This window comes from Pseudomonas sp. ASL3 (assembly GCF_056680425.1).
In genome coordinates this window covers 630,065-860,750 of sequence record NZ_CM155281.1, presented here as the reverse complement: position 1 = coordinate 860,750, position 230,686 = coordinate 630,065, and the positions used below count along the sequence as shown (strand labels likewise).

Annotated in this window: 182 protein-coding genes, 3 tRNA genes and 3 pseudogenes (2 of these 188 cut by a window edge); 81 read left to right on the top strand and 107 right to left on the bottom strand. The window is 58.6% G+C overall.

What is annotated here, in order from left to right; all coding sequences use genetic code 11:
- On the bottom strand, positions 1–517 hold the 5' portion of the coding sequence (locus tag AC1MEE_RS03860; RefSeq protein WP_480413934.1) for a hypothetical protein. It extends 74 nt beyond the left edge of the window; 517 of the gene's 591 nt are visible here — the first part of the coding sequence; its start codon is at positions 515–517; its stop codon lies beyond the left edge, outside the window.
- Between the two features lie 236 nt (positions 518–753).
- On the opposite strand from AC1MEE_RS03860, the gene AC1MEE_RS03855 reads away from it, so the two are divergent.
- The 5 genes from AC1MEE_RS03855 (at position 754) to AC1MEE_RS03835 (ending at position 7,442) form a co-directional block, all read left to right on the top strand.
- Complete coding sequence (locus tag AC1MEE_RS03855) at positions 754–1,095, top strand: hypothetical protein (RefSeq protein WP_480413933.1); 342 nt, start codon at positions 754–756, stop codon at positions 1,093–1,095.
- 98 nt (positions 1,096–1,193) lie between these two features.
- Complete coding sequence (locus AC1MEE_RS03850; protein WP_480413931.1) at positions 1,194–2,450, top strand: TolC family protein; 1,257 nt, start codon at positions 1,194–1,196, stop codon at positions 2,448–2,450.
- Positions 2,447–3,931, top strand: a complete 1,485-nt coding sequence (locus AC1MEE_RS03845; RefSeq protein WP_480413929.1) for an efflux RND transporter periplasmic adaptor subunit — start codon at positions 2,447–2,449, stop codon at positions 3,929–3,931. Before AC1MEE_RS03850 ends, AC1MEE_RS03845 begins: the two co-directional genes overlap by 4 nt.
- On the top strand, positions 3,928–7,086 hold the full coding sequence (locus tag AC1MEE_RS03840) for an efflux RND transporter permease subunit (protein ID WP_480413928.1): 3,159 nt from the start codon (positions 3,928–3,930) through the stop codon (positions 7,084–7,086). The genes AC1MEE_RS03845 and AC1MEE_RS03840 overlap by 4 nt, the downstream gene beginning before the upstream one ends.
- A complete protein-coding gene (locus AC1MEE_RS03835; RefSeq protein WP_480413927.1) occupies positions 7,083–7,442 on the top strand; it encodes a copper-binding protein in 360 nt (119 codons plus the stop codon). Before AC1MEE_RS03840 ends, AC1MEE_RS03835 begins: the two co-directional genes overlap by 4 nt.
- 94 nt (positions 7,443–7,536) lie before the next feature.
- Here the strand turns inward: AC1MEE_RS03835 and AC1MEE_RS03830 are convergent, their stop codons facing one another.
- The 3 genes from AC1MEE_RS03830 to AC1MEE_RS03820 all read right to left on the bottom strand — a co-directional run bounded on the left by AC1MEE_RS03830 (position 7,537) and on the right by AC1MEE_RS03820 (position 8,924).
- A complete protein-coding gene (locus AC1MEE_RS03830; protein ID WP_480413925.1) occupies positions 7,537–7,812 on the bottom strand; it encodes a hypothetical protein in 276 nt (91 codons plus the stop codon).
- Positions 7,813–8,006: 194 nt separating this feature from the next.
- Entirely contained in the window at positions 8,007–8,450 is a 444-nt protein-coding gene (locus tag AC1MEE_RS03825; protein WP_480413923.1) for a DUF411 domain-containing protein, read from the bottom strand.
- Positions 8,451–8,570: 120 nt separating this feature from the next.
- Positions 8,571–8,924 carry a hypothetical protein gene (locus AC1MEE_RS03820; RefSeq protein WP_480413922.1) on the bottom strand — a complete coding sequence of 118 codons (354 nt, stop codon included), beginning with the start codon at positions 8,922–8,924 and terminating at the stop codon, positions 8,571–8,573.
- Positions 8,925–9,290: 366 nt separating this feature from the next.
- Here AC1MEE_RS03820 and AC1MEE_RS03815 point away from each other — a divergent pair, with 366 nt between their 5' ends.
- The 4 genes from AC1MEE_RS03815 (at position 9,291) to AC1MEE_RS03800 (ending at position 12,157) form a co-directional block, all read left to right on the top strand.
- Complete coding sequence (locus AC1MEE_RS03815) at positions 9,291–9,569, top strand: metal/formaldehyde-sensitive transcriptional repressor (RefSeq protein ID WP_480413921.1); 279 nt, start codon at positions 9,291–9,293, stop codon at positions 9,567–9,569.
- A 7-nt stretch (positions 9,570–9,576) separates the two neighbouring features.
- A complete protein-coding gene (gene dmeF, locus AC1MEE_RS03810; RefSeq protein ID WP_480413920.1) occupies positions 9,577–10,851 on the top strand; it encodes a CDF family Co(II)/Ni(II) efflux transporter DmeF in 1,275 nt (424 codons plus the stop codon).
- Between the two features lies 1 nt (position 10,852).
- Positions 10,853–11,044 carry a DUF1289 domain-containing protein gene (locus AC1MEE_RS03805; RefSeq protein ID WP_480413919.1) on the top strand — a complete coding sequence of 64 codons (192 nt, stop codon included), beginning with the start codon at positions 10,853–10,855 and terminating at the stop codon, positions 11,042–11,044.
- A gap of 72 nt (positions 11,045–11,116) precedes the next feature.
- The gene (locus tag AC1MEE_RS03800; protein WP_480416147.1) at positions 11,117–12,157 is read left to right on the top strand and encodes a DMT family transporter; all 1,041 of its coding nucleotides are present in this window, start codon (positions 11,117–11,119) and stop codon (positions 12,155–12,157) included.
- A gap of 322 nt (positions 12,158–12,479) precedes the next feature.
- On the opposite strand, the gene AC1MEE_RS03795 is transcribed toward AC1MEE_RS03800, so the two are convergent.
- The 4 genes from AC1MEE_RS03795 to AC1MEE_RS03780 all read right to left on the bottom strand — a co-directional run bounded on the left by AC1MEE_RS03795 (position 12,480) and on the right by AC1MEE_RS03780 (position 17,735).
- Entirely contained in the window at positions 12,480–13,553 is a 1,074-nt protein-coding gene (locus AC1MEE_RS03795; RefSeq protein WP_480413917.1) for a diguanylate cyclase, read from the bottom strand.
- A 238-nt stretch (positions 13,554–13,791) separates the two neighbouring features.
- Positions 13,792–15,333 (bottom strand): sensor domain-containing diguanylate cyclase, encoded by a 1,542-nt coding sequence (locus tag AC1MEE_RS03790; RefSeq protein ID WP_480413916.1) that lies wholly within the window; start codon positions 15,331–15,333, stop codon positions 13,792–13,794.
- Positions 15,334–15,458: 125 nt separating this feature from the next.
- The gene (speB, locus tag AC1MEE_RS03785) at positions 15,459–16,418 is read right to left on the bottom strand and encodes an agmatinase (RefSeq protein WP_480413915.1); all 960 of its coding nucleotides are present in this window, start codon (positions 16,416–16,418) and stop codon (positions 15,459–15,461) included.
- A gap of 237 nt (positions 16,419–16,655) precedes the next feature.
- The gene (locus AC1MEE_RS03780) at positions 16,656–17,735 is read right to left on the bottom strand and encodes an extracellular solute-binding protein (protein ID WP_480413914.1); all 1,080 of its coding nucleotides are present in this window, start codon (positions 17,733–17,735) and stop codon (positions 16,656–16,658) included.
- A 118-nt stretch (positions 17,736–17,853) separates the two neighbouring features.
- On the opposite strand from AC1MEE_RS03780, the gene AC1MEE_RS03775 reads away from it, so the two are divergent.
- Genes AC1MEE_RS03775 through AC1MEE_RS03765 form a run of 3 tightly spaced genes read left to right on the top strand, consistent with a single transcriptional unit; the run spans position 17,854 to position 20,824 of the window.
- The gene (locus AC1MEE_RS03775) at positions 17,854–18,762 is read left to right on the top strand and encodes a LysR family transcriptional regulator (RefSeq protein WP_480413913.1); all 909 of its coding nucleotides are present in this window, start codon (positions 17,854–17,856) and stop codon (positions 18,760–18,762) included.
- 53 nt (positions 18,763–18,815) lie between these two features.
- The gene (gene pssA / locus AC1MEE_RS03770) at positions 18,816–20,159 is read left to right on the top strand and encodes a CDP-diacylglycerol--serine O-phosphatidyltransferase (RefSeq protein WP_480413911.1); all 1,344 of its coding nucleotides are present in this window, start codon (positions 18,816–18,818) and stop codon (positions 20,157–20,159) included.
- Positions 20,160–20,176: 17 nt separating this feature from the next.
- Positions 20,177–20,824 (top strand): TetR/AcrR family transcriptional regulator, encoded by a 648-nt coding sequence (locus AC1MEE_RS03765; RefSeq protein WP_480413910.1) that lies wholly within the window; start codon positions 20,177–20,179, stop codon positions 20,822–20,824.
- 110 nt (positions 20,825–20,934) lie between these two features.
- On the opposite strand, the gene AC1MEE_RS03760 is transcribed toward AC1MEE_RS03765, so the two are convergent.
- The 4 genes from AC1MEE_RS03760 to AC1MEE_RS03745 form a co-directional block, all read right to left on the bottom strand.
- Positions 20,935–24,507, bottom strand: coding sequence for a molybdopterin cofactor-binding domain-containing protein (locus AC1MEE_RS03760; RefSeq protein WP_480413909.1), 3,573 nt, complete (start codon positions 24,505–24,507; stop codon positions 20,935–20,937).
- A gap of 14 nt (positions 24,508–24,521) precedes the next feature.
- On the bottom strand, positions 24,522–25,010 hold the full coding sequence (locus tag AC1MEE_RS03755) for a (2Fe-2S)-binding protein (protein WP_480413908.1): 489 nt from the start codon (positions 25,008–25,010) through the stop codon (positions 24,522–24,524).
- Positions 25,011–25,216: 206 nt separating this feature from the next.
- Positions 25,217–25,651 carry a MarR family winged helix-turn-helix transcriptional regulator gene (locus AC1MEE_RS03750; RefSeq protein ID WP_480413907.1) on the bottom strand — a complete coding sequence of 145 codons (435 nt, stop codon included), beginning with the start codon at positions 25,649–25,651 and terminating at the stop codon, positions 25,217–25,219.
- A gap of 140 nt (positions 25,652–25,791) precedes the next feature.
- A complete protein-coding gene (locus AC1MEE_RS03745; protein WP_480413906.1) occupies positions 25,792–26,844 on the bottom strand; it encodes a 2,5-dihydroxypyridine 5,6-dioxygenase in 1,053 nt (350 codons plus the stop codon).
- Between the two features lie 332 nt (positions 26,845–27,176).
- Here AC1MEE_RS03745 and AC1MEE_RS03740 point away from each other — a divergent pair, with 332 nt between their 5' ends.
- From AC1MEE_RS03740 to AC1MEE_RS03720, 5 genes are all read left to right on the top strand, one after another.
- Positions 27,177–28,325 carry an FAD-dependent monooxygenase gene (locus tag AC1MEE_RS03740; RefSeq protein WP_480413905.1) on the top strand — a complete coding sequence of 383 codons (1,149 nt, stop codon included), beginning with the start codon at positions 27,177–27,179 and terminating at the stop codon, positions 28,323–28,325.
- Complete coding sequence (locus AC1MEE_RS03735; protein WP_480413904.1) at positions 28,322–29,140, top strand: alpha/beta fold hydrolase; 819 nt, start codon at positions 28,322–28,324, stop codon at positions 29,138–29,140. Before AC1MEE_RS03740 ends, AC1MEE_RS03735 begins: the two co-directional genes overlap by 4 nt.
- A gap of 17 nt (positions 29,141–29,157) precedes the next feature.
- Complete coding sequence (locus AC1MEE_RS03730) at positions 29,158–29,799, top strand: N-carbamoylsarcosine amidohydrolase (RefSeq protein ID WP_480413903.1); 642 nt, start codon at positions 29,158–29,160, stop codon at positions 29,797–29,799.
- A 278-nt stretch (positions 29,800–30,077) separates the two neighbouring features.
- Entirely contained in the window at positions 30,078–31,394 is a 1,317-nt protein-coding gene (locus AC1MEE_RS03725) for an MFS transporter (RefSeq protein ID WP_480413902.1), read from the top strand.
- An 89-nt stretch (positions 31,395–31,483) separates the two neighbouring features.
- Positions 31,484–32,563, top strand: coding sequence for a nucleoside hydrolase (locus AC1MEE_RS03720; protein WP_480413900.1), 1,080 nt, complete (start codon positions 31,484–31,486; stop codon positions 32,561–32,563).
- Between the two features lie 117 nt (positions 32,564–32,680).
- Here the strand turns inward: AC1MEE_RS03720 and AC1MEE_RS03715 are convergent, their stop codons facing one another.
- Positions 32,681–33,100: a MerR family transcriptional regulator gene (locus AC1MEE_RS03715; protein WP_480413899.1), complete on the bottom strand. Its 420-nt coding sequence runs from the start codon at positions 33,098–33,100 to the stop codon at positions 32,681–32,683.
- Between the two features lie 111 nt (positions 33,101–33,211).
- Here AC1MEE_RS03715 and AC1MEE_RS03710 point away from each other — a divergent pair, with 111 nt between their 5' ends.
- Complete coding sequence (locus AC1MEE_RS03710; RefSeq protein WP_480413897.1) at positions 33,212–34,435, top strand: NADH:flavin oxidoreductase/NADH oxidase family protein; 1,224 nt, start codon at positions 33,212–33,214, stop codon at positions 34,433–34,435.
- A 140-nt stretch (positions 34,436–34,575) separates the two neighbouring features.
- Here AC1MEE_RS03710 and AC1MEE_RS03705 read toward each other — a convergent pair whose 3' ends face one another.
- Positions 34,576–39,861 (bottom strand): deaminase domain-containing protein, encoded by a 5,286-nt coding sequence (locus AC1MEE_RS03705; protein WP_480413896.1) that lies wholly within the window; start codon positions 39,859–39,861, stop codon positions 34,576–34,578.
- A 229-nt stretch (positions 39,862–40,090) separates the two neighbouring features.
- Between AC1MEE_RS03705 and AC1MEE_RS03700 the strand changes: the two genes are divergently transcribed.
- From AC1MEE_RS03700 to AC1MEE_RS03685, 4 genes are all read left to right on the top strand, one after another.
- The gene (locus AC1MEE_RS03700; RefSeq protein ID WP_480413894.1) at positions 40,091–40,663 is read left to right on the top strand and encodes a TetR/AcrR family transcriptional regulator; all 573 of its coding nucleotides are present in this window, start codon (positions 40,091–40,093) and stop codon (positions 40,661–40,663) included.
- Positions 40,664–40,732: 69 nt separating this feature from the next.
- Positions 40,733–41,587, top strand: a complete 855-nt coding sequence (locus AC1MEE_RS03695) for an oxidoreductase (protein ID WP_480413893.1) — start codon at positions 40,733–40,735, stop codon at positions 41,585–41,587.
- Between the two features lie 11 nt (positions 41,588–41,598).
- Positions 41,599–42,279 (top strand): NAD-dependent epimerase/dehydratase family protein, encoded by a 681-nt coding sequence (locus tag AC1MEE_RS03690; protein ID WP_480413891.1) that lies wholly within the window; start codon positions 41,599–41,601, stop codon positions 42,277–42,279.
- Between the two features lie 137 nt (positions 42,280–42,416).
- On the top strand, positions 42,417–43,841 hold the full coding sequence (locus AC1MEE_RS03685) for an IS1182 family transposase (RefSeq protein ID WP_480410535.1): 1,425 nt from the start codon (positions 42,417–42,419) through the stop codon (positions 43,839–43,841).
- 250 nt (positions 43,842–44,091) lie between these two features.
- Here the strand turns inward: AC1MEE_RS03685 and ligD are convergent, their stop codons facing one another.
- From ligD to AC1MEE_RS03640, 9 genes are all read right to left on the bottom strand, one after another.
- A complete protein-coding gene (gene ligD / locus AC1MEE_RS03680) occupies positions 44,092–46,638 on the bottom strand; it encodes a DNA ligase D (RefSeq protein WP_480413890.1) in 2,547 nt (848 codons plus the stop codon).
- Positions 46,639–46,691: 53 nt separating this feature from the next.
- On the bottom strand, positions 46,692–47,543 hold the full coding sequence (ku, locus tag AC1MEE_RS03675; protein WP_480413889.1) for a non-homologous end joining protein Ku: 852 nt from the start codon (positions 47,541–47,543) through the stop codon (positions 46,692–46,694).
- A 336-nt stretch (positions 47,544–47,879) separates the two neighbouring features.
- Positions 47,880–48,338 (bottom strand): REP-associated tyrosine transposase, encoded by a 459-nt coding sequence (locus tag AC1MEE_RS03670; protein ID WP_480416146.1) that lies wholly within the window; start codon positions 48,336–48,338, stop codon positions 47,880–47,882.
- Positions 48,339–48,567: 229 nt separating this feature from the next.
- The gene (locus AC1MEE_RS03665; protein ID WP_480413887.1) at positions 48,568–49,902 is read right to left on the bottom strand and encodes an MFS transporter; all 1,335 of its coding nucleotides are present in this window, start codon (positions 49,900–49,902) and stop codon (positions 48,568–48,570) included.
- Between the two features lie 100 nt (positions 49,903–50,002).
- Positions 50,003–50,941 (bottom strand): hydroxymethylglutaryl-CoA lyase, encoded by a 939-nt coding sequence (locus AC1MEE_RS03660; protein WP_480413886.1) that lies wholly within the window; start codon positions 50,939–50,941, stop codon positions 50,003–50,005.
- Positions 50,938–52,131, bottom strand: a complete 1,194-nt coding sequence (locus AC1MEE_RS03655) for a CaiB/BaiF CoA transferase family protein (protein WP_480413884.1) — start codon at positions 52,129–52,131, stop codon at positions 50,938–50,940. Before AC1MEE_RS03655 ends, AC1MEE_RS03660 begins: the two co-directional genes overlap by 4 nt.
- Positions 52,132–52,251: 120 nt before the next feature.
- Positions 52,252–53,172: a LysR family transcriptional regulator gene (locus tag AC1MEE_RS03650; protein ID WP_480413883.1), complete on the bottom strand. Its 921-nt coding sequence runs from the start codon at positions 53,170–53,172 to the stop codon at positions 52,252–52,254.
- A gap of 142 nt (positions 53,173–53,314) precedes the next feature.
- Positions 53,315–53,605 carry a helix-turn-helix domain-containing protein gene (locus AC1MEE_RS03645; RefSeq protein ID WP_480413881.1) on the bottom strand — a complete coding sequence of 97 codons (291 nt, stop codon included), beginning with the start codon at positions 53,603–53,605 and terminating at the stop codon, positions 53,315–53,317.
- Between the two features lie 2 nt (positions 53,606–53,607).
- The gene (locus AC1MEE_RS03640; RefSeq protein ID WP_480413880.1) at positions 53,608–53,919 is read right to left on the bottom strand and encodes a hypothetical protein; all 312 of its coding nucleotides are present in this window, start codon (positions 53,917–53,919) and stop codon (positions 53,608–53,610) included.
- A 239-nt stretch (positions 53,920–54,158) separates the two neighbouring features.
- Here AC1MEE_RS03640 and AC1MEE_RS03635 point away from each other — a divergent pair, with 239 nt between their 5' ends.
- From AC1MEE_RS03635 to AC1MEE_RS03625, 3 genes are all read left to right on the top strand, one after another.
- Positions 54,159–55,373 (top strand): aldose 1-epimerase family protein, encoded by a 1,215-nt coding sequence (locus AC1MEE_RS03635; protein WP_480413878.1) that lies wholly within the window; start codon positions 54,159–54,161, stop codon positions 55,371–55,373.
- 336 nt (positions 55,374–55,709) lie between these two features.
- Positions 55,710–56,864: an FMNH2-dependent alkanesulfonate monooxygenase gene (ssuD, locus tag AC1MEE_RS03630; protein WP_480413877.1), complete on the top strand. Its 1,155-nt coding sequence runs from the start codon at positions 55,710–55,712 to the stop codon at positions 56,862–56,864.
- Positions 56,865–57,028: 164 nt separating this feature from the next.
- Positions 57,029–58,108 carry a sigma-54 interaction domain-containing protein gene (locus tag AC1MEE_RS03625; RefSeq protein WP_480413876.1) on the top strand — a complete coding sequence of 360 codons (1,080 nt, stop codon included), beginning with the start codon at positions 57,029–57,031 and terminating at the stop codon, positions 58,106–58,108.
- Between the two features lie 134 nt (positions 58,109–58,242).
- Here the strand turns inward: AC1MEE_RS03625 and AC1MEE_RS03620 are convergent, their stop codons facing one another.
- Together AC1MEE_RS03620 and AC1MEE_RS03615 are read right to left on the bottom strand one after the other, a co-directional pair.
- Positions 58,243–59,676 carry an FAD/NAD(P)-binding protein gene (locus tag AC1MEE_RS03620; RefSeq protein WP_480413875.1) on the bottom strand — a complete coding sequence of 478 codons (1,434 nt, stop codon included), beginning with the start codon at positions 59,674–59,676 and terminating at the stop codon, positions 58,243–58,245.
- A 52-nt stretch (positions 59,677–59,728) separates the two neighbouring features.
- Positions 59,729–60,292 (bottom strand): helix-turn-helix domain-containing protein, encoded by a 564-nt coding sequence (locus AC1MEE_RS03615; protein ID WP_480413874.1) that lies wholly within the window; start codon positions 60,290–60,292, stop codon positions 59,729–59,731.
- Between the two features lie 103 nt (positions 60,293–60,395).
- Here AC1MEE_RS03615 and AC1MEE_RS03610 point away from each other — a divergent pair, with 103 nt between their 5' ends.
- From AC1MEE_RS03610 to AC1MEE_RS03580, 7 genes are all read left to right on the top strand, one after another.
- Positions 60,396–61,322 (top strand): DMT family transporter, encoded by a 927-nt coding sequence (locus AC1MEE_RS03610; RefSeq protein WP_480413873.1) that lies wholly within the window; start codon positions 60,396–60,398, stop codon positions 61,320–61,322.
- 399 nt (positions 61,323–61,721) lie between these two features.
- Positions 61,722–64,640 (top strand): monovalent cation/H+ antiporter subunit A, encoded by a 2,919-nt coding sequence (locus AC1MEE_RS03605; protein ID WP_480413872.1) that lies wholly within the window; start codon positions 61,722–61,724, stop codon positions 64,638–64,640.
- Positions 64,640–64,984, top strand: coding sequence for a Na+/H+ antiporter subunit C (locus AC1MEE_RS03600; RefSeq protein ID WP_480413871.1), 345 nt, complete (start codon positions 64,640–64,642; stop codon positions 64,982–64,984). The genes AC1MEE_RS03605 and AC1MEE_RS03600 overlap by 1 nt, the downstream gene beginning before the upstream one ends.
- Positions 64,981–66,663 carry a monovalent cation/H+ antiporter subunit D gene (locus tag AC1MEE_RS03595; protein WP_480413870.1) on the top strand — a complete coding sequence of 561 codons (1,683 nt, stop codon included), beginning with the start codon at positions 64,981–64,983 and terminating at the stop codon, positions 66,661–66,663. The genes AC1MEE_RS03600 and AC1MEE_RS03595 overlap by 4 nt, the downstream gene beginning before the upstream one ends.
- The gene (locus AC1MEE_RS03590) at positions 66,660–67,148 is read left to right on the top strand and encodes a Na+/H+ antiporter subunit E (protein WP_480413869.1); all 489 of its coding nucleotides are present in this window, start codon (positions 66,660–66,662) and stop codon (positions 67,146–67,148) included. Before AC1MEE_RS03595 ends, AC1MEE_RS03590 begins: the two co-directional genes overlap by 4 nt.
- Positions 67,145–67,423 (top strand): K+/H+ antiporter subunit F, encoded by a 279-nt coding sequence (locus AC1MEE_RS03585; RefSeq protein WP_480413867.1) that lies wholly within the window; start codon positions 67,145–67,147, stop codon positions 67,421–67,423. Before AC1MEE_RS03590 ends, AC1MEE_RS03585 begins: the two co-directional genes overlap by 4 nt.
- A complete protein-coding gene (locus AC1MEE_RS03580; protein WP_480413866.1) occupies positions 67,420–67,797 on the top strand; it encodes a Na+/H+ antiporter subunit G in 378 nt (125 codons plus the stop codon). Before AC1MEE_RS03585 ends, AC1MEE_RS03580 begins: the two co-directional genes overlap by 4 nt.
- Before the next feature lie 18 nt (positions 67,798–67,815).
- Here the strand turns inward: AC1MEE_RS03580 and AC1MEE_RS03575 are convergent, their stop codons facing one another.
- The gene (locus AC1MEE_RS03575; protein ID WP_480413865.1) at positions 67,816–68,832 is read right to left on the bottom strand and encodes an ABC transporter substrate-binding protein; all 1,017 of its coding nucleotides are present in this window, start codon (positions 68,830–68,832) and stop codon (positions 67,816–67,818) included.
- Between the two features lie 173 nt (positions 68,833–69,005).
- A complete protein-coding gene (locus AC1MEE_RS03570) occupies positions 69,006–69,473 on the bottom strand; it encodes a hypothetical protein (RefSeq protein WP_480413863.1) in 468 nt (155 codons plus the stop codon).
- A gap of 574 nt (positions 69,474–70,047) precedes the next feature.
- Between AC1MEE_RS03570 and AC1MEE_RS03565 the strand changes: the two genes are divergently transcribed.
- Positions 70,048–70,278 (top strand): hypothetical protein, encoded by a 231-nt coding sequence (locus tag AC1MEE_RS03565; RefSeq protein ID WP_480413862.1) that lies wholly within the window; start codon positions 70,048–70,050, stop codon positions 70,276–70,278.
- 54 nt (positions 70,279–70,332) lie between these two features.
- On the opposite strand, the gene AC1MEE_RS03560 is transcribed toward AC1MEE_RS03565, so the two are convergent.
- The 16 genes from AC1MEE_RS03560 to AC1MEE_RS03485 form a co-directional block, all read right to left on the bottom strand.
- The gene (locus AC1MEE_RS03560; RefSeq protein WP_480413861.1) at positions 70,333–71,814 is read right to left on the bottom strand and encodes a T6SS phospholipase effector Tle1-like catalytic domain-containing protein; all 1,482 of its coding nucleotides are present in this window, start codon (positions 71,812–71,814) and stop codon (positions 70,333–70,335) included.
- 507 nt (positions 71,815–72,321) lie between these two features.
- Positions 72,322–73,560 carry a methyl-accepting chemotaxis protein gene (locus tag AC1MEE_RS03555; protein ID WP_480416144.1) on the bottom strand — a complete coding sequence of 413 codons (1,239 nt, stop codon included), beginning with the start codon at positions 73,558–73,560 and terminating at the stop codon, positions 72,322–72,324.
- A 608-nt stretch (positions 73,561–74,168) separates the two neighbouring features.
- Positions 74,169–74,573 (bottom strand): TraR/DksA family transcriptional regulator, encoded by a 405-nt coding sequence (locus tag AC1MEE_RS03550; protein ID WP_480413859.1) that lies wholly within the window; start codon positions 74,571–74,573, stop codon positions 74,169–74,171.
- Positions 74,574–74,970: 397 nt separating this feature from the next.
- Positions 74,971–76,320 (bottom strand): carbohydrate porin, encoded by a 1,350-nt coding sequence (locus AC1MEE_RS03545; RefSeq protein WP_480413858.1) that lies wholly within the window; start codon positions 76,318–76,320, stop codon positions 74,971–74,973.
- Positions 76,321–76,443: 123 nt separating this feature from the next.
- Entirely contained in the window at positions 76,444–77,466 is a 1,023-nt protein-coding gene (locus AC1MEE_RS03540; protein ID WP_480413856.1) for an ABC transporter permease, read from the bottom strand.
- Positions 77,467–77,509: 43 nt separating this feature from the next.
- On the bottom strand, positions 77,510–79,081 hold the full coding sequence (locus tag AC1MEE_RS03535) for a sugar ABC transporter ATP-binding protein (RefSeq protein ID WP_480413855.1): 1,572 nt from the start codon (positions 79,079–79,081) through the stop codon (positions 77,510–77,512).
- Positions 79,082–79,146: 65 nt separating this feature from the next.
- Positions 79,147–80,073, bottom strand: a complete 927-nt coding sequence (locus AC1MEE_RS03530) for a sugar ABC transporter substrate-binding protein (protein WP_480413854.1) — start codon at positions 80,071–80,073, stop codon at positions 79,147–79,149.
- A gap of 103 nt (positions 80,074–80,176) precedes the next feature.
- Positions 80,177–81,217, bottom strand: a complete 1,041-nt coding sequence (locus tag AC1MEE_RS03525) for a Gfo/Idh/MocA family protein (RefSeq protein ID WP_480413852.1) — start codon at positions 81,215–81,217, stop codon at positions 80,177–80,179.
- A 132-nt stretch (positions 81,218–81,349) separates the two neighbouring features.
- Positions 81,350–82,210 (bottom strand): sugar phosphate isomerase/epimerase family protein, encoded by an 861-nt coding sequence (locus AC1MEE_RS03520; RefSeq protein WP_480413851.1) that lies wholly within the window; start codon positions 82,208–82,210, stop codon positions 81,350–81,352.
- A gap of 125 nt (positions 82,211–82,335) precedes the next feature.
- Positions 82,336–83,346, bottom strand: coding sequence for a bifunctional inositol 2-dehydrogenase/D-chiro-inositol 1-dehydrogenase (gene iolG, locus AC1MEE_RS03515; protein WP_480413850.1), 1,011 nt, complete (start codon positions 83,344–83,346; stop codon positions 82,336–82,338).
- A gap of 39 nt (positions 83,347–83,385) precedes the next feature.
- A complete protein-coding gene (gene iolD / locus AC1MEE_RS03510) occupies positions 83,386–85,323 on the bottom strand; it encodes a 3D-(3,5/4)-trihydroxycyclohexane-1,2-dione acylhydrolase (decyclizing) (RefSeq protein WP_480413849.1) in 1,938 nt (645 codons plus the stop codon).
- Positions 85,324–85,473: 150 nt separating this feature from the next.
- Positions 85,474–86,295 (bottom strand): TIM barrel protein, encoded by an 822-nt coding sequence (locus tag AC1MEE_RS03505; RefSeq protein WP_480413848.1) that lies wholly within the window; start codon positions 86,293–86,295, stop codon positions 85,474–85,476.
- A gap of 37 nt (positions 86,296–86,332) precedes the next feature.
- A complete protein-coding gene (locus tag AC1MEE_RS03500; RefSeq protein ID WP_480413847.1) occupies positions 86,333–87,835 on the bottom strand; it encodes a CoA-acylating methylmalonate-semialdehyde dehydrogenase in 1,503 nt (500 codons plus the stop codon).
- 24 nt (positions 87,836–87,859) lie between these two features.
- Positions 87,860–88,669 (bottom strand): 5-deoxy-glucuronate isomerase, encoded by an 810-nt coding sequence (gene iolB, locus AC1MEE_RS03495; RefSeq protein ID WP_480413846.1) that lies wholly within the window; start codon positions 88,667–88,669, stop codon positions 87,860–87,862.
- Positions 88,666–89,601, bottom strand: a complete 936-nt coding sequence (gene iolE / locus AC1MEE_RS03490) for a myo-inosose-2 dehydratase (protein ID WP_480413844.1) — start codon at positions 89,599–89,601, stop codon at positions 88,666–88,668. The genes iolB and iolE overlap by 4 nt, the downstream gene beginning before the upstream one ends.
- A gap of 68 nt (positions 89,602–89,669) precedes the next feature.
- The gene (locus AC1MEE_RS03485; RefSeq protein ID WP_480413843.1) at positions 89,670–91,607 is read right to left on the bottom strand and encodes a bifunctional 5-dehydro-2-deoxygluconokinase/5-dehydro-2-deoxyphosphogluconate aldolase; all 1,938 of its coding nucleotides are present in this window, start codon (positions 91,605–91,607) and stop codon (positions 89,670–89,672) included.
- A 285-nt stretch (positions 91,608–91,892) separates the two neighbouring features.
- Between AC1MEE_RS03485 and AC1MEE_RS03480 the strand changes: the two genes are divergently transcribed.
- Complete coding sequence (locus AC1MEE_RS03480) at positions 91,893–92,801, top strand: MurR/RpiR family transcriptional regulator (protein ID WP_480413842.1); 909 nt, start codon at positions 91,893–91,895, stop codon at positions 92,799–92,801.
- 78 nt (positions 92,802–92,879) lie between these two features.
- On the opposite strand, the gene AC1MEE_RS03475 is transcribed toward AC1MEE_RS03480, so the two are convergent.
- Positions 92,880–94,433, bottom strand: a complete 1,554-nt coding sequence (locus tag AC1MEE_RS03475; RefSeq protein ID WP_480413841.1) for a type VI immunity family protein — start codon at positions 94,431–94,433, stop codon at positions 92,880–92,882.
- Between the two features lie 2 nt (positions 94,434–94,435).
- Positions 94,436–95,200, bottom strand: coding sequence for a VRR-NUC domain-containing protein (locus AC1MEE_RS03470; protein WP_480413840.1), 765 nt, complete (start codon positions 95,198–95,200; stop codon positions 94,436–94,438).
- Between the two features lie 519 nt (positions 95,201–95,719).
- Here AC1MEE_RS03470 and AC1MEE_RS03465 point away from each other — a divergent pair.
- Entirely contained in the window at positions 95,720–95,854 is a 135-nt protein-coding gene (locus AC1MEE_RS03465) for a KGG domain-containing protein (RefSeq protein WP_480416143.1), read from the top strand.
- Positions 95,855–95,930: 76 nt separating this feature from the next.
- The gene (locus AC1MEE_RS03460; protein ID WP_480413839.1) at positions 95,931–96,422 is read left to right on the top strand and encodes a DUF4142 domain-containing protein; all 492 of its coding nucleotides are present in this window, start codon (positions 95,931–95,933) and stop codon (positions 96,420–96,422) included.
- 70 nt (positions 96,423–96,492) lie between these two features.
- Here the strand turns inward: AC1MEE_RS03460 and AC1MEE_RS03455 are convergent, their stop codons facing one another.
- The 13 genes from AC1MEE_RS03455 to AC1MEE_RS03395 all read right to left on the bottom strand — a co-directional run bounded on the left by AC1MEE_RS03455 (position 96,493) and on the right by AC1MEE_RS03395 (position 110,112).
- Entirely contained in the window at positions 96,493–97,143 is a 651-nt protein-coding gene (locus AC1MEE_RS03455) for a CGNR zinc finger domain-containing protein (RefSeq protein WP_480413837.1), read from the bottom strand.
- A gap of 86 nt (positions 97,144–97,229) precedes the next feature.
- Positions 97,230–97,826 (bottom strand): adenylyl-sulfate kinase, encoded by a 597-nt coding sequence (gene cysC / locus AC1MEE_RS03450; RefSeq protein WP_480413836.1) that lies wholly within the window; start codon positions 97,824–97,826, stop codon positions 97,230–97,232.
- 39 nt (positions 97,827–97,865) lie between these two features.
- Entirely contained in the window at positions 97,866–99,074 is a 1,209-nt protein-coding gene (locus tag AC1MEE_RS03445) for an MFS transporter (RefSeq protein WP_480413835.1), read from the bottom strand.
- Between the two features lie 69 nt (positions 99,075–99,143).
- Positions 99,144–99,956 carry a class I SAM-dependent methyltransferase gene (locus AC1MEE_RS03440; RefSeq protein WP_480413833.1) on the bottom strand — a complete coding sequence of 271 codons (813 nt, stop codon included), beginning with the start codon at positions 99,954–99,956 and terminating at the stop codon, positions 99,144–99,146.
- Between the two features lie 52 nt (positions 99,957–100,008).
- Positions 100,009–101,148, bottom strand: coding sequence for a hypothetical protein (locus AC1MEE_RS03435; protein ID WP_480413832.1), 1,140 nt, complete (start codon positions 101,146–101,148; stop codon positions 100,009–100,011).
- A 56-nt stretch (positions 101,149–101,204) separates the two neighbouring features.
- Positions 101,205–101,933: an SDR family NAD(P)-dependent oxidoreductase gene (locus AC1MEE_RS03430; RefSeq protein ID WP_480413830.1), complete on the bottom strand. Its 729-nt coding sequence runs from the start codon at positions 101,931–101,933 to the stop codon at positions 101,205–101,207.
- A gap of 11 nt (positions 101,934–101,944) precedes the next feature.
- Positions 101,945–102,673, bottom strand: coding sequence for a sulfotransferase-like domain-containing protein (locus tag AC1MEE_RS03425; RefSeq protein ID WP_480413828.1), 729 nt, complete (start codon positions 102,671–102,673; stop codon positions 101,945–101,947).
- Positions 102,670–103,926, bottom strand: coding sequence for a transaldolase family protein (locus AC1MEE_RS03420; RefSeq protein ID WP_480413825.1), 1,257 nt, complete (start codon positions 103,924–103,926; stop codon positions 102,670–102,672). The genes AC1MEE_RS03425 and AC1MEE_RS03420 overlap by 4 nt, the downstream gene beginning before the upstream one ends.
- A 31-nt stretch (positions 103,927–103,957) precedes the next feature.
- Entirely contained in the window at positions 103,958–104,683 is a 726-nt protein-coding gene (locus tag AC1MEE_RS03415) for an HAD family hydrolase (protein WP_480413824.1), read from the bottom strand.
- A gap of 654 nt (positions 104,684–105,337) precedes the next feature.
- Complete coding sequence (locus tag AC1MEE_RS03410; protein ID WP_480413822.1) at positions 105,338–106,762, bottom strand: IS1182 family transposase; 1,425 nt, start codon at positions 106,760–106,762, stop codon at positions 105,338–105,340.
- A 377-nt stretch (positions 106,763–107,139) separates the two neighbouring features.
- Entirely contained in the window at positions 107,140–107,457 is a 318-nt protein-coding gene (locus AC1MEE_RS03405; protein WP_480413821.1) for an AtuA-related protein, read from the bottom strand.
- Positions 107,454–108,818, bottom strand: a complete 1,365-nt coding sequence (locus AC1MEE_RS03400; RefSeq protein ID WP_480413819.1) for an acyclic terpene utilization AtuA family protein — start codon at positions 108,816–108,818, stop codon at positions 107,454–107,456. Before AC1MEE_RS03400 ends, AC1MEE_RS03405 begins: the two co-directional genes overlap by 4 nt.
- Position 108,819: 1 nt before the next feature.
- On the bottom strand, positions 108,820–110,112 hold the full coding sequence (locus AC1MEE_RS03395) for a CitMHS family transporter (RefSeq protein WP_480413817.1): 1,293 nt from the start codon (positions 110,110–110,112) through the stop codon (positions 108,820–108,822).
- Positions 110,113–110,244: 132 nt separating this feature from the next.
- Between AC1MEE_RS03395 and AC1MEE_RS03390 the strand changes: the two genes are divergently transcribed.
- From AC1MEE_RS03390 to efeO (AC1MEE_RS03370), 5 genes and pseudogenes are all read left to right on the top strand, one after another.
- The gene (locus AC1MEE_RS03390; protein WP_480413816.1) at positions 110,245–111,123 is read left to right on the top strand and encodes a LysR family transcriptional regulator; all 879 of its coding nucleotides are present in this window, start codon (positions 110,245–110,247) and stop codon (positions 111,121–111,123) included.
- A 175-nt stretch (positions 111,124–111,298) separates the two neighbouring features.
- On the top strand, positions 111,299–112,156 hold the full coding sequence (gene efeU / locus AC1MEE_RS03385; RefSeq protein WP_480413815.1) for an iron uptake transporter permease EfeU: 858 nt from the start codon (positions 111,299–111,301) through the stop codon (positions 112,154–112,156).
- A gap of 170 nt (positions 112,157–112,326) precedes the next feature.
- A pseudogene (gene efeO, locus AC1MEE_RS03380) lies at positions 112,327–113,372 on the top strand (iron uptake system protein EfeO).
- A 21-nt stretch (positions 113,373–113,393) separates the two neighbouring features.
- Positions 113,394–114,695: an iron uptake transporter deferrochelatase/peroxidase subunit gene (efeB, locus tag AC1MEE_RS03375; protein WP_480413814.1), complete on the top strand. Its 1,302-nt coding sequence runs from the start codon at positions 113,394–113,396 to the stop codon at positions 114,693–114,695.
- Between the two features lie 29 nt (positions 114,696–114,724).
- Positions 114,725–115,543 (top strand): iron uptake system protein EfeO, encoded by an 819-nt coding sequence (efeO, locus tag AC1MEE_RS03370; RefSeq protein ID WP_480413813.1) that lies wholly within the window; start codon positions 114,725–114,727, stop codon positions 115,541–115,543.
- A gap of 432 nt (positions 115,544–115,975) precedes the next feature.
- On the opposite strand, the gene AC1MEE_RS03365 is transcribed toward efeO (AC1MEE_RS03370), so the two are convergent.
- The 3 genes from AC1MEE_RS03365 to AC1MEE_RS03355 form a co-directional block, all read right to left on the bottom strand.
- Positions 115,976–116,743 carry a molybdopterin-dependent oxidoreductase gene (locus AC1MEE_RS03365; RefSeq protein WP_480413812.1) on the bottom strand — a complete coding sequence of 256 codons (768 nt, stop codon included), beginning with the start codon at positions 116,741–116,743 and terminating at the stop codon, positions 115,976–115,978.
- The gene (locus AC1MEE_RS03360) at positions 116,736–117,344 is read right to left on the bottom strand and encodes a cytochrome b/b6 domain-containing protein (RefSeq protein ID WP_480413811.1); all 609 of its coding nucleotides are present in this window, start codon (positions 117,342–117,344) and stop codon (positions 116,736–116,738) included. The genes AC1MEE_RS03365 and AC1MEE_RS03360 overlap by 8 nt, the downstream gene beginning before the upstream one ends.
- Positions 117,345–117,736: 392 nt before the next feature.
- Entirely contained in the window at positions 117,737–117,901 is a 165-nt protein-coding gene (locus AC1MEE_RS03355; RefSeq protein ID WP_480413810.1) for a hypothetical protein, read from the bottom strand.
- 254 nt (positions 117,902–118,155) lie between these two features.
- Here AC1MEE_RS03355 and AC1MEE_RS03350 point away from each other — a divergent pair, with 254 nt between their 5' ends.
- The 8 genes and pseudogenes from AC1MEE_RS03350 to AC1MEE_RS03315 all read left to right on the top strand — a co-directional run bounded on the left by AC1MEE_RS03350 (position 118,156) and on the right by AC1MEE_RS03315 (position 127,204).
- Positions 118,156–118,608, top strand: a complete 453-nt coding sequence (locus AC1MEE_RS03350; protein ID WP_480413809.1) for a MarR family winged helix-turn-helix transcriptional regulator — start codon at positions 118,156–118,158, stop codon at positions 118,606–118,608.
- Positions 118,605–120,689, top strand: a complete 2,085-nt coding sequence (locus AC1MEE_RS03345; protein ID WP_480413808.1) for an FUSC family protein — start codon at positions 118,605–118,607, stop codon at positions 120,687–120,689. The genes AC1MEE_RS03350 and AC1MEE_RS03345 overlap by 4 nt, the downstream gene beginning before the upstream one ends.
- Complete coding sequence (locus AC1MEE_RS03340; RefSeq protein ID WP_480413807.1) at positions 120,686–120,895, top strand: DUF1656 domain-containing protein; 210 nt, start codon at positions 120,686–120,688, stop codon at positions 120,893–120,895. The genes AC1MEE_RS03345 and AC1MEE_RS03340 overlap by 4 nt, the downstream gene beginning before the upstream one ends.
- Positions 120,892–121,806: an efflux RND transporter periplasmic adaptor subunit gene (locus AC1MEE_RS03335; RefSeq protein ID WP_480413806.1), complete on the top strand. Its 915-nt coding sequence runs from the start codon at positions 120,892–120,894 to the stop codon at positions 121,804–121,806. The genes AC1MEE_RS03340 and AC1MEE_RS03335 overlap by 4 nt, the downstream gene beginning before the upstream one ends.
- Entirely contained in the window at positions 121,803–123,221 is a 1,419-nt protein-coding gene (locus tag AC1MEE_RS03330) for an efflux transporter outer membrane subunit (protein ID WP_480413805.1), read from the top strand. Before AC1MEE_RS03335 ends, AC1MEE_RS03330 begins: the two co-directional genes overlap by 4 nt.
- Positions 123,222–123,760: 539 nt before the next feature.
- On the top strand, positions 123,761–125,095 hold the full coding sequence (locus tag AC1MEE_RS03325; protein ID WP_480412050.1) for an IS110 family RNA-guided transposase: 1,335 nt from the start codon (positions 123,761–123,763) through the stop codon (positions 125,093–125,095).
- 420 nt (positions 125,096–125,515) lie between these two features.
- A pseudogene (locus AC1MEE_RS03320) lies at positions 125,516–126,271 on the top strand (methyl-accepting chemotaxis protein); the annotation flags it as partial.
- A gap of 219 nt (positions 126,272–126,490) precedes the next feature.
- Entirely contained in the window at positions 126,491–127,204 is a 714-nt protein-coding gene (locus AC1MEE_RS03315) for a methyl-accepting chemotaxis protein (RefSeq protein WP_480416142.1), read from the top strand.
- A 48-nt stretch (positions 127,205–127,252) separates the two neighbouring features.
- Here AC1MEE_RS03315 and AC1MEE_RS03310 read toward each other — a convergent pair whose 3' ends face one another.
- Together AC1MEE_RS03310 and AC1MEE_RS03305 are read right to left on the bottom strand one after the other, a co-directional pair.
- The gene (locus AC1MEE_RS03310; RefSeq protein WP_480413804.1) at positions 127,253–128,449 is read right to left on the bottom strand and encodes an HlyD family secretion protein; all 1,197 of its coding nucleotides are present in this window, start codon (positions 128,447–128,449) and stop codon (positions 127,253–127,255) included.
- Positions 128,446–130,113: an MFS transporter gene (locus tag AC1MEE_RS03305; protein WP_480413803.1), complete on the bottom strand. Its 1,668-nt coding sequence runs from the start codon at positions 130,111–130,113 to the stop codon at positions 128,446–128,448. Before AC1MEE_RS03305 ends, AC1MEE_RS03310 begins: the two co-directional genes overlap by 4 nt.
- Before the next feature lie 347 nt (positions 130,114–130,460).
- On the opposite strand from AC1MEE_RS03305, the gene AC1MEE_RS03300 reads away from it, so the two are divergent.
- Positions 130,461–131,210 (top strand): SDR family oxidoreductase, encoded by a 750-nt coding sequence (locus tag AC1MEE_RS03300; RefSeq protein ID WP_480413801.1) that lies wholly within the window; start codon positions 130,461–130,463, stop codon positions 131,208–131,210.
- A gap of 117 nt (positions 131,211–131,327) precedes the next feature.
- Here AC1MEE_RS03300 and wrbA read toward each other — a convergent pair whose 3' ends face one another.
- Positions 131,328–131,927 carry an NAD(P)H:quinone oxidoreductase gene (gene wrbA / locus AC1MEE_RS03295; RefSeq protein ID WP_480413800.1) on the bottom strand — a complete coding sequence of 200 codons (600 nt, stop codon included), beginning with the start codon at positions 131,925–131,927 and terminating at the stop codon, positions 131,328–131,330.
- 166 nt (positions 131,928–132,093) lie between these two features.
- Between wrbA and AC1MEE_RS03290 the strand changes: the two genes are divergently transcribed.
- Entirely contained in the window at positions 132,094–134,490 is a 2,397-nt protein-coding gene (locus tag AC1MEE_RS03290; protein ID WP_480413799.1) for a heavy metal translocating P-type ATPase, read from the top strand.
- A 269-nt stretch (positions 134,491–134,759) separates the two neighbouring features.
- Here AC1MEE_RS03290 and cynR read toward each other — a convergent pair whose 3' ends face one another.
- From cynR to AC1MEE_RS03275, 3 genes are read right to left on the bottom strand one after another with little or no spacing between them, the layout of a single operon-like run.
- Positions 134,760–135,644, bottom strand: a complete 885-nt coding sequence (gene cynR / locus AC1MEE_RS03285; RefSeq protein ID WP_480413798.1) for a transcriptional regulator CynR — start codon at positions 135,642–135,644, stop codon at positions 134,760–134,762.
- 18 nt (positions 135,645–135,662) lie between these two features.
- Complete coding sequence (locus tag AC1MEE_RS03280; RefSeq protein ID WP_480413797.1) at positions 135,663–136,355, bottom strand: sensor histidine kinase; 693 nt, start codon at positions 136,353–136,355, stop codon at positions 135,663–135,665.
- Entirely contained in the window at positions 136,352–137,956 is a 1,605-nt protein-coding gene (locus tag AC1MEE_RS03275) for a response regulator (protein WP_480413796.1), read from the bottom strand. The genes AC1MEE_RS03280 and AC1MEE_RS03275 overlap by 4 nt, the downstream gene beginning before the upstream one ends.
- Positions 137,957–138,331: 375 nt before the next feature.
- Here AC1MEE_RS03275 and grxC point away from each other — a divergent pair, with 375 nt between their 5' ends.
- Entirely contained in the window at positions 138,332–138,583 is a 252-nt protein-coding gene (grxC, locus tag AC1MEE_RS03270) for a glutaredoxin 3 (RefSeq protein ID WP_480413795.1), read from the top strand.
- 56 nt (positions 138,584–138,639) lie between these two features.
- On the opposite strand, the gene AC1MEE_RS03265 is transcribed toward grxC, so the two are convergent.
- Positions 138,640–139,035, bottom strand: a complete 396-nt coding sequence (locus AC1MEE_RS03265; RefSeq protein ID WP_480413794.1) for a hypothetical protein — start codon at positions 139,033–139,035, stop codon at positions 138,640–138,642.
- A 702-nt stretch (positions 139,036–139,737) separates the two neighbouring features.
- Here AC1MEE_RS03265 and AC1MEE_RS03260 point away from each other — a divergent pair.
- The gene (locus AC1MEE_RS03260; protein ID WP_480412050.1) at positions 139,738–141,072 is read left to right on the top strand and encodes an IS110 family RNA-guided transposase; all 1,335 of its coding nucleotides are present in this window, start codon (positions 139,738–139,740) and stop codon (positions 141,070–141,072) included.
- Positions 141,073–141,893: 821 nt separating this feature from the next.
- Here AC1MEE_RS03260 and AC1MEE_RS03255 read toward each other — a convergent pair.
- Positions 141,894–142,352, bottom strand: a complete 459-nt coding sequence (locus AC1MEE_RS03255; RefSeq protein WP_480413793.1) for a nuclear transport factor 2 family protein — start codon at positions 142,350–142,352, stop codon at positions 141,894–141,896.
- A 121-nt stretch (positions 142,353–142,473) separates the two neighbouring features.
- Between AC1MEE_RS03255 and AC1MEE_RS03250 the strand changes: the two genes are divergently transcribed.
- From AC1MEE_RS03250 to AC1MEE_RS03240, 3 genes are all read left to right on the top strand, one after another.
- On the top strand, positions 142,474–142,842 hold the full coding sequence (locus AC1MEE_RS03250; protein ID WP_480413791.1) for a DUF427 domain-containing protein: 369 nt from the start codon (positions 142,474–142,476) through the stop codon (positions 142,840–142,842).
- A 27-nt stretch (positions 142,843–142,869) separates the two neighbouring features.
- Complete coding sequence (gene egtB, locus AC1MEE_RS03245; RefSeq protein ID WP_480413790.1) at positions 142,870–145,017, top strand: ergothioneine biosynthesis protein EgtB; 2,148 nt, start codon at positions 142,870–142,872, stop codon at positions 145,015–145,017.
- Between the two features lie 234 nt (positions 145,018–145,251).
- Positions 145,252–145,833 (top strand): TetR family transcriptional regulator C-terminal domain-containing protein, encoded by a 582-nt coding sequence (locus AC1MEE_RS03240; protein ID WP_480413789.1) that lies wholly within the window; start codon positions 145,252–145,254, stop codon positions 145,831–145,833.
- A gap of 64 nt (positions 145,834–145,897) precedes the next feature.
- Here AC1MEE_RS03240 and AC1MEE_RS03235 read toward each other — a convergent pair.
- Positions 145,898–146,912: pseudogene (locus AC1MEE_RS03235) on the bottom strand (AraC family transcriptional regulator).
- Positions 146,913–147,224: 312 nt separating this feature from the next.
- On the opposite strand from AC1MEE_RS03235, the gene antA reads away from it, so the two are divergent.
- The 6 genes from antA (at position 147,225) to AC1MEE_RS03205 (ending at position 154,323) form a co-directional block, all read left to right on the top strand.
- Entirely contained in the window at positions 147,225–148,613 is a 1,389-nt protein-coding gene (antA, locus tag AC1MEE_RS03230) for an anthranilate 1,2-dioxygenase large subunit (RefSeq protein ID WP_480413788.1), read from the top strand.
- A 2-nt stretch (positions 148,614–148,615) separates the two neighbouring features.
- Positions 148,616–149,107 (top strand): anthranilate 1,2-dioxygenase small subunit, encoded by a 492-nt coding sequence (gene antB / locus AC1MEE_RS03225; protein WP_480413787.1) that lies wholly within the window; start codon positions 148,616–148,618, stop codon positions 149,105–149,107.
- Positions 149,108–149,124: 17 nt separating this feature from the next.
- Positions 149,125–150,150: an anthranilate 1,2-dioxygenase electron transfer component AntC gene (gene antC, locus AC1MEE_RS03220; protein WP_480413786.1), complete on the top strand. Its 1,026-nt coding sequence runs from the start codon at positions 149,125–149,127 to the stop codon at positions 150,148–150,150.
- 293 nt (positions 150,151–150,443) lie between these two features.
- Complete coding sequence (locus tag AC1MEE_RS03215; RefSeq protein ID WP_480413785.1) at positions 150,444–151,547, top strand: enoyl-CoA hydratase/isomerase family protein; 1,104 nt, start codon at positions 150,444–150,446, stop codon at positions 151,545–151,547.
- A 3-nt stretch (positions 151,548–151,550) separates the two neighbouring features.
- Positions 151,551–152,702, top strand: a complete 1,152-nt coding sequence (locus tag AC1MEE_RS03210) for an acyl-CoA dehydrogenase family protein (RefSeq protein WP_480413784.1) — start codon at positions 151,551–151,553, stop codon at positions 152,700–152,702.
- A gap of 196 nt (positions 152,703–152,898) precedes the next feature.
- Positions 152,899–154,323, top strand: coding sequence for an IS1182 family transposase (locus tag AC1MEE_RS03205; RefSeq protein WP_480413783.1), 1,425 nt, complete (start codon positions 152,899–152,901; stop codon positions 154,321–154,323).
- Between the two features lie 210 nt (positions 154,324–154,533).
- Here AC1MEE_RS03205 and AC1MEE_RS03200 read toward each other — a convergent pair whose 3' ends face one another.
- Positions 154,534–159,837 (bottom strand): dermonecrotic toxin domain-containing protein, encoded by a 5,304-nt coding sequence (locus AC1MEE_RS03200; RefSeq protein WP_480413782.1) that lies wholly within the window; start codon positions 159,835–159,837, stop codon positions 154,534–154,536.
- Positions 159,838–160,517: 680 nt separating this feature from the next.
- Here AC1MEE_RS03200 and AC1MEE_RS03195 point away from each other — a divergent pair.
- Positions 160,518–161,852 (top strand): IS110 family RNA-guided transposase, encoded by a 1,335-nt coding sequence (locus tag AC1MEE_RS03195; RefSeq protein ID WP_480413075.1) that lies wholly within the window; start codon positions 160,518–160,520, stop codon positions 161,850–161,852.
- A 73-nt stretch (positions 161,853–161,925) separates the two neighbouring features.
- Here AC1MEE_RS03195 and AC1MEE_RS03190 read toward each other — a convergent pair whose 3' ends face one another.
- The 3 genes from AC1MEE_RS03190 to AC1MEE_RS03180 all read right to left on the bottom strand — a co-directional run bounded on the left by AC1MEE_RS03190 (position 161,926) and on the right by AC1MEE_RS03180 (position 168,695).
- Entirely contained in the window at positions 161,926–162,075 is a 150-nt protein-coding gene (locus AC1MEE_RS03190; protein ID WP_480413780.1) for a hypothetical protein, read from the bottom strand.
- Entirely contained in the window at positions 162,075–167,375 is a 5,301-nt protein-coding gene (locus tag AC1MEE_RS03185) for a dermonecrotic toxin domain-containing protein (protein ID WP_480413779.1), read from the bottom strand. The genes AC1MEE_RS03190 and AC1MEE_RS03185 overlap by 1 nt, the downstream gene beginning before the upstream one ends.
- Before the next feature lie 219 nt (positions 167,376–167,594).
- A complete protein-coding gene (locus AC1MEE_RS03180) occupies positions 167,595–168,695 on the bottom strand; it encodes a DUF2855 family protein (protein ID WP_480413778.1) in 1,101 nt (366 codons plus the stop codon).
- Between the two features lie 46 nt (positions 168,696–168,741).
- Here AC1MEE_RS03180 and AC1MEE_RS03175 point away from each other — a divergent pair, with 46 nt between their 5' ends.
- Positions 168,742–169,428, top strand: coding sequence for a TetR/AcrR family transcriptional regulator (locus AC1MEE_RS03175; RefSeq protein ID WP_480413777.1), 687 nt, complete (start codon positions 168,742–168,744; stop codon positions 169,426–169,428).
- A gap of 7 nt (positions 169,429–169,435) precedes the next feature.
- Here AC1MEE_RS03175 and AC1MEE_RS03170 read toward each other — a convergent pair whose 3' ends face one another.
- Positions 169,436–169,999, bottom strand: coding sequence for an NADPH-dependent FMN reductase (locus tag AC1MEE_RS03170; protein ID WP_480413776.1), 564 nt, complete (start codon positions 169,997–169,999; stop codon positions 169,436–169,438).
- A 316-nt stretch (positions 170,000–170,315) separates the two neighbouring features.
- Here AC1MEE_RS03170 and AC1MEE_RS03165 point away from each other — a divergent pair, with 316 nt between their 5' ends.
- Positions 170,316–170,528, top strand: a complete 213-nt coding sequence (locus AC1MEE_RS03165; RefSeq protein ID WP_480413775.1) for a hypothetical protein — start codon at positions 170,316–170,318, stop codon at positions 170,526–170,528.
- Between the two features lie 144 nt (positions 170,529–170,672).
- Here the strand turns inward: AC1MEE_RS03165 and AC1MEE_RS03160 are convergent, their stop codons facing one another.
- The 4 genes from AC1MEE_RS03160 to AC1MEE_RS03145 are packed head-to-tail and all read right to left on the bottom strand — an operon-like array spanning position 170,673 to position 173,285.
- Positions 170,673–171,224 (bottom strand): GNAT family N-acetyltransferase, encoded by a 552-nt coding sequence (locus AC1MEE_RS03160; protein WP_480413773.1) that lies wholly within the window; start codon positions 171,222–171,224, stop codon positions 170,673–170,675.
- Positions 171,225–171,274: 50 nt separating this feature from the next.
- Entirely contained in the window at positions 171,275–172,027 is a 753-nt protein-coding gene (gene dnaQ / locus AC1MEE_RS03155; protein WP_480413772.1) for a DNA polymerase III subunit epsilon, read from the bottom strand.
- Positions 172,020–172,472, bottom strand: a complete 453-nt coding sequence (gene rnhA, locus AC1MEE_RS03150; protein ID WP_480416141.1) for a ribonuclease HI — start codon at positions 172,470–172,472, stop codon at positions 172,020–172,022. Before rnhA ends, dnaQ begins: the two co-directional genes overlap by 8 nt.
- Before the next feature lie 54 nt (positions 172,473–172,526).
- Positions 172,527–173,285 carry a methyltransferase domain-containing protein gene (locus AC1MEE_RS03145; RefSeq protein WP_480413771.1) on the bottom strand — a complete coding sequence of 253 codons (759 nt, stop codon included), beginning with the start codon at positions 173,283–173,285 and terminating at the stop codon, positions 172,527–172,529.
- Positions 173,286–173,367: 82 nt separating this feature from the next.
- Between AC1MEE_RS03145 and gloB the strand changes: the two genes are divergently transcribed.
- From gloB to fabI, 8 genes are all read left to right on the top strand, one after another.
- Positions 173,368–174,147, top strand: coding sequence for a hydroxyacylglutathione hydrolase (gloB, locus tag AC1MEE_RS03140; protein ID WP_480413770.1), 780 nt, complete (start codon positions 173,368–173,370; stop codon positions 174,145–174,147).
- Between the two features lie 99 nt (positions 174,148–174,246).
- Positions 174,247–175,845, top strand: coding sequence for a lytic transglycosylase domain-containing protein (locus tag AC1MEE_RS03135; RefSeq protein ID WP_480413769.1), 1,599 nt, complete (start codon positions 174,247–174,249; stop codon positions 175,843–175,845).
- Between the two features lie 239 nt (positions 175,846–176,084).
- The gene (locus AC1MEE_RS03130; protein WP_480413768.1) at positions 176,085–177,914 is read left to right on the top strand and encodes an extracellular solute-binding protein; all 1,830 of its coding nucleotides are present in this window, start codon (positions 176,085–176,087) and stop codon (positions 177,912–177,914) included.
- A complete protein-coding gene (locus tag AC1MEE_RS03125) occupies positions 177,911–179,788 on the top strand; it encodes an extracellular solute-binding protein (protein WP_480413766.1) in 1,878 nt (625 codons plus the stop codon). The genes AC1MEE_RS03130 and AC1MEE_RS03125 overlap by 4 nt, the downstream gene beginning before the upstream one ends.
- Position 179,789: 1 nt before the next feature.
- Positions 179,790–180,863 (top strand): microcin C ABC transporter permease YejB, encoded by a 1,074-nt coding sequence (locus tag AC1MEE_RS03120; RefSeq protein ID WP_480413765.1) that lies wholly within the window; start codon positions 179,790–179,792, stop codon positions 180,861–180,863.
- Position 180,864: 1 nt separating this feature from the next.
- Complete coding sequence (locus tag AC1MEE_RS03115) at positions 180,865–181,884, top strand: ABC transporter permease (protein WP_480413763.1); 1,020 nt, start codon at positions 180,865–180,867, stop codon at positions 181,882–181,884.
- Between the two features lies 1 nt (position 181,885).
- On the top strand, positions 181,886–183,496 hold the full coding sequence (locus AC1MEE_RS03110; RefSeq protein ID WP_480413762.1) for an ABC transporter ATP-binding protein: 1,611 nt from the start codon (positions 181,886–181,888) through the stop codon (positions 183,494–183,496).
- 18 nt (positions 183,497–183,514) lie between these two features.
- Complete coding sequence (gene fabI, locus AC1MEE_RS03105; RefSeq protein WP_480413761.1) at positions 183,515–184,309, top strand: enoyl-ACP reductase FabI; 795 nt, start codon at positions 183,515–183,517, stop codon at positions 184,307–184,309.
- A 155-nt stretch (positions 184,310–184,464) separates the two neighbouring features.
- On the opposite strand, the gene AC1MEE_RS03100 is transcribed toward fabI, so the two are convergent.
- The 9 genes from AC1MEE_RS03100 to AC1MEE_RS03060 form a co-directional block, all read right to left on the bottom strand.
- Entirely contained in the window at positions 184,465–186,336 is a 1,872-nt protein-coding gene (locus AC1MEE_RS03100; protein ID WP_480413760.1) for a SurA N-terminal domain-containing protein, read from the bottom strand.
- 229 nt (positions 186,337–186,565) lie between these two features.
- Positions 186,566–186,838 (bottom strand): HU family DNA-binding protein, encoded by a 273-nt coding sequence (locus AC1MEE_RS03095; RefSeq protein WP_002552737.1) that lies wholly within the window; start codon positions 186,836–186,838, stop codon positions 186,566–186,568.
- 140 nt (positions 186,839–186,978) lie between these two features.
- Positions 186,979–189,375 carry an endopeptidase La gene (gene lon / locus AC1MEE_RS03090; RefSeq protein ID WP_480413758.1) on the bottom strand — a complete coding sequence of 799 codons (2,397 nt, stop codon included), beginning with the start codon at positions 189,373–189,375 and terminating at the stop codon, positions 186,979–186,981.
- 157 nt (positions 189,376–189,532) lie between these two features.
- Complete coding sequence (gene clpX, locus AC1MEE_RS03085) at positions 189,533–190,816, bottom strand: ATP-dependent Clp protease ATP-binding subunit ClpX (RefSeq protein WP_297835917.1); 1,284 nt, start codon at positions 190,814–190,816, stop codon at positions 189,533–189,535.
- Positions 190,817–190,921: 105 nt separating this feature from the next.
- Positions 190,922–191,563 (bottom strand): ATP-dependent Clp endopeptidase proteolytic subunit ClpP, encoded by a 642-nt coding sequence (gene clpP, locus AC1MEE_RS03080; RefSeq protein WP_480413757.1) that lies wholly within the window; start codon positions 191,561–191,563, stop codon positions 190,922–190,924.
- Between the two features lie 90 nt (positions 191,564–191,653).
- Positions 191,654–192,964, bottom strand: coding sequence for a trigger factor (gene tig / locus AC1MEE_RS03075; RefSeq protein ID WP_480413756.1), 1,311 nt, complete (start codon positions 192,962–192,964; stop codon positions 191,654–191,656).
- 391 nt (positions 192,965–193,355) lie between these two features.
- A tRNA-Leu gene (locus AC1MEE_RS03070) sits at positions 193,356–193,440 on the bottom strand.
- 57 nt (positions 193,441–193,497) lie between these two features.
- Positions 193,498–193,573, bottom strand: a tRNA-His gene (locus AC1MEE_RS03065).
- A gap of 58 nt (positions 193,574–193,631) precedes the next feature.
- Positions 193,632–193,708: transfer RNA gene (locus AC1MEE_RS03060), tRNA-Arg, on the bottom strand.
- A 280-nt stretch (positions 193,709–193,988) separates the two neighbouring features.
- Between AC1MEE_RS03060 and folD the strand changes: the two genes are divergently transcribed.
- Complete coding sequence (gene folD / locus AC1MEE_RS03055; RefSeq protein ID WP_480413755.1) at positions 193,989–194,843, top strand: bifunctional methylenetetrahydrofolate dehydrogenase/methenyltetrahydrofolate cyclohydrolase FolD; 855 nt, start codon at positions 193,989–193,991, stop codon at positions 194,841–194,843.
- A gap of 72 nt (positions 194,844–194,915) precedes the next feature.
- Here folD and cysS read toward each other — a convergent pair whose 3' ends face one another.
- On the bottom strand, positions 194,916–196,298 hold the full coding sequence (gene cysS, locus AC1MEE_RS03050) for a cysteine--tRNA ligase (RefSeq protein ID WP_480413754.1): 1,383 nt from the start codon (positions 196,296–196,298) through the stop codon (positions 194,916–194,918).
- Between the two features lie 158 nt (positions 196,299–196,456).
- The gene (locus tag AC1MEE_RS03045) at positions 196,457–198,148 is read right to left on the bottom strand and encodes a glutamine--tRNA ligase/YqeY domain fusion protein (protein WP_480413753.1); all 1,692 of its coding nucleotides are present in this window, start codon (positions 198,146–198,148) and stop codon (positions 196,457–196,459) included.
- A 132-nt stretch (positions 198,149–198,280) separates the two neighbouring features.
- On the opposite strand from AC1MEE_RS03045, the gene AC1MEE_RS03040 reads away from it, so the two are divergent.
- Both AC1MEE_RS03040 and lpxH read left to right on the top strand, forming a co-directional pair.
- Positions 198,281–198,781, top strand: a complete 501-nt coding sequence (locus AC1MEE_RS03040; RefSeq protein ID WP_480413752.1) for a peptidylprolyl isomerase — start codon at positions 198,281–198,283, stop codon at positions 198,779–198,781.
- Positions 198,778–199,512, top strand: coding sequence for a UDP-2,3-diacylglucosamine diphosphatase (gene lpxH / locus AC1MEE_RS03035; protein WP_480413750.1), 735 nt, complete (start codon positions 198,778–198,780; stop codon positions 199,510–199,512). The genes AC1MEE_RS03040 and lpxH overlap by 4 nt, the downstream gene beginning before the upstream one ends.
- Positions 199,513–199,616: 104 nt before the next feature.
- On the opposite strand, the gene AC1MEE_RS03030 is transcribed toward lpxH, so the two are convergent.
- From AC1MEE_RS03030 to AC1MEE_RS02985, 10 genes are all read right to left on the bottom strand, one after another.
- Positions 199,617–201,002 carry an IS4 family transposase gene (locus AC1MEE_RS03030; protein ID WP_480416140.1) on the bottom strand — a complete coding sequence of 462 codons (1,386 nt, stop codon included), beginning with the start codon at positions 201,000–201,002 and terminating at the stop codon, positions 199,617–199,619.
- A 133-nt stretch (positions 201,003–201,135) separates the two neighbouring features.
- Positions 201,136–202,668, bottom strand: coding sequence for a DHA2 family efflux MFS transporter permease subunit (locus tag AC1MEE_RS03025; protein ID WP_480413749.1), 1,533 nt, complete (start codon positions 202,666–202,668; stop codon positions 201,136–201,138).
- A gap of 63 nt (positions 202,669–202,731) precedes the next feature.
- Complete coding sequence (locus AC1MEE_RS03020) at positions 202,732–203,967, bottom strand: EmrA/EmrK family multidrug efflux transporter periplasmic adaptor subunit (protein ID WP_480413747.1); 1,236 nt, start codon at positions 203,965–203,967, stop codon at positions 202,732–202,734.
- Between the two features lie 14 nt (positions 203,968–203,981).
- Entirely contained in the window at positions 203,982–205,463 is a 1,482-nt protein-coding gene (locus AC1MEE_RS03015; protein ID WP_480413746.1) for an efflux transporter outer membrane subunit, read from the bottom strand.
- Positions 205,460–205,948, bottom strand: a complete 489-nt coding sequence (locus AC1MEE_RS03010) for a MarR family winged helix-turn-helix transcriptional regulator (protein ID WP_480413745.1) — start codon at positions 205,946–205,948, stop codon at positions 205,460–205,462. The genes AC1MEE_RS03015 and AC1MEE_RS03010 overlap by 4 nt, the downstream gene beginning before the upstream one ends.
- A 235-nt stretch (positions 205,949–206,183) precedes the next feature.
- Positions 206,184–207,020, bottom strand: coding sequence for an ABC transporter ATP-binding protein (locus AC1MEE_RS03005; protein ID WP_480413743.1), 837 nt, complete (start codon positions 207,018–207,020; stop codon positions 206,184–206,186).
- On the bottom strand, positions 207,008–207,811 hold the full coding sequence (locus AC1MEE_RS03000) for an ABC transporter permease (RefSeq protein WP_480413742.1): 804 nt from the start codon (positions 207,809–207,811) through the stop codon (positions 207,008–207,010). Before AC1MEE_RS03000 ends, AC1MEE_RS03005 begins: the two co-directional genes overlap by 13 nt.
- A 9-nt stretch (positions 207,812–207,820) precedes the next feature.
- Positions 207,821–208,807, bottom strand: coding sequence for an ABC transporter substrate-binding protein (locus AC1MEE_RS02995; protein ID WP_480413741.1), 987 nt, complete (start codon positions 208,805–208,807; stop codon positions 207,821–207,823).
- A gap of 258 nt (positions 208,808–209,065) precedes the next feature.
- Positions 209,066–210,724 (bottom strand): GMC family oxidoreductase, encoded by a 1,659-nt coding sequence (locus tag AC1MEE_RS02990; protein ID WP_480413740.1) that lies wholly within the window; start codon positions 210,722–210,724, stop codon positions 209,066–209,068.
- Positions 210,725–210,927: 203 nt separating this feature from the next.
- On the bottom strand, positions 210,928–212,298 hold the full coding sequence (locus AC1MEE_RS02985) for an aspartate aminotransferase family protein (RefSeq protein WP_480413739.1): 1,371 nt from the start codon (positions 212,296–212,298) through the stop codon (positions 210,928–210,930).
- Positions 212,299–212,612: 314 nt separating this feature from the next.
- Between AC1MEE_RS02985 and AC1MEE_RS02980 the strand changes: the two genes are divergently transcribed.
- Positions 212,613–213,533 (top strand): LysR family transcriptional regulator, encoded by a 921-nt coding sequence (locus AC1MEE_RS02980; protein WP_480413738.1) that lies wholly within the window; start codon positions 212,613–212,615, stop codon positions 213,531–213,533.
- A 46-nt stretch (positions 213,534–213,579) separates the two neighbouring features.
- Here the strand turns inward: AC1MEE_RS02980 and argE are convergent, their stop codons facing one another.
- The 4 genes from argE to AC1MEE_RS02960 all read right to left on the bottom strand — a co-directional run bounded on the left by argE (position 213,580) and on the right by AC1MEE_RS02960 (position 217,484).
- On the bottom strand, positions 213,580–214,737 hold the full coding sequence (gene argE / locus AC1MEE_RS02975) for an acetylornithine deacetylase (RefSeq protein WP_480413737.1): 1,158 nt from the start codon (positions 214,735–214,737) through the stop codon (positions 213,580–213,582).
- Positions 214,734–215,411 carry a DUF1028 domain-containing protein gene (locus tag AC1MEE_RS02970; RefSeq protein WP_480413736.1) on the bottom strand — a complete coding sequence of 226 codons (678 nt, stop codon included), beginning with the start codon at positions 215,409–215,411 and terminating at the stop codon, positions 214,734–214,736. Before AC1MEE_RS02970 ends, argE begins: the two co-directional genes overlap by 4 nt.
- A complete protein-coding gene (locus tag AC1MEE_RS02965) occupies positions 215,408–215,833 on the bottom strand; it encodes a RidA family protein (RefSeq protein WP_480413735.1) in 426 nt (141 codons plus the stop codon). Before AC1MEE_RS02965 ends, AC1MEE_RS02970 begins: the two co-directional genes overlap by 4 nt.
- A gap of 160 nt (positions 215,834–215,993) precedes the next feature.
- Entirely contained in the window at positions 215,994–217,484 is a 1,491-nt protein-coding gene (locus tag AC1MEE_RS02960; RefSeq protein WP_480413734.1) for a 4-hydroxyphenylacetate 3-hydroxylase family protein, read from the bottom strand.
- Positions 217,485–217,710: 226 nt separating this feature from the next.
- Here AC1MEE_RS02960 and AC1MEE_RS02955 point away from each other — a divergent pair, with 226 nt between their 5' ends.
- A complete protein-coding gene (locus tag AC1MEE_RS02955; RefSeq protein WP_480413733.1) occupies positions 217,711–218,265 on the top strand; it encodes a flavin reductase family protein in 555 nt (184 codons plus the stop codon).
- A gap of 5 nt (positions 218,266–218,270) precedes the next feature.
- On the opposite strand, the gene AC1MEE_RS02950 is transcribed toward AC1MEE_RS02955, so the two are convergent.
- The gene (locus AC1MEE_RS02950) at positions 218,271–218,885 is read right to left on the bottom strand and encodes a MiaE family protein (protein WP_480413732.1); all 615 of its coding nucleotides are present in this window, start codon (positions 218,883–218,885) and stop codon (positions 218,271–218,273) included.
- Positions 218,886–219,165: 280 nt separating this feature from the next.
- Between AC1MEE_RS02950 and AC1MEE_RS02945 the strand changes: the two genes are divergently transcribed.
- Positions 219,166–220,029 (top strand): universal stress protein, encoded by an 864-nt coding sequence (locus AC1MEE_RS02945; RefSeq protein ID WP_480413731.1) that lies wholly within the window; start codon positions 219,166–219,168, stop codon positions 220,027–220,029.
- Positions 220,030–220,174: 145 nt separating this feature from the next.
- Positions 220,175–221,560, top strand: coding sequence for an IS4 family transposase (locus AC1MEE_RS02940; RefSeq protein WP_480416139.1), 1,386 nt, complete (start codon positions 220,175–220,177; stop codon positions 221,558–221,560).
- Positions 221,561–221,680: 120 nt separating this feature from the next.
- On the opposite strand, the gene AC1MEE_RS02935 is transcribed toward AC1MEE_RS02940, so the two are convergent.
- Positions 221,681–222,151 carry a DUF1289 domain-containing protein gene (locus AC1MEE_RS02935; RefSeq protein WP_480413730.1) on the bottom strand — a complete coding sequence of 157 codons (471 nt, stop codon included), beginning with the start codon at positions 222,149–222,151 and terminating at the stop codon, positions 221,681–221,683.
- Positions 222,152–222,555: 404 nt separating this feature from the next.
- Between AC1MEE_RS02935 and acnB the strand changes: the two genes are divergently transcribed.
- On the top strand, positions 222,556–225,156 hold the full coding sequence (acnB, locus tag AC1MEE_RS02930) for a bifunctional aconitate hydratase 2/2-methylisocitrate dehydratase (protein WP_480416138.1): 2,601 nt from the start codon (positions 222,556–222,558) through the stop codon (positions 225,154–225,156).
- Between the two features lie 875 nt (positions 225,157–226,031).
- Here the strand turns inward: acnB and AC1MEE_RS02925 are convergent.
- Positions 226,032–230,686: the 3' portion of an NAD-glutamate dehydrogenase gene (locus tag AC1MEE_RS02925; protein WP_480413728.1), read on the bottom strand. Its footprint extends 205 nt past the window's final position; 4,655 of the gene's 4,860 nt are visible here — the last part of the coding sequence; its start codon lies off the right edge, out of view; the stop codon is at positions 226,032–226,034.

Genomic DNA, 230,686 nt, shown 5'->3' with positions numbered 1-230,686 from the left:
CAGAAATCGACGTTGCCTTAGTCAACCCTCGCGTCTCTTTAGAGTGCGCAACGTCAGAAGTGATCGAGCCACGGCGATCCTTATCGGTATCAATATCAGTACGGGTAATGCCGGTATGCTTACCGCTTAACCCCCTGTCCCTTACGGCCTTGCGATCCTTATCAGTGCGGGTGATGCCGGTATGCTTACCGCTTAACCCTCTATCCCTGACAGCCTTGCCATCCTTATCGGTATCATTATCAGTGCGGGTACTGCCGATATGCTGACCGCTTATCCCACCGTCCCTTACGGCCTTTCCATCATGATTGCCACTCAGTCCCTTGCCCTGTCCATTGCTTCCAATTCCGCCAGAATGGCCACTACCGCCGCTGCCACCACTACCTCCGTTACCGCCACCACTCCCGCCGCCATTGCCATGACCACCCCCCTCTTTTGCATGGGCTGAGGAGATGAAAGACAGCTCACCGGGCAGCATGGATACCGCTGAAAACATCATCGTGCATGCAGCCACAGCCATGAGTTTCTTCTTTATAGACACAGTGACTCCAGGAAGTTAAAAGTAACGGCACTGTGACTATGTCCACGTAGTTAGGTTCCAACACCCTAGGCGCGGCGATGCGCTTCATGACCTCTGAATCCGCTCCGCGTCCCCATAGGATCAAATCCGTAACCGAGGTCGAAGACGGTACCAGCAGGCTCTTCCTGACAGATTCGTAATTGTGCAGTCCGTTATCAACGACTAGACTCCCCCGCATGAAACGCTACCTGCGGTGTTGCCTCATTTTCCTGATTAGCCTGGCGCTTCCCTTAAGCGGGATGGCGGGCAATCAGGCACCGACAGAACCCTGCCCGATGAAAACACCGGGCATGGCGATGATGGGGGATATGGGCAAGGACTGTTGCCACGACATGAACAGCCCCTCCGATCACGGCAAACCCTGCAAACCTGGCCAGGAATGCAAGAGCGGCAGTTTGCTGCAAGTGTCGTTTGTGAAACCTGCCACCCGCTTGTCCAGTCCGCTGGTGCTGTCCCTCTTCAGCGACTTCCTGCCCACTCAGTCCCCGTCCGGGGTGTGGCGACCACCTCGCGTTTGATTCCTGTACCACATTGAGCCTCATCCCGCCCTCGCGGGATGGCCTATCTGCGTGCACGTATAAACGGCGCGCAGTGGATCATCACAGGAATCGTGAACATGAATTCCCTACGCTATTGTGCAGGGTGGCCCGTCGTGGCTGCCCTGGCGGCAAGCGTGCTGGCATTGCCGAGCCTAGCCGCCCCTCTGACACTCGATGAAGCCTTGCGACTGGCCGAAAACAATGCCCCGTCGCTGACCGCCCAAACCGCCAAACTGCAAGCCGCCAGCAGTGCCGCCATCCCTGCCGGCGAACTACCCGATCCGAAGTTAAAATTCGGCGTGCAGAACTATCCCATTGGCGGCCCCGATCGCTGGAGCATCAACCAGGACTTCATGACCATGCAGATGGTTGGGGTCATGCAGGAAGTGCCCAACCGCGACAAACGCAAAGCACGCATTGAAGTGGCCGATGCGGCCGTTGACCGAGCCGCGGCCGAAGGCCGTATCGAGCGTCTGAACGTCCGTCAGGCCACTGCACTGGCCTGGATCAGCAGCTACTCCGTCGAGCGTAAGGAAGCGCTATTCCAGGACTTTTACAAAGAAAATCATCTGTTGACCGATACCGTCCGTGCGCAGATCGCCGGTGGTCGTGCCCAACCTGCCGATGCGGTAACGCCCAAGCAGGAGGCGGCTCAATTGGCGGATCAACAGGACGACCTGGTCCGCCTCCGCACTCAAGCCCGCGCTGCACTCAAGCGCTGGATTGGCCCGGCCGCCAATGACCCGCCAACCGGCAGTTTGCCGCAATGGCCCATCGAGACCTCAAGCTACTCCCATAAGCTGCAACATCACCCCGCACTGGCCGCCTTCGAACCGATGACCCGCGAGGCGCAAGCCAAGGTGCGTGAAGCCGAAGCGGAAAAGCAGTCCGACTGGAGCTGGGAACTCGATTACCAACACCGTGACCGTCAGTTCGGTGACATGGTCAGCGTGCAGTTCTCGTTCGACCTGCCACTGTTTCCCGACTCCCGACAAAATCCCAAGATTGCTGCCAAACACGCTGAACTGAACCAATTGGAGGCTGAGCGTGAAGATATGGTGCGCGAGCATACCCAGCAATTGGAGGAGAGTCTGGCCGAATACGAGCGCCTGAATCGTGCCGTGCGCCGCAGCCAGGAAAGTCTAGTGCCCCTGGCCAAGGAAAAGGTCGGGCTGACCATGGCCAGCTACCGCGCCGGTAAAGGTGACCTGGCACCGGTCATCGCGGCCCGACGTGAACTTATAGAGGCCCGCCTCAAACAGATTGACCTCGAAGAACAGCGAGCCCTGACCAACGCGCGCTTGTATTTCAATTACGGGGAAACCAGCCAATGAGCGCTCGAATCTGGAAAGGGGCTTTATTGACCGGCTTGTCGATCGCCCTAGGGGTTGTCGGCGGATACTGGTTCGCTCAGCATCGCATGAGCGCAATGCCGGGGGCGGCCGCCGAACAGAGTCCCAAGATGCAAGACGAACGCAAAGCCCTGTATTGGTACGATCCGATGTACCCGCAGCAGAAGTTCGATAAACCGGGCAAATCGCCCTTCATGGACATGCAGCTGGTGCCCCGATACGCCGATGCCGCAACGGACAGTACGGCCATCAGCATCGACCCCAGCCTGACTCAGAATCTCGGCCTGCGCCTCGCGGCAGTCACTCGTGGGGTCCTCGCCTCCAGCTTGGACGTGGTCGGCGTGCTGGCGTTCAACGAGCGGGATGTCGCCGTTATCCAGGCGCGCACCTCTGGTTTTGTCGAGCGGGTTTATGCCCGTGCTCCAGGCGATGTACTCAAAGCCAATGCTCCATTGGTTGACCTCTTGGTACCGGAATGGGCTGCTGCCCAGGAAGAGTTCCTCGCACTGAAGCGTAACGGTGATGCTGACTTGTTGTCGGCGGCACGCCAACGGCTGCGCCTCACGGGGATGCCGACAGCACTGATTGCCCAGGTAGAACGCAGCGGCAAGACTCAGCCAACCCTGACTCTCACCAGCCCTATCGGCGGAGTGCTACAGGAACTGGATGTGCGTGCGGGTATGACCGTGGCGGCCGGCGAGACGCTGGCTCGAGTCAATGGCTTGAGTAGTGTCTGGCTAGCAGCGGCCGTTCCAGAGTCGGAGACTGGATCGATCGTCGTCGGTCAAACAGTAGAAGCACGCCTGCCAGCCTTCCCAGAAACAGTGCTCAAGGGCACGGTCAGCGCGATTCTGCCCGAAACCAATCCGGACAGCCGCACCGTTCGCGTGCGGGTCGAATTGCCCAACCCTGATGGGCGCCTCAGACCAGGATTGACCGCGCAGGTGCGCCTGAATCGTTCGACTGAGCAAAGTGTATTGTGGGTGCCGAGCGAGGCAGTCATTCGCACCGGTCGACGCGTCCTTGTGATGCTCGCCGAAGACGCTGGCCGCTACCGACCCGTAGAGGTGCAACTCGGGGAAGAAAACGAAGGCAAGACGGTGGTGTTGAAAGGTCTGGAAGAAGGCCAGCAGGTAGTCACCTCTGGACAGTTCCTGCTCGACTCCGAGGCGAGCCTCAAGGGCATCGTCGCGAGAACGGCGGAAACGCCACCCTCTACCGCCGCAGCATCCGCCTTCCATGAGGCGGATGGGCAGGTTGTCGAGATCAATAGCAAAGACGTGACGCTCGCCCATGGCCCCTTCAAGACGCTGGGCATGCCTGGCATGACCATGACCTTCCCATTGGCTGACCCGGCGCTCATGCAAGGGCTCAAGACGGGCGACAAGGTTCGTGTATCAGTCAGCCAAACCGACGATGGTTTGCGCGTTGAGCGACTGGAAAAACTAGGGGGCCGGCCATGATCGCCGCCCTCATCCGCTGGTCAGTGGCCAACCGCTTCCTGGTACTGCTGGCCACGCTGTTCGTCACGGCCTGGGGTGTTTGGTCGGTTCAGAGCACCCCCATCGATGCACTGCCGGACCTCTCCGATGTTCAGGTGATCATCCGCACCTCGTATGCGGGACAAGCGCCGCAGATCGTTGAAAACCAGGTGACCTACCCGTTGGCCACCACCATGCTCTCGGTACCAGGGGCCAAAACCGTACGTGGCTATTCCTTTTTCGGCGACAGCTTCGTTTACGTGCTGTTCGAAGATGGTACCGATATGTATTGGGCTCGCTCGCGGGTGTTGGAGTATCTGAGCCAGATACAAAGTCGCCTGCCCGCCAGCGCCAAACCGGCGTTGGGGCCAGATGCCACCGGGGTGGGCTGGATCTATCAGTACGCACTGGTGGATCGCAGTGGCGGACATGACTTGGCGCAACTGCGCGCACTTCAGGACTGGTTCCTCAAGTTCGAGCTGAAGACCCTGCCCAATGTGGCGGAAGTGGCCACCGTGGGCGGCATGGTCAAGCAGTACCAGGTGCAACTCGACCCACTCAAACTGGCCAGCCTGGGTATCACTCAGGCGCAGGTGACTGACGCCATCGGCAAGGCCAATCAGGAAACCGGTGGCGCCGTGTTGGAGATGGCGGAAACCGAGTTCATGGTCCGCGCCTCAGGCTATCTAAAGACCCTGAATGACTTTCGTGCGATTCCCCTCAAGCTCAGTGCGGGTGGCGTGCCGGTGACCCTTGGTGATGTGGCAACGATCCAACTGGGGCCGGAGATGCGGCGCGGCATCTCCGAACTCGATGGCGAAGGTGAGACAGTCGGTGGCGTGGTGATTCTGCGCAGCGGCAAGAACGCTCGCGAAACCATTGCTGCGGTCAAGGCCAAGCTCGACGAACTGAAAAGCAGTCTGCCGGCGGGGGTGGAAATCGTCACCACCTACGACCGTAGCAAGCTGATCGACCGCGCCGTGGAAAACCTCAGTCACAAACTGCTCGAGGAGTTCATCGTCGTCGCGTTGGTCTGCGGGATATTCCTTTGGCACCTGCGCTCATCCCTGGTGGCGATTATCTCTCTGCCGGTTGGGGTACTGATTGCCTTCATCGTCATGCGTCATCAAGGGATCAACGCCAACATCATGTCCCTTGGCGGGATTGCCATCGCCATCGGCGCCATGGTCGACGCCGCCGTGGTCATGATCGAGAACGCCCACAAGAAGATCGAGGCCTGGCACACGGCCCATCCAGGGGAAGAGCTGAAGGGCGAACATCACTGGCATGTGATGACCGAAGCGGCGACGGAGGTGGGGCCGGCGCTGTTCTTCTGCCTGCTGATCATCACCCTGTCGTTCATCCCGGTGTTCACCCTGGAGGCTCAAGAGGGCCGTCTGTTTGGCCCGCTCGCCTTCACCAAGACCTATGCCATGGCTGCGGCGGCCGGTCTGTCGGTGACCCTGGTGCCGGTGCTGATGGGCTACTGGATTCGCGGTCGGATTCCCAATGAACAACAGAACCCGTTGAACCGTTGGTTGATCAGGCTCTATCAACCGGCCCTGGACGCGGTGCTGCGTCGGCCCAAAGTCACCATGCTGGTCGCGGTACTGGTCTTTTCCAGCGCGTTATGGCCGATCTCTCAGTTGGGTGGCGAGTTCCTCCCACCGCTGGACGAGGGCGATTTGCTCTATATGCCTTCGGCTCTGCCGGGGCTGTCGGCGCAGAAAGCGGCGCAGCTGCTGCAACAGACCGACCGACTGATCAAGACGGTGCCCGAAGTCGAACATGTCTTCGGTAAAGCTGGCCGCGCCGAAACCGCCACCGACCCGGCACCGCTGGAGATGTTCGAGACCACCATCCAATTCAAGCCGCGTGAACAGTGGCGCCCTGGGATGACCCAGGAGAAGCTGGTGGAAGAGTTGGATCGGGTGGTACGTGTCCCTGGGTTGACCAATATCTGGATACCGCCCATCCGCAACCGCATCGACATGCTCGCCACCGGGATCAAGAGCCCGATCGGGGTGAAAATTGCCGGCACCAACTTGACGGAGATCGATGCGGCCACCCAGGCGGTCGAACGCGTGGCCAAGGATGTGCCCGGTGTCAGTTCGGCCCTGGCCGAACGATTGACTGGCGGGCGTTATATCGATGTGGATATCGACCGCAAGGCCGCCGCCCGCTACGGACTGAATATCGCCGATGTACAGTCGATAGTGGCCGGCGCTATCGGCGGTGAAAACGTCGGCGAGACCATTGAAGGCCTCGCGCGCTTCCCGATCAACGTACGTTATCCCCGTGAGTGGCGTGACTCGCTCGGCGCCTTGGAGCAACTGCCGATCTACACACCGCTGGGTAGTCAGATCACCCTCGGTACTGTGGCGAAGGTCAAGATCAGTGAAGGCCCGCCGATGCTCAAGAGCGAGAACGCACGGCCTTCGGGCTGGGTGTACATCGACGTGCGAGGCCGGGATATTGCCTCGGTGGTCGCCGACCTGCGCAAGGTCGTCAGTGAGCAGGTCAAGTTGCAGCCAGGCATGAGCCTGAGCTACTCAGGACAGTTCGAGTTTCTTGAACGAGCCAATGCACGGCTCAAGCTGGTGGTGCCGGCCACGCTGCTGATCATTTTCGTGCTGCTCTACCTGACATTCGCCCGCTTCGACGAGGCCTTGTTGATCATGGCCACCCTGCCGTTCGCACTGACTGGCGGGGCCTGGTTCCTCTATCTGCTGGGATTCAACTTGTCGGTGGCCACCGGTGTCGGTTTTATCGCCCTGGCCGGTGTGTCTGCCGAATTTGGCGTGATCATGCTGCTCTACCTGAAAAACGCCTGGGCCGAACGTGAAGACGTCGGCGACAGCACTGAACACGGATTGATCGCCGCGATTCGTGAAGGCGCCGTGCAACGCGTCCGACCCAAGGCCATGACAGTGGCAGTCATCATCGCTGGCCTGTTACCGATCCTTTGGGGCAGCGGTACCGGTAGCGAAGTGATGAGTCGCATCGCCGCGCCCATGGTCGGCGGCATGGTGACCGCCCCCTTACTGTCCCTGTTCGTCATTCCGGCCGCCTACCGCTTGATGCGTCGCCGACGCCTCCCAGTTGTACCCACCGACCCTCAAGGAAAAGTAGTATGAAACTGACCCTGATCGCAGTTGCAAGCACCGTTGTTGCACTGTCTCTTTCTGCCCAGGCAGCGGACATGCCGGGTATGAAGATGGACGCTATGCCCATGGAAGGTATGCAGATGAAGCAGGAGACCAAGCAGGCTCCAGCCAAAGCCGAGGGTACGATCAAGGCCATTGATACCACGAAACACACGGTGACTATCGCCCATGGCGCCGTGCCGGCCGTGCAGTGGCCCGCCATGACCATGGCGTTTTCCGCAACGGCAAAGCAACTGGCGGGTCTGAAGGTCGGAGATCATGTGGCGTTCGAATTTCGCGCCGAGGGTAACGCGGCCACGATCGTGTCCATTAAAACGGTGAAGTAACAGCCGTGTGGATGACTGGCCCGACATGTCGGGCCAGTCATCCACAGTTCATAGGACGTATTTGCCGGTAAAAGGCTAGCGATTAAACGAGCTGTTATTGCACCTTACTACCGCCTTGAGGGGATTCACTGTCCATATGTTTGTTCATGCTCTCCATCATTGTGTTGCAGCTCTTCATCATGGCTGACATCTCCTGCATCATATTCATCATCGGCATTTTGCTGCCGTCCATCATCGGCATATCCTTTCCCTTCATCATGTCAGAACCGCCCTGAGTAGTACTCTTAGGTTCTTCGGCAAAGCTCGTGCTAATAGCTCCAAGCGTTAAGAGAGCGGTGAGTGCGGCTGTGTAGACAATAGAGTTACGCATGATGGCTCTCCTGATCAACGATCTTGATGTTCGACACACTCTGGATAAGCAACGGCGAGTCCTGCAAGCAATGGGTGACGTTGCAATCTATCGCTGCGTATCGCGCTATATTCTTGATCATGGTGCAACCCTCTAAACTTCTCAGGTATTTATTACTGACATACCTCAATCACAAAACGAATGCTCAGACGTACCTACTGGGTCATGTAGAGCCAGGCTTTAGCGCCGTCAAAAGCGTAAATTTCAAACGGTTTCTGCTGAGTGCCGTCCATGCCGGGCGCCCCCGCTTGCATCCCCGCCAAGGTGATACCGCGGATGGCTGGGTGCTCCGCCAGTAACTTATTGACTGCGGTCAGCGGGACGTGGCCACCCACGACGTAACCCTCAATTGCAACGGTATGGCAGCCTGCCAGGGAGGGGGGGACACCAGACGCCTTATTGACCTGCTGAAGCTGTGCAGAGTCCGCGACAATCGATACTTTGAAGCCACCTTCGCGCAGATAGTCCGCATATTTATCACAGCACGTGCAGCCTGGGTTCTTATAGAGGATAGCCTCTTCAGCTGCCTGGGCTATAGGCATTGCAAGGGAAGCGAGTGCAAGTAGCATCCCCCCCCAAAATGTGGATGACTTACTCATAGTAACCACCTAATCCTTTTCCATTGACGACAAGGGTCTTGGTTCTAGACGCCCTGTGAATGCCTCAATGCTCTTTTGACTGTATGACTGAAAGAAAAAACGAGCTTGTCCAGGGCCGGGTTAGGACAAGCGGGTAAACTTGGGAGGAAAAGGATCTGGAGCAACGGGCATACGACCGAGAAAAGTCGTGTAGCCGTCGTACTGAGGAGATTTTAAGGTGTGCGAGATTAAAGCAAGAGGTGTAGCCGCTCCCGTGGAGGGAATGGAACAACTGATTGAACAAACTACTGGGTTCAGCATATCGGGGCAGGTATTAACCTTGCTGGAGTCAAACGACATACTCTGCGTTGCCCCACAGTTTAGAGAGGCATTTGACGGCTCGGATTTAAACATTAAGACCTGTCCATGTGCCGCTGCGATAAACAGCAGCACCATGAGCAGCTTGATCAGCGTTTTATCCAGATGTTGAGCCATCACAGTACATAGCTCCCTCAACGTTGAAGAGTACACCTTGAGGCAAGCTCAGAAGCGCTCCCACCCCAAACAGCGGCTCATACCTGATTCAAGCCTATTCATGACAGGCAATCATCGTCTCCTTTAGATTAGGCGCTGGCTGCAGTTTCACAGCTTGCTGCTCAATGCTTTTGCCCTGATCCTGATGAACGGCCAAGCGTGCAAAAGAGTGGTCTCACTCGAACTTCAATCTGATCGCTCATCCGTGCCCTCCTCTCTTATGAACCACCCCACTTTCTCTTTGATTATGCATAGCTGAACGCTGCCTGGAAGCACTAAACTCTCGGATAGGATGATATAGTCCCCTACCCTATTTTGAGGTGTGCCATGAGCCATACCATTCGCGACAAACAAAAGCTGTTGAATCGTGTACGGCGCATCCGCGGCCAGATTGACGCGATCGAGCGCGCTTTAAACGAGGAAAGTAATTGCCTGGATGTTCTGCAGCAGATAGCGGGCTGCAGAGGGGCAATGAATGGCTTGCTGGGGGTCGTTATAGAGGACCACATTCGTACGCATTTGATCGATGCGGATGAAGCCCACTCTGGCGAGCACGGAGATGCCAGAGAGCAGCTTATCGATGTCGTCCATAGCTATTTTAAGTGAGCCTGCAATGAGCGAATTTTATAACACCCCCTTTTCAGTACCCCATAGCCACGTTTTTTTGGGCGCTGGACATGAGAAGAACGAACGTAAGACCTGGGGCGTAATCGTCCTCTGCACCCTGATGATGCTCGCCGAGATTATTGGCGGGAACCTGTTCGGTTCGCTGGCGTTGGTTGCCGACGGTCTGCACATGTCCACTCACGCCGGCGCGATGTTAATTGCCGCGCTTGCCTACACCTACGCACGCAAACATGCCAATGATCCGCGCTTTGTCTTCGGTACTGGCAAGTTGGGCGATCTCGCCGGGTTTACGAGTGCAATCATCCTGGCAATGATTGCGTTGCTGATTGGTTATGAGGCGGTGGTCCGGTTGATGTCACCGGTACCGATTCATTTTAGCGAGGCCATCCCGATCGCGGTCGTCGGCTTGTTCGTCAACATTGCCAGCGCATGGCTATTGAGTGGCGACGATCATCATGGACATAGTCACGGGCATGGCCATGGTCATGGCGACCACGCTGAGCATGCACATGATGAAGAAGTGCAGCACATCGAAACGCCTGGTGGGTTGATCGCGCTGTCCATATTTGAGGAAGGTATCCCGCCTGTTTTCCGCATTCATGCCGAAGCGAATAGCGGCTTGCCAGCAGAGACGGTCACGGTGACGACGATTCGATCAGATGGTGCTCGCCAAACGTTCGGTTTTGCTCGGCAGGGCGATTTTCTGCAGTCAACTACGGAGATCCCTGAACCCCACGGTTTTAAAGTCGTCGCAAGCCTGCCGGACGGAGAGCATGAAGTTGTATTCGAAGAACATGCCCACGACGACCACGACGACGGTGTCGATTCGCGCGACCACAACATGCGCGCCGCCTATATGCACATCATTGCTGACGCCGCAGTCTCGGTGCTCGCGATCATCGGCCTGTTGTTGGCAAAAACATTCGGCTGGTTATGGATGGACCCTATTGCCGGCATCGTAGGAGCGCTCGTTATTGCCAACTGGTCATACGGATTGATCCGCGACACGGGAGGTATTTTGATGGATGTCAGCCCGGGTGAGGCGATGGCAAACAAAGTACGTACGGCTATCAATGCATTGGGTGACAAAGTTGTAGATCTCCACGTCTGGCGGCTGGGGCCTGGCCATTTCGGTGCCGTTATTTCGGTCGTCACAACGCAAACGACACGAGAGTCGGCCTTCTACCATGCGCTCCTTCGCCCTTTCAAAGGTTTCTCCCATATCACCGTTGAAGTGCATAACGTGAAGGCTGTGAACTGAGATGGCCGTTCCATCGCCTTGCATCGAAGTGTGCAGATTTGACGGAAAATCGGGGTTTTGTGTCGCCTGTCTGCGCACGCGGGTTGAATGCCGGGAGTGGAAAAAAATGAAGGACAACCGACGGCATGAAATTTTGCGTGACCGGTCCCGTCGTGAGAGCAAACTACCCATACAAGTGGTCTCAAAAGAATAGATGGCAGACCGTGCCTACCCGAATCAGCTGTTCAAGATAGTCGTGACTAGTCGGCACCCAGTGAGTAGACAAATGAATTTGAGTGTTCTGTACGCCCTGGCTGCGGCTGCGTTATTCGGAGCGAGCACGCCACTGGCCAAATTATTAGGCCTCCATGTCACCCCGATATTGCTGGCCGGACTTCTTTACCTCGGAAGCGGGCTAGGACTGACCGCTACCCGGTTTATTCGCGACCGAGGCTGGAGTTCAACCGGGCTCACCCGGCCGGAATGGCCATGGTTGATGGGCGCGATCGCATTCGGTGGCGTACTCGGACCTGCGTTACTCATGTTCGGCCTGATGCGGACCGCCGGGGCTACCACCTCTTTAATGCTCAACCTGGAGTCGGTGCTCACGGCGGTTTTGGCTTGGGTCGTGTTTAAAGAAAATGCCGATCGACGGATCGTGGCGGGTATGGTCGCGATTGTTCTCGGGGGGATAGTACTTTCATGGTCGCACGATACCCGTCAGGCGCAAGACTGGCTCGGGCCACTGGCTATCGCTTCAGCCTGTTTGTGCTGGGCAATCGATAACAATTTGACCCGTAAAGTCTCGGCGTCGGATGCACTTTTTGTGGCCGGTATCAAAGGCCTGATAGCGGGTTTGGTCAACTGCTCGTTGGCGTTTGTCCTCGGGGCTCAGCTACCCGGACTTTCGGTGCTGGCCCCGACACTGCTGGTTGGATTCCTGGGATACGGCGTTAGTCTGGTTCTCTTTGTATTGGCGCTTCGCGGACTTGGCAGCGCACGCACCGGCGCGTATTTCTCTACGGCACCCTTTCTGGGCGCAGTGATCTCGATTCTGATATTGGGTGAACCCGCATCCCTGACATTCTGGGTGGCTGCGGCGTTGATGGGGATCGGTGTCTGGATTCACCTCACAGAAAATCACGCACACACCCATCAGCACGACCCACTCGAACACGGTCATCGTCACGTACATGATGAACACCATCAGCATGAGCATTCATTCGAATGGGATGGCGCTGAGCCTCACAATCATGTTCACGTGCATGCACCGATGCAACACAGCCATCCTCACTTCCCGGATATTCACCACCGTCATAAACACTGAAGACATTGCCCTCGTCACCGAAAACGAGCTTCAAACGTCGACGACGTGGGCTTTGAATTTACCGCCCCTATCAAACAACGCATAAGTCGTTGATAAATAAGTAATAAACTCTATTAAATTTTCAGCCAAACGCTGACCCCTTGTAGGAGCTGACTTGTCTGCGATCGGCTGCGAAGCAGTCGCAAAATGGCTGGATTCACCACCGCATGAAGGTCCTTCGGCCCTTTTCGCAGACAAGTCAGCTCCTACGCCCTCCGGGCAGAATCGAGCCCCTGTTTGCTGCGCGATAGCGCGGCGTCGAAGACGGGGCGAAACATTCAACTCAAACCGGGTCGGGCACGCCCTGCTGTAAGGCACCGTCCACGATGCAACTGACCCTGTTGCGTCCCGTGGCTTTCGCCCCATACAGCGCTTTGTCGGCGTCGTTTACCCAGCCGGTCGCGTCCGGATGAAAGGGGCTGTAGGCCGCCAGTCCGATACTGAGGCTTACCTTCATCATCGGCGCCTGCTCGTAGTGGGTCGAACTGAAGGTATCGCGCAGGCGGTCCATGATCTCGGCTGCGGTCTCCAGCGGGGTATGAGGCAGGATCACGCAGAACTCATCACCGCCATAACGTCCCGCCAGATCCGCTGTTCGCAGGTTCTGTTTGAGCACTGCGCTCAGCTGCCGAAGGACGTTGTCACCCATCACATGACCATAGGTATCGTTGATGATTTTAAAGTGATCGATGTCGATCAGAGCGAGGGTGCCACTCTGATCCGACTGCCTGCAGCGCTGGAACTCTATATCCAGATGATCTTTCCATGAGCCATGGTTCAACAGCCCCGACAAGCTGTCGGTCCGGCTGAGGGCCAGCAGTTCGCGCTTGTGACGCTTCAACATGTGGGCCTGTTTATAGGCCACCCAGCCAAGCGCCAATGGGTAGACGGCCAGCAAAGGCAGGCAGGCATACATCTGCAAGGTGCTGGTTTCGGGCATGAAAACAGGGGAAAAAATCAGCAGGGATAAAGCAATACCCGACGCCTGCGCCAGCCAACCTGTCAGCAGGAAACGCACCCCGCCGATGGCGATGTTGTTCATGGCCATCATCGACAGGCTGGTGACACTGGGTAGCACGTTGAATTGCATGGCCCCGACCCAGAACCCACCGAAGAACGAATCCATCAGCAGATTGCGCTGCTCGGCCTGGAACGGAACCCTCGACGAGCGAGCCCAGAGAAAGGCCAGGTGCGGCCAGACAAACCCGTTGAGGACCATCAGCGCCCATAGCCAGGCTGGCTTATGCAGTGGGTAGATGGCGGCAGCAACGCAGACAAAGCCAAGCACCATCCCTAGCCCGCGCGACTTGTGCAGCCTCCTGGTAAGTGAAAGTCCTTTTCCTCCAAGGTCTTGCATGGGGTCGAGACTCCTCTGCCCTACCGCTCGATAAGGGTGGGCAACAGGACAGGATGGCTGTCCGGGTGATTAAGCGATCTGCGGGCAATGCAGCGCTCTCTCATTCCGTGAGGTTAATTCGTGTGTGGCGTAATACCGACAGCCCGCCTCAAGCACGCAGCTTATCAGAGCGACGGCCAATCGCCATCATCCTGCGGTCGGCTGGACGGCCTTGAACGGTCGCAGCACTCGGTTTGCATCACGCACTCTGCTGAAAGATCATGCTTCTATTCCTGCCGGCTCTTTTCGCTGAATACAATGCGGCGTCGGCGCGTTTTATCAGCATTTCGATGGTGTTGTCTTCACTGGGTACGCAGGCGTAACAACCCATGCTGACCGTGACGACTCCCAAGGGGTTGTCGACATGGGGTATGTGCCTGGCAAGAATCGAGAGTCTTATCTTCTCAGCCAGTGCATAAGCGCCCTCCACGTCATTATCCGGCAAGAATATCGCCATCTCTTCACCGCCATAACGAACAGCGAGGTCGCCGGCACGATTCAAGCAGCCACGGAGGGCGTCCGCTACCGCCACGATGCAATGGTCTCCGGCATAGTGGCCGTAGGCGTCGTTGAAACTTTTGAAGAAATCGATATCCAGCATGATCAGACTCAAAGGCGCCTTTTTTCGCCCGCTTCGGCGAAACTCGATATTCAGGACCCTGTCGAAATGCCGTCTGTTGGCTAAGCCGGTCATGCTGTCCTGCAACGCCAGCTTTTCCAGTGAGTCCTGGGCGACGCGCATCTTCGCTTCCGCTTGCAAACCGAATCGAATCTGCTGAACCAATAAAACGCCGAATAAAATATTGGCCAGCACGGCGATGACAATGATGATGATTGATTTAAAGGCATTCTTTTGCCACTCATCGAGCAGCGACTCTTCCGAGATCGCCGCTGCGACGACCAAGGGATATTTTTCCAGTTGTCTATAGCCGTAGAGCCTGGTGACGTTGTCAATGATGGACGTCACCATGGCGGTGCCAGAGAGAGATTTGGACAAGTAATCGGTAAACACTGGCCCTTTGGCGATGGACTTTCCAATCACCACCTCGTTGAAAGGTCTTCTTGCCAACAGGGTGCCGTCCGTCAGCGCCATGAAAATGGCGCCTTTATCATCAATATTGAAACTTTCAAAAAACCGGTCGAAATATTTCATATTAAGCGTGGCCAATACGACACCGTCGAACTGGCCTTGTTGGTCATTCACCCGTCTTGAGATGGGAATGATCCAATCGTTGGTCGTTCGGCTGCGGATCGCTTTGCCTATGTGCGGGCCAAGATTTGCGTTTTGCTGGTGATATTGAAAGTATTCGCGATCCGCATTATTGGCGCTTTCCGGCTTGCTACCGAAGGACGTAATGATCCACTGGCCTGTGCGGTCAAAATAGAACACACCCTGTAATTGCTCGGTTTCAACGACATGCTGCGCCAGGAAGCTCCGGAGGCGCTCGATCTGTGCCGGTCCTCGGCCGTCATTCTGCAATCGCTCAACAAGATCGACCAATATGATATCGGCCTCGTCGAACGTATCTTCTGCTTGCTGAGCCAGGGATTTGGAAAGATTGGACGTTGCGACTTCGGCCTGTTTCAACTCATGGTCTTTGGCGTGTTCCAGCTGCCATAAGTTAAAGCCCACAATCGACACGCAAACAAAGACAATAGCGATGATCGCCAGCCATAGCACCGGCGCTCTTTTGACCGGCCGTGCCAGATCTACCCTGCTGTCGTCATTCTGGGAATTCAACAACTTCATCCTTGTTTACAGACGCTCCAAGCCTACACCAACATGTTCTCCATAGCACTTGCGGCCTTGTGGCCTGTTTCTATAGACAGGGATCTACGTATTGCCCTCGTTGAGCGAGCACCCGATCAACCGTCGACTTTATGCCGCGCAGCGAAGAGGCAGACCATTTCCATGGCCAGTGCTGCACCGGCCAGTGCGGTGATTTCGGCGCTGTCATAAGGCGGTGCGACTTCCACCACGTCCATACCGATCAGGTTGATGCCGCGCAGGGCACGGAGGATCTCCAGCGCCTGATGGGTCGACAGCCCACCGCATACCGGCGTGCCGGTGCCTGGGGCGAAGGCCGGGTCGAGGCAGTCGATGTCGAAGGTCAGGTACACCGGGTGATCCCCGACCCGCGCGCGGATCAGTTCGGCGATATGTTCGGGGGTATTGCGGTTGACCTGCCGGGCGTCGAGCACCTGAAAGCCCATCACATCATCGTTGGTGGTCCGCAGTCCGATTTGCACCGAACGCGATGGGTCCACCAGGCCTTCGCGAGCCGCGTGGTAGAACATGGTGCCGTGGTCGATGCGGCTCAGCCCCTCGTCCGACCAGGTGTCGCTGTGGGCGTCAAAGTGGATCAGCGACAGCTTGCCGTGCTTTTTCGCATGGGCCTTGAGCAGCGGATAGCTGATGAAATGATCGCCACCCAGGGTAAGCATGGCGCAGCCGGCCGCCAGAATCCGATCAGCGTGGGCCTCGATCAGCTCAGGCGTTTGTTGCGGCATGCCGTGGTCAAACGCGCAGTCGCCGTAGTCGATCACCGCCAGGTGATCGAAGGGGTCGAATTCCCAAGGGAAGTGCCGCGCCCAAGCCATCTGTACCGACGCCGCCCGGATCGCCCGTGGCCCGAATCGGCTGCCGGGGCGGTTGGTGGTGGCGGTGTCGAACGGAATACCACTGACCACCAGATCGACGCCGCTCAAATCGCGACTGTAACGCCGCCGCATGAAGCTGGTGACACCAGCGTAAGTAGGCTCGGCCGACGTGCCGTACAAATCGGAACGGGTGATCGCCTGATCGTTGTTGATAGCTTGATCCATAACAATGGCTTCCAGGTCAAAAGGTTGTGGTTACTTTGTAAGGAGATCCCGCCCCGTCTTCGACGCTGCGCTGTCACGCAGCAAACTGGGGCTCGATTCTGCCCGGAGGGCGTAGGAGCTGACTTGTCTGCGATCGAGTGCGAAGCGCTCGCAAAAGTAGTGAATTCACCACTGAATGAAGGTCCTTCGGCCCTTTTCGCAGACAAGTCAGCTCCTACAGGGATTGGTGTCTGAGGCTTATTGGCGAGTGCGAAAGGTGGTCCAGACGCGCATGCGGTCGCGCATCAGTTTGGGGGGCATCATCTGCTCACCGAACAACCGGCCACGGACGTCCGCAGGCGGGTAGATATCCGGATCGCCGGTGATCTCCTTGTTCAACATCGCGGTCGAGGCCTGGTTGGCGTTGGCGAAGTACAGACTATTGGTCAGCTCGGCCATGGAGCTCGGGCGCAGCATGTACTCGACGAAGGCCTTGGCTTCCGCGGGATGTGGCGCGTCAGCCGGAATCGCCATGGTGTCGACCCACATCAGCGTACCTTCGCGGGGGATGCGGTAGATCACCTCGAAAGGCTTGTGTGCAGCCTCAGCCTGGGCGCGAGCAGTGCTGGCGTCGCCGTTGTAGGTCAGCGCCAGGCAAATATCGCCGTTGGCCAGGTCGGTGCTTTGCGTGCCTAGCCCGATGTAGCGCAGGTTGGGCTGCAATTTGGCCAGCAGCGCCTGCACTTCTTGCAGGTCATTCGCGTCAGTGCTGTACGGCGATTTGCCCAAATAGTTGAGGGCGATGCTGATCACCTCTTGCGGGGTATCGATCACCGAGATCCCGCAATCCTTGAGCTTGCTGGCGTACTCGGGCTTGAACAGCAGGTCGAGGCTGTTGAGCGGCGCATTGGGGATGCGCTTTTCCACCGCTTGCCGGTTGATCGCCAGCCCCGTAGTGCCCCAGGTGTAGGGCACCACAAACCGATTGCCTGGATCAGACGAAGCGACTTTGGCCAGAATCTCTTGGTCGAGATTGGTAAAACCCTTCATCTGCTGCACGTCTGACGGCTGCAAGGCTTTGGCCGGAATAATACGGCCGGCCATGACGGTGCTGGGGAACACCAGGTCGTACCCCGCGCGCCCGGTCAGCAGCTTGCTCTCCAGCACATCATTGCTGTCGAAGGTGTCGTAATTGACCTTGATCCCGGTCTCAGACTCGAACGCTTTCAGGGTTTTCTCGCCGACATAATCCGGCCAGCTATAAAGGTTGAGCACTCGCTCTTCGGCGTGCAGGGGCAGAACAAAACTCATCAAAACAGCCACGGTCAACAATTTCATGGTTAGCCTCACGTCATACGCGGTGATCCGGTTGCCTGCATCCTGCTTGCTGTCTGGCGTTTGAAAAATATAAAGTGTCTAACTTTGGCATTCACCACCATCAATGTTTGGAGACCTCATGCTCGGTCAGCTTCATGACATCGACTTGCAGTTGCTGAGGGTCTTCGTCTGCGTGGTCGAGTGCGCCGGGTTCAGCGCGGCGCAAGGCGTACTGGGTGTGACGCAATCCACCATCAGCACGCAGATGGCCAAGCTTGAAACCCGCCTGGGCTTCAGCCTTTGTGAGCGTGGTAAAGGCGGCTTTCGTCTGACGCCCAAAGGCGAGGAAGTGCTGAAGGCAACGCGCAAACTGTTCGACGCCATCGAAAGTTTCAAAGGCGAAACCCAAGGCATGGCCGGTGTGTTGCTGGGCGATCTGCATATCGGGCTGTCCGAATCCCTCAACAACCCCGTACTGCAAGGTGTTGGCAACGCTATCGGGCGTTTCCGCCAGCGCAAACAAGCGGTGCAGATCGAGATGCTCTGCGCCTCACCGGCAGAACTGGAACGGCGCCTGCTGCAAGACCAGGTGCATGTCGCCATCGGTTACTTCTTTTCTGGCAATCAGCCCGCATTGGATTACCGGCCCCTGTTTAGCGAGCGCCAGCAGCTCTACTGCGCTGCTGGCCATGCCTTGTTCAAGCACCCATCGCCCACCCTCGATGACCTCGCCCTCTGCGATCAAGTGCTGCACCCCTATCGCATGGGCGAAGTCCAGGAGCCGTTCCGTTCGGCGCTCAGCAGCGTGCGGGCCGAGCATGTGGAAGCCAGCCTGGCGTTCATTCTCTCCGGGGCGCATATCGGTTACTTGCCTGAGCACATCGCCGCGCCCTGGGTTCAGAGGGGCACGCTACACGCCCTGCTGCCCGACACCCTGAATTTCGAGGTGCAGTTCTACCTGACACGTCATCGTGGACGCCAGTCGAGCGATGTTCAGCAGGCGTTCATTGAGGATCTACTGGCGGCCTTTGCCGTCACGATCACCTGACCCGGCACTCTGGTGTAAGCTCCCGAGCTTCCGGCTAATGCTTCGAGAGGCTTATGCGCTCCACTTTCAGACGCTCCACCCTGCCTGCGCTTCGTGGTTTTGCCCTGGCAGCCGATGCCATGACGATGCTGCCCAGTGCCGCCGACTACCGCCGCTGCCTGCTGGAGAAGATTGCTTCAGCGACGCAGCGGATCTACGTGATCGCCTTGTACCTGCAACAGGACGAAGCCGGTCAGGAAATCCTCGACGCCTTGTACGCGGCCAAAGCGGCGCGGCCGGCGTTGGATATCGTGGTGCTGGTGGACTGGTTCCGTGCGCAACGAGGGTTGATCGGCGCCGGCAAGCAGCCGGGCAATTCGGCGTGGTATCAGGCGCAAAACCTGGAACATGAGGTGGAAGTACCGATTTATGGCGTGCCGGTACAGACCCGCGAGCTGTTCGGCGTGCTGCACCTCAAGGGTATCGTGATCGACAATTGCGTGATCTACAGCGGCGCCAGCATCAACAACGTCTACCTGCACAAGTTCGACAAGTACCGCCTCGATCGTTATCACCTGCTGCAGAACAAGCCGCTGGCCGATTCGATGCAACAGATGGTGCAGCAGGATGTGCTCGGGTCGAAAGCCGTGCACCGCCTGGACCTGCCCTCGCCGCCCACTTCTCGCAGCATTCGCGGTGATATTCGAGCGTTCAGGAACCACCTCAAGCGCGCCTCGTACGACACCACCTCGGGCAGCGAAGACGCGAGCGGCCTGCGGGTCATCCCGCTGCTGGGCGTAGGCAACAAGAACCCGCTCAGCCGCACGATCTGCGAGTTGATCGCTGCCAGTCAGACGCAATTGACCCTGTGCACGCCGTATTTCAATCTGCCCGTGATGGTGACGCGGGAAATCAACCGCGCCCTCAAGCGCGGGGTAAAAGTCGACATCATCATCGGCGACAAGACCGCCAATGACTTTTTCATCCCTGTCGACGAGCCGTTCAAGATCATTGCCGCGCTGCCTTATCTGTACGAGATCAGCTTGCGCCGCTTCGCCCAGAAGCATCAGCAAGCCATCGCCAGACACCAGTTGAACCTGCACTTGTGGAAAGACAGCGACAACACCTTCCACCTGAAGGGCTTGTGGGCCGATCAGCGCTACACCTTGCTGACCGGCAACAACCTCAATCCGCGAGCCTTTCAGCTGGACCTGGAAAACGCCTTGCTGATCGATGACCCCAAGGCCGAGTGGAGCGCACCGCGTGACGCCGAAGTGACCCAACTGATGCGCAATACCCTGCGAGTCGGCAAGTACGACGAGCTGGACACGCTCAGCGAATACCCGGTCGCCGTGCGCACCTTTCTGCGCCGGGTCAGCCGCGTTCGCATCGAGCGCTTGCTGTACCGCATCCTCTAACGGCCAAGGACGACAGCGTGAATAAAAAGACAGGGGTCAGGGCCCAGCAAGCCGACCAGACCCGAGCGCGCATTCTCGAGGCGGCGGTCAGGGTCTTCACCCGTGATGGCTATTCAGGCGGCCGGATCGAGCAGATTTCCAGCGAGGCCGACTCCAACGACCGGATGATCTATTACTACTTCGGTAGCAAGGAAAAACTGTTCATTCGGGTGCTTGAGCACACCTATGAGCAGTTTAATCACGCCGAAAGCCTGCTGCGTCTGGACCTGTCGACACCCGTGCAAACCCTGCGCGAACTGGTGGCGTTTGTCTGGCATTACTACGTGAGCCACCCGGAATTCGTTGCCATCCTCAGCATCGAGAACCTGCACAAGGGCAAGCACGCCAAGCAGTCCGGCGAGCTGCGGCGCCTGTCCGGTGAAGCGGTGGGTGTGCTCAAGCCGATCATCGAGGCCGGCCAGCAACAGGGCCTGTTTCGCCAGGACATCGACATCAAGCACGTGTACCTGATGATCGCCTCACTCTGCTACTTCTATAACTCCAACCTGCACACCCTCACCTCATTCCTTGGCGAAGACCTGGCGGGTAAAGACCAGCAGCGGGATTGGCTGGCGTTCATCAGTGATCTGGTGGTACGGGGCGTCTCGGTAGTGGAACACTTGTAGGAGCTGCCGAAGGCTGCGATAAGGCCGGAACGGCCTTCACACGATCAACCGTCGCAACCGGTCCCCGGTTGATCGCAGCCTTCGGCAGCTCCTACAGGGGGTTTGCGTTGTTAGTGGGTACCAGGATTGGCCCGCAGGTGTGCGATTTTCTGTTCCAACCCTTGCCACGCCGGCTCGGCTGAGGCGAAACGACTGCGCAAATAGGCCGCCAACTCGGCAATCTGGGTGTTGGACAGACTGTCCTTGAAGCCCGGCATGTAGCCCAAATCCGGGGTCGCGGGGGTGGAGATGCCTTGCAGGATCACCTTGAGCAAGTTGTCCGGCAGCGCGCTGTGCACGTTGGTGTTGGTGGCCAATGACGGGCTGACACCAAACAGCTTCGGCCCGAGCCCATCGGCGTGACAGCCCTGACAGGAACCCTCGAACACCCGCCGACCGTTGCTCAACGACACGACTGGTAACCGAGGGGACTGATTTATTTTCAGCGCTTCATCGGAAATTAATCTGTCCCCGCTTTTGCCCAGTGACGCAAGATACACCGCCATCGCCCGTACATCAGCCTTCGGCAGTTTGGCCAACTCGGTGACCACCGGCCCCATAGGCCCCGTCGCCACGCCGTGAGCATCGGAATAGCCACTGCTCAGGTAAGTGAACAACTGCTCTTCGGTCCAGGGCGTCGGCGATTTGGACAAGCCGTTGAGTGCCGGCGCTTCCCAGCCATCCACCGTGCCTCCGGCGAGGAACGACGCTCCGCCCTTCTCCGCCCCCATCAGGTTGCGCGGCGAATGGCAGGCGGCGCAGTGACCCAGGCCGTTGACCAGATACGCGCCGCGATTCCACTGCTCGCTGCGTTCGGGTTGCACCTGGATTTCGCCCTTGCGCAGGAACAGCGCATTCCAGCCCGCCATCAACGGCCGCATGTTGAACGGGAACTGCATGTCGTTGGCCTTGGCCGCTTGGCTGACCGGCGCCTGGGACATCAGGTAGGCGTACAGCGCCTGCATGTCAGCATCGTTGATATTTCTGAACGCGGTGTAGGGAAACGCTGGATACAGGTTCTTGCCGTCACGGCTGATGCCGTCGCGCATGGCCCGTTCGAACGCTGTATAGGACCAGTTGCCGATCCCGGTTTTCGGGTCCGGTGTGATGTTGCTGCTGTACAGCGTGCCGAACGGCGTCTGCATCGCCAACCCGCCGGCATTGGTCACACCGCCCGGTGCCGTGTGACACACGGCACAATCGCCAACCGCCGCCAGCAAACGTCCGCGCTCCAGGGTTGCCGCAGACCAGGTGCCCGCGCCGGGGGGCGCGATCGGTGCGATCTCCGCACGCCAGGGCAAGGCCGTCGCGGCCACGCCGAGAATCGCGCCGAAGGCTGCGAACAAGGAGCCAAACAGCCACTTCGAGCGTTTGGCCTTGAGCGAATTCGGCGGCGTGGCATTTGCATTATCCGCCGAGCCTTTCAGCGCAGCGAGTACGCGTTCAGCGGTGATCGGCAGTTCCCGAAAACGAATCCCGGTGGCGTCGTAGATCGCGTTGGCAATCGCCGCCGCGCTGGGCACCGCCGCAGACTCCCCCGCGCCCATGGGCGGTTCGTTCTGGCGCGGCATCATCAGCACGTCGATTTCCGGCACCTGAGGGAAGGTCAAAATCGGGTAACCGCCCCACTCCTTGCTGGACACCGTGGATTCTTCGAAGGTCACCCGCTCCTTGAGCACCCGGCTGGTGGACTGGATCACGTTGCCGTGAATCTGATGCCGGACCCCGGCCGGGTTGACCATCATCCCGGCGTCATGGCCAATCACCACGCGGGTCACCGACACCTCGCCGCTGAGTTTGTCCACCGCTACATCCGCAACCCACGCCGCCCACGCCGCACCGAAGCCGGGAAATTTGCTGTGGATATAGCGCGCATAGGCGAAGCCACGGCCCCGCAGGATGTTGTCCTCCTCCGGGATCTGCATCGGTTGCGTGCGCGGTGTCCAGTCGGCGCGCGCGGCGGTGGCTTTGACCAGCTCCGAAGCGCGCTCGTCATGCAGATAACGCAGGCGGTATTCGACAGGATCAACCCCCGCCGCGAACGCCAGCTCATCGATATACGACTCATGGGCGAAGGTATTGGGCAACGCCGACACCCCGCGCATCCACGACGCACGGACGATGGGCGCCATGTCGTTAATAGTCACGCGCATGTGTTCGAAATCGTAGGGCGGGATTGAAGTGCGGTCGCCCATCTCGAACATCGCTGCCACCGGCTCGACGCGACCGGTCAACAGCAGCGCCAGGGTCGGCGCGCCGTTGGACGGGTAGCTGGTCTGGAAGTCGTAACCGGCCACGCCGCCATCGGCATTGATGCCGCCATCGACTTCCATCAACTGCGCCGTGCCTTTGGGTTCCCAGGCGTGCTCTTGTTCGCGGGTCAGTTGCACTCGCACCGGCAAGCCGACGGCCCGGGACAACAACACCGCATCGGCGCACACGTCATCGGCGCAGTTACGCCCATAACAACCCGCCGCTTCCATGCGGATGATCTCGATGCGCTCTTCCGGGTACTCCAGCAGCCAAGCCAGGTCGGCGCGCAGCAAATGCGGGTTTTGCGTGCCGGACCAGACGCGGATGCTGTCCTCGTGGTAATCCGCCAGACCGCAAGACGGACCAATGGAGCCGTGAATCTGATACGGCCACAGGTAGGTGCGGGTCATGCGTTCGCTGGCCTGCGCAAGCGCCTCGCCGACATTGCCCTGGTCCAGCACGACGCGCTGCACCCTGGGGTTATCGCGGATCGCCTGGGCGATGTCGCTCATGTCCGGCAGCTTGTGGTTCCAGGCTTTCCAGGTGACTTTCAGCGCCTGGGCGGCCTTGGCGGCCTGCTCTTCGCGCATTGCGACCACGCCGACGAAATCGCGAATCACCACCACACGGACAATGCCGGGAATGTGCGCGATGGAGGACTCGTCCACTTCCAGCAGACTGTTGCCGACAAAATCACCACTGTCGAGCCCGGCATAAGGCGGGCGAATCACCCGTCCGTGGAGCATGTCCGGCAGGCGCATGTCGTGCACGTAGGTCAGTTCGCCAGTGGCCTTGCCGGGGATGTCCACCCGCGGCGCGCCCTTGCCCACCAGCCGATAATCTTCCAGGCGCTTGAGCGGCGCGTCGCCGGAAATCGTCAGTTGGTCATGCTCGCCCGCCACCAGTTCGGCAAACGTGAGCTGGCGACCGTCTTCGGCTTTAACCACCCCACTGTCTATCAGCAAGGTGTCAGCCGCGACGGCAAAACGCCGGGCCGCCCGCGCCAGCAGAAAACGCCGCGCTTCGGCAGCCGCATTGCGCAAGGGGATGGCCGAAATCTGGATCGTCGCGCTGGCGATGGTCGCGCCCTGATTCGGCGCACTGTCAGTGTCACCCAAGACCATGCTCACCTGATCCAGGTTCAGGTCCAGCTCTTCGGCGACGATCTGCGCCAGCGAGGTACGGATACCGGTACCGAGGTCCACATGCCCATTAAAGGCATAGACCCGGCCATCATCATTGACCGCGATGAACAGCGCCAACTCCTTGGGCTTGATCACTGGCACGCCGCCCTTGGCGACAGGGCCGGACGGTGGCTGGATCTGATCGACGATCAGCAGTACGCCGGACTTGGCCAGCAATTGATCACGGGTAGGCGTCACTTGAGTCATGGTCATCGATCCGTTCAAGGCAATTGACGGGCGGCACGCAGCACCGCACGAAGGATTTCGATATGGGTGCCGCAACGACAGAGGTTGGCCGACAGTTCGTTGCGGATCTGCGTTTCAGTGGGGTGCGGGTTGCGGTCGAGCAAAGCCTTGGCAGTCATGATCATGCCGTTCATGCAGTAACCGCATTGCGCCGCCTGCTCATCGATGAACGCCTGCTGCACCGGGTGCGGGTGCTCACGGCTGCCGATGCCTTCGAGGGTGGTGATGTCCCGCCCTTCGGTGCCGGACAGCGGAAACACACAAGACCTTGCCGCGATGCCATCGATGATTACCGTGCACGCGCCGCACTCGCCCAGACCGCAGCCGTATTTCGGGCCATTCAGGTGCAGGTCGTTACGCAATATCAGCAGCAAAGGCGTATCAGCCATGGCCGTCACCGAGGCGCTCTGGCCATTGACGCGCAAGGTCACGGTTGTCTCGCGCGCTGCGGCTTGCTCACTCATGTAGGGCTCCAAGTGTTACCGCACGACCGGTTCAGGGCGTTCGATTTGATGAAGTAGTCACTACATGAAATAAGAGCAGGAAGCGTGCCAGAGATAGGAATGAGGGGATGAATGGGAATATGTAGGAGCTGCCGAAGGCTGCGATCATTCGCGAATTTGAAGGCCGTTCCGGCCTTATCGCAGCCTTCGGCAGCGCCTACAAGTAATCAATCCTCGATCATTTTGCGCAGCAGGAACAGGACCGCCACCCGCTCGGCAGGGTTGAGATTGCTCATGGTCAGCTCGCTGATCTCGGCGGCATGCGGCACCGTGTTTTGCACCAATTGGCGGCCAGTGTCGGACAGGCCGACGATGACTTTGCGCCGGTCTTGTGGATCCGGCTCCAGGGTAATCAGGTCGCGGGCCTTGAGGCGCTCGACGATGCCACGGATGGTCGCCTGATCCACGGCGGTGGCCTTGACCAGCTCGGTCAACGAACTTGTCCCGCTATCACGCACGGCGCACAGAGTGACGAACTGCACAGCGGTCAGCTGCGAGTCGCCGACGTTCTGCTGGAAGATCGCCATGTGCCGCTGGTAAGCCTTGCGCAGCAAGTGGCCGACTTGTTCGGAAAAGGCGTAGGTATTGGTTGAATCAGGCACGGCGGGGGCTCGGTTGGGCTGGGGGAAATGGACGGTTACATTAACAAAATCTGCGGTGGTTGCACCGCCGCCATCGCGGGCAAGCCCGCTCCTACAACATGACCGCTTGTAGGAGCGGGCTTGCCCGCGATCGGCGCCAGTCAGCGCGCCATCGATTCCGGCGGATAAACCACCTCACCCGCCAACACCACCGCTGTGTCATCCAGATAGATATCACAACGGCGCAGCGGAATGTCCAGGTGGCACGGGGTTTTGCGGGTGCCGCCGACCTCGGTATTGGGTCCGGTGGAGAACAGGAAGTTGCCGTAGAACGCCCGGGCGTCCATGCACATGCCGTCGTTCTTGTCGTGCAGGCCCATGGCCGTCCACTGCGCACGCGGCTGTAAACCCCAGCCGATATGAGAGATGCCGTACACCTCGGGATCGTTGAAATACTTCATGTAGTCGCGCAGGTATTCAGCCTCGAAACCGCCGTGGATCGAGGTGATGAAGCCCTTGTCGATCTCCAGCGTGATCTGCTCCCGGGAGTAATTCTTGAACGGCAACACGATGTCGCCGACGTCGATCACCAGCACGCCCTCGGCGGTTTCCTCGTTTGGCCAGGAAAACAGGAAACCGCTGGGCCAGTGATCCCAGCGCCCCGGCTCATCGGCAAACCCGTATTCGGTGACCGACGGATACTGCCCGAGCAAGGCCCTGAAATCGCTACCCGCTTTGGACTTCACGTGAATCGAACGCGCTTGTTTCAGCACCTTCTCGGCCGCCATCACCCGCTCTTTGTCCGCCAGAGTCGGCAGCATCCGCGCCAGCACTTCAGGCGGCTCGACGGCCAACAGGATGCGGGTTCCGGTCTTGAGTATCTGCTCCTGCTCCGGTGAATGCAGCAGCATCATCGTGTCGATTACCAAATCCGCTGCTTCCAGCGCCCGTTGCGCGGCGATGTTGCCGGTCAGCGCAGTGTCGCCGCAGTAGGCGGTCATGTCGTTGCCCATGGCCGTGGGGTGGTTGAACGACGGCAACTCCACCGCGTAAACCTTGGCCCCAAGGCGCTGCGCGGCCTCCATTGCCGCGCGTACGGTGCGCGGGTCGGAGTAGTGACTTTTCAGCACCGCAACGCTCTGAGTCGGGTCGACTTTCGACAGCGTCAACACGTGCTCGAACATCTGGGTCAGTTCGCAATCGCTTACCGGCATTTCTTCTCTCCTCATCACTTGAGCAGTTTCTTCGACGCACCGAAACAAGGCGCTTCGCTTCACATTAGTGCGATTTTATAGCGTACACACCATTTAAAAGCGATAAGACATCAATTTTACGCAGTCTGCAATAGCCACGCCATATCGTTACAAAGCCACACACATCCAATAAAACAAGGTTACTTAGCGTTACGACAGCCGTTTATCGCTGAATTTTATTTTTTTAAAAGTACTGTTCCCATTTTAAAAAAAGAGCGTATACACTTTAAAAACGTTGCGGGACGACAAACTTGATCTCGCCGGTCACACATTCGAACCGAAGGAAAACCCCTATGCGAAGCAAACAAAAAATCGCAATCGTCGGCGCAGGCCTGGGTGGTGCCGCTGCTGCCACGCTGTTGCAACAAGCCGGATTCGAGGTCGATGTCTATGAACAGGCGCCAGAGTTTTCCCGTATCGGTGCGGGCATTCACATGGGCCCGAACATCATGAAAATCTTCCGGCGCATGGGGATTGAGCAAAAACTCAGCGACATGGGTTCGCACCCTGACTTCTGGTTCAGCCGCGACGGAGCCAGCGGTGACTATCTGTCCCGCGTACCGCTGGGCGAATTCGCTCGCAAGGAATACGGCGCGGCTTACATCACCGTGCACCGTGGCGACTTGCATGCGTTGCAGATGTCGACCATCGCCCCGGGCACCGTGCACTTCAGCAAGTGCCTGAGCAAAATCGAGGAAACCGGCGAACGGGTACGCCTGAGTTTCAGCGATGGCACTACAACCGAAGCCGATATCGTGATTGGTGCCGACGGCATCAATTCAAGGATCCGCGAAGAGTTGCTGGGGCAGGAAGAACCGCTGTACAGCGGCTGGGTCGCCCACCGCGCCTTGATCCGCAGCGATGTGCTGGCCAAGTACGACATGAACTTCGAAAACTGCGTGAAGTGGTGGAGCGACGACCGGCACATGATGGTCTACCACACCACTGGCAAACGCGATGAGTACTACTACGTCACCGGCGTGCCGCACCCGGCCTGGGACTTCAAGGGTAATTGGGTCGACAGCAGCCGCGACGAAATGCGCGAGGCATTCGAGGGTTATCACCCCACGGTTCAGGCGCTGATCGAATCCACTGACAGCGTGACCAAATGGCCGCTGCGCAATCGCAATCCGCTGCCGCTGTGGAGCCGTGGACGTCTGGTGTTGCTGGGCGATGCCTGCCACCCGATGAAGCCACACATGGCGCAAGGCGCGGGCATGGCCATCGAAGATGCCGCCATGTTGACCCGCTGCTTGCAGGAAACCGGCCTCACCGATTACCGCAGCGCATTCGAGCTTTACGAAGCCAACCGCAAGGACCGCGCTTCCCGCGTGCAGGCCGTGTCCAACGCCAACACCTGGCTGCGTACTCAAGAAGATCCGGCCTGGGTCTACGGTTACGACCTCTACGCTCAGGCGCTGAAATCCGGGGTGGTAGCGTGAGTACGTTCATTCACGGCGGCAACGTCCAGGCCAATGGCATCCGCCAGCATTACCTGCGTTACGGCGGTCAGGGCACCACCCACAAACCGGCATTGCTGCTGATCCCCGGCATTACCAGTCCGGCGATCACCTGGGGGTTCGTCGCCGAACGTCTGGGCCTGCATTTCGATACCTACGCGCTGGATGCCCGGGGTCGCGGCCTGTCCTCCACCGGGCCGGAGCTGGATTACGGCACCGATGCCTGCGCCGATGACATCGCTGCGTTCGCCGATGCCATGGGCATCGACGCCTATCACTTGGTGGGGCATTCCATGGGCGCACGGTTTGCCGTGCGCAGTGCGGTGCGCAATCCTCGGGGCCTGAAAAGCCTGGTGTTGATCGATCCACCCGTCTCCGGTCCGGGCCGTCGCGAGTACCCGAGCAAGCTACCGTGGTACGTGGATTCGATCCGTCAGTCACTGACCGGGATGGACGCCGAGGCCATGCGCGCCTTCTGTCCGACCTGGACTGACAGCCAATTGCAGCTGCGTGCCGAATGGCTGCATACCTGCTACGAACCGGCCATCGTCCGCGCGTTCAACGATTTCCATGACGTGGACTTCCACCAGGACCTGCCACAGTTGCGCGTACCAGCGTTGCTGATGGTCGCCGGTCGCGGTGGCGTGATCCAGGCCGAGGACGAAGCGGAGATTCGCCAGCTACAACCTGCCCTCTTCATCGCCCACGTCGAGGACGCCGGGCACATGATTCCGTGGGATGACCTTGAAGGATTCTTCGCCGCGTTCGGCGATTTCCTCGGCGAATCCATTAGCTGACAGCAGGAGAACAGTTCATGAGCGAAGAACTAAGTGCCGACGCCAACTATCAGGGCGTATGGGGCCAGCGCATCGGTTTCGGCAAAAAGCCTGCGCTGCTGATGATCGATTTCATGCAGGGCTACACCCTCGAAGGCGCCCCGTTGTTCGCGCCGGGGGTGGTCAGCGCGGTGGCCGAGAGCGTCGAACTGCTGGCCTGCGCACGGCAACAGAATATTCCGGTGGTGCACACCAACATTCGTTACCACCCCGGGCATTTTGCCGACGGTGGTATGTGGGTCAAGAAAGCGCCCGTCATGAAGGACATGGTCGAGGGCAATCCGCTGGCAGCCTTCTGCAAACAAGTGTTGCCCAACGCCGACGAAGTGGTGATCAGCAAGCAATACGCCAGTTCGTTCTTCGGCACCAGCCTGGCGTCGATGTTGCACGCTCAAGGCATCGACACCGTGGTGCTGGCCGGTTGCTCCACCAGCGGCTGCATCCGCGCCACCGCAGTAGACGCGGTGCAACACGGATTCCGGACCATCGTCGTCCGCGAATGCGTCGGCGACCGCCACCCCGCGCCGCACGAAGCCAACCTGTTCGACATCGATAGCAAATATGGCGATGTGGTGAGCAAACAGGAGGCGATGGAGCAGTTCAAACAGATTAAAGGCTGATGATTTCCTTGTAGGAGCGCGCTTGCCCGCGATCTGGTGCGGAGCGCCAGCAAAAATAGTGAGTTCACCATCGCAGGAAGGTCCTGCGTGTCGGACGCGACCCCGGCCTATCGCGGGCAAGCGCGCTCCTACAGGGAATGTGTGTTTTTCAAGAAGCCGGCACAGACCGCGCCACTGCAACTCTTCTGACACTGCCTTTGGAAGCCGCCCTACGGTGCTGCCAAAGCACTGGAAACTGCGGCTACATAACAACCACAAGTCACCGCCAGGAGACACCCATGCCCTCTGCGAATACCAATACAACCACTGCGACCACCGTCGCAGACCCGATCCAGGCGCTTTATCACAAGATCACCTGGAAGCTGATTCCCTTCCTGTGCTTCTGCTATCTGGCCGCGTATCTGGACCGGATCAACATCGGCTTCGCCAAACTGCAGATGCTCGACCAATTGCATTTCAGCGAGACCGCGTTCGGTCTGGGCGCTGGTCTGTTTTTCGTCGGCTACATCCTCTTCGAGGTGCCGAGCAATCTGGTACTGGAGAAGGTCGGGGCGAAAATCTGGATCGCACGGATCATGATCACCTGGGGTCTGCTCTCGGCCTGCACCATGCTGGTCACCTCCTCCACGCAGTTCTATATCTTGCGCTTCCTGCTGGGTGCCGCCGAGGCCGGTTTCCTGCCGGGGGTGCTGTTCTACCTGACCACCTGGTTCCCGACTTACCGACGCGGGCGGATCATTGCCCTGTTCATGATCGGTTTGCCGCTGTCCAGCGTGATCGGCGGCCCGATGTCCGGCTGGATCATGGGCCACTTCGACCAGGCGGCCGGTCTGCGCGGTTGGCAATGGCTGTTCCTGATCGAGGCGGTACCGAGCGTGCTGTTGGGCATCCTGACGTTCTGGGCCTTGCCGAATAATCACACCGAAGCCAAATGGCTGGACGAGAACGAAAAGAGCCTGCTGGAAAGCGAACTGCGTCTGGACGAGGCCGATGGCAAAGACAGCAAGCACAGCTTCCGTGACGGCTTTTTCAACCTGAAAGTGTGGATGCTCGGCGGTATCGACTTCTCGATCCTGCTCAGCGCCTATGCCATGGGTTTCTGGATGCCGACCTTCATCCGCAATGCCGGCGTGGTCGATACCTTCCACATCGGCGTGCTGACCGCCCTGCCCAGCGTCGCCGCCCTGATCGGCATGCTGCTGATCGGCGCCAGCTCGGACCGTCATCGTGAACGTCGTTGGCACATCATCGTGCCGTTCCTGATCGGCTCGGCGGCCATGGCCACCAGCACCTTTTTCACCCATAACGTGGTCGCCACGGTGGCGCTGTTTGCCATCGCGTCGGCGGCAATCATCGGTGCGGTACCGGTGTTCTTCAGCCTGCCAGCGACGTTCCTCAAAGGCCGCGCGGCCGCCACCGGCTTCGCCCTGGCCTGCTCGCTGGCAAACATCGCCGGGCTGGTCAGCAACTCGCTGATGGGCATCGCCATTGACGTCACCGGCAGCAGCGCCGGAGCACTGTGGTTCTTCGCCGGCTGCCTGATCCTCAGCAGTTTGCTGGTGGTTGCATTGCCGGCCAAGTTGGTCAACCGCTAACGCCCAGTGATGGAGTGGCACGCCGCCGACCACGTGTCAGGCGTGCCCTTTCTTCTCCAGTCATGCGATAACAAAAAGGTAAACACCCCATGCAAGGATTCTTCAAAGGCTGTGCGCTGGCACTGGCAGTCGGGCTGTCAGCCGGCTCACTCCAGGCGGCGGAAAAGGTCATCATCGACACCGACTTCAATGTGCTCAACGATGACGGCCAGGCCTTCATCATGCTGGCGCAGTTGCACGCACAGAAACGTATTGAGCTGCTAGGCATGACCTTGGTCAGCGGCAATGCCTGGGTCGATCAGGAACAAGTCGACGCGCTCAAGGCGGTCGAGCGCATGGGTCTGGAAAAACAGGTCGGGGTTTACTCCGGCGCCGCCTATCCACTGCTGCATGATTTCGCCACCTACGAGCAGGAAAAAGGCTTGTTTGGATCAGGCTGGCCAGGGGCATTCAAGAACCCGCGTCCGACCTCCGCCAGTCAGCTGATCGCACCACCGGACGGCATGGCGACCCATACGCAACTGCGTCCGGAATCCGCCGCGCAGTTCATCATCGACAGTGTCAAACGCAACCCGCATGAAGTGACACTGCTAGCGATCGGCCCACTGACCAACCTGGCGCTGGCGATTCGCACCGCGCCGGAAATCGTGCCATTGATCAAACGCATCGTGTACATGGGGGGCGCCTTCGAGATTCCGGGCAACACCACGCCAGCGGCTGAATTCAACTGGTGGTTCGACCCGGAGGCGGCCAGGATCGTATTGCGCCAACCCATCGAACAGGTGATCTTCCCCAACGATGTGTGCGAGAAGGTGACCTTCGATGCCTCGGTGTACAAACGGATCGTGGCCAAAAGTGGTGTGATTCCAGACCTGTACAAACAGGTGATGGGCCCGACCTTCGACAAGGATCCGTCGTACCACAGCTTCACCTGGGACAGCCTGCCTGCCCTGTACCTGGTCCACCCGGAACTGGTCACCGATGCACGGGACATGTGGGTCGATGTCGACGCGCACTATGGCCCGGATTACGGTCGGGCATTGGGCTACAAAAAAGGCGCACCGGTTGGCACGCAAAAGGCCAAAGTGGTATTCGGCGTCGATCAGAAACCCTTCTGGAATGAGTATGTGTCGCTGGTGACATTGCCGGCACCGGTAAAGCCGCAGTGATATCTCGTTAGTTGTAGGAGCGGGCTTGGTCTGGGCCGCATTCGGACGATAGCGGTTTACCTGACACTCCGCCATCGTCCGAATGCGGCCCAGACCAAGCCCGCTCCTACAGTTTGATCACTCACGCAAATAATCCATCACCAAGTCAGCACGGGTGGCGCAGGTCATACCGTCAGGATTGGCTTTGACCTGCTGGATGATCCCCAGCAGCTTCTCTCTGTTCTGTTCCAGTCGAACCTGCATCGCCTCGATCTGCTGCACCTTGAGTTCGAGGCTGGCGATCAATTCCGCGTGCTTATCGCTGTTCGGCTCGCTGCCCGGCAACAGCAGCGACAACTCGTCCAACGTGAAGCCCGTTTGCTGCGCGCACTTGATGATCTCCAGGGTGCGTAGCGCCTGAACCGGGTAGCTGCGATAACCGTTGGCCTGACGCTTCACGTCTTTGATCAAGCCCCGCGCTTCGTAAAATCGAATGTTCGAGGTTGCCAGACCGCTGCGTCTGGACAGTTCACCGATATTGATGGTTTCAGTTTTCATGATGGCTCTCGTTTCTGATGATCCCTGCTTCAAAAAAACCTCGACAAAACCGCTTGACATTAAAGTTAACTTTAACCTTAGGCTCTCATTATCTACCCAGAGGAGTCAACCATGTCGCCCTTTCAATCACTGCAACTGCCAAACGGCGTGATCATCCCCAACCGCATCGCCAAGGCCGCCATGGAGGAGAACATGGCCGACGCCGCTCAGAATCCGTCACCGCAGCTGTTACGCCTGTATCAAGCCTGGGCTGAGGGCGAAGCCGGCTTGTTGTTGACCGGTAACGTCATGATCAATCGACGGGCGATGACCGGACCCGGGGGCGTGGTGTTGGACCATGACCTGCCGCTGGAAAAATTCCGCCAGTGGGCGGGCATCGGTCGCGCCAAAGGGGCGCAGTTCTGGATGCAGATCAATCACCCGGGACGCCAGACCATGGCTAATCTCGGCCAAGGTGCGTGGGCGCCGTCGGCGGTGGCGCTGGAGATGGGTGGTTTTTCAAAACTGTTCGCCGTGCCTCGGCCGATGTCTGAACAGGACATTGAAGAAGTGATCCGCGCCTTTGCGCACACGGCTTATCTGGCGGAAAAAGCCGGATTTACCGGGGTGCAGATTCACGCGGCCCATGGCTATCTGCTCAGCCAGTTTCTGTCGCCACTGAGCAACAAACGCACCGACCAATGGGGCGGCTCGCTGGAGAACCGCAGTCGTTTGCTACTGGAAGTGGTGAAAGCCGTTCGCGCGCGAGTGTCTGCGCAGTTTTGCGTGTCGGTGAAGCTCAATTCGGCCGACTTCCAGCGCGGCGGCTTCGGTGCCGACGATGCGCTGAAGGTCGTGGAGATGCTTAATCAGCTGCCGGTGGATCTGGTGGAGATTTCCGGTGGTAGCTATGAAGCACCCGCGATGCAAGGCGAGGCTCGGGACGGACGGACACTGGCGCGTGAAGCCTACTTTCTGGACATCGCCCACGACATTGCCAAGGTGGCGAAGATGCCGATCATGGTAACGGGCGGCATTCGCCAATTGCCGGTGGTCGAACAGGTACTCGACAGCGGCGTCGCCATGGTCGGCATCGGTACCGCATTGGCCATCGAACCCGCCCTGCCCCGCCAATGGAAAGCCGGAAAAGCCAGCCACCCGCAACTGACGCCGATCCTGTGGAAAAGCAAACCCCTGGCCTCACTGGCGAGCATGGCCGTGGTCAAGTTTCAGCTACGGCGATTGAGTAAGGGCCTAATGCCCAAACCGCAGGTCTCGGCGGTGTGGGCATTGGTGCTGGACAGGTTGTTTATTGGCCGGCGGACACGGCAGTACCGCAGTGCGATGGGTAAGTGAAATTGTCTGCCTGACACAAATACTTGTAGGAGCGGGCTTGCCCGCGATGGAGCCATCACATCCAACATGCGCATTGCCTGAAATGCCGCCATCGCGGGCAAGCCCGCTCCTACAGATGTTTCGTATCAAGCCACCCGGTTTTACGTCTTGCTGTAATCCATCAAATAACTGACCGAAAAGTTGACGTCCGGGAACATCAGGCGGGTCTGCGGCAGGATCACGCCGCCGCAGGAGCGGCAAGTGTCCATCAAGGTGAAGAAGTGAATATCCCGCAGCTTGTTGCCCGACTGGTCTTTTTTGAGGATGGACGCCACCAAGCGCTCGGAGTCCAGCTCGCGGGACGCTTCGCTGATATATAAATGATCGGCGTCCCTCAGCACCGGGAGGCTGGTGAAATCAGGATCGGGCGCGCGTCCTTTCATGCGCATCCCGGCATCCACGTACGTCACACCGTCGATGACCGGAGTCGGTTGATCAGCTATCTGGATACGAAATTTCAAATTGCGGGCTCTTTTCCCTCCTGAAAAGGCGTAGTAGACAAATCGCTCACCCTCGGCGGTTTCGACCATGGCGTAGGCGAAGTTGGAACCGCTGATATGCTTGGATATCTGTGTCGCCGTTTCCGGTAACTTGAGGGTTTCCAAGGTGAGTTCGCGCCACTGGGCGGCCCTGCCTTGCAGCGGAAGCAATTGATTGAGGACGGCAAGGTTATGTTGTTGGCCAATGACGGTTCGATCCCCAAGCTTCTTGAAATCAGCAATGCTGTCTTTAGCCAACTGCACATACTTTTGCTGCATCGACTCCCCCGTCAGTAGGTTCTGGGCGTAACCGTACAGCTCGTTTTCCCGTTGCTGAGCGGCGCACCAGGTCACGTACTCGTCATAGCTGGACACCTGTTGGGCCAGGAATTGTTGTTGGAACTCCGGGGTGTCCTTTTCCAGATTGAATAACAACCTGGCGATATTTTCCCGGTCGCGCAGGAGGGTGGGACGCTCAGCCCTCAGCCGATACTGTTCGGAATGGCCCAAGTAGCTATTGATTTCCTCCCTGTTCAGCGTTCGGGAGAAGTTGTAGCCACCCGACTGTTCTTTCGGTGCCTTGTAGAACACTCCGGTGTCTGCCTCGACGACTATGTAGTCGGTGCCGTCGATGTCCAACAGCACACCGCGCACGACCCGTTTATCCGCAACCCCTATCGCAATGCTGTCGAGCTCCACCGGGGGTAGCCTTAAGTTGATCACGTCGACATCAGGGTCGGCTGCGCCGTCTGGAATACCCAGTCGCTCCTGGGTTGAAGGCCGACCGCTGACCATGTCCCGATAAACCGGCGTGTCGGCGAGCGCAAGCGCAGCGCTTTCCTCCGACGTCAGCGCAATCAGTTTTTTGTTCGCCGACAGCTGTGCCGGTCTTCTGCCCTTCGCAGGTTCCAGCACGTGGTCCCATTTACACACTTTGCCTTCGTGGACCAGCAGATCGATGGAGGTCGACGCGTCACCGGGAACCGAAACCCGCGCCAATTGAAACTCACGGGCCGAAAATGCCGCACTGGAAAATTGACCCATGGTCAGTGGCGTCCCCGCGTCATTAGGCGTAATGCTGATCGCAGGCAGCTCCAGCTTCACGTAATCGGCGCACGGCACGCCAGGGACCAGATCGCGCACGGTGCGGCAAAGAACGGCGATCTCCTCCAGACTGGCGGCGTCGCTCGATAGCCGGGTCGCTGCCAGCTTGCGCAACACTGGTTCATTGGCTGCGGTGTCGAGGCGATAAGGCTGGCCGTCGACGACAATGTCGACCACGCCCGCGTCGCGTCGGATGACGTTGACCTCGCAGTCCTGGGTCATGCGTAACGCGTAAACGCCGTCCTGCGCTTCACTGACCGGCAGCACCGCCGGATAGTGACCTGACGCCAGGCCATCGGCCGCCGACAAGGTCGATAGTTCAAGCGATTCCGAGGCAAGGGTGGTCAATGCCGGCCCGAAGGCATTCTGGGCATACGGATCGAGCAGCCGGAACTGCGCGGCGTCCGAGGTCCCGATGTTCAGCACCGCGACATCAGTGACCCCATCCACCGCCGCTCGAGCGTTCCGCGGTTGGGCGTCCTGCTCAAGACTTGGCGGCAGCCGATATTTGCCGCCCTCCAAGGAAGCCAGATCAACGAGGCCTACCTCTTCCTTGAATAGTTTTTGCAGTGCCGGCACCTGTTCGAGCAACTTGGCCCACGCCAGACGGGATAAACAGACTGCCAGCCTGGATAAATCGCGGATCATGAACAGCGCACTTTGTTCCGCCAATCCAAGGGTCAGTCGCCCGATAGCGGCAGTCATTTTCTCGGCGATCGACAGCACCGTGAACTCCCCTGCCCGCAGGATCACCCGTGCCGTCGCCCCGACAAACTGCCCCATTGGAATCAAGGCAAACGCAATATCCAGGGCGCAGCCGATCACGACCCCGGCGGACTTTTCGCCTGCGCTCAGGTCCTTGATGCAGCCGTAGAAAGGGATGAGCAAACGGGCAATACCGTCAGCGACGGACTTTTCCGCGGCCCATATTTTCTCCCACTCGGTCTGATGCAGATGCTCGCGTTTCAAGGTCTCGATCGCGTGAGCAACCCGATGTTCAGCGGCATGCGCGGCCAGACTGTCCAGCGCCGTTTCAGAGGCATCCGGGACAAAGATCAGATTCGGTGACGGAACCAGCGTTGCCTGAAGCGGCTCATTGAACTCACGCGCAGAGCGTGAAACGGCCCCCGTCAGGTAGGCACTGCTGTCAACGGGCAATAGCGGCGTGACCAGCGCGTTAGCGATTCTCTGTGCATTGCGTTGCTGCTTCTCGACGGTCTCGACGATGTTGCCGCTGAACCCGTGATCAAGCTCAGGGTGGTAGTTGAAGCGCTGCACCACTTTCCGAGCCACCCCGGCGGCGGGAATCACCTCGAAAAAAGTTTCGGCCACTGCGTGGCTATCGAAATCATGACGGTGATCACCGGACTGACAGCGGATGAAAATGCCGTGATCGCCCTCTTTGGTAGCGAACTTGAGACGACTCACGTCGCAGGTCGAGGCTGCCAGCAACGCCTTGTCCGAGGCTGGCATTTCCGCCAGAAAACGTCTGATCACCGGGCGCTCGGCATTGCTCAGTGCCCGATGGAACGTCTCGAATGCCTGCTCGTACACCTGAGGAACCGTCGATTTACCCCGCACATAAAATTCGCCCATCATCATCAATTCCACCAGGGTCGGGCGGTAAGCAGGCGCTTGAGGTGGTGCACCGACATCGTCGAGGATGCCCGGCGTCGCGATCGTTGCATCCCAGGCATAAGAGGACGAAACCGCCAGGCCCAAACCTTCCAGAAAGGTCCGCACGGCATGCCCATACGGCGCCACGTTCCAATGGCTTTCCGGCACCTGGGCCTCGGATAATTGCTGTTGCGCAATGGACTGTCGATCAGGGGGGGTCAGCGAGAGCAAACAGTTCATCTCTTGAGCATGAAGATCCTGCTGGGCAGTGAGGTACTGCAATGCCTGGCTAATTTGACCCGCCGTCGCGTTGCGAAGGTCTTCATCACCCGACCACTCGATGGCGCCATGAGCAATCGCGTAACGCAATGCAGGCAGGGTTTGGGTCTTTACCCATAAAGCGTGGATCTCGGGATTATCGGATCGGGTCATCTCGGCGCTGATGCCAACAACGTCATCGAATCCGCTTGTTGAGGTGGATCCCCGCGAGAGCGTCTCCGGCAAGGCCACGCCATGCAGGAGCGAAACGCTCTGCAATGAACGACCGTACCAGAGAGAATCGGGCACCGCGTGTACCAACAACTCCGGTGCCATTTCCCGCAGCAGTAGGTACTCAAGCACCCTGATCACGCTGGGCGAGGCATCCGGCTGGCGCGTGTTGATCCTCTGGCGCACCTGATCGAGTAGCTCGTTATGGCTGTATTCGTTCACCCTAGGGCTGAAATAGAACGCTTCGATAGATTCGGGGCTCGAGTCTGTCGGCGCCAAAAAATACTCGACGATTGCGCGCCCCGCCAATGCCTGGGTAATCAGTGGCGAAGACTGCTCGCCTTCATTGGCGCCATACCAGTTCATGTGGGCGAGCATCGGTGCGAACAGGGATTTGAACTGGGCAGTCTGCATCAGCGTCTGCCAGGTTTCGCAAGGCGAAAGGCGCAACACCTGCCGTCCACCGTCCTGTTGGCACAACAGATTAATGCCGAGCCGCTGAAACAGACTGTCGACCTCCAGCGTTGTGCACCATTGATCGAGTCTGGGAACGTTATCGCTCAATGCATGCGAATGAGGCTGCGATTTATCTGGTTGCAGGGTCGCGGGCTCAAGGGGCATCAGCATCAGGGAAGCGATCCGCAGGGCCAGTTCAGGGGGCAGTTGAGGATGCTTGCCGCACAGCAAGTTCGCCAACGACAGCGCTCGCATTCCCGGAGCTTTTTTTGCCTGCTCAATAGCCCGATCCAGCCAGGGTTCGTTGTCCGGATTCAGAACATACACCGCGATCCGGCGGAAAAAATCACATCGGGTTGCCGTGGACAGCGGCGTCGACGTATCGACAAGTAACCTCTCGCCGACGATTGCCTGAGCAGGTATTGCTCGGAGGTAATGCACAATCGACACCCAGGCCCCCGGTGAGTCGAGCTGCTCGGTCAACGAGTGCATCAATGCCTCGTCCTGATAATCACCGTGGGTGGGCAGCAACCTGGAGACAACGGAGGCAAAGATACTCAGCGAATCGCTCGGTACGTCATCCTGCTCCGGGTCTTGTTCCGCACGCTCTTCGGCGGCCAGACCCTGATACAGCGCACCCGCCGGGGCCAGCGTGAACCATTCAGCAGCAGTTGCCAGGCGCAGACCTCGTTTGAACTGCACCATCCATGCCTGCAGCTCCTGGGGAACAGGCGTGAGCAGATCATGCAACTCGGAATAGGCACCCTCGCCCAATTCAATGTCCTGATCCCAAAAGGGGGTAAAACCATAGGTATAGAAACTCAGTTGAGACTGGGCTTTCTCGGAGGTGAGTGCCGCGTCATTGAGCCAGGCAATGCGGGCGAAAAACTGATGAGTTATCAACGGCGTGACGTCGTCTTCACTACAGCTCAATACACGGGCGATCAGGGTGCGCGTCAGTGGACTTTGATACAGCTGCGCCACTTTCAAGTCCTGTCTGGATTCGTGGTCTGACAGATCATCGGAACGGAAAGAAATATCACGCCCAAAAATGTGCTGAAGCACGCCTCTGGCCACTCGAAAATAGTGTCTGGACTCAACCGGTTGAGGGTTCTGATCATCCTCTGCGTCGAGTAAAGCGAGGTCATCGATGGGATCATCCAGCACCATGGATAGCTGGCGTAGCAGCGTGGCGCTGCTGATGGTTTCTACATTGAGAATGGGGTTCGTTACTTCGGGCATCTTTCGGATATTCCTGTGTCAGTGGGTCGTGGTCATCACATGGCGACCACAACCCACTGAACAGCGAACCCACCCGAAAACGACGATAAATAGTTACCCCCCGCCTACCCGCCCAATCGCCACTCGCGCCGACCATCTATCGCATCCAGCACATCGCGTTTGCAAAGGTTGAGGGCACAAGCGTATAACTGAGTGCTTACTCACCCATTGAACGGTTTTCCGATACGCCATGGCCCGCCCAAAGAGCGAAGACAAACGCAACGCCATCCTCGATTCCGCCTTGCAGGTCTTTACCGAGCAAGGCCTGGGCGCGGCGACGGCGAAGATCGCCAAGGGCGCGGGTGTGGCCGAGGGCACGCTGTTCAACTACTTCAGCACCAAAGACGAACTGCTCAACCAGCTGTACCTGGAACTCAAGGCGGAACTGCGCGACGTGATGCTGCCTGGTTTCCCCAAGGACGAAAGCATCAAGAGTCGTATCAGACACACCTGGCACACCTATGTCGACTGGGGGGTGGCCCACCCCCACAAACGCAGAGTCATGGCCCTGCTGAGCATGTCGGATCGAATCACTGAACTGAGTAAGAGCATCAGTATCGTCGCGTTCGCCGACATCAACGCGACAATGAAACAGAGTATCGACACTGGTGTATTTCGCGAACAACCGCCCGCCTTCGTCGCCGCGATCATGCGCACCCTGGCGGAGACCACTATGGATTTCATGAGCAATGAACCGGAACAGGCCGAACGCTATCGCGAAGCCGGTTTCGAGGCGTACTGGAATGCAATTGCCAAGGCGTAATGGCTTTGCTTAATAAATGAGTGCTTACTTACTCATATATCTGTCCTTTCCATCAGCAGGAGATTCATCATGTCCAAAGTCTGGTTAATCACAGGTAGCGCAAGCGGCCTTGGCCGCAACATCGCAGAAGCCGTCCTCGCCTCGGGCGACCGTCTTGTCGCTACGGCTCGCGATCCACAGCGTCTGGATGATCTGGTCGAGCGCTATGGCGATCAGGTCCGCGCCGTGGCGCTGGATGTCACGGACAGCGCCGCTGCACGGGATGCCGTTCAGGTCGCCATCGATACATTCGGGCGTCTGGATGTATTAGTCAACAATGCCGGTTTCGGTCAACTCATGCCGTTCGAGCAAACCGACGAAGAGGCCTTTCGCCTGGAGTTCGAGACCAACTTCTTCGGCGTGGTCAATGTCACCCGAGCCGCAGTGCCCTTCCTGCGTAAACAGCGCTCAGGCCACATCATCCAGATTTCGTCGGTGGGTGGGCGTACGGCAACGGTAGGGCTCAGCGCATACCAGTCGGCCAAATGGGCCGTGGGTGGGTTTTCCGATGTTCTGGCGCTGGAACTTGGTCCTCTGGGTATTCATGTGACCACGCTGGAACCTGGCGGCATGCGCACCAACTGGGCCGTGCGTGCGGCGAAAAGCACCGTGCCCGTGTTCCCCGACTACCAGGAAACTGTCGGCAACTGGCAGGAGTTGCTCAAGCAGTATGCCGGCAACGAAAACAGCGACCCGGACAAGGTTGCCCAAGTGGTGTTGAAAGTGGCGTACCACGCTGACCCTCCTCAACGCCTGCTGCTCGGCAGCGATGCCGTGCACTACGCTGGAGAGTCGGAAGCCAAACGGGCCGCAGCGGGTGAACTGTGGAAAGCAGTCAGTGTGTCGACCGACTTCGCCGCTAATCCCGTACTGCCGAAACGCTGAGGAAAAACCTGATGAATGTTCTGCTGTTTGGTGCCACTGGAATGGTCGGCCTTGGCGTGCTGCAAGAATGCCTCGCGGCCGCGGTTGTGCAACGCGTGGTGACCGTTGGCCGCACGGCCACCGGGCAACGTCATGCCAAGCTCGATGAAATCGTCCGGTGCGATCTGCTCGATTACGCCGACCTCGACGCTGAGTTGCAGGGCTTCGACGTCTGCTTCTTCTGCCTGGGCATCACAGCGGCAGGGCTTTCAGAAGCCGAGTACAGCCGCGTGACGTACGACGTCACGCTGGCTGCAGCCAACAGCCTGGCGCGCCTCAACCCGCAGATGACCTTCGTTTACGTGTCCGGGGCAGGCACCGACAGCAGCGAACAAGGACGCAGCATGTGGGCACGGGTCAAAGGCAAGACCGAAAACGCCTTGCTGCGTCTGCCGTTCAAAGCGGTGTATCTGTTCCGACCCGGGGTCATCCAACCGCTGAACCAATTGCAATCTAAAACCGCGTCCTACCGGATTCTCTACACCCTCGCCCGCCCGCTTCTGCCATTGCTGCGGCGACTGATGCCCAACGTGGTGCTGACCACCACAGTGGTCGGTCAAGCCATGTTGACTGTCGCCCGGCATGGCGCCAACAACGCCGTGCTGGAGGCTAGAGACATCAATGCGCTTGCCGGCCAATACGGTGGTTCATGACGTTTGCTGTCGAGCCCAGGCACTAGCGCGCTGAACTCTTCGCAGGCAAGCCTGCTCCCACACAGACTGTGTGAAAACCTGGCAATTCTTGCAACGGTCTAAGAAAATGCCTTCATCGGAAGATTGGGGGCATTTTTGTGGCATACATCCAAGGCATAGCGCGCGATCAGAGCAGTCTTTTTCCGGTGTCGCTGGAAGAATCCATTCCGGTAGACCACTTGGTCAGAGTCATTGATGCCTATGTCACCCAGCTCAATCTGCGGGAGCTGGGATTCGACAAGGCTGTCCTCAAGGGCAACGGGCGCCCGCCCTATGATCCGGCAGACCTGCTCAAACTTTATCTCTACGGCTATTTCCTCAGCATCCGTTCGTCACGCCGCCTCGAAGCCGAATGCCTGCGCAACATCGAAGTCATGTGGCTGCTCAATCAGCTCGCACCTGACTTCAAAACCATCGCCGATTTCCGCAGAGACAACGGTGCCGCATTCGCCGCCATCTGCCGACTCTTCATTCTTTTTTGCCGTGAAGTGGGGCTAATCGCCGGCAAGCTGGTTGCTATCGACGGCAGCAAATTCAAAGCCGTGGCCTCCAAGCGCCGTCATATGAGCCTCAAGCACCTTAAGCGCGATGAGGAAATACTGAACAAGAAGATTACCCAGTACCTGGCGGAGCTTGATCGGGCGGACAAAGACGACGCCGATCAGCCTGTGGATAAGCAGAAAGTCAAAGCCGCTTTGGCCCGTCTGAGCAACAAACGAGACAACAACCTGACCCGTCAGCAGGTGATGAAGGCGCTGGAAGTCGAGCAGTTCATCAGCACCGAAAGCGAGGCGCGGATGATGCGGGCGCCGCAAGGCATGGCCGTGGCGTACAACGTGCAGACGGCGGTGGATGCCGAGAACGGCTTGATCCTGCACCACGAAGTGACTCAGGACGGCGATGACCGCAAACAGCTTGAACCCATGGCCAAAGCGGCTAAAGAAGTACTGCAACAGTCAGAGCTGACGGTAGTGGCCGATGCCGGATATTCCCACGGCAAACAATTCCAGGCCTGTGAAGACGCGGGTATCACGGCGTATGTGCCGCTGAATCGAACGATCAACACGCGGGGCGGGGACGTAAAATTCTTTGACCGCACCCAGTTTACGTATGAGGCCCTGGACGATCAGTACCGGTGCCCGAATGGCAAGCTACTGACGCTGACGCAACTGAATCGCGGCACGCGTATTTACCACGCACTGCCCAGTGACTGCGCCCACTGCCCGCTGAAAAGTCAGTGCACCAAGACCTCCCGCCGGAAAGTAACGCGGCATGCGCATGAGGCCGCTTTTGAGCGAATGGAGCAGCGCATGCAGGCGCATCCGGAGAAGATGGTTGAACGAAGGTCCATCGTTGAACACCCCTTCGGCAACCTCAAGCAATGGATCATGGGCAATGGACGGTTCTTGCTACGCCAACTGAAAGGCGCGCGAATAGAGATGTCGCTGGCGGTGCTTGCCTATAACTTTAAAAGGGCGATCAATGTGCTGGGTGCGCGTGAAATGATGGCGAAGATGGGCTAAGCAGCCTTTTTTTGCGCCTGACAAACGTCCCAGGACTGGCCATGGAGCGCTCAAAACGCTTTGTCCCGGCGACGTGAAAACGAACAGCGATGATTTCGGGATCAAAGGCCAAAAACCAACGCCCCGACAAGTCGGGGCGTTGGTTTGAAACATGATCGTCAGGTTTTCACACAGCCTGCACAGATAGCAGTTCGCCGCAGGATTTGAGTCAACTCACCAAAAATCAGCACAACACTTACCCACCCAGCCTTCACGGCCCCTCAACCCCCAACCGCTTCCACATCTTTTTGGTAATCCGCTGACGATTCTTGTACCCCGCCCACGGGTCCGTTTTCAGGCTGTCGAGACGATCCTGGAGGTTACTGATATTCCATTGCTGGGCCGATTTCAGGTCGGCGAGTTCGTCGCGACTGATGGGGACCGAAACGGGCAGTCCCGGTCTGGCGCGGGCTGAATAAGCGGTAACGGTGCTGCCGCCACGGGTGTTGCGCAGGTAGTCGATGAAGATTTTGCCGACCCGGTTTTTCGGGCCCATGGTGGCGGTGAAACGTTCGGGCAATTGCTGGGTAATGAATTGCGCGATGGTTTTGGCGAAGGTTTTGACGGTGTCCCAATCCGCCTGACGGGCGAGCGGCACGATGATATGCATGCCCTTGCCGCCGCTGGTTTTGAGAAAGGCTTGCAGACCCAGTTCGTCGAGCACAGTCAGGGTCAACTGGGTCGCTTCGACCATGCTGCGCCAAGGCAGTGCGGGGTCCGGATCAAGGTCCAGAATGAGCCGATCCGGGGTTTCAATCTTGTCGCTGGTTGCGCCCCAGGTGTGAAATTCGATAGCGCCCATTTGTGCCGAACCCACCAGCGCCTGCACCGTATCGATTTCCATCAGCCGTGCATGGCCGGGGTCAAGACCGGGCTCCAGCTGCTTGATATTGGGAATCGCCAATTGCTCGGCATGCTTCTGGAAGAACTGTTCACCGCTAACACCTTCCGGGCAACGCAGCAGCGCCACGGGGCGATGATTCAGATGCGGCAACACCCAGTCGGCGATGGCTTCGTAGAAGTGCGCCAACTCGATTTTCAGGGTGCCGCTGTCGCTGTCGATCACCCGATCCGGATGGCTGATGCCCACCCCGGCGACACTGATTTTGCCTTTGGCTTTTCCTTTGTCCATGTCAGGCGTTGCCTTGGCCTTGCCGGTTTTTGTTTTGGGTTTAGCGTTTATATCCTTAGCCGAGCGCGGATGCTCGCGGACCACGTCAGCCGCCGGCTTGTCGCTACGCAAGGCGATAAATGCCGCCTGACGCAAAATACCTTCACGGGTCCATTCGGCGAACTCGGCTTCGCAGACCAGTTCTGGTTCAATCCAATGCACACCTTTCGCTTGATCAGCGCCCAGCTTCTTCACCAGTGGCGACGAATCACGCTCCAGCTTGCTCATACGCTCGTGCAGTTGCTTCAGGGTTGCCTGATTGAAGCCAGTGCCCACTCGGCCGGCGTACACCAACCCCGGTTGCTCTCCCTCCTCGTTGACTGCCAGCAACAGCGCGCCAAAACCACTGCGACTGCCTTGCGGTGGGGTGTAGCCGACGATCACGAACTCCTGACGCAAACGACACTTGAGTTTGATCCAGTCCGAGCTGCGTTTGGACACGTAAGGGCTGCCGACGCGCTTGCCGATCACACCTTCAAGCGACATGGCGCACGCGCTTTCGACGATGTCGCGGTGGTTCGCGGTGAACCCATCGGAGAATCGCAACAGGCGACTGCGCTGCTTGTCGAGCACCTTCTTCAATGCGGCGCGACGCTCTTGCACAGGCGTATCGCGCAGGTCCTGGCCATTGAGATACGGCGCGTCGAACAGGTAATAAACGACGTCTTTACTGCGACCGATGTCGAAGGCGTTCTGCAAGGCCTGGAAGTCTGGCAAGCCCTTGTCGTTGAGCATCACCATCTCGCCGTCGAGCCAGCTGTCTTTCAGGTCCATGGCGGCCAGGGCCTTGGCTTGCGGTGCCAGCCGCTCGGTCCAGTCGTTGCCATTGCGGCTGAGCAGGCGCACGTGCCCAGCACTGAAATGGGTCAGGATCCGGTAACCGTCGAATTTGATTTCATACAGCCATTCGCCACTAGGCGGTCTGTCGACCAGCGTTGCCAACTGCGGCGCCAGATTGTCGGGGACGTTGGAGGACGCTTTGGCTTTTTTGGTTTTCTTCGCAGTGCGTGTCTCGCCCACGGTCGCACCGCTGATCACGCTCTTCGGTAGCGCCTCGACGATGTCGTACTCCTCGGCAGGCCGCGCGATCTCGTCCTTTTCCTTGATCAGCAGCCACTGTTCCTTGTCACCACTGCCTTTGAGGTGGGTACGGACGAGTGCCCATTCGCCCATCAATTTTTCGCCAATCAGGGTGAATTTGAGTTTGCCTTCCTTGTAGGTCGCCCGCGGATCACCGTGGGGCTGCCAGACGCCCTGGTCCCAGACGATGACGTCCCCTGCCCCGTACTGACCTTCGGGAATGCTGCCTTCGAAGTTCGCATAACCAAGCGGGTGATCCTCTACGTGCACGGCCAGGCGCTTGTTTTTCGGGTCCAGACTCGGCCCCTTGGGCACCGCCCAGCTCTTCAAGGTGCCGTCCAGTTCGAGGCGAAAATCGTAATGCAGATTGCGCGCATCGTGCTTGTGCACCACAAAACTCAACGCCTTGGCGCCGCGCCGGGTTGGCTTTCGATCAGCAAGCTCCGACGGCTCGGAAGTGATGTCGAAATTACGTTTGCGAACGTACTCACTCAATGGCTTGGCCATGATCGATTACCTTGCGCTGGATCGGAGCGGGTGGAGACTTTCCTAAAGAGACCTCAAGAGGCTTTGGTGGCTTTGGTGGTTTTCTTTCGGGCGGGTGCCCGCCGTTTGGCCGGGCCTTTGCTGCCCAGGCTGCGTTTGAGCAGTTCCGTGAGGTCGATGACATCGGCGCTTTTGCGCTCCGGCTCGCCGACGTCGGTTTCGACATCCTCGATTTTGCCTTCGCGCGCCTTGGTCTCGACCAGTTGCATGATCTTTTCTTCGAAGGTGTCGCGGTACTCATCGGGCTGCCAATCGACGCTCATGTCCTTGACCAACCGCCGCGCCATGTCGCGCTCGCTTTTGCTCAACGTCGCCTCGGTCACCTCGTCGGTCAACTCCAGGGTGTCCAGGCTGCGCACTTCGGCCGGCCAGCGCAGGATCACCAGCACCATCGCTGACTCCAGCGGCATCACCGCCGCCAAGTGCTGACGGGTATGCAGCACCACATTGGCCAGGGCGACTTTTCGGGTATCGACCAGGGTTTCGCGCAGCAACGCATAAACCTTTTCCCCACGCTTGTCGGGGGCCAGGAAGTAAGGCGTGTCGATGTTCTGCAAGGGGATCCGGTCACTGTCGACAAAACCGAAAATCTCGATGGTCTGGGTCGATTTTGGGTGGGCGGAGCGAATCTCTTCTTCGCTGAGGACCACGTAACGGCCCTTTTCGTACTGCACACCCTTGACGATATTTTCCGTGGTCATTTCCTTACCGGTGACCTTGTTGATCCGCTTGTAACCGACCGGGTCCATGCTGCGCTTGTCGAGCCAATCGAAATCGACTCCCCCAGAAGACGTCGCCGACACCAGCGCGACCGGGATATGCACCAGCCCGAAACTGATCGCGCCCTTCCAGATTGCTCGTGCCATCACCTGCCCCCCTGCGCTGTCTGTTCTAGAAATGACAGGGATGGCAGGGCAAAGTTTCGGGGAGGTGACGGGTGAAGGCCGAAAGTGCGGGGCCTCGGTATTCTGATTGAAAATTAGAAACCGCATCGCAGCCTTCGGCAGCTCCTTGTCCCAAATCCCCTGTAGGAGCTGCCGAAGGCTGCGATCACCCCGGGGTCGCGTCCGACGGAACCGGTCGCTTTCTTGAGATCGCTGAAGGTCGTACCGACCTTATCGCAGCCTTCGGCAGCTCCTACAGAGACCGAGTTTGCTGGGCGCGGCGTCGAAGACGGGGCGAGGGTGACCATTTCATTACCTTCAAAGCCATATGGCGTCCCAAAGAGGATAGTCTCCAATCCGCGTTACCAATCTGGCTCGCAGAGGGTTGGCGACAATGTAACGGGCAGCCTTTTTAAAGTCGTCCTCACTCCGAAGCGCTCGGTCGTAATAGCCTCTTTGCCAAAGACGGCCGTTATGGTGCGTCCTGCGCTTTAGTGTCTGGCTACTGCGAGACTTTACTCGGCACATGAGATCGGGCAACGAGCCTTTTTGCAGCTCAATCATCCAGTGAAAGTGGTCTGGCATGACCACCCAGGCCAAGGAGTGAACCATCCCGCATTCTTCTGCTGACCTGAACTGTTGCACCACAAGACGTCCCAATCGCCAGTCAGAGAATACTTGCTTGCGCTGCTCGACCACCACGGTGAGTACATACACGTTACCTGGGGCGGAAAATCGTCCTGTACGTAAACGGTGTCCGTTAAATGAAGTCGACAATTCCTTGGCCTCCTCGACCATAGATCAAGTTTCCGAGGCTGTGTGCAGAAGCGCTGTTTTTCCAAAGAAAATGAATGGCGGGTTGTGTCAGATGTTCCGCATCGCAGCCTTCGGCAGCTCCTACAGGGAATTCGTGGTCCCCTATATCTCCAATTGAAATCGAAAATTGTAGGAGCTGCCGAAGGCTGCGATGAGGCCGACCAAGGCAGCAGCCTTGGTCGATTGACAATCAAGAATCGATCTTATCCAACGTCCGCAATTTCGCTGGCAACGCCCAAAGCAGCAGCGCGGCGGCGACCAGGCTGGCGACGCCGATCACGTACAGCGCCGGGGTGGTGCTGCCGGTCAGGTCCTTGATCCGGCCGACCATGATCGGGCTGACGATGCCGCCGAACTGGCCGAGGGTATTGATCACCGCAATCCCGCCTGCGGCACCTGCGCCCGCACCGGCCAACAGTTTTGGCGGTAGCGCCCAGAACGCTGGAATCGAAGCAACGATGCCTGCTCCCAGCAGACTCAGGGAAATGATCAGGAATGTGGTGTGCTGCGCGAAAATTCCGGCACTGAAGAAACCGATCGCCCCCAGCACCACCAGACCGGATACGTATTTGCGCCGTTCGCCGCTGGCATCAGACAAGCGCCCGACCACCACCATACTGATCGCACCACAGATATACGGGATGGCGGTGAGCAGCCCGATGATCACCGGGCTCTCGGTGCCGGCGCTGCGAATCAACTGCGGTGCCCAGAAGTTGAGGCCGTAGGACGCCACCTGGATCAGGAAGTAAATCAACCCGAGCATCAAGAAGCCCGGCAGCCTTAACGCAGCCAATAATGATCCGCTTTTGTGCGGTTCGTGATGGGCAATACGGCTGGCGAGGTAGGTCTTCTCCTGGGCGGTCAACCAGTGCGCATCGGCGATCTTGTCCTTGAGCACCACCAGCACCAACAGGCCCAGCAGCACACACGGCAGACCGCCCAGCAGGAACAGCCAGTGCCAGCCGCGCATATTCAGTACACCGTCGAGATGGCCGAGCACCAGACCCGAGATCGGTGCACCGAACAGACCGGCGAAGGCCGAGGCCAGGAACAGCATCGAGGTGATGCGCCCGCGATAGTGCTGCGGAAACCACAGCGTCAGGTAATACAGCACGCCCGGTGCGAAGCCTGCTTCCATCGCGCCAATGATGAAGCGCAGACCGTAGAACTGCCATTCGGTGTTGACGAACACCATCAACGCTGTTGCCACACCCCAGGACATCATGATCCGGGCGATCCAGCGGCGCGCGCCGACTTTGTACAGCATCATGTTGCTGGGCACTTCGAACAGCACATAACCGACCACGAACAGGCCCGCGCCCAGACCATACGCGGTGTCGCTCAGGCTCAGGTCGGTCTGTAGCTGGAATTTGGCGAAGCTGATGTTGATGCGATCGAAGAAGGCGAACAGGTAGCAGACCATGATCAACGGCATCAGGCGCCAGGCAACCTTACTGATCAGGGCTTTTTCCGCGCTCACCACTTGCGCAGGTGTGCTGTCCGCATTCAGAACAGAGATTGTCATTGCATTTTCTCCAGACGGACTTCCCGTGGGTGTCCGATTGTTTTTGTTGTCTGGTCCGGGGGCGTGCGCCCCCTTGGTCAAGCGAAAGCGTGAAACATGATCAAGCGGGCACATTCTCCGGCGCCGGATGCAGGTCGCAGTTGCGTCCGGCCTTGGCCACCTGACCGGGCATTTCATGGCCCAGCAGCGCAGGTAAACGACGAGACATCGCCAGCAAATGCAGCAGATTGATGCCGGTGTGAATGCCCATTTCCTCGCACATATTCACCAGGTCTTCAGTACAGATGTTGCCGGAAGCGCCGGGGGCGAACGGGCAACCTCCCAGCCCGCCGAGGGAGGCATCGAAACGACGTGCGCCAGCTTCGTAAGCGGCCAGCACGTTGCTCAGGCCCAGGCCGCGAGTGTTGTGGAAGTGCAAGGTCAACTTCGAGGCTGGAATTCGTGTCAGCACACGCTGCACCAGACGATAAACCTGCCGTGGATTGGCCATGCCGGTGGTGTCGGCGAGGCTGATGCCCTGCATGCCCAACTCCAGATAGGCATCGACAATCTGCATCACCCGGTCGTCGCTGATCACGCCTTCGAAGGGGCAACCGAAGGTGGTGGCGATGGAAGCGTTCAGGCTCAGCGGGGTGCCGCGAGCCAGCGCCACCACATCGGCAAACGCCGTGAGCGATTGTTCGCAGCGCATGCGCATGTTTGCCAGGTTGTGGGTCTGGCTGGCGGACATCACCAGATTCAGCTCATCGGCGCCGGCGCTCAAGGCACGCTGTGCGCCCTTGAGGTTGGGCACCAGGGCGACGTAGGTCACGCCCGGATGACGCTGGATGCCGAGGAACACCTGTTCACCATCGCGCAGCGCCGGAATGGCCTTGGGCGACACGAAGGAGCCGGCTTCGATGCGGGAAAATCCAGCCAGCGACAGTTGATCGATCAAGGCGATCTTGTCAGCGGTTTCTACCCACTTGGGTTCGATTTGCAGGCCGTCTCGCGGCGCGACTTCCTGGACGATCAGGCTGTCGGAATAATCAGTGATCATTGCACCACTCCATCGGTTCTGAGCCGTGCGATATCCAGCTCGGTCATGCCCAGTTCGCCAAGCACACTGGCGGTGTGTTGGCCCAGGCTCGGCCCTTGCCAGTTGACTGAACCGGGGGTTTCGGAAAGCTTGGGCACGATGCCTGGCATCTTCACCGCCGCGCCGCCCGGCAACTCGGCATCGAGAATCATGCCCCGCGCCTGATAGTGCGGATCGGCGACGATGTCAGCCACCGAGTAGATACGTCCGGCCGGTACTTCAGCGGTTTCCAGGGCTTGCAGTACGGCATCAATGGGCTGACTCGCGGTCCAGACGCTGATCGCCTCATCGAGCATCGCGCTTTGCAGCGCCCGGCCATCGTTGTGCGCAAACTCGGGGTTTTCGCCCAGATCGGCGCGGCCAATGACCTGCATCAGGCGCTTGAAAATCGGGTCGCTATTGCCCGCGATCACCACGTAGGCGCCATCAGCGGTCGGGTAGGTATTGGACGGTGCGATGCCCGGCAACGCACCGCCGCTGCGCTCACGCACATGGCCGAGCATGTCGTATTCCGGCACCAGGCTTTCCATGACGTTGAATACGCTTTCCACCAGCGATACATCGACGATCTGCCCATCGCCCTGCCCGGTCTTGACCCGCAGCAGCGACATGAGTGCGCCCATCACGGCGTGCATCGACGCCAGCGAATCGCCAAGGCTGACACCCACCCGTGCCGGCGGCGAACCGGGAGTACCGGTGGTGTAACGAATCCCGCCCATGGCCTCGCCGATGGCGCCAAAACCGGGACGGTCGCGGTAGGGACCGGTCTGGCCGTAGCCGGAAATGCGTACCAGGGTCAGTTTGGGGTTCAGTGCGTGCAGCACGTCCCAGCCCAGGCCGAGCTTTTCCAGCGCGCCGGGACGCAAGTTCTCGATCAGCACGTCGGTGCTTTCAGCGAGCTGCTTGACGATGGCGATGCCTTCGGGGGACTTGAGGTTCAGGGCGAGGGATTTTTTGTTGCGCGATTGCAGGTACCACCACAGGGACGTGCCCTCGTGGAGCTTTCGCCATTTACGAAGAGGGTCACCTTGACCCATCGATTCGATCTTGATCACTTCGGCGCCGAATTCAGCCATCAGGCGTGCAGCGAAGGGGGCCGCGATCAGCGTACCGATCTCGATAACGCGGATTCCGCTCAGAGGGGCAGTCATCTTCAGTACCTCATGCTTTTTATTGGAATATGAGCCAAGGCTAGAGGATCAGTCGCTGAAGAATCCAACCGTCAGTTGGCAAGCTCCGTTCGCGAAACGCGAAGGCTTGGGGAGAAGTGTCTAGCTCGCGGCATTTTCCAGGCGACGCAGGTGCTCGAACAGCAGGCGGCTGACCGGAGACAGCGCCTCCAGATCACGGGCGACCAGGATCAAGGTGCGTTCGGACCAGTCGTCACTCAACGCCACCGCCGTCAGCCCGAGGGAACGACCGAACAGTTCATAAGCCTTTTGCGGCAGGATGCCGATGCCCATATTGGCCTGGACCATCCGGCACACCGCATCGAAACCCGGAACATGAATCCGCAGGCGCAGGATCCGCCCGCAGGCACGGGCCGCTGCGTGGGTGCGCATGTTGATCGAACTGGCGGCATGCAGCCCAACATGGTCGCTGTCCAGGGTATCGGCGAACGCGACGTGATCACGCTCGGCCAATGGATGGTCGCTGCGCATCACCACCACCAGTTTGTCGTGACGGTAAGGAATGCTGAACAGGCCTTGGGTATCGGTGTCCATCGAGCAAATGCCGATGTCCGCCACACCGTCGACGATGCCCTGCACCACACCATTGCTGGGGCGCTCTTCCAGGTCGATTTTCACTTGCTCGTGGCTGGAAACGAAGTCGTGCAGGTCTTCCGGAAGAAACTGGATGATCGCTGACAGGTTCGCCAGCATCCGCACATAACCGCGCACGCCCTGAATGTGTTCACCCAGTTCGAGGCCCATTTTCTCCACATCGAAAAGCATCCGCCGCGCATGGTGCAGCAGCGTCTCCCCCGCTGCGGTCAATGCCATGCCTTTGGCGTTACGCACGAACAGGCCAATACCGAGCGCGTCCTCCAGCTCCATCAAGCGCTTGCTGGCCGCCGACACCGCAATCGCCTCCCGCGCCGCCGCCCGGGTCAACGTGCCCTCTTCGTGCACGGCGACGAACAATTGCAAAGTGATCAGATCCAGACGGCGGGTGAGGTTTTTGTGGAGCATGGGGTGAGGATCTCTGCTTCGCGGTGAGGCAGAGGATATCGTTAAATCAGCGTTTGGCGTTGCTCCTTCCGGCGCCTTCGCGGACCGGGACGCGCAGTTTTGTTCGCGAAGGCAATCTGTCTGACAAATCGCATTACCCGGATCAATGCTTCAAAGCCGCCAACACATGCACCGGATCGTTACAAATCGCACGAAGCAACGCTCGAGCGGGACCTTCCGGTTCACGACGGCCCTGTTCCCAATTACGCAAAGTACCGACAGCCACATCGATTGTCTTGGCAAAACTGGTTTGGGAGAGCCCCGTTGCCTGACGGATTTCCTTTATTTTCAAGGCATCCACGTGAAACTCACGAGACGGTTCGCGCTTGCCGCGTACGATCTCGTTCATTTCAGTCATGCTTTCTACAAGACGGTTAAAGAGTTCTTTTTCCATCATTACCACCCTTTGTTCAGCTCGCTCAGCAGCTTTTTTTCCTCAGCCGTGAGTTCGTCTTTGACACCTTTTTGGTAGATCAGAATCAAGCGCAGCTGGTGAGCCACCGTGACATGGTAGTAAATCACTCTGACCCCTCCACGCTTACCCTTTCCTTGACCTGACCAACGCACCTTTCTCAGGCCACCGGTTCCTTGAATGACATCACCTGCTTGCGGATTGAGTGCCAGAAAAATCTGAAACTCCCGATATTCCTCCTCACTGAGAAGCCCGGTGACGTCCTGCGTAAAAATCCTCGTCTCTATGAAGATCATCCATTCTCCTCATACGTCATTGGCGCAGTCGTGAGGATAATTAGCCATCCAGGTATTTGCAACTCAAAAAAAAGGAGCGCTGATTGGACGCTCCCTATTTTTCGCAATGCAGGTCAGCGTTGACTCTGGAAAGCTCTCCTTCGCAGGTCCAACTTCTTCCAGATTCGGGCTACACTCCTCTGGCTGCTGAAACGATTCACCTCCTTCAAAAAGTCGAATAACTCCAACAAGGGCTTTGCATGAACTCACTCAAATTGATTATTGGCCTCAGTGCCTTGGCTGCTGCTCAACAGGCCATGGCCTGGGACTATGTGCTGCTCGACACTGACGTCGCGGCAAAAGACCAACGGATTACCAGCGAGCAGCTTGGGGTCAAGACCGATAAGCCTTTTTCTATAACGATGCGCAGCTTGCATGGCGGACGCCAGGAAGGCGTAAGCATCATCGACATCGACAATGGTCTGATGAAACTGTCGGTCGTCCCCACCCGTGGCATGAACGTTTTGCGGGCGTCGGTGGGTGACGTGCGGATGGGCTGGGATTCGCCGGTCAAGGACGTGGTCAATCCGGCGTTCATCGAACTTAACGGCCGCGGTGGCCTCGGGTGGCTGGAAGGCTTCAACGAGTTAGTCGTCCGCTGCGGTTACGAATGGGTCGGCCACCCCGGCATGGACAATGGCGAATTGCTCACCCTGCATGGCCGTGCCGCGAACATTCCGGCCAGTAAAGTGACGTTGCACATCGACGAAACGCCTCCTTACGCCATTCATCTCAAGGGTGAATTGAAGGAGCAGGCGTTCAAGAAAGTCGATTTCTCGATCGTGACCGAACTGATGATCAAGCCCGGCTCAGCGGAGTTCTCATTGAACGACACGCTGACCAACAATGGCGATTATCCAAAGGAATACCAGGCGCTGTACCACAGCAATTTCAGCACGCCCTTTCTTGAACAGGGCGCGCGCTTCGCCGCGCCGGTCAAGCAGGTGTCGCCCTTCAATGACAAGGCCAAGGCTGAACTGTCCGACTGGCAGACCTATAAAGCCCCTACTCGTGATTACGACGAGACCGTCTACAACATCGTGCCGTATGCCGACGCCAAGGGTGACACCCTTACCGTCTTGCATAACCGGGCAGGCAACCTCGGTGTGTCGGTGGGTTTCAACATCGAGCAACTGCCGGTGTTCTCGCTCTGGAAAAATACCGATACCCAGGGTCAAGGCTATGTAACGGGCCTCGAACCGGGCACCAGCTTTTCCTACAACCGCCACTACCAGCGTCCGCTCAACCTGGTCCCGACCATTGAGGCGAAACAGCAACGTCAGTTCCAGATCAACTACAGCCTGTTGGCCGACAAACCTGCAGTGGACAAAGCGCTACAGCAAGTCAGTACGATCCAGGCCGGGCGCACGACCGAGGTTCGTCAGACGCCCTTGGTGGATCTGAGCAAGGAATAAACGAGAGGGGCGCTATCAGCGCCCCACAGCCTCGCGTAAATCTCTGATTGAGCCCAAGCCCGACGGCAGGTCTGCAAGGACCTGCACTGAATACCCCGTATACCCCCGCGTGAAGAAACACCCCCTCATATACATAAAAGATCTAAAAATATGGATTTAGGTTCTTTTACGGAATAAATCTCAGGCTTTATAACTAGCCCCCTCGCTCAACGAACTGTTGCTCCAGCAACTGCTCCTCAACAACTGTTCGTCTGGCAATAGTCATTAAAAACGCATCATCGGCGCCGCGCTGTGGCGTCCATCCAAAACTGCTGAACATTGCTTGAAGGACTTGTCATGGATGTTTTCTGGTTCCTCCCTACTCACGGCGACGGCCATTACCTGGGCACCACCAAGGGCGCGCGCCCCGTCACCCTGAACTACCTGAAACAAGTGGCCCAGGCGGCGGATGACCTGGGTTATCACGGCGTGCTGATTCCCACCGGCCGCTCGTGTGAAGACTCCTGGGTCATCGCATCGGCCCTGGTGCCGTTAACCGAGCGCCTGCGTTATTTGGTGGCGATTCGTCCCGGGATCATCTCGCCGACCGTGTCGGCGCGGATGGCCGCGACCCTGGATCGATTGTCCGGGGGCCGGCTGTTGATCAACGTGGTGACCGGTGGCGACCCGGATGAAAACCGTGGCGACGGCAGCTTCCTCGACCACAGCCAGCGCTACGAAGTCACCGATGAGTTCCTGCAGATCTGGCGCCGCGTGCTGCAAGGCGAAGCAGTGGATTTCGAAGGCAAACACTTACGCGTGCAGAACGCCAAAGCGCTGTACCCACCCATTCAGAAGCCCTACCCGCCGTTGTACTTCGGTGGCTCCTCCGACGCTGCTCACGATCTGGCCGCCGATCAGGTGGATGTCTACCTGACTTGGGGCGAGCCACCGGCCGCCGTCGCCGAGAAGATTGCTGACATTCGCGAACGCGCTGCGCGCAAGGGGCGCACGGTGCGTTTCGGGATTCGTCTGCACGTGATCGTGCGTGAAACCAGCGAAGAAGCGTGGAAAGCCGCCGATACCTTGATCGAACACATCAGCGACGAGACCATCGCCGCTGCGCAGAAATCCTTCTCGCGCTTCGACTCCGAAGGCCAGCGACGCATGGCGGCGCTGCACGACGGGCGTCGCGATAACCTGGAAATCGCCCCAAACCTGTGGGCTGGCGTCGGTCTGGTACGTGGCGGTGCCGGCACGGCGCTGGTGGGCAATCCACAAGAGGTCGCGGCACGGATCAAGGAGTACGCAGACCTGGGGATCGAGAGTTTTATCTTCTCCGGTTACCCGCACCTCGAAGAAGCCTATCGCTTCGCCGAACTGGTGTTCCCGCTGCTGCCCGAACCCTACGCGAGTCTGGCCGGGCGCGGCATCACTAACCTGACCGGCCCCTTCGGAGAAATGATCGCCAACGACGTGCTGCCCGCCAAGGCCAACGCCAGAGGTCAGTAGACAGATCCACTGTGGGAGCAATCGGGACGCGTAGTCTCATTCGCGAATACGTCGTGTCAGGCGCCGATGATGTTGGATGTGCCCGCCTCTTCGCGAATGAATTCGCTCCCACAGGATAGCGGTGTATCTGACAGACCACGGGATCTCCTACTCCAGCAAAAGTGATGCCTATGCAGCTTCTGACCTTACCCCCATCGCCAGCCCTGGCGACGTCGATCCGGGCCACCGCTCAGGTCTTCGAGGATCCAAGATCCCAGGCACTGCTCGCGCATGTGCAACAGGTTGCGCCCAGTGAAGCCAGTGTGCTGATCATCGGCGAAACCGGCACTGGCAAGGAGCTGGTGGCGCGCCATATCCATAACCTCAGCGCCCGGCGCAATCGCCCTTTTGTGGCGGTCAACTGCGGAGCGTTTTCCGAATCGCTGGTCGAAGCCGAGTTGTTCGGCCATGAAAAAGGCGCGTTCACCGGTGCTCTCGGCGCCAAGGCCGGCTGGTTCGAGGAGGCCAATGGCGGCACGTTGTTTCTCGATGAAATCGGCGATTTGCCGATGAACATCCAGGTCAAACTGCTGCGGGTTTTGCAGGAGCGCGAAGTGGTGCGCCTGGGTTCACGCAAAAGCACTCCCATTGATGTACGCGTGCTGGCGGCCACCAACGTACAGTTGGAAAAAGCCATCAACGCCGGGCACTTTCGCGAGGATTTGTACTACCGACTGAATGTGGTCAGCCTGGAACTGAGCCCGTTGCGCGAGCGTCCCGGCGATATCCTGCCGTTGACCCGGCATTTCATTGAGGTCTACAGCCGACGCCTGGGTTACGGCCAGATCAGCATCAGCGCCGAGGCCGAACACAAGCTCAAGGGCTACAGCTGGCCGGGCAATATCCGCGAGCTGGAAAACGTCATCCATCACACCCTGCTCATTTGCCGCGACGGGCTGATCCAGCGCGACGACCTGCGCCTGTCGAACCTGCGCATCGAACGCCGGGATGACAGCCCACCGGTCGACGAATCCGCCGAGGCGCTGCTGACCCGAGCGTTTCACGCGCTGTTCGAAGAACACGCCGGCGCCCTGCACGAAAAGGTCGAAGACAACTTGCTGCGCGCTGCCTATCGCTTCAGCCATTACAACCAGGTGCACACCGCCAACCTGCTGGGTTTGAGCCGCAACATCACCCGCACCCGGCTGATCAGAATCGGCGAGCTGGCGGTGAACAAACGTCGCCAGCTTTTTGATCAAGAATGAAAGGCAATATCAGCAGGATCAGCTACAGTCTGTGAGACCACTATTGACTGAACCCCAATAGAGTGGACGAACGCCGCTCGGCACTCATCGCCTGAGCGGCGTTTTTTATGCATCAGCTTTTTGTCTTCAAGACACTAGCGCAGCGCAGCCAATCGCTCCGCCAGCGATTTGGCCTGACTGGCGACGTCGGTCACCGCGGTGCTTTCCCACCACATTCCGCGCAACGGCGGGCCCATGGCGAACAGTCGTTTCGAAACCTTCCCTTGCGCATCGAGCAACGCCCCGTCGGGCTGCGCAGCGATGCCCAGTGCCAGCGGCCCGGGCCGGATAAGGCCCCGCGCCAGAAGCTGTCTGGGCAGCGCTCGATCCACCCGACGCCAGTCGTATTCGATGCCCGTGGAGTTGATCAGCGCATCGCCAATGACATGCGAAGGCTCGGTCTCGCCGCGACGGCGGATACGGATCTGCAACTGCCCCGTCGAGAGTATTTCCAGTCCCTGCAATGACGCGGCGTGAATGCTCAACCGCCCCTGTTCCACCCACCGTGCCAGCAATGCCGCGCTGGGCGGCGGCGAGCGATGATGATGGCTCTCCCACCAGGGCCGTACATGGCGAACGAACTGTCGACGCTGCACATCACTGGCCTGGTTCCACAAGCGGCCAATATGCGCGCGCACGGTGTCCAGCGGCGCTTGCCAATCGATTCCCTCCGCGATGGCTTGCTGGCATTGCTCGCGCACTTTGCGCAGCAACTGGCGCGTGCTGCGGATACTGTGATCCTCGGCCAGAAAATCCACCCAGACGGGCGGCTGGCGGCGGACGTGTGGCAACAGGCCGTGGCGAGAAAATACTTCGATCGGACCGCGATGCCCGGCCTGCTGCAGGGACACCAAGGCATCGACCATGGTCAAACCAGAGCCGATGATCAGTACTTTGGCCTGAGGGTCGAGCCGGCTCATGGCGCTGATATCCCACGGATCGACCGCCGCAGCATTGAGACCACTGGATTCACGCTGCGGGGTGCGCGCAGCGGGAAACATGCCGGTGGCCAGCACCGCAAATGCGCCCTGTAACTGGCTGCCGTCGCCGAGGGTGAGACGCACACCGGCGTCGCTGCTTTGCAGATCGACCGCTTCGCTATGCACATGCTCCAGACTCGATCCATAGGTCGCACCCAGCGCCCGGGCTTCCGCCAGCCGCTGCTGCACATACAGACCAAAAATCCCCCGTGGCGGGAACAATTCGGCCAACGGCACCTGTTGCTCGGCAGATTCGGGCCAGCCACCGGCGGCGATGTAGTCGCCCAGCCATTGGGTCAAGTCGTCAGGATTGTCCGGCTCGACACTCATCCGCGCGGCGTTGCCGTTGAGGGTGTGACCCAATTCGGTGGCGCTGTAGGCTTCACCACGTCCCAACTCACTGCGGGTCTCGACAATCAGAATCCGTCGTTTACCCGGCAGTCGCAGCAGTTGCACGGCCAACATGCTGCCACTCAGACCGCCACCTACGATCAGGATATCGGCGGTACGGACGGCAGGGACCGCCTGTCCAGGATGCGACTCGGTCATTGCCCATGCTTCCTTCAAAAAAGTGCGCCTTCATAAATAGTGCTTTCCGTGCTCACAACACCACGTTGCGCACGAACCGCACGGCCACTGCCCCATCATTGCGATAGGTATGGACCTGATTGCTGGCGAACATGTAAAACTCGCCGCTTTCGACGCTGTGGATCTCATCGGCCAGACCGATACTCAGGCAGCCTTCGAAGACATACACCTGCTCACTCCAGCCCTCAGGGTCGGCTTCCGAGGAATAGATTTCGCCCGGTTCCAGGCAAAACTCCCACAGTTCCACTTCGCGCTTGGCCATCGCTTTGGCCAGCAGCACCGCTTTACTGCCAGGGATCAACCCTGCCCAGGCCACTTCGTTGATGCGGCTGGGGTCACGCACATCCGGCGCCTGGATCAGATCACTGAACGCCACCTCCAGCGCTTCCGCGACCCGGTCCAGGGTTGCCAGGCTGACGTTTTTCTCGCCCGCCTCGATGGCCACCAGCATTCTGCGGCTCACCCCGGACTTCTCCGCCAGGGCGCTCTGACTGAGATCCGCGGCATTGCGCAGACGGCGCACATTCTGGCTGACGTGTTGCAGCACCGGGGCTCTCTGAGAACTGTCTTTGTGCACTATATTGCTCGCTTGATTCGATTTGCGCAGTATACTGCCCACTTTCGACGCATTGTGCGTCTCACTCTTGTCGTACGCAAGCCCCTAAAGCTCGGTGAATACCATGAAGTCTACCCGCCTGACTCCCCGCGTCAGTAAAGCAGAAGCTGCTCTGATCCTGATTACCGTGATCTGGGGCGCGACGTTTCTATTGGTGCAGCATGCACTGACCGCCAGCGGCCCGCTGTTTTTTGTCGGCGTGCGTTTCGCTGCCGCGGCGTCCATTGTCGCCTTGTTTTCACTGCGAATCCTGCGCGATCTGACGCTGCTGGAGTTCAAGGCCGGGGTCTTGATCGGCGTGTCTATCATGCTCGGTTATGGCCTGCAAACCATCGGCCTGCAAAGCATTCCCAGCAGCCAGTCGGCCTTTATCACCGCGTTGTATGTGCCTTTCGTGCCATTGCTGCAATGGCTGGTGCTAGGCCGTCGTCCAGGGTTGATGCCAAGCCTGGGCATTGGCCTGGCCTTCGCCGGGTTGATGCTGCTGTCGGGCCCTAATGGCGCTTCGCTGAATTTCAGCCCGGGCGAAATGGCCACTGTGGTCAGCGCCATCGCAATTGCCGCTGAGATCATCCTGATCGGCGCCTATGCCGGCAAGGTCGATGTTCGCCGGGTGACGGTGGTGCAGCTGGCAACGGCTTCGGCGCTGTCGTTCATGATGGTGGCCCCGACCGGCGAACAGCTGCCGGAGTTTTCCTGGTTGCTGGTGATCAGCGCCGTGGGTCTGGGAGCTGCCAGCGCGGCGATTCAGTTGGCGATCAACTGGGCGCAGAAAACCGTCTCACCCACCCGCGCGGCCGTGATCTATGCCGGTGAGCCCGTGTGGGGCGGGATTGCCGGGCGTCTGGCCGGTGAACGCCTGCCCGCCATCGCCCTGCTGGGTGCGGCATTGATCGTTGCGGGGGTGATTGTCAGTGAGATGAAAGGACGGGCCAAGGTGGCGCTAGCGGAGGAAGAGGATCAACGGGAAGCGTTGGGCAAGGCTGATTGAAAATCACCTGTAGGAGATCCCACCCCGTCTTCGACGCTACGCTGTCGTGCAGCAAACTGGGGCCCTGTAGGAGCTGCCGAAGGCTGCGATAAGGTCGGTACGACCTTCAGCTATCTCAAGAAAGCGACCGGTTCCCGGTCGATCGCAGCCTTCGGCAGCTCCTACATAAGTTCTGCGTGTTGCCTGAGAACATAGAATCTCCCACAGGGGATCGCATGTTTTCTGTGGGGAATTTATTTGCGATGAAAGCAGTAAACCCGTTACAGCAAACTCACCAGAAGACCCAGTCCCAAACTACCCTTCTCAGCTTGGCCTGTAGGATTCTGCCACAGCTTGCTGGTTGGTGATCCGCGGCCTGCCACGTATCATCCTTGCCATTTCCCCGCAGATTAGAAGCCTATGTCCCTGATAGTTCTACTGCTTTTGCCTTTCATTGGCAGCTGTCTCGCGGCCCTCCTGCCGCACAATGCGCGTAACGCTGAATCCATTCTCGCCGGTATCCTGAGCCTTATCGGAGCGATCCAGGTCGCCCTGTGGTACCCGCAGATCGCCGACGGTGGTGTGATTCGCCAGGAATTCTTTTGGTTACCCAGCCTGGGCCTGAACTTCGTCCTGCGGATGGACGGTTTTGCCTGGCTGTTTTCCATGCTGGTGTTGGGCATCGGTGCGCTGGTGTCCTTGTACGCGCGTTATTACATGTCGCCGGACGATCCGGTGCCGCGCTTTTTCGCCTTTTTCCTCGCGTTCATGGGCGCCATGCTGGGCCTGGTGATGTCCGGCAACCTGATGCAGATCGTGTTTTTCTGGGAACTGACCAGCCTCTTTTCCTTCCTGCTGATCGGCTATTGGCACCACCGCGCCGACGCCCGTCGCGGCGCCTACATGGCGCTGATGGTCACGGGTGCAGGTGGTCTTGCGTTGTTGCTGGGGGTGATGCTGCTCGGCCATGTGGTCGGCAGCTACGACCTGGACAAGGTGCTGGCGGCCGGCGATCAGATTCGCGCCCACGCCCTTTATCCGGTGTTACTGCCTTTAATCCTGATTGGCGCCTTGAGCAAAAGCGCGCAGTTCCCTTTCCACTTCTGGCTGCCCCACGCCATGGCGGCGCCGACCCCGGTCTCGGCCTATCTGCACTCGGCGACCATGGTCAAGGCCGGGGTATTTTTGCTGGCACGGTTCTGGCCGGTACTGTCCGGCACCGAAGAATGGTTCTGGATCGTCAGCGGAGCCGGCGCCTGCACGCTGGTGCTGGGCGCCTACACAGCGATCTTCCAGACTGACCTCAAAGGTCTGCTGGCGTACTCGACCATCAGCCATTTGGGGCTGATCACCCTGCTACTCGGCCTGAACAGCCCGTTGGCCGCTGTGGCGGCGGTGTTTCATATTCTCAACCACGCCACCTTCAAAGCCTCGCTGTTCATGGCCGCCGGGATCATCGACCACGAAAGCGGCACCCGCGATATTCGACGGCTCAGTGGCCTGATCAAAGTGATTCCCTACACCGCCACCCTGGCCATGGTCGCCAGCGCGTCCATGGCCGGGGTTCCGCTGTTGAACGGTTTTCTGTCAAAGGAGATGTTCTTCGCCGAGACCGTGTTCATTTCCTCCACGGCCTGGGTCGAGATGGCCTTGCCCGTGGTTGCGACCATCGCCGGTGCCTTCAGCGTCGCCTACTCGCTACGCTTTACCGTGGATGTATTTTTCGGCCCGAAAGCCACCGACTTGCCCCACACCCCGCACGAACCACCGCGCTGGATGCGCGCCCCGGTGGAACTGCTGGTGTTCACTTGCCTGATCGTCGGAATCTTTCCCGCACAATCCGTAGGTCCGCTGCTGGCCGCCGCTGCACAGCCAGTGGTGGGCGGCACGTTGCCCGAATACAGCCTGGCGATCTGGCACGGCTGGAACACGCCGATGATCATGAGCCTGCTGGCCATGAGCGGCGGGATCGTGCTGTATCTGTTGTTGCGCACGCCGCTGAAACAAGATCGCTTTGCCGGGCCGCCGCTGGTGTCCCGACTGAACGGCAAGCACCTGTTCGAACGCGCACTGATCCTGAAGATGCGCTGGGCGCGGCGTTTCGAGCGACAGTTCAGTACCCGCCGTTTGCAGGCACAGTTGTTCCTGCTGGTAGTGGTCGCACTGATTGCCGGGTTGATTCCGCTGTACCCCAGCGGCCTGACCTGGGGTGACCGACCGAAGATTCCAGGTTCGGCGGTGTTCGTGACGCTGTGGCTGATCGCGATTGCCTGCGCCCTCGGCGCCGCGTGGCAGGCTAAATATCACCGTCTCGCGGCGCTGACCATGGTCAGTGTTTGCGGGTTGATGACCTGTATGACCTTCGTCTGGTTCTCTGCGCCGGATCTGGCCCTGACCCAGTTGGTGGTGGAAGTGGTGACCACCGTGCTGATTCTGCTCGGGCTGCGCTGGCTGCCACGGCGTAACGAAGAGGTCGCGCCGCTGCCCGGCAGCCTCAACCGGGCACGGGCGCGTCGAGTGCGTGACTTGCTGCTGGCGTTGCTGGTCGGTGGCGGCATGGCGCTGTTGTCCTACGCGATGCTGACCCGGCCAACCCCCAATACGACTTCTTCGTTCTACCTCAGCCGAGCCCTGCCTCAAGGCGGCGGCAGCAATGTGGTGAACGTGATGCTGGTGGATTTCCGCGGCTTCGATACGCTGGGTGAGATCACCGTGTTGGTGGCTGTCGCGCTGGCGGTCTTCGCTTTGCTGAGACGCTTCCGGCCACCGAAAGAAAGTCTCCCGTTGCCTGCGCAGCAACGTTTGCTGGCCCGCGACGTGGTCACCGACCTGGTCAACCCGCGCAGCGCCAGCGACACCGCACTGGGTTTCATGATGGTGCCCGCCGTACTGGTGCGTTTGCTACTGCCGATTGCCGTCGTGGTGTCGATGTACCTGTTCATGCGCGGGCACAACCTGCCGGGCGGCGGGTTCGTTGCCGGGCTGGTGATGTCAGTGGCCTTCATTCTTCAATACATGGTCGCCGGGACCCAGTGGGTTGAAGCGAAAATGAGCCTGCGGCCGCTGCGCTGGATGGGCACCGGTCTGTTGTTTGCGACCATCACCGGCCTGGGTGCCATGACCTTGGGATACCCATTCCTGACCACCCATACCGCGCATGTGCATCTGCCGTTGCTGGGCGACGTGCATGTCTCCAGTGCCCTGTTTTTCGATATCGGCGTGTACGCCGTGGTGGTCGGCTCGACGCTGCTGATCCTCACCGCTCTGGCTCACCAGTCGGTGCGTAGCCATCGCCCGACCTCGCTGCCCAAACCCATAGCTGCGCAAGGAGCCGCCTGATGGAAGAAGTCATTGCAATCGCCATCGGTGTGCTGGCGGCCTCGGGCGTCTGGCTGATTCTGCGACCGCGGACCTTTCAAGTGGTGATGGGCCTGTGCCTGCTGTCCTATGGGGTCAACCTGTTCATCTTTAGCATGGGCAGCCTGTTCATTGGCAAGGAGCCGATCATCAAGGACGGCGTCCCCCATGACCTGCTCAACTACACCGACCCGTTGCCACAAGCGCTGGTCTTGACCGCCATCGTCATCAGCTTCGCCATGACCGCGCTGTTTCTGGTGGTACTGCTGGCTTCACGGGGCTTGACCGGCACCGACCATGTGGATGGCCAGGAGCCTAAAGAATGACGCTGATGCATCAACTGATCGTCGCCCCCATTCTGCTGCCCCTGTTGACCGCCGCCCTGATGCTGATGCTCGGCGAAAAGCATCGGCCACTCAAAGGCCGGATCAACCTGCTCTCCACCCTGCTGGGGTTGGCGATCTCGATCTGTTTGCTGGTCTGGGTTCAGCAGGACGGTACGACGGGCTCCATCGGCGTGTACCTGCCGGGTAACTGGGAAGCGCCGTTCGGCATCGTGCTGGTGGTGGATCACTTGTCCGCGTTGATGCTGGTGTTGACCGGGATCATCGGGGTCTGCGCCCTGCTCTTCGCCCTGGCGCGCTGGGACCGGGCCGGTGCCAGTTTCCATGCCCTGTTCCAGATCCAGTTGATGGGCCTTTACGGGGCCTTCCTGACCGCCGACCTGTTCAACCTGTTCGTGTTCTTCGAAGTGCTGCTGGCGGCGTCCTACGGCCTGATGCTGCACGGTTCGGGACGCGCACGAGTGTCGGCGGGCTTGCATTACATCACCATCAACCTGGTGGCGTCGTCGTTGTTCCTGATCGGGGCGGCCTTGATCTACGGTGTCACCGGTACCTTGAACATGGCCGATCTGGCGCTGAAGATCCCACTGGTGCCGGAAGCCGATCGTGGTCTGTTACAGGCGGGCGCAGCCATTCTCGCCACGGCGTTCCTGGCCAAGGCCGGCATGTGGCCGCTGAATTTCTGGCTGGTGCCTGCCTACTCGGCGGCCAGCGCACCCGTCGCGGCAATGTTCGCGATCATGACCAAAGTCGGCGTCTACACCCTGCTGCGGCTCTGGACCCTATTGTTCTCGGCGCAAGCGGGAGCGTCCGCGTTTTTTGGTGGTGACTGGCTGATCTACGGCGGCATGGCGACGATTTTCACCGCGGCGGTGGCGATTCTGGCCGCACAACGCCTGGAGCGCATGGCCAGCCTGAGTATTTTGGTGTCGGCCGGCATCCTGCTGTCGGCCATCGGCTTCGCCCAGCCGAGCCTGACCGCTGGCGCGCTGTTTTATCTGGTCAGTTCGACCCTGACCCTCTGCGCCCTGTTCCTGCTCGCCGAACTGATCGAACGCTCGCGCTCGGCCAACGAAATCCCCCTCGAAGAAGACGCCGATCAACCGCCCCGCCCCCTGGAGGCGTCGCAGCCACCGCCAGGCACCAACCTCGACGATGAACAGAAAGCCGTGGTCGGTCAGGTGATTCCGAGGACCATGGCCTTCCTCGGTCTGAGCTTCATCGCCTGCGCCTTGTTGATCATCGGCATGCCGCCACTGTCCGGTTTTATTGGCAAGCTGACGCTGCTCAGCGCCTTGCTCAATCCACTGGGGCTGGACGTGGCCAGGGACGCCGCGGTTTCAGGTACCCGTTGGGCGCTGATCAGCCTGTTGATCTTCTCCGGTCTGGCCTCACTGCTGGCCTTTTCCCGGGTCGGCATCAAGCGTTTCTGGACCCCGAGAGAACGGCCGTCTCCCCTGCTGCGCCGCTATGAGTGCCTGCCCATCGTGATCCTGCTGGGCTTGTGCATTGCCCTGACGTTCAAGGCCGAACCGCTGTTGCGCTACACCCAGGACACGGCGGCGGCGCTGCATGATCCGCAGCAATACGTGTTGTCGGTCATGGCCACCCGACCACTGCCCGGCCCGACTGGCACCACCGCACAGGAGATACAGCCATGAAGCGTCTGCTCCCCGCGCCCTGGCTATCGCTGGCACTCTGGCTGCTGTGGCTGGTGCTGAACCTGTCCCTCAGCCCCGGCGACCTGCTGCTTGGCGCGCTTCTCGGGTTTTTCGCGCCCTTGCTGATGGCGCCCTTGCGACCCTTGCCGGTGAGGATTCGCAAGCCCGGTGTGATTCTGAAACTGTGCCTGCAGGTGACCTGCGACATGGTGTCGTCGAACCTGGCCGTGGGCTGGACGGTGTGGAACGCCAAACGGCGTCCGCCTCGCTCGGCGTTCATCAAAGTGCCGCTGGATCTGCGAGATGCCAATGGCCTGGCCGCCCTGTCGGTAATCGCCACGCTGGTTCCCGGTACCGTCTGGTCCGAGCTGGCGCTGGACCGCAGCGTATTGCTGATGCATGTGTTCGATCTGGACGATGAGGCGCAGTTCATCGAACACTTCAAACGCTGTTACGAACGCCCGTTGATGGAGATTTTTCAATGAGTGCCCTGCTCTCCAACGCCATTCTGCTCAGCCTGTGCCTCTTCGTGTTGGCGATGGTGTTGACCCTGATTCGTCTGTTCAAAGGCCCGTCGGCGCAGGATCGGGTTCTGGCCCTGGATTACCTGTACATCATCGCCATGTTGATGATGCTGGTGCTGGGCATCCGCTATGCCAGCGACACGTACTTCGAGGCGGCGCTGCTGATTGCCCTGTTCGGCTTCGTCGGCTCTTTCGCCCTGGCGAAGTTCCTGCTGCGCGGCGAGGTGATCGAATGAACTCGCTCAGTGTGTTGCCGTTCTGGGTCGAGGTCATCACCGCTGCTCTGTTGGTGTCCAGCAGCCTGCTCGCCTTGACCGGTGCCCTCGGCCTGCTGCGCATGAAAGATTTCTTTCAACGCATGCACCCGCCCGCATTGGCCACTACGTTAGGCGCATGGTGCGTGGCGCTGGCGTCGATCATCTATTTCTCGGCGCTGAAATCCGAACCGGTGATCCATGCCTGGTTGATCCCGGTGCTGCTGGCGATCACGGTTCCGGTGACGACCTTGCTGCTGGCCCGTACCGGCCTGTTCCGCAAGCGCATGGCCGGCGATGATGTACCGCCGGAAGTCAGTGGCGGTCGCAGCGAAGGTGATCCGGACGGGCGTTGATCGGTTGCTGATTGGGCGTCATTTCAAGCTGGCACTGACTTTGGTCGCAACCTCTTCAGGCAGCCATGCTTTCCACACGTCCGGGTGTTCCTTGAGGAACGCCTCGGCGACTTGCCGCGGGGGCAGGTGTTTTTCGCTCATGTCCGCCAATGCCTTGTTCAGCGGATCGATCGGCAGGTCGACTTTGCTGAAGAACCCAGACAGTTCCGGATGCTGCTTATTGAACGGCGCAGACACGCCAATGCTCAACTTCGAGGGCGGAGAACGGGTCGCCTGCGGTTTGCGGTTTGATGCATCGGTCAGGGTTTTCCAGGCTTTTGCGTCGAAGACCGGCTCCTGCAGCTGAATCAATTTGTAGCGTCCCAACAGCGGTGTCGGCGACCAGTAGTAGAACAACACCGGCTGGCCGCGTTTGATGGAGGACGTGATTTCAGCGTCCAGCGCAGCCCCGGAACCACTACGAAAGTTCACGTAACTATTACTGAGCCCATAGGCTTTGAGTTTCTGGCCGTTGACCACTTCCGACGTCCAACCAATCGGGCTGTTCAAAAAGCGCCCCTTCTTCGGCTCTTCAGGGTCCTTGAACACGTCTTTGTAGCGCGGCAGATCCGAGACGCTACGTAGATCGGGCGCCATGGGTTTTATACCGCGCTCAGGGTCACCCTTGATCACATACTCCGGCACCCACCAACCCTCCGTCGCCCCCTTGACGGTATCGCCGAGGCTGACCACCTGCCCCGCTGCTTCAGCCTTGACCCAGGCCGGACTGCGACCGGCCCATTCTTCGGCGATCACCTGGATGTCATTCTTTGACAGGGCAACTTCGAGACTAATCGTGGTGCCCGGCAAGGTGTCGGTAGGGAGCTCGTAACCTTTTTCGACGATATAACGCAGGATTTCGGTGATCAAACTGCCGCTTTCCCAGTTCAGGTCAGCGAAATGGATCATCGGCTCCGCCGCCCGCACAGGCGATGCCGCACTCAACAGGCTCACTGTCGCCAACAGGCTGACCAGCAGCGCACGTATTCCTTTCATGCTTGTGTCCCTCGAATGAACCTGGCCCGTAGACAACTTCGCTTGAACGCGAAAAGCCCGGGCTTCAAATACTCAGTCAGTAGACTGTAGTAGAGGTTCCTTTCCAGAGGGACATGCCTGATAAGTTGTGCACGTACTCACACGCTTGCAAGACACGGCCGTTACCGTTCTTCTTACTCGCTGGCCTTGAATGTCAGCTCGCCCTTGCGCCATTTCGCTGCTTTGCCGGTAACGGCTTTCAACGTCTTGCTTAGCGTGCCTTGCAACTGCTCGTTGGCGGCGAAGACCGTGACCACGGTATGACCTTCCTTGAACACAATGCCGTGGCCGTCAGCCGTGTTGACGTACGCGTACTCGCCCAAGCCGTAGACCGTCAATTTGATATCGCGAAATTTCAGTTCGAACTTGCCGCCTTCACGGCTGGGCAATACCGCAGCGCGAAAATGGTCGCCTACCTTGAGTTCCAGTCGCGGTTTGTCGTCCACCACCAGCGCGGTTTCGGTATCGATTTCAGCGATGTAAATGCCTTCGGCGGTCTGCTCGGTGACATAGACAAAACGGGATTGGAACTGCTTGACCAGCTTGGCACGAAGATCGCCAAGTACGAATAACGCGTGCATATCCAGATTACTTACTGCCAATGAAAGATCCTCAAACTTGAAAATGACTTTGCCCGACATCGTTCGGGCACCACAGAAAACCGGCCTTGATACAGCTGTTTACAACCCATGGTTACTGAACAAAGGTTACCGCACAAAAAACGCTGACCCACCTTGACCCGACATCCCCGGCGTTTCGAGGACGGTTGCAGACTTCTGGCAAAGGGATCTGCCAACAACCAAGTGCAGAAGATTAGTGGATAACCGGCTCGGCGTCTCGTCATACGGGCTTCCAGCCTTGCAGGAAATCACCCTTTCAGTTGCCAGACGGTACCGGACGACGAGTTCAAGGATTAAAACGCAATTCTACCGGCTAGCGGCGTCCCACGGGTATATACCTTTCGTCCGCTACAGGGCAATACCGACAGGCTGATGAGGGCGCGGGAAGCAGAGACCGGCTGATTGACGCCTTGATCCGGCAACCTGTCATTCGTCATCCTTAGTACTAAACCCAGCCTGCGCGCCTCAACAACTGCCATACTCGCCCACTACAAAAAAAACGGGCGATGCGCTAGCGCGCCGTAGAGTAGCAACTCGTCTCCATGGGAAGGTAATAGTGACTGAATTTGATATCGGCGAATTCTTCATCTGGGGCGAATCCAGGGAAGTCGAAGGCGAGTACCAGGCTGTAATCGTGATGCGCGCCAAAGAGGGGAAAAACACCATCAGCTACCATCAAGTCGAGAAAGACCGTTGGTTCAAGACAGCTGATGTCGCTGCGACTGCTGCAAAAGAGTCGGCCAAAGCCTTGAAAGTAGCGGTCGACGCTGGCGGTTTGAACGCCTAGTTCACGATTGACCGGGCCCGGAGTCGTGCGGCACCCAGGCCCGATCGGGACGCCTCACTGGGGATAACCGGGCTGACCGACGTTCGGGTGGCGAACACGCCCTCCCGGCTCGGGCGCATGGACGAACACCACATTGCTCAAGCTGGCCCCGCTACCGACCCATGCGTTCCAGTGGGCGGATCGATGGATATAGCGCCGACGCAACAGACTCTGCTCGCTTTCACTAAGCGTGTAAGGCCCTCCTTTGGCATAAGCGATCAGCTTTTGCGCGATGACTTGCAGCTCCGGCACAAGGCTTAAGTCGGGACTGTCCGGTACCGGCTCCAGAGGCACACCCTCGACGCAGGCCAACTCATGCATCACTCGTAGATAGACCCGGGAAAGATGGCCGTAGACCCGACGCTCCAGGCTCACCGCCGCCAGGACCTCTTTTACCCCGACTTTGTCGCTGCCTGCTTTCGGATGGTTTTCACGGCATTCAACGCGCAACGAAGCTTCCATATCGAGCGGATCGAGCCATTGCCTGGCATCCATTGCCCGAAGATCGGACTCGGTCTCCTGCCAGGCAGGGCTGGCGTGGCATGCCGTATCGAAGCTGACTATGCTTCGGCGCGGCCGGGTCAGCAGCACCTTTTCGCGCATGTGCAGAGGGTAGCCACCGCCAATATCCGAATGTGCCCCCGGTAACACGATTTCCTTTGGCCAATCCGGGGCGATGCTGTTCAAGGCGAAGTTACGCCGCTGTTCATCGCCAGCGACCAGATGCAGCACGTGTTGTGCTGCGCCGGGCGGCAGGTAGAGATTGACCTGCCTGTTGGTAGCGTCCCGGACATTCCCAAGGTCTTCAATGCCTCCGATGGCTGCAACCGTATCGAACAGACCGATCACCTTCAGTCTCACGCTTGCGTTATGCCAGGCGAAATCCGGCCCCCACGGAATGCTCCGTTGATTGAGCAAGGAGCCAAGGGAGCCTTTTGCCTGTTTCAATACTTCATTGGCAAAGTGTCGGGCGGCGGCGGCACCGCGACTGAAACCGAACAGGTCGAACTCCAGCCCCTCGATGACACACCCAGGGTTGTTGGCCTGGAACGCCTCAAGCGCAACGGAAAGCTTTTTCACACCGCTGGCAACCTTCGCTATGACCCCCGTGGCGCCGCGACCGAAACTTTGGCCCACCCATACCGAATCGCACTTGCCGGACGTCGTACCCACACCACTGACATAGATCGGCCAATACACGCTCAATCCATTCCTGGTTTTTTGCGCCGTGGGCCGCTGACGATAAAGCTCATAGAGTCTGGCAACATTACTTAGATCATTGGCGTAACTACTGTCAGGATTGGCATGACGCCCTCCGCAGGCACGGCTATGAGCATTATTATTCTCCGCGGCCAGCGCACGACAATCGGCCGCGATTTGACTATTGATTCGATTATTACCCGTTCCGTCGAAGAACATGCCGATGCGCACTGTAACGCCGCGCATTTCAGGGTCTCGGCTGTCCGCCGTCCCTGACGTTTTGAATGTAGAAACCATGATGTAACCGCCTGTATGGTACAGCTGAGGATCAGCTTGCTTAAATCAATAAATACGTCTGATCTAAAACAGCTTGCTCAGCCCTGCACGGGCGTCAAGGTCATCGCGATACTTCAGAAGTATCCCACATACACTATGGAACTTAGAGAGCTTATTAACTTATATGCCCTGCAAAAGAGGCAATACAAGGCCATTGAACACGCTAATACCCACCATCAACTTGATCAGTGGCAGCTCCACTTTGCAGATGATTCCTATCAAACAATGCATAACCAGCTGAAATAAAAGATTATTTGTAGGAGCGCGCTTGCCCGCGATCGGCTGCGAAGCAGTCGCAAAATGGTTGGATTCACCACCGCTGGAAGGTCCTTCGTGTCGGACGCGACCCCGGCCTTTCGCAGACAAGACTGCGCGTCCCGGTCTCTCCTACGCCCTCCGGGCAGAATCGAGCCCCAGTTTGCTGCGCGACAGCGCGGTGTCGAAGACGGGGCGGGATCTCCTGAGTGCTTACCCGCGTTTGTGCTGCGGCAGCCCTTCGGGCTTGTAGCCCAGACGCAGGCCACCCCAGTGACGCCCCTTGACCATGATCGGCACCGACAGGTCGTGCATCAACTCACCGGTATCGCGGGTGTAAGTTTGCAACAACACCGGCTGTTGATGGCTGCCGCACCGAAGGCCGGTGCGATCATCAAATTTGCGCTTGGTGCGGTTCTGAGCAGTGTCGAGTTTGATATCGCCGGTCAGCGGCTGGCTGAACACCTTGTTATGCGTCGGCACGTACCCTTGCGGCGTGCAGGCAATGACAAACACCAGGCCCTCGTGGCGCGGCAGCAGCGGCTCCTGGATCAAGGGCAATACCTGATCGGTGTAACGGTCGAAACGTGTCTGGAACTTGCTCGGCGAAGTCTTGGGAATCAGTTGGTAACTGCGGTCGAACAAATCCTCAAGACTGATGCGGTTCTGCTCGATATCCGTTTCGAATTGAGCCGTTATCTGGCGCGCGCCTTCGCGGGCAAGGTCGTAGATACGCTGGTGATAGTCGTCCAGCCCGACTTGCGCCAGCCGCTCACTGATGGTTTCCGCCTGGCCTTCCATCTGCACCGCTGCCTTGGCCAGCTGCCGGGTCTGCTCGTCACTGATCGCTAGATCGCCGCGCATCTGCTCGACAGCGGTGAATAAACTGCTCAAGTGCTCCTGATTGTTCTGCGCACCAGTCGCGATTTCGCTGACTTGCGTTTCCACACCGGCCGCCAGGCGGGCAATGTTTTCCAGATGCTGACCCGTGTGCTCGACCTGTTCCACGCCGCTGTCCAGATCACTGGACAGTTGCCGAATCTGCTCGACCACTTGCCCGGTGCACTGCTGAATGTCAGCCACCATCTGTCCGACTTCCTCAGTGGCACTGGCAGTACGCCCGGCCAGCCCGCGCACCTCATCGGCGACCACGGCAAAACCACGTCCATGCTCGCCGGCACGGGCGGCTTCGATGGCCGCATTGAGCGCCAGCAGGTTGGTCTGGCTGGCAATCGACTGAATGACCAGGGTGACACGCTGAATGTCTGAGCTGCGTTGGTTGAGGGCTTCGATCAGCTCGCGACTGCCGATGGCGCGCTTGCTCAACAGGTGCATGCGGCTGATGGACTCGGCCAGCACGCTGCGTCCGGCGTCGCTGCTCTGCCGGGCTTCACTGGCTGCTGCGAGGGCTTGCTGGCTAAGCTGTGAGGTTGCCTGCTCGGTGGTGATCATCACGTCGGCGCTGCTGACTATCTGCTCGGCGGCATCGAGTTGCGACTGGATCCTGCCCGCCAATTGACGCACGGAAAAAGCTACGCCCGCAGCGGACAGCGCATTGTGGCTCGTGGTGTAGGACAGATCGCGGGCCAGTTCGGCAATTTCGTTGCCACTGTTCAGCGCCGCGATCGGTGCTGTCGGACCTGCCAGCATTCGCGGCAGCCAGACCAGCAACAGCGCCAACGGCAGACAGACGTAGACCGACAGACCGATGAACGCCATCGCCAGCAGCAGCACGCTGAGTGCCAGGCTCTGCAACAAGGGCGTGAGCCAGCGTGAACCGTTGAGGGGGCTTTCTGCTTTTGGGGTCTGTGCTTTCTGGGCGTGCGCCTGCGACGCCAGCGTCCCCATGAGAGGTCCGTCTCCAGCCATGCTCTTCACCCCACCTGTGCTTATCGTTATTTGTCTGCATTAAACGCCAGACATCAACCATAAGCCATGAGTCGTTAGTGGTAGGCCGACTGGTATATTCGAACGACGTCGGTGGGTTCAAACCGACAAAACAGCGGGCACAACCCTACCGGGGCAATTGAATGCCCCCATAGAGCGACCGCCAGCGCCCATCAGGCCTGACGTTGGTGCTTGTCGATCTGCTCGTGACGTTCCTGAGCTTCGATGCAGTACTTGGTGGTCGGGCTGATCAGCAGGCGCTTGAGGCCAATCGCCTCGCCGCTGTCATCGCACCAGCCAAAGCTGTCATCGGCAATTCGTGCCAGGGCCATTTCCAGCTGAGGAAGCATGCGCTGGTCGCGATCAATTACGTTGACCAACCAGTGGCGCTCTTCTTCGACCGAAGCCGCATCGGCAGGATCGGCAGGCGTGTCCAGGCTTTCGATAGCAATACGGCTCTGCTCGATTCGCTCATGGATCTCGACTTTCATGGATTGCAGCAGCTCAACGAAGAAAGCGTGCTGCTCGGCATTCATGTAGTCATCGGCCGGCATCGCCAGCAACTTGTCCTTTGTCATTGATTTCTCTATAAAAAATACGTGCATTAAGGCGAATTAGGGAGCGGCTCAGCGGTGCCGAAAAAGCGCCATAGTCTCCAAGCGCCACCTGGCACTCAATTTATGAGGGGCGGCAGTCTAAGGCCGGCTTGTAGACACAGCAACATAATTGACGTGGATTTGCTCAACAAGTCGCCCAACGCCCTTGCTGCGTGCCTCTTCACGGCCTCGCGTAACGCCCGTGAAATCTGCTCTGGCCAGGGATTTCCAGAGCAGCGGCAACACGACCACGACCCTCGACAGGACGGTCTGACCGACGCGGCGGTCCATCGGTTCCAAAGGATCGACAAAAACCCAAGGTCAAATGCCCGCACAACCCGATAGAGGTTGTGCAGGCATTTTCACTTCCCTTCCTGAATCAGAACACCGTTTCCACTTTGACACCACCGATCCAGGCGGCGGCGACTTCCCGCACACCGCCCGGATAAAGCACGTATTGCAGGTTCGGGCGCACCGTCAGCCAGTTGGTCACATGTACGCCGTAGTAAACCTCGGAGCTGTATTCGCTATGCTGCAGCGGGATGCTGTTCGGGTCATTGTAGTCGGTATGACCACTGATCTGGTTTTGCAGCTCGGCACGTTCGAGATAGTCTTTGTTGGTATGCACCCGTGCGACGCCAAACCCGATGGCATCCTTGGGCCGCGCATCGAAGGGGCCGGTGTAAACCATGCCCGCCTGGATAAAATTGTCGACCTGATTGGTGTCCTTGTCATGCAGCGTGAGGTTGGCGAATAGCGACAAGCCGCGACTGGCATCGCCATCACGACTGGTTATTTGCTGTTGCGCCACCAGCCAGTAACCGGATTTGCTGCTGTGAGAACGGAAATCCCCTCCCACCAGCGGCTGTGGCTGCCCGTTGACGCCCAAAAGCACGTCATTGGCATTTGCGCTGCTGTAGTAATAACCGACGCGGTATTCACCCGGCAGCCCCCGGACTTTCGGCGACCAGACCAATTCCACCGGGACCACCGTCCCCTTGGAGCCACTGGCATTGAGTTTGAAACCGTTGCCGGTTTCCAGGTTAGTAGGGTTCTGTTCGTAAGCGCCCACTTGTACAAACAGTTCTGGATCGAGGTTGTATTTGACCCGCCCGCCCCACTGGCTGACCGGCCAGTTGTACCAGATACTACCGGCCCAGTTGCCCACCTGCGAACCGCAGAACGTCAGGCTCTGGAAGTCGCAAGGGAAGCTGTTGAAGTCCTCGCCGAGGCCGAGGCGACCCAGTTTCACGTCCAGTTTGTTATCGAGAAAGCCTTTGCTGAACCACAACTGGGTCAACCGCCAAGTCTGCCCCCGACCATAGACTTCCTGTGATGAGTCGTAGCCCCCCACACGCGGATCAGCGATCCGGTCATTGGTCAGGCTGCGGCCATCACGCTCGGTGATCGCGACCTTGAACAGCGCGTTCTCCAGACCCATGCTCTTTTGCAGATCGACCTTCAGCCCCAACACGAATTGCTCGGTCCAGCGGGCCGTATGATCCTCGTCGTAGCCGCCCTTTATGTTGGTCGCCAACTCGCCGCCGTGCTCCAACTGGAAGTCATACCCCTTGTCCAACAACTCGGTACGTAACCCACCCCAGTCACCCGTCAGCCACTTGGAGTCGGGATCAAAGGCCTCTGCCGCCAGTACCTGTCCGCCGATACACATGGCTGCCAGCCCCAACAGACAGGGAGAAACAAACACATTCGATTTTCTTGCGCCCATGGCAAAGCTCACCTCTTTATTGTTGTTAAGGTTTTTTTGAACGAGGGTGTGAACGAAGATTGGTCTTTAGAAACAAAAGCCAGACACAAGGGCCAGAACTGACCCCTGTGGCGAAACGGTGACTCAGCGCTTGATTTTGCGCTTGTTGCGGTATTGGTCGATCACCACGGCGATGACGATGATCAAGCCCTTGATGATGTCCTGGATATAAGCGTCGACGCCGACGAAGGTGAAGCCGCTGGCCATGACCCCAAGGATCAACGCCCCGATCACGGTCCCGGTGATGCGCCCCACGCCTCCCGCCAGGCTGGTACCGCCGATCACCGCAGCGGCAATCGCGTCCAGCTCGTAAGACATGCCCATCCCGGCCTGCCCTGTCGCCGCCCGCGCCGAAGCCACCACGCCCGCCAGCCCGGCCAGCAAGCCAGCAATGCTGTAGACGATGATCAAATGACGTTTGACGTTGATCCCGGACGTGCGCGCCGCCTGCATGTTGCCGCCGATGGCGTAGGTGTACTTGCCGTATTTGGTGTAGCGCAGGGCGATGTGGAAGATCACCGCCACCACCAGAAAGATAATGACCGGCATCGCGCCTTGGCCGATGGCGGTGTACGAATCGGACAGCATGCTCACTGGCTGGCCTGAGGTATAAAAGCGCGCCAGACCACGCGCCGACACCATCATGCCCAGCGTCGCGATGAACGGCGGAATCCCGGTGATGGCAATGATGCTGCCGTTGATCGCCCCCGCCAATAACCCCACCCCCAGCCCCGCGATCACCGGCATCCATACCGGCAAATCAGTGAGCGATGGGAACACCGCACGGGCGAAGTCCGAGGTCTGGGCCAGACTCGCGGCGATCATCGCCGACAGCGCCAGCACCGAACCAGAGGACAAATCGATGCCCGTCGTGATGATCACCTGGGTCACGCCGATGGCCAGCAAGCCGATGATCGACACTTGCAGGATCATCAACACCAGACGCTGCGAGTTGAGCAGGAAGCTTTGATCGCGCACGATCCAGCCAAACAATTCGAAGACCAGGCCGATGCCGATCAGCACCAGAAAAATGCTCAGTTCGGTGGGCAAGCGCCGTTTTGACTTGACCGACGCTACAGCGGGTTTGTTTTCCAGAATCGCGTTCATTGCAGTTAATCCTCGTGTTCTGCCGCGTAGTCTCAGCGAACCGCTAGTGAACAGAATTGCCCGAAGCCAGGTGCATCACCCGCTCCTGGGTCGCTTCGCTACGGTCGAGCATGCCCATCATCTCGCCCTCGTGCATGACCATGACCCGGTCGCTCATGCCCAGCACTTCGGGCAACTCCGAGGAAATCATGATCACCGCCATGCCTTCGCTGGCCAGAAAGGAAATCAATCGATAGATCTCCACCTTGGCGCCGACATCGATGCCACGGGTCGGCTCATCGAGAATCAGCACCCGTGGATTGGTCATCAGCCAGCGTGCGAGCAGGGCCTTCTGTTGATTGCCACCGGACAAGGTGTCGATGCACTGTTCCAGCGACGGGGTTTTTACCCGCAGCTTCTTGCACATGTCCTCGCACAGCGTGCGCAAGGCTTTTTGCTGGATAAAACCGCCGCCGGCGTAATGCGGCAGTACGGCCATCTCCATGTTTTCCAGTACTGACAGGCAGGGGAACAGGCCGCTGAGTTTGCGATCCTCAGTCAGCAGGGCGAAGCCTTTTTCAATGGCCAGATGCGGATCGCTGATGCGTACGCTGACGCCATCGAGCTGAATCTCGCCACCGTCACTGGGGGTGATACCAAAAATGGTTTCCGCAATATTGGTCCGCCCGGAGCCCATCAGCCCGGCGATGCCCAGGATTTCACCCGCGTGCAGGTCAAATGAGACACCCTGGAACACCCCATCCAAACGCAGATCCCGCACCGACAACAGCAAATCGCCAATCGGTTTTTCGCGCACCGGGAACAACTGGGTCAGTTCGCGGCCGACCATCATCGAAATCAGACTGTCGCCATCCATGCTGTCAGCGCGCTGCAGGCCGATATAGGCACCGTCACGAAACACCGCCACTTCATCGGCGATGCTGAAGACTTCGTTCATTTTATGGGTGATGTAAATGATGCCCTTACCCTGCGCCTTGAGATCGGCAATGATCGAAAACAGGTGGGCGACCTCCTTGTCGGTGATGGCCGACGTCGGTTCATCCATGATCAGGATGTCGGAGTCGTAGGACACCGCCTTGGCGATCTCGACCATCTGCCGCTCGGCAATGCTCAGGTTGCCCACCAGCTCCTGCGGGTCGAGGTTGATGCGCAAGCGTTCCAGCAATGCGGCGGTACAGCGGAACATTTCCCGGTGGTCGATCATGTGCAGGCCATTGAGCTGCTCACGGCCGATCCAGATGTTTTCAGCGATGCTCATGTGCGGCATCAGGTTAAGTTCCTGATGGATCATCGCAATCCCGGCCTGCAGGGCGGCCAGTGGTGTGTCGAAGCTGATGGGCTTGCCACGCAGGCGCAGCTCGCCGGCATCGGGCTGGTAGATCCCGGCGATGATCTTCATCAAGGTGGATTTACCGGCGCCGTTCTCGCCCATCAACGCCAATACCGAGCCGGGACGCACGCGCAGTTGCACATTGGACAAGGCCACCACGCCCGGAAAACCTTTGGTGACGTTGATGATTTCCAGCAGATACGGCACATCGGCCGTGTCGGTCGCAGCAGCGCCAGCCAGTACATCGGTCATGGCGATACTCGAAGCAGTAGCTGAAGCGAACATGATGACAAGCTCCTCAGTCGACCTTCTTGTTATTAATAAAGCTGTTATTAAGAGGTAAACAGGCGCTATTTGAACGAATCGACGTTTTCCGGGGTGATCAAGCGATAGGGTACCCAGACGGCCGGTTCAACCGGTTCCTTTTTGGCCATTTTCACGGCGGTGTCAATCGAGCCGTCGGCCTGGCCCTTGGCATCCTGGAACACCGACACCGCCATCTCCCCTTTCTTCACAGCGCGCAAGCCGTCGGGTGTGCCGTCGACACCGGCGATCAGCACGGAACCCTTTTCAGTGCCAGCCTGTTTAAGGGCCATGGAGGCGCCAATAGCCATTTCGTCATTGTTGGCGACGACGGCATCGAACTTCTTGCCCTGGGTAATCCAGTCGTTGGTCAGGTCCATGCCTTTTTGACGCAGCCAGACGCCGCTCTGCTCCTGGGTGATTTTGATGTTCGGGTATTTGGCGAGCACTTCTTTAATGCCCTTGGTGCGGTTCTGCGTGGAGTTGTTTGCCAGATCGCCCAGCAGGATCACGATATTGCCTTTGCCACCCATTTTGTCCGCCAGGTACTGCATCTGCATCTCACCGGCTTCCAGGTCATTGGAGGCGACCGTGACCACGCCCTTGGGCAGGTTCAGGTCATCGGGCCGGCGGTTGACATACACCAGCGGAATCCCGGCCTTGACCGCGGCGTCAGTGATTTTTTTGGTGGCGGCGGTGTCCACCGGATTGACCACGATGGCGTCGACTTTCTGGCTGATGAAATTCTCGACCTGACTCAACTGCTTGACCACATCGCTGCGAGCGTCCTCGAACTGCAGACTGACGCCGCCCGGCATGGACTTGGCTTTCTTGTCCATGGATTCGCGCAGGTAAGTCAGCCAGGTGTCATCGAACTGCGACATGCTCACGCCGATTTTGAGGTCGGCCAAGGCCGCGCCGCTAACCAACATCAACGCTAAAGCAAGGGAGGTGAAACGAATAGGTGTTTTCACGAGGGTCTGTCTCCAAATTTTAGTTTTGTTTTATGGACAACCTGAAACGACTCTATTAGAAAATAATTTCTATATCAACTTATTTTAGAATTCTTTTCTATTTTCATTTTATAGCGCCTGGAAGGCTGAGTTCGATAACCCTGCGCTGCTCCGAACTCAACCGCGCAGCATCGAGAACGGTCGCAGACGCTACCGCATCGCGTGGATCGACCGGGTTCTGCCCCCTGCCCCCAACAGCCTCCTGTAACTGGCGATAGAACGCGTCCCAGCAGCCTCGCTCGGAAGGAATGCGCTCACGCTGTTCGCCTTGCTCGAACCAGCCCCAGCGTCGGTGTTCTTCGACGCCCCAGCGGTCACCCTCGCTTTTCGGTGACAGACCGGCCAGCGAGGCCGCTTCCTGCCCGTCCAGACCTTCGACGCTGTAACAGCCCGCCGAACCGCTGACCCGAAAGCGCGGCCCCGGGCAGTTCTGCAAACAGCTGCCCCACAAATGCGAAACCACGCCATTGGCGTGGGTCAAGGAAACGAAAAAAGCGTGGTCGAGTTCCGTGTCTGCCGTGGCGAAGTCCAGTTCGGCGTAGACCCGAGAAACCGGGCCGAACAGCAGCATCGCCTGATCCACCAGATGGCTGCCCAGATCGCGCAGCATTCCACCGCCGCTGACCTTGCCCACCGATTTGGGCGAATACCGCTCGACCCGGGACTCGAATCGGCTGATCTCGCCCAGCACACCGTTGTCGATCAGTTTGCGCAGCGTGAGAAAATCCGAATCCCAGCGCCGGTTCTGATAGACGCTGAGTAACACCCCTCGATGTTCGGCGGCCTGAACCAACTCACGGGCCTGCGCTGCGTCGTTGGCGAAGGGTTTATCGCTGACCACCGCCACGCCCAGCTCGATGGCTTCGAGGATCAGCGTCCTGCGTGAAGCCAATGGCGTGGAAATCACCACGGCATCGATGCCACTGGCGACCAGCTCGGCGAGCGTGTCGAACGCCGCCACTTTTGGGTAATCCTGGGCCAGCTCCGCGCGCCGCTCCGGCGAACGGGTGACCACACCGACAAACGTCGCACCGGGCAAACTGGCGATCAAAGGCGCGTGAAAATAACGCCCGCCCTTGCCATATCCCACTAATCCAATGCGCATTGAGTTCTCCTGTTTGATTCAAAATGTGTGGTGCGGTATTCGCAGCGGGACGCGTAGTTGCAAGCCTGCTCCCACAGATTTTGCAGTCCTCTGTGGGAGCAGCTTGCCTGCGAATCGATCGGGCAACGCGATCTATCTGATCAACTCACTCCTCACCCGTTCCAGCATAAAGCGATTTGATTCATCCGCCCGCTCCTCCCAGGCAAACACCGAGACAGTCGCGATGCCGTCGAACTTGATCTCGCGCAGGGTAGAGAAGAACGCCTGCCAATCCACTTCGCCCTGCCCGATATCCAGGTGCTGATGCACCGTTGCAGTCACCCCCGGCGGGTTGACGATATAGCGCAAACCCGACGAAGCCTTGTGGTTGTAGGTATCGGCGATGATCAAGTGTGTCAGTCTGGAACCGGCGTATTTGAGCATCGAGGCAATATCCCCAATGCCATCGTCATAAAAGAAGGTATGCGGTGCGGCATAAAGGTAGTTGATCCAGTCACAGTCGAGGCCGCGAATGATGTCCACCGATTCATTATTGCGTTCGCAAAAATCATAGGGGTGCGCCTGAATATCCAGCTTGACCCCTTCGCGCTCGAAGATCGGCATCAGTTCATCCATGGACTTCATGAACTGGTTTTCACAGACCAGTGCGTTGTCGGCCTGCCCACTGAATTCGGTGTTGATCAGTTCGCAATCCATTTCCACGGCAATCTGGATCGCGCGCTTCCAGTTACGCACGGCGGCCTTGCGCAGCTCCTCATCGGGGCCGGCCCAGTGATACAGCGGCAATAGCGATGAGAGCTTGACCCCGGAGTCGCTCAAGGCTTTGCGAAACTCCTTGATCCGCGCCCGGTCGACACGCGGGTATTTGTAGAACGGCATAAAGTCTTCGCGGGGCGACAGCTCGATGTGTTCGTAACCCAGCTCGGCAACTTTATCGACCATCTTGCCCAACGGCAGATGGCGGTACATATAGGGATCCAGGGCAATGCGCATTGGTGTTCTCCGTCAGCAAGTGAACATCCCCTGTAGGAGCTGCCGAAGGCTGCGATCGGCTGCGAAGCAGTCGTAGAACATGACATTGCATCGCAGCCTCCGGCAGCTCCTACAGGGGATCGCGATCAGGCATAAAAAGCAGGACGATCCGGCAGGCTTACCGGCACGATGGCGCCGCTCTTTTGCGCTTCGACACAGGCATCGGCCGTGACAGCGGCAGCATAGCCATCCCACGCCGAAGGCCCATTGACCTGGCCCGCATGTACGCCATCGATAAACGCCTGCAACTCGACGTCGTAGGCCGCGATAAACCGGTCCTTCCAGTCCATCAAAATCGCGTTGGACAGTTTGGCACCGCTGCGCAGTTGCACCTGTGACGGCTCGGGCAGTCTGGCGATGCCGGTTTCACCGACCACTTCGCATTGAATGTCATAACCGTATTGGCAATTGACGAACACTTCGACATCGATGCGCGTGCCTTTGACGGTTTCCAGCAGGACGATCTGCGGGTCTTTGAGGTGAGCAAAGGCCTTGCCGGTTTTACGCGGGAACACCACTTGCACCGACACATAGTCGTCGTCCAGCAGCCAGCGCAACACATCGATCTCATGGATCAACGTGTCGGTGATCGCCATGTCGGTCTTGTAGTTTTCACCCACGGTCGGGTTGCGATGGGCGCAGTGCAGCATCAACGGTTCGCCGATCTGGCCGCTATCAATCACCGATTTCAATGCGCGATAGCCTTCATCATACGGACGCATGAAGCCGACCTGAACCAGGCGCTTGCCGTGGGCGATCTCGGCCTCGACGATCCGCCGACAGCCTTCGGCGGTCACCGCCAGCGGCTTCTCGCAGAACACCGGTTTGCCGGCCGCAATCGCCGCCAGCACGAACTCTTCATGGCTCGGCCCCCAAGAGGTCACCAGCACCGCCTCGACATCCGGCGCGTTGATCAGCGCATGTCCATCGGCATAGACCTCGGCCGTCAGGTTCAGGTCGCGGGCCACCTTGGCGGCCTGTTCAAGATTGATATCGGTCAGGGCCACGACCTGACTGCCCAGCAGGGTCTGGCTGCAACGCCGGATGTGATCCTGGCCGATTGCGCCGGTGCCGATTACGCCTAATTTCAACGCCATTTCAGTGCTCCCTTTGGATTTATTCTGGGGTGACTTCGATCAGTATTTGCGGGCTTTCGCCAGTTCTTTGTTTAGTTTTTCGAAGACCTGGGCGGTGGTGCCGGTGGTCGACACTTCAGCCACGCCCACCCGCCACCAGGACAGGTATTTGTGGATCATGGTCTTGGGCAGAACCTTGATGTCGATCAGCGTCGACACGCTTTGCTTCTGCGCATCGATCAGCGCCGCTTCCAGCTCGGCGACGGTGTTCACCTTGTAAGTCTTGCAACCGTAGGCCGCCGCGCTCATGGCGAAATCCACCGGTACGAAATCACCATCGAGCTTGCCGGTTTCCGGGTTGCGGAAACGGAACTCGGTGCCGAAGCTGTCCATGCCATGTTCCATTTGCAGGTTGTTGATGCAGCCGAAGGTCATGTTGTCGAGCAGAATCACGTTGACCTTGCGCCGCTCCTGAATCGAGGTGGCCAACTCCGAGTGCAGCATCATGTACGAGCCATCACCGACCAACGCGTAGACCTCACGCTGCGGCTCGGCCAGCTTGACGCCTAGCGCGGCGTTGACCTCGTAGCCCATGCAGGAATAGCCGTATTCGACGTGGTAGGTATTGACCCCAGTGCTGCGCCACGCCCGCTGCAAATCCCCCGGCAAACTGCCCGCTGCGGCGACGATCACCGCGTCGCGGGGCAAGCTTTGGTTGAGCACACCCAGCACCCGGCTTTGAGTCAGGCACGAACCGGTCAGCTCGATGAATTCGCGCAATACCGCAGGGTCGAGGTGGTCGTTGATTTCCGGGACGAAATCCTTGTTCTGGTACTCGACTGCGTAGATCCGGTCGACTTCGGCGTCCAGCTGCGCCCGCGCCTGTTGTGGCTGGTCGCCCCAGGCGGAACGGTAGTCGCTTTCTCCCAGCGCTTCGGTCAGTGCCTGCAACGCGACTTTGGCGTCGGCCAGCACTTGCACAGCGTCCAGCTTCTGCGCATCGAACGCGCTGACATTGAGGTTGAGGAACTGCACCTCGGGGTTCTGAAACAGCCATTTCGATGCAGTGGTGAAATCGCTGTAACGGGTGCCGACGCCGATGATCAAGTCCGCTTCTTTGGCCAACAGATTGGCGGCCAGCGAGCCAGTTTCACCCAGGCCGCCGAGGTTCAACGGATGGGCCGACACGATTGCACTTTTGCCGGCCTGGGTTTCAGCGAATGGAATGTCGAAGCGTTCGGCAAACGCCTGCAACGCCTGCGCTGCACCTGAGTAACGCACCCCGCCGCCACACACCAGCAGCGGTTTGCGTTTGCCCTTGAGCAGGGCCAGCGCATCGCCCAGCATCGCTTCGCTGGCGGGACGACGGTCGATGCGGTGCACGCGTTTTTGCAGGAAGCTGTCGGGGTAGTCGTAGGCTTCGGCCTGCACGTCCTGCGGCAGCGCAAGGGTCACGGCGCCGGTTTCGGCTGGATCGGTCAGCACGCGCATGGCGTTGAGCGCCGCGCTCATCAATTGCTCGGGGCGGTTGATCCGGTCCCAATACTTGCTCACCGCCTTGAAGGCATCGTTGGTGCTGATACTCAGGTCGTGGAATTGCTCGATCTGTTGCAACACCGGGTCCGGCTGACGGCTGGCGTAGACGTCGCCCGGCAACAGCAGCAACGGAATGCGGTTGGCGGTGGCCGTCGCGGCTGCCGTGAGCATATTCGCGGCACCCGGCCCGACCGATGAGGAACAGGCGTAGATCTTGCGCCGCAGGTTCTGCTTGGCGAAGCCGATGGCCGCGTGGCACATGCCCTGCTCGTTGCGGCCCTGATGAACGATCAACTGACCGCTGTCCTGCTCCAGGGCCTGGCCGATGCCCAGCACATTGCCGTGCCCGAAAATGGTGAAAATCCCGGCGACGAATTTGCTCTGAACCCCATCGACTTCGACGTACTGGTTATCGAGGAACTTCACCAACGCCTGGGCCATGGTCAATCGTGTTGTTTTCATGTTCGCACCTTGAAGAGAGATGAAGGGGTACGGTCACTCGTAGGAGCTGCCGAAGGCTGCGATAAGGCCGGAACGGCCTTCAGCGATCTAAAATCGCGACCGCTTCGCGGTCGATCGCAGCCTGCGGCAGCTCCTACAGGGGATTCCTCATCAAGCCAGCGACTTTTGTAGATGATCCATGCTCGCCGAGACCGCCTGCTGAATGTCGGCCAGTTCATGCACGCTGTCGGCAAACGGTTCGAAGGATAGATGCCCGCTGTAACCATCGCCGAGCAAGCGGTCGATCTGCGCCGCGTTGCCGAGAATGTCCGCCTCGCCCACCAGTACCCGATGCCCGTCGCGGATGCTCTCCAGCGGCACGGCGTCGTCTTCGACACCCGAGATGTGTACCAAACCTGTGATGTCCGCAAAGAACTCTTTTTCACCCGCCAGATGGTGGTGAAAGGTGTCGTGCACCAGGCGGAACACATCCAGCCCGCCCGTGGCCTTGATTGCGTCCACCGCCTGACGCTTGCGGCGTAGCGAACACTCTTCGAAGCCCAGCGGCTCGACGAAACCGAGAATCCCGTGTTCGCGCAAGATCGGCGCCAGTTCGCTCAATGCCGTGCGCAATCCCGCAGCACGTTCGGTGGCGCTACGTGGATCGGCGCGGTCGTTCAACGGACAGAGCACCAGCGCCTCGGCGCCACACTCGCGGGCATAGCTCGCCAGTTTCACGGCTTGCGCACGACGCTCGTCATTCCACACGTCGAAGGGGTACAGCGCGTTGATCGACAGCACACGAATGCCTTGGGCAGCGCATAGCTCGCGGACAGTCTGCGGCGGGGTGCCGTCCTCGATTTCGATACCTTTGAGGTCGTTGCGGATTTCAATGGCATCGGCTTTCAAGGTCACTGCGAGGTCAATGAAGTCCGGCAGCGACAAACGTGGGGCAACCATACGATTCAGGGCAAAGCGCAGGGGATGGCTCATTATTTTTATTCTCCAGAAAAGTCCGTTCTCGAAGGATTTATTTAGCGGTCGGCATACTGAATTCAGGGCCTTTGGCAATGCTGTCGGGCCAGCGCTGCATCACGCTTTTGTAGCGGCTGTAGAAACGAATGCCTTCTTCGCCATAAGCATGGTGATCGCCGAACAACGAACGTTTCCAGCCGCCGAACGAATGCCAGGCCATCGGCACCGGAATCGGCACGTTGATCCCGACCATACCGACCTTGATCGTGCGGGCGAATGCACGGGCGATACCGCCGTCGCTGGTGAAGCACGACACGCCGTTGCCAAACTCATGGGCATTGATCAACGCCACCGCGCTGGCGAAATCCGCTACACGGACGATACCCAGCACCGGGCCGAAGATTTCTTCCTTGTAGATGCTCATCTCGGGCGTGACGTTATCGAACAGCGTAGCGCCGACAAAAAAGCCCTGCTCGGCGCCCGGCACACTGAAGTGGCGACCATCGACAATCAGTTGCGCGCCCTGCGCCACACCCTGATCGATAAAGCCTTCGACCTTGGCCTTGTGTTCGCCGGTCACCAGCGGGCCCATGTCGATGTCGCTGTGCATGCCATTGCCGACCTTGAGCTGGTCGATCCGGGGCAGCAGCTTTTCAATCAGTCGGTCAGCGACATCACCCACCGCCACGGCGATGGAAATCGCCATGCAGCGCTCCCCGGCCGAACCGTAGGCGGCGCCGATCAGCGCATCGGCAGCCTGATCCAGATTGGCATCCGGCATGACGATCATGTGGTTCTTGGCGCCACCCAGGGCTTGTACACGCTTGCCCCGAGAAGTCCCCTGTTGATAGATGTACTCGGCAATCGGCGTCGAACCGACGAAGGAAATCGCCTCGATGTCCGGGTGTTGCAGCAAGCCGTCGACGGCCGCCTTGTCACCCTGGACCACATTGAACACGCCATTCGGAAGACCGGCCTCGGTCAGCAGCCGCGCCATGAGCAGGCTGGCCGACGGATCGCGTTCGGAAGGCTTGAGAATGAAGCAGTTGCCGGTGACCAGCGCCATGGGAATCATCCACAGCGGCACCATCACCGGAAAGTTGAACGGCGTGACCCCGGCGCAGACGCCCAGCGGTTGACGCAGGTTCCAGTTATCGATGCCACCACCGATGTTATCGCTGAAATCGGTTTTCAACAGGCTCGGCGCACCGCAGGCGTACTCGACGATTTCAATGCCTCGCGTCACTTCGCCCTTGGCATCGGAGAACACCTTGCCGTGTTCGCGACTGATGATTTGCGCCAGTTCATCGTGGTGCTGATCGAGCAGTTCCTTGAACTTGAACATCACCCGTGCACGGCGCAGGGACGATTGATCGGCCCAGGCCGGAAAGGCCGCCAGCGCCGAGGCAACCGCTTCGTCCACGGTCTTCAAGGTCGCCAGCGCAACCCGCGCCTGAACGCTGCCGGTGGCTGGGTTGAATACGTTGCTGTAGCGCTCGCTGACGCTGTCTTGCAGGTGGCCGTTGATGTAATGGCCAATGACCGGGGACTCGCTCATGCCGCAGTTCCTCTTTAAATAGGGTTAAAGATCCAGCAACCAGCTGTGCCGGGGATCGTTATGAAATTGCCAGGCGCGCTTCGGGCCGGCCATCACGTTCAGGTAATAGGACTCGTAGCCATACGGCACGCTGACCGGGTGATAACCCTTGGGTACGGTCACCAGATCGTTGTTTTCCACGGCCATGGCCTGGTCGATACTGCGGTCGTCGGTGTACACCCGCTGGAACACGAAGCCCTGGGGCGGGTTGACCTGATGGTAATAGGTCTCTTCAAGGAAGCTTTCGTGGGGCAGGTCGTCCTGATCGTGTTTGTGCGGCGGGTAGCTGGAGGAGTGTCCAGACGGCGTGCGCACTTCCACCACCAGCAACGAATGCGCCGGCTCGGTATCGGGAAGAATGTCGCAGACGTAACGGGTATTGGCCGCCTTGCCACGGGTGCTGCGCTTCATGCTGTCGGGGGTGATCAAACGTGCCGGCAGGTTTTTTGCGACGTCGCCAGGAGCCGCGCAGACTGCGATTTGCACCGCGCTCAGGGCCGTAATCTGTGCATGGCTGTGGGGCGGCAAATACACGGCGAACGGTGATTTGTCTTCGAAGACCGACTGGCGATCACCAATGTTCCGCCACTCAAAGCCGCCCTGCCCCGGCGCCTCGCCGCTCACGTCGACCCGGCCGCTGAGCAGCACCAGGCACAACTCCTTTTCACCGGAGCTGACCGGCAGGCTCTCGCCGACACTCAGACGGTAAGCGGCGAAACCAACGTACTCCAGAGCACCGTCAGCCAGTGCGACAACGTTGCGGCCTTCGGCTTTGCTCTTGACCAGCAGGTTCATTGTTCAATGCTCCGTTGCTGAGCGTTGTCCAGTAGACCGCGCAAGGTCTCGTAACCTTTTTTGGCGTAGACATAACTCGGCGCGACCGCAGGGTCCTGCTCGGCCTCGACCACCAGCCAGCCGGCGTAATCCGCCGCCAGCAGCACGTCGAGCAGCGCGGCGAAGTCGATATCGCCATCACCCGGCACGGTGAACGTGCCATTGATGATGCAGTCCGGAAAACTCCACAGGTTATTGCGCGCCAGCTGCACCACGGGTTTGCGCACGTCCTTGAAATGCACGTGGCAGATGCGCTCGATGTGCTTTGTCAGCACCTGCAACGGCTCGCCGCCGCCCATGTAGCAGTGGCCCGAATCGAACAACAGGCCGACTTCGTTGCCCGTCAGTGCCATCAACTTATCGATGTCCTGCGGCGACTCGACGTAAGCGCCCATGTGATGGTGATAGGCCAGACGCACGCCTCGGGACAAGGTGAAACGCGCCAGCTCAGTGAGTTTGTCGGCGTATTCCTGCCAGGCCTGATCGCTGTGAAAACGCGGCCGTTCAACCAGCGGAATGCGCTGGCCTTGAATCGAGTCGGCCACCTCACCGTAGACCAACACGCTGGCGCCGTTTTCGGCGAGCAACTGGACGTGACCGGCGATGGCCTCGATTTCCTCTGCCACGGAGCGCCGGGCCAGACGGCTGGAGTACCAGCCCGAGACCAGCGCCAGGTCATAAGGTCGCAACACATCGCCGACGCCCTTGGCGTCCTTGGGAAACTTGCCGTTGAGTTCAAAGCCTTCGTAGCCGATCTCCTTGCCTTCGCTCAGGGCCGTACTCAACGGTGTTTCACCGCCGAGGGCAGGCAGATCGTCGTTACTCCAGGAAATCGGGTTGATGCCGATCCGGATCGCTGAAGGGCCAGTGGAGGAGATTGTGGAAGCGGGCATGGCTGCACCTTTTCTTTATTATTACAGGCCGATGTTTTCAGTCAGGTTTTCCAATCACAGCGACGGCGTCAGACACGCGCCTCGCGCCAGGATTCGATCAAGAACACGAAGGTGCTCTGCACGCGGCTGATCAAGGCCGCGTCGTCGATTTCACCGGCCATCCAGGCCCGGCTTGGCTCCTGGAAAATCGTCCGGCCTACGGCAAAACCCCGGCAACTGCTGCTGTGGCTGGCTTGCTTGAAACCTGCGGCCAACGCTTCGACTGGCGCGTTCAGGCCCAGCAACACCACACCGCGGCAATAGGGGTCGCGTTCGCGAATCAATTCATCGAGTTGCTGCCAGACCTCGGCGGTCTGTGCTTCGATCTTCCACCAGGCCGGAAAGATGCCCAGGTTGTACAGGCGTTTCAGCGCGCGATAGAGCACATCGGGATGGCTGGACGGATGATCCTTGGGTGGAATCACTTCCAGTAGCAATTCGTGCCCGCTGACTTGTGCGGCCTGATACAGGCCCATGAGTTGGGCTTCCTGCTCCAGACGCAGCAACGGTTCGTCATCGGGATGAAATTGCACCAGGCACTTGATGATCTGTTCCTGAGGCCAGCTCAGCAGGTTAGTGCCGACGGAACGACCATGTTCGAACGCCAGCGGCCGCGAACCTTGCACCTCCACCGGGCGCGCGATCCACCAGCCACGACCGGTGGCGCTGTTCAGCGAGTCCTGACCAAAACGCTGATCGGCCAACAGCCCGACATCGGCTTCGATGCCCCGCTGCTTCAAATCGATTTCGACCCGCTCCACCGCCTGGATGAACAACTGCTTGAGCTGACAAATGCTGCTCAGATCACGACCGGCTTTCTGCGCCAGCTCCACCAATTGCCCACGATGATCGAAGGCGAAGATGAACAGCTGCTTCCATTGTTTGCGCGGCACGCTGACCTGATGCAGACGTTGCAGCACCGCGTCCTGATCCGGGCGCGTGATCGGCACCGGACTGTTAAATAAATAGTCGAGTTCCGCCGGAGTCGGCATGGCTGGCGCGCAAGCATGGCGGGACACCACCAGACCACCGCAGGCGTTGGCCAACTGGCAGCAACGTTCGTCGCTGGCATCGTTCAGCCAGCCGCTCAGATAACCGGACATGAAGGCATCGCCGGCACCCAACACATTCAACACTTCGACCCGTACACCGGGATAGATCGCGCCGTCTTCCAGGCGAGCCGGGATGGCACCATGAATCACCGTGCAGCCTTGCGGGCCGAGTTTGACCACCAGGGTCGCGGCAGTCAGGCCGCGCACCGTGCGCAAGGCGCTGAGCAGATCACTGGAACCACCGGCAATCAAAAATTCCTCTTCGGTACCAACGATCAGGTCGAAGCGCGGCAGGATGCGCTGCACATGCTGGCTGACCTTGTGATCGGCAACGAACCGGGTTTCGCCATCGGCCTTGCTCGCCAGGCCCCACAGCACCGGGCGGTAGTCGATATCGAGAATGCGTTTGACGTTGTGTTTCTCGGCGTAGTCCAGCGCCTGGCTGCTGGCCTTGAACACCTGATCGGTGGAGAAATGCGTACCGGTGATCAGCAAGGCTTTGCTGGAGGCGATCTGTTCTTCATGGATGTCTTCGCTGCGCAGCGCCATGTCGGCGCAGTTTTCGCGGTAGAACACCAACGGGAAGGTTTCGCGGTCCTTGAGGCCCAGCAGGACCATCGCGGTGAGACGCTCCGGATCGACCTTGATCCCGCTGATGTCGCAGCCTTCACGGGCCAGGGATTCAAGGAGAAAGCGCCCCATGTGGTCGTCACCAACCCGGCTGAGCATGGCGGATTTGAGCCCGAGGCGAGCGGTACCGAAGGCGATGTTCGCCGACGAGCCACCGAGGTATTTGGCAAAGCTGCTGACGTCCTCCAGCCGCGCACCGACCTGCTGCGCATAGAGATCGACGCCGAGGCGTCCGAGGCAAATCAGATCCAATTGACGCCCATTGGAAAAACGAGTCTGGCCCATGCTGGCTCCTGTTATTTTTATCAGCCTGCGTTGCGTGCCGGGGTTGCGCGAAACGCTCTTGTTGGATGCAGACTAGAACGTCTGGAGGCGCCAATCAATATTTATTCTATAAATTTTTCATGTGGAATATTTTTTCCAGAAGCCTTTGGAGTAATGGCACTTCGTGCTAAACAGACGAGGATATAAATCACAACCCCTGTAAACTGCGCAGTCTATTGTCAGGGGTACAGCCGGTTCGCTCGGCCAGCGATGCCTTAAAAGAACAAGCCAGAAGGATTGAATCGTATGTCCAGCACCGATCAGCAGGCATTGCCCGAAAGCAGCGCCGACACGCCTCCCCTCAATGCCGAAGGTCTGCTCAAGCTGATCACCACTGAATACGAGAGCTTGCCGCGTCAGCTCAAGCGCATCGCGACGTACATGAGCCAACAAAGCGACCGGATCATGGTCGACCGGATCAGCGATATCGCCCGCGAATGCGAGGTGCATCCTTCGGCCATCGTGCGCTTCTCCCAACGGTTCGGCTTCAGCGGCTTCAGCGAAATGCAGGCGCTGTTCCGCGAGGCTTACACCCACAAGACCACACCGGTTCAGAACTACCAGCAGCGCATCCGCAGCATGATCGCCAACAAGTCGCAAAAAGCCAGCGGCGGCGACCTGGCACGCGAATGCGTGAATGCCACACTGTCCGGACTGGAGCGCCTCGGCGCCGAACTGGACGACGAAGCCTTCGACAAGGCGGTGGATCTGGTGGTCAACGCCGACAACATCTATGTAGTCGGTGTGCGCCGCTCGTTCGCGGTCGCGGACTACCTGGTGTACAACCTGCAACACACCAACAAGCGCATCCACTTGATCTCCGGCTTGGGCGGCAGCTATCGCGAGCAAATGCGCAGCGTGCGCGCCAACGATCTGGTCATCGCCATCAGCTTCACGCCCTACGGCAAAGAAACCCAACACTGCCTGCGCATCGCCCAGCACAACCAGGCCAAGACCCTGATCATCACCGACAGCAACCTCTCCCCCCTGGCCAAACGCGCCAACGCGGTCTTGCTGGTCAACGAAGGCAGCTCCTTCGCCTTCCGCTCCCTGAGCGCCACGCTGTGCCTGTGCCAGGCACTGTTCATCGCCGTGGCCTATCGGCTGGAGTTGAAGGTGGATCAAATCCATGAACAGGTGGGGTTTGAGGATTAGTGGGTGAACAACGCCGTGCTTCGGCCTCCCGGATCGAGCACGGCAAAAGGGTGAACGCTGGATGTCGATGCAAGACGCTTATCGTCTAAACCCGTCCCAACGCCAGACCACCACGTCACCGTCTACCTTCGGCATGGGCGCCTCGAACTCCATGAATTGCTCGCTTACTGGCCGGTAGTCGCACACCCAATACCCCGGATACGGGCAAGGCTCGCCGCTACGGGCACGCATGCCGTACTGGGTCCAGCGCCAGCGGACGGTCTCACCCTGATGGCGTGGCAGGCGTTCGTTTAACTTGACCCTGCACTCCACGCAGGGATCGCGCTCCATTTCCCAGCGCCCTTCGCGTGGGGCGGGTTCGGCGCTGTTGGCGTGGCGGGCCGGTTCCGGTGGCGTCTGGTCGGGGTCTCGCTGCCACAGGGTGAAGACCTGAGTACCGTCGCGGTCGAGGGCGGGCAGCGTCTCGCCGTGTTTGAACGCACGGCGCGAGTCGGCTTGGCCCACGGCGAACCACCAACCGGCTTGCAGGCAGGGCATACCAGCGACGGCGCTGATCGGTGCGGGGGCGGGTTCGGTGGATGAGGTTGCGGGCGGCGCGTTGAAACGTACCGCAGGCTCGGGCCAGTCGCTGTCTTGGTCGAAACGGGCCATCCAGCGGCGACTGTCGGCGTCAGTGAAGCGCTCGTTGGGATCGCCGTCCCACTGCCCGAAACCCAGCAGCCCCAAGTCATCGAAACGGATCGGTTTGATCAGTTTGTTCAGCAGCATCGGCAACTCCGGGACACCCTGCTCGACCGGGTACAACTCGGGTTGCTCACCCAGTTCGATCCATTGACCGCTTTCCAGCTCAGTGACCGTAATTCGCGGATGAGCCAGCGCGGTGCGCACGGCTTCGCGTTGCAGACCTAGCTTGTTGCGCCAGTTGTTGGAGAGCAGAAAGGCCCAGGTGGGGGGGCGAATACCGTGAACCAACTCGTCGTCCATCCCATACGCATAGTCGATATCCAATCCAAAGAAGCGTGGAGTCAGTGCTCTCTCCCATACGGTTACTTCTGAACGGGTACCGAACTCCAAGGGATTGGCCATGGCGAAGCCGCTGTAGACTTGCTCTGCCTTTAGCAACTCAATGGTCTGCAGGACAAAGCGGCGCCAGGCATCACGATTGTCTTGCCACCACTGCCATCGATAGTAAAAGACGATCGAAGAGTAGCAAGGGTCCTTAAATTCTTTGATGGCACTGCGCCAAAAATAGCCAGCGGTGGCGGGTGAGGTTGCATGATTTTCCTCATCCGTGTAATTGAAGACAAAATAGTCATACAGCTCGTGCTCCCTGGCTTGCTCCCGTAAATCCGACAAACGCTCAGACCCGTAGGGATACGGTCGCGCCGAGTCAGGGTGGATGGCCATGGTGTAGGGCTTGCCGGCCAGCTGTTCAAAGGCCTCGTGGATATCCACCATCAACAACGAGGTTTCGACATATCGCTTGGGGTCATAAGGGAAATAGAAACTGATAAAGGGGCTGACGCTGTGCATGGCATCTTCGGTGCCCCATCCAGAGTTCGGCCATTCCTTGAGCAGCTCGATAAACTCGTCTCGCTCTTCCTCGGTAAACATCTCATGGGTCGTACTCATGGTTATATCCTTGTACCTGTACCTTTTTTTGGGAGGGCTTTCTTTTCGTCCGGGTCATAACCAGTGCAATCTTCCGGCACGCGTAACAGCGCAACTTTTTCCTTTCCTATCTTTTCTCGGTTCCTTCCTGTTTTCGGCATCATCAAGGCGACATAATTTTTCATTTGTGTAGGGTCCGCCCAATCCCCCGGAAACTTGATCTCCACCGCCGCAAACACGTTTTCGGTTTCAAACGGCTCCTGGCGGTACTCCACGATCACCAGATCCGGCGCGAGGCTTTGCCTGGGGCGCGGCCAGAACGGGAAGACCTTGCCCAGTCGATGCGGCCGGGTCGGCGGCTCGCCCAGCAGCGCTTTCTTGCTGTGTTTGTTGTAATTGGGCTCGGCCTTCAGCGGGCTGCGCCAGTCCAGCACTTGGTCCACGGCTTCGAACATCAACGACGCGGTGGTTTGTTTGAGGGCGATTTCGATGGTCGTCTCTATCACGTCACCGGGGATTTTCTTGCGGATGCGGCGCGGCACCTTGATCGGCGCTTTCAACGCCATGCTGCACACCTGGCTGATGGCCGGGCGGAAGGGGATTTTGCGTTCGATATATATCTTGAAATCAGTGTTCTCTTTACCACGGCGGGAAACGGTGCTGCGGCCTCCCGGATCGACCACGGCAAAGGTCGAACTCTTGACGTCGATTTCATGGGTCAGCGCTTCGAGGGCCTCACGCAAAACTTGTTGGATTTGCGCCTTGCGTTGGGCGATGTCGCTGGCCAATTGGGCCAGTTCGCTGGCGGTCATGCTGGCTTCGTAAGTTTGGTACGCGCGATAGGCACGGTACGCGCCCATTACAACGGCGGCTGCGGCAGGTACGGCCATCAGGCAGGTTCTCCTTCTTGTTGAAGGAAATCGTCGGCGAAAGCTGCGCCCGAGACCGGTTCAAAGGTGTAACGTAGATCACTGTGATGGAACATTGAGAGCGCCTTGTCCGAAGGGGTCCTCAACGTTAATGGAAGTTCAAACCTGTCAGAACCGGATTGTTCTCAGAATTGTGTAGGATTGTTCCCAATCCCCTTTAACCGACAGAGCCGCGCTGTTCGAACGACCGGACGCCTACCCGCTTCACGAGCACTATAAAAAACGATTCAGCAAGCTCGACCACCCCCCGCATCAGCCGTTCATCTAATTATTTAAACCATTTCCTCTTTCTGATTTCACACCCTTACGAGGCCCAGACCTCGCGGTAACACCCATAACGCTTGAGGTGGATTGATCATGCCTGACACCAAAAAACCAATGACTGGCGGCAAGAACCCTGATGCCAGTAAAAAAGGCGGCGGCGCTGGCGGCAACACTGCCATTGACCGCGAAAAAGCATCTGAAGCCGGCAAAAAAGGCGGAGACCAAAGCCCTACCGGAGGTCGCAAGTAAGTGATTGCCTAAGGCGGGAATGTTTGTTCCCGCCTTACTTGTTCTTGTTGTCTTGTCGTCGTGAGGGATTCAACGCATGAGACTCCACACTGCCGGCCTTGCCCTGCTGCTGAGTATGGCTTGCGCCACTGCTTATGCGGCTGCCCCCGAGGTCTTCGTTGACGACGCCTCTGCCAGGAGCATGGCGGAAATCCAGATCAGTCAACTGGCGCTGGAGAAAAGCCAGTCAGCGGATGTGAAGAACTTCGCTGAGATGATGATCAAGGACCATACCGACGCTAACCTGAAACTTGCCAATGTCGCCAAAGGCTTGCAGGTACCGCTGGCCCGCGAAACCGGACTCATGGACCGCTTCAAGAAAATGATTCTTGAATACCGCGGCAGGTCGTTCGACAAAGCCTACGTCGACAATCAAGTAACGGCCCACGAGGCCGCCATCAAGCTGTTCAAGGATGAGATCCAGACATCGCAGACACCGGCACTCACGGCCTTCGCCATGGACGCGTTGCCCACGCTGCAACACCACCTGGACATGGCAAAACAGTTACAGGCCAAGTACGACAAGTAATGCCAGCCCCGCAAGACACCACCTCGCACCGGGTGAGGATCCTCGATTGACGGCGCCCTAGCGTTGCGGCCTAAACATCCGTGGTGTCATGAACGTGCGAAGCCTTTTTCGCTTTCTCCCGACTGCCGCAGATATTCATCTGGCACCAACGACGGCGACCGTTTTTCGAGGTATCGAGGAACAGCCAGTCGCAGGCCAGGGTTGCGCAGATCTTGAGACGGGCCAGGTCGGGAGACGTCAACAATGAAGCCGCCTGAACCGCCAGTCGCCCCATCAGATTCGCCGTCATTTCTTCCACTGTAGCGCTGCGCCGCCACACCCATATTGACGTTACCCCCGCCGATTCCAGCTGACGGTATTGCGCCGTGTCCACCAAGGCTTTATTGAGGAAATGGAGAGTCGCGGGGGTTATACGGCGCCCCTCGGCAATAGGGAAGAACAACGCATACAGCTGTTCGCGAAACGTAATCAGCTGTTCGTAGGCACGACTTGGCTGATAAGACGGAACAGGCATCAACGCCAGAAAGTGAGCAAGTTCTTCTGCACTGATCAAGTGGGCATGTTGGAACCAGTAGATGACGTCTTCAAGGTTTAACAGGCTTTCAGTGACTTCATTCAATGAGGTTCCTGGCCGGCGTCCATTACAACTGTTCAAAAAATCCAGCACGGCCATACCACCCACCAAGCGAAGCGAGTTGATCTTCATAAGGCTGATAGGCATGGCGAATCCCTGACATTAATAAAATCACAATAATGACAGAGAATAGCGCCTTGCCACGTTTTTAGAGGGGTTGCTCTATTGAACAATCAAGCCCGCAGATGCCTGCAAATCCACGCCACGATGATGTCCACCGCTTCGTCCACGCTGACGCAATCGGTGGGTATATGCAGTTCAGGAAATACCGGGGGTTCATAAGGCGAGTCTATTCCCGTGAAATCACGATGCTGCCCACTTCTGGCCTTGCGATACAGCCCTTTGGGGTCGCGCGCCTCGACGACGCTCAAGGGTGCATCGATAAACACTTCGACGAATCGCTGGTTGCCAATGATCGAGCGAGCATGGTGACGTGAGGCATGGGTCGGTGAAATAAGCGCCACGATGACCAGCAACCCCGCATTGACCATCAGTGAAGCCACTTCGGCGACGCGGCGAATGTACTCGTTGCGATCAGCCATTGTGAATCCCAGGTCTTTGCACAGTCCGGTTCTTAGCGAGTCACCGTCGAGAATACAGGTGGGGCAACCGCTGGACTGAAGCAGGATGTTCAATGCATCGGCGATGGTCGATTTGCCTGAAGCGGACAAGCCGGTAAGCCACAGCACCACGGGGGCCTGTTTTAAATCGGTTAAGTCTTGCTCGCTGACGTCCAATTCGGAAGTTGGATCCGCGCTGTGAGTTGTCATGACGCACCGTCCCTGGTTTAGAAGTTGATCAGTAATGAATCAGTCGCTTTGACGCTGTTTAGGCAGCGTTGCGACCACCACCAGTTGCACCAGCAGAACTATCGAGATGAACAAATAGATCGGCGCGAACGAGCCCAGTACATCTTTGCAAACCCCGCCCAGGAAATTGCCGCACACGCCTCCCAGCCCAATCAGCACGTTGGCAATACCAAAAGCCTGGGTCAGCCGACTGACTTCGACGATCTGCCCGATATACGTCGGCACCAGGCCAAAAACCGGGTAAAACGCCAACGCAAAAAGAAAGCCAGCGACATAGAAATACCCGTCACTGTTGAAGTGGTACACGCACAGACTCGCCACGCACGCGCTGGCGAAACACAGGATCAACGCCAGACGGGTGCCGATTCGATCCGCGATCCAGCCCACCAGAAATCCGGCCGCCATGCCCACGGCACCAATGGTCGACCAGACCATGCCGGTGGTGGACGCCAAAATCCCCAGTTCGTCGCGCATGAACGGGGCCAGATACGTCTGGAACGGCAGCAGGGTCAGGCCATTGAGAAAAGCGACCAGCCACATCAGATAAAGCGGCCTGCTCAGCCATTTCTGTTCGCGATGATCGACAGCGGATTGCCCGCTCGACAGTACCGCTGACTGCGGTGTACGGCGTAATAAAAACCAGGCCGCCACGCACAGCACCACGGAAATCAGGCCAGCGGTCAGCCAGATGTTCCGCCATCCGCCCTGCAGGGTCAGTGCACTGACCAACAGACCGTTAATGAACACACCGTAACTGGTGCCGCTCGAAATCAGGCCCATGATTCTCGCGCGTTTGTTGGCCGCGAAGCTTTTGGTCACGAGCTCTGCCAGCGGGATATAGACCGACGCTGAACAGCCGCCGAGCAATACCAACAACGCCCCCGACAGCCAGATGTTGCCGCTCACGCCCAACCCCAGCAGTGAAAGGGCCGTGACGATGGTCGAACAGAGGCTTATTTTCCAACCCTGGAAAAACTTGCCGAGGTAACTGGTGAGAAATGAAAAGCTCAGGAAGCCTATCTGCGCGCCACCGGTTATCAGGCCCACGGTGGTGTAGCCGAAGCCCAGATCGCGGCGCATATCGACCACCAGATTGGCGAACAGGTACACGCCAAAACCATAGGTGCTGGCGACGAAACCCGTCAGGACAATCGCCAGAACAACCCCATTGACGCCCGATGTCCGCACGCTGACTGCATAGGTTGCCATTGAGCTTTCCTCTTCCCGTTTGTTTGTTTTGCTTGTTTAGGTTGTTTGCCTGTTTTTGTTAAATGCCTGCTATCGGGCGATGGCCGTATGAATGATGAAGTCACTGTTGATCACGTCGTAAATCGGCCTGAAGTCACCATAAGATTGGGGCACGCTGAAATCGGCCAGCTCGATCTCAGCGCGCAGTTGCGCGGGAAGAATGGGGTAAACCCGTAAGCGGAAGGAGGCGTTGTCACTGAAGGTGTAAACGAATTCGCACACCTGATCGGTCACTTCACCCAAGCCCACATGGGCCGTTGTGCCGCAGTAGTAATACCGGCCGGACGATTTGAATCTGCCCGCGCGAATGGCCTGAAAGTTGCGCTGATCGACGATCAGCAAGCCACCCGGTTTCAACAGACTTCTGAAGCGCTTGAGGACCTCATGCCGAGTCCTTTCATCGAACACATGGCACAGCGAGCTGCCCAGGCACAGGACGGCGTCGAATGTGCCCAGGGCCTGACTGTCCAGCTCCAGCCAGTCGGATTGGCGCAGTGGAATAGTCAAACCATGTTTGCGGAAGTTGGCCTCGGCCCGGTCGATCATCGTCGCGCTGCCATCACAGGCCACCACATAGAACCCGGCTTTGCGCAACTGCACAGCATGAAAACCACTGCCAGTGGACACGTCGATAACCTTGAAAACACCGGCCTTGTTCAGCAGATCGGCGAAAAAAGTGCCCTCGCCTGCGGATCGTTTCTGCCAATCGATCAACTCGTCCCAACGACTGACGAAGTCGCGGGGGTATTGGTTGGCATAATCGGCATCGGAGCCGGTTTGGGTATGGGCGTTGGTCCCGACAACCTGGTCGGTGGCGTCATCTGACAGGGTAATAATCGACATCGCTTGATTCCTTTCAAGGGTTGCTTTCAAAGGCTGCTTTCAAGGGCTGCCTTCACGGGATAGCCGAGCACCGGGCGTTTTCGGCGTAGGCTCGGTATTTGCGGGCAAGTTCAACGGACCACTGGTGAACGTCCTGAAGTTTCATGTGGAGCATCGAGAAGCCCAACAACGTTTCCATGATTGCCATCTGCTCAGGCTCGAACGTGACACTGGCGTCGGCGTTGATCGAGTGAATACCGTCCTGACTCTGGCAGCGCTGGTTGATGGCGATGGCGTCAGCCCGCGAGACACCATAGGGCAGTGAAAGCAGCACCTGGCCCATGCCAATTCTCAACGGATAACCGCCCGGCAGACCGTGTGGCCCGGGCGCATGCACCTCGACCTCGTCCAGAGAAAAAATATTGCTGATCACCGTGACCGCCGAAGCGGCGGTGAGAAACTGTCCGTCTACACCTCCCAGGCGCCGGAAATCCATACGGGCACGGTGAAAAATCTCGGCGTCCTGAAATTCCCCCGAACAATCGACACCCTTGACGCGGTAGGACAGGCTGTAATTGGCCTCCCTCGGCAGGCCGGCACGTGGGACGTAATGACTGAAATAATGCTGCGCGATGAGTTTGACCTGGACCTGATCTGGCGTACACGAGGCCAGCTTGGCGATCGCCGAGCGTGTCGCGGGAATCAGGTTGGCGACGTTACCCACACCGACATCCGGCGCCAGGCCGACCTTGTCCAGCACGGTATTGACCGCATCCGGGAAGGCGGCATTGATGGTCAACACCCTGATGCCGGATTGCCTTACCGCGCGCATCAGGTTGTACGCAGGTGCGAGGTGCATCGGCAGCCAAGGGCCGAACTGCGCTAAATCCAGTGCATCGAAAAAGGCTTTGGGCAGCTCGGTAATGACTCGCCATGACTGCAAGGAGGCGCAGTTGATAATCATGTCGGGCTTGATCTGAGCGAAAGTCTCGGCCGTCCTGGCGATGTCGCTCAGATCCATCTCAAGGGCGGTGATCGAACTGACCACGCCCAACTGCAAAGCGCCCAACTGCACCAGATTGCACCGGCGAGTGGCCTTTTCCAGACTCCGGCTGGCGACATAAAAGTGGAACGTATTGTACGGGGCCAGAATCTGCAGGATCTGCAGACACAGATTGCCAGCGCCCACGATGAGTATTTTTTTCCTGTTCATGACCGTCTCCTGCCGCGCGCTTGTTGATCCGCTACCGCGCTCTTGTTGTTGATCCGCTACCGCGGATACGCACCGTTATCCACCGCAATGATTTTCCCGGTCATGTGTTTGCTCTTTTCGGACAGCAGAAAAACAATCACATCGGCCACACCTGAAGGCGTTATCGGGTCTTTGATCGTTTCCTGTCGCTCGTACTCTTCTCGCCGGTAATCGGGAATCACGTCGTGAATGGCAGTCTCGCGAACCAGGGCCGGCGAGACCGCATTCACCCGGATATAAGGGCCGTAGTTCCATGCATTGGCTTTGGTCAAGCCGATTACCCCCGCCTTGGTCGCGCCGTAAAGTGCATCGCAACTGCCGACTTCCCCCGCGACCGAGGTGATGTTGACGATGCTGCGAAACGCTTTGGATTCCATTTCCCGTTCTGCGAAATCTTTGGACAGATACACCAGGGCCTTGAGATTGACGGTCCAGATTTCGTCGATTTCTTTATCGGTGTAGCGATAAACACTTTTGCCGAAATAAACACCGGCGTTATTGACCAGCGCAAACAACGACTCATGGTTTTCATACAGGTCGGGAATGAACGTCTTGATCGTGGAGAAGTCGGAAAAGTCCGCGAAGTGAATCTCCAGGCATTCGCGTCCTGCCTCAGCAGCCAGACATTCAAGACCCGCCATATCCTTGTCGGCGGCAATCACATAAAAGCCTTCGGCAATACAGGCCATGACCGTCGCTTTGCCTATTCCATTGGCAGCGCCGGTGACAACTACTACCTTTTTCATCAGGGTTTCCCTCAGCGGGTGAATTGATTCATGCGTTCATAAAAGGGCCGGTGATAGTCGTAATACGCCAACAACCGCGGAATCCGCTTAAGCGCCTGAGCATCAAAATCCACTGCCGAAGTCGTCGTTATCTGCGTGCTGTTTTCCGCATCCGTGTGCCAGCTTCTCCACGGCAGCCATTGCGGCGGGCACGCTTTGTCCCAGCTCAGGGCATGAGGTAAAAACTCGAGTTCCAAGTGGTCACACAATCTGCGTAGGGTGTCGTCAGGGTTGCGTGCCAGATCGTCGGCATTGATGACGTAGGGGATTTTTCCGGTGAGCTGGGTCACCACACAAAAAATCTCATACAACGCTTTGTGCCCAATCGCATTGAGCGGCATGTTCGGGAAAATCGCGAAGTGCGAAAGAATGGAACGGCCCGGCTCACGAATAATGAAAATGTTCTCCTGCTCGAGCAAAAACGCCCGATCGACCTTGAGGTCATCGAGGCAGTGGTAGCACATGTCTTTATGGAAGACGTGACTGCGCTGACGTGCCGAACGCAACAGCGCCTTGATGGCTTCGTATGAGTTCGGCAATCCGCAATCCAGGTTGTCCGAAGGGATGGCAGAGTTCTGATCGAAGGCCATGTGCGCAAAAGGCTCATGGAAGACTTCAAAATCCTTGCGTTCGATAAAGACCCGTTCCAGCACGGTGGAGCGTGAACGTGGATGAGCCCAGAGCGCGATCATTTTGTTCATGCCAGTGCTCCCGACAAAACAGCCGGGGTCGGGGTCAGGCCAGGCCGGGGCGCAGCTCTGGTTAAAGGCACGGTTGTTACCGGCACTGCCAGGCACGACGTCTGGATGAAATCCACCAGTCTCCGATGCGCCATACAGGCTTCGTGGCGGGCTCGGGTAAATGCCGGATGACGAGCAAAGTCCTGTGCCGCAAGAGCCCCTTCAAAACAGGCGTCGCGGAAATAAGGGAGCCTCATCAGCTTATGCAGAACGTCGCGGGGAACGTCTGAGTCCATTGCAGGTTGCACCGGCTTGCCGCTTGCCTCGCGCTGCACCAGGAACTCGATAATCTCCGGCGTCAGTGTGTAGCGGGTTTCACTTTCCCCGGTTTTTTCCAAGTGCCAACAATGGCCGCCGCCCTCTGGAGCCGCATCGACTTTGATACTCGAGAGCAACAGTCGTGCAGGGGTGTCAGAGCGTTTTAACAGCGCCTGGATAGCCTGATAAATCACTATTTCCGCCCAGCGCTTGTCCGAAGGCGCCAGTCGAATACCGAACTCATGGGCTTGCGTGTCCAGGACCGACTCGGCACCCCACCTGCCAATCATGAACGTAATGACGTAGCACGCGCCGCTCACATCCATACCGTTACGCAGTGCAGTCGCCTGACCGAGGCGAATGGCCTGCAAGCCCGCGGCAAACTGCGACACGGTAAAACAAAACGTGTTGTTGATTGAGCAACCGCGTGCCACCAGTCGCTCGATCGCGTCGTAACCGGCCTGACTGCCCGGCACCTTGACCATCACATTCGGCGCCGTGCGCGCCAGTGCGAGCCCCTGATGGACCATGCGCTCGGCACAGTGAATGTCATGGGCGTCGACCTGGGCCGACAGCCAACCCTGCCGGTGCCGGGTTTGCTGCCACAGATCGTTCAGCAGTCCGGCACCTTTTCCGATCAACTCGGCATGGACAGTGTGTTGGACATGCGCGGCATTATGATCCTGACGCAGGGCCTGAATGCGCGGCAGCCAGAGTGATGACTCGTCGAGAATGGCCGAGGTCACCAGCCGTGGATTGGTGGTCGCGCCGCTGATGCCCGACTCGCTGCCGACAAACCGATCCGGCAGCAATTGATCGATATAACCGCCGACACCGGGATAGCGGCCGGATAACTGGTGTTTGAAGGTTGCGTAACCTGTCGGCGAAGCGTCCCACCACACCTCGGAATCGGGGTTCAAATTTCTTAGCAAGCTAACTAAATTAGACGCTGTCATGGTCATGATTCCCTTCGTTATCGAAACGCGCTCAACCGATAAGGTCGAGCAGCTGACTCATCCTTGAAAACGGCACGGCACCGGCCTCTCTCAACTCCGGATGCCTGTCGGAGGGACCGTATCCCAGCACCCGTATACCGGCGGCCACCGCGGCCTGCACACCGGGAATGCTGTCTTCGATGACCAGCGCCTGATCAGGCTCGACATGATGGCTGGAACAGGCGACCTGAAACACCAGAGGATCGGGTTTCCATTTGCCCAGCTCATAGCAACTGAACACCTTGCCTTCGAACCAGGGCCATAAACGGGTCAGCCTCAGGCACTGCTCGACCTTAGAACGCGGCGCGCTCGAAGCCACACAAAAACGGGTGTTGAGGCGGGAGACCACGTCGAGGACACCTTCGGTTGCCTGCAAATCGGTCCTGTAGAGACTCATGGCCTGCATTCTCAGCACCGCTTCGAAATAGAACGGCAGCACGATCAGGTATTGGTCTTGAAGCTCATCAAGACAGGCTCTGATTTTGCGTCCTCTAAACCGCCGAATGCAGTCATTGGTATTCAGTAGCGGCTGGTCTGGACGCTGTTCGAGCAGTTGCGCGTTGAACAGATCTGCCAACACGCTGAGGGTGATTTCTTCGCTCTGGACCAACACCCCGTCGCAATCAAAAATAATCAGGGCGGGTCTGGTTTCAACCCATGCGGCTTCGATAAAGCGATGAGGCGGAGCCAACCCCTGAGAGCAACCACTGGAAAGCATGCTTATTCCTCCCTGAATTCACCTTCCACAGATTGAGTATTTCCGAGATAGAGATTGGATCCAATAATTAAACCTGTCAAAGCGGTTTTAATGGAGTTTTAATCATTAATTAATATAAAGAAATAAAGTTATAAGTGTTTTGTCAGTTTAAAAAAATTACAGGAAGGAATGTGTAAAGCAGGGTTATCACTTGATGCCTTTGGGCCATCATTTTTCAAGCGAATGAATGATTTAAACTTGCTGATGAATCGGTTCGATTTTTTTCTGGCGCTTCGCACTCGGCCTGTAACGACGAGCCTTATTCTCAGCCGCAGACATCTGTGGTTTGAAATTACGCATGTCAGAAATCCAGCTTGGCCCGGGCGATCAGTTGCCTCGGTTCGCCGATGACAATGGATTAGCCTTGGATAACTTTGCAGGTCTGACAGGTCTTCGTTGAGCGGCCAGCCTCTTCGCAGTTCAAGCCTGCTCCCACACAGGCTGTGTGAAAACCTGACGATCATGTTTCAAACCAACGCCCCGACTTGTCGGGGCGTTGGTTTTTGGCCTTTGATCCCGAAATCATCGCTATTCGTTTTCACGTCGCCGGGACAAAGCGTTTTGAGCGCTCCATGGCCAGTCCTGGGACGTTTGTCAGGCGCAAAAAAAGGCTGCTTAGCCCATCTTCGCCATCATTTCACGCGCACCCAGCACATTGATCGCCCTTTTAAAGTTATAGGCAAGCACCGCCAGCGACATCTCTATTCGCGCGCCTTTCAGTTGGCGTAGCAAGAACCGTCCATTGCCCATGATCCATTGCTTGAGGTTGCCGAAGGGGTGTTCAACGATGGACCTTCGTTCAACCATCTTCTCCGGATGCGCCTGCATGCGCTGCTCCATTCGCTCAAAAGCGGCCTCATGCGCATGCCGCGTTACTTTCCGGCGGGAGGTCTTGGTGCACTGACTTTTCAGCGGGCAGTGGGCGCAGTCACTGGGCAGTGCGTGGTAAATACGCGTGCCGCGATTCAGTTGCGTCAGCGTCAGTAGCTTGCCATTCGGGCACCGGTACTGATCGTCCAGGGCCTCATACGTAAACTGGGTGCGGTCAAAGAATTTTACGTCCCCGCCCCGCGTGTTGATCGTTCGATTCAGCGGCACATACGCCGTGATACCCGCGTCTTCACAGGCCTGGAATTGTTTGCCGTGGGAATATCCGGCATCGGCCACTACCGTCAGCTCTGACTGTTGCAGTACTTCTTTAGCCGCTTTGGCCATGGGTTCGAGTTGTTTGCGGTCGTCGCCGTCCTGAGTCACTTCGTGGTGCAGGATCAAGCCGTTCTCGGCATCCACCGCCGTCTGCACGTTGTACGCCACGGCCATGCCTTGCGGCGCCCGCATCATCCGCGCCTCGCTTTCGGTGCTGATGAACTGCTCGACTTCCAGCGCCTTCATCACCTGCTGACGGGTCAGGTTGTTGTCTCGTTTGTTGCTCAGACGGGCCAAGGCGGCTTTGATTTTCTGCTTATCCACAGGCTGATCGGCGTCGTCTTTGTCCGCCCGATCAAGCTCCGCCAGGTACTGGGTAATCTTCTTGTCCAGTATTTCCTCATCGCGCTTAAGGTGCTTGAGGCTCATATGACGGCGCTTGGAGGCCACGGCTTTGAATTTGCTGCCGTCGATAGCAACCAGCTTGCCGGCGATTAGCCCCACTTCACGGCAAAAAAGAATGAAGAGTCGGCAGATGGCGGCGAATGCGGCACCGTTGTCTCTGCGGAAATCGGCGATGGTTTTGAAGTCAGGTGCGAGCTGATTGAGCAGCCACATGACTTCGATGTTGCGCAGGCATTCGGCTTCGAGGCGGCGTGACGAACGGATGCTGAGGAAATAGCCGTAGAGATAAAGTTTGAGCAGGTCTGCCGGATCATAGGGCGGGCGCCCGTTGCCCTTGAGGACAGCCTTGTCGAATCCCAGCTCCCGCAGATTGAGCTGGGTGACATAGGCATCAATGACTCTGACCAAGTGGTCTACCGGAATGGATTCTTCCAGCGACACCGGAAAAAGACTGCTCTGATCGCGCGCTATGCCTTGGATGTATGCCACAAAAATGCCCCCAATCTTCCGATGAAGGCATTTTCTTAGACCGTTGCAAGAATTGCCAGGTTTTCACACAGTCTGCACAGATTCATGCCGGGCACAAATCCTTGTAGGAGCTGCCGAAGGCTGCGATCACCCCGGGGTCGCGTCCGACGGAACCGGTCGTAGATGCAGATATTTTTGAAGGCCGTTCCGGCCTTATCGCAGCCTTCGGCAGCTCCTACATGGGTTCGGCGTATTGCCTGGGAACATAGAATCTCCCACATTAGATCCGGGGATGCCTGATAGTGCCTTGCCGGCAGTGCTGGCCTTTTCATTCGCTGAGGCTGTCCGTCAACCCGATGCTCCACTGCGTCATCTCAGACAACAACGCCCCTACAGCCCTACACCTCCATATCCAACAGCGCCGCGCCCAATGCCTTGCCATGTGCGTCCAGCGCCAGCGAGCGGGTCACGCCGCCGCGCAGGATGCCGGGCAGGACGAAATTCAGCGCATGCACATTGGGCAGTTCATAACGTCGCACCGGCCCTGCCGCCGGGTCGAGCAGTTCGGCAAACCAGGCCGTCACGCGCTCGACAGTCAGCGACTGGCACAGCTGCGGATAGTCTTGGGCGCGGTAAGCGATTACTGAAATATTCGAGGTGTCGCCCTTGTCGCCGGTGCGGGAATGGGCCAGTTCCCGCAGTTTGACTGTACTCATGAAGCATCCTCCAAATGGACTCGCGGGGTGACCGCATCACGGGGCAGGTACAGCGAAGCGACAGCCACCACCTGACGCAGGCTTTTGCTGGCCCCGCCGCCCCCATAAGGGCCATTGGTGTAGAGCGTTTCCACCTCGTTGCCGATCCGCACCGCTTCAGCCCGGTCGGCACACCGCGCGGCGACCCGCAGACGCACTTCCCAAGGTTCACCGAGCGTGCGCGAGCCCAGTTCGGCCCCGTGCAGCGCATCGACGCCAATCAGTTCGGCACGCACCTCGTCGTAGATCACCCCGGTCAGTTTCAGCCGTTCGAGCACAACCTCCCGCGCCAACCGCGCCCGGGCCAACGCCCCCGGGCCGCCATAAGCAATCTGGCCTTCACCGATCCAGCCATCGAGGTAACCCACCGAAACCTTCAGGGTGTCAGGCCGCGCATGCCCGGCGGCGCCCGCAACCCGCACCCGGTCGACCTCCTCGGCAGTGAAGCTGACTGCGGAAAAGTCGGCGCTGACATCCGGCGTCAGATACGCCGCCGGGTCGTGTACTTCATAGATCAGTTGTTCGGTGCAGGTGGCGGTGTCGATGCGACCGCCCGAGCCTGGCACTTTGCTGATCACCGCGAGCCCCTCGGCCGTCACCTCAGCCAGCGGGAAGCCCAACCGCGCCAGATCAGGCACGTCCTTGTAACCGGGATCAGCGAAGTAGCCGCCACTGATCTGCCCTGCGCATTCCAGCAAATGGCCCACCAACGTACCGCGCCCCAGCAGTGTCCAGGCGTCTTCAGCCCAGCCAAATTCGAACAACTGCGGTGCAAGGAACAACGACGGATCGGCGACGCGGCCGGTGATCACCACGTCGGCGTCAGCCCGCAGCGCCTCGACGATGCCTACCGCGCCCAGATAGGCGTTGGCCGAGATCAGGCGATCGCCCAACGATCCCAGGGTCGCGCCATTGTCCAGCCGTTGCGACGGATCGGTCAGCAACGCGTCGAGTACGTCATCGCCAGTCAGTGCAGCGACTTTCAGGCCATGCAGCCCCAATTCAGCCGCGATCCGCCGTACTTCGCGCGCAGCGGCCAGAGGATTGGCGGCGCCCATGTTGGTGATCACCCGCAGGCGACGACGACTAGCGTCATGACCACATCCGACGAAGGGCAACACCCGGCGCATACGCTCGCTCAGCAGAGGGTCATAACCCGCCTCGGGATCAGCCAGACGCGCCTGTTGCGCCAGAGCGATGGTGCGTTCGGCCAGGCATTCGAAGACCAGATAATCCAGATCGCCCTGCTCGGCCAGTTCCACGGCCGGTTCGATACGGTCGCCCGAGTAACCGGCACCGGAGCCGATGCGTAAGGTTTTCATCTCAAAAGACTCCAAAGAGCAACGCAGTCAGGGTCATCAACACCGACGCGGCGAACAGAAAAGGGATGGTGAACCGTTGATGGTCGGCCAGTTCGATCTTGCACAGACCGACCAACAGAAAGGTCGCAGGGGTCAGCGGGCTGACCGGGAAGCCGGTGGTGTGCACCCCCAGCAACGAGGCCTGGGCCACTTGCAGCGGTTCGACGCCCAGCGCCCTGCCGACTTCAGCAATCACCGGCATCACGCCGAAATAAAACGAGTCCGGATCGAACAACAGGCTCAATGGCATGGACAGGAAACCCACCACCATCGGAATCAACTTGCCATGACCGGCCGGAATCTGCGCCACCGCCACTTCGGCCATGGCCTTGAGCATGCCGCTGCCCTGCATGATGCCGGTGAATACCCCGGCCGCCAGAAGGATGCTGGCCATAGTCAGAGCGGTTTTGGCGTGGGCATCAATGCGCGCCCGCTGGGCGTCGACATTCGGGTAATTGATGCAGAGCGCCAGCACCGTGCCAAGCATGAACATCACCACCGGATCCACCCAGCCGGCAATCATCACGCCCATCACCAGCACGGTCAGCAGCAGATTGAGCCAAAACAGCCGTGGCCGACGCAGACGTTCTTCTTCCGCGCCAAGCGTGCGCTGGGGCACCACATCAATCTTGACGCCCGCGCCCAGCCCGAGACGGCGTTCTTCACGACGCCCCAGCAGCCAGGCACAGGTGAAGACGAATGCCAGGCCGGCGATCTGCACCGGAATCAATGGCTGGAACAGATCCGCCACCGGCACATGCAACGCCGCCGAGGAGCGCAGTACCGGGCCGGTCCACGGCAGGAAGTTGACCCCGGCCGCCATGGCGGCGACGCAGGCGAGGATGCGCCGGTCCATGCCCAGGCGGTTATACAGCGGCAGCATGGCCGGGATGGTCACCAGAAAGGTGACGGCGCCCGAGCCATCCAGGTGCACCAACAACGCCAGTAACGCGGTGCCGGTGACGATGCGTGTGGGGCGCGTACCGACAGTGCGCAGAATGCGGTCGATGATCGGGTCGAGCATGCCGGCGTCGGTCATCACCCCGAAGAACAGGATGGCGAAGACGAACATGCCGACGACCGGGGCGACGTTCTTGATGCCGGTGATGATAAAGGCGCTGGTTTCCAGACCGAAGCCACCAATCAATGCCGCGATGATCGGCAACGCGATGAGGGCGACCAGGGGTGAGAGACGTTTGCTCATTACCGTAGCGAGCAGACAGAGGATGGTGATGACACCGAGCGTGGCGAGCATGGGCAAGTCCTGTGTGTCATTCCTGACCACCTGAGGCGGCGGAATGGACCGTTGTTGTTTTCAACGAGTATTGGAAAGCGGGTTAAGCTTTGTAAATTGAAATGTTCATCGCACTACGTTCGGAAAAACAGAATGAAGAATTCGATCCAGCATATTCGTGCCTTCCTCGCCGTGGCCCACGCCGGCAGCTTCGCCAAGGCGGCGGTGGAGTTACACCTGTCGCCCTCGGCGCTGACCGTGCAGATTCAGCAACTGGAAGACTGGCTGGGGGTGACGCTGCTCGAACGCAGCCCGCGTCAGGTCAGCCTCACGGCGGCCGGGCAAAAGACTGTGGGGCCGATGGAAAAGCTGCTGCTGGATCTGGACAACATCGTTGCCGGCTCGCGGGATCTGGCGGCGTTACGCCGAGGTGTGGTGACCATCGCCGCCCTGCCCTCGATCTGCTCAGGTGCGCTGCCACCGCTATTGCGGCAATTTCGCGAACAGTTTCCTGGCGTCGAAATACGTCTGCGCGATGTCGTGGCGCAGCGCATCGATGCACTGGTGCGTGAGGGTGAAGTGGATTTCGGTCTGGGGGTGCGGGCGCGGATGACCCACGGCCTGGATTTTCAAGTGGTGATGGTCGATCGGTTGTGCCTGTTCATTCCAGGCAAGCATCCGCTGGCGTCGCGCCAGTCGATCAAGCTCTCGGCGCTGGCGGGACAGCCAATGATCCTCACCGGCCGCGACAGCAGTGTGCGCGAACAGGTGGAGCAATTATTCGCCGAAGAAGGTCTGCACCTGATGCCGGGGCTGGAGGCCAACTACATGTCGACGGTGCTGGCGTTGGTGCGTCAGGGTTTGGGCATGACGCTGTTGCCCGAATCGGCAGACGATGGCCATGGCGACCTGATACGGGTACCGGTCGATCATCCGGGGGTCAACCGCGAAATCGGCCTGATCACCCGCGCCGGTCAACGCCTGAGCCCGGCGGCCCAGCGGTTTGTAGAGTTGATGAGGGCGGTACTCTGATCGTGCGCCAGGGAAGAATCTGACCTGGCTTGTACGGCCTCAAAAAATCACTCGGTTAAAAAAATAACCAATTCTCATTCAATAATGAGTATCATTATGTTACACATTACCAAACGCGCTTAGGCATCCGCTGCGCATCTGGTGGCTCACCCCACAGTCATTACCTTGGTGAACAATGCTCGTTCCTTTTTTGATCATGCTCCGCGAGGGGATTGAAGCCGCGCTCATCGTTGGCATCATTGCCAGCTACCTGAAGCAGACCGGCCGCGGAGAATGGATGTCCGCCGTGTGGGTCGGGGTTTTTCTCGCAGCAGCCCTGGCACTGTTGGTCGGCGGTGGCCTGGAGTTGGTCAGTGCCGAATTCCCGCAACGACAACAAGAGCTGTTCGAAGGCGTGGTCGGTCTGGTGGCGGTGGGCATTCTCAGTTCGATGGTGTTCTGGATGCGCAAGGTCGCGCGCTCCATCAAACATGCATTGCACGCGTCCCTCGACGCGGCACTCGCCACCTCGAAAAATCAGGTCTACGCGCTGATCGCCATGGTGTTTTTCGCCGTGGCCCGCGAAGGTCTGGAAACCGTGTTTTTCCTGCTGGCCGTGTTCCAGCAGAGCGAAGGCCCAGGAGCACCGATGGGCGCCCTGCTCGGCCTGATCCTGTCGATTGGTGTGGGGTTTGCCATCTACAGCGGCAGCATGCGCCTGAACCTGGCTCGGTTCTTCCGCTGGACCGGCCTGTTCATTCTGGTGGTCGCCGCCGGCATTCTGTCCACCTCGGTACGAGCGATGCATGAAGCCGGGCTGTGGAATCACCTGCAAACGGTGGTGTTCGACATCAGCGCTTTGCTGCCGATGGACGGCCCGTTGGGCTCGGTACTGGCCGGCATGTTCGGCTATCAGGATGCACCGACGATCAGCACCCTGGGTGTCTATCTGATTTATCTGATCGGAGCGCTGGTGCTGTTCTTCCTGCCGCCCCCGGTGAGTCAATCGACCCGGTCCGCGCAGCGTCAACCATCTTCCGTTACGAACGAATAAGGGCACCCATGTCGAATCTCCCCTCCGGGCTTCCTGAGAAAGCCAAGCCTCCTCGCGTCTTGCGTTTGGCGGTCGTCGGCTCCGTGATCATCATGATCGCGGCCAGCGGGCTCTTCTACTACGCCTCCCGCGCCGCGATGCAAAAGCGTCAGGCCAATAACAGCGCCGAGATCACTGTCAGCATTCACGCCCACAACTGTGAGCCCAATGAGCTGACCGTGCCTGCCGGCCACTCTGCCTTCCGCATCGTTAACCGCTCGGAACGCGCTGTTGAATGGGAAATCCTTGATGGCGTAATGGTGCTCGTAGAACGCGAGAACATTGCACCTGGCCTGAGCGTAGTGATCAACGCCAACCTGATGCCCGGCGACTTCACCATCACCTGCGGTCTGCTGAGTAACCCGCACGGCACCCTGCACGTGACGCCGACCGCCGAATCCGACGCCAGCGCCAAAGCCAAACCATCAATGAAGGCGTTTATCGGGCCACTGTCTGAATACCGCGTGTACCTGAGCATCCAGAGTTCAGCGCTGATCAAGGCTGCTGCCGTGCTGCAAATGACTATCGACGCGGGCGACCTGAGCCAGGCGCAAGCGGCCTACTTGCCGGCCCGTGCCGCTTACCAACGAATCGCCCCCGCCGCACAGCGTATTGCCGAGTTGGATAACGCCATCGATGCCCGCGCCGATTACTACGAAAAACGCGAGCAAGACACGGGCTTCAGCGGCTTCCACCGCATCGAGTACGCCCTGTTCGATCAACGCAAGGCGATGGCCTGGCACCGGTGGTGCAGCGCCTGCAAACCGATATCGCCAGCCTCAAACAACAACTGCTGGCGCAATCGCTGGCCCCCGAACAACTGGTCGGCATGATTACCCGCAACATGCACAACCTGGCCGAGATCCGTAGCAACGGCGAAGAAGAGCGTTACAGCCACGCTGACCTGAACGGGTTTGCCGCCAACCTGGAAGGCACGCGCAAGGTCGTCGACCTGCTGCGTCCGTTGCTGGTCAAGACCGCCGACGACCTGCTGCAACGGATCGACAGCGCGATGGCTGCGCTGGATACCCAGTTCAAGAGTTTGAACAGCGACACCGGCTACCGCCCGTACGATCAGGTCAAGCCTGAACAACGCCAGCAGATAGCAGACAAGGCCAAGGTACTGGCCGAAGCACTCGATGGAATCGACCCGGCACTTGGCCTTTCCGGCCTGTAATTGAGCACAGACAAGATCACTATGAACAATTCGAACAAGCCTGATTCACTCCAGCGTCGCCGTGTGCTATTGGGCCTCGGCGCGGCGGGCGCAGCACTGGCAGGCAGCAGCCTGAGCGGCAATGTACTGGCCGCAACCCCCACGCAAGTCACCGAAGCGCCGCACAGCGAAATGACCCAGGATCACAACGTGTTCCATGGTCTTCACCAGACCGGCATCGTCACGCCTCGCCCCGCTGCGGGCATGCTGGTCTCGTTCGACGTACTGGCCACCGACCGTGAAGATCTGGAGCGCCTGTTCCGCACCCTGAACGAACGCATCGCGTTCCTGATGACCGGCGGTGCCGTACCACAAATCGATCCGAAATTGCCGCCAATGGATTCGGGCATCCTCGGCCCGGTGGTCACGCCGGACAACCTGACCATCACCGTATCGGTGGGCGCCTCCCTGTTCGACGAGCGCTTCGGCCTCGAATCGGTCAAGCCCAAGCGCCTGATCCGCATGGTCGGCTTCCCCAACGATGCACTGGAAGCTGATAGCTGCCATGGCGATTTGAGCATCCAGTTCTGTGCCAACACGCCTGACAGCAACATTCACGCCCTGCGCGACATCGTCAAGAACCTGCCTGACCTGTTGTTGGTGCGCTGGAAACAGGAAGGCAGCGTGCCGCCACAAGCCCCGACCAAACCAGGGCAGCCCGCGCAAAGCGCACGCAACTTCCTCGGCTTCCGCGACGGTTCGGCCAACCCCAAGTCCAACGACCAGAAGGCCATGGACGAGTTGGTCTGGGTGCAACCTGGCAGCGATGAGCCGGCATGGGCCACCAGCGGCAGCTATCAGGCGGTGCGCATCATCCGTAACTTCGTCGAGCGCTGGGACCGGACACCGCTGCAAGAACAGGAAAGCATCATCGGCCGGGTCAAGCCCACCGGCGCGCCAATGGATGGCAAGCAGGAAACCGATGTGCCGAACTACGCCATCGACCCCCACGGCAAGCACACCAAAATGGATGCTCACATCCGTCTGGCCAACCCGCGTACCGCCGAAACCCAGCGCAACCTGATCCTGCGTCGCCCGTTCAACTATTCCAACGGCGTGAACAAGAACGGCCAGCTCGACATGGGCCTGCTGTTCATCTGCTACCAGTCCGATCTGGAAAAAGGCTTTATCGCCGTGCAGACGCGCCTCAATGGCGAGCCTCTGGAGGAATACCTCAAACCGGTTGGCGGTGGTTATTTCTTCACGCTGCCCGGTGTCGCCAGCGATCAGGACTTCATCGGTCGCTCGCTGCTTGCCGCTTCGAAACCGACAAAAACCGCATGATCCACAACAACCTTACCCGGAATCGTTCCATGAAAAAGTCGCCCATCGCTTTGATGCTCACCCTTGGCTTGCTCCAGACTCCGTTGTTCGCCGCCACTGCGCCGCTGGACCTGGTAGGACCGGTTTCGGACTACAAAATCTTCGTCACCGAACAACTCGATACCCTGGGTGACAACACCCAGAAGTTCACCGATGCCGTGAAGAAAGGCGACCTGGCGACTGCCAAGAAGCTGTACGCGTCCACTCGTGTTTCTTATGAGACCATCGAGCCGATCGCCGAACTGTTCAGCGACCTCGACGCGTCCATCGATTCCCGTGTCGATGACCACGAAAAAGGCGTGAAGGCTGACGACTTCACCGGTTTCCACCGCCTCGAGTACAGCCTGTTCTCCGAGAACACCACCAAGGGCCTCGGCGAGCTGGCTGACAAACTGAACAACGACGTGAAAGACCTGCAAGTTCGTGTTGTCGGCCTGACCTTCCCACCAGAGAAAGTCGTTGGCGGTGCCGCTTCGCTGCTCGAAGAAGTCACCAAGACCAAAATCACCGGTGAAGAAGACCGTTACAGCCACACCGACCTGTATGACTTCCAGGGCAACATCAACGGCGCGAAGAAAATCGTCGACCTGTTCCACCCGCAAATCGCACAGCAGGACGAGGCGTTTGCCGCCAAAGTCGACAAGAACTTCTCCTCGGTCAACAAGATTCTGGCCAAGTACAAAACCAAGGAAGGTGGCTTCGAGACCTATGACAAAGTCAGTGAAAATGATCGCAAGGCGCTGATCGGCCCGGTCAACACCCTGGCTGAAGACCTCTCCACATTGCGTGGCAAGCTGGGTCTGAACTAAAAAGATTATTTTGTAGGAGCGCGCTTGCCCGCGATCGGCTGCGGAGCAGTCGCAAAAATCAGCGAACTCGATTCTGGCAATAGAACTGTGCTCAGCATTTTCGGGACCGCTTCGCGGTCCATCGCGGGCAAGCGCGCTCCTACAATTGACCGTGTTTGCTGCACGACAGCGCGGCGTCGAAGACGGGGCGGCAGCTCCTACACAAACCCATGTTCGCCTCGCTCCTGTACAGGCTGTGTGAAAACCTCCGCGACCGATTAACTGATTAAAAACCGACCTGAAAATCGCGCTCCTACGTGAAATCCAGGTCTGTCCAGCAGCCGATCTATTTCTGAATTGACGTACGAACGCGCAGTTCAGTTTTCTGTTGGGGTTTTCACACAGCCTGTGTAGGAGCTGCCGAAGGCTGCGATCAACCGCGCAGCGGTTGCCTTAACTCCCGCTAAACCAGTTATAGCCCTGATCTTCCCAATAACCGCCCGGATATTCGTTGGTCACGAAGAGTTCTACGATGTGCTTGGGATTCTTGAACCCCAGTTTGGTCGGCACCCGCAAACGCAACGGATAACCGTAGTCCGGCGGTAGCGCCACCTGGTCGAAATCCAGCGCCAGCAAGGTTTGTGGATGCAAGGCGGTGGGCATGTCCATGCTTGAGTAGTACGTGTCGGCACATTTGAAACCGACGAATTTTGCCGTGGTGTCCGCGCCGATGTGTTCGAGGAATGTGCGCAATGGCACCCCACCCCACTGACCAATTGCGCTCCAGCCTTCGACGCAGATCAACCGCGTGATGTCGCTGCGTTGCGGCAGCTTGCGCAGGTTTTCCAGGGTCCAGGGTTGCCTGTCCCGCACCAGTCCGGAAACCGCCAGACGGTAGGTGGAGAGGTCGATCTCAGGGACGTTGAATTCGGCGTAGAACGCATTGAACGGGAACGGTTGGGTGATCCGCGACGGATCGTAGGTCGGCGCCAGGCGTTGGCCGCTGAACAACCAGGCCTGAACCCGGTCGTTCCAGCGCGACATGGCCCACAGCGCTTTGTCCACGGCATCGTCGCCCTCAAGGTTGCAACCGGTGAGCATTGACATGGCGCCAATCGTCAGCCCGGCACGCAGAAACGAGCGTCGTTGAATATTGATCAGTTGGGTCTGCTGCGCCGGTTCCAGGCGCAAGCGAGGTGGCCGTTGCCTGGGCTCAGTCATTGGAGTTCTCCCGAGTGCCGCCGTTAATCATCGGCACAAACGTACGTGGCACCAGCAGCACCAGCGTCAGATGAACGACGACGAACGCGACGATCCCGGCCATGGCAAAAAAATGCACGAAGCGAGCGACGTCGTATCCGCCCAGCAAGCTGCACAGGACCTGGAACTGGATCGGCTTCCAGATCGAGAGCCCGGACACCACCACCAGCACACCCAGCGCCAGTACCAGCCAATACGACAACCGTTGCACAGCGTTATAGCGGCCATGCTGATGGGCCAGACGGAAGTGCAGGGCATCCAGAAAGTCGTGCTTCACCGCGTCCACCGAAATCGGCAACAAGTCGCGCTTGAAGTGGCGGCTGAACACGCTATACAACACATACACCAGACCGTTGATCACCAGCAGCCACATCACCGCCAGATGCCAGGCGATGGAGCCAGCGAGCCAACCGCCCAGGGTTATCTCGCGGGGAAAGCGGAAGGGGAACAAAGGCGAAGCGTTGTAGATACCCCAGCCGCTCATGATCATGCAAACCATGCCCAGCGCGTTGAGCCAGTGCGTGAGCCGCACCGGCCAGGAATGGATACGTCGAGTGCTCATGACTGCCTCCGGGGTGGCCGCTTCGCAGCGGGACGCGTAGTTGCAAGCCTGCTCCCACAATCTATGAGTTTGGCACAAGATCCACTACCGACCCGGGCTCTGTGGGAGGGCCCGCCCCGTCTTCGACGCCGCGCTGTCGTGCAGCAAACTCGGTCCCGCTTCTGCCCGAAGGGCGTAGGAGAGACCGGGACGCGTAGTTTTGTCTGCGAAGGCCATGCGGCGCAGTGTGTCTGATAGACCGTGTTGTAGGGTCTTCGCAGACAAGTCAGCTCCTACATACTGTAGAAAACCCACCCTTATATTTCAATCAGTTACATCTTCTGTTTGATAAGAGCAGGCTTGCAACTCCGCGTCCCGCTGCGAAGAATTCAACTCGGTCCACCTGCACTACCTCACCGCTGATACCGCCGCACCACGCTGCTCACCCCCAGAATGTGGCCCTTGATTCTGGCTTGCAACTCGGGACCGGTCAGGCCCGGTTCGACGGCATCGGGCTCCAGGGTGTACTGAGGGTGAATCGTTCTTGCGCCTGTGCTGGCCAGTTGCAGACACAGCACCAAGGCCCCGCCCGCCAGCCAGCCAGGCGCAGACGCACGGGTATCGCGATGAACGTTGCATGGAAGGCCACCTTTCGATCAAACGTTTTCGGGTCAGCAAGCCGCGCTGATAAACCGTTGGACACAGGCGCAACGCGCTAAATTCATCCTGCCACTGAGCAAAATGACAGTTGACGTCGCCGCAGCAGTGTTACAAGATATTAATAGTTAGCAAGCTAATAATATCACCCTCAACAATTATCACCGGCAACGCCATGACTCTCGACAGACTCCAAATGAGCATCAGCCGCAGCGTAGTAACAGCCTCCCGTCATTGGCGACGTATTTGCCACACGACCCTGGTCAACTACGGCATTTCCGAAGCCTGCGCGATGCCGTTGTTGATGATTCTGCGTCTGGGCGACGGCGTGCGCCAAGTGACCGTTGCCCAGGCTGCCGGGTTGGAAAGTCCCTCGCTGGTGCGCTTGCTCGATCAACTGTGTGCCGCCGGCATCGTCTGCCGTACCGAAGACCCCACTGACCGCCGCGCAAAATCCCTGAGCCTGACCGACAGCGGTCGCGCGCTGGCGTTGTCCATCGAGGACGAACTGCAGCGCCTGCGCCGGGACGTGCTGAAAAACATCGAAACGGCCGACCTCGAAGCCACTTTGCGGGTATTGAGGGCGTTCGAAGAAGCCGGTGAGCACGGCACGGAGTGGTCATCGTGAGCGGATTTTTCAGCGGCCTGCCGCCAGCGCGTGACTGGTTCTACGGCGTCCGTACCTTCGCCGCCTCGATGCTTGCCCTATACATTGCGTTGATCATGGAGTTACCACGACCTTATTGGGCCATGGCGACGGTCTATATCGTTTCCAGCCCCTTCGTCGGCGCCACCAGTTCCAAGGCGATCTATCGGGTATTCGGGACAGCTGTCGGTGCGGCGGCGGCCATATTTTTCGTGCCCCTATTCGTTCAGACACCCTTTCTATTGGCCATTGTGATCGCGCTCTGGACCGGCACCCTGCTGTTCCTTTCGCTGCACCTGCGCACGGCCAACAGTTATGCGCTGATGCTCGCCGGCTACACCCTGCCGATGATTGCCTTACCGGTGGTCGATAACCCGCTGGCGGTATTCGACATCGCGGTCTCGCGCACCGAGGAAATTCTCCTGGGTATCGTCTGTGCCGCAGTGGTGGGCGGCATCTTCTGGCCGCGAAGGCTGGCCCCGGTGCTGCTCGACACGTCCAGTAACTGGTTCGTCAGTGCCGCGGCTTACAGCGAACGCTTTTTGGCCCGCGCGTCTGACCCGGAAGAAGTCGGCAAGCTTCGCTCAGCAATGGTCGCCAATTTCAACGCCCTGGAACTGATGATCGGTCAATTGCCCCATGAAGGCGCCCGGCCACAGACGGTGCGCAACAGTAAAGAATTGCGCGGGCGGATGATTCACCTGCTGCCTGTGATGGATGCGCTGGAAGACGCCCTATGGGCGCTGGAGCGGCGAACACCAGAGATGGCCGCCCGCCTGGCACCGCTGCTGGCCGAGAGCCGCGCCTGGTTGAAAAGCACCCACGAGGGTGCGCCGATCGAGCATTGGCAGGCATTGCACGACGGGCTGCAGCGGTTGCAGCCAAGCCCGGAGCAACTGGATGACCGGCATCAGTTGTTGCTGTCCAACGCCCTGTACCGGCTGGGCGAATGGATTGATCTCTGGCAGGACTGCTGCAGCCTGCACCATGCGCTGCGCACGGACGACCAATCCTCCTGGCACGCGGTCTATCGTCATTGGCGATTGGGCCGTCTGACGCCGTTCCTCGATCGCGGGTTGATGCTGTACTCGGTGCTCTCCAGTGTCATGGCCATCATCGTCGCATCAGTGCTGTGGATTTTTTTGGGCTGGACCGATGGCGCCAGTGCGGTGATTCTGGCCGCCGTGGCGTGCAGCTTTTTTGCCGCCATGGACGATCCGGCGCCGCAGATCTATCGCTTCTTTTTCTGGACCGCGATGTCGGTGGTGTTCGCCAGTCTCTATCTGTTCCTGATACTGCCCAACCTGCATGATTTCCCGATGTTGGTGCTGGCGTTCGCCGTGCCCTTCATTTGCGTCGGCACCTTGACGCTACAGCCGCGCTTTTATCTGGGCACCTTGCTGACCATCGTCAACACCTCCTCGTTCATCAGCATTCAGGGCGCCTACGACGCCGACATCCTGAACTTCCTCAACAGCAACCTGGCAGGGCCAGCCGGACTGTTATTCGCGTTTATCTGGACCCTGACCGTGCGGCCCTTCGGTGTCGAACTCGCCGCCAAGCGCCTGACCCGTTTCGGTTGGCGCGACATCGTCACCTTGAGCCACACGGCAACGCTGGCCGAACATCGGCGCATGGGTGTGCAAATGCTCGACCGCCTGATGCAGCATTTGCCGCGCCTGACCCTCACCGCGCAAGACACCGGCATCGCCCTGCGCGAGCTGCGCGTCGCCCTCAATCTGCTGGATTTGCTGGCGTATTTGCCACGGGTTCACCCGGTGCCACAGGCATTGCTGCATCAGGTGATCGATGAGGTCGGCGCTTATTTCCAGACATGCCTCAAAGCCGGCGAACGCTTGTCCGCCCCTAAAGGCCTGTTGATGACCATGGACCGGGCGCGACGCTCGCTGACCGCTGAATGGATGGGCGACGACCCGACCCGCATCCACCTGCTACATGCCCTGAGTGGTCTGCGCCTGGCACTACTGCCTGGGGTCGAGATCGTGACTACGGGTGAAATCGAAGAACAACCTCCCTATGACATCGGCGGAGCGCCGCTATGATCGGTGATATAGATATCAGCGGGGTGTTCATGCCCACGCTACTGGTGTTGATGGGCATCACATATGTGCTTTTCCTGGGGGTGCACGCGCTGCTGACACGCGCCCACTTTTACCGTCTGGTCTGGCACCGGGCATTGTTCAACGTAGGTCTATACGCTCTGCTGCTTGGCGTGGTGGATACTCTCAGTCGATACCTGATGAAATGAAAAAACCCTTACTGACTTTGGGCCGCGTGGTCCTGACCCTGCTGATTGTGACCTTCGCCTCCGTCGTGGTCTGGCGGATGGTGATGTACTACATGTTTGCGCCCTGGACCCGCGACGGCCACATCCGCGCCGACGTGGTGCAGATCGCCCCGGACGTTTCCGGGCTGATCCAGCAGGTCGACGTTACCGACAACCAGGTGGTGAGCAAGGGCCAGATCCTGTTCACCATCGACCAGGAACGCTTTCGTCTGGCCCTGCGCCAGGCCAAGGCGACGGTAGCTGAACGCCAGGAAGCCTACGAACAGGCCCGTCGCGAAAACAAACGCAACCGGGGTCTGGGCAATCTGGTCGCGCAGGAACAACTGGAAGAAAGTCAGTCCCGCGAGACCCGTGCGCAGTCAGCGTTGAGCGAAGCACAGGTCGCGGTCGATGCCGCACAACTGAACCTGAATCGCTCGGTGATCCGCAGCCCGGTGGACGGCTACCTCAATGACCGCGCGCCGCGTGCGCAGGAGTTCGTCAGTGCGGGTCGGGCGGTACTGTCTGTGGTTGACGGTGCGTCGTTCCATATCGACGGTTATTTCGAAGAAACCAAACTCGCCGGCATTCATATTGGCCAGCCTGTGGATATCCGCGTGATCGGCGACAACTCGCGCTTGCGCGGTCATGTGCAGAGCATCGTCGCCGGCATCGAAGACCGTGATCGCAGCAGCGGCTCCAACCTGCTGCCCAACGTCAACCCGGCGTTCAGCTGGGTGCGGCTGGCACAACGGATTCCCGTGCGGATCGCCTTTGACAGCGTGCCGGAAGACTTCCGCATGATCGCCGGACGCACTGCGACGGTGTCGATCATCGAGGATGCCAACGCTCAAAACGCTAAGGACGCCAAAGACAAGGAAGCCGCGAAATGAACAATGGCACGCGTCTGGCGACCGTCGGGTTGGGCTTGCTGTTGTCCGCCTGCCAAATGGTGGGCCCGGATTATCACCTGCCCAAGGACGCCGCATTGAATCGCCCCGATTTGCAGGGTGAACTGGCGGGCCGGGGCGCCGATGTGATGTCGGCACCGGTGCCAGCGGACTGGTGGCGGCTGTATCAGGATCGCCAGCTCGATGAGCTGGTGCGCCAGGCCATGGCTTCCAATACCGACTTGCGAGTCGCGGCCGCCAACCTGTCGCGGGCGCGGACACAGGTGGAAGAAGCGCAATCGGCCGGCGGCTTCCACAGCGGCGTGAAAATGGGCGCGCAACGTTTGCAGGAATCGGGCGAAGCGTATCTGCTGACCGAAAAGGTGCCCGTCGCAAACGTTGGTGACATCGGCATCAGCACCTCTTACCAGTTCGATCTGTTCGGCACCCTGCAACGCGGCATCGAAGCGGCGCAGGCCAACGCCGATGCCACCCAGGCCGCAGCGGACACGGCGCGGATCACCCTGGTGGCCGATGTGGTGCGGGCCTACACCCAGGTCTGCGCCGCCAATGAAGAACGGAACATCGCCTTGCAATCGCTGGACCTGCAACAGCAAAGCCTGACCCTGACCCAGCGTCTGCGCGATGCGGGTCGTGGTGATGAAACCCAGGTGACGCGTTCGCAAACCCAATTCAAATCCCTGCGTGCCGAGTTGCCGCACTATGAAGCGGTACGCCAGGCCGGGTTGTTTCGCTTGTCGATGCTGTTGGCCAAACCACTCGATCAACTGCCGGCTGGCGTGGCCACCTGCGCCGAACTGCCGCACATCGCTCAGCTGATGCCGGTCGGCGACGGCGCAGCATTGCTCAAACGCCGGCCTGATGTGCGTCAGGCCGAACGTCGGCTGGCCGTTGCTACTGCCGATATCGGCGTCGCCACGGGCGCGCTGTACCCGGACATCAGCATCGGCGCGACCGTCGGCACCGTGGGTATTCTGGGCGATCTCGGCAAGCCGGCGACCAATCGCTGGGGCTTCGGTCCGTTGCTGAGCTGGACTGTGCCGTCGAATGGCTCCCGGGCGCGCATCCGTGAAGCCGAGGCCGCGACCCAGGCCGCACTGGCACATTTCGATGGCGTGGTGCTCAATGCGATCCGCGAAACCCAGACCGGCCTGGCGCAATACACCGCGTTGCTCGAACGCCGCGATGCGTTGGCCGACGCTGAACAATCTGCCCGGCAGGCGGCCGATCAGACCCACCGCTTCTTCCAGGCCGGCCGCACCTCGTTCCTCGCCGACCTGCAAGCCACCCGCACCTACACCGATGTCCGCGCGCAACTGGCCTCGGCCAATACCCAGGTCGCCATGGGCCAGATCGACCTGTTCCTGGCGCTGGGCGGGGGTTGGGAGAAGCGCTGAGGCGCTTTCTTCGCAGGTCAAGCCTGTGCTCCCACATTAGAAGGTATGCGGTCCTTGTGGGAGATCCCGCCCCGTCTTCGACGCCGCGCTGTCGCGCAGCAAACTGGGGCTCGATTCTGCCCGGAGGGCGTAGGAGCTGACTTGTCTGCGAAAGGCCGGGGTCGCGTCCGACACGAAGGACCTTCCAGCGATATCGTGTCCAGCCCATTTACGACTGCTTCGCAGCCGATCGCGGGCAAGCGCGCTCCTACAAAATAATCTTTTATTTCAGCTGGTTATGCATTGTTTGATGGGAGGCCTCGCCGCGTCTTCGACGCCGCGCTGTCGCGCAGCAAACAGGGGCACGTCGTAGAATCGAAGCGCGCGCGGGGACCAAGACCGTAGCCATCACTGGTGTGTACGCACCCGCATGGGAGAGTGGTCCGCACGGTATCGGCGTGGAGTCGTTGTCGGCACAGCAAGCTGTGACCACGTATGAGAGAGTGAATCCATTCGCCACCGTGCTCCCCGCGCGCCCCTCAATCCTGCGAGGAATTGTCATGGCGCGCAAGAACCAGCAGAAACGTTTTGAAGTGGTTCACCCTCATTGTGCGGGTATCGATATTGGCAGTCGCGAGCATTGGGTGGGGGTCAACCCCGACCAGAGCGACACCCCTGTCCGCTCGTTTAAAACGTTCACCGACGAGTTGCTCGCATTAGCCGATTGGCTCGAAGCGTTGAAGATCAATGTCGTGGCCATGGAGGCAACCGGGGTCTACTGGATACCGCTGTTTGAAATCCTCGATGCACGGGGCTTCGAGGTGTATTTGGTGAACTCCCGCGCCACCCGCCAGACCTCCGGGCGCAAATCCGATGTGCTGGACTGCCAGTGGATTTGGCAGCTCATGACCCACGGCTTGCTCAGAGGCGCCTTTCGGCCCGCCGACGACATTTGCTCGATGCGCTCTCTGGTTCGCCAGCGCGCAATGAAAGTTCGCGATCAGGCCAAGAGCGTCAATCGCATGCAGAAAGCCTTGACCCAGATGAACATCCAGCTAGCCACTGTCATCAGTGACATCACCGGCCTGACGGGCAAGAAAATCCTCAACGCGATCATCGGCGGCGAGCGTGATCCGTACGTATTGGCCGGTTTTCGAAACGGTCACATCAAGGCCGATCATGAAACCATTGCCCGCAGCCTGCGCGGTAACTGGCGAACCGAGCATCTGCATGCCCTGGCTCAGGAAATGGCGACGCATGATTTTCTGGAACAGCAAATTGCCGAATGCGATCAGGCCATCGCTCACGCCATTGATCGACTGCCGGTATTGAACGATGAACCTCTGCCGCCGGCCAAGGCACTGCGCAGCCCGCACCGCTCGTCAGCCGAGCAAGCCCGTTTGCACCGTGCGCTGGGAAAAATAATGGGCGTTGATTTGACCGCTATTCCCACCATCGGCGTCGAAACCGCTTTGGCACTGGCGAGCGAAATCGGGCCTGATTTATCGCGATTTCCCACACAACAACACTTCTGTTCCTGGCTCGGCCTGGCACCTGCGACCCGGATATCCGGCGGCAGGCAGCTGCCTGGTAGTCCGCCAAAGGTCTCGAATCGAGCCGCGCAGGCCTTGAAGCAGGCCGCGTCCAACGCGCGCAACGACAAGAGCTTCATCGGCGCCAGCCATCGAGCCCGGTTGGCGCGCATGGATACCGCGTGCGCCATCAAAGCCACCGCGCATCAACTGGCCCGCCTGATCTACGTCATGTTGACCAAAGGCCAACCCTACGTGGAGCGAGGTATGGAAGCCTATGAAGCCGAGAGTCGACACCGTCAACTGCGTGCCCTGGAACGCAAGGCACACAAGCTTGGGATGCAGTTAGTTATGGCCAAATAAAAGGCATAAAAAACAATGCGTTATTTTTTGTTTGATGAGAGATCGCCCGTCGTCCAGACGCCGCGCTGTCGCGCAGCAAACTGGGGCTCGATTCTGCCCGGAGGGCGTAGGAGCTGACTTGTCTGCGAAAAGGGCCGAAGGACCTTCATGCGGTGGTGAATCCAGCCATTTTACGACTGCTTCGCAGCCGATCGCAGACAAGTCAGCTCCTACAGACTGTAGAAAACCCACCCTTATATTTCAATCAGTTACATCTAGTTTGAGGGGAGCAGGCTTGCAACTACGCGTCCCGCTGCGAATTGCTTGACGCGGTTCGCCTGCCACACCGCACTATCCGCCGAACGGTCTCAAGAACCGCCGGCACTCGCCGACCTCTAGATACGAGCTTCGAGCGGGACAATCCCGATCTCGAAGACAGGGATGTCTTTGCCGCACCCCGTTCCCCGCGTGGAATGCCTTATCCCTGGCCGTGAGACACCACCCATGTTTTTTCAAAAATCCCTTGGAGCCCAGATTCTGGCGTTGCTCGGCGGCAGCCTGTTGGCGATCCTGTTGATCGCTTTGACCTGCTTCCATTTCCTGTCCAACGGCGTGCAAAACTATAAGGGCCTGATTGATGGGCCGCTGCACACTTCACAACTGGTCGATGAAGCCAACCTGCAATTCAAGATTCAAGTGCAGGAATGGAAAGACGTCCTGCTGCGCGGCAAAGATCCAGCAGAGTTGAATAAACACTGGGGGCAATTCGACGATCGCCAGCGCCAGGTGCAGAACATCCTCGGGCAACTGGTCAGCCAGACCAGCGCTGAGCCCTCGTTGAAAAACCGGATCGAATCACTGCGTGATGCCCACCGGACGCTGGGCCTCGCTTACCAGAAAGGCCGCGAAGTCTTTGTGGCAGCCAACGGCGACCCCGTTGTCGGTGACACCGCAGTTAAAGGCATGGACCGCGCAGCCAGCCAGCAAATGAGCGAACTGGTCAGCCAGTTGCGTGAACAGGGCAGTCAACAATCCGAGCACATCAGCGCAGACGCGAACCACACGATTTTGCTTGGCGTTTTGGTGATGCTGGCGTCCGGGCTGTTGATCGGGCTCCTGAGCCTGTGGCTGCTCAACCGCAACCTGATTGATCCTATTCGCAACCTGATCGACTACGTCGCGCAACTCAGCCAAGGGAAATTCGGCGAGCGCGCCAGCATCACCCGTCAGGATGAGCTGGGGCGTCTGGCCGTGGCGGCCAATACGCTACGGGACTTCCTGGCGGAAACCTTCAGCAGTTTGAAGCGCAGCGCTACAGACCTGGACGGCGCCAGCGGTGAGTTGAATGCGATTGCGCATCTGATCGGCCAGGGTACGACCGAACAATTCGACCGCACCGATCAGGTGGCCACGGCCATGAATGAAATGTCCGCCACCGCGCAAGAGGTCGCCCGGCACGCAGCACAAGCGGCAACCGCCGCGGACGACGCTGACCAGAGCGCCCAGCAAGGCGAACACGTCATGCAGGCCACCATTGCCGCGATCACCCACATGCGTGGCGAGATTTCCAATACGGCCTCGGTCATCCGTCAGTTGGAAACCGACAGCGGACGCATTGGCAAAGTGCTTGAAGTCATTCGCGGTATCGCCGAACAGACCAACCTGCTGGCCCTCAACGCAGCCATCGAAGCGGCGCGCGCCGGGGATGCCGGTCGCGGGTTTGCCGTAGTCGCCGATGAAGTCCGCAGCCTGGCCCAGCGCACCGCCGCCTCCACCGCCGAGATCAATCAAATCATCCACACCGTGCAGACCGGCGCCATCGACGCGGTGAAAGCGATTGAGAGTGGCCAGTCTCGCAGCGAAGAAAGCGTCGAGCAGGTCACCGAAGCGGGCCATATGCTGCATCGCATCACCGAAGCGGTCGAGGCGATCCGCGACATGAACCGACAGATCGCCACCGCTGCCGAAGAGCAGACATCGGTCGCCGAAGACATCTCGCGCAACCTGACCGAGATCACCCAGATCGCCAGCACCAACCAGGACAATGTAAAGCGCACGGAAACCGCCAGCCGCAACCTGCACGGTTTGTCCGGCCAGTTGAATGAGGTGACGGCGCGGTTGAGTGCCTGATTCACCACCTTCGCGGATAAATCCGCACCCACAGGGGTTCGCATTTCTCTACAGCTTTTTGATCGGCTCGTTCTGTACCTGATCGACCTCAGCCGGATCGGGCGGTACTTCGCCGCTCTGGCTGGTGTCGATGCTCACCACCACCGACATCCCCGGCCGCAGGCGTTTTACCAGGGGTTGATCGGGCTCGACGGTGATCCGCACCGGTATCCGCTGGGCAATCTTGACGAAGTTTCCCGTGGCGTTGTCCGCTGGCAGCAGGCTGAATTCGGAGCCTGTGGCAGGCGAAATACGCTGCACCCGACCGTGCATCTTCTGATTACCGAGAGAGTCGACGCTGAAGGTCACCGGCTGACCGAGACGGACGTTAGCCATCTGGGTTTCTTTCATATTGGCGATGATCCACAGCCGGTCCGGCACCAGCGCCATCAGTTGCGCCCCCGAATTGACGTAAGCCCCCAACCGCACGCCGATCTGACCCAGCTGGCCATCTCGCGGGGCAACCACCCGGGTGTTGGACAGGTCGATCCGGGCCAGTTCGATGGCGGCCTCGGCGTTCGCCACTGACGCCTCCAGCGAGCCCCGATTGACGATCACGCTTTGCAGATCCTGACGGGAGATTTCCAGCGCCGCTTGCGCCTGAGCCACCGCGGCGACGGCCTGGGCGTTTTCGGCAAGGGTCACGTCAAGATCGCGTTTGGACACCGAACCGTCTGAGATCAAGCTTTCGTTACGGTGCAAGTCGGCGGCGCTCTTGCGGCCCTGAGCGATGGTATTGGCCAGTGCGGCCTGGCGCTGCAGGATGGTCGCATCGGCGCTGCGACGCTGTTGCAGGTTGTTGGCCAGTGCGGCTTTCTGCACGCCCAGTTGCGCCAGCGCCTGATCCAGGTGCTGCTGGTAGATCCGGTCATCAAGGCGTACCAACAAATCGCCCGCCTTGACGAACTGGAAGTCCTGTACGGGCACCTCGTACACATAACCGCTGAGCTGCGGTCCGATGATCGTCACCTGCCCTCTGACCAACGCATCTTCAGTGCTTTCGATGGCGCTGCTGAACGGTGGCAATTGCCAGGCATACAGCACGATCAGTACGCCGATGAGCGCGATCAGGGCAAACGCCAGCGAAGACAAAACCCGTACCCGCAACGACCGAGGTTGACTGCTCGGCGGCGTGGTGAGCGGCGCGGGTGCGGGGCCTGAAGCGGCCGCAGGTGTGGCGTTTGCGGTGGTATTCGACTCGGTCATGAAAGTTCGGCGCCACTGGATTGATCGGAGGATGGAGTTGTCGGAGCCGGAGCGATCGGTTTGGTGGTGAGCATCAGCCAGAGGCTACGCACGAAAATCCACAGCATGGTCAGCACCGCGATCAGCGCGATGGTCATGAACACGTCGTTGTAAGCCAGAACATTGGCTTCACGGGTCGCGGCGGCAGCAATGGCGCGGATGCCCTGATTGGTGCGCAGCGACGGGTCGGCGATGGCCGATGCATAACTGCCGGTGGAACTGAGCAGCCGGGACTGCACCTGCGCATCGATCAACGTCAGATGCTCGACAATGTGGCTGGAGTGAAACTTCTCGCGCACGATCTGCAGCGAGCCCAGTGCAGCAGACCCGATTAGCCCGCCGATGTTCTGCGTGATACCGAACAGCACCGAAAAACTGACCATGTTGCGTGGATTGGCGAGCACCCCGCTGATGCCCAGCACCAGCGTCGGACCGAGGAAGAAGGTGCCGCCGAAGCCCAGCAGAAACTGGCTCAGGTACATGTTCGCCGGCCGAGTCAGGTTGGTCGAATGGCTGTCCATCCAGGCCCCCACGGCCATGATCGCCAGCGAAATGATCAGCGGTTTGAACAGGTGCAGCGGGTCGATGGTCAGCGCACTCATCACCAGCCCCACGACACTGCCCAGCAGCATCATCAGATACAGGGTATGCATCTGCTGGCTGCTCATGTTCAGTGCTTGCAGGAAGCCGACCGCACCAATCGATTGCTCGGACAACACGATCCGACTCAGCATCACCCCCAGCGCCAGACGGATGATCTGCCCACTACCAAGCCAACGAGTGATCAATAGCGGCCTGACGCGGTTATGTTCGATGGCCAGGCCGGCGACAATCAGTACGATCGATGATGCCGACGCAATGCCGATCCACGGCGCCTCCAGCCACCAGTCGATCCTGCCCAGCGACAGCACCGCGCACAGCAACGCGAAGCCGGTGGCGAGCAGGCCGAAGGTGAGAAAGTCGAGTTTTTCAAACGCCTTGAAACGATCACCGGGCGGCAATTTGAGCAGTAACACACAACCCAGTGACAGCAACGCCATGCCCAACTCGAACAGGTACAGGCCGCGCCACTCGGCAATTTGCAGCAGGTCCTCGGACACCAGCCGTGCCAGCGGAATCGCCAGTTGCGACAGGCCCAGACCGACGACCAGTGCCTTGATCCGCCACCGCTGCGGAAACGCCTGAATCATGTAATACAGGCCCAGGGTGCTGAGCGCCGCACCGACCATGCCGTGGGCAGCACGCACGGCAATCGCCGAGTTCCAGTCGTTGACGAACAGATGGGCGAACGTCACCAACGCGTACAGCACCAGAAACACTTCGGTGAACGCGCGCAAACCGAACTGCTGGCGAAACTTCACCAGCAGCAGGTTCATCGACACGTAGGTCATGACATAAGCCGCAGGCAGCCAGGCTATTTCCTCCGTGGTCGCACCCAACGAACCTTGCAGATACGGCAAGTTGGCAATCACCAGCGCGTTACCCAGGCCGCCGGTCAACGCCACAATCACACCGACAATCGCAAACGCCCAGCGCTTGCCGGTCGAATGCAGCGGCGTCGACGGCGAACCCGGCACGCTTGGCCGCTCATGGGGTGCCCAATGACGGGGAGTATATTTGTTCATCGAATGGGCCTGATGGACTCCCTCCTCAAATGCGCATGAACTGAGTGAATCCAGATCAGTGAAGCGTGCGACTAAGGAGTAGTAAACCGTAGGACCGGAGTTCTTGCCAGTGTTGGAACGATCGCAGCCTTTAGCCGCTCCAGGGGGTTCGTGCCTGGCTCGCCTTCATCGGTGATATTTCGTCTTGACACAAATAATACGTCCGTACATATTTACCAATAAATACAGATGTATTGTTTTCCCCGATTCGAAAAAACTTCTGATCTCCTTTTACCCACCGGCGCGGCGCTGGCTCCGAGCCCCCTCGAGATCCTGATCACGCCACTGCCACATACGGAGAAACAACCATGAAACTGACAGGCAATACGATCTTCATTACCGGCGGCGGATCTGGCATCGGGCGCGGCCTGGCCGAGGCGCTGCATGCATTGGGCAATCAGGTAATCATTTCCGGGCGCCGCAAGGGCCATCTGGAAGCCACGACCAACGCGAACCCAGGCATGGTGTCGGTCGAGCTGGATGTCGAGAATCCAGCGAGCATCGCCGCCGTTACCCGGCAACTGATCGTCGACTATCCGGCCCTCAACGTATTGATCAATAACGCGGGAGTGATGCAGATCGATGAGGCTGCGGGTGTCGTCGATGACGAGATGCTGGTGTCGACCGTCACCACCAACCTGATCGGGCCGATTCGTGTCACTTCCGGCTTGATCGAGCACTTGAAGAAGCAACCGACGGCCACCGTCATCAATGTCTCGTCAGTATTGGGTTTCGTCCCGCTGACCATGGCGGCGGTGTACAGCTCCACCAAAGCGGCGATCCATTCCTACACCCAGTCGCTGCGTTATCAGCTTAAGGACAGCTCGGTGCGCGTGTTGGAGATTGCGCCGCCTTGGGTGCAGACCGACTTGCTCAACAGCAACGATGAGCCTCGCGCCATGCCCCTGGCGCAGTTCCTCGAGGAAACCATGGCGATCCTCGGTACGGATGCAGATGAGTTGGTGGTAGAACAAGCGAAGATGCTGCGCAATAACCCGGGCGCGAATGAAGCCGCGTTCGTGAATCAGTTCAACGATCTGATGCGCCAGCCACAATAAAGCTGACCGGCCGGCCCTGAGCGCACGAGCGTTCAGGGCCTCCGATTGGGTCAGGCCCGCGTGTTTGCTTACGCTGATCTCGGCAGTCCTGCGCTGAGTAGGGGCCAGAATCGACTTTCAACGGTTGAGTCTGGCAGCGAACTTGGCGACGTATTCACCCTGGTGCCGGGCAATATCCAGTTCACGCGCGTCGGGTTGGCGAGAGCCATCAGCACCGGCAATGGTCGATGCACCGTAAGGCGTCCCGCCGCCTGCGGTTGACGCATCGAAGAGCGCCGGATTGCTATAGCCGATGGGCACCAGGACCATGCCCTGGTGCGCCAGGGTGGTCCAGGTCGAGGTGATAGTCATCTCTTGGCCACCGCCAGTGCCGGTAGAGGTGAAGACGCTGGCTATCTTGCCGATCAGAGCGCCTTTGGCCCAGAGGCCGCCAGTTTGATCGAGAAAGTTGCGCATCTGACCACACATGTTGCCGAAACGGGTAGGCGTGCCAAAAATGATCGCGTCATAGTCGCCAAGCTCGCCAGGCGTTGCAATCGGCGCGATTTGGCCTTCTTTGCCATTGGCCGCCTTGAAGGCTTCGGCGTTCATGGTTTCCGGCACACGCTTAACGGTGACCTCGACACCCGCCACACTGCGGGCCCCCTCTGCGACGCTTTGCGCCATGGTTTCTATATGGCCGTACATCGAATAATAGAGCACGAGTAACTTAACCATTTTGATGTCCTCCTGGTGTGGGATTTATTGCGCCCTTGAACTCTAGATCATGGGTGGCACAGGCGTGGTAAAGAGACTGACGCCCCAAAGAATAAATAAGCCCTTGACCTTGACCTTATGGAAAGGTTGAACCTGCGGCTATCGAACCACTGTTGGAATTCCAGTAATGCTCAAGTCCACCACCTTTACCCTGCCTATCACCGGCATGACCTGTGCCAGCTGCGTCGGTCGGGTCGAACGCGCCTTGCACGCGGTTCATGGCACGAGCGATGTCAGTGTCAATCTCGCGACTGAGCAGGCGCGGGTCCAGGCACCGGCCGACAGCCTGCCCGCGCTGCTGGAAGCCGTGGACAAGGCCGGCTACAACGTAGGCAGCGAACGGCTGGAACTGGCCATCGACGGCATGACCTGCGCCTCTTGCTCGGGTCGCGTCGAACGGGCATTGAGCAAAGTCGCCGGGGTTAAAAACGTCAGTGTCAACCTGGCCAGCGAGCGCGCCCATATCGAGTTCATCGGCCATGCCGATCCGGCCGCGTTGATTGCTGCGGTCACTGCGGCAGGCTATTCCGCACGCCCGGTCGAAGATGATCAAGCCGCTCTTCAGGCGACTGTGCAGAGACAGCACACGCGTTTGAATAGAGAACGCGGGGCGCTGCTGTTGGCGATTGCACTGGCATTACCCTTGGTTTTCCCCATGCTGTTGCAGCCGTTTGGTGTGCACTGGATGCTCGCCCCCTGGGCGCAGTTTGCCTTGGCGACGCCGGTGCAATTTATCCTCGGTGCGCGGTTTTACATCGCTGCCTGGAAAGCCGTCAGGGCCCGAACCGGAAACATGGATCTGCTGGTGGCACTGGGTACCAGCGCCGGGTACGGGCTGAGCGTGTACGAATGGGCGAAAACCGAGGCTGGCGGCATGCCGCACCTGTACTTCGAGGCCTCGGCAGTGGTCATTGCCCTGGTGCTGCTGGGTAAATACCTGGAAAGCCGCGCCAAACGTCAGACCGCCAGCGCCATACGCGCCCTTGAGGCCCTGCGCCCGGAACGCGCCACGCAAATGATCGACGGTCAGGAGAAGGATGTGGCCATCAGCGCCCTGCGCCTGAACGATTGGGTGTCAGTCAAACCCGGCGAGCGCTTTCCGGTGGACGGCGAAGTGATCGAGGGGCAAAGCCATGCCGACGAAGCGCTGATCAGCGGTGAAAGCATGCCGGTATTCAAGCAGCCGGGAGACAAGGTAACCGGGGGTGCCATTAATGGCGAAGGCCGGTTGCGGGTCAAAACCACGGCCATCGGCGCCGAGTCCGTTTTGTCGCAAATCATTCGCCTGGTCGAGGATGCTCAAGCCGCCAAGGCGCCGATCCAGAAGCTGGTGGACAAGGTCAGCCAGGTATTTGTCCCGGTTGTCCTGTTGATAGCGCTCGTCACCCTGACGGGGTGGTTGCTGAGCGGTGCGCCACTGGAAATTGCGCTGATCAATGCGGTCGCCGTTCTGGTCATCGCTTGCCCCTGCGCACTGGGCCTGGCGACACCGACGGCGATCATGGCGGGTACCGGTGTCGCCGCGCGTTTCGGCATTCTGATCAAGGACGCTGAAGCCCTGGAGCGCGCCCATGAGGTCACGGCTGTCGTGCTCGACAAGACCGGCACACTGACCAACGGTAAACCTCGCATCACCCACCTTGTCACCATTGATGGCAACGACGATCAACTTCTGCAATGGGCCGGCGCGCTACAACGCGGCAGTGAGCATCCGTTGGCCAAGGCCGTTCTGGATGCTTGCAAAGAGCGCAATCTAACGCTTGAGACGGTGACCGCCAGCCAGTCGTTGACCGGTCGCGGCATCACCGGGACCGTCGACGGCCGCCAATTGGCCTTGGGCAACCGCCGTATTCTGGAAGAAAACGGTCTCGACACGGCTGGGTTGGCAAGCACTTCCCTGGCGTGGGAAACCGAGGGGCATACCCTGTCATGGCTGATCGAACTCGGGCCGCAACCCTCGGTATTGGGGCTGTTCGCTTTCGGTGACAGCCTCAAGTCCGGTGCCCTGCAAGCGATCAAGCAACTGTCAGCCCGGCACATCAGCACCCACTTGCTGACCGGAGACAATCGCGGCAGCGCCCGGTTAGTGGCCGAGGCCTTGGGCATTGTCGATGTGCACGCCGAAGTGCTGCCTGCGGACAAGGCCGCGACCGTCGTCGCACTGAAGAAAACCGGGGTCGTGGCGATGGTCGGCGACGGCATCAACGACGCACCGGCCCTGGCCGCGGCCGACATTGGCATCGCCATGGGCGGCGGGACCGATGTGGCAATGCATACCGCAGGCATCACCCTGATGCGCGGCGATCCACGATTGATCCCCGCAGCACTGGAAATCAGCCGCAAGACCTACGCGAAGATTCGTCAAAACCTGTTCTGGGCGTTTGTGTTCAACCTGATCGGCATCCCTCTCGCCGCGTTCGGCTTTCTCAATCCAGTGATCGCGGGCGCTGCCATGGCGCTGTCCAGCGTGTCGGTGGTGAGCAACGCCCTGCTGCTGAAAACCTGGAAACCCGAGGATCTGTAATGGGACAGGGGGGCCGACGCGAATGAATTCCCACAGGGAAACGCAAAACCTGTAGGAGCTGACTTGTCTGCGATCCGTCCGGGGTCGCGCTCGACCGAAGCGCTGGCAAAAATGGTGAATTCACCACCGTTGGAAGGTCCTTCGGCCCCTTTCGCAGACAAAACTACGCGTCCCGGTCTCTCCTACGCCCTTCGGGCAGAATCGGGATCGAGTTTGCTGTCCGACAGGTGATTTGTGATCGGTCGGGATACCTGCCCTTCATCACCCCTTCAGCGGGTTGAAAGCTTTGCCCTCACCAACTTTTCAAACGCCACCGATGCGCTGCTCTGGTAGCTATTCTTGCGCCGAAGAAGCGCTGCGGTACGTTGCGGAGGCGCCTCTATAAGCTCAATTTTCCTCAGCGTACGGTCTTCGGTGGCCGTCGCTTCAGGAAGAATGGTCGCGACCCCGGCATGGCGAACGATTTCCAGAATGGCGTTAACCGAGTTCGCTTCGATGATCACCGTGGGCTTGATCCCATGATCCAGGCAGTATTCATCGATGCATGTCCGGGTGATGAAGTTTCCAGTCAACAGCGCCAGGGGCACACGTTCCAGCTCGGCCAGCGATAGCGGCTCTTGACGGTCGTACAACGGGTGATCCCGGCCCACCATCAGCCCCAACTTTTCTTCGAACAACGGCGAGCAATCGATATCCGGGTTCCACACTTCGGTAAAGGCGATGGCGATATCCAGAGAGTCATCGGCAAGCCCAGCTTCGATGTCGACCATCGATAACTCGAAGACCTCGAAATGAATGTTCGGATAACGCGCGAGGAAATCCTTGAGTAGCGGGCCGACCAGATAGGCCATGAACGTCGGTGTCATAGCCAATCGAAGCGTGCCGCGCGACAGGTCTTTCACATCGTGTATCGCGCGCTTCCCCGCTTCCAGCTCTCTGAGCACGCGCCGTGCGTATTCAATGTACGCGGCACCGGCATCGGTGGGCTGCACAGACCGCGCGCTGCGGTCGAGCAGTTCAGTGCCCAATGAATCTTCCAGTTGTTTGATCTGTTGCGACAATGTCGGCTGGGAGACGTGGAGCGCCTGGGCTGCGCGGGTGAAGTTGCCATGATCAGCGACTGCCAACAGGTAGCGAAGATGTCGAAGCAGCATGGTCAATCCTCTATCGTCTCAAGGAAGATAAATAATGAATTTACCGCCCCCCAACTTGCCGCCATTGGCTAGCTCGATACGCCCACGCACGCCGTTGCGCTCATGCCGTTTGGCGATGTGCGCGGCGAAATACAGGCCCAGGCCCGTGCTGCCGCTGCTTTGATTAATGCCCTGCACATAGTCTGACTGACGCTCGATCATCTGCGCTGGATAGCCTGGTCCGTCGTCATTGATCGTCAACACGAGTTGCTCTCCCTCCTCATGGACGCTGATCAATACAGCGTGGCGCGCATAACGGATGGCATTGATGATGATGTTCGCCACTACCGAGCCGATCAGCTCACGGTCGAAAAAGCCGAGCGCATTAAAGCCTTCCAGCTCGTAGCTCGCGACAATGCCACGACTGTTCAAGACGTCCTGATGGCACGCCAGTTGTGCTTCGATGAAATCATCGAGCTCATGATAGTCGGGGCGCAGCGGCAACTGATTGACGCCCAGCTTATACAACCCGAGCAGCTGCACCAGCATCCCGTTGAGGTGGGCAAATTCGTACTCGATGGCTCCATGCTCGGGGGTGTCTTGCTCGGCTTCGGGCAGTCGCCTCTGCCACTGGCCGTGAGCGTGCATCAACGTCGCCAGGGAGTTCTTCATGTCATGCACGATGGAGGCAATCACCATGGAGAAGTCGAGGCCCTCATCGTTATCGTTCATGCGCCAAACGCCCTGCTCTGCAATTTCTGATAACGCTCATAACGGGGATCCGTATCAGGCATCATGCCGATCATTTTCAGACAAGCGCGACACTCCTCAAGCCCAGACGCATCCGCAGTCACGCTCTTCACATGCAGCAACGATTGCGCCATGTTCAGCGCGATGCTGATGTTCTTCGGTTGCAACGTCAGCGCACGACGGAAAAAGTCCTGCGCTTCGGCGAGACTACCTGCCTTGTAACTGCGTACGCCTTGAAGGTTGAGGTCGACTGCGGCCTTGCACCCACCGAGGATCGCCGGATCATCGGTCAGGCGGGCGATACCCTGCATGACCGCCGGGTCATCACCGTAGATTTCTGCGCAGCTTTTCAATAGCCCTGCTCCGGCGTCTTCTTGACCCAGTTTCTGGAGTTGGGCGGCAACGGCCAGCGCCGCGTCGGCGCTGAGAAAGTGATCCATTCCCTGAAGATGTGCCAACGCCTGCGCGGTCAGTTTCGCGGCGGTTTCAGGATCCGACTGTTGCACGCTGGTTGCTTTCATCAAGCGAGCACGCAATTGCACCCCCTGATCGTTAACGTATTCCTTCGCGACCTCGACCAGCGTCTGATTGATCTCCACCCGGGTTCGTGCATCCAGCCCTTGATCACCATTCTTGCTGATCAATGCTTGCACCAGGCCGAGGTTGCTCTCTGGATCCTTGAAGCGAGAATGCTGCCCTTGGGACACCGCGTGGCGATAGGCCTTGGAGGCGCTTTCAAAATCTTCGTTACCCAGCGCCAGCTTGCCCAGCAACCTTTGCCGGCGCACCGCCAATGGCGACAAACGCACCGCTTCCTCAAGCACGCCTTGTGCGCGCCTGACCTCACCACGAGCCACTAACACATCGGCCAGACCATCGTAGAGCGCCGGGATCATCGGGAAGGCAATCATTGCCCGCTCGAAAACCGCCTGTGCCTCGCTGGCCTTGCCGCGCTTGAACAATAATTTGCCGAGCCCCGCGTACGCCCAAGGCGTAGCGCGGTCGGCCAGAATCGTCTTGAGAAAGCTTTCCAGCGCATCATGCTGATTCAGATCGCGCAAGGCATCGGCCTTGTAGCGGTGACAGAGGGGAGCAAAGCGCTGGTCCTGCTCGGTAAGGCTGGTGCAAGCGGCCAATACTTCGGCAGGCTTGCCGCGATCAAGCGCCTGGAGAATCGGTTTGAGCAGCGTCTTGCGCTGGACAAGCTTTTCAAGACGCTGGGCCAGGCCGGCGCGGTTGAAAGGTTTGGTCAGATAGGCATCTGGTTCCCACTCCAAAGCGCTCATCACCATCGCCTGGCTATTCTCGGCGGTGACCATGACGAAAACGCTCTCATGGCTTATCAGCTTGTCGGTCATCAGGTCTTCGAGCACCTGCTGACCATTCTTCTTGCCGTCGCCAAAATTGAAATCATGCAGGATAAAGTCATAGCGCTTCTGCGCACACATGCGCAGCGCCTGCTCACCGGTATCGGCGGTATCTACTTCCTTGACACCCAGTTCGCGCAACATGGACCTGACCGAACTGCGAAAATCGGAGAAATCATCGGCGATAAGAAAAGTTTTTTGGTTGTAGGCCAGCATCGAGATTCCAGTCATGGGACGTAGGAAGAGGAGCCCAAAGGCAAATACCAATGCAAGGACGGGTTCAGCTTCGCTGCCCATTTCGGCGCGCACATAATAGCCAAGAGCTATAAGCCATCAAGCGACTTTACACAAGCATGCTATTTACCCTGCTTGCCGCATCGCAATGATCGCGCGCCCCCCCCTTTATAACCCTCGGCAGCGCCGCCATCCCCGGGCTGGCTCTTATTGGACGATCTGTCGCATATCGTCGACTGTTTGCACCCAAAAAGAAGACTTATCTCTCTAGCATAGGAACCGTACCTGGCGCCCGACGCGCCTGGATCCTTTTGCAATGCATTCATTTCGAGTCATTCATTTAGAGGAAGTTTTGTCATGAACGAAGTCACCCTGTACACCACCAGCACCTGTCCTTACTGCCGTAACGCAAAAACCTTGCTGACCAGCAAAGGCGTCGCGATAACGGAAATCAATATCGAATTCGATTCGAAGCAGCGCCAGGAAATGATGGCGCGAAGTGGTCGTCGGAGCGTGCCGCAGATTTTCATCGGCGATCATCATGTCGGTGGTTTCGACGACTTGGCCAAGCTTGATCGCCAAGGCGCATTGATGGGCATGCTGGCTTGAATGGTATTGGTGTCCCCTATTGTTCCTATTGTTCTATACCGGTGCATCTTGGCTCCTCACTGGGGAGCCAAGGTGTAGCTGTAATACACTTCATCGGTATCTGGATCTACCAGCCAGTAGTCATCCTTGTTTTTTTTGAGCCGATAACACTCATCCGGGTCCTCGGGCACAGTGAAACAAAGCACTCCATCCTTAACTGTCCAGCTCTCTACCTGCGGCTGTGATCCTGACATCATAAAAATCTCGGAGCCGTCCGCATTGAAGCTCATAGAGTATGGTTTCCCATTGGAGGCGATATCCTTCAATTTGTTGCCGATTAGCGTGTGGCAGATCTGAACGTCATCTAAAGCCACGGCTGAAGGACTTATGGGCTTTATGACATGGTCTCCTGAGGAGGCGCAGCCCGCTAGCGCAAGGGCCGCCAACGCGTAACTCAAGCCTTTCAGATTCATGCCGCACCTCATCTTATGTCGATTGTGGAAGCTCGTTAGAGCCTAGGCACGCAGCCTGAGGATCACCATGAACCCGGCAATTAAACGACAGTCGGCCATCCTCTTTGGCTCCATAAAAATAGGGGGCATACAACTATTTTCACTATTTCCGACTTTCGAAAAACCTCAAAACCGGGTCAGTCTCAAATCGGGGTCTCCTATTGTTTTCTGGTGCAGATGACTGTGGGAGATTCCGCCCCGTCTTCGACGCCGCGCTGTCGCGCAGCAAACAGGGGCTCGATTCTGCCCGGAGGGCGTAGGAGCTGACTTGTCTGCGAAAAGGGCCGAAGGACCTTCCAGCGATTTCGTGTCCAGCCCATTTACGACTGCTTCGCAGCCGATCGCAGACAAGTCAGCTCCTACAAATTTCAAAATATTAACTTCATATATTTCAATCACTTACAGGTTGTTTGATGGGAGGCCTCGCCGCGTCTTCGACGCCGCGCTGTCGCGCAGCAAACAGGGGCACGTCGTAGAATCGAAGTGCGCGCGGGGACCAAGACCGTAGCCATCACTGGTGTGTACGCACCCGCATGGGAGAGTGGTCCGCACGGTATCGGCGTGGAGTCGTTGTCGGCACAGCAAACTGTGACCACGTATGAGAGAGTGAATCCATTCGCCACCGTGCTCCCCGCGCGCCCCTCAATCCTGCGAGGAATTGTCATGGCGCGCAAGAACCAGCAGAAACGTTTTGAAGTGGTTCACCCTCATTGTGCGGGTATCGATATTGGCAGTCGCGAGCATTGGGTGGGGGTCAACCCCGACCAGAGCGACACCCCTGTCCGCTCGTTTAAAACGTTCACCGACGAGTTGCTCGCATTAGCCGATTGGCTCGAAGCGTTGAAGATCAATGTCGTGGCCATGGAGGCAACCGGGGTCTACTGGATACCGCTGTTTGAAATCCTCGATGCACGGGGCTTCGAGGTGTATTTGGTGAACTCCCGCGCCACCCGCCAGACCTCCGGGCGCAAATCCGATGTGCTGGACTGCCAGTGGATTTGGCAGCTCATGACCCACGGCTTGCTCAGAGGCGCCTTTCGGCCCGCCGACGACATTTGCTCGATGCGCTCTCTGGTTCGCCAGCGCGCAATGAAAGTTCGCGATCAGGCCAAGAGCGTCAATCGCATGCAGAAAGCCTTGACCCAGATGAACATCCAGCTAGCCACTGTCATCAGTGACATCACCGGCCTGACGGGCAAGAAAATCCTCAACGCGATCATCGGCGGCGAGCGTGATCCGTACGTATTGGCCGGTTTTCGAAACGGTCACATCAAGGCCGATCATGAAACCATTGCCCGCAGCCTGCGCGGTAACTGGCGAACCGAGCATCTGCATGCCCTGGCTCAGGAAATGGCGACGCATGATTTTCTGGAACAGCAAATTGCCGAATGCGATCAGGCCATCGCTCACGCCATTGATCGACTGCCGGTATTGAACGATGAACCTCTGCCGCCGGCCAAGGCACTGCGCAGCCCGCACCGCTCGTCAGCCGAGCAAGCCCGTTTGCACCGTGCGCTGGGAAAAATAATGGGCGTTGATTTGACCGCTATTCCCACCATCGGCGTCGAAACCGCTTTGGCACTGGCGAGCGAAATCGGGCCTGATTTATCGCGATTTCCCACACAACAACACTTCTGTTCCTGGCTCGGCCTGGCACCTGCGACCCGGATATCCGGCGGCAGGCAGCTGCCTGGTAGTCCGCCAAAGGTCTCGAATCGAGCCGCGCAGGCCTTGAAGCAGGCCGCGTCCAACGCGCGCAACGACAAGAGCTTCATCGGCGCCAGCCATCGAGCCCGGTTGGCGCGCATGGATACCGCGTGCGCCATCAAAGCCACCGCGCATCAACTGGCCCGCCTGATCTACGTCATGTTGACCAAAGGCCAACCCTACGTGGAGCGAGGTATGGAAGCCTATGAAGCCGAGAGTCGACACCGTCAACTGCGTGCCCTGGAACGCAAGGCACACAAGCTTGGGATGCAGTTAGTTATGGCCAAATAAAAGGCATAAAAAACAATGCGTTATTTTTTGTTTGATGAGAGCAGGCTTGCAACTAAGCGTCCCGCTGCGAAGGGTCCCGCTAAAACAAAGGCAATGTAACGAAATCGCAAGCCCCTTCCCTTTCCCTTGAGTGAAATTTCCTAGAAGATTCCACCCGCTTGCGCCTGCTGATTCACGGCACTAATCTGCGCCGGTTGCTGCAAATTCAGCGATCGGGTTTGGTAGCCCTCTATGTGATCAGGCGCAAAGCGCCACCTTGTGCAAGGCGCTTTTTTTCGGCCTGCGCTTTTATGGTGGCCGTGCGCTTGGCGTCCTCGGACGCGCCGGTTTGCCTGATCACCGGTCTACCAACCTGCGTACGGCCGCCACCCTATCGTTTGGTAGCGATGGTGACGGCGCCTTCAACATTGATCAGGAGTTGAATCACATGGTCAAAATCACCCCCGACCCACCGCCTTATAACCCTCGGCAGCGTTTCGACGATCAGCGAACCAGTGAGCCTCGGAAAATCCCCGATCCATATCGTCGGTCCAAGTCGCCGAACTGGCGAAATCGACGGCGGAAGCGGTGAATGGTCGCTGGATTGTTTTGAAGTTATGTTGAGGCGATAGAAGTAAACGACGCCCGTAGTGGTGGAAGACTGCGGGGGTTGTTATATGAGAGAACAACAGAACAGTACGGAAGTGGGGCCTCCCCCCCATTTGTTTATGTTGATGTGCCGAATATTGAAGCAGCGAGTCTCGGCAGGTGCCGCTGGCACGCTCGCAGCGCCTTGTTTACCGGGCAATCACCACGTTGCGAGTGGCCTCATCGCCTGGCATTCACCGATTAAGCCAAGGGTAGCGCGCGGTGTCCTGGTTGCCGAAATCAGGGTCCAGGTAAATGAAGCAGCGCTGAATTTTCCAGTCTCGAATCTCGAACACAGCACACCAGTAACCCGGCCCGGAAGTGGGCACACCGCCACGCCACTCGCCCTCGATGTGCTCGCCGAAACTGGTGCCTTCGCAGACCACGGTGTCTGAGCCCGACATAATCCAGTTGATGTGGGCGTAATCGTGAGTGATTGACTTAAACTGTGTGCCCAGGTCCGTGAACATTTGTCCGATCTGATCACGCCCCGAGGCCAATCCCCACTTGGGAAACAGCACCTGCGCGTCGCCCGCGAAGAGATCGAGGAGGATGCCGCCAGAGGATGTAATACCGCCGTTATCAAACGCCTTGAGGTACTCGAGCGCAACCGACTTGCGTTGCTCATCGGTCATAGTCTGCTGGCTGATCATGGCTGTCTCCGCAGTGCAGAATAGTGGGGCCTAGACAGTGATTTTATGTACTGGACAACCTTCGGCTTCAGGCTTCAGACAAGCGGTTTCCCCCTTTCACGTGGCGCAAGGAGTTATCACCATGAAAATCCCCGGCCCTGATCATCCCATCACCGTCTCCCCGTTCCTGGGGCGTGTCACCGTTCGCTTCAAAGGCGCTGTCGTGGCGCAGACTGACAAGGCGCTGAAACTCGAAGAAGCCAGGGACCCCGCAGTTTTTTATATCCCACGATCCGATATTCGGCTTGAACATTACACGCGCACCGAACATCACAGTTATTGTCCCTACAAGGGTGACGCCCATTACTTCAGCCTGAACGCCGAAGGGCAAAACGCCGAGAACGCTGTCTGGACCTACGAAGAACCGTACCCGGCCGTGGCAGAAATAAAGGAACACGTCGCCTTTTATCCTGATCAGGTGACCTTCGAAACCGAGGGTGTGCAGGGCTGAACGACGGACTCACCGGAGAGAACACTGATGACCAGCACCTCAAGCGAGCCACGCGATGTCCCCGCCGGTAACGTGCTACTCAAGCGCTACCTGACCATTCGAAGCCGGACCGAGAGCCTGATCGCACCGCTCAGCCCTGAGGACATGGTGGTTCAGTCGATGCCTGACGCAAGCCCCGCCAAATGGCACATGGCGCATTGCACCTGGTTCTTCGAGACGTTCCTGTTAGCAGAAAACATCGTCGATTATCGCCCCTTCGATCCAGCGTTCGGTTACCTGTTCAACTCCTACTATGAAGCCATCGGCCCCCGTCATCCCCGGCCACAACGCGGGTTGCTGACACGTCCGACCGTGGACAGGGTTCTGGACTACCGCAAGCATGTCGATGAACACATGCGCACCCTGCTTGAGTCGGAGCTGCCCGATACCACGTCCGATCTGATTGAGCTGGGCCTGGCCCATGAGGAACAGCATCAAGAGCTGTTGCTGATGGACATCCTGCACCTGTTCAGCACCTCCTCGCTCAAACCGGCCTATGACCCACACTGGGCCAAAGACCTGTCCGGGCGTCGCGGTCTGTTCAAGCCGCTCAAAGGCGGACTGACCAAAATCGGCCACAAGGGCAAAGGTTTTGCCTTCGACAATGAAGGCCCGAGGCACACCACTTACCTGCAAGCGTTCGAAATCAGCGACCGTCTGGTAACTAACGGAGAATGGTTGGCGTTCATGGCGGATGGCGGCTACACCAAGGCCGGGCTATGGCTGTCGGACGGCTGGGCGGTGGTGCAAGAAAATGGCTGGAGCGCGCCGCTCTATTGGCAACACGACGAACACGGCTGGCGCCAGATGACGCTGCGCGGTCTGGAAGCTATCGATCCCGCAGCACCGGTGATCAACATCAGTTATTACGAAGCCGCGGCCTTTGCCCAATGGGCCGATGCGCGTCTGCCGACGGAAGCCGAATGGGAAGCCGCCGCTGAGGCGGGGTTGCTTGAGCAGGTCGATGACGTTGCCTGGCAATGGACACAAAGTGCCTACAACGCCTATCCGGGGTTTCGTCCGGCGGCCAGTGCTGTGGGCGAATACAACGGCAAGTTCATGATCAACCTGATGGTCCTGCGGGGGGGCGCCAGCATCACCTCCCCCGACCACGCTCGCACGACCTACCGCAATTTTTTCCACCCGGAAAAGCGCTGGATGTTTTCCGGCCTGCGGCTGGCTCGCGATGCGCGTCAGCCAGGTGTGGTGAACAGTCACGACAGCGAGTTCGCCCGCGACGTCATTGCCGGGCTGTCGGCGCCGGTGAAAAACCTGTCGCCCAAATACTTTTACGATGCCGCTGGCTCAGAGCTGTTCGAGGCCATCTGCGAGACCGTCGAATACTATCCGACGCGCGCCGAAACCGGCCTGTTGACCCAGGTGGCCCAGCAGATTGCCACTGTGATTCCTGAGGGCGCAGCGTTGGTGGAATTCGGCAGCGGCGCCAGCGAGAAAACCCGTCTGCTGCTCGACGCCGCGCCGCAGATTGCTCTGTACGTACCCATCGATATCAGTGCCAACGCGCTGAAGAAAGCCGCCGCGCTGCTGAGAAAGCGCTATCCGAGATTGAACGTGGCGCCCCAGATCGATGATTTCAGCCGTGCGCTGCAATTGCCGACCGAGGTCGCCGGACACACGTGTGTGGGGTTCTTCCCCGGCTCGACCATTGGCAATTTCACCCATGATCAAGCAGCGAAGTTTCTGCATTCGGCCCATGCGTTGCTGGGCGATCAAGCGCATTTCATCGTCGGGGTGGATCTGGTCAAGGACGCCGACATCCTGGTCGCGGCTTATGACGATGCCGAAGGCGTGACGGCGCGCTTCAACAAGAACCTGTTGACCCGCATCAACCGTGAACTGGATGGCGATTTCAACGTCGAGGCCTTCGACCATCTGGCGCTGTGGAACGACACCGAGGAACGCATGGAAATGCACCTGGAGAGCCACCGCGAACAGGCCGTCACGGTCGCCGGACGCACCTTCCACTTCAGCGCCGGCGAACGCCTGCACACCGAAAACTCGCACAAATTCACCGTCGAATCGTTCACCGCACTGGCGGCAAGGGCCGGCTGGTCGGTGAGCGAGTATTGGGTGAGTGAAGCGCCGCAGGTGGCGTTGTTCAGCCTGAAGGCGTGATTCTGTGCAGGGGCACAAAAACCTGTAGGAGCGGGCTTGCCCGCGATGGCGGTGTGTCAGACACACCGCCGTCCCGCAAACTCATTCGCGAAGACCTCGGCACATTCAACATCATCGCTGCCTGCCCCAACGCATTCGCGAATGAATTCGCTCCCACTGTGGATCAGTGTCAGGCACAAAAACTGTGGGAGTGGCTGAATAGACTTCCAATATGTATGAGCATATTATCGAGCCATGGCTAAACCATCACATCGCGACAAAATACTGACCGAAGGTCTCAAGGTGGTACACGAACGTGGATTCGCGGGCGCAAGCGTGCGGGACATCGTTCAGGCTGCGGGCGTACCTCAAGGTTCATTCACCAACCACTTCGTTTCCAAGGAAATGTTTGGTCTGGAGATTCTTGACCTTTATTTTTCAAACACTCACACGATCATCGATGAAACGCTGCGTAACGACGCACTTGCGCCGTTGGCACGGCTGCGCAGTTACGTCGATTGGCATCAACAGTTTCTCGAACACGGCTGCCTCAACAAAGGCTGCCTGTTTGGCAACTTCGCCGCTGAGGCCAGCGAACACAGCGACCTGATCCGTAATCGTCTGGTGGAGATATTCGCCTCGTTGCAAGAGATGATCGCGAACTGCCTGAAGGCGGCTATCGAGGCTGGCGAGTTGCGCAAGGATTTCGACTGCGACCAAACAGCGCTGTTCATCGTATCGTCCCTGCAAGGCGCGATGCTGGTCGGCAAGGCCCAGCGCACGACCGAACCCATGCAGAGCTTCATCAACATCCTGTTCTCCGACGTATTACGTTGAACCCTTTCGGCCGATGAGCGGCTGAGCCGGTGGTTGGGCGCAGATTCAGGGCGCCCCGCGCACTTCAGAGCGAGCGGGCACGACGGGCTTCGTTGCGTTGCAAGGTGGCGCTCGGCGTTTCGCCGAACAGCTTGCGGTATTCACTGGAAAAGCGTCCAAGGTGAGTAAAGCCCCAGCCCAGGGCGATCACCGAAATATTGCGCGCCGAACGGTCCTCGAGCATTTCCTGGCGGACCGCGCTCAGTCGGTACTTCTTCAAATACGCCATGGGCGACATGGCGAAGTATTTTTTGGAAGTCTTCGAACAGCTTGAAGCGGGATATTCCCGACGCCCGTTCAATGTCTTCCAGATGCACGTCTTCCCGGGCATTCGCGTGCATGAACTCTTTGGCCCGGACCAGATAAAAAGGCAGTTTGACCTCCAGTAACTGGCGCAACTCTTCGGAGTAGTTATTTGGCTGGGCGAGTATCAGGCCCTTGATCAACGCACTTTCAATGTCCCGACTGAACACCACCTGATCGTAAAGGTCACGGCTGCTTTCCAGTTCGCCCAAGTGATAGCGGGCCAGCCGCCACCAAGACGCCGAGGTGCCGTTGACGGCATCCATCACCGACTCGAAACGCAAGGGTGCTTGCAGCGGGCGTTGCAGCATGTCTTCCAGGGTCTGACGCATGGCGGTCTGGGTGATCGCCACCTGAACTTTGCGGCAGTTTCCGGCGATGGTCAGCTCCTGGCTGTCGTCAGGCGATACGATCAGGCCGCGCTCTACATCGGAGCGCAGGCGAGTGCCGCGCAGTATCAATTCCTGTTCGCCCACCATCGGCAGGCTCAGGCTGTAGCAGTTGAGGTGCTCGATGTCTTCGACACTGATGGTCACGTCGGTGCCGTACTCGATGGTGCCCAGGGTGGTCGCCATTGACTTGAGCACGTTGCCCGTGTGGTGAAAATGAATACGGTCAGGGCAGCTGGTTTTCAGCACGTGCGGCCCGCAGATACCCGCCATCCATGCGCGCGCGCCCGCCAGGTCATAGCGATCGACACGAATGTCTCCAGGAGGAAGATCTCGCCTTGTAGTCATCACGGGCACTCACCAACAGGCTATTTACAACGGTATGACAGCAAACACCATGCCGCCAGCGAGCAGAATGCGCCGTCGCTGATTGAGTGGATAGCTTTGGCGTACTTTCCGGATAATTGGAGTGTTTTTGACAGAATGAAAAGCTGCACAACAGTGCTTGATAAGCATCGTGTGGGTCATTAGGTAGCAGGTTTTACCTGATACACCCCACCCAACTATTTGGCCTGCCTTCACCGACTAACCGGATAGACCCGATTTCGCGCAACTCATTAAATGACCTCACGGATTCACCGATGCCTGAGGTCTACAATAATGAGCAGCGAAAAGAGCGTCACCCAATGGAAAGCATTCATTGAAGGTTGCCTGGATTTTCGTCCGGTAGAAGGCGTGTTTCGCGTCGCCCGGGACATATTCACCGAGCCCGAGCTGTTCGATCTCGAGATGGAATTGATCTTCGAGAAGAACTGGATCTACGCCTGCCACGAAAGCGAAATCTCCAACAAACACGACTTCAAGACGATGCGCGCCGGTCGGCAGCCGATGATCATCACTCGCGACGGTGAAGGTCAGCTCAACGCGTTGGTCAACGCCTGCCAGCATCGCGGCACTACCCTGACCCGCGTCGGCAAGGGCAACCAGTCGACCCTCACCTGCCCCTTCCACGCCTGGTGCTACAAAAGCGATGGGCGTCTGGTCAAGGTCAAGGCACCCGGCGAATACCCGGAAGGCTTCGACAAAGCTACCCGCGGCCTGAAAAAAGCCCGTATCGAGAGCTACAAGGGCTTCGTCTTTATCAGCCTCGATGTCACCGCGACGAACAGCCTCGAAGACTTCCTCGGCGATGCGAAGATCTTTTTCGACATGATGGTCGCGCAGTCGGCCACCGGCGAACTGGAAGTGCTGCCGGGCAAATCCAGCTACACCTACGACGGCAACTGGAAGCTGCAAAACGAGAATGGCCTGGACGGTTATCACGTCAGCACCGTGCACTACAACTACGTGGCCACGGTCCAGCACCGCCAACAGGTCAATACCGAGAAAGGCACCGTGGGAGCAGACTCTCTGGACTACAGCAAACTCGGTGCCGGCGATGCCGATACCGACGACGGCTGGTTCTCCTTCAAGAACGGCCACAGCCTGCTGTTCAGCGACATGCCGAACCCGGCCGTGCGCTCCGGCTACGCCACCATCATGCCGCGTCTGGTCGAAGAATATGGCCAGATCAAGGCCGAATGGATGATGCATCGCCTGCGCAACCTGAACATCTACCCAAGCCTGTTCTTCCTCGATCAGATCAGCTCGCAACTGCGCATCATCCGCCCCGTCGCCTGGAACAAGACCGAGATCATCAGTCAGTGTCTGGGGGTCAAAAACGAATCGGACAAGGATCGGGAGAACCGCATCCGCCAGTTCGAAGACTTCTTCAACGTCTCAGGTCTGGGCACTCCCGACGATCTGGTGGAGTTTCGCGAAGCGCAACGCGGTTTTCAGGGGCGCCTGGAACGCTGGAGCGACATCTCTCGCGGCAGCCACAAATGGGTCGAAGGCGCCACGCCCAACAGCGAAACCCTGGGCATCAACCCCGCCATGACCGGCACGGAATTCACCCATGAAGGGCTTTACGTCAACCAGCACAGCCATTGGAAGCAATTCCTGATCAAAGGCCTGGAAGCGAAATCCCTGAAACTGCGTGAGGTGTGACGATGAATCTCGAATTGCAATACCAGATCGAGCAACTGCTCTATCGTAAATCCGAACTGTGCGATGCCCAGGACTGGGACGCCTACGTGGCGTTGTTCGACGAAAACAGCGAGTTCCACCTGCCGCAATGGGATTCCGAGCACGTGCACACCACCGATCCCAAGCGTGAAATGTCGCTGATTTACTACGCCAACCGCTCAGGCCTGGAAGACCGCGTGTTTCGTCTGCGCACCGGCAAGGCTGCCTCGGCGACGCCCATGCCGCGCACCTTGCACATGATCAACAACGTGCGCATCGCACCTCTCGACGATGGGCATCTGCAAGTGCGGGTCAACTGGAACACCCTTTTTTACCGTTTGGCCACCGCCGAACAGTTCTTCGGGCGCGCCACGTACCACCTCAAGTCGGTCGGCGACAGTTGGAAGATCACCCGCAAACACGTGGTGCTGCTCAACGACACGATCAATTCGGTGCTCGATTTTTACCATCTCTGATGGCTGGAGACATGACCATGACCCACAAGGTCGCGTTTAGCTTTGCCGATGGCAAAAACCTGTTTTTCGCCGTGCAGCCCAATGAAGTCCTGCTGGACGCCGCGTTACGCAGCGGCATCAACATCCCGCTGGATTGCCGCGAAGGCGTATGCGGCACCTGCCAGGGCCGCTGCGAGTCCGGTGATTACACGCAAGATTATGTGGATGAAGAAGCGCTGTCGGCCCAGGACCTGGCGCAACGCAAAATGCTGACTTGCCAGACCCGAGTGCAGTCTGACGCCTCGTTCTACTTCGACTTCGCCTCAAGCCTGTGCAGCGCGGTGGGCCCTGCCCTGCAACGCGGGCGGGTCAGTGCGGTCGAGCAGGTCTCGCCGAGCACGGCCATCCTGCATGTGGATGCCAGCGCCGACGGTCAACGCCTGGAGTACTTGCCGGGGCAATATGCGCGGCTGCAGATCCCTGGCACCGAATCGAAACGTTCCTATTCGTTCGCCAACCAGCCCAATGCCAATAATCAGCTGCAGTTCCTGATTCGCTTGCTGCCTGACGGGGTGATGAGCAATTACATCCGCGAGCGCTGCCGGGTCGGCGATGAAATCAGCTTCGAAGCGCCACTGGGTGCGTTTTATCTGCGGCATGTGGACAAGCCGCTGGTGCTGGTGGCGGGAGGGACCGGGTTGTCCGCCTTGCTGGGCATGCTCGATGACATCGCCGAACGCGGCGGCTGCGGTCAGCCTGTGCAGTTGTACTACGGCGTTCGCGATGCCGCCGACCTGTGCGAAACCGCGCGTATCCACGCCTATGCCGAGCGCATCCCGGACTTTCGCTACACACCGGTGATCAGCGCTGAAAGCCCAGGCTGGGAAGGTAAACGCGGTTACATCACCGACCACTTCGACAGTGCCGAACTACGCGACAGCCCCTGCGACGTCTACGTCTGCGGCCCGCCGCCGATGGTCGAATCGATCAAGGTCTGGTTGCAGGATCAAACCCTGGACAACACCCGTCTGTATGTCGAGAAGTTTACTGAAAGCAATACCTGACTCCATAGTGCACCGGTCCCCGTAGGAGCTGACTTGTCTGCGAAGACCATTCAACGCGGTGGGTCTGACAGATCGCGCCGTATGGTCTTCGCAGACAAGTCAGCTCCTACAGACCCAGTTTGCTGCGCGACAGCGCGGCGTCGAAGACGGGTCGGGTTCTCCTACACATGCAAAAACGCATCGCCCTGCTGCACAATTCCCGATTGTCTTTTGCAAATTTGCACTGTTAGCATCCGGGAATCATTTCTCGCGCCAGACGAGAAGCAGAACAATAAAGCAGCAGGGAGATATCGATGACTGCCCAGGATTTATCCACTCGGACTGCAGGTGCCGACACCACCTATAACGGTAACACCGTGCTGGCCACGGTCCGCAACCATATCGGCCACTTGACCCTCAATCGCCCCGCTGGCTTGAACGCCCTCACCCTGGACATGGTCCGCGCACTGCAAGATCAGCTCGATGCCTGGGCGCAGGATGATGAGGTGTACGCCGTGGTCTTGCGTGGCAGCGGCGATAAGGCCTTCTGCGCCGGCGGCGACATCCGTTCGTTGTACGACAGTTACAAAAACGGCCAGACCGTACACCTGGACTTCTTCTTCGAGGAATACGCCCTCGACCTGACCATTCACCACTATCGCAAACCGGTGCTGGCCCTGATGGATGGCTACGTCCTCGGCGGCGGTATGGGCCTGGCGCAAGGCGCCGATTTACGGGTGGTCACCGAACGTAGCCGACTGGCAATGCCGGAAGTCGCCATCGGTTATTTCCCGGACGTCGGCGGCAGTTATTTCCTGCCGCGAGTACAGGGCGAACTGGGCATTTACCTTGGCGTCACCGGCGTGCAGATTCATGCGGCGGATGCACTGTATTGCGGCTTGGCTGACTGGTACGTAAAGAGTGGACTGCTACCGCTCCTCGACCAGCAACTGGACAGCCTGATATGGAATGGCAATGCGCTGAGGGATTTACAAAGCCTGCTGGCGAAAAACGGCGTGCAGCAACTACCCGATGCTCCGCTGAAAAAACTGCGCCCGGTCATCGACCATTTCTTCGGCCTGCCGGACGTCCAGAGCATCATAGAACAACTGCGTGAAGTCACCGTCGCCAACAGCCACGACTGGGCGATGAGCACTGCAAGCCTGATGGAAACCCGTTCGCCGCTGTCGATGGCGGTGACCCTGGAACTGCTGCGTCGCGGTCGCCACTTGCCGCTTGAAGCCTGCTTCGCGCTGGAGCTGCATCTGGATCGGCAATGGTTCGAACACGGCGACCTGATGGAAGGCGTGCGTGCAATGATCATCGACAAGGACAAAAATCCACAATGGAAACCAGCCACCTTGCAGGCGCTCAGTGCCGAGCATGTCCAGAGTTTCTTCAACGGCCATGAGGGCTAAGCCATGCACGACCTCGAACTGACAGAAGAACAGGTAATGATTCGCGACATGGCGCGCGACTTTGCCCGCAATGAAATCGCGCCACACGCTCAAGCCTGGGAAAAAGCCGGCTGGATCGATGACGCACTGGTCGCCAAGATGGGTGAGCTGGGCCTGCTGGGCATGGTGGTCCCGGAAGAATGGGGTGGCACCTATGTCGACTACGTCGCCTACGCCCTGGCGGTGGAGGAAATCTCCGCAGGCGATGGCGCGACAGGTGCGTTGATGAGCATCCATAACTCAGTGGGCTGTGGCCCGGTGCTCAACTACGGCACCGAGGCACAAAAACAGACCTGGCTGGCAGAGTTGGCCAGCGGTCAGGCCATTGGCTGCTTTGCCCTGACTGAACCGCAGGCCGGCTCCGAAGCGCACAATCTGCGCACCCGCGCCGAACTGCGTGACGGCCAATGGATCATCAATGGCGCCAAGCAATTTGTCAGCAATGGCAAACGCGCCAAACTGGCGATCGTCTTCGCTGTGACCGATCCCGAGCTGGGCAAGAAAGGCCTCTCCGCGTTTCTGGTGCCCACCGACACCCCCGGATTCGTCGTCGATCGCACCGAACACAAGATGGGTATTCGTGCCTCCGACACCTGCGCGGTGACCTTCAGCGACTGCCGTATTCCCGCCGCCAACCTGCTGGGCGAGCGTGGCAAAGGACTGAACATTGCGCTGTCCAACCTCGAAGGCGGTCGTATCGGAATCGCCGCCCAGGCGCTGGGCATTGCCCGAGCAGCGTTTGAGGCCGCGTTGATGTATTCCCGGGAGCGGGTGCAGTTCGACAAACCGATCATCGAGCACCAAAGCGTCTCTAACATGCTCGCCGACATGCATATGCAATTGAACGCCTCACGCCTGCTGATTCTCCATGCCGCTCGCCTGCGCAGCGCCGGAAAACCCTGCTTGTCGGAAGCCTCACAAGCCAAGCTGTTTGCGTCGGAAATGGCCGAGAAAGTCTGCTCCAAAGCCATGCAGATTCACGGCGGTTACGGCTATCTGGAAGACTACCCGGTGGAACGCTATTACCGGGATGCGCGGATCACGCAGATCTACGAAGGCTCCAGCGAGATCCAGCGCCTGCTGATTGCCCGCGAGTTGCGGCATTACACGATTTGATTGACCAGCAGGCCTGCTCCCACAAACAAATGGTGGGAGCAGGCTTGCCTGCGAAAGCCGACTGTCAGCCACTGAAGATATTGGATGTGACGGCCTCTTCGCAGGCAAGCCTGCTCCCACACAGACTGTGTGAAAACCTGGCAATTCTTGCAACGGTCTAAGAAAATGCCTTCATCGGAAGATTGGGGGCATTTTTGTGGCATACATCCAAGGCATAGCGCGCGATCAGAGCAGTCTTTTTCCGGTGTCGCTGGAAGAATCCATTCCGGTAGACCACTTGGTCAGAGTCATTGATGCCTATGTCACCCAGCTCAATCTGCGGGAGCTGGGATTCGACAAGGCTGTCCTCAAGGGCAACGGGCGCCCGCCCTATGATCCGGCAGACCTGCTCAAACTTTATCTCTACGGCTATTTCCTCAGCATCCGTTCGTCACGCCGCCTCGAAGCCGAATGCCTGCGCAACATCGAAGTCATGTGGCTGCTCAATCAGCTCGCACCTGACTTCAAAACCATCGCCGATTTCCGCAGAGACAACGGTGCCGCATTCGCCGCCATCTGCCGACTCTTCATTCTTTTTTGCCGTGAAGTGGGGCTAATCGCCGGCAAGCTGGTTGCTATCGACGGCAGCAAATTCAAAGCCGTGGCCTCCAAGCGCCGTCATATGAGCCTCAAGCACCTTAAGCGCGATGAGGAAATACTGAGCAAGAAGATTACCCAGTACCTGGCGGAGCTTGATCGGGCGGACAAAGACGACGCCGATCAGCCTGTGGATAAGCAGAAAGTCAAAGCCGCTTTGGCCCGTCTGAGCAACAAACGAGACAACAACCTGACCCGTCAGCAGGTGATGAAGGCGCTGGAAGTCGAGCAGTTCATCAGCACCGAAAGCGAGGCGCGGATGATGCGGGCGCCGCAAGGCATGGCCGTGGCGTACAACGTGCAGACGGCGGTGGATGCCGAGAACGGCTTGATCCTGCACCACGAAGTGACTCAGGACGGCGATGACCGCAAACAGCTTGAACCCATGGCCAAAGCGGCTAAAGAAGTACTGCAACAGTCAGAGCTGACGGTAGTGGCCGATGCCGGATATTCCCACGGCAAACAATTCCAGGCCTGTGAAGACGCGGGTATCACGGCGTATGTGCCGCTGAATCGAACGATCAACACGCGGGGCGGGGACGTAAAATTCTTTGACCGCACCCAGTTTACGTATGAGGCCCTGGACGATCAGTACCGGTGCCCGAATGGCAAGCTACTGACGCTGACGCAACTGAATCGCGGCACGCGTATTTACCACGCACTGCCCAGTGACTGCGCCCACTGCCCGCTGAAAAGTCAGTGCACCAAGACCTCCCGCCGGAAAGTAACGCGGCATGCGCATGAGGCCGCTTTTGAGCGAATGGAGCAGCGCATGCAGGCGCATCCGGAGAAGATGGTTGAACGAAGGTCCATCGTTGAACACCCCTTCGGCAACCTCAAGCAATGGATCATGGGCAATGGACGGTTCTTGCTACGCCAACTGAAAGGCGCGCGAATAGAGATGTCGCTGGCGGTGCTTGCCTATAACTTTAAAAGGGCGATCAATGTGCTGGGTGCGCGTGAAATGATGGCGAAGATGGGCTAAGCAGCCTTTTTTTGCGCCTGACAAACGTCCCAGGACTGGCCATGGAGCGCTCAAAACGCTTTGTCCCGGCGACGTGAAAACGAACAGCGATGATTTCGGGATCAAAGGCCAAAAACCAACGCCCCGACAAGTCGGGGCGTTGGTTTGAAACATGATCGTCAGGTTTTCACACAGCCTGCTCAGTTCGTGTGATCGTCTGGAGCAGATCGATCAGGACACGGGCACGAAGCTCTCGCGGCCCAGCAACGTCACGAGAAGCGTCAATGAATCAGCGTTTTTCAGCATGATCTTGCTGCGCTTGTCGACACTAGCCATAAATTCCACCCGTGCGTCCGCCAGATTCGTCGTTCCGGTGACGGAGAGGATGAATTCCTTGCCCTCCTGATCATCATCATTCAGGTCTCGCCATCGGTTTTTCTCAAACAGCTTGAATAGCTGATTAGGTGAGGTGAGATGCGAAAGGTAGCGTTGTTGTGTTTCCTCCAGATCAGCCTTGGTGTTTGAACCGTCGAGCAACAAGTCACGATAAGGTGCCACAGAGCCCACATACGCGATGTCGTAGGTGTCATTGGTCAGATGGGAAAGCTCGTGTATCAGCGTGGCGCCCCGAAAGTGGGCATTCTGGTCGAAACCTGCGCGGCCTCGGACGTGTGGCTTGAGCGTTTGACGCTGAAACTGGAAGAACCGTTCGCTTAGAAATACCCGTTGCCGTGGATCTGCTTTAACGGTGAAGGCAACGGTGTTCTGGTACCCCGCCTTGTTAAAACCCATGACGTACCTGGACGAAGAAATCGGCGCCAGGGACGCATCCATCACGGCATTGAACAAGCGCGTCACCGACTGCCTGATCGCGTCGACGAGACGTACACTTGGCGTCCCCACACCAAAGAATTCGCTGATGATCCGATTGGCTCGCGCATCAAGCGGCGCATTGGGACTCAGGAAGTTGAGGTTATCCAGACAGGTATCCAGGTAAAGCTTGGCTTGCTGATGAGCCTGACCAATCCTGAACGCATGGCCGCGATAAGCCGCACGCATCTCAGTCATTCCCATGACTTGAACGGTAAACTCCTGGTCGACCAATGCGTCGATTTCGCGGAGGGTGAAACCGCCGGCTTTCTCGGCGTGTGTGAGAAGATTTCCGCCGCCTCTCAACCCCCACTGTAGATTGAGCTCCCACTGCTGATGCTGATTGACCCTGATGGCCGGTCCCTTTTTATCGGCGCTGACGATACTCCACTGCCCTTGAAACTGCTGGACCTGATAGACCTTCCCGGTAACAGCGGCATATGTTTTGTGGGTCCTGAGGTCCTGATAAACGTTGATCAGTTCGTCCCTCGACAAATCGCTCAACGCGACATCAGGCACTTCGAACGCTTGCAAACGGGTTTTGAGTTCAGCAGGCAGTTGAGCATGTCGCCAGGAAAACTCAGGCAGCGGATCTGCTTCAACATGGGTTTCAAGTTCGGGCTCATCGACGGCAACGTACTCAATGACACTTTCCTCGATGGCTGTCTGCCGGGTTGACACAAACACCGACAACGCTGCAGTAAACTCCGACAACGCCTTGCCCCACCGACGGCTGACCGCAGAGGCAGCCGATGCCTGAAGTAGCGAGACGCTTTGCCAGGCAGCGACAAGCAGACCGAGCCTGCCCGGCAGGAACATCAGGACTTGCTCGGCCTCAAGCGTCATCAGATAGGTGAACGCGTCCCAATCGGCCTGGGCCGTGGTCACTGCCTGTTTTTTGGCCAGGTCCTTGAGTACTTCCAGGGTGTCCTCCGACAGATACTGCAGAACGTTACCCTGTATAGGCTCGACATGAAGCGTGACAGGTCCCAGTGAAAACATCGGAAAATCCGAATAGAACTCGGTACGCCATACCGGAGGCAGATAGAAACTGCGATGGCCATAACGCGCTTGCACGTCGGGTGTGACGCGGCCCATGAACAGCGCTTGCAGGCTGTTCGAGGTCCGGATGTCTTGCAGCAGTTGAGCTTCATCAGCGTACTCCTTGAAGGTGAACGTCTGATTGAAGATCACATGAAGGACCAGTGGCCCGTGAACAGGGTCCTTGGGGCAGATCAGGTAACAGCCTGGTACCGTATCGGGCGTGGCTCCTTCCTTGGCGATCAGCTGAAGCGGACGCAGGATGATGTCTTCATCGTTCACGGTTTGTCGGGCAAGGCTATCAGGCATTTCAAAGACGCTTTCTATGTAGTCATAAGCGGTGTCACTGAGTAACCCTTCGAGTTTCTGCTGGAAAGCCGCTTCGAGTATCAATGCCGGCCACTGCTGGAAAAAAAACTTCTTGCGGATCAGGTAATCCGGATTGCTCTTGTCCAGCCTCTGCGCAAGCAGGCGTTGGTAGCTGGTTCCCACATCCAGTGTACGAATCAGTTGTTTGAGGTATGCAGGCGTCAACCGAGTCAAGGCTGGGCCACCGTCCGCAGAGGTCACAGTCAGGCTCGCGCCCTGGATACTAGAGAAGTGATTGAGCGCGTACTCAGTCAGTGTTTCGATGTTGCTGAAGGTTGCTGCAGGCACCAGGGAAGGCGTCTGCCCGACACCCACCGGACTCGGCACGTATTGCGTGAGCGTTATCTGTAGGGTGTCCGGATCCCATGATTGACCGGGGAAGTCAGTATCCAGCTGCCTGAGTACTTGTTCGCGGGCGTAGGCCTTCAGGTAAGGAATACCGAACAGAAAATCATGATTCGGGTCGTTGGTCAGGTAGTAGCGCCTCAGTATCTCGGCGTACTTCAACAAATCCCTGACCGAGGCTGTTTTCATCCAGGCTGGCATAACCGCTTGAAACAGCAAGCCATAGATCCTGATCGACACCGCATCCAGCACCAGGCCAACCTTGTCATCGGTCTCGGCAGCGGTCGTCACTTTACTGAACACTTCGGCCTCGAAACGGCATCTTTTTACGAACTGGCAGGCGCGCTCGACACCTCGGTATTGCCGATCCTGCTCTGCGTGTTGCAACTGTTGGATGAAGTGCTCATCAAGCCGCTGAAGGTCAATCGAGAGTTGATGACTGCTGGCGTGACCCAGATCCTGGCGGATCCGTGCTTTGTCCGGTTCGGCGAAAAGGTCCAGCCACCGCTCACGCGTTCTAGCCCTGGTCAGCCTGTGTATCAGGGTCTGCTTTAGCGCGTCCAGGGAGTCGAATACGCGCAGGCCCTTGAACGGCGACCAGAGCACCACACTGCTTGCGACGTCAAACGTCTGATGCAGCACAAAAACGTTGGTCATCAGCGCCGAGGACCGGTTGTCACCATAGATCAAGGCCACCGCGTAGACATCGACGATGGCATCGCCAAATACTTCCCGCAGATTGCGCACGGGGTAGTTCAGTACTTGGTCGAGCATACCCAGTGTCTGCTCGTCGAACCTGGCCTGTCGCCGCGCCAGATCGAGTTCGATGCGAAGCAGTGCTTCTCGTATATCGCAGGACACGGCCCCCGGGTGCAGTTGGCTGTCGGCCTGACGCAGGGCGCGCGAGTGGAACGTTGTGGTTTGGCGTGTATACGCCGCTGAAAACTGCTCCTGAGCACGCGCCAGCAGGTGATTGATCAGCAGGGGTGTCAGCAGCGTGGCGGATTCCGTTTGGGAAGGGGCCGGTGACGCAATCAGGATCCGGCTGTCGACAGGAACGTCAGCAAGCCGATGGCCACTCACCCGATTGAGCAACAGTGCGATCAGACCGATGGGCGCAGGGCTGGCAGCGACGAGCGGGCTCTGTACTTCAGCCCTCAGCGCGTCGACCGGCAGCGCTTCAATGAGCCCCACCTGAATATCACTGGCATCCAGACGTCCCTCGCTGAGGACCGACAGCTGTTTGTTCAGCACATTGCGCGCGCAAGACTCAATGCCCGGGTGCGCCTGCCAAAGGCGTTGGGCGTTGTCATCCAGCGTCTGTACCCGTTCCAGCCAGGATCGGAGCGGCGTAGCCGGCGCAACCACGGGGGATTGCGCAGGCCGCGGCTGAACCAATGGCGTCTGGAGCCAGGTCTCATTGAAAGTGCCCTCTCCTTCGCGCCATCGACCACCACCGAGCCGCAGCAGGCGATGATCGATCAGGCGGCGGATATCCAAAGCATCATCAATCATGACCGCGGCCCGTGTGCGGTCCTTGTGTGGCTGAGTGAGGGCGAAGGCCAGGTTGCGCTGTTGCAGGGCGACGATCGAATCGATGCGGTCCTGGAACAGGGGACGGTCAATGTCTTCGACATTCAACTGCACCGTCCGCGCACCCCGTAGCAAGGCATGGTCGTTCAACGACAGGTAGTGCAGCCGCTCGATTCGCCCTGCCGCTGTCGAGAAATAATCTTCCAGCGCCAGTCGATTGCGGAATCGACGCAGGCCTTTTTCTACCGAATAGAACAGTACCTCTGACAGATGCGGCACTACCGACCCGATCAGAAACACGCCTGCCAGTTTTAGAGGAGCTCGATCATCGGCCGCCAAGGTGAGCTTTTTGACGTGGACCGGACCACCGTCGCCCCACTGCACAAGGGACGGGGCCAACAATGCGCTGAGCCGGCGAAACTCGTGGGGGTCGAGCGTGGCGTCCTGTTTGCGCGCAAACAGTTCCTGCCGGAAACGGTCTGACAGCACATCGGCGGCGTACTCACGGCGAGTCTGGCCGTGGCCGACTGGCGTATCCCAAAACTGCCTCAGCAGATTTTCGAACGGCGTTTGCAGTGCCTTGGCCGTATCAGACAAGACGCGTTGATACTGCTGCGTCTCTTGTTGATCAAGGGTCTGGCCGCGTGAATTCAAGAAACGTCGCGCATGACCCTGCGGCAATGCGCGCCCGATGTATTCGTCCAGTGTGGCGTCCGCGAGGGTCTGTACGCCCACAACGTCTGTTGCGGACGGTTGTGCCGTTGCCTGGACGATGTGCAGCAGGTGGGTCGACGGATCGATCGGTATCCCGGGCATTGCAGTCTCGATCTGCTGCCCCAGGGCATACCCAATTACGCTTTGCAGCGACGGCAGCTGCTGCAGATGCGCGGCCACATCGTCGATTCTTTCCGCCTGCTGATCGATGATCGCCAGCATGCGCTGTTCGAACAACGGGCCTTCGATCAACGCCTCGTCGAACATCGGCACCACGCCTGTACGCGATCCAAAACGCGTTTGCAGGGTAGCGAGCAGTTGCTCTCGATCCTCGAACCGTTCCAGGCCATACAGCAGCGTACTGAGGTAAACGCGGGAATTGCTCGATGCCTCATGACTGATGAGTACGGCGGCGGCCAATTCGACGCCAGCCGGTACGCTGCGGGACATGATCACACGGCCTACACGCGGAGGATCCACGGCCTGCGCCAGTGCCAAAGGGCTCAGCAGCGTTCGTAGCCATCGTTCTTCATCCTCGTCGATATGGTCGGCGAAGACGGCGTCGCTCAGGTCCTGGGCAAAGCGTTGCTTGAGCGCTTCGGCATGGAAGTACGGAACAGTGGCTGCTGGAATGGGGGTAACTGGAGTGGAAGGTGATGTCATGGCAAGTTTCCTTTTGCACTGAAAACCAACACGCGGAACAAAGTCCGCGACGCTGGTTGAACGTGAAAAGGAAACTTACCGGTGCAACACACTCGCCCTGCGGTACATAACGCAAGGTGGCGTTTTTTGTGACTAAAACATCGCAGGCAAGCCTGCTCCCACAGTTGATCGCATTCCCTGTGGGAGGGCCCGCCCCGTCTTCGACGCCGCGCTGTCGCGCAGCAAACACGGTCTCGATTCTGCCCGGAGGGCGTAGGAGCTGACTTGTCTGCGATAAGGGCCGAAGGACCTTCCAGCGGTGGTGAATTCACTATTTTTGCCAGCGCTTCGCACTGGATCGCAGACAAGTCAGCTCCTACAAGGAATTAGCGTCAGGCTGAAAATTCCATAAAATATACTATTTATTTTTCAACGGCTTATAGGTTGTTTGATGGGAGGCCTCGCCGCGTCTTCGACGCCGCGCTGTCGCGCAGCAAACAGGGGCACGTCGTAGAATCGAAGTGCGCGCGGGGACCAAGACCGTAGCCATCACTGGTGTGTACGCACCCGCATGGGAGAGTGGTCCGCACGGTATCGGCGTGGAGTCGTTGTCGGCACAGCAAGCTGTGACCACGTATGAGAGAGTGAATCCATTCGCCACCGTGCTCCCCGCGCGCCCCTCAATCCTGCGAGGAATTGTCATGGCGCGCAAGAACCAGCAGAAACGTTTTGAAGTGGTTCACCCTCATTGTGCGGGTATCGATATTGGCAGTCGCGAGCATTGGGTGGGGGTCAACCCCGACCAGAGCGACACCCCTGTCCGCTCGTTTAAAACGTTCACCGACGAGTTGCTCGCATTAGCCGATTGGCTCGAAGCGTTGAAGATCAATGTCGTGGCCATGGAGGCAACCGGGGTCTACTGGATACCGCTGTTTGAAATCCTCGATGCACGGGGCTTCGAGGTGTATTTGGTGAACTCCCGCGCCACCCGCCAGACCTCCGGGCGCAAATCCGATGTGCTGGACTGCCAGTGGATTTGGCAGCTCATGACCCACGGCTTGCTCAGAGGCGCCTTTCGGCCCGCCGACGACATTTGCTCGATGCGCTCTCTGGTTCGCCAGCGCGCAATGAAAGTTCGCGATCAGGCCAAGAGCGTCAATCGCATGCAGAAAGCCTTGACCCAGATGAACATCCAGCTAGCCACTGTCATCAGTGACATCACCGGCCTGACGGGCAAGAAAATCCTCAACGCGATCATCGGCGGCGAGCGTGATCCGTACGTATTGGCCGGTTTTCGAAACGGTCACATCAAGGCCGATCATGAAACCATTGCCCGCAGCCTGCGCGGTAACTGGCGAACCGAGCATCTGCATGCCCTGGCTCAGGAAATGGCGACGCATGATTTTCTGGAACAGCAAATTGCCGAATGCGATCAGGCCATCGCTCACGCCATTGATCGACTGCCGGTATTGAACGATGAACCTATGCCGCCGGCCAAGGCACTGCGCAGCCCGCACCGCTCGTCAGCCGAGCAAGCCCGTTTGCACCGTGCGCTGGGAAAAATAATGGGCGTTGATTTGACCGCTATTCCCACCATCGGCGTCGAAACCGCTTTGGCACTGGCGAGCGAAATCGGGCCTGATTTATCGCGATTTCCCACGCAACAACACTTCTGTTCCTGGCTCGGCCTGGCACCTGCGACCCGGATATCCGGCGGCAGGCAGCTGCCTGGTAGTCCGCCAAAGGTCTCGAATCGAGCCGCGCAGGCCTTGAAGCAGGCCGCGTCCAACGCGCGCAACGACAAGAGCTTCATCGGCGCCAGCCATCGAGCCCGGTTGGCGCGCATGGATACCGCGTGCGCCATCAAAGCCACCGCGCATCAACTGGCCCGCCTGATCTACGTCATGTTGACCAAAGGCCAACCCTACGTGGAGCGAGGTATGGAAGCCTATGAAGCCGAGAGTCGACACCGTCAACTGCGTGCCCTGGAACGCAAGGCACACAAGCTTGGGATGCAGTTAGTTATGGCCAAATAAAAGGCATAAAAAACAATGCGTTATTTTTTGTTTGATGAGAGCAGGCTTGCCTGCGAAAACGACAGCACGGTCGCTACAGCTTGATGATATGCCCCTCGTCCGGGGGCACCTTGCCGTGATAGAGATCGCTGATCAGTTGCTGGGCAGCGGCATAACCGTCACTGACCACCACGTCCAGCAAGGGTTTCACCGCGTGTGAAAGCGGCTCTGTGTTTCGGTGCATCAAGGCGTGGAGGCAAAGCGCCGACGTCCCAGCTGCAACACCAGCAGGGTCAATGAGTCGGCATTTCCCAGCAAGATCTTGCTGCGTTTGTCCGCGTCGGCCAGAAAATCCACGCGAGCTTCTGCCAGTCCCGGTTGTCCGGTGACCGTCAGAATGAACTGCTTGCCCTCGTCGTCATCGTTGCTCAGGTCTCGCCACCGACCGTTATCGAAACGCTTGAACTGCTGATTGGGTGACGTGCGATGCGAAAGATAGCGCTGCTGCACCTCCTCCAGATCAGCCTTGATACTCTCGTCGGCCAGCAGATCGAGGTACGGTGCCGAGGAATCCAGATAAGCGATGTCGTAGGTGTCATTGGCCAAGTGGGAAAGCTCGTGGAGTAGCGCGGCCGCTCGAAAATGGGTACTCAGGCTAAAACCAGCGCTGCCGAAGGCCGGAGGCTTGAGCTGATAGTTGGGCACCTCAAAGAATCCTTCGCTCAGGTAAACCCGCTTAAGTGGATCAATCTTGAGTGTGAATGCAACGGTGTCCTGATACCCCAGTTTGTTCAAACCAACGACGAACCTGGGTGAGGAATACGGTGACAGCGACGGATCCATCACGGCATTGAACAGGACCGTGACCGCGTGTTTGATCTCGCCCACCAGACCTGCACTCGGCGTCTGCACACCAAAGAACTCGCCGATGATCCGGTTGACCTCTGCATCAAGCGGCATCGTGGGCTTTTGCGCGTTGATATTATCCAGACAGGTGTTCAGATAGCGCCTGGCTTGTCGATGAGCCCGGCTGATCCTGCGCGCGTTTTCGCGATACGCCATACGGATGGTGGGCATTCCCGTGGCTTGAACTGAAAACTCCTGATTGATTTCGGCTTCGACGTCGCTGACGGTGAAGCGGACGGATGTCCTGGACCGCGAAAAAACACCTCCGCCGCCTCTCAACCCCCACTGCAGATTGATCTCCCACTGCTGATGTTCATTAAGCCTGAGGGCCGGTCCCTTTTTATCGGCGCTGACGATATGCCACTGATCTTGAAACGGCTGGACCTGATAGACCTTCCCGGCAACAGCGGCATATTTTTTGAACGACGAGGAGTCCTGATAAACGTTGAACAGTTCGTCCTTCGCCAAATCGCGCAACGCAATATCAGGCACTTCGAACGCTTGCAAACGGGTTTTGAGGTCGGCAGGCAGTTGAGCATTGCGCCAGGAGAACTCAGGCAGCGGCTCTGCTTCAGCCAGGGTGTCGAGTTCAGGTTCATCGATGGCGACCTCCTCGAGGGCTGACTGTCTGGCTGATACAAACACCGACAACGCTGCCGTGAACTCCGACACCGCTTTGCCCCACCGCTGACTGGACGCAGCGACTACCGATGCCTGCAAGAGCTGGAGGCTTTGCCAGCCAGCGACAAGCAGTCCGATCCTCCCCGGCATGAACATCAGGAGTTGCTCGCCCTGAAGTGTCATCAGGTAGGTGAACGATTCCCAGTCGGCCTGGGCCGTGGTGACGGTTTGCTTTTTGGCCATGTCCTTGAGGACCTCCAGGGTGTCCTCAAATAGATACTGCAGGACGTTACCCGGTATCGGCTCGACCGTCAGCGTGACAGGCCCCAGTGAAAACATCGGAAAGTCCGAATAAAACTCGGTACGCCACACCGGAGGCAGGAGGAAGCTGTGATGACCATAACGTGCCTGTACATCGGGTGTGACCCGCCCCATGAACAGCGCTTGCAGGCTGTTCGAGGTCCGGATGTCTTGCAGCAATTGAGCTTCATCGGTGTACTCCTTGAAGGTGAAGTCCTGATGAAAAATCGCATAAAGAATCACCGGCCCCCGGACAGGGTCCTTCGGGCCGATCAGGTAACAGCCGGGGACCGTATCGGGCGCAGCACCTGCTTTGGGGATCAGCTGAACCGGGCGCAGGATGATGTCCTCATCGTGCACGGCCTGTCGTGCCAGGCCATCGGGCATATCCAGGACATTTTTTATGTAGTCGTAAGCCGTGGCACTGAGCTGACCTTCCAGCTTTTGCTGGAAAGCCGCTGCGAGCAGCAATGCCGGCCATTGCTGAAAAAAACTTTCCTGTCGAGTGGGGTAATCCGGACTGTTTTTATCCAGCTGCTGCGCCAGCAGCGTTTGGAAGCGCCCCCCCAGGTCGAGCTTGCGAACCATTGCCTTGATGTAAGTGGGCGTCAACAAAGTCGAGCCCGGGCCGCCTTCGGTAGAGGTCACCGTCAGGCTCGCCCCCTGGATACTCGAGAAGTGATTGAGCGCGTATTCGGTCAATGTTTCGGTGCTGGTGATGGTCGCTGCGGCCAACGAGGAAGGCACAAAGCCCGTGCCCGCCGGAGCCCCCTCGTATCGCGTGAGCGTTATACCCAGGGTGTCCGGATCCAGTGGCTGGTCAGGAAAGTCAATGCGGAGTTGAGTGAGCAGTTGCTCGCGGGCGTACTCCTTCAGGTAAGGAATACCTGCCAGAAAGCCATGGTCCGGATCGTTGGTCAGGCAGTAACGCGTCAATATATCGACATACGTCGACAAATCGTCGATCGAGGCCGTTTTCATCCAGGTCGGCATGAGCGCTTCGAACAGGGTGTTCTGGATCGCGATTGACAGGGAATCCAGCACCTGACCGGCCCTGTCATCGGTCTCGGCCGCCGTCATCACCTTACTGAACACTTCAGCCTCGAAACGGCATTTCCTGGCGAATTGGCTGGCGTGCTCGACGCCCTGGCATTGCCGGTCCTGCTCTGTGTGCTGCAACTGTTCGATAAAGTGTCCATCGAGTCGGCGAACGTCTATCGAGACCTGATGACCGCTGCGGTGATGCTCCAGGCACTGGCGAATCCGCGCTTTGTCCGGTTCGGCGAACAGGTCGAGCCATCGGTCACGCGACTTGACCAGGATCAGCCTGGTCATCAAAGATCGCTTGGCCGCCTCAAGGGAGTCGAATACGCGCAGGCCGTTGAGCGGCGACCAGAGCACCACGCGATGGGCATCGCGAAACGTCTGGTGCAGCACAAAAACGTTGCTCATTGGTGCCGAAGATCGGTCGTCAGCGTCACCATAGTTCAAGGACACGGCATAGACATCGACGATGGCATCGCCAAGTGCTTCCCGCAGCTTGCGCACGGGGCGGTTCAGTACTTGTTCGAACATACCCAGTGTCTGCTTGTCGAACGCGTCCACTCGCCGCTCCAGGTCGAGTTCAACGCGAAGCAATGTTTCTCGTATTCCGCAGGACAAGGGCCCCGGATGTATCTGGGTGTCGGCCTGACGCAGGGCGCGCGAGTGGAATTGCGTGGTTTGGCCCGTATACGCCGCTGAAAACTGCTCGTGAGCACGCGCCAGCAGGTGATTGATCAACAAGGGGGTCAGGAGCGTGGTGGACTCAGGTTGGGAGGACGCCGATGACGTGATTAAAATCCGGCTGGCAACGGGCACGTCCGCGAGCCGATGGCCACTCACCCGGTTGAGCAACAGTGCGATCAAACCGATGGGCGCCGAGACCGGGCTGGCAACAATGGGAAGGCTCTGTGATTCAGCTCTCAGCGCCTCGACCGGCAGCGCTTCAATGAGCTGCACTTGAATATTCCTGGCATCCAGTTGCCCCTCGCCGAGGATCGCCAGCTGCTTATTCAGCACATCGCGCGCGCAGGATTCGATACCCGGATGCGCCTGTCGAATGCGTTGGGCATTGTCATCCAGTGTCTGTACCCGTTCCATCCAGGACAGGAATGGCCCGAACGCCTCGACCACGGTCGGCGACGCAGGTGGCGGCTGAACCGATGGCGTCTGGAGCCAGGTCTCATTGAACGTGTCCTCTCCTTCGCGCCATCGACCACCACCGAGCCGCAGCAGGCGATGATCGATCAGGCAGCGGATATCCAAAGCATCGTCAATCATGACCGCAGCCCGTTCGCGGTCCTTGTGTGGCTGAGTGAGGGCGAAGGCCAGATTGCGCTGTTGCAGGGCGATGATCGAATCGATGCGGTCCTGGAACAGGGGACGATCGATGTCTTCGACATTCAACTGCACCGTCCGCGCACCCCGTAGCAAGGCATGGTCGTTCAACGACAGGTAGTGCAGCCGCTCAATACGCCCTGCCGCTGTCGAGAAATAATCTTCCAGCGCCAACCGATTGCGGAATCGGCGCAGGCCTTGTTCCACCGAATAGAACAGCACCTCTGACAGATGCGGCACAACCGATTCGATCAGAAACACGCCTACCAACTTTAAAGGATCTCGATCATCGGCAGACAGCGTGAGCTTTTTGACGTGGACCGGACTACCGTCGCCCCACTGCACAAGGGACGGGTCCAACAATGCGCTGAGCCGGCGAAACTCGTCGGGGTCGAGCGTGGCATCCTGTCTGCGTGCAAACAGTTCCTGCCGGAAATAGTCAGACAGCACATCAGCGGCGTACTCACGGCGAGTCTGGCCGTGGCCGATCGGCGACCACCAGAAATGACCAAGGCGAGTTTCAAAGGGCGTTTGCAGTGCCCTGGCCGTATCGGACAAGGCATGTTGGTATTGTTGCGCCTCACTCGGACCGAGCACTTGGCCAAGCGGGTCCAGGAAACGTCGAGCGTGCCCTTGCGGCAGTACATGCCCGCTGTACTCGTCGAGTGCAGCGTCCTCAAGGGTCTGTACGCCCACCACGACCGTCTCCGACGGCTGTGTCGTTGTCTTGACGATGTGCAGCAGGTGGGTCGACGGATCAATCGGTATCCCGGGCATTGCCGTCTCGATCCGCTGCCCCAGGGCATACCCAATTACGCTTTGCAGCGACGGCAATTGCTGCAGATGCGTGGCCACATCGTCGATTTTTTCCGCCTGCTGATCGATGATCGTCAGCATGCGCTGTTCGAACAACGGGCCTTCGATCAACTGCTCGTCAAACTCTGGCACCACGCCTGTACGCGATCCAAAACGCGTTTGCAGGGTAGCGAGCAGTTGCTCTCGATCCTTGAATGGTTCCAGGCCATACAGCAGCGTACTGAGGTAAACGCGAGGATTGCTCGATGCCTCATGACTGATGAGTACTGCAGCGGCCAATTCGACGCCAGCCGGTACGCCGCGTGTCATGATCACACGGCCTACACGCGGAGGATCCACGGCCTGCGCCAGCGCCGAAGGGCTCAGCAGCGTTCCTAGCCATCGTTCTTCATCCTCGTCGATATGGTCGGCGAAGACGGCGTCGGTCAGGTCCTGAGCAAATCTTTCTTTGAGCGCATCGGTATGGAAGTACGGAGCAGTGGCTGTTGGAGTGGGAGTGACGGGGATGGAAGGTGATGTCATGGCAAGTTTCCTTTTGCGCTGAAAACCAACACGCGGAACAAAGTCCGCGACGGTGGTTGAACGTGAAAAGGAAACTTACCGGTGCAACACGCTTGTCCTGCGGTACATAACGCAAGGTGGCGTTTTTTGTGACTGAAACATCGCAGGCAAGCCTGCTCACATTAGTTGATCGCATTCTGTGTGGGAGCAGGCTTGCCTGCGAAAAGGACAGCAAGGTCGCTACAACCTGATGATGTGCCCTTCGTCCGGCGCCACCCTGCCGTGAAAAAGATCGCTGATCAGTTGCTGGGCAGCGGCATAACCGTCACTGACCACCACGTCCAGCATGGGCTTCACAGGGTCGGTCACCTGCTGATAGAAGCGCTGCAAGCCTTCGCCGATGTGGCTGCTGACCCGCTCCGGGCCCCATTCGGCGTTGCGTTTGCGGATCTGGATCGGGGCGAAGAAAAACACCGGCGACGGCCCTTGAATAGCGGTCAATTGCGCTTCATCAGTACTTTGCGCGGACCCGGCGAAACAGCTGTAGATCAGCCCCTCGGCGAAGTGTTGATGCACCTTGTCACGCAGGTGCAGATCACCGGAAAAGTCGACATACAGAGTGGGCTGGTCCTTGGCCAGGCTGTGCAGATCGTCATAGCTGACCGCCTGCTCGTAGCCACTCAGCCCTTGAACGAAGTCGAGGTTGCGCGCCGAGGTCAGGGCGACCCGTTGCACGTTTTGCCCCTGCAGGCAGATCGCTGTGCCATAGGCGGTTTTGCTCGATGCGCTGGAAAAAACCAAACGTGTCGCGCCAAAAAACTCATTGTCCTGCAAAAAGTCCGCAAGCATGGATGAGGTCAAAAATAGTGGTTTAAGCAGGATTTGCAGGTTTTCCGTGGTCGGGCTGTAGTAAGCGTCCCAGCTGCAACGGGTGTATTGGTTGTAGGCCGAGGTCAGATCGCGGCGATGCTCGGCACCGTCGTAGAACCCGCGCTCGGTGACGCGCTCGGGCTTCATCCAGATATGGCTGGCTATCGGGTAATAGCCATAGAAGCGCTCGCCCACTTTGACACCCGGTACATCGGAGGCCAGCACATCGGCGAACCCCCAGACCGGCATGTGGCCCCAGTCTTGAAGACCGGTCGGAAAAAACTGCCAATAGTTCATCGAGTCGCCATACGCGGCATACGTGATGTTGTTGGTGGTGATCGCGCAGCGTTCGATCTTCAGGATGACCTCTCCGGTCGCAGGGATCAGGCTGCGCTGTTGCTGCTCGACGCGGGTCTGGTCCAGTGCGTTTTTCCGGGTGAGAAGCCGTGTTACCGTGCCCAGGCTTTGCATCGTCAAGCTCCAGTGTTGTCAGGTCGCCAAAGAGTAGCCCTCCGCCATGAAGACCGGGTTCGGAAACGCCAACAAGCCCTCCAGCAAGCTGCAAACCAAAGCCAAACCACTGAAACGGCCGAGTCAGGCCCGAGCGGTGTTTACGGTCGACGCGATTTATCAAGCGTTTGTTCGGATTTGGCAGCGTGACGGCTGGGCGAAACTGACCACTCGGGCTGTGGCGCTGGAGTCGGGTTTCGCCGTCGGCACCCTGTATGACTATTTCCCCAGCAAAGAGGCGCTACTGTCCGGCTATACGCGCCAGTGCATCGAGTCACTGTTGCGGCAATTGGATGAACAGGTCATTTCGGCCACCGATCTGGACTGGCAAAGCCGGATCAAGCGCCTGGTACGCTTGACCTGTGACCCCGCAGCCATCGACCTGCCGCTGTTCGGTATCGAACTGTTGATGCTGGAACACCAGATCGCCGAGCCCAAGCATCATCAACGGGTATTCCAGGAGCTGTCGGGCAAATGGCGGGAGGCGTTCGCGGCCTGCCATGACCTGCCGCAGCCGGTGACCGAGGCGACGATTGATGCCCTGCTGCTGATGGCCTGGGGTGGGCGCCGCTACAGCAACACGGCCCAGCTCTCGCCGGCGCAGGTCGACACCTGGCTGAAAGAGGCCGAGCGGATGATTTTTCTGCGGTTGAGCATCGCACCGACGATGCCCAACCCGGAGGAATCCGACTGATCGAATATCAGTCTTTCTTATGTTGCTCGACCCACGCGGCAAAAGCGTTGATAAAGGTTTGCAGAAGGGGTTTTGTTTGCTCGGACAACGTCCCCGCCGCATCGAAAGACGCCCCGGCATGGCCCAGATAGGCTTCCGGTTGCTGCATGCATGGCACGTTGAGAAAGACCATGGATTGACGCAGATTATGGTTGGCGCCAAAACCGCCAACGGCACCCGGAGAGGCGCTGATCACGGCGCCCGGCTTGCCGCCGGCCCAGGCGCTTTTGCCGTAAGGGCGCGAGCCCACATCGATGGCATTTTTCAGCACGCCCGGCACCGAGCGGTTGTATTCCGGGGTCACGAACAGAAAACCGTCGGCCGCGCTGATCTGCTGGCGAAATGTCGTGTAAGCCGCCGGTGGAGAATCCGTATCGATGTCTTCGTTGTAGAGGGGTAAATCACCGATTTCGATGATTTTCAGCTCAAGGGTGCTGGGGGCCAACGCCACCAATGCGCGAGCGACCTTACGGTTGATCGAGTCTTTTCTCAGGCTGCCGACAACGACAGCAATCTTATAGACCTGGCTCATGAAGATTTCCGCTTACTGATTAGAGGAGGTTTCAGTTATAGATGACGTGGCGAATTTAGCCCGGCTTTCGACTTCGATCATTGCCGCAGAACCGCCCAAGACGCCCTACGGAGCTATCTATCGCTCTTGGGGTCGACGGGCCAGACTATTTTTTCGACGCATCAAAACTCGCCTATGAAACAGTGGTCTGAGTCACATGGACGTAGCGGCTGACCCTGTTCGTTCAGACTTACCTTACAAGCGGGCGTAGATTGTCAGCGCGCAGTGTTAGCATGTCAGCGCAAATGAGCGGTTATCTCCAGAGGTTACAAAGCAAATGGCTTCAGTTCTCGTCGGACAGTTTCATGCAAGGGATGCGGAAGGCCGTGTCTACTCGGTGCATGAGTTCCAGGAATCACAGCCCGATGTGGCTGACGGCACGCAACCCGTTTCAACTTACCGTCTAGCCATCGGCGATCGAGTCAACCATTTGGGTGGGGATGACTTCGAGTTGCTTCAATCCGGCGTAAAAATGACCCGCACTCCCTGAGTCGGGCCACTTATTACGTTGCATCGCCAGGTTCCCTGCGCGCCGCTTGAACGCTTTGCTTGTCTTTTTTGAATACAAGCGGCGAGTACAAGCGGCAGGTAGCTCTGGATTGGTCGGGCCGTTACTGAGTTCGTCACTCATCGGTCATTCGAACATCAAATACCAGAAAATCGCCGTTTCCCGGGTGTCGGGATCAATGGCGCGATACAGCATGTGATCGACCCCGCCCACGACATACCCGCAACGCTCGTAGAGTTTGCAGGCTGCCAGATTGTTGTTTTGCGTCTCGAGCATGATCCCCGGCAAGTTGCGCTTGCGACTCCAGAACTGCGCGACATCCAGTAACGACCTGGCAATGCCATTGCGGCGCGCCGACGCGTCGACTGCCAGTTCATCGACATGGGCAAAGCCATTCCAGTGAGTGCTGAGTACCACATGGCCCACCGCCCGCTCGCCCAACCAGGCCACCAACACCGTGCTGTCGGTCGCATCCCGGTAGTGGCAGAACTCACTGGAATCGATCCCGTAATTCTTGCGATAAGGCTCGACCGGCTCGATCTCCCAGCGTTCGACGCGCTGCCCCACTTGCGCCAGCGCATAGCCGCTGACGGTGAACGTGAACTCGCTATTGAGGATGTAATCCTCGAAGCACTCATCCGCGACTCGAATGGACAGTGCCGGGTTTACCTCAGTCATGACAAGACCACTGCATTACCGGTGAATGGATCGGCCTGACGCCGCGCTGTTCACCGGGAAGCTTGCGCCTCTAGCAACTGCACCCACAACGCGGGCGCACCGGCAGATTTTGCGATCGCGGCCATGCGCACGTCGTGCTCGGCCATTTCGCTGTCACTGGCCCGAATCACCCGAGCCGGTTGTCGATCCGCCGGTAAACGACGAATTTCACTGGCCGTATTGCCCGAGCCTTCGCCGGAACCATTTCCGTCGGTCGCATTGCCCGCCAGGGACAGGCTGGTCTGCCCACCGGTCATGGTCAGGTAAACGTCGGCGAGAATCTCGGCATCGAGCAGAGCGCCGTGCAACTCACGACCGGAGTTGTCGACACCGTAACGCTTGCACAGCGCATCGAGGCTGTTGCGCTGGCCGGGGTGACGCTCACGGGCCATCGCCAGGGTATCGAGGACGGTGCAATGCTGGGTGATATCAGCCTTGTCCCGCTGCCCCATCAGCGCGAATTCGTTATTGATGAAACCAACGTCGAACGCGGCGTTGTGGATGATCAGCTGCGCGCCCTTGATGAACTCGAAGAACTCCTCCGAAACCTCATTGAAACGCGGCTTGCCGACCAGAAACTCGTTGGTGATGCCGTGGACGCCAATGGCCCCCTCATCGCTTTCGCGATCAGGTTGCAGGTACACGTGAAAATGCCGCCCGGTCAGGCGACGACCGATCAATTCGACGCAACCGATCTCGATGACCCGGTGGCCATCGGTGACTGGCATACCAGTGGTTTCGGTATCGAGTACGACGCTACGCATGCTTGATGCCTCTTACTTCATCCACACCGCGGTTGGCCAGTTGGTCGGCACGCTCGTTGCCATCATGGCCAGTATGACCACGCACCCACTTCCAGGTCACGGTATGACGATTGACTTGCTCATCGAGCAACTGCCACAAATCGGCATTTTTCACCGGTTGTTTGGCGGCGGTTTTCCAGCCGCGTTTCTTCCAGTTGACCAGCCACTCCTTCATGCCTTTCATGACATATTCGGAGTCGGTCACCAGCAACACATCGCAGTGCCTTTTGAGTTCTTCCAGGCCTCGAATGGCAGCCGTCAGCTCCATCCGGTTGTTGGTGGTATTGGCTTCGCCACCCCACAGTTCTTTTTCGACACCCTTGCACACCAACAAGGCACCCCAGCCGCCGGGGCCAGGGTTACCTTTGCAGGCGCCGTCGGTGAAAATTTCAACGCTTTCGTTCATTACAACCTTTTCCATCAAACTTTCCACCGAGAATGTGTCATCTGACTTGACGCTTCACGGTTGCGGGTTGCGCCGATTGACCTTGGCCATCGGCAACGGCAGCAGCTTGCCCATGGGCTCACGCCGCACCGGACGCACGGGGCGCAGGCCGACCACTATCTTGCGTGCAACCAATAAATAGAAGCCGCCGCCGGGGCTTTGCCAACCGTCACCGAGACGTTCCAGTCCGGCCAGTCGAGCTTTCCACGCCGCTGAAGCAAGCGGCGGACGATAGCATCCGAAGCGTCGTTTCTCCAGCGCGAAGCCGAGCAGGTTCAACCAGTCAGCCACCCGCGAAGGCGAAATGCAGCGCGCCTTGCGCAACGCATCATGGGCGAAAACATGCCGCAGCCCCCAGGCACTCCAGGGGTTGATCCCGATAATCAGCAAATGCCCGCCGGGGCGCACACTGCCGGCGGCTTCACGCAGCAAACCGTGAGGCGACAGGCAGAAATCCAGACCATGTTGCATGACCACGACGTCAGCCGCGTGCTCACTCAAGGGCCAGGCCTGTTCTTCACAGACAATTTCGACGCCGGGCAATGGCGCACCGAGACGAACGTTACGCTGAACCTGGTGGGCCACCGGCGGCGCTTCGGCAGAAGGGCCGTAATGCACCAGGTAGCCACCGAAGTAACGGCCCAGCTCATCTTCGAGCAGCCGCCGTTCCTCCTCCAGCAACAGTTGCCCCAGCGGCCCGGACAACCACTCACGGGCCGAGCTGATCAACGCAAGCCATTCAGGATCAGCCTGGGCGAAAGCTTCATCGGTCATTTATGATCTCCATGAGGGCGCTCGCTTAGAACCACGACAGACTCTAAGATGCACCATTGTTTACCGCTTAGCGAACTGCGCCATGATACAGATCGACGCCCTGCCCGCTTTTACTGACAACTACATCTGGTTGTTACAAGACACTGCCAGCCAACGCTGTGCCGTGGTCGACCCCGGCGATGCCACACCCGTCCTCGCCTGGCTGGAACAGCATCCAGGCTGGCAGCTCAGCGACATCCTGGTCACCCACCACCATCACGACCATGTCGGCGGCGTCGAGCAACTGAAAAAAGCCACCGGCGCCCGTGTACTGGGCCCGGCAGCGGAAAGCATCCCGGCGCGGGACATCGCCCTCAGCGATAACGATCAGATCACCGTACTCGGCCTGAGTTTCGCCGTGCACGCTGTGCCCGGTCACACCCTGGGCCATATCGCCTTCTACCATGACGATCCGAAAGCCCCGTTACTGTTCTGCGGCGACACCCTGTTCGCAGCCGGTTGCGGCCGTCTGTTCGAGGGCACGCCCGAACAAATGCATCAGTCATTGAGCCGTCTGGCAGCGCTGCCGGACAGCACCCTGATCTACTGCACCCACGAATACACCCTGAGCAATCTGCGCTTCGCCCAGGCAGTGGAACCCGGCAACATCGACATCGCCGAACGCTTCATCCAGGTCAGCCAATGGCGCAGTGAAGACCGGATCAGCCTGCCTTCCAATTTAGCGCTGGAACGACGCACCAATCCGTTTATTCGGACGCATGAAACATCCGTTAAAGAAAAAGCGGACGAACGGACTGGTACAGACAATCAGTCGCCAAGTGCTATTTTTGCTAGCTTGCGCGCATGGAAAGATAAGTTCTAACTGCTGCCATCATCAGCACGGAAATTCTGAAAGGTTGACCGTTGGCTGGGTGGTTCCTAGAATCGCCCGACATTTTTGCCTGAAAACACCCCCCAGCCAATGTCGTCACCCATACGCAAAGCCATCAATTCAGACGCATTGACCCGGTTGGCTCAGGCTATTGCTGTGGTCCTGGGCGCCGCGCTGGCTGGTTGTCAGACCACCAACCATATCGATCCCGGCGTCAGTCACCGGGCGCCGAATCTGGCCGCCGGATACCCGCAAAAACCAATTTTCCTCACTGACAAACCGACCCCGCTGGCGCCACAGGATGTCTGGGAGCGGATGCGTCAGGGCTTCCAGTTGCAAGAAGGCAACGGCCAGAACCCACGTATCGATCAACAACGCCTGTGGTTCGCCAACAACCCGTCCTTTCTGGAAAACGCCGGCGAACGCGGCAGCCTTTACATGCACTACATCGTAGAGCGCCTCGAAGAACGCAATATGCCGCTGGAGCTGGCCTTGCTCCCGGTGATCGAAAGCGCTTACAACCCCATGGCCTACTCGCGTAGCGACGCCTCGGGCATTTGGCAGTTCATCCCGTCCACCGGGCGCTACTTCAACCTGCGTCAGACCAGCTTCTATGATGGCCGTCGCGACATCACCGCCTCGACCATCGCCGCCCTGGACTACCTGACCCGCCTGCACGATATGTTCAACGGCGACTGGCTGCTGGCGTTGGCCGCCTATAACGCGGGCGAAGGCACAGTCAGCCGGGCCATCGAACGCAACCAGAAACTCGGCCTGCCCACCGATTACTGGAACCTGCCATTGCCGCAGGAAACCATGGATTACGTGCCCAAATTCCTGGCGTTGTCGCAAGTGGTGATGGCGCCGGAAGCCTACGGCGTCAACCTCAACCCGATTGCCAACGAACCCTACTTCGAAGTCGTCGAACTCAACCAGCGCATGGACCTGTCGAAAGTGGCAGCCATGGCCGATATCGACGAAGACGAACTGTTCCAGCTCAATCCAGCCTTCAAAAAGCGCATGACCATCGACGGCCCCCAGCATTTGCTGGTGCCAACGGCCAAGGCACAACTGCTGACCGCCAGCCTGTCGCACATGAAGCCGCAGGAACTGGTGGATTGGCAGCAATACCGTGTGCGCCATGGCGACACGCTGGCCAGCCTCGCCAGCCGCTATCAGGTATCGGCCAACTCGCTCAAGAATATCAACAAGCTGACAGGCAAAAGCCTGCGCGTGGGTCAGACCTTGCGTATTCCGACCCAGCCCGGCGTGACACCGGCACGGCCGGTATTCGAGCAAATGGCCAGCCGCGACAAGCCCACGCCAAGCCGCAATTATCGGGTGAAAAAGGGCGATAACCTGGCAGCCATCGCCAGAGCCAACAAAGTCGACGTCAAAGACCTGCAGCACTGGAACAAGCTGTCCGGACAAAACCTGAAGGTCGGGCAGACCCTGGTCATGCAGGACACAAGCAAAGCCAGCGCCAAAGCAAACGTTGTCGCCAAAACCAGCGGCAAAGGCAAAGGCAGCGACAAGAAAACGACGCAGTACACGATCCGCAAAGGCGATTCGATGTATCTGGTGGCCAAACGTTTCAACGTCGAGATGCAGCATCTCAAACGCTGGAACCCGCGCAGCGGCCAGGCACTCAGACCGGGTGAAACCCTGACCGTGTATCAGAACGATTGAAAGCTCTGTGCTGTCTGCCAGGCTCTCTGCGCCAGACCTTCAGCCTTCGCGAATGAATTCGCTCCCACAGTAGATTGCATACCCCTGTGGGAGCGAATTCATTCGCGAAGAGGCCAGCACTGTCAGCAAAGCTCCACCCCGCATTCCCCAGGCTTGTCCGGCAGCCTGCTTTTTCCAACGGATACAAGCTGTTACTGTACCGCCCCAGAAGCCCAAGCCGCCTGGATCGGATCCCGGATTTGATACGTCCCCTCCTGCTCATACTCAGCCTGGCCTTGAGCTTTCCCGCAGGCGCAACCATCAGCGAAAGCCATGGCTATGCGCAGTTCGGCGTTCTCAAGTACCCAGCCAGCTTTACTCATTTCGACTGGGTCAATCCCGAGGCGCCAAAAGGCGGCACCTTGAGGATCATGGCATTTGGCACTTTCGATACGCTCAACCCCTACACCTTCAAGGGCACCAGCCCGATTTCGACACCGAATTTCCTGCAATACGGGGTCAACGAGCTCAACGAACCCTTGATGGTCGGCACCGGCCAGTACGACCCCTCCGGCGACGAACCGACGTCCAGCTACGGTCTGATCGCGCAAACCGTCGAGTACAGCGAAGACCGCAGTTGGGTGGTGTTCAACCTGCGCCCGCAGGCACGCTTCCACGATGGCAAGCCGATCACCGCGTATGACGTAGCGTTCTCCTATCGCCTGCTGCTCAAGGAAGGTCATCCGCAATACCGTACCAGCCTGCAAGAAGTACAACGGGTCGATATTCTCAACCGCCATCGCATCCGTTTTGTCTTCAAACGTGCCAACAATCCCTTGCTGATCCTGCGTTTGGGCGAAATGCCGGTATTGCCGCAGCACTATTGGAAGAATCGCGACTTCAAGGCCACCACCTTCGAGCCGCCAGTGGGCAGCGGTCCTTACCGAATCACGCAGGTGCAACCCGGACGACAGCTGGTGTTCGAACGGGTCAAGGATTGGTGGGGCAAGGATCTGGCGGTGAACCGCGGCAAGTACAATTTCAATCGCGTCGAAGTCGAGTTCTACCGCGACAGCGATGTGGCGTTCGAGGCGTTCAAGGCCGGTGAGTTCGATATCTACATCGAGCATCAGGCCAAGAACTGGTCCAACGGCTACCACTTCCCGGCAGTCGCCAACGGTGACGTGATCAAGGCGCAGATCCCGCACAAGATTCCGACTCAGACCCAGGGACTGTTCATGAACACCCGGCGCGGCACCTTCGCCGACGTCAAGGTGCGCGAAGCGCTGGGCCTGATGTTCAATTTCGAATGGACCAACCGTGCGCTGTTCAGCGACGCCTACACTCGCTCGATGAGTTATTACCCCAACAGCGAATTCTCTGCCACCGGTCTGCCGGTGGGTCGCGAACGACTAATGCTTTCGCCCTGGCGCGATCAACTGCCGCCGAACCTGTTTACCCAGCCGTTCAGCGTGTCCAAAACCACCGGCGGTGACATCCCCCGGGAAACCTTGCGCCGGGCGCTGGGTCTATTGGCCGAGGCGGGATGGACACTGTCCGATCAGCGCTTGCTCAATCGCAACGGTCAGCCCCTGCGCTTCGAAATATTGCTGGTCAATCCCGACCTTGAGCGGATTCTGCAGCCTTACGTCGAGGATCTCTCACACATCGGGATCGACGCCCGTTTACGTACGGTGGATCGCGCCCAGTACAAACAGCGCCTGGACCAATTCGATTTCGACATGATTTTGATGACCCTGAACCAGACCCTCAGCCCGGGCCTCGAACAGTGGCAGTACTTCCACTCCAGCCAGGCCGTGGTCAAAGGCAGCAAGAATTACGCAGGCGTGTCCAGCCCGGTGGTCGACAGCCTGCTCAATCAATTGCTGGCGGCACAATCGTACGATGAACAACTTGCCGCGGCCCATGCCCTGGATCGGGTGCTGCTCTGGCAGCACTACAGCATCCCCAACTGGTACCTCGATTATCATCGCCTGGCGTACCGCAACCGGTTCGCCAGGGTCACCACCCCGCCCTACACTCTGGGTCTGCGCGCGTGGTGGCTCAAGCCTTCGGAGAAGACTCAATGATTGCTATGCGCTCCCTGCTGATGCAGGCCAGCGGCATCTTGCTGATGGGGGCCTGCGCCGCTCTGGCCGGCCCTGTTCAGGCCGATCCTGCGCACGCCCTGACCCTGTACAACGAAGCCCCGAAATACCCCGCCGACTTCAAGCATTTCGACTACGTCAATCCGGATGCCCCAAAGGGTGGCAACTTCCGTCAGGCTGGTTTCGGCGGCTTCGATAGCCTGAACCCCTTTATCAACAAGGGCGTGCCCGCCGACGATATCGGCATGATTTACGACACCCTCGCCCGTCAGGGTCTGGATGAACCCTTCACCGAATATGGGCTGATCGCCGGCAAAATCGAAAAAGCCCCGGACAATAGCTGGGTGCGGTTCTATCTGCGCCCCGAAGCCCGCTTCAACGACGGCCATCCGGTGCGCGCCGAAGACGTGGTGTTCAGCTTCGAAACCCTGATCAAAAACGGCGCGCCGATGTTTCGCGGCTATTACGCCGACGTTGATCAGGTCATCGCCGAAGATCCCCTGCGGGTGCTCTTCAAGTTCAAGCACCATAACAACCGCGAGTTACCGTTGATCCTCGGCCAACTGCCGGTCCTGCCCAAGCACTGGTGGGAAAATCGCGACTTCAGCAAGAGCAATCTGGAAATTCCGCTGGGCAGCGGCCCCTACAAGGTGGCCGAGGTCAAGGCCGGGCGCTCGATTCGCTACGAGCGGGTCAAGGATTACTGGGGCAAGGACCTGCCGGTCAACCGTGGTTCCTACAACTTTGACACGATGTCCATCGACTACTATCGGGACAACACCGTCGCCCTTGAAGCACTCAAGGCCGGGCAATTCGATTATTGGCTGGAAATCAGCGCCAAGAACTGGGCCACCGCTTACAACACCCCCGCCGTCAACGCTGGCCGGCTGATCAAGGAAGAGATTCCCAACGGTAACCCCACCGGCATGCAGGGCTTTGTCTTCAACCTGCGGCGCCCGATATTCCAGGACGTGCGCGTGCGTGAGGCGCTGAACCTGCTGCTGGATTTCCAGTGGACCAACAAGCAGCTGTTCAACGGCGCCTATACCCGAACCAAAAGCTACTTCGACAATTCCGATATGGCCTCCAGCGGCATGCCGTCCAAGGAAGAGCTGGCCGTGCTCGAACCGCTGCGCGGCAAGGTCCCGGACCGGGTGTTCACGGATGAATTCAAGCTGCCAGTGACCGATGGCAGCGGCATGATTCGCCCGCAACAGCGTCAGGCCTTTCAACTGCTGCAAGAGGCTGGCTGGCGCATCGTCGACGACAAGATGGTCGACGCCCAGGGCAAGCCCGTGCAGATCGAGTTCTTGCTGGCGCAGACCGAGTTCGAACGCATCCTGCTGCCCTTCAAGCGCAATCTCAGCGACCTCGGCATCGATCTGGTGCTGCGCCGGGTCGATGTGTCGCAATACGTGAACCGTCTGCGCTCGCGGGACTTCGACATGATTGTCAGCAGCTTCCCGCAGTCCAACTCGCCGGGCAATGAGCAACGTGAATACTGGGACTCCTCCAGCGCCGACAAACCTGGCAGCCGCAACTTCATCGGCCTCAGAGACCCGGCTATCGACACCCTGGTCGACGGCCTGATCAACGCCGACTCACGGCAAAGCCTGATCACCCACGCCCGTGCGCTGGACCGCGTATTGCTCTGGGGCTACTACGTGGTCCCCAACTGGCACATCAAGACCTGGCGCGTGGCGTACTGGGATCATATCGGGCACCCAAAAACCACGGCACTGTATGACGTCGCTCCTTCGACCTGGTGGGTAAAACCCGACGCCACGCCGGCGATTCCCCTACAAACAACCGGGCAAACAACTAAGCAAGCCGATCCGGCGAGCGTGGAGCAATAAGATGCTGGCCTATATTTTTCGGCGCCTGTTGCTGATCGTTCCGACGCTGTTCGGCATTTTGCTGGTCAATTTCGTGATCATCCAGGCTGCGCCCGGCGGCCCGGTGGAGCAGATGATCGCCAAGCTCGAAGGCTTTGAAGGCGCCACCAGCCGCATCGCCGGCGGGGGTGCGGAAGTGTCGGTGGCCGGCTCCAGCTATCGCGGTGCGCAAGGGCTTGATCCAGCGTTGGTGAAGGAAATCGAGCACCTGTATGGCTTCGACAAGTCCGCACCCGAACGTTTGTGGATCATGATCAAGAACTACGCCACCCTCGATTTCGGCGACAGTTTTTTCCGCGATGCCAAAGTCGTCGACCTGATTGTCGAGAAGATGCCGGTCTCCATTTCCCTCGGGCTGTGGAGCACCTTGATCATGTACCTGGTGTCGATTCCGCTGGGGATCGCCAAGGCGACACGTCATGGCAGCCACTTCGATGTCTGGACCAGCTCAGCGATCATTGTCGGTTACGCCATCCCGGCCTTCCTGTTCGCCATCCTGTTGATCGTGGTGTTCGCCGGTGGCAGCTATTTCGACTGGTTCCCCTTGCGCGGCCTGACCTCGAACAACTTCAGCGAGCTGAGCTGGGGCGGCAAGATCCTCGACTACTTCTGGCACCTGGCGCTGCCCGTTACCGCGCTGGTCATCGGTAACTTCGCGACCATGACCTTCCTCACCAAAAACAGCTTCCTCGATGAAATCGGCAAACAGTACGTGATCACCGCCAAGGCCAAGGGCCTGAGCCAGCGTCGCGTGCTGTACGGGCATGTATTCCGAAATGCGATGCTGCTGGTGATCGCTGGTGTCCCTTCGGCCTTCATCGGTATTTTCTTCACCGGCTCGCTGCTGGTGGAGGTGATCTTCTCCCTCGATGGTCTGGGCCTGATGAGTTTCGAGGCCGCCATCAACCGCGACTATCCGGTGGTCTTCGGCACCCTGTTTATTTTTACCCTGATGGGGTTGGTGGTGAAATTGATCAGTGACATCACGTATACGCTGGTCGACCCGCGTATCGACTTCGAAAGCAGGGAGCATTGATATGGCGCTCTCTCCTCTCAATCGCCGCCGCTTCGAGCGCTTCAAGGCCAACAAGCGCGGCTGGTGGTCGCTGTGGCTGTTTCTGATTCTGTTCGGCCTGAGCCTGGGCGCCGAATTGATCGCCAACGACAAGCCGCTGGCCGTGCGCTATGACGGCCAATGGTATTTCCCGGTGTTCAAGCGCTACCCGGAAACCACTTTCGGCGGCGAATTTCCGCTGGAAGCCAATTATAAAAGCCCGTACATCAAGGAACTGCTGGCGGCCAACGACGGCTGGACCTTATGGGCGCCGATTCCCTTCAGCTATCAGAGCATCAACTACGACCTGAAAGTCCCGGCCCCCGGCCCGCCGTCGGCGGAGAATTACTTCGGCACCGACGATCAGGGCCGCGACGTGCTGGCGCGGGTGATCTATGGCTTCCGTATATCGGTACTGTTCGCCCTGACGCTGACCGTGCTCAGCTCGATCATCGGAGTCATCGCGGGCGCGCTACAGGGGTTTTATGGCGGCTGGGTGGATCTGGTGGGGCAGCGCTTCCTGGAAATCTGGTCCGGGCTGCCGGTTCTGTATCTGCTGATCATCCTCGCCAGCTTCGTCCAGCCTAATTTTTGGTGGCTGCTGGGCATCATGCTGCTGTTTTCCTGGATGAGCCTGGTAGACGTGGTGCGCGCCGAATTCCTGCGGGGACGCAATCTGGAATACGTGCGCGCCGCACGGGCATTGGGCATGCAGAACGGCGCGATCATGTTCCGCCATATTCTGCCCAACGCCATGATCTCGACCATGACCTTCATGCCATTCATCCTCACGGGCGCCATCGGCACCCTGACCGCTCTGGACTTTCTCGGCTTCGGCCTGCCAGCCGGCTCGCCGTCGCTGGGCGAGTTGGTGGCCCAGGGCAAATCCAACTTACAGGCGCCCTGGCTTGGGATCAGCGCCTTTGCCGTGCTGGCCCTGATGCTCAGCCTGCTGGTGTTCATCGGCGAATCCGCCCGCGACGCTTTCGACCCAAGGAAATGAGATGAACAAGGACAATTTGATCGAAGTCCGCGATCTCGCCGTCGAGTTTGTCACTGGCGGGCAACCCAATCGCGTGGTCGAGGGGATCAGCTTCGATATCCGTCGGGGCGAAACCCTGGCGCTGGTCGGCGAAAGCGGCTCGGGCAAGTCGGTCATCGCGCACTCGATTCTGCGTCTGCTGCCCTACCCGCTCGCGCGCCATCCCAGCGGGACTATCCAGTACGCAGGGCATGACCTGTTGACCCTCAGCGAGAATAGATTGCGCGCGATCCGTGGCAACCGGATTGCGATGATCTTCCAGGAGCCGATGACCTCGCTGAACCCGCTGCAATCCATCGAGAAGCAGATCAACGAGGTACTTGGCCTGCACAAGGGCCTGCAGGGCAAGGCCGCCACGCTGCGCACGCTGGAGCTGCTTGAGCTGGTAGGCATCACCGAACCTCACAAACGTCTCAAAGCCCTGCCACACGAGCTCTCAGGCGGCCAGCGCCAGCGTGTGATGATCGCCATGGCCCTGGCCAACGAGCCCGAGCTATTGATCGCCGACGAGCCGACCACTGCGCTCGACGTGACGGTACAGCTGAAAATCCTCGAATTGCTCAAGGAGTTGCAAGCCCGGCTGGGCATGGCGATGCTGCTGATCAGCCACGATCTGAACCTGGTTCGGAAAATTGCGCATCGGGTATGTGTCATGCAGCAAGGTCGTATCGTCGAACAAGCGTCATGTGAACAGCTGTTCCGTTCACCGCAGCATCCGTACACGCAAGAATTGCTGGGCGCCGAGCCCAGTGGAGGTCCGGCGGACAATGTTGCCGGCGCACCGTTGCTTGAAGTCGACGATCTGCGGGTCTGGTTTCCGATCAAGAAAGGCCTGTTCAAGCACACCGTCGATCATGTCAAAGCGGTCGACGGCATCAACTTCAGCCTGCCTCAAGGGCAAACGCTGGGGATTGTCGGCGAAAGCGGCTCAGGCAAGTCGACGTTGGGTTTGGCGATTCTTCGGCTGATTGGCAGCAAGGGTGCCATACGGTTTCAAGGCAAGACGCTAGACTGCCTGACGCAACAGCAGATTCGTCCGCTGCGCCGGCAAATGCAGGTGGTGTTTCAGGACCCTTACGGCAGCCTGAGCCCCCGAATGTGTGTAAGCGACATCGTTGGTGAGGGCCTGCGCATTCATCACATGGGCACGGCGGCCGAACAGGAACGCGCCATCATCGAGGCGCTGAAGGAGGTAGGTCTGGATCCGGAAACCCGGCACCGCTACCCCCACGAATTTTCCGGCGGGCAGCGGCAGAGAATCGCCATTGCCCGGGCATTAGTGTTAAAACCGGCGCTGATTCTGTTGGACGAGCCCACCTCGGCGCTCGACCGGACCGTCCAGCGCCAAGTGGTGGAGCTACTGCGTTCACTGCAAAAGAAGTACAACCTGACCTATTTGTTTATCAGCCATGATCTGGCGGTAGTCAAAGCGCTGAGCCACCAGTTGATGGTGGTCAAGCAGGGGCAAGTCGTTGAACAGGGTTCGGCACAGAGCATTTTTGCCGCACCGCAACATCCCTATACACAGCAGCTGCTGGAAGCCGCCTTTTTGGCGCCGGTAGCTGTCGATTAACCTGAAGAGGAACAACACATGGGTTTTCTCGCCGGTAAGCGCGTCCTGATCGTCGGTGTCGCTAGCAAACTGTCCATCGCATCCGGCATCGCTGCCGCCATGCATCGCGAGGGCGCAGAGCTGGCCTTCACCTACCAGAACGACAAACTCAAAGGTCGTGTCGAAGAGTTCGCCGCAGGCTGGGGCTCGGGCCCTGAACTGTGCTTCCCTTGTGACGTGGCCAGCGACGAAGAGATCGCCAAGGTCTTTGAAGAACTGGGCAAAAAATGGGATGGCCTGGACGTGATCGTTCACTCGGTAGGCTTCGCTCCAGGCGATCAGCTTGATGGCGACTTCACTCAGGCGACGACCCGTGATGGTTTCCGCATCGCTCACGACATCAGCGCCTACAGCTTCGTCGCGCTGGCCAAGGCCGGTCGCGAAATGATGAAGGGCCGCAATGGCAGCCTGCTGACCCTGTCCTACCTGGGCGCAGAGCGCACCATGCCCAACTACAACGTGATGGGCATGGCCAAGGCCAGCCTGGAAGCCGGTGTACGTTATCTGGCCGGTAGCCTTGGCCCGGAAGGCACACGCGTCAACGCGGTATCGGCTGGCCCGATCCGCACCCTCGCCGCTTCCGGTATCAAGAACTTCCGCAAAATGCTCGCTGCCAACGAAGCGCAAACTCCGCTGCGTCGCAACGTGACCATCGATGAAGTCGGCAACGCCGGCGCATTCCTGTGTTCGGACCTGGCTTCGGGCATCAGCGGCGAGATCATGTACGTCGACGGCGGCTTCAACACCACCGCGATGGGCAACCTCGAAGAGTAATCTTCTCCGGTTGACCAGAAGCCCGCGGCTTGTGAGAGTTCGCGGGCTTTTTGTTGGGCCGCCGTTCGCAGGCAAGCCTGCCCCCACAGGGGCGGGTATCGCGGAAAAAAAAGGCCGCTCAATGAGCGGCCTTCTTTTTGTCGCGGGATCAAGCGTCAGTAACGCTCGATCTTCGCTTTGCTTTCCAACTGCGCGCGGTAAGCAGCAAAATCCTGCTGGCCAGCACGCGAGGCGAGGAAACGGCGGTACTGCGCTTTCTCTGCCTCTGTCGGCGCTGCGGCTTGATTGACGCCGTTGAGGCGCACAATCACAAAACTGCCGTCAGCTGCTTTCAGGCTGGAGTAAACAGGCTTGTCCTTAGCTTCAGGTTTAGGCATGCGGAACAGTGCTTGCAACACCGCTGGATCGACACCTTCCTGACTGCGAGTCACTGCTTCCAGTACCTTCCAGCTCTGACCGTCTTGCTTGGCCGCCAGAGGGATCTTGCCGTCACGCAAGCCAGCCAACAACGCTTCGCCCTTGGTCTTGACCGCTTCGCTGGCGTGATTCTTGATCAACTGCGCACGAATGCTGCCGGCGACGCTTTCAAGCGGCAACTGCTCAGGCTGACGGTGTTCCTTGACCCGTACCACCACCGCTGTTTCCGGATCGAGCTCAAGCGCGGCGCTGTTGGCGCCTGTTTCAAGTACTTCTGGGTTGAACGCTGCCTGGATCACTGCACGGTTGGCAGTAATGCCTTCACCGCCTTCACGACCGAATGGCGCAGACGTCTGCACTTTCAGACCCAACTCTTGAGCAGGCTGCGACAGATCCGATGCTTCGAACGCCGAGTCTTCGAGCTTCTTCATCGCATCGACGAAACGCTGTTCGACCTGTTGCGCTTTCAGCTCGTGGGTCAGCTTGCCCTTCAAGCTGGCAAAGGTCGGCACCGACGGTGCTTCAACGCCCAACAGCTTGATCAAGTGCCAACCAAAACTACTGCGTACCGGGGCTGAAACCTGGTCTTTCTTCAGGTCATACAGCGCCTTTTCAAAAGCAGGATCGTAAACGCCCTGGCCTGCATAGCCCAGGTCACCACCCTTGCTGGCCGAACCCGGATCCTGGGAAAATTCCTTGGCCAGGGCCGCAAAATTTTCACCTTTGGCCAGACGCTGTTGAATCTCTTCAATCTTCGCCTTGGCCTGAGCCTCGTTCAGCTTGTCATTCACGTCGATCAGAATATGCGCAGCACGACGCTGCTCGGCGAGGTTGCCGATTTCTTTCTGATAAGCCGCCTGCAAATCGGCGTCCTTGACTTCAACCTGATCGAAGAAAGAAGACTTCTTCAACTCGATGAAGTCCAGTACGACTTGCTCAGGGCTCATAAACTCTTTGGCGTGCTCGTCGTAATGTGCCTTGACTTCATCGTCGGTCACTTTCGCGGCGGCGGTGTCGGCGGTAAACGTCAACGTGGCGAAATCACGAGTCTGTTTTTCCAGACGGGCGAACGCTTCAACCTGAGCGTCGGTCACAAAACTGCTGCCCGCCAGACCTGCGCGCACCTGACCAATCAGCATTTCCTGAGCCATCATGTGGCGGAACTGCAAACGACTGTAGCCCAGTTGGCGAATGACCTGATCGAAATGGTCAGCGCTGAATTTGCCGTCTACCTGAAATTCAGGTGTCTGCAAAATCTGCTGATCCAGAGCCGCTTCGGAGAAGGCGAATTTCGAATCGGCTGCGCCTTGCAGCAACAATTTGCGATCGACCAGCCCTTTCAAGGCCGCGTCATGCAGCATTTTTTCATCCAGCAGTGCAGGATCGAAATCCTTGCCCAGCTGCTGCATAAGCTGACGGCGTTGCATTTCAACCGCCTGACTCAGCTCGTTTTGAGTGATCTCTTCACCATTGACCTTGGCAGCATCCTGACTCGTGCTGGTGGCCCTGAAAATGGCGTCAAAACCGGTCAAGGCCATCAATGCAACGATGACCCCAATGATCGTCTTGGCAATCCAGCCTTGGGAGTTGTCCCTGATATTCTGCAGCATGCGTCCCCCAGAAACGGTTGTACTGATTAAACCAACCGCGGAGCGTGGGTAGAATCCGGATAGAAGAAAGGCGCATCCGAGGATGCGCCTTCTCGTAACTGGCGGAGCGGTCGGGGCTCGAATCCGCGACCCCCGGTGTGACAGGTCGGCATTTTAGCCGACTGACCTACCGCTCCGCTGCCAGGACAGGAATGACCCTGGCCTGGATGGGCAAAGGTTTGAAAGAAACTTAGTTGACAGCTTCTTTCAGTGCTTTACCGGCTTTGAAACCTGGTTTTTTGGCTGCTGCGATTTCCAGCGTCTTACCGGTCTGAGGGTTGCGACCGATACGAGCAGGACGATCTGTAACGGAGAAAGTGCCGAAACCTACCAGTACAACAGAGTCGCCAGCCTTCAGAGCGCCAGTGACGGATTCGATCACTGCGTCCAGCGCACGGCCAGCAGCAGCTTTCGGGATATCAGCAGATGCAGCGATAGCATCAATCAGTTCCGACTTGTTCACTCTAAGTCCCCTTATATCTATATTGAGTATGTTTCTAAGTTTTTTGGTGTAAGCAAAACGAGTGCTGAATGGCCTACAGACACTTTTAGAGCCGCTTTATAACAAGGGCTCTAAAAATCTGTCAAGGAAGGCCCTTCAGACTAATGCGTGCTAATTCTTTCCTTAGAGTCAGACTCGCGCTTTTCATCCTTTGCAACCATCTCCGGAACCACATCTGGCAAGGGCTCCGGCGCGTATTGCAGCGCAATTTGCAGGACCTCGTCAATCCATTTAACCGGTTTAATCTGCAGGTCCCGTTTGATATTGTCCGGAATCTCTTTCAAATCCCGTACGTTTTCTTCGGGAATGATCACGGTTTTGATTCCGCCACGGTGCGCCGCGAGCAGTTTTTCCTTTAAACCGCCAATGGCCAAAACCTGCCCCCGCAGGGTAATTTCGCCGGTCATTGCCACGTCTGCGCGCACAGGGATCCCTGTCAGCGCTGAAACAAGGGCCGTGCACATACCTACGCCAGCGCTAGGGCCGTCTTTAGGGGTGGCTCCTTCCGGCATATGGATATGAGTGTCGCGCTTCTCATGGAAGTCCAGAGGGATCCCCAGGCTTTTGGCACGGCTGCGCACTACCGTCAGGGCAGCCGTGATGGATTCGACCATCACATCACCCAGCGAACCGGTCTTGATCAACTGACCTTTGCCAGGCACCACAGCCGCTTCGATGGTCAGCAATTCGCCGCCCACTTGCGTCCACGCCAGGCCTGTCACTTGACCGATCTGATCCTGCTGCTCGGCCAAACCGTAGCGGAATTTACGTACACCCAGGAAATCCTCGAGCATTTCCGCGGTAACACGGATCGAGAAGCGTTTTTCGAGCGCGTGCTGTTTGACCGCCTTGCGGCAGACCTTGGCGATTTGCCGTTCCAGGCTGCGCACACCCGCTTCACGGGTGTAGTAGCGGACGATGTCGCGAATCGCTTCCTCTTCAAACTCCACTTCGCCCTTTTTCAAGCCATTGGCCTGAGTCTGTTTTGGCGACAGGTACTTGACCGCGATATTGATTTTCTCGTCTTCGGTGTAGCCAGGCAGACGGATCACTTCCATCCGGTCCAGCAACGCCGCAGGGATATTCATCGAGTTCGCGGTGCACAGGAACATCACATCGGAAAGGTCGTAGTCGACTTCCAGATAGTGGTCGTTGAAATTGTGGTTCTGCTCCGGATCGAGCACTTCAAGCAGTGCCGAGGCCGGATCGCCGCGCATGTCGCTGCCCATCTTGTCGATTTCATCAAGAAGGAACAGCGGGTTGCGCACACCCACTTTTGTCATCTTTTGTATCAATCTTCCCGGCATCGAACCGATATAAGTCCGGCGATGACCACGGATTTCAGCTTCATCACGCACGCCACCGAGGGCCATACGCACGAATTTTCGGTTAGTTGCATGGGCAATCGACTCCGCGAGGGAAGTTTTACCCACACCCGGCGGACCTACCAGACACAAAACCGGACCACGAACTTTCTTCACGCGTTTTTGAACGGCGAGGTATTCGAGGATGCGTTCTTTAACTTCATCCAGACCATAGTGGTCGGCATCAAGAATGTCTTCAGCGCGAGCCAGGTCCAGACGCACCTTGCTCTGAGCCTTCCACGGCACTTGCACCAGCCAGTCGATATAGGAGCGCACTACCGTCGCTTCGGCCGACATAGGCGACATTTGCTTGAGCTTGTTCAGCTCAGCCAGCGCTTTGGTCAAGGCGTCTTTAGGCAGACCGGCAGCATCGATGCGCTTTTTCAGGTCTTCGATTTCGTTGTGACTTTCGTCACTGTCGCCCAGCTCTTTCTGAATGGCCTTCATCTGCTCATTCAGGTAGTACTCGCGCTGGCTGCGCTCCATCTGTTTTTTAACCCGGCCGCGTATGCGCTTCTCGACCTGCAACAGATCAATCTCGGCATCCAGCAAAGCCAGTACGTGCTCTACCCGTGCGGGCAGATCGACGATTTCGAGGATTTCCTGCTTCTGTTCGATTTTCAGCGCCATATGCGCAGCCATGGTATCGACCAGGCGGCCCGGCTCATCGATGCTATTGAGCGAAGACAGGACTTCAGCCGGGACTTTTTTGCCCAACTGTACATATTGTTCGAACTGAGCCAGCAGGCTGCGCACGAACACTTCGGATTCGCGGTCAGGTGCTTCCACCTCGTCGATCAAGGTCACTTCAGCGCGACAATGACCATCGACCTCGATAAAGCGTTCGACAGTGCCACGTTGCTCACCTTCGACCAGCACCTTGACGGTGCCATCAGGCAGCTTGAGCAGTTGCAATACGGTTGCAATGGTGCCGACGCTATAAAGAGCCTCTTCACCAGGATCATCATCCGCGGGATTTCTTTGCGCGAGCAAAAGGATCTGCTTGTCGCCAGTCATCGCGGCCTCAAGGGCTTCGATAGATTTCTCGCGCCCCACGAACAGCGGGATAACCATGTGCGGATAAACCACAACATCGCGCAATGGCAAGAGAGGCAATTCGATGGTTGTCTTCATGATTTCGCCTCTACGGCGGCCATAGGGCCGTGGACAGATAAAATTAAGCTTGAACCCAAGATGGGGGTAGCCACTCAAAAAAACAAGCTCTGGCGCAGGAAAAGCAAAAGGGGCCCGAAGGCCCCCTCTTTATTACTCATCCACGCAGCAGTTTCACTTACGCGTCTGGAGCAGCCTTGGCGGCCGGCTCGCTGTTTTCGTAGATCAACAGCGGCTTGGACGTGCCCTCGATGACACTCTCATCGATCACCACCTTGCTCACCTCAGACTGCGAGGGGATCTCGTACATGGTGTCGAGCAGAACGCCTTCGAGAATGGAACGCAGACCACGGGCGCCTGTCTTGCGCTCAAGTGCGCGTTTGGCGATCGATTTCAGCGCATCGGCACGGAACTCGAGGTCCACACCTTCCATTTCGAACAGTTTTGCATACTGCTTGGTCAGCGCGTTTTTCGGCTCGGTGAGGATCTGCATCAACGCAGCCTCATCCAATTCGTCCAACGTCGCCAGAACCGGCAGACGGCCCACGAACTCTGGAATCAGACCGAACTTGACCAGATCGTCAGGCTCGACCTCACGCAGCGATTCGCCAACCTTCTTGCCTTCTTCCTTGCTGCGCACTTCGGCGTTGAAGCCGATGCCGCCGCGAGTGGAACGGCTCTGAATAACCTTTTCCAGGCCTGAGAAAGCGCCACCGCAGATAAACAGGATGTTACGTGTGTCCACTTGCAGGAATTCCTGCTGTGGATGCTTGCGACCCCCTTGAGGAGGAACGGAAGCCACGGTGCCTTCGATCAGTTTCAGCAAGGCCTGTTGCACGCCCTCGCCGGAAACATCACGAGTGATCGAAGGGTTGTCGGATTTGCGCGAAATCTTGTCGATTTCATCGATGTAGACGATACCCATTTGGGCTTTCTCTACGTCGTAATCACATTTCTGCAACAGCTTCTGAATGATGTTTTCCACATCCTCCCCCACATAACCGGCTTCGGTCAGGGTGGTGGCGTCAGCGATGGTGAACGGTACATTGAGCAAACGAGCCAATGTTTCGGCGAGCAGTGTCTTGCCGGAGCCGGTAGGGCCGATCAGCAGGATGTTGCTTTTACCGAGTTCAACATCATCATTCTTTTTGTCACGCTGGTTCAGACGTTTGTAGTGGTTGTACACCGCTACTGCCAGAACCTTTTTCGCACGCTCCTGACCAATCACATACTGATCAAGGATGCCGCTGATTTCTTTCGGCGATGGCAATTTATGCGCGCTGCTTTCAGCCTGGGCTTCTTGCACCTCCTCACGGATGATGTCGTTGCACAGGTCGACGCACTCGTCGCAGATAAAAACCGAGGGGCCGGCAATCAATTTGCGCACTTCATGCTGGCTTTTGCCACAGAAGGAGCAATAAAGCAGCTTGCCGTTGTCCTCGCCGTTGCGGGTGTCAGTCATTCGATCGATCCAATCCGGTAGGCTTGCAACACAAGATGAAGGCTATTGCGGGCTTTTTCAAGTCCGCAGGTGGTCAGTTGTCCCAACCACCTCCGATTGAGCTGCTTAGCGAGCCATTTGACGCTGAGTGAGCACCTGATCGATCAGACCGTATTCAGCAGCGCGTTCCGCGCTCATGAAGTTGTCGCGATTGGTGTCTTGCTCGATCGTCTCAATCGACTGCCCGGTATGGTGCGCAAGAATTTCATTCAAGCGCGCACGAATAGACAGGATTTCCTTGGCATGGATATCGATATCCGACGCCTGCCCCTGGAAACCGCCCAGTGGCTGGTGAATCATCATTCGCGAGTTCGGCAGGCAGTAACGCTTTTTAGCGGCGCCACCAGCCAACAGCAAGGCACCCATGCTGCAGGCCTGACCGATGCAAATGGTCGACACGTCTGGCTTGATGAACTGCATGGTGTCGTAGATCGACATGCCTGCAGTCACCGAACCGCCTGGTGAGTTGATGTAAAGATGGATGTCCTTGTCCGGGTTTTCCGCTTCAAGGAACAGCAGTTGCGCTGCGATCAGGTTGGCCATGTAGTCTTCTACCGGACCCACCAGAAAGATCACCCGCTCCTTGAGGAGGCGCGAGTAGATGTCATAGGCGCGTTCGCCACGGGCGGACTGCTCGATAACCATCGGGACCAGGCCGCCAGCGGCCTGGATGTCAGAGTTCTGCTGAATATAAGAATTGCGGGACATGTCCTGCATTCACTCCCAAATAGTCATTTCTTGAATACGCATAAGCCAGCTCGAAGGCTGGCTTATGGTGTTTTCGAACGAGAGAAAAAATCAGTCGGCTTGTGGAGCTTCGACCGGCTTGACAGCTTCTTCGTAAGAGACCGATTTGTCGGTCACGCTAGCTTTCTGCAAAACAGTATCCACAACTTGCTCTTCCAGCACAACCGAACGCACTTCGTTCAGTTGCTGGTCGTTCTTGTAGTACCAGGACACGACCTGCTCAGGCTCTTGATAAGCCGAAGCCATTTCCTGAATCATCTCGCGAACACGAGCGTCGTCAGGCTTGAGGTCGAACTGCTTGACCACTTCAGCAACAATCAGGCCCAGCTCAACGCGACGCTTGGCTTGCTCGGTGAACAGCTCGGCCGGCAGTTGATCAGGCTTGATGTTGCCACCGAATTGCTGAACAGCCTGCACGCGCAGACGGCTCACTTCGTTGTCGAGCAGCGCTTTAGGCACTTCGATCGGGTTGGAGGCCAGCAAGCCGTCCATCACCTGATTCTTGACCTTGGATTTGATCGCCTGACGCAGTTCACGCTCCATGTTCTTGCGAACCTCGGTGCGGAAACCGTCGACGCCCGATTCCTTGATGCCGAACTGAGTGAAGAACTCTTCGTTCAGCTCAGGCAATTTAGGCTCGGAAACAGTGTTGACCGTCACGGTGAACTCAGCGGCTTTGTTAGCCAGGTCCAGGTTCTGGTAGTTTTCCGGGAAAGTCAGGTTCAGAACGCGTTCTTCGCCAGCTTTAGCGCCAACCAGACCGTCTTCGAAACCAGGGATCATGCGACCGGAACCCAGCACCAGCTGAGTACCTGTGGCGGAACCGCCAGCGAACACTTCGCCGTCGACCTTGCCAACGAAATCAATATTCAGTTGATCTTCGTTCTGAGCTGCACGCTCGGTGACTTCGAAACGAACATTCTGCTTGCGCAGAATTTCCAGCATTTTGTCCAGATCCGCGTCAGCCACGTCTGCACTCAGACGCTCGACAGCGATGGAGTCGAAACCTGCAACCGTGAATTCCGGGAATACTTCGAAAGTAGCCACGTATTCCAGATCTTTACCTTTTTCAAAGGCTTTTGGCTCTACAGACGGTGCGCCAGCCGGGTTCAGCTTCTGCTCAACCACTGCCTCGTAGAAAGTCGCCTGAATCAGCTCGCCCAATGCGTCCTGACGAGCGCCGTCTTCATAACGCTGACGGATCACGCTCATAGGCACTTTGCCAGGACGGAAGCCTGGAATCTTGGCGTTACGTGCAGTCTGCTGCAGACGCTTGTTGACTTCAGTCTCGATGCGTTCGGCAGGCACGCCAATGGTCATGCGGCGCTCAAGAGCGGAAGTATTTTCAACAGAAACTTGCATGGATATTCCTCGTTGCACAGACGTTAGCCGGCCGTTTCCGACCCCAGAATCAAGGGCATGCATTCTAGTGGGTCAAACTCAAGAAGTCACCCTACTGAAAAAGGGTAAATAAGCAGCATGAAATCAAGCCATCGCGAGGGATCGACGACGACCTTTGCGAACAGTTGACGCAAGGTAGCAGGCAACGCGTCTGGCACGGCCTATATAAGGAAGCACTGGCGCGCAGCCCACCCTCCTCTCAACCCAAAAACCGCCTGACGCCAGACAAAACAGCCGGGGCTGTTGGGCGCGCCGGGCGCAAAACGTAATACGCTGAAACAAAAAAAACCGCACTAGGCGGTTTTTTTTGTTGCCTTGCAAAGGCCTTGGGCGCTTCGCAAAGCTTGTATCTTGGTGCGGACGGAGAGACTCGAACTCTCACACCTTGCGGCGCTGGAACCTAAATCCAGTGTGTCTACCAATTCCACCACATCCGCGCATCAAGTCTTTAAAGCAAAGGCGCCAGATTGTTAAATCAGGCGCCCTTTCTAATATGGGGTGGACGAAGGGGATCGAACCCTCGACAACGGGAGTCACAATCCCGTGCTCTACCAACTGAGCTACGCCCACCATATTGCGTGTGACCGGTACATCAATACAACATTACTTGTGCCAAAGCTGCCTTAAATGGCGCACCCGGCAGGACTCGAACCTGCGACCATCCGCTTAGAAGGCGGATGCTCTATCCAGCTGAGCTACGGGCGCTTATTTAATCTGCATCTTTTACCGATTACAAATTAAGAGCTTTCAGTCACGCTGAGCAAACCTGCAACTCCGCCTGACTTTCTTAACCAGTGCTAGGCTGTGCCCGACAAGTGCGACGAATCTTATAGACGGTCCTGATAGTCGTCAACTCTTTTTCGAAAAAAATTCAGCTAGATAAAGGAGTTAGAGGAATATGCAGACCAAGCGCCTTTGCCCTTACGCCATGTCATGCGAGAATGCGCGCTCATTTTCAATCCCTTTCGATGGTTAATCACCCGTCATGACTGCAAAACTAATCGACGGCAAAGCGATCGCAGCCAGCCTGCGCCAGCAGATCGCCAAACGTGTCGCCGAGCGTCGCCAGCAGGGCCTGCGTACGCCGGGCCTCGCGGTGATTCTGGTCGGCAAAGACCCCGCTTCTCAGGTTTATGTCTCGCACAAGCGGAAAGACTGCGAAGAGGTTGGCTTCATCTCGCAAGCCTATGACTTGCCTACCGACACCACCCAGGACGAGCTGACTGACCTTATCGATCGTCTCAACGACGACGCGAAGATCGACGGCATCCTGTTGCAACTGCCACTGCCAGAGCATCTGGACGCCTCCAGGTTGCTGGAGCGCATTCGCCCGGACAAAGACGTGGATGGTTTCCATCCTTATAACGTCGGCCGTCTGGCGCAACGCATTCCCCTGCTGCGCCCCTGCACCCCCAAAGGCATCATCACCCTGCTGGAAAGCACCGGTGTCGATCTTTACGGGATGGATGCCGTCGTCGTCGGCGCTTCCAACATCGTTGGTCGCCCAATGGCGATGGAGCTGTTGCTGGCCGGCTGCACCGTTACCGTCACCCACCGCTTCACGCGAGACCTGGCGGGCCATGTCGGTCGTGCCGATCTGGTGGTTGTGGCCGCCGGCAAACCCGGTCTGGTCAAGGGGGAGTGGATCAAGGAAGGCGCTATCGTGATTGACGTCGGCATCAACCGCCAGGAAGACGGCAAGCTGGTCGGCGACGTGGTGTACGAAACCGCCCTGCCCCGTGCAGGCTGGATTACCCCGGTACCCGGTGGCGTGGGGCCGATGACCCGTGCCTGCCTGCTGGAAAACACCTTGTACGCAGCGGAAACACTGCACGCCTGAGTGCACTGACCGGCAATGAAAAACGGCACCCGAGGGTGCCGTTTTTCATGGATCGAGAAAAGCCGGAGGACGTCAGTCCGCCAAACGCCAGGTCGTCCCACCTTTACCATCTTCCAACACCACGCCCATAGCCGTGAGCTGGTCGCGGATGCGGTCGGATGCAGCCCAATCCTTGTCGGCACGGGCAGTCAGTCGGGCCTGGATCAGCGCTTCGACTTCAGCCGCATCGACCCGGCCTTCTGCGCCTGCACGCAAAAAGTCGTCCGCTTCGAGCTGCAACACACCCAACACACTGGCCAGCTCTTTCAAACGCGCCGCCAGGCCAGATGCAGCAGCCAGATCGGTATCGCGCAGACGGTTGATTTCACGCACCATCTCGAACAGCACCGCGCAGGCTTCCGGCGTGCCGAAGTCGTCGTTCATCGCCTGGGAGAAGCGCTCGACGAACGCTTCGCCACCGGCAGGAGCAGCCGCAGGCAAGCCCTTGAGAGCGTGATAGAACCGCTCCAGCGCACCCTTGGACTCTTTCAGACTGTCTTCGGAGTAATTGATCGAACTGCGGTAATGGCTGGACACCAGCAGGTAACGCACCACTTCCGGATGGTATTTATCCAGCACATCGCGAATGGTAAAGAAGTTGTTCAAGGACTTGGACATCTTCTCGCCATTGATGCGGATCATGCCGCAATGCATCCAGGCGTTGGCGTAAGGCTTGCCAGTGGCCGCCTCGCTCTGAGCGATTTCGTTTTCGTGGTGCGGAAACTCGAGGTCGTTGCCGCCGCCATGAATATCGAAGGTGTCGCCCAGGCAGCAGGTCGACATCACCGAACATTCGATGTGCCAGCCCGGACGGCCTGCGCCCCAGGGCGACTCCCAGCTCGGCTCGCCTGGCTTGACACCTTTCCACAGCACGAAGTCCAGCGGATCGTCCTTGGACTCATCCACTTCGATCCGCGCACCGATGCGCAGGTCTTCGATTTTCTTGCGTGACAACTTGCCGTAACCGAGGAATTTGCCGACACGGTAGTACACGTCGCCATTACCCGGCGCGTAGGCGTACCCCTTGTCGATCAAGGCCTGGATCATGGCATGCATGCCAGCGATATGATCGGTCGCACGCGGCTCCATATCCGGCGGCAAGATGTTCAGGCGTGCCTCGTCCTCGTGCATCGCATCGATCATGCGCGCCGTCAGGGCTTCGAACGACTCGCCGTTTTCACGGGCACGATTGATGATTTTGTCGTCGATATCGGTGATGTTGCGCACATAGGTCAGGTCATACCCGCTGAAACGCAACCAGCGGGTCACCAGGTCGAACGCGACCATGCTGCGACCATGCCCAAGGTGGCAGAAGTCGTACACGGTCATGCCGCATACGTACATCCGCACCTTGTTGCCGTCCAGCGGCTTGAAGACTTCTTTGCTCTTGGTGAGCGTGTTGTAGATCGAAAGCACGATGGTTCCTAATTCTGCGGGTGTGTGCGTAAAGCAGCCGAGCAAAGGTCAGGCAAGGCAAAAACAGGCGAGGACGCGGAGTTTAGGCCCCTAAATGAGCAGTCCGAGCCTGTTTTTAACGCAGCATGACCGAAGCGCAGGCGCTTTACGTGCATAGCCTAGCTCCACGAGTCTCGCAGAGTTACCGTCCGGTTGAATACCGGGCGACCAGGTTTCGAGTCCTTGATATCCGCGCAGAAATAACCTTCGCGTTCGAACTGGAAACGGTCTTCCGGTTGCGCTTGCCCCAGTGACGGTTCAGCGCGACAACCTGTGAGTACCTGCAGGGAATCGGGGTTGATGTTGTCCAGGAAGCTGGCACCGTCTTCGGCTTTTTCCGGGCTCGGGGAGCGGAACAGGCGGTCGTACAGACGCACTTCGCACTCGACGCTTTCAGCCGCCGGCACCCAATGCACCACACCCTTGACCTTACGGCCTTCAGGGTTTTTGCCCAGGGTTTCCGGATCGTAGGAGCAACGCAGCTCGACGATGTTGCCGTTGGCATCCTTGATCGCCTCGTCGGCGCGGATCACGTAGCTGCCCCGCAGACGCACTTCGCCGTTTGGCTCCAGACGCTTGTAGCCTTTTGGTGGCTCTTCCATGAAGTCATCACGGTCGATGTAGATCTCGCGGGCGAACGGCAGCTCACGAACACCCATGTCTTCTTTCGGGTGACGCGGCAACTCCAGCTTCTCGACCTGACCTTCCGGGTAGTTGGTGATCACGACTTTCAGCGGACGCAACACGCACATGGCACGCGGGGCGCTGTGATCAAGGTCGTCACGAATGCTGAATTCGAGCATGGCGAAATCGACGACGCCATCGGAACGGTTGGTGCCGATCATCTCGCAGAAATTACGGATAGAACCCGCTGTGTAGCCACGACGACGGAAACCCGAGAGGGTCGACATGCGCGGATCGTCCCAGCCGAACACGTGCTTCTCATCGACCAGTTGCTTGAGTTTGCGCTTGCTGGTGACGGTATAGCTCAGGTTCAGACGCGAAAATTCGTACTGACGCGGCTTGCTCGGCACCGGCAGGTTGTCCAGGAACCAGTCGTACAGCGGACGATGGCCTTCGAATTCCAGGGTGCAGATCGAATGAGTGATACCTTCGATGGCGTCCGACTGACCGTGGGTGAAGTCATAATTCGGGTAGATGCACCACTTGTCGCCAGTCTGGTGGTGATGAGCATGGCGAATGCGATATAGGATCGGGTCGCGCAGGTTCATGTTTGGCGAAGCCATGTCGATCTTGGCCCGCAGCACGCGCTCACCGTCTTTGAACTCGCCGGCTTTCATACGAGCGAACAGGTCCAGGTTTTCCTCGACGCTGCGGTCGCGGAACGGGCTGTTCTTGCCAGGCTCGGTCAGGCTGCCACGGTATTCCTTGGACTGCTCAGGGGTCAGGTCGCACACGAACGCGTTGCCCGACTTGATCAGCTCGACGGCCCATTCGTGCAGCTGGTCGAAATACTGCGAGGCATAACGCACTTCGCCGGACCACTCAAAGCCCAGCCACTTCACGTCGCTTTCGATGGCGTCGATGTATTCCTGGTCTTCCTTGGCCGGGTTGGTGTCATCGAAACGCAGGTGAGTGACACCGCCGAATTCCTGAGCCAGACCGAAGTTCACACAGATCGACTTGGCGTGACCGATGTGCAGGTAACCGTTGGGCTCTGGCGGGAAGCGGGTGACGATCTGGGTGTGCTTGCCCGAATCCAGGTCCGCCTGCACGATTGAGCGCAAGAAATTGGTCGGGACAGCAGGGCCTGCCTTGGAATTCGCAGTGGAGTCAGTGGGCTTGCTCATAGGATCCTTGGGCGTACAAGTGCGCGGCCAGGGTAGGCCGACTAAATCAAAGCGCTTATCATAGCCGAAGCTGTCAAGGTGTTGCGACCAGCGCGCGCGCCTTCCACGAATTCAAAAAGAGCGATTTCTACAATGTCCAAAGTCAAATTGAGCACCAACCATGGCGACATCGTCCTGGAACTGAACGCCGAAAAAGCGCCAGAAACCGTTGCCAACTTTGTGCAGTACGTTAATGAAGGCCATTACAACAACACCATATTCCACCGTGTGATCAGCAACTTCATGATTCAGGGCGGCGGTTTCGAGCCAGGCATGGCACAGAAAAAAACCCGCGCCACCATCAAGAATGAAGCCAACAACGGTCTTTCCAACAAGAAAGGCACCGTTGCCATGGCCCGCACCATGGAACCGCATTCGGCGTCCTCGCAGTTCTTCATCAACGTCGGCGACAACGACTTCCTCGACCATAGTGCACCGACTGTTCAAGGTTGGGGCTACACCGTGTTCGGTGAAGTGGTAGAAGGTATGGACGTCGTCGACAAGATCAAAGGCGTTGCCACCACCATGAAAGCCGGCCATCAGGACGTGCCCGCTGAAGACGTGATCATCGAGAACGCCGAGATCATTGAGTGATACTGCTGATCTCTGATTTGCATCTGGAAGAGGAGCGCCCGGACATCACCCGGGCGTTTCTGGATCTACTCACCGGCCGGGCCCGCGCTGCCGAGTCGCTGTACATCCTCGGGGATTTTTTCGAGGTCTGGATCGGCGATGACGCCATGTCGCCCTTCCAGTTGTCGATCTGCCAAGCCTTGCGCGAACTGAGCGACAGCGGCACGCAGGTGTTCCTGATGCACGGCAACCGCGACTTCATGCTCGGCCGGGCGTTCTGCAAAGCCGCAGGCTGCACCTTGTTAAGCGACCCCAGCGTAGTGCAACTCAATGGTGAGCCGGTGTTGTTGATGCACGGCGACAGCCTGTGCACCCGCGACGAGGCCTACATGCGCATGCGCCGCTACCTGCGTAATCCACTGACCCTGTTTGTGTTGCGCCATTTGCCGCTGCGCACCCGGCACAAGCTGGCACGCAAGCTGCGCAGTGAAAGTCGTGCGCAGACCCGGATGAAAGCCAACGATATCGTCGACGTCACGCCCGAAGAAGTCCCGCGGGTCATGACCCAATACGGTGTGCGTACGCTGATCCACGGCCACACCCATCGCCCGGCGATCCACAAACTGCAGGTCGGTGATGAGCCGGCGAAGCGGATCGTGCTGGGGGACTGGGATCGTCAGGGCTGGGCCTTGCAGGTAGATGAGCAGGGGTTTCAGTTGGCGGCGTTTGATTTTGTGCAGGCAGGGGACTGATTTATTTTCAGCGCTTCATCGAAAATCAATCTGTCCCGCTGTTGAGGTCGGGGACAGATTGATTTTTCAAAGAGCGCGAAAAATAAATCAGTCCCGAATGGCACTTACTTAACCTTCTTCGGATGCCCACGCTTTCTGACGTCCTCCCTTGCTGATCGGCGTGTTTTGGTCAGTAAGGGATAAGGTTTGGGTCTTCGTTTTATTGCGCGAGGCTCAGTCCGGCCAGAACGGTTTCCGACCCGTTTTTGGGCGATCAGCATGAGCAAACTCGACATGCCATCTTCCTCGCCAACACTGCCGTATTGCCTCAACGCCAGCCACAACTGAAGACTGTGTTTGAAGCTCAACTCGCGAGGTAAACAGTCTGCCAGCAGCGCGGACTGTGCCATGATCATCCGAATAAGATTGTGGGCCAGCAAATAGACCCATAACTCCTTGACGGCCATGCCTGGGGTCTTGCAACTCAGCATCTCAAGTCCCAGCGTGGACTTGAGATTGCGTAAATCCAGCTCGACGTGCCAGCGGCTCTTGAACAGCAACTTTAGGGCTGTTTTGGGGATCTGCTTCGGGCAATGCAACGTCGTTACCAAGATTTTCCCACCCGCCTTCAGCTCACGGACCATCAGCCTTTGAGGCGCCTGTTCGTAATATGCCTGGCTCATCCAGTCGGGTCTTTTCCTGGGTTTTTCCAGTTCAATCAAATGATCCTCCGAACCCAGGCATTGTCCCTTTTGAAAGTCAGTGCTGCGCCGCCGAGCACCGTATTGTTCAAACACACCGTCCACGCCCCTGCGCTGCAACTCACACAGTAAAAAATAAGTCGCGTAGTAGGCGTCACCCAACAAAATATCGCCTCGATTCAACGTGTCGAGCATCGACCTGAGCAGGGTTTGCTCATCACTTCCTTTTCCTCGGAAGCGGCCCAGTGCCGCATTTAAAATGGCTCCACTGCACAGGCAAACGATGCCGACCATTCGGCAGATTGGAAACCCCAGACCGACTTTCTGACCACGAGACTGCGGATAGGCAGCCTGGTTCTCGGCGGTGTCGGGCATGGTCACCGTCGTGCCGTCCACCAGCCGTACGGGGCGGCCCATCCAGCGCCATGACGTCGGTGCCTGGTCGCTCATCAAGGACCCGGTGTGGCGTAACAGCGTGCCAACCATCTCCACAGGCAAGCGTTTTCTCGCCTTGCAGTAGGCCCCTGTATGGGCGCTGTTGGGTTTCAAGCCGCCGCAGGCGCGTTTGATGGACAAGTCATTGACTGCGTTCTGGCAGGAACGATCAGCACTCATTGCTTGAGCCAGAAACATGGAAAGCGTTTCGGTCGGCGGGAACAGCCGCTCTCGATGCTCAGGTAACGACGCTTCGACACACGGTAGCAACTGGGGATCAGTGAGTAGATTGAAAAATGCGTAGGCATCACTGTTAGCGGTGCGCTGACGAATACGTTGCTGTTGATGCTGGACGATTTGACGTCTACGATTCATGCGGGCTGTGTCCTTGGTTTTTGGTGTGTGTTCGCAACTATCACCGTAGACCAAGGCCAGCCTTTTTTCATTTTTATGCTTTGAATCAGTTAGTTAGCTGCTAAGTAAGTGCCATTCAAATCAGTCCCCTCATTCAATGCCCTGCTGGCGGCCCCGCCTTGGCTGCGAACGGCGGTTTGGCCATCCATACCAGCAGGATCAACCCCATGAAGCCCCAGCCCAACATGTGGAAATAATCCACGGTCGACATCATGTACGCCTGGCTATTGAGCACCCCTTCGAGCTGTGCGTACGCCTGATTGCCGGCCCCGCCCAGCGTATTCAACGCGTCGCGGGTCGCAGGCTCATAGGTGCTGATGCTTTCACTCAAGTACGCATGATGCTGGTTCGCCCGGCGAATCCAGATCCAGGTGGTCAGCGATGCCGCAAAGCTACCTCCCAGGTTTCGCAAAAACGTCGCCAGCCCCGAACCATCGGCAATTTGATCAGGCGGCAAGTCGGACAGCAGGATGGTCAAGGTCGGCATGAAGAACAGCGCCACCCCCGCCCCCATAAATAGCTGCACCAGCGCGATGTGCTCGATATCCACCTGATTGGTGAAGTCGGCACGCATGAAACAGCTCAGGCCGATGGCCAGGAACGCCAGTCCGGCCAATACCCGCAAGTCGAATTTTTGCGCGTACTTGCCGACAAAGGGTGACATCAGCACTGGCAGAATACCGATGGGCGCCACTGCCAGTCCGGCGTAGGTCGGGGTGTAGCCCATCTGGGTCTGCAACCACTGCGGCAACAGCAGGTTGATGCCGAAGAATCCTGCATAACCACCCACCAGAGTGATGGTACCAATGCGGAAGTTACGGAATGCGAACAGCCGCAAATTGACGATGGGGTGACGGTCGGTCATTTCCCAAATGATGAATATCGCCAGGAACACTACCGAAATCACGGTACCGATCACAATGAAGCTGGAAGCGAACCAGTCCAGGTCGTTGCCCTTGTCGAGTACGATCTGCAATGCGCCGACACCAACGATCAAGGTCAGCAGGCCCACGTAATCCATGGGCTGACGACTGGTGACCACCGGCCGGGTACGCATTTGTGTGCGCACCACGAACGCCGCGAACAGACCAATCGGCACGTTGATGAAGAAAATCCACGGCCAGCTGTAGCTGTCAGTGATCCAACCGCCAAGGATCGGCCCGGCAATGGGCGCCACCACCGTGACCATCGCCAGCAATGCCAATGCCATCCCCCTTTTCGCCGGGGGATAAACCGCAATCAGTAGCGTCTGAGTCATCGGATACAACGGCCCGGCAACCACACCTTGCAGCACCCGGAACCCCACCAGCTCAGGCATCGACTGGGAGATACCGCACAAGAACGACGCCAACACGAACAGTATGGTGGCCCAGATAAACAGCTTTACCTCACCAACCCGGCGGCTGAGCCAACCGGTCAGCGGCAAGGCAATCGCGTTACTGACCGCGAACGAGGTGATCACCCATGTGCCCTGCTCCGAACTCACCCCCAGGTTGCCGGAGATGGTCGGCAAGGCGACGTTGGCGATAGTGGTATCGAGTACCTGCATGAAGGTCGCCAGCGACAGGCCGATGGTGCACATCAACAAACTGGGCGGCGTAAAAGAGGCGGGGGCGTTCGAGCTCATCGCGAATCCTTTAAATCTTCAACGGTGCTCCGGTCCTGCGACCGGAGCTGACGGATTGGCGAATCAGCGCTGAACAGTTTTGCTGATGCTGGAGGCGCTGTTTTCGTGGATTAAACGAGTAATCATCGCGTCGGCTTGCGCCAGCTGCTCCTCGTAGACATTGGTACTGAACGACGCTTTCTGCGGCGGCTGCTGCGCCAACACCGGCCCGCTCTGGTCATGCAGATTGACGCTGACCGCGGTCGACAGGCCGACGCGCAACGGGTGCTCTTTCAACTGGTCAGGGTTGATATGAATCCGCACCGGCACCCGCTGCACGATCTTGATCCAGTTACCCGTGGCGTTTTGCGCCGGCAGCAAGGCAAAAGCGCTACCGGTACCGGCACCCACGCTGTCGACGGTGCCGCTGTACTTCACATCGCTGCCGTACAGGTCCGACTCGATATCCACCTGCTGACCGATGCGCATCTTGCCCAGCTGGGTTTCTTTGAAGTTGGCATCGATCCACAACTGATCGAGCGGAATCACCGCCATCAACGCAGTGCCTGGCTGAACTCGCTGACCCAGTTGCACGGTGCGCTTAGCGACGTAGCCGGTGACCGGTGCGATCAGGGTACTGCGGGCGTTGGCCAGGTAAGCCTGACGCAATTGTGCGGCGGCGGCTTTCACATCCGGGTGTGAAGACACGACGGTATCGTCCACCAGGGCGGAGCTGGTGGCCAATTGCTGCTGGACGTTGTTCAGCGCATTTTGCGCCGTCGTCAGATCATCGCGGGCATGGGACAGCTCTTCCTGAGAGATCGCCCCGCCAGCGGCCAGGTTTTTACGGCGGCTGTAGTTGTCCTGGGCTTTTTGCACTTCAGCCCGCTGTGCGGCCAGTTGTGCCTTTATGCCGTCGACATTGCTGTACAGGCCACGTACCTGGCGTACGGCCTTGCCCAGATTGGCTTCGGCACTTTGCAGGCCGACTTCGGCGTCGCTTGGGTCGAACTGGATAAGCACCTGGCCCTCGCGGACCAGATCGCCATCATCGGCGCCGATGCTGACCACGGTCCCGGTGACCAGCGGGGTGATTGCCACCACGTTGCCGTTCACATAGGCGTCATCGGTGCTTTCGTTCCAGCGCCCGTACATTTCGTACCAGCCCCAGATACCCAGCCCGCCGAGGATCACCAACACCAGGACCAGCAACAGCCAGATCTTGCGCTTGCGCGGATTTTGATCTTTTGGCTGATCTTTAGGCGCGCTCTGACCTTGTTGGTCGTTTGTAGAAACATTTTCGGTAGCGGCAGTAGCCATGACGATTACCTTGATTATTCAGTCAGCGAAGCGGTTGATGGGGAGACAGCGCCGGTGGCATTACCTTGAAATCCGCCACCCAGGGCCTGCATCAACTGAATCGACAGATCGATTCGTTCGGCGGTGAGATCGGCCAGTTGGCGTTGCGACTGGAGGAGTTGTTGTTCGATGGTCAGGACATCGAGGTAGTTGCCGATGCCTGAGCCATAACGCTGGGTCGCCGTGTCATAAGCAGCTTGCGCGGCATCGGTGGACCGTTGCTGGGCCTCGATCTGGCCGTCCATGGAACGCAGCTGCGAGAGCGTGTCGCTGACATCACCCAACGCCCGAACCAGGCTTTTGTTGTACTGCGCCACGGCGAGGTCGTATTCGGCATCGCGGGCATCGAGGTTGGCGCGCAGGCGTCCGCCATCGAATATTGGCAACGATACAGTCGGAGCGATATTGAAGAAGCGACTGGCCGAGCCGAACAGCGAGTCGCCCAGCAAAGACTGGGTGCCGGCGGCGGCACTCAGGTTCAGATTCGGATAAAAGGTGGTCTTGCCAGCGACAATATTCTTGCTCGCGGCTTCGACGCGCCAGCGGGCAGCCACCAGATCAGGACGACGGCCAAGCAACTCAGCTGGCAGTGACGAAGGCAGCGCCACGGCACTGGACTTCAGCACGTTCGGGCGGGCGATTTCATCACCTCGGTCCGGCCCTTTGCCCAGCAGCACCGCCAAGGCGATTTTCGCGCTGCGCAGGCGTTTTTCGGCGTCGATCAGTTGCTCTTCGGAGCTGGCTTCCAGGCTTTGGGTCTGCTGGAACTGATAGCGACTGTCGATCCCCGACTTCAGGCGACGGTCGCCCAAATCGAGCATTTGCCGGGTGCGCTTCAGGTCGTCGGCGGCCAGGTCATACACTACATGGGCCTGACCGAGATCGCTGTAAGCGCGGGCGACATCGGCGGCGAGAGTCAGCTGCGCAGCCTGCTGATCAACTTCGGCGGCACGCGCCTGACCCAATGCCGCTTCCCAGGTGGCGCGCTGGCCGCCCCACAGATCGAAGGTGTAATTGAAACTCACGCCCAGATTGCGCACGGTCGCGTAAGTGCCGCCCTCGCCTGTCGGGCTCTGATCGCGCGCCAGGCGTGAACGAGTAACACCCCCTTTAGCATCGAGGGTCGGCATGCGCGCAGCATCGGCAGCATAAGCAGCGGCAGTGGCCTGATGCGCACGGGCACCGGCAATTTGCATGTCGGGGCTGTCGCGCAACGCTTCGGTGATCAGCCCGTCGAGCTGTGGATCACCGAGGCTCTTCCACCAATCGCGTTCCGGCCAGGCCGCTGGCGACAGCTTCACGTCCTTGAGGGTCTGCGCGGTTTGCAGGTTTTTCGCATCCAGGCTTGTGCCTTCTGTCTCAAGGCCACGGTAACTGGCACACCCGGCCAGGCTCATGGCGAGACTTACGACCAGGAAGGCAGGACTCAAAGAGGTTCGCAGGGTTGTGTGACTCATTTCACACCTGCCTGATCAAACGCCAAGCGGGCGATAGTGGTTTGATCGTCAGCGGCCACGAGCACCTTCGTCAGGATGCGCTCCAGGCTCGCCAATTCTTCTGGATCAATGGCATTGAATAACTCGTTCATGGCATCGGCACCCACCTTCGGCAACAGGTCCGACAGCGCTCTCCCCTCGTCGGTCAGCACGATATGCACCTGGCGCCGATCGATGTCCGAACGGCTGCGCACGATCAGCTCTTTTTGCTCAAGACGGTCGAGCATGCGCGTCATCGAGCCACTGTCCAGCGACAGGTGACGGCACAGCTCGGCCGGTGTATCGGTATTAAACTGGGCCACGATAATCAGCACTTTGAACTGCGAAGACGTCACGCCGTAAGGCACCAGATATTTGTCCAGCAAACGGTCTTTGAGCGCGCTCGTACGGCCAATCAACAGGCCCATAAGACCGGAGTGAAAATTGTCGGAAGTGAAGTGTTTCATCGGAATCAGCAAAATGCTGCCTAGGCAGAGAGTTGTGGTGATATTACTGCCTAGGCAGCGAATGTCAACGCATTAAGTAGGAAGCTTCCTAAATTTGCCGACGAATGACATTCGTTATCATGTAGGAAACCAGGAAGTGGATAAGATTAGGAGGGAGCGCCGGGGCGAAAGTTCAAGCAAAGAAAGGCCCCGTCGGATTGCAACGGGGCCTGTGGAAAGCAGATTGATCGAGGCGTCAGTGCGCCTCCTCCAGTTCATCGTGAAGCAGGCCGAAGATTTCGCGTTTCATGTCGATGAATGAGCGCTCCATGACCATGTCCAGGGTGCGAGGACGCTCGATCGGCACGTCGAGGATCTGCTTGATCCGCCCAGGCCGTGCGCCCATGACATAGACCCGGTCGCCCAAGAGGATGGCTTCGTCGATGTCATGGGTGACGAACAGTACGGTCTTTTTGCTATGCCCCCAGACCCGCAGCAGCAATTGCTGCATTTGCAAACGGGTCTGGCTGTCCAGCGCGCCAAAGGGTTCATCCATCAGCAGGATTTGCGGGTCGTTAGCCAGCGCGCGGGCGATGGCGACCCGTTGCATCATGCCGCCGGAAAGCTGCTTGGAGAAGTTGTCGGCAAACTGCGTCAACCCGACTTCGTTGAGGTAATAGTCGACAATTTCCTTGCGCTGGGCGGCCGGCATATTCCGCCGTTTCAGGCCGAATTCGATGTTCTGCCGCACCGTCAGCCACGGAAACAGGGTGTAGCCCTGAAAGACCATGCCGCGATCGGCACCCGGCCCTTCCACAAGCTGGCCGCCGACATAGATGTCGCCTTCGGTCGGTTCGGCCAGCCCGGCAGTGAGGTACAGCAAACTTGACTTGCCACAACCGGACGGCCCGACCAATACCGCGAACTGCTGGTCGGGAACCTCGAAGGACACCTGCTCCAGCGCGGTAAAGGTGCTGCCGTTGGGGCTTTGGTAGCGCAGGCTGACTTTGTCCACTTGCAGGCGCGGTGCTGTCTGAGTCGGGACGGCCAATGGCGTGACAAAGCGCGGATTCGCTGCAGTTACAGAGCCCATGCGGCCACCTTCAGACGGAGGAATCGGAACAGTTGATCAGTGATCAGGCCCAGCAGGCCGATGATCGCGATCGCCAGGAAAATCACATCCACCTGAAAGCCACGCATGGCTTTCAGACTCAAGTAACCCAGACCACTGGACGCCGCCACCAGCTCGGCGACCACCAGATAAGTCCAGGCCCAACCCATGGTCACCCGCAGCGTGTCGAGTACCCCCGGCAACGACGCCGGGGCGATCACATGCACCACGGCATCACGGCGACTCGATCCCAGGGTGTAGGAGGCGTTGATCAGATCCTTGGAAATGCCCTTGGAGACGTCGGCGATCATCACCAGTTGCTGGAAAAACACACCGAAGATGATCACCGACACCCGCTGCTCCAGACCGATACCGATCCAGAGGATGAACAGCGGTACAAAGGACGTCACCGGCAAGTAGCGGATGAAGTTGACCATCGGTTCGAGGAAGGCCTGAACAATGCGGAAACTGCCCATCAGCAAACCCAACGGCACAGCCACCAGCGACGAGACGATAAAACCCACCATCACCACTTCCAGGCTGGCCCAGACATGCAGGCCAAGCGTGCCGTCACGACCCAACCGCAGGGCGGCGTCCAGCACCGCCCCCGGTGTCGGCAGAAACATGCCGGGTACCACACCGCCGTATGACAGCCCGGCCCACAGACCGATCAACAGCAACCAGGCCAATCCGCCGGCACTCCAGATCAATTGCACCGGCAGGCCAGTCTTGGGCGTGATGCAGCGGTTCAGCCATGAATTGCGCTTGGACATGCTGACCTCCTATCGCGGGGTGATGAAGCGGCTGTCGACCAGGTCGTCATAGCTGACGTTGTAAGGTTTGCCCTGAAGTTCGCTGGCGGTTTCGTTGGCCAGTTTGATGACCGTGGCGCCTTCACCCGGTTTGCCCGGCGAACCCAGCAATTGCTCGCTCATCGCTTGGTCGTAGAAGCGCACACCCTTGGCCGCGGCCGCCAGCTCGGCAGGATCGGCCAGGTAACCACCAACGCCCTTGGCCATGATCGCGTAGGCCTCCTGCGGATGGTCCTTGGTGTACTGCACCGCTTTGTACAAGCCGGAGACCAATGCCTTGACGTCGTCCGGTTGTTTGTCGATGACCCCGCAGTTGAGTGCCACCACGTCGACGATCACCCCTGGGGTGGAACTGCTGTCGATCAACACCTTGCCTTGTTGTTTGGAGCGTACCAGCGACAGATGCGGCTCCCAGGTCACGGCAGCAGGCACACGACCGGCAATGAACGCCGTGGCAGCATCGTCGGCGGTCATGTTCTGCACCGTGATGTCGCTCATTTTCATGCCATTCTTTTTCAGCAGGTAAGACAGCCAGAACTGCGACACCGAACCTTCGTTCACTGCAACGGCTTTGCCCTTGAGCTCCTGCAGGCTGTTAACGTCCTTGCCCACCAATACGCCATCGCCACCATGGCTTTCATCCAGTGCGGCCACTGCCCTGAAGCAGAACTGCGGGCGATACTTGAGCACCTCATCGAGGGTCGAAGCGGACCCGGAAAGCTTGCCCGAGGCCTGGGCGGCCATGTACATCGAGGCTTCTTCGATAACCGGCAACTCGACGGTCAGGCCCTTCTCCTTGAAATAGCCAAGGTCCTGGGCGAGGTACAAAGTGCCGTAGCCGACCCAGGTGGTGTGACCAATGGACAGCGTTCCGGCCTGGGCACTGGTGGCGACACCGGCAGCGATGGCGGTCAGGGCAAGGGGACGGGCAAAACGTGTTAGCAAGGACTTGATCATGAAGCACTCCCACAGCTATTGATTTAGTTTTGTCTTGCGGGGCAGTACGGCCAGCGGCCTTGAACAGGTGCTACGTGCGGTCTCTGATGGACCTTGAAGCGTCAGTCGTTTGGCTGACTGGCGTGGTCGATGTTGGCCTAAGCCGGGGGATAGGAAAAATACTAAATATGTCTTTGCGAACGATGAAAAACCTCGTCAGCCCGCCCCGCAAAAGAGCGCCAAAACCGCGAATGCCCGGGGTGGGTGCGGTTTTGGTTTTTACGGAGAAATGAGGTGCGCGCACGCACTATCTGCACGATCATGACTCGATGCCAGTTGCTCATCCATGATCATCTCCGCCGCCTTCTCCCCAATCATGATGCACGGCGCATTGGTGTTGCCGCTGACCAGCGTCGGCATGATCGAGGCATCGGCGACGCGCAGCTTGCCCAGGCCGTTGACCTTCAACTGCGGTGTGACCACGCTCATCGCATCCACCCCCATCTTGCAGGTTCCTACCGGATGGAACACCGTGGCCGCGTGTTGCCGAACGTATGCCAACAGTTGCTCGTCCGTCCGGACCTGATCGCCCGGTAGCATTTCCTTGCCGCGCAGGCCATCGAAGCTCACGTCCGCGAGAATCTTTCGGGCCAGTTTCAGACCCTCGATCAGTACTCGAGCGTCGTCCATGTCATCGAGAAAGTTGTAATCCAGTTCCAGTTGGCGGTTCTTGCCCAGACGCAGGCTGCCGATGCTTTTCGGCCGCAGCACGCAGGTGTGGATCGCGTAACCGTGACCCCATTCGAACAGGCGCCCGCGATGGCTGCGGTAACCGGGCACGAAGTGAAACTGTACATCCGGCAAGGCACTGGCCAAGGGCGTGCGGGCAAAACCTCCGGCCTCGACATAGTTGGTGGTGAGCCAGCCGGTTTTCTTCAGCAGGTACTTGAACGGCGCCAGCAACACAGTGGGCAGCGAACCCAAAGAAAAACCCAAGGTCAGCGGACTCGGCGAACGCACTGTGATCAGGCCGTCGAGGTGGTCCTGAAGGTTTTTACCGACTCCCGGCAGGTCAACCATGACCTTGATCCCCGCCGCTTCCAGCTCGGCCTTTGGCCCGATACCCGACTGCAACAAAATCTGCGGCGAGCCGATGGCCCCGGCGCACAGGAGCACCTCCCTGCGCGCATTGAGTCGCAGTGCCTGCCCGTTCATGTTCACCTGTACGCCCTGTACGCCCTGTACCGCGCCGTCCTCGATGACCAGCGAGTTCACCTGACAATCGCTCAGCACCGTCAGATTCGGCCGATTTAAAACGGGGGCGACGAAAGCCCGATAGCTGCTCAGGCGCTTGGCGCTCTTTTGCGTCAGGTGATAGAGGCCAACACCTTCGAGGGTCGCGCCGTTGAAATCATCGTTGTGCCGCAAACCCAGATGCTCGGCGGCTTTGACGAACAGCTTCGACAGCGGATTGGGGTCACGCGCCCGATCCACGCACAACTCGCCTTGAGTCCCGTGATAGTTCAAGTCCTGGCCCAGCAGGTTGCGTTCGGACTTCTTGAACAGCGGCAGCACCTGCGCCCAACTCCAGCCACGACAGCCCAACTCGGCCCAATGGTCGTAATCGGCGGGCGCGCCACGGATGTAGATCATGCTGTTCATCGATGACGAGCCGCCGAGCACCTTGCCACGCGGGCAATGCAGCGAACGATCGTTCAGTCGCACTTGCGGTGTGGATTGGAAGTTCCAGCTGTATTTCGGGCTTTTATAGAGGGTGATGGTGCCGGCCGGCGTCTGGATACGCGAGCTATTGTCATGCCCGCCGGCCTCGATCAGACACACCCGCCAAGCCGGGTTGGCGCTCAAGCGGTTGGCCAGCACACAGCCCGAAGAGCCCGCGCCAACGATGATGAAATCGTAGTGGTGTTCGGTGGTCATAAGCATCCTCCTGATAACCCGTGTGCCGCATTCGCAGGGGATCTGTGCCGGACACAAAACTTGTAGGAGCTGCCGAAGGCTGCGATAAGGTCGGAACGACCTTCATGAAGATCAACCGCCGCGACCGTTCCGGTCGATCGCAGCCTTCGGCAGCTCCTACAGGGGATTTGCGATCGACACAGATCCACTGTAAGACCCTCCGCTCAAAGCCGCCCCAATTCCTGCGCCGTGCGATCCACCGCCCGCCGAGTCTTTTCGATCAACTCATCGATTTCCCCACGGGTGGCCACCAGCGCCGGAGCCATGATCATCCGGCCAAGGGTCGAGCGAACGATCACGCCTTCTTCGAAACCCAGGGTCCGGCAGCGCCAGGCAATGTCGTTTTCATTGGCGAAGCGTTTGCGCGTGCTTTTGTCCTCGGCAAACTGCAAGGCCGCGACCATGCCGACGCCCTGGATATCGCCGACCAACGGGTGATTGCCGAACACTTCGCGCAGGCACTGTTGCAGGTAGGGGCCGATATCGGTTTTCACCCGGCTGACCACCCCTTCGTCACGCAAGGCCTTGAGGTTGGCGATGGCAACCGCCGCCGCCACCGGGTGCCCTGAATAGGTCAGCCCGTGGGCAAACACGCCGCCCTGCTCCACCAGCACTTCAGCCATGCGCCGGGACAGCACCAGGCCGCCCATGGGGATATACCCGGAGGTCAGGCCTTTGGCGATGGACAGGGTGTCCGGTTCGAAACCGAAGTGTTCGTGGGCGAACCATTCGCCGGTGCGACCGAAGCCACCGATCACTTCATCGGCACACAGCAGCACATCGTACTTGCGGCAGATCCGTTGAATCTCCGGCCAGTAGCTCTCGGGTGGAAAGATCATCCCGCCCGCGCCCTGGAACGGCTCGGCGACAAAGGCCGCGACCTTGTCCGCACCCAATTCGAGAATCTTCTCTTCCAATTGCCGGGCGGCGCGCAGGCCGAATTCGGCCGGGCTCAAATCGCCTCCATGGGCATACCAGTACGGTTCTTCGATGTGCGCGACATCGGGGATCATGCCGCCCATTTCATGCATGAATTTCATGCCGCCCAGTGCGGTCGCGGCCAAGGTCGAACCGTGGTAACCGTTCCAGCGGCCAATCATGATTTTCTTCTCAGGCTTGCCGAGGATTTGCCAGTAACGGCGCACCGTGCGAATCAACACCTCGTTGGCCTCGGAGCCGGAGTTGGTGTAGATCGCGTGGCTGTAGTGACCAGGCAGCAGGCTGAATAGCAGCTCCGACAGCTCAATCACCTGCGGGTGGGTGGTGTGGAAAAATAGGTTGTAGTACGGCAGTTGTTCCAGCTGACGGGTGGCCGCAGCGGCCAGATCCTTGCGCCCGTAACCGAGGTTGGTGCACCACAGTCCAGACATGCCATCCAGGTAACGCTGACCATCGTTGTCCCACAACTCCAGGCGGTCGCCTCTGACCATTACTCGCGGCCCTTCGGCATTCAAGGCCTTTTGGTCGAGGAACGCATGGATGTGGTGAGCGGCGTCGGCTGCCTGATAGTCGCGGGTTTCACGTTGGTTGGTCATCGCCAGATCTCCCTTTTTATTGTCAGCGCAGTTGAAACCAGGTGGTCTTCAACGGGGTGTATTTGTCGAATGCGCGCTGGCTCGTGGATTCGATGGTGTCTGAAGCCGGCGGGGAGGAAAAATATTAAATATGTGTTCGCAGGCGATGAAAAAGCTGGGCAGACAGGAAGCCTGGCCGGGCGCTTTAGTCGTTATTGTGTGTAGACAAGACGGTATGGCGAAGAAGGTGCGACGGTGCGCAAATTGCTTGAGCTTGAGGCCGGGTCATTGCCTGCTTCGAAATCACCCACATCCCCTGATCAACGAGGTTCGCTGTGGCTGCCTACAACCTGCGTCAACTGAAGTACTTCATTACCACGGTCGAATGCGGCAGTGTCGCCGAGGCCTCGCGCAAGCTGTACATCGCACAACCGTCGATCTCCACCGCGATAAAGGGACTGGAGGAAAGCTTCGGTGTGCAGCTGCTGATCCGCCACCACGCCCAGGGCGTTTCACTGACCCCCAGCGGTGCGCGCTTCTATCGCAAGGCGCAGGAACTGCTGCGCATGGCCAAGGAGTTCGAACAAAACGCCCTGGCCGACAATGATGTGGTCGCCGGGCAGATTGATATCGGCTGTTTCGAAACCGTCGCGCCGTTGTACTTGCCGCAGTTGATTGCCGGTTTCAATGCGTTGTATCCGGGGGTGGAAATCCGCATCCGCGACGGCGAGCAACAGGAACTGGTGCAGGGTCTGACCTCCGGCACTTTTGACCTGGCGATTTTGTATGAGCACGATCTGGACAGCACCATCGAAACCCAGCCACTGATGCCGGCGCAACGGCCATATGCGCTGCTGCCAGCCGACCATCGCTTCGCCCAACAGCCCCAGGTTTCCCTGCGCGACCTGTGCCTGGAGCCGATGATTCTGCTGGACGTGCAGCCAAGCCGGACGTACTTCGTCAGCCTGTTCGAAGAACTCGGCCTGACGCCACGCATCGCGTTCAGCTCACCGTCGATTGAAATGGTCCGGGGCATGGTCGGCCAGGGCTTCGGCTTCTCGATCCTGGTCACCCGCCCGCACTCGGAATGTACCTACGATGGGCAGAAAGTGGTGTGCGTGGACATCGTTGAAGACGTCACCGGCTCAGGACTGGTGGCGGCCTGGCTAAAACGCGGGCAACTGACCAAACCGGCACAGCTGTTTGCGGATTACTGTTGTGAACAGCTGACGGCGAAGGCGCGCGATCTACTGTAGGAGCGGGCAAGCGCGCTCCTACACATGATCTGCGGCGAACCACAGATCAATTACGCAACCATTCCACCAACCGCTCCAACATCCGCTCACAGCCCTGCATCTGCTCGACTGTCACGAACTCATCCGGCTTGTGGCCCTGTTCCATGCTGCCCGGCCCGCACACCACCGTGGGAATCCCGGCCTGATCGAACAACCCGCCTTCCGTGCCAAAGGCCACGGTGCCGAAGTCGCTGGAGCCACTGAGCTGCGCAATCAATCGAGCAGCAAAGCTTTCAGAGTCCGTCATCAACCCAGGGTAGCCACTCAGCGGCTGAAAACTGATGGCGGTTTCTGCACGCACCGCCCGCATCCTCGGCAGCAGTTCCGCTTCGGCATAAGCTTGCAGATCCGTCACCACCTGCTGTGGATCGAAGCCCGGCAAGGCCCGCACCTCGAAATCGAACTCACACTGCGCTGGTACGATATTCAGCGCGGTACCGCCACGGATGACGCCCGTCTGTACCGTTGACCACGGCGGATCGAAACGCGGGTCATGGCCCTCGACGCGCGCCAGCACTTCACCGATGTGCCCCAACTTGCCGATCAGGCGGGCCGCATACTCGATGGCATTGACCCCTTGCGGCGCATACGCCGAATGACAGGCCGCGCCCTTAACGCAGCAACGCATGGCGAGCTTGCCTTTATGCCCGAGCACCGGGCGCAACTCCGTCGGCTCGCCGATGATGCACGCCAAAGGTTTGGGATCGCGTTGCGCCAGCTCGGCCAACAAAGAACGCACGCCGAGGCAGCCGACTTCTTCATCGTAGGAAAACGCCAGGTGCAACGGCACCCGCAGCGGTTGCTCGACAAAACTCGGCACGGCAGCCAGCACACAGGCCAGATAGCCTTTCATGTCCGCCGTGCCCCGCCCGTACAAACGCCCCTCCCGCTCACTCAAGGTAAACGGCTCGACCGTCCACGACTGGCCGTCCACCGGCACCACATCAGTGTGACCGGACAAGACAATCCCCGGGCACTCGCTGGCGCCGATGCTGGCATAGAGGTTGGCTTTGGTTCGGTCTTGGTTGAAGAACAATTCGCTGACCACGCCGAAACCCGCGAGGTAGTCGCGGATGAATTCGATCAACGCCAGGTTCGACTCACGACTGACGGTATTGAACGCGATCAGTCGTTCCAGCAGCGCACGACTTTTAAACCAGGTCATTGATCACCGGGGACCCCATAGCGAGGGGCGCGGGTCGGGTCCAGCGCGCGGATTACGTAGTCGTCCATCTGAGGACGATAGGCTTGCCAGAGCTGATCCAGTTGGCCGATCGGGTCGTGTTCGGCCCAGTCCACCCGCAGGTCCACAATCGGCCAGAGCAAATCGCTGACCACCGACAACGCCGCCGAATGCACCGGGCCAGCTTCACCGCCGGCAGCCATGGCCGCGTGCATCGCCACCAGCAGACGATCAGCCAGCGCTTCACCGGCCGTTGCCTCGAAGGCGGCGACCATCGCCGAGATGACAGTGATATCCGCCAACAGATTCCCGGCGGCCACGCACTGATCACCCGCCAGCGCATGGTGCAAGCCCAGCGCCTGACTGCCGGTGAACAGCGCCGTTGCGCCCTTCTGGTCAATCACCGCCACCTGCCGGTATTGGCTGAAACCATGCCGGGTCAGGGCTTTATCCAGTGCGGCACTGGCGCTTTCCCCGGCTTCGAGCAGGTCGAGAATTTCCGGGCCCAGGGCCGGTAGCGTGATGTTCTGGGTGGCTACGGCGCCCGCTCCGGCACGCAACCAGGGGCAGCGCGCGCCCACCGCGATGCTCGACGAACTGATGGCGATACCGAACTGCCCGGTTTCGGCACAACGGCCGACAATGGAAAAGGTCATGACTTTGCCTCAGGGATCACCGCGATCACATCGATTTCCATCAGCCATTCGGCCTGCCCGAGACCGGCGACCACCAGCCCGGTGGAGATCGGAAACACGCCCTTGAGCCACTTGCCCACGACCCGATACACCGGCTCGCGAAAACGGGGATCGGTGATGTAGGTGGTGGTTTTGACGATATGGCTCAGGTCGCTGCCGGCTTCCTCCAGCAGTTGTTTGAGGTTTTTCATCGCCTGCTCCGCCTGGGCAGCAGGGTCGCCGAGGCCGACCAGTCTGCCCTCGAAATCGGTGCCGACCTGACCGCGTACGTACACGGTGTTCCCGGCAACAACCGCCTGGCACAGGTCGTTGTCCAGGGTCTGGTTCGGGTAGGTTTGTTTGGTGTTGAACATGCGAATACGGGTGTGCGTGGGTGTGCTCATGCGGGGAACCTGCAACCAGTCATTAGGTGATATTTCTTCGACGCGCCCCGGCCTTATCGCGGGCAAGCCCGCTCCTACAGGGGAATGCGATCAACTGTAGGAGCGGGCTTGCCCGCGATAAGGCCCGAAGGGCCTTCCAGCCAAACAGTCATTTCACGAATCAGGCCTGTCCGGCCAACTTCAGCGGCGCGGCTTTGGCGTGATTGCCCATCACCCGCTCCGACAACCCGGCGGACTTGCGCACGAAGTCCAGCGGACCGTCCCAATCGAAATTGCGATAGACCGCCGCCAAATGCGCGAACGGTGGCGATTGGGCAAACAGCTGGAAGGTCAGGCGATGCCCGGCGTAGTCCGAGTTCATCAGGTCGCGGGCAAAGGCCAGCAGCTTGCGCCGGTCTTCGGCCACCCAGTCCTCGTTGACCGAGTAGTACTTGTTCAGCCACTTGCCGGCTTCCGGGTGGTTGAAGGTGGCGGCGTCCGGAGTCACGCAGATCTGCCCACCACACAATTCGCGGGCGATGTGGGTCATGTTGTGCAACTGCGAGGTCGCCAGCACGCGCCCGGTGTACAGCAATGACTGGTTGGGCATCAGCAAACCGCCGGGGCTCTTCTCCGCCAGGGCAATGGAGGCGGTCAGGTGCGCGTTGATGCCTTCGCGGTAGCAGGCCAGTTGTGCGAGTTTTTCCTGCACCGCCTGCTGGTTCTCCAGACCGGTCTGACGGGCGTTGAACAGCGCCGCACCGATCAGCATGTCAGCCACTTTCAGGTTGCGCTGGACGAAGGCAAACGCGCTGTAGCGGTGCAAGGTCGAACGAATGAAGGTCGCGGCTTTGGTGTGCTGGTAGAACAGCACGTTTTCCCAAGGGATCAGTACGTTGTCGAAAATCACCAGCGCGTCGACCTCATCGAACCGGTTGGCCAGCGGATAGTCGTCATCGCTGCCGCGCCCGGCAAAGCCACTGCGGCAAATGAATTTCAGTCCCGGCGAACCCAGATCACAAATAAAGCCGACGGCATAATTCGACAGCTCGGAATTGCCCCAGTTGGCGATGGTCGGTTTGGTGAACGCCTGGTTCGAATAAGCGGCAGCAGTCTCGTACTTTGCACCGCGGACGATAATCCCGGCGTCGGTTTCCTTGACCACATGCAACAGCATGTCCGGGTCCTGATCCTGCGGGCGTTTGGAGCGGTCGCCTTTGGGGTCGGTGTTGGCCGATACGTGAAAGGTGTCGCTATAGAGCGCCTTGTCGATGTGGTTGCGAATATTGGCCGAGAACTGCGGGTTGACCTCGTTCAGCATGTCCTGACCGTCATACAGCGACCACATTTCGCCGATGGTTTCGTCACCGACACGGGTGACCACACCGCCGATGTCGTTGAGCACCGCGTCGGTGGAATTGCGCTTGTCCCACCAGTCCTGCTGGGTGCGCGGCAGTTTCAGACCGATGGCATGGGTTTCGCCACTGGCATCCTGATAGGTCATTTTGCTTTTGGTCGCGGCATCATGCTGCATGTCATAGATACGCGCCCGGACGTCCACCAGCGGTTTGAATGCCGGGTGCGAAGGCACATCCTTCACCCGCTCGCCGTTGATATAAACCTCCCGGCCGTCGCGGATGGAGTCGCGGTACTGCTCGCCTGTTCTGATCATTGTGAATCCCCATGATGTGCCAACGGTTGTTTGCGCCGGGCGCTGTGTCTGGGGGCATTCTGTTCATGAGGTCAGGCACAAATAAATTAGGTTATTTGTGGTTGTTGCCTAGCTAAAAGCTGGCCTTCAGCTTTTTAGCGTCAAGCCAAACAAATTAAGTAATTTCGGTATTGAGCATCCACTCGCAGAATCAGGCCATCTCCCAGCGACGAAGAGGATGTGTGCGATGAATACTTCCGTGCGATTTCAACCCGGTGACGTCAGCGTACTGACTGCGGCGACCCTTACGGCCAACCCCGCCGAGTTCATTGCCGCCATGGGTAAATGCGCCACGGGGGTGACGGTGATCACCACCGACGGCGCGGGTGGCCGCTTTGGCGTGACCGTCAGCGCGATGACGTCAGTCTCGGCTGAACCGCCGTTGCTGCTGGTGTGCGTGAACCGCAACAACCTGGCGTCGAAGGCGATCGACCAGAACGGTTGTTTTTGCGTCAACGTCATCGAAACCGAGCAACAACCGGTTGCCCAGGTATTCGCCGGCCAGATCAAACTGGAAAACGGCGACCGCTTCGCCTGCGCCGACTGGACACAACACACCACCGGCGCGCCCATGCTGGACAATGCACTGGCCAGTTTTGATTGCCATATCGAACAACAGATGGACCTGGGCACCCACACGGTGTTCATCGGTAAAGTCGTGGCTGTGAAAAGCCGCGAAGGCGCTCCGCTGGCGTATTCACAGCGGAAATTCTGCGGATTACAGGCGCTTGAGGGGCATTAAGGGCTTTAAGGCTTGGACTGGTGTTGCGGGATCCCACTGTGGAAGCGGAATTCAACGTCAGGGCTGTCGATCAAGCTGGCTTCGAGCACCCGGACTTTTTCAATGGCTCGCTCAACGTCTGCAGCATCACCATAGTGATAGGCCAGTTTCAGATAACCCTGAAAGTGCCGCGCTTCGCTTTTCAGCAATCCGTGATAAAAGCGCCCCAGCTCTTCATCCAGATGCGGCACCAGTGCTTCGAAGCGTTCACAGCTGCGCGCTTCGATGAATGCGCCCACCACCAACGTATCAATCAGCTTCACCGGCTCATGACTGCGTACCGCCGCCCGTAACCCTGAGGCATAACGGGCGGCCGATAGAGGTCGCCATTCGACTTTGCGCTTTTTCATCAAGCGCACAACCTGCTCATGGTGCACCAGCTCTTCACGGGCCAGTCGCGACATCATCATGACCAGATCCGAATAGGCACCGTATTTGGCGATCATGCTCAAGGCCGTGCTGGCAGCCTTGAACTCACAGTTTTTGTGATCGAGAAGCATTGTCTCCTGATCAGCCAACGCCGCTTCAACCCAGCCCGCGGGCGTCCTGCATCCTAGAAAATCATGAATTTCAGACAGCATGGACGCCCCCGAGAAACCCGCGGTCGGGCGTGCGGCAAAGCAGGAAAGATTCGATTTCCGGGTTCAGTTGCATAGGCTCACAGTACGGCCAGGTGGACAAAGCGCAGCATTATACGAGGGCGGTGCGAATGAACCAGCTCCTTGCAGCAGATTTGTCCTGATCTGGATCAACAACCGAATTGGCCGACTGCAACTATAGTTGTGTCTATCAGCCGTCGGCCGTACAGGCGAGCAAGTGCCGAGGCGCAAGACATGACATGACATCGTCGAGGTCAAACCCATGCAAGCCGTACGCAGCATCCTTGTGGTACTCGAACCCCCACACGCTGATAGTCTGGCCCTCAAACGCGCCAAACTGATCGCGGGTGTTACCCAGGCGCACCTGCATTTGTTGATCTGTGACAAAAAGCATGACCACCAGGCCCTGCTCAGCGTACTCGAGAACAGTCTGCTCAACGACGGCTTCAGCGTTACCAGCGAACATGCGTGGCACGAAAGCCTGCATCAAACCATCATCGACGTTCAACAGGCTGAAGGCTGCGGCCTGGTGATCAAGCAGCATTTCCCGGATAACCCGCTGAAAAAAGCCCTGCTGACCCCGGATGACTGGAAACTGCTGCGGTTGTGCCCAAGCCCGGTGCTGATGGTCAAGACCAAGGCACCGTGGACCGGCGGGGTGATTCTCGCCGCGGTCGATGTCGGCAACCCCGACGAAAAACACCACGCCCTGCACTTCAGCATCGTTGATCACGGCTTCGAGATTGCCGCGCTGGCCAAGGGGCAACTGCATGTCATCGCCGCGCACCCTTCACCCATGCTGTCGGCAGCCGACCCGGTGTATCAGCTCAAGGAAACCATCGAAGAGCGCTATCGCGAGCAATGCCAGACGTTTCAGGCTGAATTCGATGTCGATGACCTTCACCTGCACATCGCCGAAGGCCCGGCCGACGTGCTGATCCCGTATACCGCACATACCCTCAATGCCGCAGTTACCGTGATTGGCAGCGTGGGGCGCACCGGTATTTCCGGTGCACTGATCGGCAACACCGCCGAAGTGATACTCGATTCGCTGGAAAGCGATGTGCTGGTATTAAAGACTGAAGAGACCTATACGCATCTGGAAGAGCTGGCGGCCAAAACCTGATTTAGTCTCGAAATAAGGGGACTGATTTGAATGGCACTTACTTAGCAGCTAACTAACTGATTCAAAGCATAAAAATGAAAAAAGGCTGGCCTTGGTCTACGGTGATAGTTGCGAACACACACCAAAAACCAAGGACACAGCCCGCATGAATCGTAGACGTCAAATCGTCCAGCATCAACAGCAACGTATTCGTCAGCGCACCGCTAACAGTGATGCCTACGCATTTTTCAATCTACTCACTGATCCCCAGTTGCTACCGTGTGTCGAAGCGTCGTTACCTGAGCATCGAGAGCGGCTGTTCCCGCCGACCGAAACGCTTTCCATGTTTCTGGCTCAAGCAATGAGTGCTGATCGTTCCTGCCAGAACGCAGTCAATGACTTGTCCATCAAACGCGCCTGCGGCGGCTTGAAACCCAACAGCGCCCATACAGGGGCCTACTGCAAGGCGAGAAAACGCTTGCCTGTGGAGATGGTTGGCACGCTGTTACGCCACACCGGGTCCTTGATGAGCGACCAGGCACCGACGTCATGGCGCTGGATGGGCCGCCCCGTACGGCTGGTGGACGGCACGACGGTGACCATGCCCGACACCGCCGAGAACCAGGCTGCCTATCCGCAGTCTCGTGGTCAGAAAGTCGGTCTGGGGTTTCCAATCTGCCGAATGGTCGGCATCGTTTGCCTGTGCAGTGGAACCATTTTAAATGCGGCACTGGGCCGCTTCCGAGGAAAAGGAAGTGATGAGCAAACCCTGCTCAGGTCGATGCTCGACACGTTGAATCGAGGCGATATTTTGTTGGGTGACGCCTACTACGCGACTTATTTTTTACTGTGTGAGTTGCAGCGCAGGGGCGTGGACGGTGTGTTTGAACAATACGGTGCTCGGCGGCGCAGCACTGACTTTCAAAAGGGACAATGCCTGGGTTCGGAGGATCATTTGATTGAACTGGAAAAACCCAGGAAAAGACCCGACTGGATGAGCCAGGCATATTACGAACAGGCGCCTCAAAGGCTGATGGTCCGTGAGCTGAAGGCGGGTGGGAAAATCTTGGTAACGACGTTGCATTGCCCGAAGCAGATCCCCAAAACAGCCCTAAAGTTGCTGTTCAAGAGCCGCTGGCACGTCGAGCTGGATTTACGCAATCTCAAGTCCACGCTGGGACTTGAGATGCTGAGTTGCAAGACCCCAGGCATGGCCGTCAAGGAGTTATGGGTCTATTTGCTGGCCCACAATCTTATTCGGATGATCATGGCACAGTCCGCGCTGCTGGCAGACTGTTTACCTCGCGAGTTGAGCTTCAAACACAGTCTTCAGTTGTGGCTGGCGTTGAGGCAATACGGCAGTGTTGGCGAGGAAGATGGCATGTCGAGTTTGCTCATGCTGATCGCCCAAAAACGGGTCGGAAACCGTTCTGGCCGGACTGAGCCTCGCGCAATAAAACGAAGACCCAAACCTTATCCCTTACTGACCAAAACACGCCGATCAGCAAGGGAGGACGTCAGAAAGCGTGGGCATCCGAAGAAGGTTAAGTAAGTGCCATTCGGGACTGATTTGTTTTTCGCGCTTTTTGAAAAACCAATCTGTCCTCGGCCTTTCCACGGGGGACAGATTGGTTTTCGGTGAAGCGTTGAAAACAAATCTGTCCCCTCGCACTCAACCACCAAACGCATCCTTGAGAAACCCCGGCGCGATGTAGCGCTCGTAATGGGCTTCGGACAGCAGAAAAAACTCGCGATCAATGGCGTCGCGCAGCTCTGGCAGGCCCCAGCCGCGAAACTCTGGCATCAACACCACGCCGTAGGCTTCAAGCTGACTGATGACCCGCGCGCCACGTGCAATCAGTTGGTACGCCCAGCAATAGACCGATTGATGCGGCACGAAACGGATTTTGCGCTGCTCCAGCTGCTTGCGCAGCTTGGCGGCGTCGAAGACCTCGAGCTTGCCGGCCATGACCTGAACGAGCAGCTGCTCCAGGCGCAGCCAGACCGCACGCTTTTCGTCCTCGTTGTAACCGTTCCAGTTGATCACTTCGTGATGGAAACGCTTGCAACCACGGCATACCAGATCCCCATAAACTGTGGAACAGAGGCCGACGCAGGGGGTCTTGATGGTTTGATTGGGCATGGCGAACAGGACTGCAACAGGCGAAACAAGCCCGCATGTTAGCCCTTTGTCTAACGAGGGTCACCCCTGAAGGTGTAGGGGCTAACTTACCTTTACCTGATTTTTCCCGTAGAATCGGCGAGCCTTTTAAGGCGCCAATGTCCGTTAGAAGCTGTTTTCAAAGCGTCACGAGCACAGTTAAGTTAACCCCGCAGTCGGTGTTGGCGCAGGTTTCCCCCTCTTCAGGAACCCTTCGCCGACACGCATCAGCCCTCCTGCAGGCGTAAAACTTTGAAAACAGCTTCTGTAAGGAATTGTCGAAACTCTGGCCAAGGAGCTCAAAAAGCTTCGTCGCGCAGGGTACGACCAATTGCTGGATGAGCGTCCCGGACACCCATTTGGGACCACTGATGAGGGTAATAACTGTGCTTGAAGCCTACCGTAAACACATCGAAGAGCGTGCCGCCCTGGGTATCGTGCCCCAGCCGCTCAACGCCGAACAAACCGCAGGCCTGATCGAGCTGCTGAAAAATCCCCCGGCTGGCGAAGAAGCTTTCCTTGTCGACCTGATCACCAATCGCGTTCCACCAGGCGTTGACGAAGCTGCATACGTCAAGGCCGGCTTCCTGTCTGCTCTGGCCAAAGGCGAAGCCACTTCTCCGCTGATCGACAAAAAACGCGCCGTTGAACTGCTGGGCACCATGCAAGGTGGCTACAACATCGTCACGTTGGTCGACCTGCTGGAAGACTCCGCACTGGCAGCCGTGGCCGCTGAAGAACTCAAGCACACCCTGCTGATGTTCGACGCGTTCCACGACGTGGCTGAAAAAGCCAAGAACGGCAACGTTCACGCCAAAGGTGTTCTGCAATCCTGGGCCGACGGCGAGTGGTTCCAGAAGCGCCCAACCCTGGCCGACAAGATCAGCCTGCGCGTATTCAAGGTCACCGGCGAAACCAACACCGACGACCTGTCTCCTGCACCTGATGCCTGGTCCCGCCCTGACATCCCGCTGCACGCTCTGGCCATGCTGAAAATGGCCCGTGATGGCATCGTGCCGGATCAACAAGGCGTCACCGGTCCGATGAAGCAAATCGAGCAGATGCGCGGCGAAGGCTTCCCTATCGCCTACGTCGGCGACGTGGTCGGTACTGGCTCCTCGCGTAAATCGGCAACCAACTCGGTGCTGTGGTTCTTCGGCGACGACGTTCCTTTCGTGCCGAACAAGCGTGCTGGCGGTTTCTGCTTCGGCAATAAAATCGCTCCAATCTTCTACAACACCATGGAAGATGCCGGCGCTCTGCCAATCGAATTTGACGTTTCCCTGATGAACATGGGCGACGTGATCGACGTATACCCATACGCCGGTAAAGTCACCAGGCATGGCACCGACGACGTCCTGGCCACCTTCGAAATGAAGACCCCGGTTCTGTTGGACGAAGTCCGCGCTGGCGGCCGTATTCCGCTGATCATCGGCCGTGGCCTGACCGAAAAAGCCCGTACCGAGCTGGGTCTGACACCTTCGACCCTGTTCAAACTGCCGGAAGCCCCCGCTGAAAGCACCAAGGGTTACACCCTGGCACAGAAAATGGTCGGCAAGGCTTGCGGCGTGACGGGCGTTCGCCCAGGCACCTACTGCGAACCGAAAATGACCACCGTCGGTTCCCAGGACACCACTGGCCCGATGACCCGTGACGAACTGAAAGACCTGGCGTGCCTGGGTTTCTCTACCGATCTGGTGATGCAGTCCTTCTGCCACACCGCTGCTTATCCAAAGCCGATCGACGTCACCACGCACCACACTCTGCCTGACTTCATCATGACCCGCGGCGGCGTTTCCCTGCGTCCGGGCGACGGCATCATCCACAGTTGGCTGAACCGTATGCTGCTGCCGGATACCGTCGGTACCGGTGGTGACTCGCACACCCGTTTCCCAATGGGGATCTCCTTCCCTGCCGGTTCCGGTCTGGTCGCGTTCGCCGCAGCCACTGGCGTAATGCCACTGGACATGCCGGAATCGATCCTGGTGCGTTTCAAAGGCAAAATGCAACCGGGCGTCACCCTGCGTGACCTGGTTCACGCCATTCCTTACTACGCGATCCAGGCTGGCCTGCTGACCGTAGAGAAGAAAGGCAAGAAGAACGCCTTCTCCGGCCGCATCCTGGAAATCGAAGGCCTGGACGATCTGAGCATCGAACAAGCATTCGAACTGTCCGACGCCTCGGCAGAACGTTCCGCCGCCGGTTGCACCATCAAGCTGTCGAAAGAGTCGATCAGCGAGTACCTGAAGTCCAACATCACCCTGCTGCGCTGGATGATCGGCGAAGGTTACGGCGATGCTCGTACTCTGGAACGTCGCGCTCAAGCGATGGAAGCCTGGGTTGCCAACCCTGAGCTGATGGTTGCCGATGCTGACGCCGAATACGCTGAAACCATCGAGATCGACCTGGCCGACATCAAAGAGCCTGTGCTCTGCGCGCCAAACGACCCGGACGACGCCCGTCTGCTTTCCAGCGTTGCTGGTGAGAAGATCGACGAAGTGTTCATCGGTTCGTGCATGACCAACATCGGTCACTTCCGCGCTGCCGGCAAGTTGCTGGACAAGGTCAAAGGTCAGTTGCCAACGCGTCTGTGGCTGTCGCCGCCGACCAAGATGGACGCTCACCAGTTGACCGAAGAAGGCTACTACGGCATCTATGGCAAGGCTGGCGCGCGCATGGAAATGCCGGGCTGCTCGCTGTGCATGGGTAACCAGGCACGCGTTGAGCCGAACTCCACTGTGGTGTCGACGTCGACGCGTAACTTCCCGAACCGTCTGGGCGATGGCGCGAACGTTTACCTGGCCTCGGCCGAGTTGGCGTCCGTTGCATCGATCCTTGGTCGCCTGCCGACCGTTGAGGAGTACATGGCCTACGCGAAAGAAATCGACACCATGGCAGCGGACGTTTACCGCTACCTGAGTTTCGACCAGATCGCCGAGTTCCGTGAAGCCGCTGCGAATGCCAACATTCCGGTTATTCAAGCGTAAGTAATACAGCGTCGAAAAAACCCCGTCCTGGTGATGGGGTTTTTTTATGGGTTTGGGTCTGGGTCGGTGTACATATCCGGCATTTGCGTGTGCAGGGATTACGGTTCCGCTCTTACAGCGGGTCACTTTTTACAAACGCCTAAAAAGTAACCAAAAACGCTTGCCCCTCCATACGGGTCCTCGCTGGTGCTCGGACTGCCCTCGCTCCGGCATTGCTCCGGGGGTCGCCGCAAGGGGCCATCCCTGGCCCCGTGCGGCTAACTCGGCGTCCTGCCTCGTTCCCCCCCTGCGCAATGCCTGCACTCGGCCTTCTGGCAATGGGGCCTGACCTGAACTCGGGATTCAATTCACGCAAAACTGTAGGAGCGCGCTTGCCCGCGATTCGCTTGACGCGGTGTGTCAGGCATACCGCCATTCGCAGGCAAGCCTGCTCCCACAGTGGAGCGCATTTTCCCTGTGGGAGCAGGCTTGCCTGCGAACGAGAGATTAGAGCGGATCGCCTCAGATTTTGTGTGAATTAAATCTCGAGGTCGGGTGAGGCCCCATTGCCAGAAGGCCGAGTGCAGGCATTGCGCAGGGGGGGAAACGAGGCAGGACGCCGAGCGAGCCGCACGGGGCCAGGGACGGCCCCTTGGGTTGTGCTACTTGAGCAGGACCGGAGTGAGGGCACCCGGAGCCTAGGCGACGGGCCGTATGGAGGGGCAAGCGTTTTGGGTTACCTTTTTGGCGTTTGAAAAAGGTGACCCGCTGTAAGAGCGAAACCGTAATCCCAGCACACGCAAATGCCGGATATACACACAAGACAAAACAAAAAAGCCCCACATCTCTCAATGCAGGGCTTTTGATTTACCGCTTCAACTCAAACCATCAAACCATCAAACCACGTTGGTCTGACCACTCATCGCCAAATCCAGCAACTCACGGTTGGCTACCGCATACATCGCGTAGTCGGTACCGCTCGCCGCACGCAGCTCGACCAGCATTGCACGCCAGCGATCAACCATCGGCACATGCTGTTCCAGCCACAAGTCCAGACGCGCTTCGACTTCCTCTGGAGCATCCGGCATTTGCAGGACTGAAACGGTAATCGCCCGTTGCTGCCAGTCGATGTCGTCACGGAAGGCTTCGCGAGCCAGCGCCTGCCAGTTGTTTTCCACCGGCAGGTTGCTGATCTGTTGCAAGTACCAGGTCACGTCCAGCGAGCTGCCCACGGCGAAGTAAGCCTTGGCCACGTCGGCAGCGTTCTGCCCGGTGACGTCCGACGCTTCGATGATCGGCAACAGCGTGTACAAGTGGCTGGTGCCTGCAACCATGCGCGCCAGCAACTCGGGAACACCGGCTTCGACATAAGCCTGATAACGGGTCTGCCAGACTTCCCGGGTCGGGCCTTCCAGCAGTTCGTCGAGTTTCAGACCCAGTGCCGCGATGTGCGGACCAAAGTGTGCAACGTCACGACCAGCATCCAGTTCGTTGCGACGGCTGCGCAGGAACCAGCGTGTGGCACGACGGCCCAGACGCATCAACTCGTCCATCAGAGCCAGCTGGATTTCGGCCGGAACCTTGTAGTCCAGCGCTTCGATCTGACGGAACCAGTGCGGGAGATGGAAGATGTCACGCACGATCACGTAAGCACCGGCCACGTTGGCTGCGCTCATGCCGGTGGACTCTTTGAGCCGCTGCACGAAGGTGATGCCCATGTGGTTGACCAGGTCGTTGGCGATCTGGGTGCTGACGATTTCGCGCTTGAGGCGGTGACGACGCATGGCTTCACCGAAATTGGCAGCCAGTGACGGCGGGAATGCCGTCTCCATGTCGCGGACCAGATAGTCGTCGTCCGGGACGCGGGATTCGAGCAGCGCTTCCTTGAGGTCGATCTTGCTATAAGAGATCAGCACCGACAGTTCGGCACGGGTCAGGCCATGGCCTGCCACGACCCGCTCGACCAGTTGCTCTTCGACCGGGAGGAACTCGATGGCACGGTCCAGCTTGCCCCGCGCTTCCAGGTCGTTCATCAGACGCTTGTATTCAGCGATCCGGTCGTAAGCGCGGCGCGCCGCCAGGGACAAGGCTTGCGTCTGCTTGTAGTTGTTGCCCAGCACCAGGTTGCCCACTTCGTCGGTCATGCTTTCGAGCAGCTGGTTGCGCTGCTTTTCAGTCATGTCGCCGGCATGCACCACTTCGTTGAGCAGGATCTTGATGTTCACTTCGTGGTCGGAACAATCCACACCACCGGCGTTGTCGATGAAGTCGGTGTTGGAGCCTCCGCCGTTGAGGCCGAACTCCACACGCCCGAGCTGGGTCATGCCGAGGTTACCGCCCTCGCCCACGACTTTGCAGCGCAGTTCGTTACCGTTCACACGCAGCGCGTCGTTGGCCTTGTCGCCGACATCGGCGTGGCTTTCTTCGCTGGATTTGACGTACGTGCCGATACCGCCGTTCCACAGCAGATCCACTGGCGCCTTGAGCAGCGCATTGAGCAGCTCGGTGGGGGTCAGCTTGTCGGCACTGATGTCGAAGCGCTCTTTCATCTGCGGGGAAATCGCGATGCTTTTTGCGCTACGGGAGAAAATACCGCCGCCTTCGGACATGATGCTGGTGTCGTAGTCGGTCCAGGCTGAACGTGGCAGGTCGAACAGACGCTGACGTTCGACGAAGCTGTTGGCTGGCTCCGGGTTCGGGTCGATGAAGATGTGCAGGTGGTTGAAGGCTGCGACCAGTTGCAGCTTGTCCGACATCAACAAGCCGTTACCGAACACGTCACCGGCCATGTCGCCGACGCCGACCACGGTGGTGTTGTCTTCCTGAACATTGATCCCGCGTTCACGGAAGTGACGTTGTACGCCCACCCACGCGCCCTTGGCGGTGATACCCATTTTCTTGTGGTCGTAGCCAGCCGAACCGCCGGACGCGAACGCGTCACCGAGCCAGAAACCGTAGTCGATGGCGATGCCGTTGGCGATGTCGGAGAAGGTTGCAGTGCCCTTGTCCGCCGCGACCACCAGGTACGGGTCATCGTCGTCGTGACGAACCACGTTCAACGGAGGCACCAGGGCGCCTTCTTTCAGGTTGTCGGTGATGTCCAGCAAGCCGGAAATAAAGATCCGGTAGCACGCGATGCCTTCGGCCTGGATTTCGTCGCGACCGCCACCCAGTGGCAGACGACGCGGCAGGAAGCCGCCCTTGGCGCCGACTGGCACGATTACCGAGTTCTTCACTTGCTGGGCTTTTACCAGACCCAGCACTTCGGTGCGGTAGTCTTCTTCACGATCGGACCAGCGCAGGCCGCCGCGAGCGACGTTGCCAAAGCGCAGGTGTACGCCTTCAATCCGTGGCGAATAGACGAAAATCTCGAATTTCGGCACTGGCTTCGGCAGCTCGGGAATCAGGCGTGGGTTGAACTTGAAGCTGAAGTAGCTCTTGTTCTGACCGTTGGCGTCCGGCTGGTAGAAGTTGGTCCGCAGAGTGGCCTTGATCAGGTCCAGATAGCGACGCAGGATGCGGTCTTCGTTGAGCACCTGAACGTTGTCCAGTGCCGCCAGAATCGCTTGCTCCAGACGTTGTTGCTTGTCGTCCAGGTCTTCGGCAGTCAGTTTGCGCGCCAGATAGAAGCGCGTCTTGAACAACCGGGTCAGCTCGTGAGCGATATCGGTGTGGTTGTTCAGGGTGCTGGCGATATAACCCAGGTCAAAGCCCAGACGGATCTGCTTCATGTAACGCGCATAAGCACGCAGCAACGCCACGTCGCGCCATGGCAAGCCGGCGGTCAGGACCAGACGGTTGAACCCATCGTTCTCCGCATCGCCGCGCACGATGTGCACGAATGCATCTTGCAGGGTGTCATTGAGCTGCTGGATGTCTAGGTTCAAGCCTTCACCGGCGGTGAAGGCAAAATCGTGAATCCAGAACTCGCGGCCATTGTGGTGGCGCAGGCGATACGGGAACTCGCCCAATACGCGCAACCCGAGGTTTTCCAGAATCGGCAGAACGTCGGACAAGGCCAGCGGAGTATCAGCGTGGTACAGCTTGCAATGCAGTTGCTGTTTGCCGGCCTGGGCCAGCGGTTGATAGAAGCTCATCACCAGCGGATTGGCTTCGTTCAGGCTCAGCAAATGCTGCATGTCGACCACGGCCGAATGCGCGGCGAAGCGCTCGCGGTAACCGGCCGGGAAACCTTTCGGGAAGTCCGACAGTACGTTGGTGCCGTGGGCTTCGCCGAAGCTTTCGATGACCAGGCTGGAGTAATCGTCCTGCCACGAACGGCAAGCCTGGATCACTTCGTTTTCCAGTTGCTGCGGATCGATGTCGAGGCGGCTTTTCGGGTCCACTCGCAGGATCAACTGCACGCGCGCCAGTACTGACTCGGAGAAGAAGGTCCAGAACTCGCAATCGCTGGCCTTCAGGCGATCCATCAGCACTTGCTGAATTTTCTGCCGGACTTCGGTGGAATAGACGTCTCGCGGCACATAGGCCAGGCAGTAGCAGAAGCGGCCGTACGGGTCTTTGCGCAGGAACACGCGAATCTTGTTGCGCTCCTGGATCTGCACAATGGACATCACGGTGCTGAACAGCTCGTCCACCGGAGTCTGGAACAGGTCGTCACGCGGCAGCACTTCCACCACCTGCGCCAGTTCCTTGCCCAGATGCGCCTTGGCGTCGAAACCGGAGCGACGCTCCACTTCGGCAACCTTGCGACGGATATAAGGGATCTGACGCACGCTTTCGCCGTACACCGACGAGGTGTACAGACCCATGAAGCGGCATTCCTTGATCACCTTGCCAGAGGCATCGATCTGGCGGATCGACACATAATCCGGGTACGCCGGGCGATGCACGCGGCTTGGGTGGGCCGCCTTGGCGAACGACAGCAACATCGGCTCTTGCAGGTAATTCACTGCATAGTCTTCGATGTGCAGGTCTTCTTTGGTCAGCCCTGCACGCAGCAGCTTGGTCAGACCGAGGAAGGACGACTCGTCGTACACCAGGTAGCCGCCGTCTTCGTCGCTACGTACTTCAAACTCTTCGTAGCCGAGGAAGGTGAAGTGATTGTCCACCAGCCATTGCAGGAAAACCTTGATCTCGGCTTTCTCGCCTTCTTCGACGGCAAACTGAAGCGTGTCGACACCGGCCAGCAGTTCGTTGATTTTGGCCTTCATCGGCTCGAAGTCAGCGACCGCGACCCGCACTTCACCCAGCACTTGTTCCAGCTCGCGAACCAGCACATTCATTTCAGCGGCATTGACGCAACGATCGATCTCCAGATACATCAGAGACTCTTGCAGCACGTCCTCGCCCTGGGCGCCCTTGGGCAGCAGCTCCAGCAATTCGCCCTTGCTGCCGCGACGTACGCTCAAAACAGTGGTTTGCAGGGTGTGGATGCTGTAACCGCGACGGTTCAGTTCGGTACGGACCGAATCCACCAGAAACGGCAGATCGTGATGCAGAACCTCGACCGCGGTGTGGGTCGACTGCCAGCCATGACGTTCGTAGTCGGGGTTGTAGACGCGCACTTGCGGATGAATGTGTTCAAAAC

Bases quoted from the DNA above. Each gene is read 5' to 3' on its own strand.
- AC1MEE_RS03185 (WP_480413779.1), bottom strand. From the start codon at position 167,375: ATGACATCACCTTCCATCCCCGTCACTCCCACTCCAACAGCCACTGCT.
- AC1MEE_RS03405 (WP_480413821.1), bottom strand. From the start codon at position 107,457: ATGAGTACAGTCAAACTGCGGGAACTGGCCCATTCCCGCACCGGCGAC.
- AC1MEE_RS02990 (WP_480413740.1), bottom strand. From the start codon at position 210,724: ATGACCACCGAACACCACTACGATTTCATCATCGTTGGCGCGGGCTCT.
- AC1MEE_RS03135 (WP_480413769.1), top strand. From the start codon at position 174,247: ATGTCGTCACCCATACGCAAAGCCATCAATTCAGACGCATTGACCCGG.
- AC1MEE_RS03605 (WP_480413872.1), top strand. From the start codon at position 61,722: ATGTCCCTGATAGTTCTACTGCTTTTGCCTTTCATTGGCAGCTGTCTC.
- AC1MEE_RS03040 (WP_480413752.1), top strand. From the start codon at position 198,281: ATGTCCAAAGTCAAATTGAGCACCAACCATGGCGACATCGTCCTGGAA.
- AC1MEE_RS02950 (WP_480413732.1), bottom strand. From the start codon at position 218,885: ATGCTGTCTGAAATTCATGATTTTCTAGGATGCAGGACGCCCGCGGGC.
- AC1MEE_RS03845 (WP_480413929.1), top strand. From the start codon at position 2,447: ATGAGCGCTCGAATCTGGAAAGGGGCTTTATTGACCGGCTTGTCGATC.
- AC1MEE_RS03705 (WP_480413896.1), bottom strand. From the start codon at position 39,861: ATGCCCGAAGTAACGAACCCCATTCTCAATGTAGAAACCATCAGCAGC.
- AC1MEE_RS03655 (WP_480413884.1), bottom strand. From the start codon at position 52,131: ATGACTGCCCCTCTGAGCGGAATCCGCGTTATCGAGATCGGTACGCTG.
- AC1MEE_RS03430 (WP_480413830.1), bottom strand. From the start codon at position 101,933: ATGAAAAAGGTAGTAGTTGTCACCGGCGCTGCCAATGGAATAGGCAAA.
- AC1MEE_RS03190 (WP_480413780.1), bottom strand. From the start codon at position 162,075: ATGCACCGAAACACAGAGCCGCTTTCACACGCGGTGAAACCCTTGCTG.
- AC1MEE_RS03025 (WP_480413749.1), bottom strand. From the start codon at position 202,668: ATGAGCTCGAACGCCCCCGCCTCTTTTACGCCGCCCAGTTTGTTGATG.
- AC1MEE_RS03795 (WP_480413917.1), bottom strand. From the start codon at position 13,553: ATGCAAGACCTTGGAGGAAAAGGACTTTCACTTACCAGGAGGCTGCAC.
- cysC (WP_480413836.1), bottom strand. From the start codon at position 97,826: ATGACAACTCACAGCGCGGATCCAACTTCCGAATTGGACGTCAGCGAG.
- AC1MEE_RS03520 (WP_480413851.1), bottom strand. From the start codon at position 82,210: ATGCGCATTGCCCTGGATCCCTATATGTACCGCCATCTGCCGTTGGGC.
- AC1MEE_RS03465 (WP_480416143.1), top strand. From the start codon at position 95,720: ATGACTGGCGGCAAGAACCCTGATGCCAGTAAAAAAGGCGGCGGCGCT.
- AC1MEE_RS03210 (WP_480413784.1), top strand. From the start codon at position 151,551: ATGCACGACCTCGAACTGACAGAAGAACAGGTAATGATTCGCGACATG.
- rnhA (WP_480416141.1), bottom strand. From the start codon at position 172,472: ATGAACGAAAGCGTTGAAATTTTCACCGACGGCGCCTGCAAAGGTAAC.
- AC1MEE_RS03340 (WP_480413807.1), top strand. From the start codon at position 120,686: ATGATCGGTGATATAGATATCAGCGGGGTGTTCATGCCCACGCTACTG.
- AC1MEE_RS03020 (WP_480413747.1), bottom strand. From the start codon at position 203,967: ATGGCTACTGCCGCTACCGAAAATGTTTCTACAAACGACCAACAAGGT.
- AC1MEE_RS02960 (WP_480413734.1), bottom strand. From the start codon at position 217,484: ATGATCAGAACAGGCGAGCAGTACCGCGACTCCATCCGCGACGGCCGG.
- AC1MEE_RS03440 (WP_480413833.1), bottom strand. From the start codon at position 99,956: ATGTCGATTATTACCCTGTCAGATGACGCCACCGACCAGGTTGTCGGG.
- AC1MEE_RS03145 (WP_480413771.1), bottom strand. From the start codon at position 173,285: ATGACCGATGAAGCTTTCGCCCAGGCTGATCCTGAATGGCTTGCGTTG.
- AC1MEE_RS03775 (WP_480413913.1), top strand. From the start codon at position 17,854: ATGCTCGGTCAGCTTCATGACATCGACTTGCAGTTGCTGAGGGTCTTC.
- AC1MEE_RS03265 (WP_480413794.1), bottom strand. From the start codon at position 139,035: ATGAATCTGAAAGGCTTGAGTTACGCGTTGGCGGCCCTTGCGCTAGCG.
- AC1MEE_RS03730 (WP_480413903.1), top strand. From the start codon at position 29,158: ATGAGCGAAGAACTAAGTGCCGACGCCAACTATCAGGGCGTATGGGGC.
- AC1MEE_RS03610 (WP_480413873.1), top strand. From the start codon at position 60,396: ATGAAGTCTACCCGCCTGACTCCCCGCGTCAGTAAAGCAGAAGCTGCT.
- AC1MEE_RS03175 (WP_480413777.1), top strand. From the start codon at position 168,742: ATGAAGACCGGGTTCGGAAACGCCAACAAGCCCTCCAGCAAGCTGCAA.
- AC1MEE_RS02985 (WP_480413739.1), bottom strand. From the start codon at position 212,298: ATGACCAACCAACGTGAAACCCGCGACTATCAGGCAGCCGACGCCGCT.
- iolD (WP_480413849.1), bottom strand. From the start codon at position 85,323: ATGAAAACAACACGATTGACCATGGCCCAGGCGTTGGTGAAGTTCCTC.
- AC1MEE_RS03165 (WP_480413775.1), top strand. From the start codon at position 170,316: ATGGCTTCAGTTCTCGTCGGACAGTTTCATGCAAGGGATGCGGAAGGC.
- ssuD (WP_480413877.1), top strand. From the start codon at position 55,710: ATGGATGTTTTCTGGTTCCTCCCTACTCACGGCGACGGCCATTACCTG.
- AC1MEE_RS03315 (WP_480416142.1), top strand. From the start codon at position 126,491: ATGAATGAAATGTCCGCCACCGCGCAAGAGGTCGCCCGGCACGCAGCA.
- AC1MEE_RS03445 (WP_480413835.1), bottom strand. From the start codon at position 99,074: ATGGCAACCTATGCAGTCAGCGTGCGGACATCGGGCGTCAATGGGGTT.
- AC1MEE_RS03250 (WP_480413791.1), top strand. From the start codon at position 142,474: ATGAAAATCCCCGGCCCTGATCATCCCATCACCGTCTCCCCGTTCCTG.
- AC1MEE_RS03820 (WP_480413922.1), bottom strand. From the start codon at position 8,924: ATGGCTCAACATCTGGATAAAACGCTGATCAAGCTGCTCATGGTGCTG.
- iolG (WP_480413850.1), bottom strand. From the start codon at position 83,346: ATGGCGTTGAAATTAGGCGTAATCGGCACCGGCGCAATCGGCCAGGAT.
- AC1MEE_RS03645 (WP_480413881.1), bottom strand. From the start codon at position 53,605: ATGGAAAAAGAACTCTTTAACCGTCTTGTAGAAAGCATGACTGAAATG.
- AC1MEE_RS03395 (WP_480413817.1), bottom strand. From the start codon at position 110,112: ATGCTCGCCACGCTCGGTGTCATCACCATCCTCTGTCTGCTCGCTACG.
- AC1MEE_RS03620 (WP_480413875.1), bottom strand. From the start codon at position 59,676: ATGACCGAGTCGCATCCTGGACAGGCGGTCCCTGCCGTCCGTACCGCC.
- AC1MEE_RS03815 (WP_480413921.1), top strand. From the start codon at position 9,291: ATGAGCCATACCATTCGCGACAAACAAAAGCTGTTGAATCGTGTACGG.
- AC1MEE_RS02935 (WP_480413730.1), bottom strand. From the start codon at position 222,151: ATGCCCAATCAAACCATCAAGACCCCCTGCGTCGGCCTCTGTTCCACA.
- egtB (WP_480413790.1), top strand. From the start codon at position 142,870: ATGACCAGCACCTCAAGCGAGCCACGCGATGTCCCCGCCGGTAACGTG.
- AC1MEE_RS02940 (WP_480416139.1), top strand. From the start codon at position 220,175: ATGAATCGTAGACGTCAAATCGTCCAGCATCAACAGCAACGTATTCGT.
- AC1MEE_RS03120 (WP_480413765.1), top strand. From the start codon at position 179,790: ATGCTGGCCTATATTTTTCGGCGCCTGTTGCTGATCGTTCCGACGCTG.
- AC1MEE_RS03310 (WP_480413804.1), bottom strand. From the start codon at position 128,449: ATGACCGAGTCGAATACCACCGCAAACGCCACACCTGCGGCCGCTTCA.
- AC1MEE_RS03030 (WP_480416140.1), bottom strand. From the start codon at position 201,002: ATGAATCGTAGACGTCAAATCGTCCAGCATCAACAGCAACGTATTCGT.
- AC1MEE_RS03625 (WP_480413876.1), top strand. From the start codon at position 57,029: ATGCCTATGCAGCTTCTGACCTTACCCCCATCGCCAGCCCTGGCGACG.
- AC1MEE_RS03500 (WP_480413847.1), bottom strand. From the start codon at position 87,835: ATGAGCGAGTCCCCGGTCATTGGCCATTACATCAACGGCCACCTGCAA.
- AC1MEE_RS03540 (WP_480413856.1), bottom strand. From the start codon at position 77,466: ATGAACGCGATTCTGGAAAACAAACCCGCTGTAGCGTCGGTCAAGTCA.
- AC1MEE_RS03275 (WP_480413796.1), bottom strand. From the start codon at position 137,956: ATGCTGGCCTACAACCAAAAAACTTTTCTTATCGCCGATGATTTCTCC.
- AC1MEE_RS03400 (WP_480413819.1), bottom strand. From the start codon at position 108,818: ATGAAAACCTTACGCATCGGCTCCGGTGCCGGTTACTCGGGCGACCGT.
- AC1MEE_RS03690 (WP_480413891.1), top strand. From the start codon at position 41,599: ATGAATGTTCTGCTGTTTGGTGCCACTGGAATGGTCGGCCTTGGCGTG.
- AC1MEE_RS03600 (WP_480413871.1), top strand. From the start codon at position 64,640: ATGGAAGAAGTCATTGCAATCGCCATCGGTGTGCTGGCGGCCTCGGGC.
- dnaQ (WP_480413772.1), bottom strand. From the start codon at position 172,027: ATGCGTAGCGTCGTACTCGATACCGAAACCACTGGTATGCCAGTCACC.
- AC1MEE_RS03710 (WP_480413897.1), top strand. From the start codon at position 33,212: ATGTCGCCCTTTCAATCACTGCAACTGCCAAACGGCGTGATCATCCCC.
- AC1MEE_RS03760 (WP_480413909.1), bottom strand. From the start codon at position 24,507: ATGACTCAAGTGACGCCTACCCGTGATCAATTGCTGGCCAAGTCCGGC.
- AC1MEE_RS03740 (WP_480413905.1), top strand. From the start codon at position 27,177: ATGCGAAGCAAACAAAAAATCGCAATCGTCGGCGCAGGCCTGGGTGGT.
- AC1MEE_RS02965 (WP_480413735.1), bottom strand. From the start codon at position 215,833: ATGAGCACACCCACGCACACCCGTATTCGCATGTTCAACACCAAACAA.
- AC1MEE_RS03435 (WP_480413832.1), bottom strand. From the start codon at position 101,148: ATGAACAGGAAAAAAATACTCATCGTGGGCGCTGGCAATCTGTGTCTG.
- AC1MEE_RS03665 (WP_480413887.1), bottom strand. From the start codon at position 49,902: ATGACAATCTCTGTTCTGAATGCGGACAGCACACCTGCGCAAGTGGTG.
- AC1MEE_RS03215 (WP_480413785.1), top strand. From the start codon at position 150,444: ATGACTGCCCAGGATTTATCCACTCGGACTGCAGGTGCCGACACCACC.
- AC1MEE_RS03170 (WP_480413776.1), bottom strand. From the start codon at position 169,999: ATGAGCCAGGTCTATAAGATTGCTGTCGTTGTCGGCAGCCTGAGAAAA.
- AC1MEE_RS03015 (WP_480413746.1), bottom strand. From the start codon at position 205,463: ATGAGTCACACAACCCTGCGAACCTCTTTGAGTCCTGCCTTCCTGGTC.
- AC1MEE_RS03365 (WP_480413812.1), bottom strand. From the start codon at position 116,743: ATGACTGAGCCCAGGCAACGGCCACCTCGCTTGCGCCTGGAACCGGCG.
- fabI (WP_480413761.1), top strand. From the start codon at position 183,515: ATGGGTTTTCTCGCCGGTAAGCGCGTCCTGATCGTCGGTGTCGCTAGC.
- AC1MEE_RS03360 (WP_480413811.1), bottom strand. From the start codon at position 117,344: ATGAGCACTCGACGTATCCATTCCTGGCCGGTGCGGCTCACGCACTGG.
- gloB (WP_480413770.1), top strand. From the start codon at position 173,368: ATGATACAGATCGACGCCCTGCCCGCTTTTACTGACAACTACATCTGG.
- AC1MEE_RS03635 (WP_480413878.1), top strand. From the start codon at position 54,159: ATGAACTCACTCAAATTGATTATTGGCCTCAGTGCCTTGGCTGCTGCT.
- iolB (WP_480413846.1), bottom strand. From the start codon at position 88,669: ATGAACCTGCTGGTCAAGAGCAAAGCCGAAGGCCGCAACGTTGTCGCA.
- AC1MEE_RS03455 (WP_480413837.1), bottom strand. From the start codon at position 97,143: ATGCCTATCAGCCTTATGAAGATCAACTCGCTTCGCTTGGTGGGTGGT.
- argE (WP_480413737.1), bottom strand. From the start codon at position 214,737: ATGACCTGGTTTAAAAGTCGTGCGCTGCTGGAACGACTGATCGCGTTC.
- efeO (WP_480413813.1), top strand. From the start codon at position 114,725: ATGAAAAAGTCGCCCATCGCTTTGATGCTCACCCTTGGCTTGCTCCAG.
- clpP (WP_480413757.1), bottom strand. From the start codon at position 191,563: ATGTCCCGCAATTCTTATATTCAGCAGAACTCTGACATCCAGGCCGCT.
- AC1MEE_RS03800 (WP_480416147.1), top strand. From the start codon at position 11,117: ATGAATTTGAGTGTTCTGTACGCCCTGGCTGCGGCTGCGTTATTCGGA.
- AC1MEE_RS03335 (WP_480413806.1), top strand. From the start codon at position 120,892: ATGAAAAAACCCTTACTGACTTTGGGCCGCGTGGTCCTGACCCTGCTG.
- AC1MEE_RS03115 (WP_480413763.1), top strand. From the start codon at position 180,865: ATGGCGCTCTCTCCTCTCAATCGCCGCCGCTTCGAGCGCTTCAAGGCC.
- AC1MEE_RS03575 (WP_480413865.1), bottom strand. From the start codon at position 68,832: ATGAAAGGAATACGTGCGCTGCTGGTCAGCCTGTTGGCGACAGTGAGC.
- AC1MEE_RS03255 (WP_480413793.1), bottom strand. From the start codon at position 142,352: ATGATCAGCCAGCAGACTATGACCGATGAGCAACGCAAGTCGGTTGCG.
- AC1MEE_RS03855 (WP_480413933.1), top strand. From the start codon at position 754: ATGAAACGCTACCTGCGGTGTTGCCTCATTTTCCTGATTAGCCTGGCG.
- wrbA (WP_480413800.1), bottom strand. From the start codon at position 131,927: ATGGTTAAGTTACTCGTGCTCTATTATTCGATGTACGGCCATATAGAA.
- AC1MEE_RS02970 (WP_480413736.1), bottom strand. From the start codon at position 215,411: ATGACCTTTTCCATTGTCGGCCGTTGTGCCGAAACCGGGCAGTTCGGT.
- clpX (WP_297835917.1), bottom strand. From the start codon at position 190,816: ATGACTGACACCCGCAACGGCGAGGACAACGGCAAGCTGCTTTATTGC.
- AC1MEE_RS03480 (WP_480413842.1), top strand. From the start codon at position 91,893: ATGTCCAGCACCGATCAGCAGGCATTGCCCGAAAGCAGCGCCGACACG.
- AC1MEE_RS03720 (WP_480413900.1), top strand. From the start codon at position 31,484: ATGCAAGGATTCTTCAAAGGCTGTGCGCTGGCACTGGCAGTCGGGCTG.
- AC1MEE_RS03000 (WP_480413742.1), bottom strand. From the start codon at position 207,811: ATGTCCAAGCGCAATTCATGGCTGAACCGCTGCATCACGCCCAAGACT.
- AC1MEE_RS03825 (WP_480413923.1), bottom strand. From the start codon at position 8,450: ATGAGTAAGTCATCCACATTTTGGGGGGGGATGCTACTTGCACTCGCT.
- lon (WP_480413758.1), bottom strand. From the start codon at position 189,375: ATGAAGACAACCATCGAATTGCCTCTCTTGCCATTGCGCGATGTTGTG.
- AC1MEE_RS03550 (WP_480413859.1), bottom strand. From the start codon at position 74,573: ATGACAAAGGACAAGTTGCTGGCGATGCCGGCCGATGACTACATGAAT.
- antB (WP_480413787.1), top strand. From the start codon at position 148,616: ATGAATCTCGAATTGCAATACCAGATCGAGCAACTGCTCTATCGTAAA.
- AC1MEE_RS02995 (WP_480413741.1), bottom strand. From the start codon at position 208,807: ATGATCAAGTCCTTGCTAACACGTTTTGCCCGTCCCCTTGCCCTGACC.
- AC1MEE_RS03280 (WP_480413797.1), bottom strand. From the start codon at position 136,355: ATGAACGATAACGATGAGGGCCTCGACTTCTCCATGGTGATTGCCTCC.
- AC1MEE_RS03505 (WP_480413848.1), bottom strand. From the start codon at position 86,295: ATGAGCCATCCCCTGCGCTTTGCCCTGAATCGTATGGTTGCCCCACGT.
- AC1MEE_RS03650 (WP_480413883.1), bottom strand. From the start codon at position 53,172: ATGCTCCACAAAAACCTCACCCGCCGTCTGGATCTGATCACTTTGCAA.
- AC1MEE_RS03110 (WP_480413762.1), top strand. From the start codon at position 181,886: ATGAACAAGGACAATTTGATCGAAGTCCGCGATCTCGCCGTCGAGTTT.
- AC1MEE_RS03555 (WP_480416144.1), bottom strand. From the start codon at position 73,560: ATGATCACCACCGAGCAGGCAACCTCACAGCTTAGCCAGCAAGCCCTC.
- AC1MEE_RS03640 (WP_480413880.1), bottom strand. From the start codon at position 53,919: ATGATCTTCATAGAGACGAGGATTTTTACGCAGGACGTCACCGGGCTT.
- speB (WP_480413915.1), bottom strand. From the start codon at position 16,418: ATGGATCAAGCTATCAACAACGATCAGGCGATCACCCGTTCCGATTTG.
- AC1MEE_RS03545 (WP_480413858.1), bottom strand. From the start codon at position 76,320: ATGGGCGCAAGAAAATCGAATGTGTTTGTTTCTCCCTGTCTGTTGGGG.
- antA (WP_480413788.1), top strand. From the start codon at position 147,225: ATGAGCAGCGAAAAGAGCGTCACCCAATGGAAAGCATTCATTGAAGGT.
- AC1MEE_RS03485 (WP_480413843.1), bottom strand. From the start codon at position 91,607: ATGGGCCAGACTCGTTTTTCCAATGGGCGTCAATTGGATCTGATTTGC.
- AC1MEE_RS03835 (WP_480413927.1), top strand. From the start codon at position 7,083: ATGAAACTGACCCTGATCGCAGTTGCAAGCACCGTTGTTGCACTGTCT.
- AC1MEE_RS03830 (WP_480413925.1), bottom strand. From the start codon at position 7,812: ATGCGTAACTCTATTGTCTACACAGCCGCACTCACCGCTCTCTTAACG.
- AC1MEE_RS03290 (WP_480413799.1), top strand. From the start codon at position 132,094: ATGCTCAAGTCCACCACCTTTACCCTGCCTATCACCGGCATGACCTGT.
- AC1MEE_RS03780 (WP_480413914.1), bottom strand. From the start codon at position 17,735: ATGAAATTGTTGACCGTGGCTGTTTTGATGAGTTTTGTTCTGCCCCTG.
- AC1MEE_RS03725 (WP_480413902.1), top strand. From the start codon at position 30,078: ATGCCCTCTGCGAATACCAATACAACCACTGCGACCACCGTCGCAGAC.
- AC1MEE_RS03160 (WP_480413773.1), bottom strand. From the start codon at position 171,224: ATGACTGAGGTAAACCCGGCACTGTCCATTCGAGTCGCGGATGAGTGC.
- AC1MEE_RS03535 (WP_480413855.1), bottom strand. From the start codon at position 79,081: ATGTTCGCTTCAGCTACTGCTTCGAGTATCGCCATGACCGATGTACTG.
- AC1MEE_RS03260 (WP_480412050.1), top strand. From the start codon at position 139,738: ATGGCGCGCAAGAACCAGCAGAAACGTTTTGAAGTGGTTCACCCTCAT.
- AC1MEE_RS03415 (WP_480413824.1), bottom strand. From the start codon at position 104,683: ATGCTTTCCAGTGGTTGCTCTCAGGGGTTGGCTCCGCCTCATCGCTTT.
- AC1MEE_RS03180 (WP_480413778.1), bottom strand. From the start codon at position 168,695: ATGCAAAGCCTGGGCACGGTAACACGGCTTCTCACCCGGAAAAACGCA.
- AC1MEE_RS03715 (WP_480413899.1), bottom strand. From the start codon at position 33,100: ATGAAAACTGAAACCATCAATATCGGTGAACTGTCCAGACGCAGCGGT.
- AC1MEE_RS03240 (WP_480413789.1), top strand. From the start codon at position 145,252: ATGGCTAAACCATCACATCGCGACAAAATACTGACCGAAGGTCTCAAG.
- AC1MEE_RS03560 (WP_480413861.1), bottom strand. From the start codon at position 71,814: ATGGTTTCTACATTCAAAACGTCAGGGACGGCGGACAGCCGAGACCCT.
- AC1MEE_RS03475 (WP_480413841.1), bottom strand. From the start codon at position 94,433: ATGAGTACGACCCATGAGATGTTTACCGAGGAAGAGCGAGACGAGTTT.
- efeU (WP_480413815.1), top strand. From the start codon at position 111,299: ATGCTCGTTCCTTTTTTGATCATGCTCCGCGAGGGGATTGAAGCCGCG.
- pssA (WP_480413911.1), top strand. From the start codon at position 18,816: ATGCGCTCCACTTTCAGACGCTCCACCCTGCCTGCGCTTCGTGGTTTT.
- AC1MEE_RS03005 (WP_480413743.1), bottom strand. From the start codon at position 207,020: ATGGGCTCTGTAACTGCAGCGAATCCGCGCTTTGTCACGCCATTGGCC.
- AC1MEE_RS03425 (WP_480413828.1), bottom strand. From the start codon at position 102,673: ATGAACAAAATGATCGCGCTCTGGGCTCATCCACGTTCACGCTCCACC.
- dmeF (WP_480413920.1), top strand. From the start codon at position 9,577: ATGAGCGAATTTTATAACACCCCCTTTTCAGTACCCCATAGCCACGTT.
- AC1MEE_RS03300 (WP_480413801.1), top strand. From the start codon at position 130,461: ATGAAACTGACAGGCAATACGATCTTCATTACCGGCGGCGGATCTGGC.
- AC1MEE_RS03305 (WP_480413803.1), bottom strand. From the start codon at position 130,113: ATGAACAAATATACTCCCCGTCATTGGGCACCCCATGAGCGGCCAAGC.
- AC1MEE_RS03420 (WP_480413825.1), bottom strand. From the start codon at position 103,926: ATGACAGCGTCTAATTTAGTTAGCTTGCTAAGAAATTTGAACCCCGAT.
- AC1MEE_RS03125 (WP_480413766.1), top strand. From the start codon at position 177,911: ATGATTGCTATGCGCTCCCTGCTGATGCAGGCCAGCGGCATCTTGCTG.
- AC1MEE_RS02945 (WP_480413731.1), top strand. From the start codon at position 219,166: ATGCAAGCCGTACGCAGCATCCTTGTGGTACTCGAACCCCCACACGCT.
- AC1MEE_RS03200 (WP_480413782.1), bottom strand. From the start codon at position 159,837: ATGACATCACCTTCCACTCCAGTTACCCCCATTCCAGCAGCCACTGTT.
- grxC (WP_480413795.1), top strand. From the start codon at position 138,332: ATGAACGAAGTCACCCTGTACACCACCAGCACCTGTCCTTACTGCCGT.
- antC (WP_480413786.1), top strand. From the start codon at position 149,125: ATGACCCACAAGGTCGCGTTTAGCTTTGCCGATGGCAAAAACCTGTTT.
- AC1MEE_RS03695 (WP_480413893.1), top strand. From the start codon at position 40,733: ATGTCCAAAGTCTGGTTAATCACAGGTAGCGCAAGCGGCCTTGGCCGC.
- efeB (WP_480413814.1), top strand. From the start codon at position 113,394: ATGAACAATTCGAACAAGCCTGATTCACTCCAGCGTCGCCGTGTGCTA.
- AC1MEE_RS03525 (WP_480413852.1), bottom strand. From the start codon at position 81,217: ATGCGCATTGGATTAGTGGGATATGGCAAGGGCGGGCGTTATTTTCAC.
- AC1MEE_RS03805 (WP_480413919.1), top strand. From the start codon at position 10,853: ATGGCCGTTCCATCGCCTTGCATCGAAGTGTGCAGATTTGACGGAAAA.
- AC1MEE_RS03840 (WP_480413928.1), top strand. From the start codon at position 3,928: ATGATCGCCGCCCTCATCCGCTGGTCAGTGGCCAACCGCTTCCTGGTA.
- folD (WP_480413755.1), top strand. From the start codon at position 193,989: ATGACTGCAAAACTAATCGACGGCAAAGCGATCGCAGCCAGCCTGCGC.
- ku (WP_480413889.1), bottom strand. From the start codon at position 47,543: ATGGCACGAGCAATCTGGAAGGGCGCGATCAGTTTCGGGCTGGTGCAT.
- AC1MEE_RS03330 (WP_480413805.1), top strand. From the start codon at position 121,803: ATGAACAATGGCACGCGTCTGGCGACCGTCGGGTTGGGCTTGCTGTTG.
- AC1MEE_RS03595 (WP_480413870.1), top strand. From the start codon at position 64,981: ATGACGCTGATGCATCAACTGATCGTCGCCCCCATTCTGCTGCCCCTG.
- ligD (WP_480413890.1), bottom strand. From the start codon at position 46,638: ATGGCCAAGCCATTGAGTGAGTACGTTCGCAAACGTAATTTCGACATC.
- AC1MEE_RS03660 (WP_480413886.1), bottom strand. From the start codon at position 50,941: ATGATCACTGATTATTCCGACAGCCTGATCGTCCAGGAAGTCGCGCCG.
- AC1MEE_RS03590 (WP_480413869.1), top strand. From the start codon at position 66,660: ATGAAGCGTCTGCTCCCCGCGCCCTGGCTATCGCTGGCACTCTGGCTG.
- AC1MEE_RS03585 (WP_480413867.1), top strand. From the start codon at position 67,145: ATGAGTGCCCTGCTCTCCAACGCCATTCTGCTCAGCCTGTGCCTCTTC.
- AC1MEE_RS03580 (WP_480413866.1), top strand. From the start codon at position 67,420: ATGAACTCGCTCAGTGTGTTGCCGTTCTGGGTCGAGGTCATCACCGCT.
- AC1MEE_RS03325 (WP_480412050.1), top strand. From the start codon at position 123,761: ATGGCGCGCAAGAACCAGCAGAAACGTTTTGAAGTGGTTCACCCTCAT.
- AC1MEE_RS03100 (WP_480413760.1), bottom strand. From the start codon at position 186,336: ATGCTGCAGAATATCAGGGACAACTCCCAAGGCTGGATTGCCAAGACG.
- AC1MEE_RS03350 (WP_480413809.1), top strand. From the start codon at position 118,156: ATGACTCTCGACAGACTCCAAATGAGCATCAGCCGCAGCGTAGTAACA.
- AC1MEE_RS03010 (WP_480413745.1), bottom strand. From the start codon at position 205,948: ATGAAACACTTCACTTCCGACAATTTTCACTCCGGTCTTATGGGCCTG.
- AC1MEE_RS03745 (WP_480413906.1), bottom strand. From the start codon at position 26,844: ATGCCGGTAAGCGATTGCGAACTGACCCAGATGTTCGAGCACGTGTTG.
- AC1MEE_RS03700 (WP_480413894.1), top strand. From the start codon at position 40,091: ATGGCCCGCCCAAAGAGCGAAGACAAACGCAACGCCATCCTCGATTCC.
- AC1MEE_RS02955 (WP_480413733.1), top strand. From the start codon at position 217,711: ATGAATACTTCCGTGCGATTTCAACCCGGTGACGTCAGCGTACTGACT.
- cynR (WP_480413798.1), bottom strand. From the start codon at position 135,644: ATGCTGCTTCGACATCTTCGCTACCTGTTGGCAGTCGCTGATCATGGC.
- AC1MEE_RS03390 (WP_480413816.1), top strand. From the start codon at position 110,245: ATGAAGAATTCGATCCAGCATATTCGTGCCTTCCTCGCCGTGGCCCAC.
- iolE (WP_480413844.1), bottom strand. From the start codon at position 89,601: ATGCCCGCTTCCACAATCTCCTCCACTGGCCCTTCAGCGATCCGGATC.
- AC1MEE_RS03045 (WP_480413753.1), bottom strand. From the start codon at position 198,148: ATGAGCAAGCCCACTGACTCCACTGCGAATTCCAAGGCAGGCCCTGCT.
- tig (WP_480413756.1), bottom strand. From the start codon at position 192,964: ATGCAAGTTTCTGTTGAAAATACTTCCGCTCTTGAGCGCCGCATGACC.
- AC1MEE_RS03850 (WP_480413931.1), top strand. From the start codon at position 1,194: ATGAATTCCCTACGCTATTGTGCAGGGTGGCCCGTCGTGGCTGCCCTG.
- AC1MEE_RS03195 (WP_480413075.1), top strand. From the start codon at position 160,518: ATGGCGCGCAAGAACCAGCAGAAACGTTTTGAAGTGGTTCACCCTCAT.
- AC1MEE_RS03460 (WP_480413839.1), top strand. From the start codon at position 95,931: ATGAGACTCCACACTGCCGGCCTTGCCCTGCTGCTGAGTATGGCTTGC.
- AC1MEE_RS03755 (WP_480413908.1), bottom strand. From the start codon at position 25,010: ATGAGTGAGCAAGCCGCAGCGCGCGAGACAACCGTGACCTTGCGCGTC.